General features: G+C 61.1%; 176 protein-coding genes and 3 riboswitches (1 of these 179 cut by a window edge). Of the genes, 119 read left to right on the top strand and 57 right to left on the bottom strand.

All coding sequences use genetic code 11. The features are described 5' to 3' along the window. A protein-coding gene (locus E6C55_RS02535; RefSeq protein ID WP_136368194.1) for a glycosyltransferase family 4 protein crosses the window boundary here: on the bottom strand, positions 1-774 show its 5' portion. It extends 408 nt beyond the left edge of the window; only the first 774 of its 1,182 coding nucleotides appear in the window; the start codon lies at positions 772-774; its stop codon lies beyond the left edge, outside the window. A 151-nt stretch (positions 775-925) separates the two neighbouring features. After that, positions 926-1,477: a C40 family peptidase gene (locus E6C55_RS02530; protein ID WP_136368193.1), complete on the bottom strand. Its 552-nt coding sequence runs from the start codon at positions 1,475-1,477 to the stop codon at positions 926-928. A gap of 408 nt (positions 1,478-1,885) precedes the next feature. Here E6C55_RS02530 and E6C55_RS02525 point away from each other — a divergent pair, with 408 nt between their 5' ends. The 17 genes from E6C55_RS02525 (at position 1,886) to E6C55_RS02445 (ending at position 20,876) form a co-directional block, all read left to right on the top strand. Next, positions 1,886-2,884, top strand: coding sequence for a phosphate/phosphite/phosphonate ABC transporter substrate-binding protein (locus E6C55_RS02525; RefSeq protein WP_230986490.1), 999 nt, complete (start codon positions 1,886-1,888; stop codon positions 2,882-2,884). A gap of 119 nt (positions 2,885-3,003) precedes the next feature. Then, positions 3,004-3,777 carry a phosphonate ABC transporter ATP-binding protein gene (gene phnC, locus E6C55_RS02520; RefSeq protein WP_136368192.1) on the top strand — a complete coding sequence of 258 codons (774 nt, stop codon included), beginning with the start codon at positions 3,004-3,006 and terminating at the stop codon, positions 3,775-3,777. Then, positions 3,774-4,574, top strand: a complete 801-nt coding sequence (gene phnE, locus E6C55_RS02515; RefSeq protein WP_136368191.1) for a phosphonate ABC transporter, permease protein PhnE — start codon at positions 3,774-3,776, stop codon at positions 4,572-4,574. Before phnC ends, phnE (E6C55_RS02515) begins: the two co-directional genes overlap by 4 nt. Next, positions 4,571-5,344, top strand: a complete 774-nt coding sequence (phnE, locus tag E6C55_RS02510) for a phosphonate ABC transporter, permease protein PhnE (protein ID WP_136368190.1) — start codon at positions 4,571-4,573, stop codon at positions 5,342-5,344. Before phnE (E6C55_RS02515) ends, phnE (E6C55_RS02510) begins: the two co-directional genes overlap by 4 nt. A 423-nt stretch (positions 5,345-5,767) precedes the next feature. Then, complete coding sequence (locus tag E6C55_RS02505; RefSeq protein ID WP_136368189.1) at positions 5,768-6,187, top strand: DUF1641 domain-containing protein; 420 nt, start codon at positions 5,768-5,770, stop codon at positions 6,185-6,187. A gap of 27 nt (positions 6,188-6,214) precedes the next feature. Further along, entirely contained in the window at positions 6,215-7,396 is a 1,182-nt protein-coding gene (locus E6C55_RS02500; RefSeq protein ID WP_136368188.1) for an NAD(P)/FAD-dependent oxidoreductase, read from the top strand. A 425-nt stretch (positions 7,397-7,821) separates the two neighbouring features. After that, a complete protein-coding gene (locus tag E6C55_RS02495) occupies positions 7,822-8,655 on the top strand; it encodes an alpha/beta hydrolase (RefSeq protein ID WP_136368187.1) in 834 nt (277 codons plus the stop codon). 67 nt (positions 8,656-8,722) lie between these two features. Then, on the top strand, positions 8,723-10,204 hold the full coding sequence (locus tag E6C55_RS02490; protein WP_136368186.1) for an alpha/beta hydrolase family esterase: 1,482 nt from the start codon (positions 8,723-8,725) through the stop codon (positions 10,202-10,204). A gap of 24 nt (positions 10,205-10,228) precedes the next feature. Next, complete coding sequence (locus tag E6C55_RS02485; protein WP_136368185.1) at positions 10,229-11,086, top strand: alpha/beta hydrolase; 858 nt, start codon at positions 10,229-10,231, stop codon at positions 11,084-11,086. Continuing rightward, on the top strand, positions 11,083-12,171 hold the full coding sequence (locus tag E6C55_RS02480) for a LacI family DNA-binding transcriptional regulator (protein WP_168735414.1): 1,089 nt from the start codon (positions 11,083-11,085) through the stop codon (positions 12,169-12,171). The genes E6C55_RS02485 and E6C55_RS02480 overlap by 4 nt, the downstream gene beginning before the upstream one ends. Next, entirely contained in the window at positions 12,168-13,628 is a 1,461-nt protein-coding gene (gtfA, locus tag E6C55_RS02475; RefSeq protein WP_136368183.1) for a sucrose phosphorylase, read from the top strand. Before E6C55_RS02480 ends, gtfA begins: the two co-directional genes overlap by 4 nt. 39 nt (positions 13,629-13,667) lie before the next feature. Further along, a complete protein-coding gene (locus E6C55_RS02470; RefSeq protein WP_136368182.1) occupies positions 13,668-14,612 on the top strand; it encodes an alpha/beta hydrolase in 945 nt (314 codons plus the stop codon). 92 nt (positions 14,613-14,704) lie between these two features. After that, a complete protein-coding gene (locus E6C55_RS02465) occupies positions 14,705-16,219 on the top strand; it encodes an ABC transporter substrate-binding protein (protein WP_168735413.1) in 1,515 nt (504 codons plus the stop codon). 75 nt (positions 16,220-16,294) lie between these two features. Continuing rightward, positions 16,295-17,191 (top strand): ABC transporter permease, encoded by an 897-nt coding sequence (locus tag E6C55_RS02460; protein WP_168735412.1) that lies wholly within the window; start codon positions 16,295-16,297, stop codon positions 17,189-17,191. Positions 17,192-17,217: 26 nt separating this feature from the next. Beyond that, positions 17,218-18,093, top strand: coding sequence for a carbohydrate ABC transporter permease (locus tag E6C55_RS02455; RefSeq protein WP_136368180.1), 876 nt, complete (start codon positions 17,218-17,220; stop codon positions 18,091-18,093). Between the two features lie 38 nt (positions 18,094-18,131). After that, positions 18,132-19,655: a stalk domain-containing protein gene (locus E6C55_RS02450; protein WP_136368179.1), complete on the top strand. Its 1,524-nt coding sequence runs from the start codon at positions 18,132-18,134 to the stop codon at positions 19,653-19,655. A 9-nt stretch (positions 19,656-19,664) separates the two neighbouring features. Beyond that, the gene (locus E6C55_RS02445; protein ID WP_136368178.1) at positions 19,665-20,876 is read left to right on the top strand and encodes an MFS transporter; all 1,212 of its coding nucleotides are present in this window, start codon (positions 19,665-19,667) and stop codon (positions 20,874-20,876) included. Positions 20,877-21,044: 168 nt separating this feature from the next. On the opposite strand, the gene E6C55_RS02440 is transcribed toward E6C55_RS02445, so the two are convergent. Both E6C55_RS02440 and E6C55_RS02435 read right to left on the bottom strand, forming a co-directional pair. Continuing rightward, the gene (locus tag E6C55_RS02440; protein WP_230986489.1) at positions 21,045-21,815 is read right to left on the bottom strand and encodes a TIM barrel protein; all 771 of its coding nucleotides are present in this window, start codon (positions 21,813-21,815) and stop codon (positions 21,045-21,047) included. Between the two features lie 92 nt (positions 21,816-21,907). Beyond that, entirely contained in the window at positions 21,908-22,882 is a 975-nt protein-coding gene (locus E6C55_RS02435; RefSeq protein WP_136368177.1) for a Gfo/Idh/MocA family protein, read from the bottom strand. Positions 22,883-23,013: 131 nt separating this feature from the next. Here E6C55_RS02435 and E6C55_RS02430 point away from each other — a divergent pair, with 131 nt between their 5' ends. Continuing rightward, on the top strand, positions 23,014-23,877 hold the full coding sequence (locus E6C55_RS02430; RefSeq protein ID WP_136368176.1) for an AraC family transcriptional regulator: 864 nt from the start codon (positions 23,014-23,016) through the stop codon (positions 23,875-23,877). Positions 23,878-23,912: 35 nt separating this feature from the next. On the opposite strand, the gene E6C55_RS02425 is transcribed toward E6C55_RS02430, so the two are convergent. Next, entirely contained in the window at positions 23,913-24,755 is an 843-nt protein-coding gene (locus E6C55_RS02425) for a lipoate--protein ligase family protein (protein ID WP_230986488.1), read from the bottom strand. A 185-nt stretch (positions 24,756-24,940) separates the two neighbouring features. Between E6C55_RS02425 and E6C55_RS02420 the strand changes: the two genes are divergently transcribed. Next, complete coding sequence (locus tag E6C55_RS02420; protein ID WP_168735411.1) at positions 24,941-27,628, top strand: SLC13 family permease; 2,688 nt, start codon at positions 24,941-24,943, stop codon at positions 27,626-27,628. Between the two features lie 112 nt (positions 27,629-27,740). Next, positions 27,741-29,222 carry an S-layer homology domain-containing protein gene (locus tag E6C55_RS02415; RefSeq protein WP_136368174.1) on the top strand — a complete coding sequence of 494 codons (1,482 nt, stop codon included), beginning with the start codon at positions 27,741-27,743 and terminating at the stop codon, positions 29,220-29,222. A gap of 63 nt (positions 29,223-29,285) precedes the next feature. Here the strand turns inward: E6C55_RS02415 and E6C55_RS02410 are convergent, their stop codons facing one another. Then, positions 29,286-30,071: a DUF6492 family protein gene (locus tag E6C55_RS02410; RefSeq protein WP_136368280.1), complete on the bottom strand. Its 786-nt coding sequence runs from the start codon at positions 30,069-30,071 to the stop codon at positions 29,286-29,288. A 283-nt stretch (positions 30,072-30,354) separates the two neighbouring features. On the opposite strand from E6C55_RS02410, the gene E6C55_RS02405 reads away from it, so the two are divergent. After that, the gene (locus E6C55_RS02405; RefSeq protein ID WP_136368173.1) at positions 30,355-31,275 is read left to right on the top strand and encodes a nucleoside hydrolase; all 921 of its coding nucleotides are present in this window, start codon (positions 30,355-30,357) and stop codon (positions 31,273-31,275) included. Between the two features lie 736 nt (positions 31,276-32,011). On the opposite strand, the gene E6C55_RS02400 is transcribed toward E6C55_RS02405, so the two are convergent. Beyond that, complete coding sequence (locus E6C55_RS02400) at positions 32,012-32,896, bottom strand: AraC family transcriptional regulator (RefSeq protein ID WP_168735410.1); 885 nt, start codon at positions 32,894-32,896, stop codon at positions 32,012-32,014. Positions 32,897-33,026: 130 nt separating this feature from the next. On the opposite strand from E6C55_RS02400, the gene E6C55_RS02395 reads away from it, so the two are divergent. Beyond that, the gene (locus E6C55_RS02395; protein WP_168735409.1) at positions 33,027-34,895 is read left to right on the top strand and encodes an ADP-ribosylglycohydrolase family protein; all 1,869 of its coding nucleotides are present in this window, start codon (positions 33,027-33,029) and stop codon (positions 34,893-34,895) included. An 87-nt stretch (positions 34,896-34,982) separates the two neighbouring features. Here the strand turns inward: E6C55_RS02395 and E6C55_RS02390 are convergent, their stop codons facing one another. From E6C55_RS02390 to E6C55_RS02355, 8 genes are all read right to left on the bottom strand, one after another. Then, positions 34,983-35,978, bottom strand: a complete 996-nt coding sequence (locus E6C55_RS02390; protein ID WP_136368170.1) for a glycoside hydrolase family 130 protein — start codon at positions 35,976-35,978, stop codon at positions 34,983-34,985. A gap of 80 nt (positions 35,979-36,058) precedes the next feature. Further along, positions 36,059-38,395, bottom strand: coding sequence for a helix-turn-helix domain-containing protein (locus E6C55_RS02385; protein ID WP_136368169.1), 2,337 nt, complete (start codon positions 38,393-38,395; stop codon positions 36,059-36,061). A 65-nt stretch (positions 38,396-38,460) separates the two neighbouring features. Beyond that, the gene (locus E6C55_RS02380; protein ID WP_136368168.1) at positions 38,461-40,014 is read right to left on the bottom strand and encodes an ABC transporter substrate-binding protein; all 1,554 of its coding nucleotides are present in this window, start codon (positions 40,012-40,014) and stop codon (positions 38,461-38,463) included. A 22-nt stretch (positions 40,015-40,036) separates the two neighbouring features. After that, a complete protein-coding gene (locus E6C55_RS02375; protein WP_230986487.1) occupies positions 40,037-41,047 on the bottom strand; it encodes a carbohydrate ABC transporter permease in 1,011 nt (336 codons plus the stop codon). Between the two features lie 9 nt (positions 41,048-41,056). Beyond that, entirely contained in the window at positions 41,057-41,968 is a 912-nt protein-coding gene (locus tag E6C55_RS02370) for an ABC transporter permease (RefSeq protein ID WP_136368167.1), read from the bottom strand. 617 nt (positions 41,969-42,585) lie between these two features. Further along, positions 42,586-43,422, bottom strand: a complete 837-nt coding sequence (locus E6C55_RS02365) for a carbohydrate-binding protein (RefSeq protein WP_230986501.1) — start codon at positions 43,420-43,422, stop codon at positions 42,586-42,588. Between the two features lie 44 nt (positions 43,423-43,466). After that, on the bottom strand, positions 43,467-47,522 hold the full coding sequence (locus E6C55_RS02360) for a right-handed parallel beta-helix repeat-containing protein (RefSeq protein ID WP_136368165.1): 4,056 nt from the start codon (positions 47,520-47,522) through the stop codon (positions 43,467-43,469). A 140-nt stretch (positions 47,523-47,662) separates the two neighbouring features. Further along, positions 47,663-48,523, bottom strand: coding sequence for an AraC family transcriptional regulator (locus E6C55_RS02355; protein ID WP_136368164.1), 861 nt, complete (start codon positions 48,521-48,523; stop codon positions 47,663-47,665). Between the two features lie 154 nt (positions 48,524-48,677). Between E6C55_RS02355 and E6C55_RS02350 the strand changes: the two genes are divergently transcribed. Next, positions 48,678-49,670 (top strand): DUF1861 family protein, encoded by a 993-nt coding sequence (locus tag E6C55_RS02350; protein WP_136368163.1) that lies wholly within the window; start codon positions 48,678-48,680, stop codon positions 49,668-49,670. 139 nt (positions 49,671-49,809) lie between these two features. Here the strand turns inward: E6C55_RS02350 and E6C55_RS02345 are convergent, their stop codons facing one another. Beyond that, entirely contained in the window at positions 49,810-52,125 is a 2,316-nt protein-coding gene (locus tag E6C55_RS02345) for an ATP-binding protein (protein WP_230986486.1), read from the bottom strand. Positions 52,126-52,313: 188 nt separating this feature from the next. Between E6C55_RS02345 and E6C55_RS33565 the strand changes: the two genes are divergently transcribed. The 6 genes from E6C55_RS33565 (at position 52,314) to E6C55_RS02320 (ending at position 57,700) form a co-directional block, all read left to right on the top strand. Then, positions 52,314-52,487 (top strand): hypothetical protein, encoded by a 174-nt coding sequence (locus tag E6C55_RS33565; protein ID WP_168735408.1) that lies wholly within the window; start codon positions 52,314-52,316, stop codon positions 52,485-52,487. Between the two features lie 147 nt (positions 52,488-52,634). After that, positions 52,635-53,267: an NAD(P)-dependent oxidoreductase gene (locus E6C55_RS02340; RefSeq protein WP_136368162.1), complete on the top strand. Its 633-nt coding sequence runs from the start codon at positions 52,635-52,637 to the stop codon at positions 53,265-53,267. Between the two features lie 209 nt (positions 53,268-53,476). Then, a complete protein-coding gene (locus E6C55_RS02335; protein ID WP_136368161.1) occupies positions 53,477-54,520 on the top strand; it encodes an HD domain-containing phosphohydrolase in 1,044 nt (347 codons plus the stop codon). 38 nt (positions 54,521-54,558) lie between these two features. Beyond that, positions 54,559-56,274 (top strand): hybrid sensor histidine kinase/response regulator, encoded by a 1,716-nt coding sequence (locus E6C55_RS02330; RefSeq protein WP_136368160.1) that lies wholly within the window; start codon positions 54,559-54,561, stop codon positions 56,272-56,274. Between the two features lie 94 nt (positions 56,275-56,368). Then, entirely contained in the window at positions 56,369-56,755 is a 387-nt protein-coding gene (locus E6C55_RS02325) for a response regulator (RefSeq protein ID WP_136368159.1), read from the top strand. Between the two features lie 645 nt (positions 56,756-57,400). Continuing rightward, positions 57,401-57,700: a hypothetical protein gene (locus tag E6C55_RS02320; protein ID WP_136368158.1), complete on the top strand. Its 300-nt coding sequence runs from the start codon at positions 57,401-57,403 to the stop codon at positions 57,698-57,700. Here E6C55_RS02320 and E6C55_RS02315 read toward each other — a convergent pair. Next, complete coding sequence (locus tag E6C55_RS02315; RefSeq protein ID WP_136368157.1) at positions 57,684-58,568, bottom strand: transposase; 885 nt, start codon at positions 58,566-58,568, stop codon at positions 57,684-57,686. The genes E6C55_RS02320 and E6C55_RS02315 overlap by 17 nt on opposite strands. A gap of 350 nt (positions 58,569-58,918) precedes the next feature. Here E6C55_RS02315 and E6C55_RS02310 point away from each other — a divergent pair, with 350 nt between their 5' ends. From E6C55_RS02310 to E6C55_RS02245, 14 genes are all read left to right on the top strand, one after another. Further along, the gene (locus E6C55_RS02310) at positions 58,919-59,209 is read left to right on the top strand and encodes an alpha/beta-type small acid-soluble spore protein (RefSeq protein WP_136368278.1); all 291 of its coding nucleotides are present in this window, start codon (positions 58,919-58,921) and stop codon (positions 59,207-59,209) included. Between the two features lie 215 nt (positions 59,210-59,424). Further along, positions 59,425-60,696 carry a DUF3900 domain-containing protein gene (locus E6C55_RS02305; RefSeq protein WP_136368156.1) on the top strand — a complete coding sequence of 424 codons (1,272 nt, stop codon included), beginning with the start codon at positions 59,425-59,427 and terminating at the stop codon, positions 60,694-60,696. Between the two features lie 112 nt (positions 60,697-60,808). Continuing rightward, complete coding sequence (locus E6C55_RS02300; RefSeq protein WP_136368155.1) at positions 60,809-63,103, top strand: alpha/beta hydrolase; 2,295 nt, start codon at positions 60,809-60,811, stop codon at positions 63,101-63,103. A gap of 170 nt (positions 63,104-63,273) precedes the next feature. Continuing rightward, positions 63,274-63,930 (top strand): nitroreductase family protein, encoded by a 657-nt coding sequence (locus tag E6C55_RS02295; RefSeq protein WP_136368154.1) that lies wholly within the window; start codon positions 63,274-63,276, stop codon positions 63,928-63,930. Positions 63,931-64,100: 170 nt separating this feature from the next. Beyond that, entirely contained in the window at positions 64,101-67,196 is a 3,096-nt protein-coding gene (locus tag E6C55_RS02290; RefSeq protein WP_136368153.1) for a hybrid sensor histidine kinase/response regulator, read from the top strand. Then, positions 67,193-68,365: a response regulator gene (locus tag E6C55_RS35175; protein ID WP_136368152.1), complete on the top strand. Its 1,173-nt coding sequence runs from the start codon at positions 67,193-67,195 to the stop codon at positions 68,363-68,365. Before E6C55_RS02290 ends, E6C55_RS35175 begins: the two co-directional genes overlap by 4 nt. Before the next feature lie 562 nt (positions 68,366-68,927). Continuing rightward, entirely contained in the window at positions 68,928-70,094 is a 1,167-nt protein-coding gene (locus tag E6C55_RS02280; protein ID WP_230986485.1) for an acyl-CoA dehydrogenase family protein, read from the top strand. A gap of 66 nt (positions 70,095-70,160) precedes the next feature. Continuing rightward, positions 70,161-72,191 carry an elongation factor G gene (locus E6C55_RS02275; protein ID WP_136368151.1) on the top strand — a complete coding sequence of 677 codons (2,031 nt, stop codon included), beginning with the start codon at positions 70,161-70,163 and terminating at the stop codon, positions 72,189-72,191. A gap of 74 nt (positions 72,192-72,265) precedes the next feature. Further along, the gene (locus tag E6C55_RS02270; protein WP_136368150.1) at positions 72,266-73,219 is read left to right on the top strand and encodes an alpha/beta hydrolase; all 954 of its coding nucleotides are present in this window, start codon (positions 72,266-72,268) and stop codon (positions 73,217-73,219) included. Between the two features lie 293 nt (positions 73,220-73,512). Beyond that, complete coding sequence (locus E6C55_RS02265) at positions 73,513-74,958, top strand: polysaccharide deacetylase family protein (RefSeq protein WP_136368149.1); 1,446 nt, start codon at positions 73,513-73,515, stop codon at positions 74,956-74,958. A 24-nt stretch (positions 74,959-74,982) separates the two neighbouring features. Continuing rightward, positions 74,983-76,296, top strand: a complete 1,314-nt coding sequence (locus E6C55_RS02260) for a nucleotide sugar dehydrogenase (RefSeq protein ID WP_136368148.1) — start codon at positions 74,983-74,985, stop codon at positions 76,294-76,296. Between the two features lie 77 nt (positions 76,297-76,373). After that, entirely contained in the window at positions 76,374-78,293 is a 1,920-nt protein-coding gene (locus E6C55_RS02255; protein WP_230986499.1) for a glycosyltransferase family 2 protein, read from the top strand. A 14-nt stretch (positions 78,294-78,307) separates the two neighbouring features. Continuing rightward, on the top strand, positions 78,308-80,074 hold the full coding sequence (locus E6C55_RS02250; protein WP_136368146.1) for a polysaccharide deacetylase family protein: 1,767 nt from the start codon (positions 78,308-78,310) through the stop codon (positions 80,072-80,074). A 21-nt stretch (positions 80,075-80,095) separates the two neighbouring features. Then, complete coding sequence (locus tag E6C55_RS02245) at positions 80,096-81,259, top strand: glycosyl hydrolase family 18 protein (protein ID WP_136368145.1); 1,164 nt, start codon at positions 80,096-80,098, stop codon at positions 81,257-81,259. Between the two features lie 279 nt (positions 81,260-81,538). Here the strand turns inward: E6C55_RS02245 and E6C55_RS33560 are convergent, their stop codons facing one another. From E6C55_RS33560 to E6C55_RS02225, 5 genes are all read right to left on the bottom strand, one after another. After that, positions 81,539-81,688, bottom strand: coding sequence for a hypothetical protein (locus E6C55_RS33560; protein WP_168735407.1), 150 nt, complete (start codon positions 81,686-81,688; stop codon positions 81,539-81,541). Between the two features lie 108 nt (positions 81,689-81,796). Beyond that, positions 81,797-83,182, bottom strand: coding sequence for a class II fumarate hydratase (gene fumC / locus E6C55_RS02240; protein WP_136368144.1), 1,386 nt, complete (start codon positions 83,180-83,182; stop codon positions 81,797-81,799). Positions 83,183-83,282: 100 nt separating this feature from the next. Beyond that, entirely contained in the window at positions 83,283-85,184 is a 1,902-nt protein-coding gene (locus E6C55_RS02235) for an ABC transporter ATP-binding protein (protein WP_136368143.1), read from the bottom strand. Beyond that, positions 85,177-86,916: an ABC transporter ATP-binding protein gene (locus E6C55_RS02230; protein ID WP_230986483.1), complete on the bottom strand. Its 1,740-nt coding sequence runs from the start codon at positions 86,914-86,916 to the stop codon at positions 85,177-85,179. Before E6C55_RS02230 ends, E6C55_RS02235 begins: the two co-directional genes overlap by 8 nt. A 48-nt stretch (positions 86,917-86,964) precedes the next feature. After that, entirely contained in the window at positions 86,965-87,375 is a 411-nt protein-coding gene (locus E6C55_RS02225; RefSeq protein WP_136368275.1) for a MarR family winged helix-turn-helix transcriptional regulator, read from the bottom strand. Positions 87,376-87,612: 237 nt separating this feature from the next. Between E6C55_RS02225 and E6C55_RS02220 the strand changes: the two genes are divergently transcribed. Together E6C55_RS02220 and E6C55_RS02210 are read left to right on the top strand one after the other, a co-directional pair. Then, positions 87,613-88,623: an aldose 1-epimerase gene (locus E6C55_RS02220; protein ID WP_136368142.1), complete on the top strand. Its 1,011-nt coding sequence runs from the start codon at positions 87,613-87,615 to the stop codon at positions 88,621-88,623. A gap of 1,633 nt (positions 88,624-90,256) precedes the next feature. Further along, positions 90,257-92,266: a Na+/H+ antiporter gene (locus E6C55_RS02210; protein ID WP_136368141.1), complete on the top strand. Its 2,010-nt coding sequence runs from the start codon at positions 90,257-90,259 to the stop codon at positions 92,264-92,266. Positions 92,267-92,364: 98 nt separating this feature from the next. On the opposite strand, the gene E6C55_RS02205 is transcribed toward E6C55_RS02210, so the two are convergent. The 3 genes from E6C55_RS02205 to E6C55_RS02195 form a co-directional block, all read right to left on the bottom strand. Next, positions 92,365-93,051 carry a type 1 glutamine amidotransferase gene (locus tag E6C55_RS02205; protein WP_136368140.1) on the bottom strand — a complete coding sequence of 229 codons (687 nt, stop codon included), beginning with the start codon at positions 93,049-93,051 and terminating at the stop codon, positions 92,365-92,367. 138 nt (positions 93,052-93,189) lie between these two features. Continuing rightward, positions 93,190-94,518, bottom strand: a complete 1,329-nt coding sequence (locus E6C55_RS02200) for an ArsR family transcriptional regulator (protein WP_136368139.1) — start codon at positions 94,516-94,518, stop codon at positions 93,190-93,192. 324 nt (positions 94,519-94,842) lie between these two features. Further along, on the bottom strand, positions 94,843-94,998 hold the full coding sequence (locus tag E6C55_RS02195) for a DUF1540 domain-containing protein (protein WP_136368138.1): 156 nt from the start codon (positions 94,996-94,998) through the stop codon (positions 94,843-94,845). A gap of 231 nt (positions 94,999-95,229) precedes the next feature. Between E6C55_RS02195 and purT the strand changes: the two genes are divergently transcribed. Together purT and E6C55_RS02185 are read left to right on the top strand one after the other, a co-directional pair. Next, positions 95,230-96,390 (top strand): formate-dependent phosphoribosylglycinamide formyltransferase, encoded by a 1,161-nt coding sequence (gene purT, locus E6C55_RS02190; RefSeq protein ID WP_136368137.1) that lies wholly within the window; start codon positions 95,230-95,232, stop codon positions 96,388-96,390. 97 nt (positions 96,391-96,487) lie between these two features. Beyond that, complete coding sequence (locus tag E6C55_RS02185) at positions 96,488-96,910, top strand: Rrf2 family transcriptional regulator (RefSeq protein WP_136368136.1); 423 nt, start codon at positions 96,488-96,490, stop codon at positions 96,908-96,910. 314 nt (positions 96,911-97,224) lie between these two features. Here the strand turns inward: E6C55_RS02185 and E6C55_RS02180 are convergent, their stop codons facing one another. Continuing rightward, positions 97,225-97,572, bottom strand: coding sequence for a hypothetical protein (locus tag E6C55_RS02180; protein WP_136368135.1), 348 nt, complete (start codon positions 97,570-97,572; stop codon positions 97,225-97,227). Between the two features lie 88 nt (positions 97,573-97,660). Here E6C55_RS02180 and E6C55_RS02175 point away from each other — a divergent pair, with 88 nt between their 5' ends. From E6C55_RS02175 to E6C55_RS02130, 10 genes are all read left to right on the top strand, one after another. Continuing rightward, entirely contained in the window at positions 97,661-99,052 is a 1,392-nt protein-coding gene (locus E6C55_RS02175; RefSeq protein ID WP_230986481.1) for an extracellular solute-binding protein, read from the top strand. A 91-nt stretch (positions 99,053-99,143) separates the two neighbouring features. Then, complete coding sequence (locus tag E6C55_RS02170; RefSeq protein ID WP_136368134.1) at positions 99,144-100,556, top strand: sugar ABC transporter permease; 1,413 nt, start codon at positions 99,144-99,146, stop codon at positions 100,554-100,556. Between the two features lies 1 nt (position 100,557). After that, positions 100,558-101,412, top strand: coding sequence for a sugar ABC transporter permease (locus E6C55_RS02165; protein WP_136368133.1), 855 nt, complete (start codon positions 100,558-100,560; stop codon positions 101,410-101,412). Positions 101,413-101,441: 29 nt separating this feature from the next. Further along, complete coding sequence (locus E6C55_RS02160; protein ID WP_230986480.1) at positions 101,442-103,796, top strand: glycoside hydrolase family 31 protein; 2,355 nt, start codon at positions 101,442-101,444, stop codon at positions 103,794-103,796. Between the two features lie 29 nt (positions 103,797-103,825). Beyond that, positions 103,826-110,284, top strand: coding sequence for an RICIN domain-containing protein (locus tag E6C55_RS02155; protein WP_136368132.1), 6,459 nt, complete (start codon positions 103,826-103,828; stop codon positions 110,282-110,284). Between the two features lie 652 nt (positions 110,285-110,936). Beyond that, the gene (locus E6C55_RS02150; RefSeq protein WP_136368131.1) at positions 110,937-111,335 is read left to right on the top strand and encodes a hypothetical protein; all 399 of its coding nucleotides are present in this window, start codon (positions 110,937-110,939) and stop codon (positions 111,333-111,335) included. 145 nt (positions 111,336-111,480) lie between these two features. Beyond that, positions 111,481-113,118 (top strand): ABC transporter substrate-binding protein, encoded by a 1,638-nt coding sequence (locus E6C55_RS02145; RefSeq protein ID WP_136368130.1) that lies wholly within the window; start codon positions 111,481-111,483, stop codon positions 113,116-113,118. Next, positions 113,115-114,932: a sensor histidine kinase gene (locus E6C55_RS02140; protein WP_136368129.1), complete on the top strand. Its 1,818-nt coding sequence runs from the start codon at positions 113,115-113,117 to the stop codon at positions 114,930-114,932. Before E6C55_RS02145 ends, E6C55_RS02140 begins: the two co-directional genes overlap by 4 nt. Beyond that, the gene (locus E6C55_RS02135; protein ID WP_136368128.1) at positions 114,929-116,533 is read left to right on the top strand and encodes a helix-turn-helix domain-containing protein; all 1,605 of its coding nucleotides are present in this window, start codon (positions 114,929-114,931) and stop codon (positions 116,531-116,533) included. The genes E6C55_RS02140 and E6C55_RS02135 overlap by 4 nt, the downstream gene beginning before the upstream one ends. A 476-nt stretch (positions 116,534-117,009) precedes the next feature. Beyond that, positions 117,010-117,348: a winged helix-turn-helix transcriptional regulator gene (locus E6C55_RS02130; RefSeq protein ID WP_330999586.1), complete on the top strand. Its 339-nt coding sequence runs from the start codon at positions 117,010-117,012 to the stop codon at positions 117,346-117,348. Positions 117,349-117,379: 31 nt separating this feature from the next. Here the strand turns inward: E6C55_RS02130 and E6C55_RS02125 are convergent, their stop codons facing one another. The 4 genes from E6C55_RS02125 to E6C55_RS02110 form a co-directional block, all read right to left on the bottom strand. Further along, positions 117,380-118,498: a response regulator gene (locus E6C55_RS02125; protein WP_136368127.1), complete on the bottom strand. Its 1,119-nt coding sequence runs from the start codon at positions 118,496-118,498 to the stop codon at positions 117,380-117,382. 159 nt (positions 118,499-118,657) lie between these two features. Further along, positions 118,658-119,083 carry a MarR family winged helix-turn-helix transcriptional regulator gene (locus E6C55_RS02120; protein WP_136368126.1) on the bottom strand — a complete coding sequence of 142 codons (426 nt, stop codon included), beginning with the start codon at positions 119,081-119,083 and terminating at the stop codon, positions 118,658-118,660. 137 nt (positions 119,084-119,220) lie between these two features. After that, the gene (locus E6C55_RS02115) at positions 119,221-120,093 is read right to left on the bottom strand and encodes a DUF4097 family beta strand repeat-containing protein (protein WP_230986479.1); all 873 of its coding nucleotides are present in this window, start codon (positions 120,091-120,093) and stop codon (positions 119,221-119,223) included. 3 nt (positions 120,094-120,096) lie between these two features. Then, a complete protein-coding gene (locus E6C55_RS02110; RefSeq protein ID WP_168735406.1) occupies positions 120,097-120,663 on the bottom strand; it encodes a DUF1700 domain-containing protein in 567 nt (188 codons plus the stop codon). A gap of 216 nt (positions 120,664-120,879) precedes the next feature. Here E6C55_RS02110 and E6C55_RS02105 point away from each other — a divergent pair, with 216 nt between their 5' ends. The 5 genes from E6C55_RS02105 to cyoD all read left to right on the top strand — a co-directional run bounded on the left by E6C55_RS02105 (position 120,880) and on the right by cyoD (position 125,492). Then, complete coding sequence (locus E6C55_RS02105; protein WP_211093505.1) at positions 120,880-121,128, top strand: hypothetical protein; 249 nt, start codon at positions 120,880-120,882, stop codon at positions 121,126-121,128. Positions 121,129-121,579: 451 nt separating this feature from the next. Further along, the gene (gene cyoA / locus E6C55_RS02100; RefSeq protein WP_136368124.1) at positions 121,580-122,521 is read left to right on the top strand and encodes a ubiquinol oxidase subunit II; all 942 of its coding nucleotides are present in this window, start codon (positions 121,580-121,582) and stop codon (positions 122,519-122,521) included. A gap of 28 nt (positions 122,522-122,549) precedes the next feature. Next, positions 122,550-124,520, top strand: a complete 1,971-nt coding sequence (locus E6C55_RS02095) for a cbb3-type cytochrome c oxidase subunit I (RefSeq protein ID WP_136368123.1) — start codon at positions 122,550-122,552, stop codon at positions 124,518-124,520. Then, entirely contained in the window at positions 124,520-125,152 is a 633-nt protein-coding gene (cyoC, locus tag E6C55_RS02090; RefSeq protein WP_136368122.1) for a cytochrome o ubiquinol oxidase subunit III, read from the top strand. Before E6C55_RS02095 ends, cyoC begins: the two co-directional genes overlap by 1 nt. Before the next feature lies 1 nt (position 125,153). After that, positions 125,154-125,492 (top strand): cytochrome o ubiquinol oxidase subunit IV, encoded by a 339-nt coding sequence (cyoD, locus tag E6C55_RS02085; protein ID WP_136368121.1) that lies wholly within the window; start codon positions 125,154-125,156, stop codon positions 125,490-125,492. A gap of 342 nt (positions 125,493-125,834) precedes the next feature. Here the strand turns inward: cyoD and E6C55_RS02080 are convergent, their stop codons facing one another. Beyond that, complete coding sequence (locus tag E6C55_RS02080) at positions 125,835-126,740, bottom strand: cation diffusion facilitator family transporter (protein WP_136368120.1); 906 nt, start codon at positions 126,738-126,740, stop codon at positions 125,835-125,837. 293 nt (positions 126,741-127,033) lie between these two features. Between E6C55_RS02080 and E6C55_RS02075 the strand changes: the two genes are divergently transcribed. The 4 genes from E6C55_RS02075 (at position 127,034) to E6C55_RS02060 (ending at position 131,140) form a co-directional block, all read left to right on the top strand. After that, positions 127,034-127,549 carry a CcdC family protein gene (locus E6C55_RS02075; RefSeq protein ID WP_136368119.1) on the top strand — a complete coding sequence of 172 codons (516 nt, stop codon included), beginning with the start codon at positions 127,034-127,036 and terminating at the stop codon, positions 127,547-127,549. 306 nt (positions 127,550-127,855) lie between these two features. Further along, the gene (locus E6C55_RS02070) at positions 127,856-129,313 is read left to right on the top strand and encodes a circularly permuted type 2 ATP-grasp protein (RefSeq protein WP_136368118.1); all 1,458 of its coding nucleotides are present in this window, start codon (positions 127,856-127,858) and stop codon (positions 129,311-129,313) included. A gap of 13 nt (positions 129,314-129,326) precedes the next feature. Then, positions 129,327-130,280: an alpha-E domain-containing protein gene (locus E6C55_RS02065; RefSeq protein ID WP_136368117.1), complete on the top strand. Its 954-nt coding sequence runs from the start codon at positions 129,327-129,329 to the stop codon at positions 130,278-130,280. Then, positions 130,277-131,140, top strand: coding sequence for a transglutaminase family protein (locus tag E6C55_RS02060; protein ID WP_136368116.1), 864 nt, complete (start codon positions 130,277-130,279; stop codon positions 131,138-131,140). The genes E6C55_RS02065 and E6C55_RS02060 overlap by 4 nt, the downstream gene beginning before the upstream one ends. A 505-nt stretch (positions 131,141-131,645) precedes the next feature. Here the strand turns inward: E6C55_RS02060 and E6C55_RS02055 are convergent. Beyond that, entirely contained in the window at positions 131,646-132,641 is a 996-nt protein-coding gene (locus tag E6C55_RS02055) for an aromatic ring-hydroxylating dioxygenase subunit alpha (RefSeq protein WP_230986478.1), read from the bottom strand. A gap of 177 nt (positions 132,642-132,818) precedes the next feature. Here E6C55_RS02055 and E6C55_RS02050 point away from each other — a divergent pair, with 177 nt between their 5' ends. From E6C55_RS02050 to E6C55_RS02020, 7 genes are all read left to right on the top strand, one after another. Continuing rightward, positions 132,819-134,153, top strand: a complete 1,335-nt coding sequence (locus E6C55_RS02050) for a uracil-xanthine permease family protein (RefSeq protein WP_136368115.1) — start codon at positions 132,819-132,821, stop codon at positions 134,151-134,153. A gap of 178 nt (positions 134,154-134,331) precedes the next feature. Further along, a riboswitch (purine riboswitch) is annotated at positions 134,332-134,431 on the top strand. Positions 134,432-134,529: 98 nt separating this feature from the next. Continuing rightward, the gene (locus tag E6C55_RS02045) at positions 134,530-135,963 is read left to right on the top strand and encodes an NAD(P)/FAD-dependent oxidoreductase (protein WP_136368114.1); all 1,434 of its coding nucleotides are present in this window, start codon (positions 134,530-134,532) and stop codon (positions 135,961-135,963) included. Positions 135,964-136,357: 394 nt separating this feature from the next. Next, positions 136,358-137,734, top strand: a complete 1,377-nt coding sequence (locus E6C55_RS02040) for an extracellular solute-binding protein (RefSeq protein ID WP_230986477.1) — start codon at positions 136,358-136,360, stop codon at positions 137,732-137,734. An 80-nt stretch (positions 137,735-137,814) separates the two neighbouring features. Further along, positions 137,815-138,717: a carbohydrate ABC transporter permease gene (locus E6C55_RS02035; RefSeq protein WP_136368112.1), complete on the top strand. Its 903-nt coding sequence runs from the start codon at positions 137,815-137,817 to the stop codon at positions 138,715-138,717. A gap of 21 nt (positions 138,718-138,738) precedes the next feature. Next, positions 138,739-139,620, top strand: a complete 882-nt coding sequence (locus E6C55_RS02030; RefSeq protein ID WP_136368111.1) for a carbohydrate ABC transporter permease — start codon at positions 138,739-138,741, stop codon at positions 139,618-139,620. 10 nt (positions 139,621-139,630) lie between these two features. Further along, positions 139,631-141,421 (top strand): cache domain-containing sensor histidine kinase, encoded by a 1,791-nt coding sequence (locus E6C55_RS02025; RefSeq protein WP_136368110.1) that lies wholly within the window; start codon positions 139,631-139,633, stop codon positions 141,419-141,421. After that, on the top strand, positions 141,418-142,599 hold the full coding sequence (locus tag E6C55_RS02020; protein WP_136368109.1) for a response regulator: 1,182 nt from the start codon (positions 141,418-141,420) through the stop codon (positions 142,597-142,599). The genes E6C55_RS02025 and E6C55_RS02020 overlap by 4 nt, the downstream gene beginning before the upstream one ends. Positions 142,600-142,614: 15 nt before the next feature. Here the strand turns inward: E6C55_RS02020 and E6C55_RS02015 are convergent, their stop codons facing one another. Further along, entirely contained in the window at positions 142,615-143,703 is a 1,089-nt protein-coding gene (locus E6C55_RS02015; protein ID WP_136368269.1) for a YeiH family protein, read from the bottom strand. A gap of 111 nt (positions 143,704-143,814) precedes the next feature. Between E6C55_RS02015 and E6C55_RS02010 the strand changes: the two genes are divergently transcribed. After that, the gene (locus E6C55_RS02010; protein ID WP_136368108.1) at positions 143,815-144,744 is read left to right on the top strand and encodes a LysR family transcriptional regulator; all 930 of its coding nucleotides are present in this window, start codon (positions 143,815-143,817) and stop codon (positions 144,742-144,744) included. A gap of 178 nt (positions 144,745-144,922) precedes the next feature. Here the strand turns inward: E6C55_RS02010 and E6C55_RS02005 are convergent, their stop codons facing one another. After that, complete coding sequence (locus E6C55_RS02005; RefSeq protein WP_168735405.1) at positions 144,923-145,837, bottom strand: AraC family transcriptional regulator; 915 nt, start codon at positions 145,835-145,837, stop codon at positions 144,923-144,925. A 165-nt stretch (positions 145,838-146,002) separates the two neighbouring features. Here E6C55_RS02005 and E6C55_RS02000 point away from each other — a divergent pair, with 165 nt between their 5' ends. The 11 genes from E6C55_RS02000 (at position 146,003) to srtB (ending at position 160,522) form a co-directional block, all read left to right on the top strand. Continuing rightward, the gene (locus E6C55_RS02000) at positions 146,003-148,492 is read left to right on the top strand and encodes a glycoside hydrolase family 38 N-terminal domain-containing protein (protein WP_136368106.1); all 2,490 of its coding nucleotides are present in this window, start codon (positions 146,003-146,005) and stop codon (positions 148,490-148,492) included. Positions 148,493-148,935: 443 nt separating this feature from the next. Next, positions 148,936-150,021, top strand: a complete 1,086-nt coding sequence (locus tag E6C55_RS01995) for a hypothetical protein (protein ID WP_136368105.1) — start codon at positions 148,936-148,938, stop codon at positions 150,019-150,021. Further along, entirely contained in the window at positions 150,008-150,991 is a 984-nt protein-coding gene (locus E6C55_RS01990; protein ID WP_168735404.1) for an AraC family transcriptional regulator, read from the top strand. Before E6C55_RS01995 ends, E6C55_RS01990 begins: the two co-directional genes overlap by 14 nt. Positions 150,992-151,134: 143 nt before the next feature. Continuing rightward, positions 151,135-152,748 (top strand): ABC transporter substrate-binding protein, encoded by a 1,614-nt coding sequence (locus E6C55_RS01985; protein ID WP_136368103.1) that lies wholly within the window; start codon positions 151,135-151,137, stop codon positions 152,746-152,748. 21 nt (positions 152,749-152,769) lie between these two features. After that, a complete protein-coding gene (locus E6C55_RS01980; protein WP_136368102.1) occupies positions 152,770-153,234 on the top strand; it encodes a hypothetical protein in 465 nt (154 codons plus the stop codon). Positions 153,235-153,239: 5 nt separating this feature from the next. After that, a complete protein-coding gene (locus tag E6C55_RS01975; protein ID WP_168735403.1) occupies positions 153,240-154,148 on the top strand; it encodes a carbohydrate ABC transporter permease in 909 nt (302 codons plus the stop codon). An 11-nt stretch (positions 154,149-154,159) separates the two neighbouring features. Then, a complete protein-coding gene (locus tag E6C55_RS01970; RefSeq protein WP_136368100.1) occupies positions 154,160-154,993 on the top strand; it encodes a carbohydrate ABC transporter permease in 834 nt (277 codons plus the stop codon). 123 nt (positions 154,994-155,116) lie between these two features. Then, positions 155,117-157,540, top strand: coding sequence for an alpha-L-rhamnosidase-related protein (locus E6C55_RS01965; RefSeq protein ID WP_136368099.1), 2,424 nt, complete (start codon positions 155,117-155,119; stop codon positions 157,538-157,540). A gap of 280 nt (positions 157,541-157,820) precedes the next feature. Then, positions 157,821-158,660 carry a hypothetical protein gene (locus tag E6C55_RS01960; protein WP_136368098.1) on the top strand — a complete coding sequence of 280 codons (840 nt, stop codon included), beginning with the start codon at positions 157,821-157,823 and terminating at the stop codon, positions 158,658-158,660. 36 nt (positions 158,661-158,696) lie between these two features. Then, on the top strand, positions 158,697-159,677 hold the full coding sequence (locus E6C55_RS01955; RefSeq protein WP_136368097.1) for a hypothetical protein: 981 nt from the start codon (positions 158,697-158,699) through the stop codon (positions 159,675-159,677). Then, the gene (gene srtB / locus E6C55_RS01950; protein WP_136368096.1) at positions 159,674-160,522 is read left to right on the top strand and encodes a class B sortase; all 849 of its coding nucleotides are present in this window, start codon (positions 159,674-159,676) and stop codon (positions 160,520-160,522) included. Before E6C55_RS01955 ends, srtB begins: the two co-directional genes overlap by 4 nt. Before the next feature lie 14 nt (positions 160,523-160,536). Here srtB and E6C55_RS01945 read toward each other — a convergent pair whose 3' ends face one another. Continuing rightward, positions 160,537-161,169 (bottom strand): DsbA family oxidoreductase, encoded by a 633-nt coding sequence (locus tag E6C55_RS01945; RefSeq protein ID WP_136368095.1) that lies wholly within the window; start codon positions 161,167-161,169, stop codon positions 160,537-160,539. Positions 161,170-161,346: 177 nt separating this feature from the next. Between E6C55_RS01945 and E6C55_RS01940 the strand changes: the two genes are divergently transcribed. Continuing rightward, on the top strand, positions 161,347-161,805 hold the full coding sequence (locus E6C55_RS01940) for an RrF2 family transcriptional regulator (RefSeq protein ID WP_136368094.1): 459 nt from the start codon (positions 161,347-161,349) through the stop codon (positions 161,803-161,805). A 45-nt stretch (positions 161,806-161,850) separates the two neighbouring features. Then, positions 161,851-162,162: a thioredoxin gene (gene trxA, locus E6C55_RS01935; protein WP_136368093.1), complete on the top strand. Its 312-nt coding sequence runs from the start codon at positions 161,851-161,853 to the stop codon at positions 162,160-162,162. Positions 162,163-162,247: 85 nt separating this feature from the next. Here the strand turns inward: trxA and E6C55_RS01930 are convergent, their stop codons facing one another. Then, a complete protein-coding gene (locus E6C55_RS01930; protein WP_136368092.1) occupies positions 162,248-162,955 on the bottom strand; it encodes a hypothetical protein in 708 nt (235 codons plus the stop codon). A 241-nt stretch (positions 162,956-163,196) separates the two neighbouring features. Between E6C55_RS01930 and E6C55_RS01925 the strand changes: the two genes are divergently transcribed. Continuing rightward, complete coding sequence (locus tag E6C55_RS01925; protein ID WP_136368091.1) at positions 163,197-164,567, top strand: molybdopterin-dependent oxidoreductase; 1,371 nt, start codon at positions 163,197-163,199, stop codon at positions 164,565-164,567. 183 nt (positions 164,568-164,750) lie between these two features. Here E6C55_RS01925 and E6C55_RS01920 read toward each other — a convergent pair whose 3' ends face one another. From E6C55_RS01920 to E6C55_RS33555, 4 genes are all read right to left on the bottom strand, one after another. Beyond that, complete coding sequence (locus tag E6C55_RS01920) at positions 164,751-166,139, bottom strand: ABC transporter substrate-binding protein (protein WP_136368090.1); 1,389 nt, start codon at positions 166,137-166,139, stop codon at positions 164,751-164,753. Continuing rightward, positions 166,136-167,686 (bottom strand): ABC transporter substrate-binding protein, encoded by a 1,551-nt coding sequence (locus E6C55_RS01915; protein WP_136368089.1) that lies wholly within the window; start codon positions 167,684-167,686, stop codon positions 166,136-166,138. Before E6C55_RS01915 ends, E6C55_RS01920 begins: the two co-directional genes overlap by 4 nt. Next, positions 167,683-168,243 carry a sigma-70 family RNA polymerase sigma factor gene (locus tag E6C55_RS01910; RefSeq protein WP_136368088.1) on the bottom strand — a complete coding sequence of 187 codons (561 nt, stop codon included), beginning with the start codon at positions 168,241-168,243 and terminating at the stop codon, positions 167,683-167,685. The genes E6C55_RS01915 and E6C55_RS01910 overlap by 4 nt, the downstream gene beginning before the upstream one ends. Positions 168,244-169,076: 833 nt before the next feature. Then, complete coding sequence (locus E6C55_RS33555; protein WP_168735402.1) at positions 169,077-169,220, bottom strand: hypothetical protein; 144 nt, start codon at positions 169,218-169,220, stop codon at positions 169,077-169,079. Between the two features lie 205 nt (positions 169,221-169,425). Here E6C55_RS33555 and ychF point away from each other — a divergent pair, with 205 nt between their 5' ends. From ychF to E6C55_RS01880, 6 genes are all read left to right on the top strand, one after another. Further along, a complete protein-coding gene (gene ychF / locus E6C55_RS01905) occupies positions 169,426-170,526 on the top strand; it encodes a redox-regulated ATPase YchF (protein WP_136368087.1) in 1,101 nt (366 codons plus the stop codon). A 397-nt stretch (positions 170,527-170,923) separates the two neighbouring features. After that, on the top strand, positions 170,924-175,075 hold the full coding sequence (locus E6C55_RS35170) for a carbohydrate binding domain-containing protein (RefSeq protein ID WP_136368086.1): 4,152 nt from the start codon (positions 170,924-170,926) through the stop codon (positions 175,073-175,075). Between the two features lie 79 nt (positions 175,076-175,154). Then, positions 175,155-176,381: a hypothetical protein gene (locus E6C55_RS01895; RefSeq protein ID WP_136368085.1), complete on the top strand. Its 1,227-nt coding sequence runs from the start codon at positions 175,155-175,157 to the stop codon at positions 176,379-176,381. A 250-nt stretch (positions 176,382-176,631) separates the two neighbouring features. Next, entirely contained in the window at positions 176,632-177,705 is a 1,074-nt protein-coding gene (prfA, locus tag E6C55_RS01890) for a peptide chain release factor 1 (protein ID WP_136368084.1), read from the top strand. A 182-nt stretch (positions 177,706-177,887) separates the two neighbouring features. Next, positions 177,888-178,847, top strand: coding sequence for a peptide chain release factor N(5)-glutamine methyltransferase (gene prmC, locus E6C55_RS01885; protein WP_136368083.1), 960 nt, complete (start codon positions 177,888-177,890; stop codon positions 178,845-178,847). 138 nt (positions 178,848-178,985) lie between these two features. Beyond that, positions 178,986-179,783 carry a TetR/AcrR family transcriptional regulator gene (locus tag E6C55_RS01880; RefSeq protein WP_136368082.1) on the top strand — a complete coding sequence of 266 codons (798 nt, stop codon included), beginning with the start codon at positions 178,986-178,988 and terminating at the stop codon, positions 179,781-179,783. 360 nt (positions 179,784-180,143) lie between these two features. Here E6C55_RS01880 and E6C55_RS33550 read toward each other — a convergent pair whose 3' ends face one another. Further along, a complete protein-coding gene (locus tag E6C55_RS33550) occupies positions 180,144-181,727 on the bottom strand; it encodes an MFS transporter (RefSeq protein WP_168735401.1) in 1,584 nt (527 codons plus the stop codon). Between the two features lie 242 nt (positions 181,728-181,969). Here E6C55_RS33550 and E6C55_RS01870 point away from each other — a divergent pair, with 242 nt between their 5' ends. The 9 genes from E6C55_RS01870 to E6C55_RS01830 all read left to right on the top strand — a co-directional run bounded on the left by E6C55_RS01870 (position 181,970) and on the right by E6C55_RS01830 (position 190,558). Further along, positions 181,970-182,746 carry a stage II sporulation protein R gene (locus E6C55_RS01870; RefSeq protein ID WP_136368081.1) on the top strand — a complete coding sequence of 259 codons (777 nt, stop codon included), beginning with the start codon at positions 181,970-181,972 and terminating at the stop codon, positions 182,744-182,746. A 95-nt stretch (positions 182,747-182,841) separates the two neighbouring features. Further along, positions 182,842-183,930 (top strand): L-threonylcarbamoyladenylate synthase, encoded by a 1,089-nt coding sequence (locus E6C55_RS01865; RefSeq protein ID WP_136368080.1) that lies wholly within the window; start codon positions 182,842-182,844, stop codon positions 183,928-183,930. 119 nt (positions 183,931-184,049) lie between these two features. Then, the gene (locus E6C55_RS01860; protein WP_136368079.1) at positions 184,050-184,610 is read left to right on the top strand and encodes a manganese efflux pump MntP; all 561 of its coding nucleotides are present in this window, start codon (positions 184,050-184,052) and stop codon (positions 184,608-184,610) included. A 49-nt stretch (positions 184,611-184,659) separates the two neighbouring features. After that, complete coding sequence (locus tag E6C55_RS01855; protein ID WP_136368078.1) at positions 184,660-185,241, top strand: low molecular weight protein arginine phosphatase; 582 nt, start codon at positions 184,660-184,662, stop codon at positions 185,239-185,241. Positions 185,242-185,300: 59 nt separating this feature from the next. Then, positions 185,301-185,382: riboswitch (ZMP/ZTP riboswitch) on the top strand. A 113-nt stretch (positions 185,383-185,495) separates the two neighbouring features. Continuing rightward, a complete protein-coding gene (gene rpiB / locus E6C55_RS01850; RefSeq protein WP_136368077.1) occupies positions 185,496-185,954 on the top strand; it encodes a ribose 5-phosphate isomerase B in 459 nt (152 codons plus the stop codon). Between the two features lie 2 nt (positions 185,955-185,956). Next, on the top strand, positions 185,957-186,550 hold the full coding sequence (locus E6C55_RS01845; protein ID WP_136368076.1) for a TIGR01440 family protein: 594 nt from the start codon (positions 185,957-185,959) through the stop codon (positions 186,548-186,550). A 76-nt stretch (positions 186,551-186,626) separates the two neighbouring features. Further along, positions 186,627-187,874, top strand: a complete 1,248-nt coding sequence (locus tag E6C55_RS01840) for a serine hydroxymethyltransferase (protein WP_136368075.1) — start codon at positions 186,627-186,629, stop codon at positions 187,872-187,874. 499 nt (positions 187,875-188,373) lie between these two features. Next, positions 188,374-188,521: riboswitch (cyclic di-AMP (ydaO/yuaA leader) on the top strand. A gap of 167 nt (positions 188,522-188,688) precedes the next feature. Continuing rightward, the gene (locus tag E6C55_RS01835; RefSeq protein ID WP_136368074.1) at positions 188,689-189,735 is read left to right on the top strand and encodes a hypothetical protein; all 1,047 of its coding nucleotides are present in this window, start codon (positions 188,689-188,691) and stop codon (positions 189,733-189,735) included. Positions 189,736-189,889: 154 nt separating this feature from the next. Beyond that, a complete protein-coding gene (locus tag E6C55_RS01830; RefSeq protein WP_136368073.1) occupies positions 189,890-190,558 on the top strand; it encodes a PspA/IM30 family protein in 669 nt (222 codons plus the stop codon). A 561-nt stretch (positions 190,559-191,119) separates the two neighbouring features. Here E6C55_RS01830 and E6C55_RS01825 read toward each other — a convergent pair. The 16 genes from E6C55_RS01825 to E6C55_RS01750 form a co-directional block, all read right to left on the bottom strand. Further along, positions 191,120-191,437: an LSm family protein gene (locus E6C55_RS01825; protein WP_136368072.1), complete on the bottom strand. Its 318-nt coding sequence runs from the start codon at positions 191,435-191,437 to the stop codon at positions 191,120-191,122. Positions 191,438-191,527: 90 nt separating this feature from the next. Beyond that, on the bottom strand, positions 191,528-192,559 hold the full coding sequence (locus E6C55_RS01820) for a LacI family DNA-binding transcriptional regulator (RefSeq protein ID WP_136368071.1): 1,032 nt from the start codon (positions 192,557-192,559) through the stop codon (positions 191,528-191,530). An 83-nt stretch (positions 192,560-192,642) separates the two neighbouring features. After that, positions 192,643-193,488 carry a 5-deoxy-glucuronate isomerase gene (gene iolB, locus E6C55_RS01815; RefSeq protein ID WP_136368070.1) on the bottom strand — a complete coding sequence of 282 codons (846 nt, stop codon included), beginning with the start codon at positions 193,486-193,488 and terminating at the stop codon, positions 192,643-192,645. Positions 193,489-193,533: 45 nt separating this feature from the next. Continuing rightward, positions 193,534-194,547 (bottom strand): inositol 2-dehydrogenase, encoded by a 1,014-nt coding sequence (gene iolG / locus E6C55_RS01810; RefSeq protein ID WP_136368069.1) that lies wholly within the window; start codon positions 194,545-194,547, stop codon positions 193,534-193,536. Positions 194,548-194,585: 38 nt separating this feature from the next. Continuing rightward, on the bottom strand, positions 194,586-196,037 hold the full coding sequence (locus tag E6C55_RS01805; RefSeq protein ID WP_136368068.1) for a CoA-acylating methylmalonate-semialdehyde dehydrogenase: 1,452 nt from the start codon (positions 196,035-196,037) through the stop codon (positions 194,586-194,588). Between the two features lie 19 nt (positions 196,038-196,056). Beyond that, complete coding sequence (gene iolC, locus E6C55_RS01800) at positions 196,057-197,067, bottom strand: 5-dehydro-2-deoxygluconokinase (RefSeq protein WP_136368067.1); 1,011 nt, start codon at positions 197,065-197,067, stop codon at positions 196,057-196,059. 28 nt (positions 197,068-197,095) lie between these two features. Next, on the bottom strand, positions 197,096-197,992 hold the full coding sequence (gene iolE, locus E6C55_RS01795) for a myo-inosose-2 dehydratase (protein ID WP_136368066.1): 897 nt from the start codon (positions 197,990-197,992) through the stop codon (positions 197,096-197,098). Positions 197,993-198,061: 69 nt separating this feature from the next. Next, on the bottom strand, positions 198,062-199,936 hold the full coding sequence (gene iolD / locus E6C55_RS01790) for a 3D-(3,5/4)-trihydroxycyclohexane-1,2-dione acylhydrolase (decyclizing) (RefSeq protein ID WP_136368065.1): 1,875 nt from the start codon (positions 199,934-199,936) through the stop codon (positions 198,062-198,064). 713 nt (positions 199,937-200,649) lie between these two features. Then, positions 200,650-203,046, bottom strand: a complete 2,397-nt coding sequence (locus tag E6C55_RS34465) for a glycoside hydrolase family 88/105 protein (RefSeq protein ID WP_230986476.1) — start codon at positions 203,044-203,046, stop codon at positions 200,650-200,652. Beyond that, complete coding sequence (locus E6C55_RS01780; RefSeq protein ID WP_136368064.1) at positions 203,043-204,857, bottom strand: prenyltransferase/squalene oxidase repeat-containing protein; 1,815 nt, start codon at positions 204,855-204,857, stop codon at positions 203,043-203,045. The genes E6C55_RS34465 and E6C55_RS01780 overlap by 4 nt, the downstream gene beginning before the upstream one ends. A gap of 41 nt (positions 204,858-204,898) precedes the next feature. Further along, positions 204,899-205,735, bottom strand: a complete 837-nt coding sequence (locus tag E6C55_RS01775) for a hypothetical protein (RefSeq protein ID WP_230986475.1) — start codon at positions 205,733-205,735, stop codon at positions 204,899-204,901. Between the two features lie 3 nt (positions 205,736-205,738). Beyond that, positions 205,739-206,689 carry a sugar phosphate isomerase/epimerase family protein gene (locus E6C55_RS01770; RefSeq protein WP_136368063.1) on the bottom strand — a complete coding sequence of 317 codons (951 nt, stop codon included), beginning with the start codon at positions 206,687-206,689 and terminating at the stop codon, positions 205,739-205,741. 590 nt (positions 206,690-207,279) lie between these two features. Beyond that, a complete protein-coding gene (locus E6C55_RS01765) occupies positions 207,280-208,155 on the bottom strand; it encodes a carbohydrate ABC transporter permease (protein WP_136368062.1) in 876 nt (291 codons plus the stop codon). A gap of 50 nt (positions 208,156-208,205) precedes the next feature. Beyond that, positions 208,206-209,108, bottom strand: a complete 903-nt coding sequence (locus tag E6C55_RS01760; protein WP_136368061.1) for an ABC transporter permease — start codon at positions 209,106-209,108, stop codon at positions 208,206-208,208. An 86-nt stretch (positions 209,109-209,194) separates the two neighbouring features. Continuing rightward, entirely contained in the window at positions 209,195-210,823 is a 1,629-nt protein-coding gene (locus E6C55_RS01755) for an extracellular solute-binding protein (RefSeq protein WP_230986474.1), read from the bottom strand. A gap of 948 nt (positions 210,824-211,771) precedes the next feature. Further along, on the bottom strand, positions 211,772-213,997 hold the full coding sequence (locus E6C55_RS01750; RefSeq protein WP_168735400.1) for a helix-turn-helix domain-containing protein: 2,226 nt from the start codon (positions 213,995-213,997) through the stop codon (positions 211,772-211,774). Between the two features lie 262 nt (positions 213,998-214,259). Between E6C55_RS01750 and upp the strand changes: the two genes are divergently transcribed. The 16 genes from upp to E6C55_RS01665 all read left to right on the top strand — a co-directional run. Continuing rightward, entirely contained in the window at positions 214,260-214,889 is a 630-nt protein-coding gene (gene upp, locus E6C55_RS01745; protein ID WP_136368059.1) for a uracil phosphoribosyltransferase, read from the top strand. A 34-nt stretch (positions 214,890-214,923) separates the two neighbouring features. Beyond that, positions 214,924-216,066, top strand: coding sequence for a non-hydrolyzing UDP-N-acetylglucosamine 2-epimerase (gene wecB / locus E6C55_RS01740; RefSeq protein ID WP_136368265.1), 1,143 nt, complete (start codon positions 214,924-214,926; stop codon positions 216,064-216,066). Between the two features lie 420 nt (positions 216,067-216,486). After that, positions 216,487-216,735 carry an AtpZ/AtpI family protein gene (locus tag E6C55_RS01735; RefSeq protein ID WP_136368058.1) on the top strand — a complete coding sequence of 83 codons (249 nt, stop codon included), beginning with the start codon at positions 216,487-216,489 and terminating at the stop codon, positions 216,733-216,735. Further along, positions 216,732-217,145: an ATP synthase subunit I gene (locus E6C55_RS01730; RefSeq protein WP_136368057.1), complete on the top strand. Its 414-nt coding sequence runs from the start codon at positions 216,732-216,734 to the stop codon at positions 217,143-217,145. Before E6C55_RS01735 ends, E6C55_RS01730 begins: the two co-directional genes overlap by 4 nt. Before the next feature lies 1 nt (position 217,146). Next, positions 217,147-217,905, top strand: coding sequence for a F0F1 ATP synthase subunit A (gene atpB, locus E6C55_RS01725; protein WP_136368056.1), 759 nt, complete (start codon positions 217,147-217,149; stop codon positions 217,903-217,905). A gap of 44 nt (positions 217,906-217,949) precedes the next feature. Continuing rightward, a complete protein-coding gene (gene atpE, locus E6C55_RS01720) occupies positions 217,950-218,171 on the top strand; it encodes a F0F1 ATP synthase subunit C (RefSeq protein ID WP_136368055.1) in 222 nt (73 codons plus the stop codon). A 119-nt stretch (positions 218,172-218,290) separates the two neighbouring features. Continuing rightward, positions 218,291-218,776 (top strand): F0F1 ATP synthase subunit B, encoded by a 486-nt coding sequence (gene atpF / locus E6C55_RS01715; RefSeq protein ID WP_136368054.1) that lies wholly within the window; start codon positions 218,291-218,293, stop codon positions 218,774-218,776. Then, entirely contained in the window at positions 218,773-219,318 is a 546-nt protein-coding gene (locus E6C55_RS01710) for a F0F1 ATP synthase subunit delta (protein WP_136368053.1), read from the top strand. The genes atpF and E6C55_RS01710 overlap by 4 nt, the downstream gene beginning before the upstream one ends. Positions 219,319-219,333: 15 nt before the next feature. Next, entirely contained in the window at positions 219,334-220,848 is a 1,515-nt protein-coding gene (gene atpA / locus E6C55_RS01705; protein ID WP_136368052.1) for a F0F1 ATP synthase subunit alpha, read from the top strand. 83 nt (positions 220,849-220,931) lie between these two features. Continuing rightward, entirely contained in the window at positions 220,932-221,804 is an 873-nt protein-coding gene (gene atpG / locus E6C55_RS01700) for an ATP synthase F1 subunit gamma (RefSeq protein WP_136368051.1), read from the top strand. Between the two features lie 82 nt (positions 221,805-221,886). Further along, positions 221,887-223,296, top strand: a complete 1,410-nt coding sequence (gene atpD / locus E6C55_RS01695) for a F0F1 ATP synthase subunit beta (protein ID WP_136368050.1) — start codon at positions 221,887-221,889, stop codon at positions 223,294-223,296. A 23-nt stretch (positions 223,297-223,319) separates the two neighbouring features. Further along, a complete protein-coding gene (locus E6C55_RS01690) occupies positions 223,320-223,718 on the top strand; it encodes a F0F1 ATP synthase subunit epsilon (RefSeq protein ID WP_136368049.1) in 399 nt (132 codons plus the stop codon). Positions 223,719-223,822: 104 nt separating this feature from the next. After that, the gene (locus E6C55_RS34460; protein ID WP_230986472.1) at positions 223,823-224,989 is read left to right on the top strand and encodes an NAD(P)-binding domain-containing protein; all 1,167 of its coding nucleotides are present in this window, start codon (positions 223,823-223,825) and stop codon (positions 224,987-224,989) included. Between the two features lie 194 nt (positions 224,990-225,183). Then, positions 225,184-225,636 carry a Dps family protein gene (locus E6C55_RS01675; RefSeq protein WP_136368048.1) on the top strand — a complete coding sequence of 151 codons (453 nt, stop codon included), beginning with the start codon at positions 225,184-225,186 and terminating at the stop codon, positions 225,634-225,636. Between the two features lie 755 nt (positions 225,637-226,391). Beyond that, positions 226,392-227,969 carry a stalk domain-containing protein gene (locus E6C55_RS01670; RefSeq protein WP_136368047.1) on the top strand — a complete coding sequence of 526 codons (1,578 nt, stop codon included), beginning with the start codon at positions 226,392-226,394 and terminating at the stop codon, positions 227,967-227,969. 18 nt (positions 227,970-227,987) lie between these two features. Continuing rightward, positions 227,988-230,686: Ig-like domain-containing protein (locus tag E6C55_RS01665; protein ID WP_136368046.1), on the top strand; the 2,699-nt coding region annotated here is incomplete at its 3' end.

The raw sequence follows: 230,686 nt of genomic DNA, 5'->3' as shown, positions 1-230,686 counted from the left end.
CAGAGCTTCCATGAACGGCAAGCCGACTCCTTCTCCCCGGGTCGGCAGGACGAAGACATTCCCCAATGTATACAAGCCTCGCAATTTTTTGTCGCTTAAATAATCGGTGAGAAGCACAAAGGGCGCGGTCCGCTTGCGGATGCCCAATTCTTGCTTGTAACGCTCAATTCGCTTGCGAATCCAATGCCCGTTCTCGTGAGGAGCATAGCCATTCGTCTTGATAACCAGAAGCACGTTGTCCCTGTCCGAGAATTGCTCCCAATAGGCCCGCAACAGCAACTCGGGGTTCTTGCGGTGCTGGAAGCCGAACACCGAGACGAAGACAAACCGATTCTTCGACAAGGGCAGCGGATACTTCTCGTGGTCGGGATGGCAGGATCGCAGGTCAACCCCATGCGGCACAAGATGAATAGGAATCTTCACGCCACTCTTCCGGAACGCCTTCCGGTTCTGCTCGGAGGGCACGAAGAGGGCGTCGAATCGGTTGATGCGGGGAACCCAGGAGGCGGGAATCCGGGTTGTCTCCCAGACAGTATTGAGAAGCAGTCGGTCGTACAACTGACGCTCCTTATCGAGATTTGACGCGGAGGAGAGCTGATGGCAGATCAGTACGGACGGAGAATGGCCCTTACCAATCGCGCCAAGAGACGAATCGCTGCCTGTAAGGACACGAATGCCTTGCCTTCTTAAGGCGGCGACATAAGCGCGACTGGCGATCCCGAGGCCGGAAGACAGTGTGAGCGGGCCTTTCCAGACAACGCGGACAGAGGGCATCTCATTCACTCGCAATCAAGTTGGATTACGAGTAACCTATTCGACGGCGAGAGAGGAGGAATGGGCCGGAGCGTAGGATGAGGGAAATTAAATACGCAGGGGCTTGTCCGTTGTGCAAGAGCGAACAAGCCCGGTTGGCCGCTTGCGACATCTACAGCACTCGGCGTGCCGTGATATAGCGCTTGGAATACGTAGAAGAATTGATATCGCTGATCAAGAGACCGTTCCAGTTCGAACCGATGGTGTTATGGATGAACTTGCCGTCGCCGATGTAGATGCCGACGTGGTTGATGCCGCTCTTGCCGCTAACCGACAGGAAGATGAGGTCTCCCTTCTTCAGATTGCTCTTCGACACATAGGTGCCTTCCAGAGCCTGCTTCTTGGAGCTCCACGGGAGGCTGACTCCGTACTTGCCGAACACATACTTCGTGAACGAGGAGCAATCGAAGATCAGCTTGCTGGAATTGTTGACGTTGAATTTATAGGTTACTTTGCCCTTTAAGGACTTCGCCAGCGCGATGATCTTGTCCGCCTTCTGGCTCGCCGTCAAGGCCGAAGCGGATACTGCGCTCGCGGATACCGTCTGTGTCGTCGCTGCGGAGGCCGCCTTCGCGCCTCCGAATCCGGCAAGCCCGGAGCCCGCGAATACCGTCAGGCAAGCGACGGCCACGACAGTCTTCTTCCATCCGTTTGGGTTGTTCATGTCATCCTCCTATTGGGTAAGATTACGTTTACCTAGAGGAGTATAACATGGGGGTTGTCCGGACTTTGCGACTATGAGCCTATCTTAATTTTGCTAAAATTAGGTCTTCGGACCTCGCAACCAAGAGCATTCTTCCGCGAATCTCGCTTTGCCCCTCTGCCGCTTCCTTCCTCTTGTCCGTTGCTGCCAGCCTTCGGCATATTACCTCTTTAGCTGCCTATGTCCAGTTTACTTCCATCGAACAAATGCCCTATTGTGGATATTAATGGAACATAATATATTAAAATTGTTAATTAGGAATAAAAATGATTAAATCCGGGGACAGTTTTCAAGACGTGTGTTATATTCATTTACGCAAAATTCATTTACACAAAATCTCAAAAAAGTAGAAAAGGTGGAGGGGTAACTATGTTGAACAAGCTTACGAAATGGGCAGTACCGGCCGTCGCGTTGCTGATGCTCGCGACCGCATGCGGCAACAACAATAACAATGCGTCGGGCGGGTCGTCGGCTCCGGCAAGCAGCCCGGCTTCGACCGAGTCGGCAACGCCGAGCGAGAGCGCAAGTCCGGAAGCGACCGGTTACGTTCCGAAGAAGCTGACGGTGCAGTTCGTTCCTTCCCAGAATGCGGACACGCTCGAAGCGAAGGCCAAGCCGCTCGAGAAGCTTCTCAGCGATCGCATCGGCATCCCCGTCGAAGTCAGCGTCTCCACCGACTATAACACGATTATTGAAGCGATGGCGTCGAAGAAGGTCGACGTCGGCTTCCTGCCTCCGACCGCCTACGTTCTCGCCAAGGAGAAGGGCGCGGCAGAGGTTATCCTTCAGGCGCAGCGGTTCGGCGTCGACGATGCGACCGGCCAACCGACGACGGAGCTGGTTGACGGCTACAAGTCGATGATCATCGTCAAGAAGGATTCCCCGATTCAATCGGTTGCCGATCTGAAGGGCAAGAAGATCGCTTACCAGAACGTAACGTCCTCCGCCGGATTCGTCTGGCCCGCCGCATTGCTGATGGACAACGGCCTTGATCCGTTGAAGGACGTTCAGCCGATCACTGTCAAGGGCCACGACCAAGGCGTTCTGGCCGTTCTGAACGGCGACGTGGACGCGGCTGCGATCTTCCAGGACGCGCGCACCACGGTCGCGAAGGATTACCCGACGGTGTTCGAAGACACCCGCGCGCTCGCGTTCACGGACTTCATTCCGAACGACACGATCTCCGTTCGTTCCGATATGAATGCCGAGTGGGTGAAGAAGCTGCAGGATGCGTTTATCGACATCGGCAAGAGCGAAGACGGCCATGCGATCATCAAGGACATCTACACGCATGAAGGCTACGTCGTCTCCGACGACAGCAAGTTCGATATCGTTCGCGATTACGGCGAGCGCGTCAAGACGGAGTAAGCGAGACCGGGACAGGCGCGACTGAGGGCATCAACGCACCCCGAATAGAACAGCCAGCCGGATAATCCGTTATTCGCTGGCTGTGCTTTTTATTCCAATCGCCAAAGGACGGATGGACCGTGATCGAACTTCGCAACGTATCCAAATCTTATCCGAACGGGACCAAAGGTCTGAACCGGATCAACCTGACGATCGGCAAGGGCGAGTTCGTCGTTATCGTCGGTCTGTCCGGCGCGGGCAAGTCCACCATGCTGCGCTCCATCAACCGCCTTCACGAGATTACCGAAGGGGAGATTCTGATCGAAGGCAAGTCGATCACCAAGGCCAAGGGGGCCGGGCTTCGCCGCATTCGCCGGGATATCGGCATGGTGTTCCAGAGCTTCAATCTCGTTAAGCGATCTTCGGTCATTCGCAACGTTCTCGCCGGACGCGTCGGGTATCACTCGACTCTGAGAACGGTGCTCGGCTTGTTCCCGAAGGAGGACATCAACCTGGCTCTGAACGCGCTGGAGCGGGTTAACATATTGGAGAAGGCGTACATCAGGGCGGATCAGCTCTCCGGCGGGCAGCAGCAGCGGGTGGCGATCGCCCGGGTGCTGGCCCAGCAGGCGAAGATTATTCTCGCGGACGAGCCGGTCGCTTCGCTCGACCCTCTCACGACGAAGCAGGTCATGGACGATCTGCGGAAAATCAACCAGGAGCTCGGCATCACAACGATCGTGAACCTCCATTATATCGATCTGGCGAGAGAATATGCGACGCGCATCATCGGCCTGCGGGCCGGGGAAGTCGTCTTCGACGGTCCGGTCGCGGAGGCGACCGACGAGGTGTTCGCCGCCATCTACGGCCGTCCGATCCACAAGGACGAGCTGCTCGGAGAGGCGGCGCTATGAACGGACCGGGGACAAGCCCAGCAAGCCGACTGCCGAAGAAGCCGAGCCGGATCAAGCACTATTTGACCTTTATCCTTATCGTATGGATGGTCTGGGGGAGCGCCGTCGCGACCGACTCCACGTTCAGGGAGCTGTTCACCGGCCTTCCCGAGATGTGGAAGCTGATCGACGAGATGTTCCCGCCGAATTGGAGGTACTTCGACAACGTCGTTCCGGCCATGCTCGATACGATCCGGATGGCCATCGCGGGAACGACGTTCGGCGCCATTATCGCGATTCCGTTCGCGGTGATCTCCGCGAGCAACATCGTGAAGTCGCCGTGGATTCTCTATCCGGCGAGATTCGTTCTGAACCTGATCCGGACGATTCCGGATCTCCTTCTGGCGGCGCTCTTCGTCGCCATCTTCGGCCTGGGCCTCATGCCGGGCGTGCTTGCCCTCGCGGTGTTCTCCATCGGCCTGATCGCCAAGCTGACGTACGAGGCGACGGAGACGATCGACCCGGGGCCGCTTGAGGCGATGACATCGGTCGGCGCGAACCGGATTCAGCGAATCGTGTTCGGGGTCGTTCCGCAGGTGGCCGCTCACTACGTCTCATACGTGCTCTACACCTTCGAGATCAACGTGCGGGCAGCCGCGGTGCTCGGCTTGGTCGGCGCGGGCGGCATCGGCTTGTATTACGAGAAGACGCTCGGCTTCCTCGAATACGACAAGACGAACAGCATCATTCTGTTTACGCTCGCGGTTGTGCTGCTCATCGACTTTATCAGCACCAAGCTAAGGGAGAAGCTGCTATGAAGAGGCGCATCTGGCTTAGGTGGACGATCGTCGCCGCCCTTATTCTGATCTATGTATGGACATTCGCGGGAATCCGCTTCGACGGCATCAAGCCGACCGCGGGGAAGATTACGCACTCGATCTTTAAAGGGATTTTCTCCCCGGATTGGAATTACGTCTATCTGCCGGAGGGGGAGGACCTGCTGCGCGGCTTGCTCGAGACGCTGGAGATCTCGATTCTCGGTTCGGTCATCTCCGCGATTGTGTGCGTGCCGTTCGCCTTCTGGTCGGCCTCCCGCCGAGGCAAGAACAGGGCCGTCTCGGGCTCCGGCAAGTTCGTTCTGAGCTTCATCCGCACCTTCCCGGAGCTCGTCATGGCGATTCTGTTCACGAAGGCCGTCGGTCCCGGCTCCTTCGCCGGAGCGCTTGCGCTCGGTCTGCATTCCATCGGCATGCTCGGCAAGCTGTTCGCGGAGGAGGTCGAGAACATGGACGCCGGCCCGACCGAGGCGCTTATCGCCACCGGAGCGAATCGCTTCCAGGTGCTCTGGTTCGCGGTGATCCCGCAGGTGCTGCCCGGCTTCCTGTCCTATTCGCTCTACCGGTTCGAGATCAATGTGCGTTCGGCGACGATTCTCGGCTTCGTCGGCGCGGGGGGCATCGGCACGCCGCTCATCTTCGCGCTCAGCAGCCGCAACTGGGAGCGCGTCGGCATCATTCTGCTCGGCATCATCGTCATGGTTACGCTGATTGACCTGATCTCGGGTTATCTTCGGCGGAAGCTGGCCTGATCGGAGCTTGTCCGGAGGGGGCGTTGTCGGCTGCGCGAGAGCGCCCGCGGCGGCCCCTTGGCCGGCTGCGGCGGGATAATGGAAAATAATTTTTTCCAATAATGAACAATCTCTGTATGTCATGTGCAATAAATCACAAAATTAAGCGGCGAACACCGCATTTTACAAAGAAATGCCCTTCATGTTTGGCGGAATTGGGTGTAGAATAGACAAGAAAGGTTCAGTTTCGACCTGCTTATGTCGACGAGCTGGAACGATATCGGGCAAGATGCTAACGTCTTTACGCAAGGGGACCGTCCAACGATCTTCTATGTGAAAAATGTTACAATGTATCCTAGCGCGTTGTCGTCGACGAATCGTTGCCTTCGCGGGCCGAACGGCGCAACCGATTAGGATACTCATTGCAAAGGAGGATGCAACTGCATGTCACAAGTGTCGCAAGAGGCAATCGCAGCAGAGAAGCCATCGATCGACGTGCTCGATCAATTGATGAAGCCTGAGGTTCAGGAATCCCTTACCGTTCTGGTGGAGAACCTGCCCAAGCTGGCAGAGATGGTTACGTTCTTGACGAAGGCATACGATTTCGCTCAGAGCGTTGCTACCGACAAGGTGCTGATCAACGACTTCGCGCACGGAATCGGAGAAGTCGTGAAGCCTGTCGTGGATAAGACGAAGAATATCGCGGCAGCGGCTATCGAAGCCGGAGACCGCGCGGAAGCCGATACGGCGACGGTCGGCCTGTTCGGCCTGCTCAAGCTGCTCAAGGACCCTCAGCTTCAGAAGACGCTGCGCTTCACGCAAGCGTTCCTGACGGTGCTCGGCGAGAAACAGCAAGCTAAATAACGATTCGCGAAGAACGGAGGATAAAGAATGTCTAAGAAGATTCTAATTCTGGGCGGCGGATACGGCGGCTTGCTGACGGCTCTGACGGCTCGCAAGCACCTGAGCGTCAGCGAAGCTCAGATTACATTGATTAACCGTTATTCGACCCACCAAATCATTACCGAGCTTCATCGCCTCGCGGGCGGTACGATCGGCGAAGACGCAGTCGCTCTTCCGCTGACCAAGCTGCTGAAGGGCAAGGGCGTCAATGTGGTTGTCGACACGGTATCGGAGATCAAGCCGGACGACAAGAAGGTATTGACGGCGAGCGGCACCGCTTATACGTACGATGCGCTTGTTGTTGCGCTCGGCAGCGAGACGGCGTTCTTCGGCATCCCCGGCCTGCAGGAGAACAGCTTCACGCTGAAGTCGGCCGAAGAAGCGAACCGCATCCGCACGCACGTGCTTGCCCGCCTGGACGCTTACAAGCAATCCGGCGACAAGAAGGACGCGACGATCGTCGTTGGCGGCGGCGGCCTGACCGGCATCGAGCTCGTTGGCGAATTCGTCGACAAGCTTCCGGAGATCTGCAAGGCGAAGGGAATCGACTTCGACGACATCAAGCTATACGTTGTGGAAGCGGGCCCGAACATTCTGCCGATCTTCCCGCAAGAGCTGATCGACCGCGCGGTTGTCTCCCTCGAGAAGCGCGGCGTAGAAGTCATCACCGGCGTCGCGATCACGGAAGCGACCAAGGATACGGTTGCGCTGAAGGACGGCCGCGTGCTCGAGTCGAACACGATCATCTGGACCGGCGGCGTTCAAGGCCATCCGGTCGTCGCGAACAGCGGCATCGAAGTTAACCGCGGCCGCGCTTCGGTCACGGACGTCCTGCAATCGACTTCGCATCCGGAAGTGTTCCTCGCAGGCGACTGCGCGGTCGTTATCCCGAGCGAAGGAGCCCGTCCTTACCCGCCAACCGCTCAATTGGCTTGGCAGATGGGCGAGACGGTCGGCGCCAACCTCGCCGTCTTCTTCAAGGGCGGCAAGATGGAGAAGTTCGAGCCGGTCTTCTCCGGCACGCTCGGAAGCCTCGGCCGCAAGGATGCGGTCGGCACGGTCGGCGGCAACAACATCCGCCTGAAGGGCACGCCGGCTTCGCTGATGAAGGAAGCGAGCAACATCCGTTACCTGTCGCACATCCACGGCCTGTTCGCGCTGGCGCACTGATAACGGAACCATAACGGTACCATAATAGCCGCGATCGGCTTCTTCCTCGATGAGCAATCGAGCGAAGGAGCCGATTTTTTTGTCTTGGCGAGCGGAGGTGCTGAAAAACAAATAAACCCATTGCTAAATTTAGCGAAAATAGTATGCGGATTGAAGTCGAATTGTGTTTACGAAGCAAGATTGATGCTATAAACTAAACTCACAGCTAAAGTTGTTAGGTTATTCGTTGCTAAATTTAGCAAGGATTGCTTGATCGATTTGCTCAGGCTCCTCGTCTGCAAGGCCTGCTTGCGAGCGAGGCGGAGACGCGAAGCGGAACGGGAGATCGGGAAGCTTGTATGCGGAGAAGTTTGGTAAGCGCTTGCATGTCGCTTGGAGCTGTTATATCCTTATGAGCCCAATAAAAGTGGAGAGGAGAGTTGCGGATGTCGATTGTAACGATGAACTTCGAGAGTCAATACCTGCATTCCAGTCATGAGGTCAGCATCATTCTTCCGAATCGCCCCCGCGATGTGGATGCCCGGAAGTATTACGCCGGCGGAGCAAGGTACAAGGTGCTCTGGCTGCTTCACGGAACCTTCGGCGATCATACCGATTGGCTGCGGCGGACGAACATCGAGCTGTACGCCGGAGAGAAGGATTTGATTGTCGTCATGCCGAGCGCGTTGAACAGCAATTATTCCAATTGGGATCGCGCCATGTTGGGCTACGGAATGTACGATTACTTGACGGAAGAGCTGATGCCGCTCATCTACAACTGGTTCCCCGCCTCCGGCAAGCGAGAGGACAACTTTATCGCCGGCCTGTCGATGGGGGGCAGAGGGGCGATCAAATACGCGGTGAATCATCCGGACAAGTTCGCGGCTGCGGCCATTCTCTCGGCGGCTCCGGTCGACTTCTCGGCCTTGACGGAAGAGGATCTGACGAAGGACGATCCGTTCTCGCAACGGATGAAGGGGATGGTGGACAATGCGGGAGGGCTCGACGCGTTCGTCAATTCGAACGAGAACGTATGGGCCATCATGAATGCGCTTGCGGGAACAGGGACTTTGCCTAAGCTCCTTTTTGCTTGCGGAACCGCGGACAAGCCGATTTACGACAATTTGCTGCTTTTCCAAGAACACGCCGGGCGGATCGGACTGGAAGCCGAGTTCTGGACGTTGGAGGGCTTCCGGCATGAATGGAGGTTCTGGGATCTGGCTATCCAGCAGGCGCTTGAATTCTTCGGACTGGAGGATAGCGGCGCTAGTCCGTTCTGATTGATCCGATTGGCAAGGAATGCGGTACGGAGCAACACAAGCAGGATGAAGAGGAGGAAGGAATGGAATGAAGGGACAAATCGTTATTCTGCCGGGAATGCCGAACGATGAGAACAGGGATTACTTGCCGGAGGCGATTCGGGGCTCTGATATGATCGTGAATGAGAATGGCAACAACTCTCAGGTATATCCGTCGGGATTGAAGGAGCATCGGGGGCAACTGGCGGACGGGGTGGAGGATGTCTGGTACGAATATGTGCCCAAGAGCTATGACGGGAGCCGTCCGGTGCCGCTTGTGCTGTCGATGCATGGAGGGCTCATGACCGGATGGGGACAGGCCGTGTATACGTCATGGACGCTCGTGGCGGACAGGGAAGGGTTTATTGTCGTATTCCCGAGCGCGGGGAAGCGCCGCTTCTGGACGATTGAATGCGAGAAGGAGAAGCTGGCGGAGGCTACGGCTCCGCGCGACGACGATATCTATATCAATGTGCCTCCAGAGCGTCCAGAGGACAACCATGACATGAACTTTGTTCTCGCCCTTATGGATCGAATGAAGCAGCAGTACGCCATCGACGAGGGAAGGGTCTACATCCAGGGGATGTCGATGGGTAATCTGATGACCAGTCAGATGGTTCGTTACTATGGACATCTGTTCGCCGGCAAGGCCGGTTCCGGAGGTCCTTCAAGCCCCGGACTGCTGTTCGATGAATCCGACGAATTGATCAACCGCGGCGGCCCGGTTGCTGTCTGGCAATCCCGGCTCGAGCACGACGTTGTGCCTCCGCACTTCAAGGGAGACACGGATACGGTCGTCAGGCGCAACCGGGAGTATTGGAGCCGGATCAACGGATGCCTTCCGATTCCCGAGATCAAGATCGAGGGAGAGGACAACCTCGCCTTCTACAAGGGCGAACGGGGAGACATGGTGTTCCGCGACGTCAAGAACAGGGACCACGGACAGACCTTCGACGACGCCGAGCTTGTGTGGGACTACTTGTTCTCGGGAACGAGGAGGGATGCGGACGGTCGAATCGTTCATGAGGAATCGCTCCTTCCGCGTCGGGGAGACGAGTTCAATATCGCAGTTGCCGCCGGCTCCGACAAGGCGTTCGTGCGCAATAGTGTTGTTCCCATGGGCAAGCCGGCGTTCGTACACCGCAAGCTCAAGTACCACGGACTGAACGGGGATACCATCGTCAGGGGTGAGTATGTGCTTGTGCCGGTCTCGTTCGCGGCATCCGTGTTCGGGGCGGAATGCCGGTCTTCGGCGGACGGATGGACTGCAGAACTGTCGTTCCCGGACGGAAGGGCGGTCCAGTTCGCTCGAGGCAGCATCGGCTGCGTAGTTGACAATCGCGTCCGAGCGATGCTGTGTGAGGCCGTTCTGGCGGATGGAGAGCTTCATGTCTCCATCGAGTGGCTGTGCCGGAGCTTGTTCAACCATCATGCCACTTCCTGCGAGGGTGTTCTCTATATGACGGATCATCCTGCGGAGCTGTCGAAGAATATGGCCCATCTGATTCGCGACGAGATTTTGTTCGCATAACGGAAGAGGAGGAGGGGGATAACGGTGGCGGTCATTCGAATGAACCTGCTGTCGGAAGCGTTAAGGATGCAGACGAATATCACGGTGTGCCTGCCTACCTACAGCTTCGCGGACAGCATGCAGGGAATTGGGGCGACGTATGTTCCCGGAACGAAGTTCCAGGCGCTGTATCTGCTGCACGGCGGGAGCGGAGATGACAGCGATTATCTCCACTACACCAACATCGTTCGATATGCGGATAAGCATAAGCTCGCGGTTATCATGCCGAGCGGCTACAATTCCTGCTATACGGACGAGGAGGACGGGGAGAAGTACTACACCTATATCGCGGAAGAGCTGCCGAAGGTGTGCGAGGCGTTGTTGCCGATCTCGACCGCAAGGGAGGACCGATTCGTCGGAGGCTTGTCGATGGGGTCGCACGGGGCGATGAAGCTGGCGATGAACCATCCGGAGAGATTCGCCGCTGCGTTGCTGCTGTCAGGGGCCTCCTACCGGCCCGGCGTGCCGGGAGCCGTCAAGACCCTGAACGGGGAATTCGACTTCAAGGATGGAATGAAGATTCCCTTCAGCGGCATACAGCGCAAGCTGGACGATCCGGATTATATTCGCGGGACGGTCAACGATGTGTATGCCGTCGCCCAACGCAACGCGGAAGAAGGGCCGAAGCTGCCGAAGCTCTTCTTCCGGGTGGGAGACAGCGATCACGCGCTGTATCGGACGCTTGCCGCCGAGAAGGACCTGCGCGAGTGGGGATACGAGACCAGGCTCGAGGTTGTGGCCGGAATGGGGCACGAATGGGACCTGTGGGACGAGTCGCTTCGGCTCGCCATCGAGACCTGGCTGCCGCTCCGCCGCGAGGCCGTTGCAGGAGGCTGCCCATGAAGACCAATTCCGGCATTCAAGTGAAGCAGATTGCCGAAGCGGCAGGGGTGTCGTCGAGCACGGTCTCGATGGTTCTGAACAACAGGGCCGGTGAATTCCGGATTGCGGAGAGCACGATTGAACGGATTCTTCAAGCCGCCGATGAGCTTGGGTATCGGCATGCGCCGAGGAACAAGTCGAAGAAGCGCAACCATCATAAGTCTCTCCTGTGCGCTTTCTGCCCGACGAACTTCGAGAAGGGGCCAATCGCGCAATATTACGCCGGCATTCAGAGATATTGGAGCGAGCAGGACGTCACATACGAGACCGTGCTGTTCCCCTTCGAGCTGGGGCGACTGAAGGATAAGGCTTCGTGGCTGTCGAGCGAGTTTATCGCCGGGGCGCTCCTGATGGCGCTCACCGAGGAGGATATCGGTTTTATCGAGAATCATAAATTCGATATTCCGATTATTCTGATCAATCGGACGGCCAAGGGCTACTGCTCGGTGCTGACGGACGATTATGCAGTCGGCGACAGCGCGATGGCGCACTTCATCAAGAGGGGCCATCGAAGCTTCGGAATCGTCTCCCCCAATTACTCCAGTCGGGCTCTGAGCCTGCGTTCGACCGGCTACCGGGATCGGTTCAACGTCTTCCGATCGGAGAATGGGGATGTGTTCTTCGCTCCGGTCACGTATGGCGACGACAGCGACGAAGGGGGGTATATCGCCATGAATGCCTTGTTGGATTCCGGGAGTATTCCGACATCGGTATTCATTCCAAGCGACAATATGATCAGCGGGGCGATGCGAAGCATCCACGAGCATCGGCTTGACTGTCCGGAGGAGATCGAGGTCATCTCGTACGGCAACAAGGCGGTTAATTCCATCGTTCAACCAGGCGTAACCAGCTTCGCTCCCCCTTCCGCGGAGATGAGCTACCGCTCCGCCGAGCTCCTTCATCGCTTCATGAAGGAAGGACGGTGGGTGGACAACGTCAAGCTCAGCTTCGAGGCGCAATGCGTCTATCGCGACAGCAGCCCGGAGCGGGGAACGATACGAAGAGAGAACGGTTCGGGCCAAGGGAGCAGAGAGGAGACATCATGAGGAAAATAACGAATCAAGTCATGCTGATCACCTATGCGGACAGCATGGGCGGCAACCTGAAGGAGCTCAAAAGGAATTTGGACAAGCACTTCAAGGGAGTCGTCGAAGGAGTTCACATTCTGCCTTTCTATCCTTCCTCGGGAGATCGGGGCTTCGCCGTCATCAACTATGACGAGGTCGACCCTGCCTTCGGAACATGGGAGGACATCCGCGACTTCTCGGAGGAGCACTATCTGATGGCGGACTTCATGATCAATCATGTCTCGATCCGCAGCGAGGAGTTCCGGGATTATATGGAGCGGGGGGAGGCTTCGCCCTATCGCGAGATGTTTATCCATTGGAACGAGTTCTGGCCGAGCGGGGAGCCGACTGAACGGGAGCTGGAGACGCTCTATCGCAGAAAGCTGCAGGGTCCTTACAAGGAGTTCACTCGCAAGGACGGCAAGACGGTGAAGATCTGGAACACCTTCTTCGAGGAGCAGGTGGATATTGATCCGTGGGCGCCGGCCACGCAGAGCTATTACGAACGGAATCTGGAGCGGCTGGCGCAATATGTTCCGTTAATCCGCTTCGACGCGTTCGCCTATGCTTCCAAGAAGCCGGGGACAAGCTGCTTCTTCGTCGAGCCGGAGGTGTGGGATGTGCTTGAGATCGGCATGAGGCCGCTTAACAAGTACGGCACCGAGATGCTTCCGGAGATCCACGAGAACTATCAAATCCAGCTCAAGATGGCGGAGCGGGGACATTGGGTATACGACTTCGCGCTGCCGCTGCTAATGCTTCACGGCCTGATGAGCGGAAGGACGGATCGGCTGCTGCATTGGTTGAAGATATGTCCGCGCAAGCAATTTACGACGTTGGATACTCATGACGGCATCGGGGTAGTCGACGTAGCCGGCCTGCTGACCGACGAGGAGATCGACCTGGTGCGAGAGCGCGTGAATCGGAAGATCGAGCCGGTGCAGAAGTATATCAAGCTGCCGGGCGGCTTCATCAAGACATCCGGAGCCCAAGCCAGGCAATATCAGTTGATGTGCTCGTATTATTCCGCTCTTGACGAGAACGACGCCGCCTATCTGCTCGCTCGAGTCGTGCAATTGTATGTGCCGGGAATTCCGCAGGTGCACTACGTCGGTCTGCTGGCCGGAGAGAATGACGTGGAGTCGGTGGTCCGCCTCGGCGAAGCCCGAAGCATCAACCGGCACGATTATACGTCCGAGGAGATCGATCGGCGCGTGACGTATCCGATGCTTCAGCGCTTGTACGGGATAATGCGCTTCCGCAACAGCCATCCGGCATTCGGAGGGGAGCTCGAACTCGGCGAACAGGCGGAGGATGGCCGGCTGACCATCGGTTGGCGTCTCGGGAAGGATTGGACAACGCTTCGGGCGAACTTCCGCACCATGGAATTCGAGATCGCTTACACGAATGAGTCCGGAGGAGTCGAGATTCTGTGAGTCTGTGCGGGCGGATGACCGCCGAAGGAGGAATTGGGTATGGAATTCAGAGGAAGAGTGAATCCCGAGCTGTTGGAAGGGCTGTCGCTTCTTCCCGCGCTGCGCTTGCCCGATGATCTGGCCAAGGTGCGCAGCTTCGAGCCATTGCCCCGAGAGAGGTCGCCGCTCGTTCGCCAGAGCCGCGTGCGGATGACGGGAGCGGGCGGTCAGGAGATGCTGCTCAAGATTTACGAGCCGGAACAGAGACCGGAAGCCGAGCTTCCAGCGCTGCTGTGGATTCATGGGGGAGGATATATTCTCGGGCATCCCGATATGGAGGATGCGATCTGCGAGCAGTTCGTGCTCGAGGCAGGCTGCGCAGTGTTCTCGCCGGACTACCGGCTCGCTCCCGATTCGCCTTATCCCGCAGCGATTGAGGACTGTTATGCCGCGCTGCTGTGGCTGGAGAGCGCAGCGGCGGAACGGCGCATCGACCGCAGTCGCATAGCGATCGGAGGAGCGAGCGCGGGAGGCGGATTGACGGCTGCGCTGGCGCTTCTCGCCCGGGATCGGGGAGCCCCGCCGATTATGTTCCAGATGCCGCTGTATCCGATGCTCGACAAGCGCAATGTGACGCCTTCGAGCCATGAGATTGTCGATCCTTCGGTATGGAACCGGGAGAACAATCAGGCGGCCTGGCGGATGTATCTGGGTACGGAGGACAGCGACAGCCCTTATGCGTCGCCGAGTCTCGCCTCTTCGCTGGAGGGGCTTCCGCCCGCCTACCTGTGCGTCGGACAGCTTGATGCATTCCGCGATGAGACGATCGACTACGCGGCAAGGCTAGCCCAGGCGGGGGTGGATGTGGAGTTTCATTTGTATCCGGGCGGCTATCATGCGTTCGAGAATTTTATTCGCGAAGCCGAGATCAGCAAGCGGGCGCGCGGGGATTACGTGAGGGCGCTTGCGGAGGCGTTCGCCCGCTCGCGTCGCAAGCAAGAATAGAATGAATGTCGCCGCCGGGCGCATTCGTGGGAACGGATTCGTCAGGAACGCCTGACAAGGACAGAACAATTGAAAACGGGAGGTTTTATTCGATGTCAAAGAAAGCGCTAACATTAATGGCGACAGGCATACTTGCGGCGGGAACGATTCTAGCGGGCTGCTCGAAGGACGGCAACAATTCAGCGTCGGAGTCCGGCGCTGCCGCATCCTCGTCCTCCGAAGCCGAGATGTATACGGTGAACTTCGCCTACCACGCGCCCAAGGAGGGCAATCAGGCCGCGGTCAACGAGAAGATCAACGAGCTGACGATGAAAGAATTGAACATGAAGGTGAACCTGATTCCGATCACCTGGGATACGTACAACTCGAAGATGTCCCTGATGCTGACCGCAGGGGAGCCGATCGATATTGCCTTCGCGTTCGCCTTCAGCTTGCCAAGCTTTATGGATCAGGGCTTCATCGTCGATGCATCTGACTACACGGAATACACGAAGGGAATTTACGAGGTGCTGGGCGACGATGTGAACGCCGGGTATATCGGCGACACCCTTGCCGGCTTCCCGATGATGAACGTGCGCGCGACGCCGTCGGGCCTCTTCGTCCGCAAGGACCTGTTCGAGCAGCTTGGCTATAAGGAATCGGACTTCAGCGTGACCACGGACGACATGTCCAGCTTCAACCAAATTACCGAGATGTTCGCCAAGGCCAAGGAGGCGTTCCCGGATATTACTCCGTTCGACGGCTACCGGACTTTCGCACTGAACACGATCACTTACGTCGACGGGGTAGGCGACAACTTCGGCGTTCTGGAGAACTACGGGCAGTCGGACCAGATTGCGAACTGGTACGAATCGGAGCAGTTTAAGCAATTCGCTCTGCTGAACCGCGAATGGTACACGAAGGGCTACTCGTCGAAGGACATCGCGGTAAGCACCGAGCTCGGTCAAGCGAAGATGAAGGCGGGCAAGACATTCTCGTTCTTCGCCTCGTACGGAGCGAATGCATTGACCGATGTGAAGTCCCAGACCGGCTATGACACCGTGCTGATTCCCGTATCGAGCAAGATGAAGTCGACAACCTCGGTGAACGGCGCTCTGAACGTTGTGTTGAATACGTCCAAGAACAAGGAGAAGGCGTTCGAGTTCCTGAATTGGGCTTATCAGAGCAAGGAATTCAACGATCTGCTGAATTGGGGGGTGCCGGGCGTGGATTGGGTCGTCGACGAGAACGGGCAGGCCGCTTATCCCGAAGGCGTTACCGCCGCGACGGTCAACTATCATTCCGACTACGGCTTTATTTACCCGAACCAATATTTGATGACGCCGTGGGCGGGCAGCCCGGACAACATCTGGGAACGTTACAAGACGTTCGGCGACGATGCGCTTGTCTCCAAGGCGTACGGGTTCACGTTCGATTCTTCGTCGGTGGCGATGGAGGAGTCGCAGCTGGCGGCGGTGCTCGCCAAGTACGAGAATGCCATCAGCTTCGGTACGGTTGAGCCGGAGAGCTTTATCAAGAAGTTGAACGACGAGCTCTATGACGCCGGTCTCCAGAAGGTCATGGATGAGAAGCAGCGCCAACTGGACGAGTGGCAGGCCGCTCAATAGCATGGTTCGCCGGAGGACCGCTGCCGCAGAAGCGGCACGGTCTTCCGGTCGACGGTTCGAAGGGGATGAACGGATATGAGCAAGCTTAGGTCCTTTATGCCGCTGTATCTGATGATGCTTCCGTGCGCGGCTTATCTGATTCTCAACAACTATGTGCCGATGGCCGGCATCGTGGCGGCCTTCAAGTCTTACAAGGCGACCGAGGGGATATTCGGAAGTCCGTGGGTGGGATTCGATAACTTTAACTATCTGTTCAAGTCCAACGATATCAACATTATCATCCGCAACACGCTTCTGTACAACGTCGCCTTTATTGTCATCAACAATGTTGTCGGCATTGCGCTGGCTATCATGATTACCGAGATCAAGCACAAGGCGTTGAGGAAGTGGTACCAGAGCTCGGTGCTGCTGCCGTTCACCATGTCGATGGTCGTCATCAGCTATGTCGTGTTCGCCTTCCTCAGTCAGCAGAACGGCATGCTGAACAACGGCATTCTGAAGAGCCATCCGGTGGCTTGGTACAGCGATCCAACCTGGTGGCCGCTCATTCTGATTATCGTCAACTGTTGGAAATATGTCGGCTACGGCACGCTTATCTATATTGCGGGGTTGTCGGTGATCGATCGCTCCTTGTATGAGGCGGGAGCAATCGACGGCGCCGGCAAGTGGAAGCAGATTGTACACATTACGCTCCCTTCCCTGGTTCCGTCGATGATTACGCTGTTCCTGCTAAGCATCGGGCGCATCTGTTATTCGGACTTCGGCTTATTCTACCTCGTACCGCAGAACTCGGGCACTCTGTTCAATGTGACGGCGACGATCGATACGTACGTGTACGGAGCGCTGATGTCTGCCGGCGGAATCGGCCGTTCGGCGGCGACGGGCTTGCTGCAGGCGGTTGTCGGCTTCGTGCTGGTGCTGGTGGCGAACGCGCTGGTTCGCCGACTCAGCTCGAAGGATGCCATGTTCTAATTCGGACAGAGGGAAGGTAAGCAACGATGATTGAAAACAGAGCTCAGCAGTGGACGTTCCACCTTATACTGGCACTCGTCTCCCTGGCGATGGTGCTTCCCTTGGCGCTGCTGCTTATCTCGTCGATAACGGATGAGAATACGCTTGTCTCCGACGGCTATTCCTACTTCCCGGCCAAGCTCAGTCTGGGGGCTTATGAATATATTACGAGCAATTCCTCGACGATCTTCAAAGCGTACGGCATTACCGTTGTTGCGACGCTGATCGGCACGTTCCTGGGCCTGCTTGTTACGGCTCTGATCAGCTACCCGCTGTCGGTCAAGGGTTTGCCCGGCAAGGGCCCGATTACGTTCTTCATCTTCTTCACGATGCTCTTCAACGGCGGGCTGGTGCCTTCCTATATGATGTGGACGGGGCTGGGAGTCGTCAACACGATCTGGGCTTATATCTTCCCGTTCCTGTTGACCAATGCGTTCAATATTATTCTTATTCGCTCCTACTTCGCCTCCAATATCCCCGAGGAGCTTTACGAGTCGGCGAAGATCGACGGGGCGGGCTACTTCCGGATCTTCTTCAGCTTGGCGCTTCCCCTCGGCAAGCCGATCCTGGTGACGATAGGGTTGTTCTCTTGTCTGAATTATTGGAACGACTGGCAGAACGGACTGTACTTCATTACCGATCCTTCGATGCTCAGCATCCAGGCGGTGCTCAACAAGATGAACCAGAATATTCAGGCGGTCCTGTCCTACACGAGCATGAGCTCAAGCGCGACCGCGCAGATCCCGCAAGTATCCATCCGCATGGCGATTGCATTCGTCGCCATACTGCCGATCCTGATCCTGTACCCGTTCCTGCAGAAGTACTTCGCGGACGGAATCATGCAGGGGGCAGTCAAGGGCTGAATGGCATGAGCTTGCGCAGCGGAGAGGAGGAACTAACGATGAGGGCAAGCATTGCGATTCCGCCGGGAACGCCGGACGACGACAACCGGGACTACTTGCCTGAAGCGATCCGCGGATCGGATATCGTTGTCAACGAGAATGGCAATAACTCCCGGACATATCCCGAGGGGCTTGCGGAATTCCGCGAGAAGGGGGAGGACGGCCTGGAGCGCGTCTGGTACGAGTATGTGCCGTCCTCGTATGACGGCACGCAAGAGGTGCCGCTTGTCGTCTCGTTCCACGGAGGCTTGATGACCGGATGGGGGCAGGCCGTCTATTCATCGTGGACGCTCATTGCCGAACGGGAAGGATTCATTGTGTTGTTCCCGAACGCGACGGAACGGCGAATCTGGATGGTGGAATGCGAGCGGAAGACGCTCGACATCATCGGCAAGCCGAATCCGAGTGGCTTCTATATGCATACGCCTCCCGACAACCCCGACGACAACCGGGACATGAGCTTTGTCCTGTCTCTGATCGCTCGACTCGGGAGCCGATACAGGATCGATCGCGAACGGATATATGCGCACGGGATGTCGATGGGCGACATTATGGCAAGCCAGATGGCGCGGTATCATGGGGGAGTCTTCGCCGGCCAGGCGGGGGCGGCCGGGCTGACCTGGCCGGAGGTTCTCTTCGACGAACGTGGGGAACCGAATAACCGGACGGGGCCGTTGCCGGTATGGCAGTCTCGGATGGAGCATGACAGCGTTCCCCTGAACGAGGAGCACACGGCGTGGTTCGTGCGCCGCAACCGGGATTATTGGAAGCGGCTGAACGGCTGCGAGAGCTTGCCGGCGATCCGGATCGAGGGCGAGAACAACTTCGCCTTCTATTCCGGGGAGCGGGCCGACTATGTATTCCATGAAGCAAAGAACCGGGACCATGGCCAGACGTTCGACGACGCCGAGTTGGTCTGGAGCCGCTTCTTCTCGGGATGGAGAAGAGAGGAGGCCGGTCGGCTTGCGAGGTCGGCTTCGGACATCTCCCGCCAAGGGGACGAATTCGCAATCGCCGTCGCTTGCGGTTGCGACAAGGCTTATGTCATTAATGGTTTGATCGGCTTGTCAGGCTCTGTGATTAAGCGGCAGAAGAGGAAGTATCACGGACTGAACGGAGAGATTGTCGTTCGCGGAGAGTATCTGCTGACGCCGGCAACGTTCGTCTCGGAGCTGTTCGCCGCGAGCTTCGACTCGGCGTTCGACGGACGCAGCGTAAGGATGACGCTGAAGGACGGACGCACGCTTCAATTCGCCGAGGGCAGCATTGGCTGTGTGGTGGACGGGCGAGTGATGTCCATGCACGGCGAGGCCGTCTTCACCCAAGGGCAGCTCTATGTCCCCTTGCGTTGGATCGGCGAACGGCTGTACTCCCTGCATGTCTCCTTCTGCGATGACGTGCTGTACCTGACCGATCATGACGCTCAATTATCCCTTCATATGGCCAAACTGATTCGCGACGAGATTCTGTGCGATCCTCATCTGGCTTCACCGACTAACGCTGCAGCGGAAATTATGGAATGAGTGATAGACATGACAAGCAACAAAGCCGCGGGCAAATCCTCGACGATATGGAACCGGGCATTTATCGCGATTTTTATTATTAATGTGATCTTGAATCTGGGGCAATTCATGATGAATACGCTTGTGCCCAACTTCGCCGAGCACCTCGGGGCGACGGCTGTGCTTGTCGGTATGGTGTCCAGCATGTTCGCCGTTACTGCGCTTGGGGTTCGGCCGATCGTCGGACCGGCGACGGGATACTTCAGGAACAATCGCTTGCTGGCGGCGGCGGTCGGCGTTATTGTGCTGGCCTTCATCTGCTATGGTCTCTCGGACAGCATTGCGATGGTAGTGGCGGGGCGGCTGTTCCATGGCATGGGAATGGGGTTCCTGGCTCCGCTCTGTCTCTCGCTGGCCAGCGAAGCTCTTCCCGGCGACAAGATCGCCTCGGGAATCGGCGTCTTCTCTCTCGGGCAGGCGCTTGCGACTGCTGTAGGGCCGACACTGGGGCTGGAATTGGTCGATACGGTCGGCTATCACGCGACCTTCTTCGTCGGAGCAGCCCTGATGGCGATAGTGCTCGTTCTCGCCTGGCGACTGAAGGCGACGACGCCCTCCCGCGAAGGCGGCTTCCGCATCTCCTGGGACAAGATTGTGGCGCCGGAGGTCGTGCTTCCTTCCGTCATTATGTTCTTCTTGGCGAGCGCGTACTCCTGCATCAATTCCTTCGTCCTTATCTATGGGAAGGAGAGCGGCGTCGAAGAGATTGGCCTGTTCTTCACGGCATATGCGGTCTGCGTGCTGTTCACCCGCCCGTTCAGCGGCAAGCTGGCGGACAAATACGGGCTTGGGCGAATTCTGGTCCCGGCCATCCTCATCTTCGCTCTGTCATTCATTCTGATCAGCTTCGCTCGCTCCCTGCCCATGTTCCTGTTGTCCGGAGCGGTGTCCGCATTCGGCTACGGCATCTGCCAGCCAATTGTCCAGACCCTCTGCATGAAGCTGGTGCCGCAGGAACGAAGGGGGGTCGCTGGCAATACGAACTATATCGGAGTCGATATCGGGTACTTGATCGCGCCATCCGTCGCAGGGGCGATTGTGACGGCCGTCCAAGGCAAGGGGGGGAGCGCTCTGGCGGGCTATTCGCTTATGTTCCAGATCATGACAATTCCGATCTTCATTGCGCTGCTTCTGTTCCTCTGGAGGAGGAACAGGCTCCCCTTGTCTGCGACAGAGGAGTGATCTCGAAGGGAGCGACAGCGCAGCGTACAGGGAGGAACAGTCCGACCCGAGCCTAATATGTGTTCGGATATGCTGGAATGTTCGAGGGATGCCCGTCCGCGGCAGCCTGCCGGAATACGGTCGGCCGCCGCGGGCGGGTCCGATATGCGGGGAATCCGTTTATCGTTCCTACAGCTTCGCCAGAATGTCGTTCTTGTACTGTTCGACCGCCAGATCGGTGTCGATCGTGTAGCCGCATTCGAGGCCGATGAAGCCGGAGAAGCCGGTGTCCTTGATTGCGCGCAGAATGTTGACGTAGTTCAGCTCGCCGGTGCCAGGCTGCTTGCGGCCCGGATTGTCGGCGATATGGTAGTGATTGATCCGGTCGAGGTAGCCGACCGCGTTGCGGGTGACGTTGCCCTCCGTGATCTGCTGGTGATAGACGTCGAACACCAGCTTCACGTTCGGGCTGCCGACCTGGTCGATGACGTCGACCGATTCGTCCGAACGCTGGAGGAAGTGGCCCATGTGGTCGACCAGGCCGTTCAGCGGTTCGACCTCGAGCACGATGCCGGCTTCCTCGAACAGCGGGGCGCACCGCTTCAGCGTCTCGACCATGTTCGCCCGCTGCGTGTCGCGCGGGACGCCGTCCAGGACGTTGCCCGTCTGCGAGATAACCGACTTCACGCCGAGGATGCGCGCCGCTTCAATCGTCTGCCGCGCTCCCTCCAGATAGTCGTCGCGCTGCGACTCGTCGACCAGGCTGATGAAGCGGGTGCACGTCGCGCTGATGCCGACGCCGATCCGTTCCTGCTCCTTCGCAAGCTGCTTCAGATCGCCGAGATTCCACCAAGCGTAATACTCCAGTCCGTCGAAGCCGTGCTCCTTGACCTTCTCCAGATGATACACCGCGTCCTTGCCCGGGTACGCGCCGATGCAGAGCGAATGCTTCAGTCCCATTCCGAATCTCCTCCGTATCCATGATTCTGTTCCTCGTCCATCATACCATCAACAATACCGCATCAGCGATTCCCGATGCCTGCCCGCGCGCTCTAGCCCTTGAGGATAACCGGCTTGCCGGAGACGGCCGACTCGTTGGCGGCGACCGTCACTTCATGCGTGCGCAACGCGTCCGCGTAATCGGACAGGATGCGCGACCTGTCGCCGGTCCGCACGGCGTGAATAAACGCCTCGTCCTCGACGAAGTACGGATTGGCGACTTCCTGGTGGGTATTCTTGCCTCCCGCCGTGATCTCGAGCAGCGTGTCGCCCCGCAGCTCCAGCACGCCTTGATCGGTGTAGATGTCGAGGCCGACATGGTGGCCGACCGGCAGCAGGCACGTGTTGGAGATGGTCGCGACCATGCCGCCGGCCAGCTTCATCGTTACCGTGCCGACGTCCGGCGCGGTGGTGCCTTCGACCTTCTTGTCCATCACCTGCAGCCCGTAGGCCGCGTACACTTCCGTAACTTCCCCGCACAGGTAACGCAGCAGGTCGACGATGTGTGTCGTCTGCTCGACGAACTGGCCGCCCGAGCCGTTCATCACCCGCCACCACGGCACCATCGGCATGCCGCCCATCCAGTAGCCGAGCGCCATTCCCGGCCGACTGTCCGCCAGCAGCTTCTTCGCGATTGCCGCGGATTCCTTGTATCTCCAATGATAGCCGACGGCCGTGAGCAGCCCGGAGTCCTTGACGGCTTGTCCGAGCGCGGCCGGGAGGTCGCGGTCCAACCCGAGCGGCTTCTCGACGAGGAACGGAATGCTTCTCGCGATGAGCGCGCGTTCGGCGTCCCCGTGCGCCATCGGCGGCACGCAGACGTATACGGCATCCAGCTTGGAGCCGTCCAGCATGTCGTCCAGGTTCGAATACGCTTTCGCCGAGGCGTGCTCCGACGCCGCCTTCTCCGCGCGGGCGAGGTCCACGTCATAGAACGCCGACAGCTCGACCCCTTCCATCTGCACAAGATTGTTTACGTGGTTTGCGGCGATGCCGCCCGTTCCGATAAACCCGAGTTTAACTGTCATTCCCTGTTCACTCTCCAGCTCGGAATATAATAATCTTCAACTTCACCCCTATTCTAGTTCAACGCCAAATCGTTTAATATATAAAATAACACCGATCCCATATAAGAAAATGAAACTAAGGAGGGGCTGCGATGACTCGTTCGGACGTTGAAGCCCAGCCGGAGGGATACGGTCGCCACTTCGTAACGTCCGAGGGCGACCGGCGGCTGCCGCTGCACCTGTCGACCGTAGGGTTCAGCCGAAGTCAAGGCGACGTGTACCGCGAGCACGGCTTCCCTCTGTTCCACTGGCTGCATACGGTGACCGGAATCGGCGAGTTTACGATCGGAGAGCGGAGAATGAGGCTGGGGCCGAACCAGGGCATCCTGATGAAGCCGAACACGCCGCATCAATATCGTGCGGAGACGGACGGCTGGGCGACCTGGTTCCTTACGTTCGACGGGGCGCTGGCGGGCCCGATCGCGACGGCGCTCGACATTCCCTTGATGGAGCCGATCGGTTGGGACGAGCTAAGCCCGCTGGCGTCGGTGCACGAGCTGTATGCCGACAAGTGCCGGCGCAGCTTCGACTTCGCCGGCACGAGCGGGTCGCTGGAGGTGTATTCTTTTCTGACGCAGGTTAAGCAGTACGGCAAGTCGAGCGGGCAGCCGTCGCTGTCGCAGGGCCACGAGCGGCTGACCCCGCTCTACCTGCTGATCGAGGAGCGCTACGGCGATCCCGGGCTCGGCCTGGCCGCGATGGCGGAGACGATCTCCGTCAGCCCGCAATACTTGAACACGCTGTTCCGCCAGAGCTGGGGAATGGGGCCGTACCAATATCTGCTGCAATTCCGCATTCAGAAGGCGAAGGATCTGCTGCTCGCCGGCCGCGTCGGGACCGTCAAGGAGACCGCCGCCCGGGTCGGCTTCCTGGACGACAGCCACTTCGTGCAGACGTTCCGCCGGCTGACGGGGCTGACTCCGGCGGAATTCCGCGCGAGATACAGCGGCTTGTAGCGAGCCGGCCGCTTCCTTCGTTGCCGCACGCGGGATCAGCGCTTGATCCCGTATCGGCTGCGCAGCATGGCGACCGTCTCCGCCAGCTCCGCTTCGCTCGGCATCCGCAGCGTGGAAGCGGCGGCCGCCATGCCGGCGTCCGTCTGCCGCTCGCGGACGACCGCCTTGACCTCCTCCGCGAAGGCGGCGGCCGCTCCCGCCCCGAGGTCGATAATCTCGGCGAGGCTGGCGGTGCTGTCGTCGGTCACGAGCGGGTAGTTCGCCGGGTCGGCGCCGCTCGCCGCGCGGTCGTAGAACTGCCGCACCAGACGGGTGCGGGCTTGCCCGGAGCCTTCGACGATGACGAAGGCCTGGATGACGAACGCCCGCGTCTGCCTCCGCTGCGCAATTCCGCAGAACTTCAGACCGTTGATGCTCAGGTCGAAGTCCCCCGGACAGTACGCCCCCGCGATCTCCCCCTTGTCGACCGCCCACCCCGTGCTTGCGACGGCTGTCGCGATGAGCGCGTACATTTTCTCAAAATCGCCGTGGAACTGGAAAGAATCGACCGCCGGCTTAGGGAGGATCAGCGAGATGTTGACGACGCCCGGGTCGAGCGGAACCGCCGCCCCCCCGGAATTGCGCACGGCTACCCGATAGCCTTGCGATTCGAGCCACCGGGCCGCTTCCGGCGTCCCCGGCAGCCGGCTGTCCCGAAGCCCCATGACGAACGATTGCGGCTGTCTCCACAGATGGCAGATCGCGGGTCCGCCTTCCCCCGTCCGCGCGCACAGCCACTCGTCGAGGGCGAACGGCAGCAGCGGATCTTCCTTGTCCAGCTTGTTCATCCGGTCCAGAATGACCATATTCTCGAGCCCGGCAAGCGTATCTATATTCACGACGGCATGTCTCCTTCCGGCTATAGAATCATCATACCTTAGCGGCGGGCCGGAGGGGAAGGGCGCGGGCGAAGAGGGATCGCGGCCTACCTATTTCGCAGTATTTAAGGTTGCGTTAATATCATCGCGGCCTCCGCTCTTATATAATGGGTGAATATTGCACAGAGTGGATGAGGTTGCGGAGCATGGATCTGAGTCGGATTGAGATGTTTAAAGGATTGTCGAAGGTGGAGCTGGCCCGGATTCTCGGTCTGATGGACCGACAGGCGGAGGCGCCGGGCAAGCGGCTGTTCCGCCAAGGGGAACGGGGAGACAGCATGTTCCTGATCGAGCAGGGGCAGGTGCAGCTCTATTCGGAGACGCCGGAAGGAGAGTCGCGGCCGCTCGTTCTGCTCGGAGAAGGGGCGACGCTCGGAGAGATGGCGCTGCTGACGGGGGAGCCGCGTTCGGCGACGGCGGTTGCGGCCTCGGATGTTGTTCTCTATCGGATTGATTCGGATATTTTCGAGAAGCTCATTGGGGAAAATACCGCGTTGTCCGCCTACTTCATCCGGCTGCTCTCGCAGCGGCTCGTCCAGACGAACGATCGGCTGCAAGCGTCGAAGGAGGCGAAGGCCCGGCTTGTCCGGGAGGCGGCCGACCGCCTGCCGCAGCCGCTCTCCGAAGCGCTCGCGGCGGGCGCATTGCTGCCGTTCCTGGATATGAATCTGCTGGAGGCGCTTCTCGGGCTCGACTGGAGCGAGCTGCGGGAGACGTACCGGGAGCCGCTCGCAGAGTTCGTCCGGCCGATCGCCGGGCCGGAAGGGGAGCGGGGCGTCGAGCTCCACCCAACGGTGAAGCCGCTGCTCGCCGAACGCTACCTGGAGCGCCATTCGGAGCGGGAACGCGCCCACTGGCTCCGGCAGGCCGTCGAATACTGGATGGGACGGGGCCGCTGGGAGGCGGCGGCGGCTGTCTATATGGAGCAGGAGGACTGGGAGTCCGCGCTGAACGTCGCGGAATGGCGGTTCGCGGCGGCGGAGCGGGAGGCGGCAGCGGAGGCAGCAGAGGCAGCGGAATCGGCGGAGTCGGCGATTGGCGAGAGAGACGCCGCGGGGCTTGAGCTGTTCGACCGCTGCCCGACCGAGCTGCTCGCCTCGAGGTTCCCGGTGCTCGCGGCGTACTTGTCCCATTGCGCGGCCTCGCGGCGGGAGATCGGGCTTGCCAAGCTGGAGGCGCTGCTGGAGGGCGGCGCGGTATCCTTCTCCGCGGAGGAGACGATCGCGCTGTGCGAGCTGGGCGCGGAGCTGAGCCGCGGCCTCGGGCACAAGCAGAAGGCGCTCGACTTCCTGCAGCGCGCGGAGCGAACGGCGACCCATGCCGCCGGCCCGGCGGGAGCCGAAGGCGGGCTCTCCGAGCGGAGCTACCAACTCGCCGAGCAGAAGCTGCGGCAGGAGAAGTCGAAGGAGCTCGCCGCGAAGGCGGGAAGCCTCTGGAAGAGGAAGGGCTGGAGCGCGGCGGCGGCCTCCGCGGCCGCACTAGGAAGCATGGCCCTCTTCCACTTCATGGACCCGCTGGCGGGCCTGTCCCGGGGCGGGATGGACTTCATCGGCATCGGCCTTGCCGCCGTCATCTTCTGGATGGTGAACATCGTCGCGGATTATCTCGTCGCTCTGGTCATGGCCATGCTGTGGGTGCTGGACGGCCTGATGACGCCGGAGACGGCGCTGTCCGGCTTCGCCTCGACGACATGGCTCTACATGCTGTTCATTCTGGCGATCGGAGCGGCCATCACGAAGTCGGGCATTCTGTATCGCTTGTCGCTGCACGCGCTGCGGCGGTTCCCGGCGAATTACCGCGGGCAGCTCTGGGGGCTGATCGCGGGAGGCATCGCGCTTAACCCGCTGATCCCGTCCTCGTCGGCCAAGGTCACGCTCGGCGTGCCGATCGCGAGGACGCTGTCGGAGTCGATGGGCTTCCGCGACCGCAGCGCGGGAGCGGCGGGACTGAGCCTGGCGGCGATGGTGTTCTACGGGTTCACCGCGCCTTTTATTCTGACCGGGTCGTATACGAACGCGATGGCGTTCGGCCTCGTGCCGGGGGCGCAGTTGCCGAGCTGGTTCCAGTGGTTCCTGTACGCGCTGCCCGCCTTCCTCATCTTCTCGGTTCTGATGCTGCTCTTGCTGAAGCGGCTGTTCCGCAATCCGGCGGCGGCGCGGCCGATCGCAAGGGAGACGGTGGACGAGCAGCTGAACCTTCTGGGAAGCTGGACAAGGGAGGAGCGCTGGACGGTAGGGACGGTGCTCGGAAGCATGGCGCTGCTGATCCTGCAGCCTCTGCACGGGCTCGATAATGCCTGGATCATGCTCCTCGGCTTCGGCGTTCTGCTTGTGACGGGAGCGCTCGATACGCAGACGCTGAAGACCAGCGTGGATTGGCCGTTCCTGCTCTTCATCGGCATCGCCTTCAGCTTCGCCCAGGGAGCGGAGCAGCTCGGCATCGTCGAAGCGATGTCCGCCGAGCTGAGCGAGCGGATGGACGCGTTCCTGTCGTCGCCGACCTTGTTCCTGGCGGCGGTCATGGCGCTCTCGTTCCTCGTGACGCTCGTCGTTCGGGACGACCCGGCCGTCATTCTGCTCGTGATCGCGCTGCTTCCGCTGGCGGACCAGGCGGGAATCCACCCTTGGGTGCTCATCTTCGCCATCTTGCTTGCGACCGACCCGTTCTTCTTCACCTTCCAATCTCCGACGTACTTGCTCGCCTACTACAGCGCGGAAGGCAAGTCGTTCACCCACCGCCAGGGGCAGAAGGTGGCGATCGGCTACGCGGTGGCCGTCATCGCGGCGGTGCTGCTGAGCGTCCCTTATTGGAAGTGGATCGGGCTGATCCGCTAGATTAAAAGATTCTAAGGATCTCGTCCGTTCATCGGCCATTCATGGTCCATTCATACAGCCGTCGTAAGGTTATGGAGGAAACGATACCCAATGCGATGAAAGGTGGAGTACCATGAAGAACCGTACCCGTATATCGAAGCGATTGATTGCAAGCACCGCTGCAGCCGCTCTCTTGTTCGGAGGAGCGGCCGCAACGGGCCTCCCTTCCGCCGACGCGGCAAGCGCGTCTTCCGCGTCCGCCCCGGCCCGGGTGCCGACCGGAGCGAACCAGGGAGGCTTCCAGTCCCAGGGAGGCCAAGGCTTGCAGGGCTTGCAAGGCGTCGCGGGCATCGACTTGCTGGGCAGCCTCGCCGAGATCCTCGGCGTTGAGCAGAGCGAGCTTCTGGCGGCTGTAGAGGGCGGCACGACTCTCGCCGAATATGCCGTCAGCCTCGGCGTGACGGAGGCTTCGCTGCTGGCGCAATGGGAGAGCGCCATCGAAGCGGCTGTTGCGGAAGCCGTCGCGAGCGGGAAGCTGACCGAGGAGCAGGCGGAGAAGGCGCTGGACGGACTGGCGGACAGGCTGAAGGAGCTGGCCGAGAGCGAGTCCCTCTCCTTCGGCGGCGGGCCGGGCATGGGGATGGGCCAAGGCGGCGGACAAGCCTACTCGGTGCTGGAGCTGGCGGCGGGAATTCTCGGCGTCGAGGCGTCCGAGCTGCAGGAAGCGCTGGGCGAGGAGCAGACGCTGCTCGAGTACGCCGTCAGCCAGGGCTGGACGGAGGAGGAGCTGCTCGCGCAATTGACCGAAGCGGCGGAAGCGGCCATCGCGGTGAAGGTGACCGCGGGAACCTTGACGCAGGAGCAAGCGGACAAGGAGCTTGAAGGGCTCGCGGAGATGCTGAAGCGGCAGATCGCGTCGACCCTTCAGGTGATGGGCGGCCAGCCCGGCAGGGGCCAGGGGCAGGGCCAGGGCCAGCAGGGCTCCGGCAACAATGGCGGCTCCTCTTCCGGCACCGGTACCGGTTCGGGCTCCGGCTCAAGCGTCGAGCTGACCGACATTGGCAACCACTGGGCCGCGCAGGCGATCAAGGGATTGGTCGCGAAGGGAATCGTGCAGGGCGACCAGAACAAGAAGTTCAACCCGGGCGGCACGGTCACGCGCGAGACGCTGGCGACGATGCTGGCCAAGGCGTTTGACCTGACCGCCTCCGCCTCGTCGGCGAGCGGCTCGGCAACCTTCTCCGACGTGCCGAGCGGCCGCTGGTCGTACAGCTCCGTCGAAGCGGCGAAGAGCTTGTTCTCGACGAGCGGCGGGAAGTTCAGCCCGTCGACGAATTCCACGCGTGCGGAAGTTGTCGTTGCGCTCGTCAAGGCGATTGTGGAGGCGAACGATGCGGTCGAGCTGCTGGATTCGAGCTCGGCGGAGGCGCTGCTGCAGCAGAAGTTCACGGACGCCGCAAGCATTCCGTCGGCCTCGCGCGTGTACGTCGCCACGGCGGCGCAGCTCGGCATCGTGAACGGCAACACCGAAGGCCAGTTCGCGGCCGACAAAACAGTCACCCGAGCCGAGCTTGCCGTCATGCTGACCGCCGCCTTGGCTGCGCTGGAGAGCTGATCGCGGAGCTTCCCGAGCCGAACCTTCTTCCGCATGTCGGGAGCGGGGTTCGGCTCTCTGCGTTTATCCCCGCTTCGAATACTCCCGGCGCTGGTGGAAGGACAGCGAGCGGTACTTCCTCGAATATGTTCGCAGCTCGGCGCCGGTCAGCGTCCCGAAGGCGCGATGGACGTGCTTGTTCTTGGCGCTCCGAAGCAGGCAGCTCCCCGGGGCGACCGAGTATACGTAGTTCCCGTACGTCTCGAATTCGGAGAACGCGAACGGCTGCTTCCGATCCATGCACTTCAGAATCGCCTCGTACCACTTTGTTCCGTGCTTTTTCTCGATCGCTTTTTTTAACCCGGCCAATGTCCTCTTGTGGAAAAGCATATAGTGAGTCACGAACGAAACGGGGGAGGTCGGCTCACGACCGAGCAGCTTCCGATAGGTCCGGTAATACTCGGGCTGACTCCACGTGCGCGTATAGAAAATGGGACGGCGCCCCTTCAGGAACCGATGCGGACGAATCAGCACTGTATCGGCGTCGGCGACGAGCACGTAAGCTTCCTTGCCGACCGTGTCTCCGCTCAGCTTCAGCAACTGTTGGTACAGCCAGCCGGAGCGCTCCCACTGCTTCGTGCCGTAGCGGATATCGCTCTTCTTGAGGCTTACCAGCGAGCGCTCGTCGACGAAGGCGCAGCCCTTGGCCTTGGCCAAGCTCTTGAGAGGGCGGCTGTCGGGGGAGACGAGATGAATGCGGCCGATCGGGTGGCGAACGTGCTTGCGGATGCTGTCGATGACGTGGGGCAGGGTCGCAAGGTCTTTCTCGATGGCGGGAATCAGTACGTCGATCGCTTTGCCTGACGGGATGCTTGAGGGAGCCGAGCCGTTCTCCCAGCGGAAGGGGTTGACACTATACACGTAGGTTCACTCTCTCCATGTGGCGAATCGCTGGCGTATCCTATGCGCAATCGGAGAGGAAAGTGAGCGTTCGTGCGCCGATTCTCGAATTATTGCGTCCGCCTCCCCTCGCGGCCTCCTAGTCCTCGCGTCTGCTGTCCGCTGTCGTTCCTTGGCGGAAGCTGCTCGGAAGTGGTATGGTGGAAGAAAAGCTCAAGTTCAAGGCTTGCTCGCCACCGAGGAGGAACCATACATGACTGTCAAACCGATTATTCTGGACGTGGATACGGGAGTGGACGACGCGCTGGCCATCGCCTATGCGGTTCGTTCCCCCGAGATCGAGCTGCTGGGGCTGACGACGACGTTCGGCAACATCACGGTGGAGGAAGCGACGCGCAATTCGCTTGTCGTGCTGGAGAAGCTGGGGCGCTCCGACGTTCCGGTCCACGAAGGCTCGACGCGGCCGCTGGTGCGGACGAAGGAAGCGTACCCGCGCCATATTCACGGGGAGCACGGACTCGGCTCGGCGACGTTCTCCGCTCCGGCGAAGAGCAAGAGCCCGCTTGGCGCCGTCGACTTCATCATCGAGACGGTGCACAGCCGCAAGAACGAGGTGACGCTCGTGTGCGTCGGGCCGCTTACGAATCTGGCGCATGTCGTGCGCAGGGACCCGGAGATCGCCCGGCTGGTGGGGCGGGTCGTGATCATGGGCGGTGCAGCGAGGCGGCCGGGCAACGTAAGCGAATATGCGGAGGCGAACATCTTCAGCGATCCGGAGGCGGCGGACATCGTGTTCCGCTCCGGCTTGCCGATTACGCTCGTCGGGCTCGACGTCACGATGCAGACGCTGCTGCCGATGTCCAGCCTGCCCGCTTGGCGGGAGAAGGACGCCGAATTGGGCGGCTTCTTCGCGGATATGACGGAATTCTACATCCGGTTCTACGAAGACGCGTATCCGGGCATCGGCGGCTGCGGCCTGCACGACCCGCTCGCCATCGGCGTCGTCGTGAAGCCGGAGCTGGTCGAGACCGAGCCGATGCATCTGGCCGTGGAGCTTGCCGGCGAGCAACTGGCGCGAACGCGCGAAGTGCCGGGCGAGCGGCCGAACGTCGACGTCTGCGTGAAGGTGGACGCGTCGGGGTTCCTGGCGCATTTTCTCGGGCGGGTGATTTGAGCGAAGAGGCTCTTGAGCAATCGCCCAGCCCCTCACGTTTTATGCGAAAAACCGCATATAATCGCTGCCGAACCGCCTCAAATGGCCATTTTATGTGAAAAACCACATAAAAAGTGCCATGGACGGCCTCGGACCGGGCAATGAATGCGAAAAACCACATAAAAAGTGCCGCGAGCGGCCTCGGACCGGGTAACGAATGTGAAAAACCACATAAAAAGTGCCGCGGGCGGCCCCGGACCGGGCAACGAATGTGAAAAATCGCATAAAAAGTGCCGCGGGCGGCCCCGGACCGGGCAATGAAGTGCAAACTTCGAGGTCACCGGGGAGCGTTGTCCCCCTACAATGAAAATTTTCTGTCATGGGCCATCCATAGTGATGAAAAACCTGTTGTGGAGAAGCTGGTGGGCGGAGTTGGTGGAGGAAGTCCAATCGTTCGAGCGCGGAGAGGCTACGTGGGAGGAGTTAGTGGAGGAGTCCGTACAACGACGCTCCGAAGAGGCGGTTGGCGGGGGAAATGTACGGGAAATCCGTACAACGACAGCTTGTTCCGCTGCCTCCGCATTTGTTGCCCTCGCCCCCTCCGAGCTGTTCGCCCCTCGCCTCCTCGCTCCCAGCAACATGCCCTCGCCTCCCACGCAACGCTCCTCGCTCCCAACAACACGCCCCTCGCCTCTCGCGCCCCCTCACTCCCCGCGCAACACGCCACGCCACTCCTCGCCGCCCGATTGCCCGCCCCTCACAACCGGCGGCGGAAGTCCGTCGGCGTCACGCCGGTCGTTCTCTTGAACAGTCTTGCGAAGTAGTACGCATCCTCGTACCCGACCTCGCCCGCGATGTCCTGCACCGGCTTGTCCGTTCTTCTCAGCAGGTCCTGAGCCTGCTGCAGGCGGAGCAACTGGACGTAGGTCGTGATGGTGATGCCCGCATACTTCTTGAAAACCTGGCAGATATACTCGTAGGTCAGCCGGAGCTCATGCCCGTACTCTTCCGTGGAGATGGGGCGCCGGTACGACTCCTCGATGAAGTTGACAATCCTCCGATAGGTCAGGAAGGAGGCGGGAAGCGACGTGTCGGCGTTGCGCTGCCGAAGCGTCTCGTCGGCCAGCCGTTCGAGCATCGTCCAGAGCAGCGAGGCCGCGCGGAAGCGGTAGTAGCCGCGGGGGCGATCCATCTCGTCGATCAGCTTCTCGAAGAGAACCAGAATCTCGAAGCGGCTCTGCGCTCGCATTCGCTGCGGCAACAGCAGGGGCGGAGGGGCGCCGGGCGACGTCCGCAGGTCGTTGGCGGCCGGCTGCAGCAGAGGAATCTCGTCCTCCGGCTCCGCATTGTCGCGGATGACGCCCAGGCCGGGCTCGGCGGCGAATTGGGCCCAGAAGAAGCCCGAGTGCGGCTCCGAGCTTCGCCAGCCCTGGTGCTCCTGCCATGGAGTCAGCAGCAGCACCTCTCCGGCTTGAAGGGTCAGCTTCTCCCCGGCCGCCTCCAGGTAGACAGGCCCGTCGATGACCATGATCAGGTTGTAATGAGGATTGCTGTGCGGGGTTCGGTAGAAGCGCTCGTCCCCCCGATGGACGTTCGCCCACTTGACTTCCAGGCAAGTGCGGTTGCTTATCGAGAACAGCATCAGACCACCACCTCTAAGATTGGCACCCGCCACGATCTCAACGCCGTCCATTCCATCGGGACCGAGCGTGCGATAGGGTAAGGATGAATTCGCATATTCGATACCGATACCGAGGGCGAGGCGACGAGACGTGAACGAGATTATTCTGAACGAACAAGACTATTATGACAAGGTGTACGGAGGCTGGCTCGGCAAAAACATCGGGGGAACGCTGGGTGTGCCCGTCGAAGGAGTCAAGGAGCTGCTGGATCTGAGCTTCTACCCCGTGCTTCCCGACGAGCCGTTGGAGAACGATGACCTGGATCTCCAATTGGTATGGCTGCACGCGCTGGAACAGTACGGGGCCCGGCTGACGGCCAGGGAGCTCGGGCAGGAGTGGGTGGAGCATATCTTTTTCCCATTCGATGAATACGGCTATGCGCTGGCGAACCTGCGTCGCGGCCTGACGGCGCCCATCTCGGGCTGGTTCAATAATCCGTTCAAGGACTGCATGGGGTCGCCCATCCGCTCCGAGATCTGGGCGATGGTCGCTCCGGGGGCCCCGGAACGGGCCGCAGCCTATGCTTACGAGGACGCGATCGTCGATCACGCCGGCGGAGAAGGCGTATACGGAGAGATGTTCTTCGCAGCGATCGAGAGCGCGGCGTTCGTCGAATCGGACCGGGATGCGCTGATTCGCATCGGGCTGTCGTACATCCCCGAGGACTGCCGGACGGCGCGGGCGGTCAAGGATCTGCTGGCCTGGCACGCCGAAGGGATCGAGTGGAAGGAAGCCCGCCGGCTTATTCTTGAGCATCACGGCGACGACAACTTCACGGACGCTCCCCAGAACATCGCGTTCACAATATTGGGCTGGCTGTACGGCGAAGACTTCGGCGACGCGCTCCTCAAGGCGACCAACTGCGGCTACGATACGGACTGCACCGCCGCTACGCTCGGAGCGATTCTCGGCATTATCGGGGGCAGGGACAGCCTGCCCGAGCGGTGGGTCGCTCCCGTGGGCGATCGGGTGGTCGTCAGTCCTCCGATCAAAGGGTTCCCCGCGCCGGCCGATCTGAACGAGCTGACGGAACGGACGATGCACGTCGGACGCGAGGTTATCGCCGCTTGGCAACTGCCCGTGAGCCTGTCCGCCGCGGAGCCGACTTCCGGAGGCATCGCGCCCCGCGGTCCCGGCGGGAGCACGCCGCTGCCGTCGCCGCGGCAGAACCGCTATCTGCTGCCGAGAGGCGCGGCGACGCCCGGTCTCGGGCTGGAGCTGACCGTCGATTACGGCGCGGAAGGTCCGGTCATCGAGCGGGGCGGCAGCCGCAGAGTGGCGTTCGCCCTCGAGAATCGCTCCCGAACCGCATGGCAAGGAGAGGCGGAGCTGATCTTGCCCTCCGGCTGGAAGGGGGCGGCGCAATCCTTCGTGAAGCTGGAGCTGGAGCCGGGCGGCACCCGCCGCTGGGAAGTCGAGGTGGCTCATGTCGGGATTCCGCACCCCCGGTACGAGCTCACCTTGCTGCTTCGCAGACGGCACGACGGCACGGTGTGGAGCACCGAAGCGCTCCCCTTGACGCTTGTGCCGGCCATGCAATGGACGGTCGCGGCTCCGGACGGGACAACGGCAGAAGCCGCATTCCCGGGCAATCTGCTCGACTTCGAAGCCGAGCTTGGAACTGCGGTGCCCGGCGTCTACAAGGCGGCTGCGACCGTCGTCGTTCCGACCGGCAGGAAGGTCCGCTGGATCGCGGCGACCGAGGGGCCGACAAGCCTGCGGATCGACGGCCGCGAACACATTCGTTCGGATGCGAAGGACGAATTCATGCCCGCATTCCACCGGTCGCCGCCCGGCAAGTTCTGCGAGCTTGAGATGGAAGCCGGGACGTATCGGCTGGAGCTCGAGGTGACGAAGGGAGCCGGCCCGCTGAAGGCGGCGGTTGCGGCGGTCGGAACGGCGGCGACCGATTCTCCCGGCCCGCACTACGCGATGACGGACATCCTGTTCCTTCCGTGAAGAGCAATGCTGTCATTCCTTCCTCCTGAACTGCAATCCGCAATGAACAAGTCTCCTTCCGGCGATTCGCCGGAAGGAGACTTGTTTTTATTCCAGGCAAGCTTTGATCAGATCGTCGACATGAGCGGTGGCCAGGCATTCGACCGTGTCGGCCGCTCCGTAGTAGATCTTGACCTCGCCGTCCGGCTCAAGCACCATGCCGCCGGGGAAGACGACGTCATTGCGGAAGCCGCCTTCCGTCTCGTAAGGAGCTTCCGGGGCAATCAGCGGGTGCTTGCACAGACCGACGATTCGCGAAGGATCGTCCAGATCGAGCAGCATGATTCCCGCGGTATATCTTTTTCTCCAGTAAGGTTCCCAGCCGTTCTTGCCTCGGGAGGGATCGACGTCGACTGCGTGGAACGTCGTCAACCACCCCTTCTCCGTGCGTATCGGAGGGGCGCCGGGGCCGATCTTGTCATTAGCGAAGGGGACATCCTCGACGGCCAGCAGCAGTCGGGAATCGCCCCAGTGCACGAGATCGGGCGAAGCCGAGATCCAGGTGTCGAACCGGTCGCGCCCGCGGCTATACACCGTGAAGGGACGCTCCAGCCGCACGTACCGACCGCCGATCCGTTCCGGGAACAACACCATATTGCGCAAGTCCGGCGTGGACAGCGACAGCACCTCGAAGGACTCGAAGTCGTCCGTCACCGCGATTCCGCCGCGGATTCCGTGATGGGTGTCCACGGCGAAGCACATATAGCAGCGTCCGTCCATGACGGTAAGGCGCGGATCGTAAGCCCTTACGATCTCCCCGTCGTTCATTCGGAAGCAGGGGGCGGGGCGGACGCTCCAGCTTACCCCGTCGTCGCTGAAGGCAATGCCCAGGTCCGTCCTGTCGGGCGGAAGCAGCGTCTGTTCGGCAAGCGAGCCGTAATCGTTGCGGAATATCATCACGTACTTCCCGTGATACTTGGTTACCCCTCCATTAAACACCAATGCCGTCGGATACGGCACATCGGCGGCGCTTAAGACGGGATTGGCGGGGTGACGCGCGATGGACTTATGGGATCGAACGAGGCCGATCCGTTGTTCCGACATGGGCAAGCCCCTCCTTGAGTGCTCGATAAGTCTGCTTGGATGTCCAGGTATTCTTAAGATCGGATGCTCGGAGCGGGTAATCAGCTTCTGGGCAGAACCGCGGATGTCAAGCGAAGCTCCTTCGGGGTTGTCCCGAATCTCCGCTTGAACTGGCGGAAGAAGTTGCTCTGGTTGCTGAAGCCGCATCGCTCCATGATTTTGTTGACGCTGTCGTCCGTCTCTTCGAGCATTCGCTTCGCGTGGTCCAGCCGGACCTCGTTCAGATAATCGGCGGCCGACATGCCCTCGGCGTCCCGGAACAGCTTGCCGGCGTATGTCTCGGACATGCGGACCATAGCGGCGATGCCGGACAGATTCAGCGTGGGGTCCAAGTAGCTCTCCCGGATAATCTCCTTCATGGCTTCCACGATCAGCTCGCGGCGCTCGCCGGTTCGGGGCGCCTGCGCTCCGGCGGTCTCGGTCAGCGCTGCGAGTAAGGCGGCCTTGGCCTCCGCGAGCGTCTCCGCGGACAGGACCGCTTTGAACAACGAGCCGTAGTGGAGCAACAGGGCTTGAATCCGGTGCTGGTCCATTCGCCGGACCGTCAAGCGGACGGTCGTCAGGAGTTGCATGAGATGCTGAATAACTCCGTCGTAATCGTATCGGGCCAACTCGTCGAACAGGGCGTTCAGCGCCTGCTCCACCGCGTCCGGCCTGCCTTCGATCATGGCGATGGACAGCTTGCCGTGCAGTTCATCGATCCATGCGGCATCGTAATCGCTCGACAGAGCGAGGACCTTATCCGGCGTGATGACGGTCCCGTATTCGAACATGAGACGTCCGTCCAGTTGCGTCGACAGGGTCCGATATCGTTCCGGCAGTGAACCGCCGGGGACAACGGGATCGCCGACGGCTCCGGTGAACGTAATGTGATAATAACGATGCACCGTGTCGCAGGTGGCTCGCAGCAAGTCCGCCAGCTCCGGCAGGGCCTCCTCCCCGTTGCCGGACGGCTGGATCAGAAGGGCCGACTGATCCTCCCGAAGCTTGATGGGAACGCACACATACCGGCTGGACAACATCTCCGAGGCGATATTGCCGACGGCGAACGGGTACACCTGAAGCTCGGACGGGCTCTTGGACCGAAGCAGCATCGGATACCGATCGATACGCAGCAGCGCCAGCAGGATCGGCCGCTTCGGATCGATCGGTATCCGGTGGTCCGCGAGCAGCTTGGCCCACTCGTCTTCCGTCAACGGGAGATTCTCGGTCAGCCACTTGGTCAGATAGAACGTTCGCAGAATGTCTCTTCTCTCTTGCTTAACCCGATTCATCTCCTGGATGGCCCCACGGTATCGGTCGCGGATGAAGCTCCATTCATCCGGATGGGTCTGTCCGTCGTCCGCCGAGCCGAGCTTCCGGATGTCCGAGAGCACGGTCTCGACGGGCCGATACAGTCGGCGCGAGACGAGCGGAGAGAGGAGGACGGCGGTCAGCAGGAACAGCAGGGCGATTCCGATCGAGGTTCTTCTCAGCATGGTGACCTGCTTCATCATGTCCGCGTAGTTGTCCAAGGTTACGAGTCTCCAACGGTTGTCCGCGAGGTCCATGACGGTGGCCAGGTATCGCTTGTCGTCCACCCGAAGGACGGAGGAGGCGAACACTCCTTGCCCGTAAGGGATTCGCCGGAGGAGCTGGTCGAGCTCGGCATTCTCCGGCTTGACGTCCCGTGAAGAAGACGCGATGATCGAGCGATTGTCCGCATCCATCAGGAAGAAGGAGGAGGACCCCTTCAACCGGTTGACCGCTTGTATATTGCTGACGATCCACTCCGGTTTGATGTTTAGAACAAGCATGCTTTCCCCTTGATAAGGATCGAGAGAATCGTACATGAACAGGGAGAAAAATCCGACTTTCCCGTTCGTGTCCGCATCGCCCGGCTTCAGCTCGGCATACATGGGAACCAGCTTCATGTGGGCGATCTTGCCGGGGCTGATCTGGGCGGTCTGCCGGACCGCCTCGATTACCGGGTCCCGATCCGACAGGAAGCTGACGTCTCCGCCGCCGTAATAGGCATCCATCGCCTGATTGTAGATGACGATGGAATGAAGGAAGGAGCTGGAGGCGACAAGCTTGTCCAGCTTGCCCGACCGCATCAGCACCTGTGCGATATCGATGCGGTCGAAGAAGAGGGAGCGCAGCTCGTTATCGAAGTAGACGGACATCGCCAGCGTCTTCACGATCTCGTTCATCGAGCCGATATTGAGGCTTGCCTGGGCCAGCACCTTGTGGTTCGCTTCTTCTCTTGTGTGGCGGACGATCGAATCGGAATAGTAGAACACCGTTCCGGAGATCGCGACCAGGAAGGCTGCCACGAAGCTCATGATAGTCAGCACCATTTTGTGCAGATATTTGCGGGTTCGGATGCTGGATAACATGACGGCCTACCTTCCTTCTATGGCTAAGCTGTTGTCGGGATGAGCGATTCGCTAGAGCTCCGCTATCACTTCTTGCTCGTCTTCAGCCATTCATCGAGCTGCTTCTGCTCTTCGGCGAGAATCTTGTCGCTTCCCGCTTTCTTCAGCTTGGAGATGAACTCCGGCAGCACCTTATCCGGGGCGACGACGCCGACGGCGAGCATCCGGATATATTGCTCCTCGACCGCCTTGACACCGGCAACCTCGGTCTTCACGTCGTCGAGTAGAGGATTGAAGCCGAAGGTCGCTCTTACTTTGGCGCTCTCGTTCAGCGCCTTGGTCTGTTCGAACGTATCGGCCGGCCGGCCTTCGAGCAGGAAGCCGTTCATGATGTTGCCGAACACCCAGTTGGTGAGCGGGGAATAGCCGCTGCCTTCGATCAGGCGAATCGTATTGTCACCGATCTTGGTATAGTGCTTGCCTTCGATGCCGAAGCTGATCAGGTTGTACAGCTCGCTGTCCGTATTGATCAGATTCAGCAGCATCATCGCCCGATCCGGGTTGGCGGAGGTGCGGCTGACGGCGTTCATGGTCGGCTGGACACCGGTAAATTCCGCTTCCGTTAGAGGGACGAAGATGACATCGTTGCCGCCGAATTGCTTCTTCGCTTCGGCTTCGCCGCCAGGCTTCATCGTAACGTCGATCGAGGCTGCCGCATTGCCGGTGCCGATCAGCGTCGCGCGGTCCTTGATCGTCGCCGCATCCTTGTTCAGGTAACCCTTCTCGTACCAGCGGCGGTCCAGCTCGATGTGGTCCTTGTATTCCGGGCTCTCATAGATGGTGAACAGCTTTAAGGAAGGATCGTCCTTATAATAGGCATAGGAGCCGCTCTGAACGATGCCGTACAGCTCCGAAATCATAAAGTTATTGTTGATGGCGAACGGAACAATATCGGGTTCGTTCTTCTTCAGCTCCTCGAAGAAGGGCTCGAAGTCGGCGAGCTTCTTGATGGAAGAGACGTCGAGGTTGTACTTGTCGGCGAATCGCTTCTGCACGACGAGACCGGCCCGCTTGGCCGCGACCTGGTAGCTCGGAACGGCGTAGATGTTGCCGTCGAGCGTAACATCGGTCCAGACGAAGTCCGGCATGCTCGCCTTGATGTCCTTGCCGTATTGATCAAGCAGGCCGCCCAGCGACAGGAACGCGCCCTTCTCCGCGTTCTTGCTGTACACGAAGCTCCAGTTGGACGTCCAGACGAGGTCCACGTCGCTGGCTCCTGCGGCGAAGATGGTGTTCATCTTCTGCTCGTAGTCGCCGAAGTCGATCGGATGCAGGTTGACCTTGGCATTCAACTTCTCCAGCGTAATCTTGTTGAAGGCTTCCTCGATGGCCGCCTGATCCGCCTGCGCGGACGGCTGCGGGTAATACCAGTTGAGCGTCACTTCTTCAAGCGCGGGGCTTGCGGATGGAGACGAAGAGCTTGTCGCCGCTGCCGCCGATGGCGATGCGGAGTCGGACGGCTGGGATGCTGAGGGCGCATTGCTCGCGCCGTTCGAATTGTTCGAGCCGCAAGCGCTTACTGCCATTGTCGCGCATAGGGCGACCGCGGCGGCGATTCGTGTCCGTTGTGTTCTGTTCATGAACTGTACCCCTCCAGATCAACTATATAATATTTAAAGTCCGGTCGGGCGAAGGAATTTGCCCGGCCTGGGCGAAGCCCCTTAGCCTTTGATGGCTCCTACCGTCAATCCCTTGACGAAGAACCGTTGGAACAGAGGGAAGATGAACATGATCGGCCCCGTGACGACGATGGCCATCGCCATGCGTATCGATTGCGAAGGGAATCGCTGAACGTCGATGCCCAGCGCTCCGACGAATTGCTGGTTCTGGGCCAGGAAGTCGATCGTGTTGAGAATTCGGACCAGCAGCAGTTGCAGCGGAATCAGCTTGTCGTTGTCGATGAACAGCAGCCCGTTGAACCAGTCGTTCCAATATGAAGGAGACGAACAAGCCGATCGTCGCCAGCGCCGGAGCGGACAGCGGCAGGATGATTCGGGAGTAGATCGTCCACTCGCCCGCCCCGTCGATCTTGGCCGACTCGGCCATCTCCGGGGGGATCTTGTCCAGGAAGCCCTTCATGATCATGACGTAGAAGGGACTGAGCAAGCCCGGCAGAATAAGCGCCAGCAGCGTGTCTTGGACATGCAGATATTGCGTCATCAGAATATAGAAGGGAACGAGGCCGCCGCTGAACAGCATCGTGAAGAACACGTAGAACGTCGTGATTCGCGAATATCGGTAATCTCGTCGTGAGATGGCATAGCCGATCGTGGAGATGAACAGCAGCCCAAGCAGCGTGCCGGCAATCGTGACGCCGGTAGTGACGCCATAGGCCCGAAGGACGATCGCCGGCGCTTCGAAGATATACCGGTAAGCGTCCAGGCTGAAGCTCTCGGGCCAGAACCGATAGCCGTTCCGGGCCAGCAGCTTCTCTTCCGTCAGCGAGACGGCCGCGATAAGCAGCATAGGAAGCACGATGAACAGCGTCAGCAGAAGGAAGAAGAGATGGATAACAATATTCGCGGCGCGATGGGACGTGCGATTGCGAACCGGATTGTGAGTCGGAATGCGAACCGAATCGAGAATCGAATTGCGAACCGAGTTGTGAGCCATAGCCATCACCTACCAGAGCGAGTTGTCCGGATTCAGCTTGCGAACCGTATAATTGGCGGCCAGAACGAGGCCAAGCCCAACGATGGATTGATAGAGCCCGACTGCGGAGGACATGCCGAAATCGCCGATGACCCTAAGCGCCCTGTACACGTAGGTGTCGATGACATCGGTCGCGCCGTACAGCAGGCCGGAGTTGTTCGGGATGAAGTAGTGCAGGCCGAAGTCGCCGCGGAACATGTGCCCCGTCGAGACGATGAGCAGAATGCTCACGAGCGGAAGCAGCATTGGCAGCGTAATTCTGAGCGCCATCTGCAGACGGTTCGCTCCGTCGATTCGAGCCGCTTCGTAGTAGTCCGGGTCGATGCCCAGGATGCCTGCGTAATAGACGAGGGCGGAGAAGCCGATGGACTTCCAGAGATGGACCGGGTTCAGAATGTACGGCCAGTAACGGGAATCGAAGTACCAGTCGACGGGAGGGAGGCCGAGAGCCTGGAGCGCCTGATTGGCGAAGCCGCTTTGGGCGTCCAGGAATGCATAGGCGATGTAACCGACGACAACCCACGACAGAAAGTGCGGCAGGAACATCACGGTCTGATAGAAGCGCGACAGCCTTCCCGCAATCTCGTTCAGCAGGAGGGCGACCGCCAGCGATGCCGCAGTGCCGATCAGCATGTAGCCCAGATTATAGAGCACGGTATTGCGGGTGATGACGAAGGCGGACTCCGAGACGAACAGGAATTCGAAGTTCTTGAAGCCGATCCATCGACTGCCGAAGATGCCCAGATCGTACCGGTAATCCTTGAAGGCCACGATAATTCCGGCCATCGGCAGATAAGCGATCACGAACAGGTACAAGATGCCTGGCAACGACAGGGTGAACAAAGCTCCGTTCTTCCGGAACAGCTTCCATTCTTGCTTCATGATGCGGCGACTCTCCCTTCCGTTGTTCTTCCGCCGCCGGCCGGCTGTGGCGGGAACGAGCCTATTGTGGCACGGGGGCTTCCTTCGGATAAACTGTAAGAATCGATGATTGCTGTATATTCGGATCAAAAGCCCGAAGTCCGCGTCGGGCTGAGGGCGCTATCCCTCTTCTAAACCCTTATGCCTCTTCTCCCCTTGGATCAGGAACCACCGCCACCGCCTCCGCTTGCCGCTCCTGCCCTGTGGTCTTCGGTCAGCCTGTTCACCTTGCACATCCTTATCCTGAACGGAAGGGAGAAGAGACATAATGCCGCCAGAGGGGATAGAACACAGGGGAAGAGGAGAGCAATGCCGGACGGAACGGCAAGCGGAATGAACGGTCGATAGGCGGAGTTCGCGCTCATCGGCCCCTCCAACCGGCTCCACCAAACCGCTCATTATCGCGCCTCGCTAATGTCGGTTGCCGCATCCAACCTAGGCCGTCGGCAGCCTCTCCGCGGTTCGATCATACAGCAGCACAAGCCACCCGGCGATCCGCCGGGTGGCTTGGTTGGCATTGGCAGGCATCGCAGGATTGCAGAATCGCAGAATCCCCGGCGATGCCCGCCGCCGTGCGATCAGGACGGCTTGTCGAAGCGGAACCAGTCGATATTGGCGGTTCCGCCGTTCGCGAACGTCAAATAAACATCGTGTATGCCGGTCACTGACGGTACGTTCGTGAGCGACACGTTCTGCACGGCCATCGAGTCCCATCCTCCGGTGTCTTGTACCTGGAGGCTGCCGATCAGAGCGCCCGTCGGACTATCCAGGCGAACCTCGATCGTCTTGCCGGCGTAGGCCGCAGGCACGGCCAGCCTCGCCTCGAACAGATTCGGAACGTCGGGATCGAAGAGGATGTTATCGTACCGGGCCCAGCTCTGAGGCGTCGTATTGCCGATGATCGTCGTGTACTTCGACAGGCCGCTGACCTGATCGGCCGATTCCGCCTGGATCGTCGCGTACGCGTCGCGCGGCGAGACGACCTGAACCGTGAGCTGCCCCGCATAGGTCTGGCCGTCGATGACGGCGGACGCCTGGATGACGGTCGTGCCGTAACCGACGGCGGTAACGACGCCGCTCGAGTCAACGGTGGCCGCTGCCGTATTGCTGCTGCTGAACGTGAAGCCGACGCCGGATAATTCGACGTAAGCGCCTGTTCTGTAAGCGCCCTTAACGTCGAGCTGCGCCGTTTGGCCAATCAGCCACAGCTTCGGCAAGGTCGAGGTGACGGACAAGCCGTTCAGAAGCAGTTGGGCGTTCTGGAACGCGGTTATCGCCGCCTGCAGCCCGGAGACGGCTTCGTCGATCATGGCCGGGGTTGCTGTCGTGTCTCCCAACGTATCGTTGGCGTCGCCAATGGCTTCTTCCAGCGCATCGGCAGCCGATTGCGGATATTCGCCCGGCTGGTTGCCGATCGAAGCGCCGTCCAGCAGCTCCTGCGCTTCTTCGATGGCTTCCGTTAATTCGGTCCGATCGGCGGCTTCATAGAATCGGAAGCGGTCGAGATTGCCGGCTCCTCCTTCCGGACCTGAACGGTCTTGCCCGCAAATTGCGCAGGAACGGCTATCTTCGCTTCGAACAGCGAAGGGGCGATCCCGCCGAAGTCGACATCGTTGTACCGCGCCCAGCTCTGCGGCGTGGTGCCTCCGATAATCGTCGTGTACTTGACGAGTCCCTTGACCTCGTCCGCCGATTCCGCCTGAATCTCGTCATAGCCGTCTCGTGGCTGCGTCACCGTGATAACCGTCTCGCCCGCAATCGTCTGCCCGCCGATCTCGGTCGACACGGACACCGTGGCCGAGCCGTAGCCGGTTGCCGTCGCTTCGCCCGTCGAGCTTACCGCCAACACGCCGGCATTGCTGCTGGCATACGCATAAGCCGCTCCGGGCAGAGGGATACGCGTCTCTGAAGCCGTTATTCCCTGAACGGAGATCTGCGTCGTCTGGCCGACTTGCCATAGTCGATTGGCCGAAGCCTTGACATCGAGGCCGGACCAGACCAGGTCCTCTTGTGCGTAAGCGATGCTTCCGAAGCTGGCTTCGGCCGGCAGGGCGGTTCTGGAGAACAAGGTCAGCCCGGCGGCAGGCGTATTCGTCATGGCGACGGAGACGCGGCCGAATTCCTTCCAGTTGCCGTCCTTCTTGTAAGACCCGATGAAGGTATCGCCTTCACGGACCAGTCGGAGCTCCGCCGGGAAGCTGACAGTCGGCCCCATGATATAGTCCGATTGCGGCTTCTTGGCGCTGCGGTAGGTCATACGCAGCCCGCCGTTCGGAATGATGCGCACGTTGACGTTATCGGCGTCCGCATCCGTACCGTCGCGGAACATGAGGCCGGCTGCCGCGTCCGGATCGGTCGGCGTCAGCGAATGGACGACGGCGGAGATCGTCGTCCTCTTCATCTCGTCGTTGCCGCTTGCGGCTCTATACAGGTAGGAGAAGGAGTCGGACGCGCCCCAGATGTTGTCGCCGTTGCTGACGAGTCTCACGGGAACGTTCGGGTCCCATTCCGCATATCCTTGAACTTGCGGGTAATTCAGCAGCGCCCACGGAGAGGGCAGCAGTTCCGTCTGCGCGGGGAATACGACGATATCCGCGAAGCCGTTCACAGATACGCCATCCAAGGTGACCTTCAACGTCACCCGCGTTCTGCCTTCGGCCAGAGCGGTTACGCTTGAAGCGGTTGTCTGAACGGAGACGACGCCGGACGGAACGGATTGGCTCTCGATCGACGCCCCTGTCAGATCGGCGGTCGTACCGTCGCTCATCTGTCCAGTCAGCGTAAAGGCTGCCGTCTCGCCTTCGGTCATGATGGTCGGAGCGGTCAGCGAGATCCGGGCGAGCTTGCTGGGCAGCACGGTGACCAGGGCGGTGGCGGTATAGGTCAAGCCTCCGCTTGCATAGACGGCGGTTACGACGGACTGGCCTTCTCCGACCGCGGTCAGGATGCCTGCAGACGTTGCGGTGAGTACGCTCGGTTGCTGGCTCGAGTATGCGATCTGGCTATTCGGAAGCGCGCCGCGGTAGCCCAGAACGCTGTCCGCAACCGTCTGAATCGCCAGCGATTCGCCGATCTCGAGCACATTCCTCGGCGAACGAATATGGATTCCCGTGAGGGAATCGCCGACCACAGCTTGCAGAGTTGCTGTATGCGTCTGCTCGCCCCGTGTCACGGCCGCCGTGATAAGGGCGATGCCCTCGCTCTCGCCGGTCACGATGCCGGACGAGTCGACCGAGGCGATCTCCGGATGGTCACTCGAGTAGATGACGGTGTCTCCAGAGAGGTCGGCCGCATAACCGGTGGCGGTGCGAGCGAAGAGAGCGAGCCCCGAGGAGTCGTTCACGGCAATCTCGACATACCCCCGTCCGTCGTTCGGGGAGGGGCGGAGATACAGGCGGTCAAGGGATTCTCCGGGATCGCCGAGTACGAAGGCGTCGCTCAGGCCGATGACGGACGTATCGATGCCCGAGATGCCGATCGCATAGGCGGGGGATTCGACCTTCAGCCGATAATCCGCCTGAGCGGCATCAAGGAACAACGGATCGGCCGCTTCGGAATGGTTGTCATAACGGCCGTTGTCATAAGCCTGCCACTGACTGAAGTCCGTCGTGCCCGAGATGCCTCCGATCCCATAGCTGCCGGAACCGTTGTAGACGAGGTTGTAGTCCGCCTCGGCCACGAGGCTGCTCGACCAATCGCTAAAGGTGTACAGCGTGCTGCCGTTGTTGGACAGGATATTGCGGGCGATGCCGGCCTGACCGCTCGGCTGGGAAGAAGCGCTGCCAAGATTGTCGGATAGTCCGATCGCACCTCGTTGAGCTGCCGGGTTATCGGCGATGACGTTGTCGTAGATGCGGTTATTGTAGCCTTTGGCCCGAATCGGGTTATAGAGCGAGCCGTCTCCGGATTGCTGCAGGTGATCGATCACGTTGTGGTCGATCGTGACGTCGTCGGTCGAGTCGTCGAGGTAGATGCCGAATCCGAAGGAGAAGTGAATGCCGCTGTCGTGAAGGCGGTTATAGCGAATGATGTTGCCAAGGCCCGCTCCCCACGCTTCGATCATGCCGGTGTCCATCGAGTCCTGATTGGCTTCGGAGATATCATTGTAGGCGATAAGATTATTGCGCGAATGGTTGAAGTCCTTGACGTTGGCGGCGGTTACCGTCTTGCCCTCGATCGTTCCCCGTTCGAGCGTCTGCTTGGGGGGAAGCCCCTTCATGCTGATGGCGTAACGCGGCGTATCGTGAATCCGGTTATGGGTGATCTCGTTGTCCCCGCTGCCGATCAACTGGATGCCGGAGCCATGTCCTACCAACTGCCCAACGCGGAAAATATGGTTATCGGAGATGATATTGGACTTGTTGATGTAGTAGCGCGAGGCCCAGGCCGAGGAGGCTTGCGCCTGGATGCCCGAGTATCCGATATCGTGAATGCTGTTGCCCGTCAACGTATGATTCTGGTTCCAGCCGAACAGGTAGACAGCATGACTGCCGCTGTTCCGAATCTCGTTGTCTGCCAGTTCGATCGATTCCGCGTTCTCCAGGTAGACAAGACCGCTCGGCGAGTCCGCATGGAAGTCGCTGTCGGCGAGCGTGAGACCCTGCAAGCGGATGTTGGCGACCGGCGTCGTCTGGCTGCTGCCCTTGAACTGGATCAGCCGGTCGGTGGTGGGCGCTACGATGCTCTGATTCCCGATCGGCAGCGATCGCGGACGGTAGTAGAGCTGATCGGCGGTGCTGTCCAGGTAGAATTCGCCCGGCTCGTCGAGCAGCTCCAGCGCTCCCTGGACGTAATAGCGGGCTCCCTGGCCCAGCTCATACTTCGCCGAGCTCTCGAGCGTGACGAGCCTGGACGAATAATCGACGGACTGGACGCCCAATGTGTCCGAGTCCCAGCTAATGCCGGTGCCGGACCAGACGTATACCTCCAGGTCGGTCAGATTGGCGATGGAAGGAATGTCGCCGCTTCCGAACCGGAACCGATTCTTGTCCCCGGCTGCCGCAGCTTCGGCAATCTGCAGATATCCTTCACGTACGGCTCCCTTGTTCGGGTAACGGGCCTTGATGCTGCGTTCGCCGTTCTCATAGAGAGTATTGAAGCGAAGCTGCTGCGCATCGACCCGGTAGAGGCCGTCTCCGACGCTCTGCCAGCCCGTAAGCAGTTGTCCTCCATGGAGGACGGGACTCTCGCCGGGATAGTTGCGGTAGGTGATCGTATGGCCGTCCTTGCCGGAATCCTGCTCCGAGAAGGCAAGCGTCTCCGGCAAGTAGTAGTCGCCGCCGCGCACATACACGACGATATCCTCGGTCATGCCGCTTGCCGTAGCCGCTCGCACGGCGTTCCGTGCCGCGGTCAGCGAAGGGAACGGCGAACCGATCGAGCCGTCGCCCGATTCGTCTCCCTGAAGAGATACATAATACGCCGGAACCGACTCTTCGGCACGAACCTGCGGCTGCAGCGAAGCATTGCCTGCGAGAAGCGTTAGTGCCAAGCCGATCATGAATCCTTTTCTCATCAATTACAGATCCTCCCTCATTCGCGATTCGGGACGTCCGCCGAGTGGTCCCGCGAAGCCGCTGAACGCCGCTCCCCCCTCTCTCATTCAAGATAGTAAGGGGGGCTGGCAGGTGAGGAAACTGTATATTCGGGTGAAAACTATAGGCTCCGACGATGCAAACCATAAGCGCGGGGGGTCAGCCGGAACTTGCGTTTGAACAGGCGTCCGAAGTGGCTGATATGATCGAAGCCGGCCTCCAGGCACACGTCCGTCACGCTCCAATCGGTGGTCGCGAGCAGCTCGGCGGCGTAGGACAGCCGCAGGTCGTTGATATATTCGACGGGCGAACAGCGCAGATGCTTCTTGAATGCCCGGCATAAGTAAGCGTGGGACTTGCCGGACATCTGCAGCAAGGCGGGGACGCCTTCCAGGAACAAGCGCTCATGGCGGACCGCGGCGCATAAGGAAGCGAGCCAGACGGGAGGGACGGAATCGGGGTGCTCGTGCGTCGTCTGCAAGGCAGGGGCGACATAACGGACTATCAACTCGGCCAGAAGCGCCCGCACCTGTATTCTCGTTCTCCCCTTGTCCGCGGCCGCCGTCAGATCCAAGCCTTCCAGGCTCCTCTGGACGCAGGCTCCCTCCTGCTCGGCCAGATGGATTGTCGGCGGCATCGGGGCTGCGAGAAGTTCCCTTCGGAGCTGCTCTTCGCCAAGATAATCGAGCAGGTCGCCGAGCGTCTTCTTATAGAAGGAGAAGTTGAGGAATTGGCCTTCTCCTTCCGCTGAGCACTCGTAGCCATGCACGTCCGTATCGCGCACGAAGACAAGCGTGTTCGCTTCGAGCGTCTGGCGAGCGCCGTTGACGCAATGAACGACGCTGCCTTCGACGACAAGGAAGATCTCGCAGAAGTCGTGCGTATGCATGGGGGTCGCTTGCCGGGCCGATTCGATCAGACGGTAATGGGCCTGGACATCGCGGTCGATGCTCCTCTCGGCCCGAAGGCACGGAATCGTCATAAGGCAGTGCTCCTCTCTGGCATCGGCAATCCGGCGGGTCAAAATAACGCGAATTCAGGCAACGAAGAGCAAGACGAATCAAGTCCGTCTGTCCTATACTGGGTTCGGCGAGGGGGGCTTCGCCGCTCGATTCCTTCCATGGGAGATGACTGTCATGCAGGTGAACGACACAATGGAGCGCCGCCGGCGCTTCGAGGCAACCAAACAAGTCTACGAGAGCGAGAAGCTCCGATTTATCGGCGTGGACGGGTACGATGTCTACAATGTATCCATACCGTTCGAATCCGATGGCCGCCGGTGCCTGTTCGGACGGGTGGAACGCCGCGAAGAATGGGCGCGTTCCTGGGTCCGGCTGTTCGAGAATACGGGGAAGGACGAATGGACACTGGCCCCGAATTCCATGATCTATCCGCTCGAAGACCCTTGCGTGTCGGTCTTGGGCGGCGAACTGCTGCTCGGCGGAACGCACGTGCGTTACCGGCAAGGAGCGGTCGACACCCTGTACGCCTACTTCTATCGCGGGACGGACCCGAAAGACCTGGTCTACTTCGCAACCGGGCCCGACGGAATGAAGGACATCCGGCTCGTCGAGCTGGCGGACGGGCGAATCGGCGTCTTCACCCGTCCCAAAGGATTGGAGATCGCCCGCCGTTACGGATCGCTTGCAATGATAGGCTTCACGGTTTTCGGAAGCCTGGACGAGCTGACGCCGGAGACGATCGAGCAAGCCCCTTACCTGACGGGGCTATACGATAAGGACGAGTGGGGCGGCTGCAATCAGGCCTATCTGCTCGATGACGGGCGGATCGGTGTCATCGGCCACCACGGCTACAAGAATGTATCGGAGGACGGCGAGCCGATTCTCTCGTACATGGCCGTCTCCTTCGTGCTTGATCCCGACTCGAGGGAGTGGACAGATTACCGCATCATCGCCACGCGCTCCTGCTATCCTGCAGGCCCGGCGAAGCGGCCGCGCCTGATTGATTGCGTGTTCGCGGCGGGCATCGAGCTGCGGGCGGACGGCAAGACGATCTTGTATGGCGGGATAGGCGATACCGAAGCCGGCCGAATCGTCATCGACAATCCGTTCGAGCCTCACGGGCGAATCGTCAGCCGCACGACCGACAAGGGACCACCTTCACGATAGGGGAAGAGCTTCGGCGAAGGAATGGAAGCCATTGCGATTGCGGTCCAATAAATCCTAATAGAATCCATTCTTCGCAGCCCAAAGAGCGTCATCGGGGAGAGTTGTCCCTGTGCCGCTCTTTGTCTCGCGCTTATATTTTTCAAGCAATGGCCGTCTCCCCGTCCCCCGGCTCCAGCAGGAGCGAGCCGCCGGACAACGGAAGCGTAACCTCGACGATTGTGCCTTGGCCGAGCTTGCTGCGGAACGTCATCTTGCCCTTGTGGGAGGCGATGATCTGCTGGCTGACCATGAGGCCGAGGCCGTTGCCGGACGGCTTGGTCGAATAGAACGGCTCGCCCAGACGCTTCAGGGCATCCTCCGGAATGCCTTCTCCCTGGTCGAGAACCCGCACGGCGACGCCGCGCTCGCCCGGGAGCGCTTCTCCTTCGACGGAGATCCGCCCTCCGCGCGGCATCGCCTCCATCGCGTTCTTGAACAGGTTGAGGAACACCTGCTTCAATTGGTTCGGCTCGCCGCGAATGATCGGCAGCTCGGTCTTGAAGTCGACCGAGAACTGAATGTCCGCCAGCTTCGCTTGGGGCTCAAGCAGCATGACGACGTCCTGGACGATCTCGGCCACGGCGGCATCCTGGAACCGGACCGCCTGCGGCTTGGCGAAGATCAACAGCTCGCTCACGATATGATTGATGCGATCGAGCTCGGACATCATGAGCTGCAGATAAACCGCCTGCAGCTCGCCCTGCTTCTGGTAGAGCTGAACGAACCCCCTCAGCGTCGTCAGAGGATTGCGGATCTCGTGCGCGAAGCCCGCAGCCAGTTGGCCGACGACGGCCAGCTTCTCGGATTGCCGCAGCAGCGCCTCCGTCTTCTTCCGCTCCGTAATGTTCCGCGAGATCGTCGCGATGGCAATGATCCGGTCTTCCTCGTCCCGGATGGAAGAGACGGTCAGGCTCACGTCGAGCAGCGTTCCGTCCTTGGCGTAGCGTTCCGTCTCGTAGTCCGCGACCGCTCCGCCTTGAAGGACAACCTCGCGGATGCGCTCGAACTCCCCGCTCTGCTCGGCCGGAACGTTATCGAGCGAGCGGTGCGCCACCTCCGATTCGCTCCAGCCGTAGATTGCCTCGAACGCCTTGTTCACCTGCATCACGTTGCCGTCGAGATCGGAGACATGGATCGCATCGGACGTCTGGTTCACGAACGATTCCAGGTATTGCTTCATGCTGCGCAGCTCTTCGGCGGATTCCTTGAGCCTGGAGGTCTGCTGCTCCAGGCTGTCGCCCATCGCGTTGATTCGCGTCGACAGCTTGCCGAGCTCATCCATCTTGCGAACCTCCAGCCGACTGTTCAGGCGGCCCTTGGCCATCTCATTGACCGTCTCCAGAATCCGGTTGATCGGAAGCAGCAGGAAGCCGGCAAGGAAGTAGCTGGCGAAGAGAGCGGCGGCGGCAAGGGCGACGGAGATGAGGATCTGCATCATGAGCTGGTGGTTCAAGGCTTGCCGGATCGCTTCCCCGTCGGACACGATCCCGACGACCAGATTGCCTGACGCATCGATCGGAATGAAGGTCTTGACGATTCTCTCGCCCTCGAACGAATCGCGGACGGTGACGATCTGCTTGGAGGAGGAAGCGTCCATGATATGGCTGGCATCTTCCTCGTCCTGGTAGTCATAGCTTCCGAACACGACATCCCTCACGTCGAGGTTGTAGACGGGCTTGCCCTTCTTGTACTTGATGATCTTCTCCTTCCCGAAGAACTGCGGATCGAAGCCGGTGATGGCCAGCACTTCCGGATTGTCGTCGAGAATCTTGAGGATGACCGCCTCCGTTCCCGTGGAACGCTCGAAGTCGAGGAACTGCGTGGCGTTGATAAAAGGATTGATCAGATAGTCGGTCGAGCCGTCGTAGTAGTAGCCCCACTTATCCACTTGGTCGGGACTGGACGTCGAGAAGTTGATCGGTCCCGTCCAGTAATTCAGCAGCTTCTCGCCCTGTTCGATCGTGACCTCCCGATTGTCGAACAATTGATTGAAGGCGGTGAACCAGTAATCCCATGTTCGGGAGCTCTGGCCGAGCTCGTTCGGATCGGACGAGCGGGCGATGACGATGTCGCCGTCGTCCTTGCGAATCCAGAGGGATAGGTGGTCGACGCCAAGATCGGCGCTGAGCCGGACGAGCTCCTCGTTGGTGATGTTGGCGATGTTCGGGTCCAGCCGCTCCTTCGCGGCCAGAGCCGCGTTCCGCAGCATGACGCCGGCGGAGTCCTCCATATACTTCCGCGACACCTGCGTCGCCTCGACCGTGGAACCGATCTGCTTGGCGATGATGTCCATCTGGTTCTCGGTGCGGCGCTCCAGGTCGTTCTTGGACGAATAATAATAGATGGATATATTCAAGAATAAAATGATAGCGACCAAAGTAGTGATGAAGGCGGCTATCTTGGCTTTGATGGTCACTGGTGGGCCTCCGGTTCTGCGGCGTCTCTCCTAATTAGACAACGCCGCCGATAGGCTGTCAATTGGAAGAGTCCCGGGTTGTCCCGGGTTATATCTCTTTCGGGGTATGGACGGGCGGCGAATGCCGAAGCTATTCTGACTGCAGGCGCTTCAGTTCAAGCCGGCGCCGGAGGCGGTGAGCAGGAAGCGTGGTTGGCGAGTTGGTCGCATGTGTTGTTATTTTCGCCGCATTGAACGGCATTGTAGGTTATCAGCTCTTAACGGACACCGAGAAGTGGAGCCGCAAGGTGACGAAGTGGTTCTTTATCGTGGCGAATGCAGTTGCACTGGTCGCATCGGCGGCGTTGCTTATTTGGCTCTAACGGCGGCACTCCCCGTCCATTCCTCTGGGAATCGGATGGGGAGTTTTTTATTTCCGGGGGCAATCTAACGGAGCCGTTTGACAATAGTTCATAATGTAACTATTATAGTTACAGGTAGTGACAATCGATATACAGGAGGAACGATACATGGCGAAAATCGGAGTTATCGGAGCGAACGGCAAAGCGGGCAGCAACATTGTGAAGGAGGCGGCGAGCCGCGGGCATGAGGTGACGGCAATCGTCCGCGAGGCGTCGAAGGCTCCTGCGGAAGCGTCCGGCGTTCTCGCCAAGGAGCTGTTCGAGCTCACTTCGGCCGATCTGGCGGCCTTCGATGTCGTCGTCAACGCGGCCGGCTTCTTCCACAATCCGGAGCTGAACGTGACGGGAGGCAAGCATCTGATCGACATCCTGAAGGGCAGCGATACGCGGCTTATTGTCGTTGGCGGAGCCGGCAGCCTGTATGTCGATCCGGAGGAGACGGTGAAGCTGTTCACGACACCGGAGTTCCCGGAGATGTTCCGCCCCTTGGCGCAGACCCAAGGTCAGACGCTGGACGACCTGCAAGCGACGGGCGGCGTGAAGTGGACGTTCGTCAGCCCATCCGCTGAGTTCGCGTTGGGACGGAGAACCGGCTCATACCGGAAAGGCAAGAACCGGCTTCTGGTGAATTCGCAGGGCGACAGCTACGTCAGCTATGAGGACTATGCGATTGCCATCGTCGACGAGATCGAGAAGCCGGAGCACGCGAACGAACGCTTTACGGTCGTCTCCGAGCGATAATCGCGCGGTCGCATAGGAACAAACTTGGAAGGAGCAGTCCCGCGGTCGCTGTGCGATCGCCCGACTGCTCCTTCTTGTGCGCGATTTCTCCATTTTTCGCTATAAGTTGAGTGTCCCGCCCATTTTTCAACAGAATGTGCATTCATTAACCAATCCGAATCGCTTATAATCATTCCTATAAAGGATGATTATGGAATGGAGCTTCGGAGATGGATCGAGTATGGAGAACTAGCGCCAAGTTCCTGATCGTGGACGATCAGGAGTATAACATCAGTCTGCTCAATCGAATTCTGCGTCGCACCGGCTTCGAGAACCTGCGCAGCACGACCGATCCCGGAGAGCTGATGAATCTGTTCGAGCAAGAGCGGCCGGACATGATCCTGCTGGATCTGCACATGCCGGGAATCGACGGGTTTACTCTGCTCAAGCAGCTTGGCACGAGGATCGTCAGAGGAGAATTCCTGCCGATCGTCGTGCTGACGGCCGACGTCACCGCCGAGGCGAAGGCGGAAGCCCTGCATCTGGGGGCCCACGACTTCGTAACGAAGCCGCTGGACAAGCTCGAGGTTGTGCTCCGGATCGATAATCTGCTGAAGACCCGGTATTATCATCTGCAATTGCAGGAGCAGAACCATCTTCTGGAGGAGAGGATCGGCGAGCGAACGGCCGAGCTGGAGCACGCGAAGCATGAGATTCTGGAGCTGCTCGGCCGAACGTCCGAGTACCGCGACGACGAGACCGGCCAGCACACGCAGCGCGTCGGGCGAATGGCGTATGAGCTGGCGAAGGAATTGGGGCTTCCCGAGGAGGAATCCCGCCTTATCCGGCAGGCGACGCCGCTGCACGATATCGGCAAGATCGGCATTCCGGACAGCATTCTGCTGAAGCCGGGACGATTCACGCCGGAAGAGATGGAGCAGATGAAGAAGCACACGGTGATCGGAGCGAGCATTCTCGAAGGGAGCGTATTCGCGGTGCTTCAGCTCGCCGGCACGATTGCGGAGACGCATCACGAGAAGTGGAACGGGATGGGTTACCCGAAGGGACTGCAGCGGGAGGAGATTCCGCTCGCCGGGAGAATCGTTGCGCTTGCAGACTTCTACGACGCCTTGACGAACGAACGGCCGTACAAGCGGGCTTGGACTCGCGAGGAAGCTCTCGCCGAGATCGAGGTTCAGAGAGGGCAGCACTTCGATCCCGACGTGGTCGATGCGTTCATGCGGATCATGGGACGGGAAGAGGAAGCCGGATAACCGGGAGCCTCCTAGGGAATCAAGAAGGGGTGAAGCGGATGGGGAGCGAACGGGCGGAGCTCGAGGCGCTGCGGTTGGAGCTGGAGCGGGAGAAGCAGGCCCGGCTCGAGGCCGAGCGGCTGGCGGAGCGGAAGACGGAGGAGAACGGGCGGCTTGTCCGGGATCTGGGGCGCCTGAACGAACGGCTGGACGAGATCGTGAGCGAGCGGACGTCGGATCTCGCCAAGGCGCGGGACGAGGCGGTCGAAGCGAATCGGGCCAAGAGCCAGTTCCTGGCGAACATGAGCCATGAGCTTCGCACTCCGTTGAACGCCATTATCGGATACAGCGAGATGTTGAAGGAAGAGGCCGAGGAAGCCGACGTTCTCGGCATCGCGGACGATCTGGGCAAGATCCATCAGGCGGGCAAGCATCTGCTGACGCTCATCAACGACATTCTGGACCTGTCCAAGATCGAGGCCGGCAAGATGGACCTCTATCTGGAGACCAGCGATCTGTCTCTTCTGGTGCAGGACGTCGTCACGACGATCACGCCGCTGTTCGAGCAGCGGGGCAACCGTCTGAAGGTAGAGGTGCAAGCCGGAGAGTTGCGGACGGACGTGACCAAGCTGAGACAGGTTTTGTTTAACCTGCTCAGCAATGCGAGCAAGTTCACGGACACAGGCGAGGTCGAGTTCACTGCCGCATTCGCAGAAGAGCTCGGGCAGCCGATCGTGCAGTTCCGCGTGAAGGATTCGGGAATCGGCATGACGGAGGAGCAGGTGGGAAGCCTGTTCCAAGCGTTCAGGCAGGCCGACTCTTCTACGACGAAGAAGTACGGAGGCACGGGACTGGGGCTTGCGATCAGCCAGAAGCTGTGCCACATGCTGGGCGGGCGAATCGAAGCGGACAGCATCTACGGGGAAGGCAGCACGTTCACGGCAACGCTGCCGCTGTTGCCGCCGGAGGATGCGGGCTTGAGCGCGGATAACGCTGCCTTGCCGATCGGGCGGATGCCCGACAAGTCTTCGGTCGATACGGTGCTCGTGATCGACGACGATCCGACGATGCTGCAGCTCATGTCGCGTCTGCTCAGCAAGGAGGGCTGCTCGGTTGCGCTCGCCCGCAACGGCCAGGAAGGCATTCGTCTGGCGCGCGAGCTGCGGCCGAGACTGATCTCGCTCGATGTGCTGATGCCGGGAATGGACGGCTGGAGCGTGCTTGCCGAGCTGAAGAACGACCCGCTGACCGCTTCGATTCCGGTTATCATGATCTCGATGACGGATGAGAAGGGCCTGGGTTACGCTCTTGGCGCTGCGGATTTTGTGACGAAGCCGGTGTACAAGGAGCGGATGATTCAGATTCTGGACAAGCATGTGCCCCAGCGGCATGTCGACCCGATCCTCGTCATCGAGGACGACACGCCGACCGGCCAGATGATGACGTACATGCTGGAGCGGGAAGGCTATCGGGCCTATCGGGCGGAAGACGGCCGGAAGGCGCTCGATCTGCTGGAGACGCTGGACCCGAAGCTGATCCTGCTGGACCTGATGATGCCGAACATGGACGGCTTCGAATTCGCGAAGGAGCTCCGCGAGCGCAAGGAGCGCGGCTGCGGAGAGCTGCCGATCATCGTTCTGACGGCCAAGGATATTACGGAGGAAGACCGCCAGCGGCTGAACGGGCTTGTGGAGCAGATTCTTCAGAAGGGTAGCTTCCGCCGGGAACTGCTGCTGGAGGAGATTCGCTGCTTGATGAGCCGGACCGGGCAGTAGAGCCAGGAGCGTGGCGGCAGGCTGAGCTGGACGTGCGAATCGGTTAGACCATAACGTAGCTAACGTAGCACAGAAGAGCGGAGGAACGGACAGAATGGCAAAGATTCTGCTGGTGGAAGATAACGAATTGAATCGCGACATGCTGTCGCGCCGGCTGCAAAGGAAAGGCTTCGAGGTGATCATGGCTGTTGACGGGGAGCAGGGCGTGTCGGCCGCGAGGTCGGAGGCTCCGGACCTCATTCTGATGGACATGAGCCTCCCGATTCTCGACGGCTGGGCCGCGACCCGTACATTGAAGGCGGACGAGGCGACGAAGGCGATCCCGGTCATCGCGCTGACCGCCCACGCCATGACGAGCGATCGCGAGAAGGCGCTGGAGGCCGGCTGCGACGACTTCGATACGAAGCCGGTAGAGTGGCTGCGCCTGCTAGGGAAGATCGAGCAGCACTTGGGATTTGGCGGCGGGGAAGCGCAGGCGTAGGCCGCCTGGCGTACCGGCGCGCCGGTATGTTCGCGTGTTCATCGCGTCGGCTTGGCGTCGGAGCGGGCGGCGGAGTGAGCGTACCGTACAACGTGCCGGGTTCGGCGCTGCGCACACGAAGAAGGCTGCCGTCTCCGCCCGCGCGCCCCGATCCACACCAAACCGCCCCGCCGATCCGCGTCACGCTATAAAGCCTACAACGTAACGCTTCCACGCAAAACCAACCAATATTCTGAAGTTCTGCGCTTTCACCACACTCCCCCAACAAACCCAACAAAGTCGTCTCACCTCCCAGCACCCTATCCCCTCTGCCGACATTATTCCTCTTCTCCCATTCGATCAGGAAGGGGATGAGCCGAAGCGAGGGGCGTACTGAACCGAAGAGGAGAACAGAGGACAGAGAACAGCTTGATATCCCCTCTGTCGATACTATGTCTCTTCTCCCATTCGATCAGGATAGGGAAGGCTGAATCGGGGACTGGACGTACTAAGCCTGAGAGGAGTACTGAGAACAGAAACGGAGAACAGAAACAGAGACAGCTTAACCTCAATGGCAGAGCTGGACGCGGAGAGGTCACGGCGACGAACAGTTCGATCTCGAAGGCGGAAATCCGATCAGGCAAGCGGGAGAATGACGGGCATAGATTGTATCCAATTGATATGAAAATCACGCCGCGGACGGCCATCTGGATTGCTGCCAGAAAGAGCGCCTGCATCGTGCGCTGCAAGAAGGGGCATCTGCGTCGTGCGCTGCGCGAAGACGGGGCTTCCTGCGCGGTGTACAGGGTGAGCAACGAGGGGCAGGGGACATCGGCGGCGACACCGGCGGCGGTCAGGCGGTGGCGATGGTCGGGCACGGAAGGGTCGAGGCACGGCGATGGTCGAGGCATGTGGCGGTCGGGCGGCGGCTTCTGCACTGCGAGCAGGGTTAACAGGCCGACCTGAGACCGGCTGGGGAGCGCTGCACGTGTCGGAAAGCCTGGCAGGCCTGCACCATCAACCGAACGCAGTCGCCGCCATTCTGCCAAGCGTTCCACCGGAAGGAAGCCTCGGCCAGGTACTTGGGTAGCGAGCTGGCTCCGATGCCGCGATAGGTTGTGCGAATTCGCTTGAACTCCGTGCGAAGGATTGGGACCATCGTCCGGCAATGGCGAACGGTCAGCAGCCAGGAGCGATGCACGTCGTTCGCCTGGCTGACGGGATCGGAAGCGAAGCGTTCGCGCTTGACGAGCTGGCGAGCCTCCTTCGTGAGAGAACCGCCGTGCATCTGTTCGCGTTCAAGCACCATCCAACTCCATCGCACAGGTTGACCGGCTTCATCGATCTCCATCGCGGCGGCAACCGGCTGCTCCTGCTCGTTCAGCTCGAAGAGGGACGGCAGGGAAGGGCCGTAGATCGATAAGCCGGCTTCCACGCGCCCGCTCAGCCGCTCCGCTCCGTCATGCTCAAGCAGAAGACTCGCGCGAATCTTATTCATCATGGCATGAGCCGTTTTGTAGGTGACGCCGATCTGCTTCGCAAGCTGCGCGGCGTTGATGCCGGAGGACGGATCGCTCATGCGTTCTATAGTAAACAGCCACTTCGACAGCGAGGTCCGCGTGCCTTCCATGCAAGTGCCGGAAGTAACGGAAGCCTGGTAGCGGCAGCGCGCGCATTCATATAGAGGCCGACGGCGAGTGGCGATCGTATACGCCTCCCGATGGCCGCAGAGCGGGCAACGATACCCGTCAGGCCACCGGCAGTGGTAGAAATACGCCACGCAAGCGTCTTCGCCGCCTTGCTTCGCCAGAAACTCCGCATAGCTCTCGAGCATGGTCGCACCTCCACATAACAGAACGAATGTTCTCTTTTATTGTAGCATTTTCTGGAATAAATGCAAGAGGATTTGTCAAAAAATGTTGACGCGCGGAGGCTGCGATCCGGGGATAAAGAGGTTCCTGATCCAAGGGGAGAAGAGGCATAATGCGCAGAAGGGGGATAGCGTCCATGGTGAATGTAATAATATGGAATTAATTTTGCGAGGGGTAGGAGAGATAACGTTCGGCGAGAGGGAGGATGCCCGCACTCGCATATTCGCCGCAGGTAGGGGCACAATCAATGGAAGCGGGCGGCGGGTCCGTCGTCGATACCATCATCCATTCCGAAGGAGCTGAACGGGAAGAGATGTCTAGAAGAGGCAACAGGCGTCCTGTCGTGGACGGGGCGGAGCAGGCGCTGCGAACGTTGAAGGCGGATGTGATGCGCAGAGAGGGCTTCGCCGTCGACCCGTCGCGGCCGGACGATGTGAAGTACGAGGTTGCGGAGTCGCTTGGCGTCCCCCTGACGCAAGGGGATAACGGCAAGCTGACGACCGAAGCGGTCGGTCATGTCGGCGGACGGATTGGCGGCAGCATGGTCCGGGAGATGATCCGGATGGCGCAGGAGAAGCTGTCGCGCGAGCAGGGGGAGAGCTAGCAGCTTCCGAACAAGCGCCGACTCCGATCCCGCAAGTTCTCTATCCTGGCGTTCATCTGCGCAAGTCCAAGTCCCGTCAGGAAGCGTCGAGCGGCAAGGCTGCCGCGGGTGCTTCTTGACGGGATTTTTTTTACGGAGTCGCAAATCGCCCCTTGGATGGTAAAATGAATGCTAGACCAAGCAATCCGCGAACAGAGAAGGAGTCGCCCAAGCAGATGAGATTCTCCATTCAATATTTGTCATTCTTCGTCATCCAGGCCGACAGCACCGAGCAGGACCCGACCAAGAGGTACAAGCATTACCAGACGCTCGACCACTTCGCTTACGAAGACAGCGAGATCAGCGAGTTCCTCGACAGCGAGTTCACCCGAATCGGCAAGCGCAAGGCCGAGGTGAACGCGAACACGGAGAACGCCCCGACGAAGATCGGCCGCTTCCTTGTCGAGCCGGGCTATGAGTTGGATACGAATCCGAATTACAACCTGTTCCAGAAGCTTCGTACCGCGAAGGACAAGAGCCAATTCCATTATGCGTGCGACGATGTTCTGCGGACGTATATGGACACCAGCTCCGTGCGCGGAGGGGCGTTCATCGTGGCACTCGCCAAGCTGAACGAGCTGTTCGACGATCCGTTCGTGTTCCTGCTCAAGTGCGACTTCGAATCGAAGATCGCCCGCATCGCGGACGAGAAGAGCCTGATCTCCCGGGTCGAGATGGCGATCAGCGCGCGGAACATCAAGTCGATCCAGTATCCGCACATGCCGGAGGAAGGAATGCTCGAACCCTGCGAGTTGAAAATCCACCAAGCCTCCCACGCCCGCTACTTCGAGGATTTCCTGAAGTACGTGTCGTATGAGAAGTCGAAGCCGGAGATCGTGACCGATCAGGTGCTGGGACTTGTTCAACAATACATGGAAACGAAGTGGCAGGGCGGCGACGCTTACGGGCAGGCCTCGGTCGCCGTCTCTGCGGCGGCGGAAGAGCAGGCGGCAAGGGAGCAGGCGGCGAACGCGCTGGCCGAGCTGCTGGACGATCCGCTGACGGCGGAGCAGCCGATTCCGGCGGAGGAGTGGACGCCGGTCAATCGCCACAACGAGGCGACGCCGGGCTGGCAGATGAACCGGCAACGCGAGGAATCGCAGCTCGAGGTATGGGCGGCGGCAGACAAGCGCCAGCTTCAGGAGAAGTGGACGCACGACGACGTTGTGCAGGCGACGACTCATCTTCTGGAGCACCAGCCGGAGCTGGATCTGAAGTTCAAGCTGGACGACGTGACGATCAAAGCGAAGATGGCTGAGTACGGCGAGAACATCCACATCGCGCGAATGAACGGCCGCTACATTGTCCTGATCGAAGGGGACTCGTTCCAGTTCGACAAGGGCATCTCTCCGATCGAGCTGCTGCATCCCGACGAGATCGAGAGTGTGCTCGAGCGGATGCATTATAAACACACCGCCGGCCGGATGCAGAAGGAGCGGTATGAGTAGACGGGAGAGAGGCGGCAAGCGAGCCAGCATTTAGGGGTGGGAGCGACGCGGCGGAAGGGGTATAATTTGAGTCGCGTCATTATTCACGTCATATGAACGAGGCGAATGCTGCATGAATATAGAGATGAACCGCGAGACGGTTGTCGTCCGGCCGCAGATGCGGGTGCGCCGCCGATTGCTTCCCGGACTTCGGTTCGAAGAAGGACTATGGAGAGTGGCGGCCGGAGGCATCTGGATCGTCAGCACGGCGATGGCCGCGTTGAGCGCGCCCGGCGCGCCGACGGGCTTCGGCACAGCCTTCGACGTCTCGGCGGCGATCCTGCTCAATGTGGCGGCGTTGCTGCTGTCGACTCTCTTCGTCGCGTGGCTGCTGAGCTGGATTCGCCGCGCGGTTCCGTCGCTCTTTGTCGGGGCGTCCATATACACAATAGCGGCGCTGTCCATCCTCTTCGCCTTCGGGGAGATCTCCGTCCCCTTCGCGATAGGGCTGGCTTGCCTGCTCACCGGAATCGGAGCGGGCGGAGGGTGGCTGACCGGCGTGCTGGCGAGCCGCCGGTTCGTCTGGCGAACGAAGCTGGCAGCCGTTATCGCCGTGCTGTTCTCCGCCGGCGTCATCGCTCTGCTTACCGTCGATTCCCGCCTGTTCGAAGCGAACGGCGAGGCATCGCTCCCGCCGGCGGAGCTCGGAGAAGCGATCCTGCCCTTGACCGCGGCCGATCCTTCGTTGCCGGGGTCTTATGTTTATCGCTCCTTCACCTACGGGAGCGGAGTGGACAAGCATCGCGCGGAATTCGGCGCGGCTGCCGAGCTCGTCTCGGAGTCCGCCGACGCGTCCGCCTATACGAGCGATTGGTCCTGGCTGCGCCAGCGGTTCTGGGGCTTCGACGAGAGCGCGCTGCCGCTGAACGGCCGGGTGTGGATGCCGGAAGGGGAAGGGCCCTGGCCGCTTGTGCTGATCGTTCACGGGAATCACCTGATGGAGGATTACTCCGACGAGGGCTACGCGTACCTGGGAGAGCTGCTGGCAAGCCGCGGCTTCCTCGCCGTCTCCGTCGACGAGAACTTCCTGAATTATTCGGTATGGAGGGGCATCCCGGACGAGGACATGAAGCTTCGGGCCTGGCTGCTGCTGCAGCACATCGGCCAGTTGGAGCGGTTCGCCGCGGATTCTTCCAGCGCCTTCTACGGCGCGATCGACTTCGACCGCATTGCGCTGATCGGGCATTCCCGCGGCGGGCAAGCCGTCGCGATGGCGGCGGACCCGGACGTCTGGTTCTCCGAGGATAAGTCGCTGCCGGACCGCGAATCCTACCGGATAGGGGCGGTTGTCGCGATCGCTCCGACGGATACGGCCGTGGACGGGCAGAACGCACGGCTTACGGACGTTGCCTATATGACCCTTCAAGGGGCCGAGGACGGCGACGTGAGCAACTTCTACGGCGAGAGGCAGTACGAGCGATCCTCCTTCACGTCCGGATCGGAAGCCTTCAAGACCTCGCTCTATATCGGAGGAGCGAACCACGGCCAATTCAACACGACGTGGGGGGCGAGGGACGAAGTCAATCCGGTCGGCCTGTTCCTCAAGAAGCCGGAGCTGAGCGGAGAAGAGCAACGGCGGATGGCCAAGCTGTACGTGTCCGCATTCCTCGAGACCGTCTTCCACGGAGAGGATTACAAGCCGCTGTTCGCGGACTATCGTTCGGGCGCGGACATCCTGCCGGAGACGTCGTATTGGAATCGCTACGAGGACGCGAGCTTCGTGCCGATTGCCCGCTATGAGAATGCGGAGGCATCCGACAGCCGCTTGGATGGGGGAGCGACGGCGGAAGCGGAAGGGATGGAGAGCTGGCGCCGGGAGGAAGCGGTCGACCGCCGCGGAGGCGGCAAGGGCAACAGCGGCGTTCTTCTCGATTGGGAGGAACCGAACGCTTCCTACAGCATCGAGGCGGACGGCGTCTTCCGAATGCCGGGGATGACCGGCGCGGCGGACAGTTCCTCCGCCTCCCCGGCGCTGGTCTTCTCTCTGGCGGATCTCAGCTGGCAACTGGACGATGCGGCCGAGGAAGAGGACAGCGACAGCGGGAACGGCAAATCGCTTGCAGGAGTCACCGTCGAGATTGAAGACACGGAAGGCCGATCGGCGAGCGTGCTCTTGGACGAGATCTATGCGATTCAAGAGCCGTACCGGACGTCCTTCACTTGGCTGGGGTGGCCGGAGCAATCCATCGGAGACGGCGAGTACTCTTCGGAGGTGGAATCCGCGTTCCAGACGTATCTTCTTCCTCTTGACCTCTTCGAGTCGGACGATGCCGAAGTCAATGAAGACGAGCTTGTCCGAATCGCCTTCCAATTCGAAGGACAATCGGGGCGGGTGCTGCTCGACGATATCGGCTTCATGGCGGAATAAGCAAGGGCCGCGGGGAAAGCGGGGACGCGCTTCGCGGCTCGCTTCTCCTCCGTGCGGCCCGCTCGTTGACAAAACGAAATCGTCTGGCGTATACTGTGCGTAAATAAACACAGTATATTGTTTGCTATACTGTGCTAATTATTATCACAGATAAAAGGAGAGTGCCGTACATGAGTACCGTTCAAGAGCAAGATGTCGCCGAAAGTTATTCTTCCGTTGTCAGAGCCAGACGTTCCGTGCGCAATTACGATCCATCGGTTAAGATTCCGGACCGCGAGCTGCTTGAGATTCTCGAGGAAGCGTCGCTGGCTCCGTCGAGCAGCAACACGCAGACGTGGAGGTTCCTGGTCATCAGCGACGAGAAGGCGAAGGAGCGGCTTCATCCGATCGCGAACAACCAGAAGCAAGTGCTGGCCGCTTCCGCGACGATTGTCGTCCTTGGCGACCTGGAGGGCTATAAGGAGATCGGACGCATCAACGAAGAGTCCGTCCGGAAGGGATATATGCCCGCCGACTTCGCCAAGTCGTTCACGGAGAACAGCCTGCGGCTCTACTCCGGCCTGCCGGCGGAGAAGATGAAGAGCATCGTGCAGATCGACGGGGCGCTGGTCAGCATGCAGATCATGCTGTCGGCCAAGGCCAGAGGCTACGACACGGTGCCGATGGGAGGCTACGACCAGCAGAAGCTGATCGAAGAGTTCCGCATTCCGGCGAACCTCGTTCCCGTCATGCTGATCTCCGTCGGCCAGGCGGCTGCGGACGCGCCGGGACGCCTCACCGCCAGGTTGCCGATCGAAGATATCGTCTCGTGGAACGAACTGAAGTAACGCCACCCCCGAACCCCGCAACGGCCGAGCTGATCGGCCGTTTTTGTTTTCCCCCTGTTAAGAGGTTGTTCAGTTCTTCCTGCTAGGATAAGAGTAAACGCAGACAGCATCCTTCCGTTGCGTATACAATGGAGTCAGGATGACAAGGAATAACCCGGATCAGAGGCGCGGTGAGGAACCTGTTACATAACCGGAGGACAATCGATCGATATCAATGGATACTTGCAGCAGCGGTGGCGGCGTTCCTCGTCATCATGGCTCTGACGATGCTGCCTCGCTCCAACGCCCCGCAGGCGGTGAACGGAGTGTTGGACCTGCAGGGCTGGAACTTCAGCCAACAGGGCAATCTGCCGCTGGACGGCGAATGGGAGTTCTATCCGAATCGGCTGCTTGAGCCGGCGGACTTCGCGTCGGCGAAGACGGAGCCGGAGGGGCGTCTGCAGCACGTTCCCGGCGTATGGAACGCATCGGACATGGAGGCTATCGGCGTCGGCACCTATCGGCTCACCGTCCTGCTCCGGCCGGACTTGAACGAGGAGCTTGCGATTCAGAAGCAGGTCATTCGATTCTCGGATCGTTTCTATGTGAACGGCCGGCTCCTGGGGCAATCCGGCATTCCCGCCGAGAGCCGGAAGGATTACAAGCCCGGCAACTCTCCTTACACGATATACTTCGAGGCCCCGGCTGACGGCAAGCTCGAGATCGTCATCCAGGCGGCCAACTTCGAGTATCACCAGGGGGGCGGCATGTACACGTCGCTGACCTTCGGGAAGATCGGCGACATCGTGAGGGACCGGCAGGCGCAGATCTCCTTGGAATGGGCAGGCGTGATTGTGCTGTTCATCTTCGGCATCTTCTTCATCGTGCTGTTCGGCTTCTTCAACCGCAATAAGGGCTTCTTGTTCTTCGGCATCTTCTTCGCGATCTTCGGCACCATGATCTTCCTTAACGGACAGCGGGCGTTCCTGGAGATGGTTCCCAATGCTCCCTTCCAGCTTCTATGGAAGCTGAAGGACGTGTCTCTGATGATCACGTTCCCGATCACAATTCTGTACACGAACAGCTTGCTGAAGATGGGCCGCTGGAAGCTGCCGTTCTACTCGATCTCGATACTGTACATGATCTATACGATCGCGATTGTCCTGTTGCCCTATTCGGTCTACTCGCAGCTATTCGAGGTATTCGTCTCCTTGCTTCCGATATGCTTTATCCTGCTGTTTGTCATGTTGCTTAGGAGATATCGTCAGCAGGACTACGGGCACTTCGACGTAAGAGAGATGCAACTGTTCATTACCGCGATTCTGTGCATCGTGCTGTTCCCGATCAACACTCTGGCGAGCGTGTCGGATACCAGCAATATTCTCTCGAAGGCGCTTACCGACGGAATTGTGCTGCTGTTTATCGTGCTGGCTCTGATGATCGTCGCCAGAAGGTACCTTAAACTCTACTCTTCCATGGAGAGTCTGACCAGTCAGTTGAAGCGCTCGGACGAGCTGAAGGACGAATTCCTGCTGCAGACGTCCCACGAGCTCAATACGCCGCTCAACGGCATCATTAATCTGTCGCAGTCCGTCCTCGACGACCCGGCCCGCACCCCGAATGCGAAGAGGACCCGGGAGAAGCTTCTTCTTATTCGCAATATGGCTTTTCGCATGTCCAACATGGTCCATGATATCATCGACCTGGCTCAACTGAAGGACGAGCGCTTGGTCATCTCGAAGGAGCGCGTCGATCTCCAAGCGTGTCTGAGCAATCTGTTCAGCGTGTACGGCTTCCTCGCGAGCGAGAAGGGAGTTCGGCTGGAAGCCGATCTTGCGCCGGATGCGACGATGGCGTGGGCGGATGAACGGCGGCTGCTCCAGGTGTTGTCCAATGTTCTGGAGCTGAGCCTTCGGCACACGGAGCATTCCTGCCTGCTTGCAAGGGCTCGCAGGAACGGAGAGCACGAGATTGTGCTGACGGTGGAATCCGCTTCGGGCCGCAGGCCGTCCGAGCAGCCGCTGGAGCTCGAGGGGATCGGGATCGGCCTGTCGATCGCCAGCGAGCTCGTCCGGCTCATGGGAGGGCGGCTCGAATGGAAGGAAGATCCGATCGGGGAAGGGAGCTTCTTCGAGATTGCCTTGCCTGCGCACAAGACGGCCAACGAGCCGACCTATGCGGAAGAACTGCTGAGCGTCGAGGCTCTGATCGCCTCTTCTTCGGATGAAGGAGTGCGGGGAGATCAAGGGAGGCGCGGAGAGGATCAGAAAATCCTCATCATGGCGGCGCCGGCGAACCTGGAGCTTCTCGTGAATCTGCTTGCGATCGAAGGCTACCGGGTGGAGACCGCTCACAGCGCGTCCGAGGCGCTCGCCGCCATCCGGGAGTCGAGCCCGCCTCCGGATCTGCTGCTGCTGGACGTCATGATGCGCGATGGCGAGAGCTACGAGCTCAGCCGCTCGATTCGCCGGACGCATTCGCCGATCGATCTGCCGATTCTGTCGCTGATTGCGAGGAATACGCCGGCCGATATCGAAGCGGTTCTGTCCGCCGGCGGCAACGACTACATCGTCAAGCCGCTCGACGCGGGAGAGATTCGTGTGCGCATCCGTACGCTGCTTGCCATGAAGAGGCTGGCGAAGGAGGCGGCGGAGAGCGAGATGGCGTTCCTGCAGTCGCAGATCAAGCCGCACTTCCTGTACAATGCGCTCGGCACCATTATGTCGCTCTGTTACACGGACGGCCCGAGGGCGGGCGAACTGCTTGCGGTGCTCAGCCGTTATCTGCGGATTATTTTCCACCAGGACCAGCGGCGGGGAGAGCGGGTATCGCTGTCTCAGGAGATCGAGCTTGTGAAGGCCTACGCGGACATCGAGAAGGCTCGCTTCGGGAGCCGGCTTGAGCTGGAGATCCGGATCGACGAGACGCTGCTCTCGGTTCGGGTTATGCCGCTTACGATCCAGCCGTTGGTCGAGAACGCGATCCGCCATGGCGTGGCGAAGAAGGTTGACGGGGGCACCGTGAAGCTGACGATCGAGCGCTCGGGGGACCGGGTGCGGATCGAGGTCGAGGACAACGGCATCGGCATGACGGCCGATGAGGTCGAGAAGCTGCTGAATGGCGAAGAGCCGGACGACGGGGTCGGCTTCCGCAACATCAAGAGACGCGTTCTTCACTTGTCAGGCCAACCGCCGGAGGTCAAGAGCGCTCCTAATGTCGGCACGAAGGTCACGCTATGGCTTCCAGCTTCCGCGACGATTGACCAGCATGGGAGGGGAACAGGATGATTCGGGCGCTATTGGTCGATGATGAAGAGCATGCGCTTAACATATTAAGAATTCTGCTGGAGAGAACCGGCGACGTGGAGATCGTCGGCGAAGCGACCAACGGCTTCGACGCGTTGGAGAAGCTGAAGCGGCTGCGGCCGGACGTCGTGTTCTCCGACATCGAGATGCCGGGCATGAACGGGGTCGAGCTCGCCGAGAGAATCGGCGCCGGGAACATCGACGTTCAGGTCGTCTTCGTGACCGCATACGATCGCTATGCGATCTCCGCGTTCGAGAAGGATGCCGTCGACTACTTGCTGAAGCCGCTGGAGATGGACCGGCTGGTGAAGACGGTGCAGCGGGTGAAGAAGGAAGTTCAGAAGAGCGCCGGTCGGGACGAGATCGCCGCCTCTGCGGAAGAGCTCGAAGTTCGGTCGTCCGTTGAGCGCCCGCCGCAACTGAACGTCTGCTTCCTCGGAGGCGTGTCCGTCCACAACTCCCGCAAGATGAGGATGAAGTGGCGCACGGGCAAGGAGCGCGAGCTGTTCTCCTTCCTGGCCTTCCGGAAGGGAGAGCGGGTTCATCGGGACGTCATCGTCGAGGCGCTGTGGCCGGAGGAGCACTACCAGAAGTCCAAAGTGTACCTGCACACCTGCGTGAGCTTCCTGCGGAAGGACCTCCGGCAGCTTGGCTTCGACGGCGCGCTGCTCTACGAGAGCGAGAAGTACCACTTGAAGGACGATCTGTTCGAGACGGACTACGAGGTGTTCAAGAGGCGGGCGCAGAAGCTCAAGGCCGTCTCCTTCGGCCGCTCGGTGGAAGCGCTGGAGAGCGCCCTGGATTTGTATCAAGGGACGCTGTTCAAGGATGAGGACTACTCCTGGGCCGAGGAGGACGCGCTGAAGCTCGAGCAGGTCGCCGGCGAGCTGCGGATGGAGCTGGCTGCGCAGTACGAGGAGCGCAGGGATTATCTGAAGATGACGGACGTGATCTTCAAGCATCTTGCCGTGTCTCCGTACGACGAGGAAGCCTACCGGCTGTTGATGAGGGCGCAGTTCGCATCGGGCAGGCACGAGGAAGTGTTCCGAATCTATCACGTCCTGCTGGAGCGGTTCGGAGAGCTGGGCATCGAGCCATCCGAGATGACGGTGGAGCTGTACAACGAGATCCGGCGGAAGGAACGGCCTTGAGGTCTGAAGGTTGAAGTTTGGACCGCACTCTCGACAAAAACCATATCAACGACAAGACCGTCCGGGGTGTCCTCCCGTGACGGTTTTTTTGGCAGTGTGTCGATTGTATACGTCGAACGCGGTGTGCGGGAGGCTGGAGAAGGTAACTAGACGGCTTACATGGGTGGGGAAGCGTCGAGGTAGGCCGGAGAAGGTAACTAGACTGCGAAGCGCCCCGAGCGAGATGAATGTGAAAAATCACATAAAATCGGCGACGGAGGGGGGGAGCTCGGTGCGGATGGAGAGGGTTCGGGGCGAGATGAGGGATGGAAGAGGGGCGGCGCGGCACTCCGTTCCTGAATGAAGGGGAGAGGAGGCATAAGCAAAATCAACGCCTAATGCATGTCCCTGACTGCATCGAGGCCCCCGCCTAACGCCGCATATCTCGGAGCAACTCCTCCTCTGATCGCCTCCGCAGTCAAGTGTCGCCCCCTTCGACAAAAGCTCCTTTTTTTCATCGAAGGAAACGGGAGCCTCTTCAAGGAATTAAAAGCGGTTGGACAAGAAAGGGAGTCCTTCAGGCATGATGACTTGGGAGGATCAGGTGAATGCGAGCATGAACGAAGCGTTGTACCGCAAGCTGCAGGAGGACGTTGTCGCTTACGTGAACGGCCCGGCGCGCGGCTTGTCCGAGAGGATTGAGGAGTCGGGGGAGTGCGGGGACGAGGTGCGGGAGGAGCTGAGGGAGCGGGGATATCTGAAGCTGGCCGCTCCGGAGGAATATGGCGGGATGGGGCTTACCTTCCTTCAATACTTGGAGCTGCTGGAGCTGTTCTCGCAGCTTCACGGCTCGATCCGAACGATCGTGCATGTCCACAACGGCATCTGGAGGCCGATTCATTACGCGGCTTCCCAGGAGCAGAGGCGAGCGCTCATGAAGCCTCTCGTTAAGGGGGAGATGACCGCCGCGTTCGCGATGGCGGAGCCGACGGCGGGCACGGGAACGGATATCCGGACGTCGGCCAGGAGGGAGAACGGGCACTTTATCCTGAACGGAGCGAAGTGGATGGTGACCTTCGGGGATACGGCGGACTATGTGCTGCTCATCGCCCGAATGGAGAATGCGCCCGGCTCGGACGGAACGATTGCCCTTATGGTGAAGAGCGATGCGCCGGGTCTCGCTATCAAGAAGATGCCCCCGACGCAAGGGTTGACCGGAACGGGTCATGCGCATCTGTACTTCAAGGATTGCCGGGTGCCCGAGAACTGCCTGCTCGGAGAGGTCGGGCAGGGGTTGTCCATTGCGCTCGGAGGGTTCCTCAACCCGAGTCGGATCAGCGTCGGCATGACGTGTGTCGGGCTGGCGCAGCGGACCCTTGATCTGTCGGTCGAGCGCAGCCGCAAGAGGGTCACCTACGGGAAGCCGCTCAGCCAGAGGCAGATCGTGCAGACGTGGCTGGCGGAGATGGCGACCGACATTGAAGCGGCCCGGCAGTTGTGCCTCCATTCCGGACGGGCGCAGTGCGAAGGGACGCTGACGCCTGCGCAGGCGTCGATGGCGAAGCTGTTCGCTCTGGAGATGCTGCAGAGGGTGACGGATAAGGCGCAGCAGATCTATGGAGGGATCAGCTACTTCAAGGGAATGGAGATTGAGAGGATTTACCGCGACGCGAGAGCGCAGAAGTTCGAGGAGGGATCGTCCGAGATTCAGAAGGCGGTTATCGCTCGGCAGTTATTATCGAAGGATTGAGCCGAATTGACAGTTGCGGAAGGCCATCGGTTACAATGGGGTCATGACGACGATAGACCTCAGGGGATGATCAGTGTGCAGGGAGAGACAAGGCGACTAAGGAATATCGGAATCTTCGCTCATGTCGATGCGGGCAAAACCACAACGACGGAGCGGATTCTCTATATAACCGGCAAGATCCGGGCGCCCGGCAGCGTGGATGACGGGACGGCCCAGACGGATTATCTGGATGTGGAGCAGGAGCGCGGAATCTCGGTTCGGGCGGCGGTGACGAGAGTCGAATGGAAGGGGACGGCGATCAATCTGGTCGATTCCCCCGGGCACGTCGACTTCCTGTCGGAGGTCGAGCGGTCGCTGCGGGTGATGGACGGGGCGGTGCTCATCGTCTCTGCGGCGGAGGGCGTGCAGGCGCAGACCGAAGTCGTCTGGCATGCGCTTCGGGAGCAAGGGATTCCAACCCTGATCTACGTGAACAAAATGGATCGAACAGGAGCGGACCCCGCCGAGACGCTGAACCAGATACGGAGGCTGCTGTCGCGTTCGGCGGTGCCGATCCAGGCGCCTGTCGGGATAGAGGCGGCGTTCGCGGGAGCCGAGAGCCTCTTGCCCGATACGCTGGGCGACGGCGGCGTCTCCGTCTCAGAGCCTCGCTCCGAATGGAGAGCGCCGTTCCGCACCGTGCTTCAGGAGACGGTTGCAGAGAGCGACGAGCAGCTGCTGGCGGCGTACTTCGACAGGGGCGAGCTGACGGAGGCGGAGCTGGCGGCTGCGCTGCGCTCCGCTTCCCGACGGGGCGAGCTATTCCCCGTCCTCTTCGGCGCGTCCGCCAAGGGGCTCGGCATCGAGAGCCTGCTTGACGCGATGCTGGAGCTGCTTCCTCCTCCAGAGGGAGAAGCGACCTCTCCCGTGTCGGGTGTCGTTTTCAAGCTGGAGCGGGACCCTTCCATGGGCAGGATCGCATACGTTCGCCTGTATCGCGGCACGATTCGCAACCGGGACAGCCTCTATAACGACACGAGGGATACAACCGAGAAAATCACGCAAATACGCCGCGTCGACGGACGGAGGTCGGAGGATCTCGGCGTTCTGAGTGCAGGGGATATCGCGGCGGTATACGGGCTTGCGCAGGCGCGAATCGGCGACATTCTCGGCGACCCGGAGGGGGTTCCCGGCGAGCGGCGGCTTGCGGTGCCTCTGCTGTCCGTCCAGGCGAAGTGGAAGACGGAAGCGGATTATCCGGCCGTCGTCGCCGCCTTCCAGGAGCTGGCGGACGAGGACCCGCTGCTCGATCTGCAGTGGATGCCGGACGAGCGGGAGCTTCATCTGAAGGTCATGGGACCGATTCAGATGGAGGTGCTTGTGCACGTCATGAGAAGCCGCTTCGGCCTCGACGTGGAGCTGGCGGCTCCGTCCGTCATCTACAAGGAGACGCTTGCCGGAGCGGGCGAAGGCTTCGTCGCTTATACGATGCCCAAGCCGTGCTGGGCCATTCTCCGCTTCCGGATGGAGCCGGGCCCCCGCGGCAGCGGCCTGCAATACCGTTCTCTCGCGCGGCCGGAGAACCTGCTGGAGAGCTACCAGAACGAGGTTGCGCGAAGGGTGCCGGAGGCGCTTCAGCAAGGCATGAAGGGCTGGGAGGTGACCGACCTCAACGTAACGCTGTTGGAAGGCGAGCACCACGTCTGGCATACGCATCCGCTCGACTTCGTCGTCGCCACGCCGATGGGCATTATGGACGGCCTCGCCCGGATCGGCACGAAGCTGCTGGAGCCGATGCTGCGCTTCCGTCTCTCCGTGCCCGAGGAATTCGGCGGGAAGGTGATGAACGAGCTGATGATTATGCGCGGGACGTTCGCCTCTCCGGTGCTGCACGACGGAAGGATGGAGCTGGAGGGCACGATTCCCGTCGCGACGACGCTCGATTGGCCGGCGCGTCTCGGCTCGATGACGAAGGGGAGGGGTATTCTGTCGACCTTCTTCGCCGGCTACGAGGAATGCCCTCAAGGCGTGCAGGCCGAGCGGAAGCGAAGGGGGATCAACCCGCTCGACCAGTCGAAGTTTATTCTGGCCACCCGCAATGCGTTGACCTCATCTTAAGGAAGGCACGCATGATCCGCCCGAGACGAGTCAAACTAAGGGGCACGGAGATGACGTTCGGAGGGGGAGAGCAGATGTCTAAAGGGTGGACGATCCTGCTCGTCGGCTTCATGGCCATGGCCGCGCTGCTCGTTCTGTTCTGCTGGAGCCTGTACCGGCTGGCCATCCATCGCAACCGCAAGGCGTTCCTCTCCACCGACCGGAACATGCCTCAAGTGGACGATTCGACGCTTCGGGACGTCAAGGAATGGTTCCGGTCGCAGTCGTTCGAGGAAGCGGACATCGTCTCGGATGACGGCTTGCCGTTGAAGGCTCATTATTTGAGCCCGGAGCGGGAGAGCCGCGACGCCGTCATTCTTGCGCACGGGTACTCCGGCAAGGGGGAGGACATGGCGGTGTTCGCCCGGTATTATCGGGAGCACGGCTTCCACGTGCTGATGCCGGACAACCGCGGACACGGCCGCAGCGGAGGGCACTACATCGGCTTCGGCTGGCATGACCGGAAGGATTACGTCCGCTGGGCCGAATATCTGGTAAGGCGGCTCGGCGACGAGGTGCGGATCGTTCTGCACGGGGTATCCATGGGAGGAGGCACCGTGCTCATGACGAGCGGCGAAGCTCTTCCGCCGCAGGTCAAATGCCTGATCTCGGACTGCGCGTACACGTCGGTAAGCGGCATTCTCGCGTATCAGTTGAAGATGATGTTCAAGCTGCCCGCGTTCCCCTTGCTGCCGATCACGAGCCTCATCTGCAAGCTACGGGCCGGGTACTTCTTCGGGGAAGCCTCGGCGCTTCGCCAACTGCGGAACTGCTGCAAGCCGATTCTGCTTATTCACGGAGGCAAGGACACGTTCGTCCCGACCTGGATGGCGGATGAACTGTTCGCAGCGATCCGGGGCGAGAAGGAGAAGCTTATCGTGCCCGAAGCGCGCCACGGCACCTCGATTCTGGTCGATCCGGCAGGGTATCTCGCTTCCGTGAACCGTTTCGTGCAGGCTGCCTTCGGCGGGCAAGCTCGGAGGGCTTAAACGAGCGGTTCGGCCAAATTCCGTTACTGTGCAAGGAAGTGTGCAATGAAGTGTGCAAGAGAGCCCTGGGGGAATCGTTCCTCTCCAGGGCTGTTGGCGCGTCTTGGGGCGGCGATTTTCAGTTTATGTTCAGGAAGGCCCCGTATAATGATCATGTGAAAAAATCCAACATGTACCGCTTGCATCCTTTTGGCAGGAAGAGTAGTGTTCAGAGTATTCCTAATTCTGTCGAAATCAAGCGGAATTTGACTTATAAATCTGTTAAAAATTATGCATTTATCGAGGTAGGAACGATGAAGACACGATGGAGACGGCTCTTGCTGCCGATCGCTCTCCTGCTGCTTGCGGCTTCGGCAGGGTGCGGTCCGTTCGGGGGCGGAGATTCCGGGAACGAGGATTTGCCAACGGCCGGGGCAAGCGCGGAGATCGTTAAGTACGAAGGCGAGCCGAGTAGGGCGATTCCATTCGTCTACACGACGGCAGAGGAGGTCGCTTTGACCTTCAACGGCCTGAGCGACGCGGACACGATGAGGGAGCTGCTCGACGAGCTCGATCGGTATAAGATCCAAGCGACCTTCTTTATTCCGGGCATGAGGGCGGCGGAGGAGCCGGACCTCGTGAACGAGATTGCCAGCCGCGGGCACGAGATCGAGAACAACACGCTCAGCCGTTCGGACATGACGAGGCTCAGCTACGAGCAGACGTACAAGGAGATTCATCTCGCCAATCGGGTAATCGAAGAGCAGACCGGCATCGCTCCGAAGTATCTTCGCACGAAGTCGGGCGACTACACCGACGACGTGCGGCTGGCGGCCGCTCAGGAAGGGATGGAGGCGGTCGTCGTCTACAGCCTCTTCCTGCACAATTGGCAGGAGGAGAGCGAGCAGGAGAAGTATTTGTATCTTCGCAAATACATGACCCGCGGAGGGGTCGTCGCGATCGACACGGAGGAATTCAAGGCCGTCGTCGACGTGATTCCGCTGATCGCCAAGGCAGCGGAGGACGTAGGCTATCGGCTGGTCCGGCTGGACGAGCTTGTCGGTCAAGGAGGAGAGCGCAAGCCGCTCGAGCAGATCCCCGGGTATGACGCGGTGCAGATGAACGAGAATTACAAGGATGCCCGGTATCGGATGATCGACAAGGCGGATACGGGAGGCAAGAAGGTCGTTGCGCTGACGTTCGATGACTGGGGAACGGATTATACGATCAACCGGATTCTGCGGATCTTGGATCAATACCGCGTTAAGGCGACGTTCTTCGTCCGGGCCAAGGGCGTCGAGGGGAATCCCAACCTGGCGAGGGCGATTCTCGAGAAGGGGCACGATGTGGCCAATCATTCGTACTCTCACCCGGTTGTCACCTCCCTGACGGCGGAAGAGCTGCAGCAAGATCTCGTCAAGGCTCACCAAGTGATTACGGAGGCCATTCAGGAGCAACCGACGATGCTGTTCCGGCCGCCGACCGGAGAAGTCGACGATTATACGGCGAAGGTCATCGCGGCGGTCGGCTTGCCCGATATCGCGCTGTACGACGTCACCGCGCTCGACTGGGATTCCTCCAACAGCGCCGAAGACATCGTGAACTCCGTCATGAAGCAGACCGGCCCGGGCAGTGTCATCCTGCTTCACATGCTGGACGACATTCATACCTTGGAGGCTCTCCCGGTCATCCTGGAACGATTGCAGGAGCAAGGCTACACCTTCGATACTATGTCGCATATGATCGGACTCGAGCCATAAAGGCTCGCGAAGGGAAGAACGAACATGAACTTGTACGAACGCATCGCCGGGCGCGCCGAGCCCCTTGCCGTATTGGGGCTCGGCTATGTCGGGCTGCCGCTGGCTCTCGCCTTCGGGAAGAGAGCCGACGTGATCGGGTACGATGTCAGCGAGCGGAGAATCGCGAGCTGCAGGGAAGGCGTTGATGTGACGGGGGATGTCGGGAACGAGGCGGTCCGCGCGAGCAAGGTGCGCTTCACGGCGGACGAGGCCGAGCTGGACCGCTCGCGGCTCTTCATCGTCGCTGTGCCGACGCCGATTCAGAGCGGCAACGTTCCCGACTTGAAGTACGTGGAGAGCGCGAGCCGGACCATCGGCCGCCATCTGCGCGAAGGGGCGGTCGTCGTCTTCGAGTCGACCGTCTATCCGGGCGTGACCGAAGAGGTGTGCGTTCCGATTCTGGAAGCGGAATCCGGGCTGCGATGCGGCCGCGACTTCAAGGTCGGCTATTCGCCGGAGCGCATCAATCCGGGGGACAAGCAGCACCGGCTCGAGAATACGATGAAGATCGTCTCCGGCATGGACGCGGAGACGCTGGAGCTGGTCGCCCGGATATACGAGCTGATTATCGAAGCAGGCGTCTACCGGGCAGAGAGCATTCGCGTGGCCGAAGCGGCGAAGGTGATCGAGAACGCCCAGAGGGACGTTAATATCGCGTTCATGAACGAGCTGTCGATGCTGTTCCACCAGATGGGCATCGAGACGAAGGCGGTGCTCGAGGCTGCCGCCACCAAGTGGAACTTCCTTCCGTTCACGCCGGGGCTTGTCGGCGGACATTGCATTGGCATCGACCCTTATTATTTGACCTACAAGGCCGAGGATACCGGTTATCGCTCCCGGCTGATTCTGACGGGGCGTCACATCAACGACGGCATGGGGCGCTTCGTCGCCCAGAGCGTCATCAAGCTGCTTGTGCGCCAGCGAAGCCGGAGCCGGCAGGGCAGAATCGGCGTGCTCGGACTGACATACAAGGAGGACTGTCCGGATATCCGCAACACGAAGGTGCTCGACATCGTTCGCGAGCTGGAGGAGTACGGCGTAACGCCGCTCGTGGCGGACCCGGCGGCGGACCCCCGCGAGGCTCGCGAGGAATACGGCATCGAGCTGCTGCCGCTTGACGAGCTGAGGGAGCTGGATGCGGTCGTTCTCGCCGTGCCCCATGAAGCCTATCGCCGGATGAGCGCGGCCGACCTGGACGCCCTGTTCGCCCAGGACGGACCCAAGGTGTTGGCGGATGTCAAGGGAGTGCTCGCCCGCGCCGATTGCGAGGCTGCGGGGTATCACTACTGGAGCTTATGACGGCTTCGGAGGGAGACAGCAAGGTGCTTAAGAGAATCAGGCGCAAGACAACCGATAAGCAGCCCATTGTCGAGAAGATGACCGTCCTCAAGGGGGACCGGCGAACGCTGTCCAACGTCCCCGACCCGGAGAATCTTCGCACGAACGTCGATCGCAGAGGAAGGCGCATCGGCGAAGAGGCCGGGAACGGGGGAGTGTCCGCACCGAAGGTGTCCGGGTGGGCGACAGTCAGCTCCCTTGGCGGATCAAGTGCGGATGCCAGGGATGCCGAAGCGGAGGCACAGGATCGGCTCCGAATGCTCAGCCTGCGCTATGCCGCGAACTTCGATGTGTTCGTATCCAAGGGAACCAGGAGGACGAGGGCTCCCCTCAAGGGCACGGCCGTCGATATCTCCGCAACCGGGCTGCTGATCGAAGTTGCTGCCCCCGTCGGCTCCTACCGTGTCGGCACGAAGGTGACGATTCGCTGCCGAATCCCGCCGGGAACGATGCCCGAAGGCTACGAGTCGTCCGTCAAGCTGCCGGCGACCGTCGTGCGGATGTTCACCCGCGCGAGCGAGGAGGGCGAAGGCGGCGAGGAGAGGCAGATGCTCGCGTTCGAATTCGAGAAGCCGCTTACCGAATACTTGCAGCGCAAGCGGTGGGGATATTCGATCTACCTGGCCAGCACGATGCTGCTGTTCGCATCTGTCTTCATCCTTCTGATGCGCATAGAGAGCATTATCTACTTCAAGTACAATTCGCTTCTATACCTGTACAGTCTGATTGCCGCCGCGTTCCTGCTCACCCGTTATCTGTTCGGAGCGTTGTACCGCGACGTGCCGATCAACCCGTACTATACCCCCGGCGTCTCGATCATCATTCCCTGCTTCAACGAGGAAGAGTGGATTCACCGGACGATTCTCAGTTGCGTCAACCAGGATTACCCGGTCAACAAGCTGGAGGTGATCGTCGTTGACGACCGCTCGACGGACCGTTCCGCAGAGAGGATCGAGGAGGTGCTGGAGCGGGTGCACCGCGAAGCCGAGCGCTTCGCGACGAAGGAGCGCGTCCGGATGCACGTGCTGCCGGTCAACGGCGGCAAGCGCGAGGCGCTTGTGCAAGGGGTCAAGATGGCGAAGCACAATCTGGTCGTCTTCGTCGATTCCGACAGCTTCCTCGAGCCGAACGCGATCCGTCATCTCGTCCAGCCGTTCCAGGACCCGAAGATGGGCGGGGTCGCCGGCCGGACGGACGTGGAGAACAAGTATACGAACTCGATCACGAAGCTGCAGACGGTTCGCTATTATATCGCTTTCCGCATCATGAAGGCGGCCGAGGCCTGGTTCGACAGCGTGACCTGCCTGTCCGGCCCGCTGTCCTGCTACCGCAAGGAGCTGATCCTGAAGCACGCCGACGCCTGGCTGAGCCAGAAGTTCCTCGGGCAGCCGGCGACGTTCGGGGACGACCGAAGCATGACCAATTACATCCTGAAGACGCACCGGACAAGCTACCAGGATTCGGCCATCTGTTCGACCATCGTGCCGTCGCGGATGGACGTCTTCCTGAAGCAGCAGATGAGGTGGAAGCGTTCGTGGCTGCGCGAGTCGCTGCGGGCCTGCACGTTTATCTGGAAGAAGGAGCCGTTCATGGCGCTGTTCTTCCTCGTCGGCCTCATCGTCCCGATCGCTGCGCCCGTCGTTGTCGTCTACAACCTCGTTTACGTTCCTTTTGCTTATGGGATTTTCCCAGGGACGTTCTTGATGGGACTGCTGCTGATGGCGATGCTGATGAGTCTGGCCCACCTGTTCTTCCGCAAGAGCAGGCTGTGGTACTTCGGAATCGTGTTCTGCGTCTTCTACGAGTTCGTGCTGCTGTGGCAGATGCCGGTGGCCTGGTTCACGTTCTGGAAGTCGACATGGGGAACGCGCGAGACGCCGCAGGACGTGGAGGCGAGAGAGAAGAGAGAGGCGCGCAAGAAGAGGAAGCAGGATAAATCCGGCTTGCCGTCCAAGTAAGGAGGAGCGCGGAGATGGGACTCGGCAAGCGAGATCCGATGCTCGATACCAAGAAGAAGAATCGGCGCAAAACCGTTCGGGCGGCGCTGCAGGCCGCCATCCTGCTCGGAGCCGCCTGGCTGGTGTACGAAGCGGTGGCGGATACGGACCATTACAAGGAGCCGGATCGGACGGCCTGGACCAGCGACAACGGCTTCATCGCGGTGTCCTACTTCGGGGTCAGCCGTTCGGGAACGCCGAAGCTGATCGCGAAGGGCGAGCTTGAGAAGCAGTTGAAGGCGCTGCATAATCAAGGTTATGTGACGATCTCCCAGCAAGACGTGGTAGACTATTATAAGAACGGGAAGAAGCTGCCGGAGAAGGCGCTGTTCCTGTCGTTCGAAGACGGGCGCAACGATTCGGCGCTGTTCGCGCAGCCTTATCTCGAGCGCTTCGATTATAAGGCGACGTTCCTGTCCTACGCGGACAAGATGGGCAACGGAGAGCGGAAGTTCCTTCAGCCGAAGGATATGCTCAAGATGATGAAGACCGGCTATTGGGAGCTCGGGACGAACGGCTATCGCCTCGCTTATATCAACGTCGTTGACAGCGAGGGGAATTTTATCGGCAATAAGGCCGAGAACGAGCTTCGCAACAAGATGAAGATCGATTATTACAATCACTATCTGATGGACTTCATCCGCGACGCCGACATGATTCCGGCCGAGAACCGGCAGGAGATGGAGGCCCGTATCGATTACGATTACGAGCAGATGAAGGAGATTTACACGAAGGAGCTCGGCTTCGTTCCGGGAGTCTACATGATCATGCACGCCAACGCCCTCGGGTCGAGCATGAACCGATTGGTGACGGAGGCCAACGAGCAGAACATCGAGAAGCTGTTCCTGATGCACTACAATCGGGAGGGCCATGCGCTTAACACGGCGGAGGACAGCCTCTACGATCTGACCCGGGTGCAGCCGCAGGCGTACTGGGCGACGAACCACCTGCTTATGCGAATCCAGAGCGACACGGGGGAAAAGACGGCGTTCGTGCAAGGAGAGAAGGAGCGTGCGGACGACTGGACGCTGGAGCGAGGCGCGGCCGAATTCCGGGGCAGCCGCATCTCCTTGACCTCGGAGGCCGGCGAAGCGGGACGGCTTGCGCTGAAGGGCAGCGAGAGCTACGGCGACATCGAGCTGTCCGCGACGCTGGCGGGGAACGTGGTCGGCAAGCAATCTCTCTATGTTCGCTATGATGCGAAGAGAGGATCGTTCCTTCGCGTGATGCTGGAGAACAACCGGCTGATCGTCGAGCAGAAGGCTCCGGGCGGCGCGGCGACGGCGATCTACGACGAGGAGCTGGACCCGGTCGATTGGAAGGCCGAGGAGTTGGCGCTCAGCAAGGCGACCACCTACACGCTGGAGGAGATCTCCAATGTGGACCTGACCGAAGAAACCCAGTATCCTGTCAATGTGGACGATACCCGCAAGCTGTCCGTCGCCGTATCGGGAGATCGGCTGTCCGTGACGGTGGACGGCAAGGAGCTTGTGGCGGATGCGGCCGTGAACGGCTTGATCAAGAGCGGCTCCATCGCGCTCGAATCCGAATATCATCCCCAAGGGGACAACGACGATATCTACGACGGGATCTTCGACGACGTTCAAGTCGTCTCGCTCGGAGCGGACGGGGAGAAGGAAGCCGATCTGTACAGCAACCGCTTGACGGGCGTGGAGAAGCTTGTATCGGAAGCGGTGCGAGGCTGGAACGCGACGGTAGACTGGTTTATGGAGACGTTCTGACGGAAGGGGGAGCGCAGAAGGATGCGGAGAGCAGGCGGAGGAAGCAGGAGCGGGAGAAGGAATGCTTATGGACTCGTCGCGCTCGCGGCAGCCGTCCTGGTCGGCGCGGGAGTGGCGGCGTGGCTGCTGCTGCGAGGCGAAGAAGACGAAGCGCGGCGAAGCGACTCCAGAGCGGCGGCGAAGACGGAGCTGTCCGCTTGGCTGGCGGATTGGCAATGGGAGGCCGGGCTCAGCGATCTGGACCGGTCGGTTGCCGGGCTGGACAGCCTTCAGGCGTTCGCGGCGTACTTCGACGAATCGGACCGCCTGCTGTTCACGGACGACTTCGAGGCCGGCTTCCCTGCCATTCGGGAGCGGCTGGAGCAGGAGGATAGGGACAACGGCGGAGAGTACGGAGAAGGGGGCGGCGGTGCGCCTCGCCTGGATCTCACGCTGGTGAACGACATCGTCAGAGCGGACGGCTCCGAGAGCCAGAAGGACCCCGAGCTGGTGACGAGGCTGCTGGCGGACGACGCGAGCCGGAGCGCTCACATCGGGGAGATCATGGCCGCTGTCGAGCGTTACGGCGTCGGGGGAGTGGAGCTCGACTACGAGCGGGTCGACGACGGCGATTGGGAGCGCATGCTGCTGCTGATCGACGAACTGTATGCGAAGCTCGTCGAGCGAGGCAAGTCGCTTCGGATCGTGCTGGAGCCGAGAGCCCCGATCGAGAAGCTGAGCTGGCCGGAGGGGCCGGAATACGTGCTGATGGCGTACAATCTCTACGGGAGCCACAGCGAGCCGGGCCCGAAGGCCGACCTCGCCTTTATCCGCGAGCAGGCGAAGCGCATGGCCAAGCTTCCCGGCGCCCGCCATCTCGCGCTGGCGTCCGGCGGCTTCGATTGGCTGCTGTCCGGCCCCGATGCCGGCAAGGCGACGGGAATTACCGAGGCGGAAGCCGCCGAGCTGGCGGAGCGAAGCCTGGACCAGCCGACGAGGGACGAGGCGAGCGGCAGCCTGCGCTTCGAGTATACGGGCGAGGACGGGGCGAAGCACGAGGTCTGGTACGCCGACGGAGAGACGCTGGCCGGCTGGGCCGCGGCTGCGAGAAGCTCCGGGGCGAACCTCGCGGGCATCGCGCTCTGGCGGCTCGGCGGGCTCGGGGACGCTTCCCTGGAGGGCATCGCCTCCGGGCTGGGCGAATAAGAGCGGGGCGGCCGGGATTCTATGTGATCATTCACATTCGAGCTGCCCGGCAACGGGCGCTTTGCCCGATTCTATGTGGAAATTCACATTCGTGGAGACAATTTCGGCCCCAAATCTCGTATATATGCCAAAAATCGCATAAAACGCCGCAATTGCCGCCTATTCGGGCCGACGAATGTGAAAATCCGTATAAATCGCAGAAAGTCGCCGGGCCGAGGGCAGCGGCATAAAAAGAACCGTCAGGAGAGAGTCTCTCTGACGGTTCTTCTTATGTGGCGGTCAGCCCTCATTCGCGGACGGCCGGGGCGATTCGAAGGCAATCAGCGTGATCGGATGGCCGGTGGACTCGGCCAGGCTCTCTTCGAGCTGCCGAATTCGCACGATGTCCTCTTGACGCAGCTCCGCGAACGGGTACGTGTCCTTGTTCATATCGCTCTCCTCCTTTTGCCCAAAGGGATCGTTCGTTCCCTAGTATTGGGAGAAATCGGAGGATTCATAAGCGGCGACCGGCTGCGGGCTGTGGGTGACGAACAGCGGTCAGACTTGGCCGATCATATCCTCGGGCCGAACGTACGCGTCGAACTGCTCGCTGGTGAGCAGACCGGTGCGGAGCGCCGCTTCCTTCAAGGAGAGCCCTTCCTTGTGGGCCAGCTTGGCGATCTTGGCCGCGTTCTCGTAGCCGATGTGCGGGTTCAGCGCGGTGACGAGCATAAGCGATTGCTCGAGGTTGCGCTTCAGCACCTGCTCGTTCGGCTCGATGCCGACGGCGCAGTGCTCGTTGAACGAGCGGATCGCATCGGCCAGCAGGCGGACCGACTGCAGGAAGTTGTGCAGGATGACCGGCTTGAACACGTTCAGCTCGAAGTTGCCCTGGCTGGCGGCGAAGCCGATGACGGCGTCGTTGCCCATGACCTGGCAGGCGACCATCGTGAGCGCCTCGCATTGGGTCGGGTTCACCTTGCCGGGCATGATCGAGCTGCCCGGTTCGTTCTCGGGGATCGTAATCTCCCCGATGCCGGAGCGCGGTCCGCTCGCGAGCCAGCGGACGTCGTTCGCGATCTTCATCAGATCGGCCGCGAGCGCCTTCAGCGCGCCGTGGGCGTACACCATCTGGTCGTGGCTCGTCAGCGCGTGGAACTTGTTCGACGAGGAGACGAAGGCATGGCCCGTGTAGGCGCTCAACTCCGCAGCGACCTTGTCGCCGAAGGCGGCGGGGGCATTGATGCCGGTGCCGACCGCGGTGCCGCCGATCGCCAGCTCCGCAAGCGACTTCACGCTCTCGAAGATCATGAGGCTCGATCGGTCGAGCATCGCCCACCAGCCGCTGATCTCCTGGCCGAGGGAGAGCGGCGTCGCATCCTGAAGGTGGGTGCGCCCGATCTTGACAATGTCCCGGAACGCCTCCATCTTCTGCCGCAAGGTTGTCTTCAACTCGTCGACAGCCGGCAGCAGCAGCTCCTTCACGGCGACAGTTCCCGCGATGTGCATGGCCGTCGGGAACGTGTCGTTCGAGCTCTGGGAACGGTTCACGTCATCGTTCGGGTGGATCTTCAGCTCGCTGTCGGTCGCCTGCAGCCATTGGGTCGCGCGCCGGGCCAGCACTTCGTTGACGTTCATATTCGACTGGGTGCCGCTGCCGGTCTGCCAGACGACAAGCGGGAAGTGCTCGTCCCAGCGCCCTTCGTATACTTCCTCCGCGGCGGCGATGATCGCTTCCGCCTTCAGCGGAGCGAGCGTGCCCAGCTCGCGGTTCGCGCTCGCAGCCGCCTTCTTCAGCAGCGCGAACGCCCGGATCAGCTCCAGCGGCATGCGCTCCGTGCCGATGCGGAAGTGCTGGCGGCTTCGCTCCGTCTGCGCTCCCCACATCGCCTCCGCCGGGACTTGTATTTCTCCCATCGTATCGTGCTCTGTCCGAAATTCCATAACCGCGTTCCGCCTTCCTTCCGGGAATAAGTGATTCCGCCGAGATTGCATCGGCTGTTCCAAAACTTATTCTAGTCCTCTTCGCCCGCCCAAGACAAGTTCAGATCGCTTCGCCCGCGAATTGTGTCCGATAGAGCCGCTCGTAGAAGCCGCGAGCCGCAAGCAGTTCCTCGTGCGTGCCGCGCTCGACGATGCGGCCGCCGTCGACGACGAGAATCTGGTCGGCATGGCGGATCGTGTTCAGACGGTGGGCGATGACGAAGCTCGTGCGGCCGCGCATGAGCGTCTCCATCGCTTGCTGGATATGGATCTCCGTCCGGGTGTCGACGCTGCTTGTCGCTTCGTCGAGGATCAGGATGGCGGGGTCCGCGAGGATCGCCCTTGCGATCGTGAGCAACTGGCGCTGCCCTTGGCTCAGGTTGCCGCCGTCCGCCGTCAGCATCGTGTCGTAGCCGTGCGGCAGCTTGCGCACGAACGAATGGACGTTGGCAAGCTTCGCGGCGGCGACGACCTCCTCGTCCGTGGCGTCGAGGCGCCCGTAACGGATGTTCTCGCGAATCGTATCGGAGAACGTGTACGCGTCCTGAAGGACGATGCCGAGCCGGCTGCGCAGGCTGTCTTTGTCCAGCGAGCGGATCTCCTCGCCGTCGAGGGAGATGCGTCCTTGCTCCGGCTCGATGTCGTAGAAGCGCGTGAGCAGGTTGATGACCGTTGTTTTGCCGGCTCCGGTCGGGCCGACGAGGGCGACGACGTCGCCGGGGTTCGCCCGGAAGCTGACGCCCTGCAGCACGGGCTTGTCGGGCCGGTACGAGAACGAGACGTTGTCGAAGACGACGTCCCCCGACAGGGCATGGACCGTCTTGCCGGATTGTTGCGACGATGGCGACGGATGCGGATGCGAAGGATGCGAAGGGTATTCGCTCTCCGCGTCCATCAGCTCGAACACGCGCTCCGCCCCGGCGATGCCGGCCTGGATCAGGTTGTATTGGTTGGCGAGGTCGTTGATCGGCGCGCTGAACAGCTTCGAGTAGTTGAGGAAGCTGACGATGACGCCGACCGTCGTCCACTGCTCGAACGCCATCCAGCCGCCGACCGCCGCGATCAGAATAAAGGTGAGATGGCCCATGGCGTTCATCACGGGACCCATGTAGCCGGACAGCGTCTGCGCTCTGACGGAAGCGGACTTCAAGGCGTCGTTCATCTCCGAGAATTGCGAGACGGCGATTCGCTCTCGCCGCAGCGTTTTGACGGCCTTCTGGCCGGACAGCGTCTCCTCAATGAAGCCGTTCAGCTTGCCAAGGCTCGATTGCTGCTCCGAGAAGTGCTTCCGGGTACGGGAAGCGATCTGCTTGGATGCCCAGGACACGAGCGGGATGGTGATGAGGCAGACGAGGGTGAGCCAGATGTCGAGCGCGAACATGAGCGTCAGCGAGCCGATCAGCGTGATCGCGCTCGCGACGATCTGCACGAAGCTCTGGTTCAGCGTTGTCGAGACGTTCTCGATGTCGTTGGTGGCGCGGCTCATCAGGTCCCCCTTCGCCGTGCGGTCGAAGAACGGCACCGGGAGGTCCTGAAGGTGGCCGAAAAGATCCCTGCGCATGTCGCGAACGGTTCGTTGGGAGACGCCGGCCATCAGGTGAGCCTGAAGCCAGGAGGCGAGTCCGCTGACGAGGTAGGCGGAGCCGAGCAGGAGGCAGAGGCGAAGCAAGCCGCTCTTGTCGTGCTCGAGAATGTAATGGTCGATCGCCCGTCCGAGCAGGTACGGGGCGAGCAGCCCCAGTCCGGTTCCGACGACGGCGAACAGCAGTGTGAAGGCAAGGCCGACTCTCTGGCGGCTCAGGTAGCGCCAGATTCGGACGAGGGTTGCCTTCGTGTCGCGGGCGCGCTGCTTCGGGACGGGCATTCCGCGGCCGGGGCCGCCGCCGGGCCCCGCTCCGGGCGCTGCGCCCGGTCCCGCGCCTGGTCCCGCCCCCGGGCCGGCTGCCGGTCTGACGTTAAACATGGGAAGCTTCCTCCAATCCGAGCTGGGATTCGCAGATGTCGCGATAGATGTCGCTGGAAGCCATCAGCTCTTCATGGCTGCCGGAGGCGACGATGCGGCCGTCCTCGAGCACGAGAATCCGGTCGGCTTCGGCGACGGAAGAGATTCGCTGGGCGATGATGAAGCAGGTGCAGCCGGCCATTCGCGCCTTCAGCGCGGAGCGAATCCGGGCCTCGGTGCGCAGATCGACCGCGCTTGTGCTGTCGTCGAGGATGAGGACTGCCGGATCGGTCAGCAGGGCGCGCGCGATCGAGATGCGCTGCTTCTGGCCGCCGGACAGCGTCACGCCGCGCTGGCCGATCACGGTATCGTAGCCCTCGGGGAATGCGGCGATGAAGTCGTGCGCCTCCGCCGCGCGGGCTGCGGCTTCGACTTCTTCCTGCGACGCGTCCGGCTTGCCGTACCGAATGTTGTCGCGGATCGTGCCGCTGAACAGGATCGCCTGCTGCAGGACGATGCCGACCTGGCCCCTCAGCTCTTCGAGCGGAATGTCTCTGACGTCGACGCCGTTCACGAGAACGGCTCCTTCGGTCGGATCGTAGAGCCGCGGGATCAGGTTGACAAGGGTGCTCTTCCCCGCGCCGGTCGAGCCGAGAATGCCGACGGTCTGTCCGGGCTCGATCGCGAAGCCGATGTCCTTCAACACCGGCTCCTCGCCGCCTTCCTCATAGCCGAAGCTGACGTTCCGGAACTCGACTCGGCCTGGGGCCGGCGTCGTATGATGATTTTCAACCGGGGACTCTTCCATCGATACAGGAGCTTCGAGCAGCTCGTTGACCCGGTCGGAGGACGCCTTGGCCCGCGAGATGTTGACGAGGGTGTTGCCGAGCGATACCATCGCGTTCATGGTCTGGATGACATAGGTGATGAAGGCGGCCAGGCTCCCGATCTCGAGGGCACCCTCCCAGCTCTGGGCGCCTCCGATCCAGAGGATGCAGACGACGCTGGCGTTCAGCAGCAAGGTCATCGCCGGATTGTTCACGGCCAGCAGGCGGGCGGCCTTCAGCCCCAGCTCGTAATTGTCCTCGTTCGCCTTCTTGAAGCGGGAACGCTCGAACGTCGCGCGGACGAACGCCTTCACGACACGGATGCCCGTCAGGTTCTCCTGCAGAACGGAATTGACCCGGTCAAGCTTCCCTTGAAGGTTCCGATACATCGGAATGGAGCGGCTGAGCAGCAGGTAGAGAAGGAGGAACATGAGCGGCAGCGTGACGGCGAACACGATCGACAGCTTCGGGCTGATGAGCAGCGCCATCACGATGCTTCCGAAGAACAGGAAGCTGCTGCGGATGAGCATTCGCAGGAAGATCTGGATGAGCATCTGGACCTGCATGACGTCGTTCGTCAGCCGAGTGACCAGAGTACCGCCGGGAAAACGATCCAGCTCGCGGAACGAGAATGTCTGAACTTGGCGGAACAGCGCGTTGCGGAGATCGGTGCCGAACCCGACGGATGCGCGGATGGCGTAATAGGTGCACCCCATCCCGCCGACGGTGCCGAGGATGGCGGCGACAAGCATCCAGATGCTTGTCATGCCGATGTGGCCGAGGTTGCCGCGCATGACCCCGTCGTTCACGATGCTGGCCATCAGGTGCGGCTGCATCAGGTCCATGACGACTTCGAGCACCATCAGCAGCGGCGCGGCCAGAGCGGCAGCGCGGTAGGGCTTCAAGTAACGGAGCAGTTTGATCAAGCGTACCTTCTCCTTAGTAATGGTTAGTAAGCTAACTTGTTTTGCCGATCAGGATTCGTCGGGCGACCAGCTCGCCAGGTTGTCTTGCATGTGAAGCAGGAATCGCCGCAGCAGCAGCTTCTCCTCCGGGAGGAAGCCTTCGAAGCAGCGGGTCTCCACTTCGTCCATCGCCTGCCGAACCGCTTCCGCGGCCCGCCTCCCCTTGTCGGTGAGGTGCACCCGCGACACGCGCTGGTCCTTCTCGTCGGCGGAGCGGCGAAGCAGGCCGGTCTTCTCCATTCGCTGCAGCATGACGGTCAGGGTGGCGGGCTTCACGCCCTTGCTGTCCGCGAGCTCGCGCTGGCTGAGGCCGTCGTTGTCGGAGAGCCGCAGAAGCAGAGGAGGCTGCCCGGGGAAAACATCATAATCCCGAATAAGGCGATCCACGTGGAAACGGTGGTTCTTGAGCACATGGCGCATGAGGTGAGTGAGGTTCGGTTCCGGTCTCAATCGAGGGACGCCTCCTGTCCGAAATAAAATAGTTAGTCGGCTAACTATAATATACGAGGAGGCGACAGAGCTGTCAAACCTAAATATCGCGCTTAAGCTTGCGCGGCGGGCGCTGCGCGGTGCGCGAATCGGCCCGAATATGGTATGCTAGTGAATAGTTGCACGAATTGAATTTGTTAACTTGTTCACCTAATCGAGGGGGATATTATGTCGAACGCTATTCGCGCTTATGAAGGCACTTATCATGATGAACAAGCCATCTGGCTGCAAGCCGGCCCGTACGAAGCGGCCGTTCTTCCGCGAATCGGGGCGAACCTGATCGCGTTCCGCGATACGGACCGCGGCTATTCGTTCCTGCGGGAACCGGGAGAGGCGGAGATGGATGCGTTCCGCGGGAACCCGGGCGTGCACGGCATTCCGGTGCTGTTCCCGCCGAACCGCTACGATGCGGGCAAGTTCCCGTGGGAGGGCACGACGTACCAACTGCCGGTGAACGAGACCGCCCGCGGCAACCATCTGCACGGCTTCGCGCATACGACTCCGTGGAAGGTGGAGCGGTTCGGAGCGGACGAGGCGGCGAGCCGGGTCGCGCTGACGCTGTCCGTGTCGGAGGGGCATGAGGTTTATGCTCATTATCCGTTTGATTTTACGCTGACGTTGGAGTACACGCTGAGCGAAGAGGGGCTGCTTCAGCGCGTGAGCGTCCGCAACGACGGGCCGAAGCGGCTGCCGTGCCTGCTCGCGTTCCATACGGCGATCAACGCGCCGTTCGCGCGGGGCAGCGAGACTGCGGACGTCGCGTTTAAGCTGACGATCGGCGACCGCTGGGAGATGGGGCCGGACGATCGCATGCTGCCGACCGGCCGCTTCCAGCCGCTGTCGGACGGGGAAGTGAAGATGCGCGAGGGCGGCCAGTCCCCGTTCTTCGAGTCGATGGACAACCACTACACCGCCAAGACGCAGAACGGCCGCAACTACATGGAGCTGACGGACTCGCGCGCAGGGGCGAAGCTCGTCTACGACGTGGGCACCGCGTACCGAATGTGGATGATCTGGAACAACGGGGCGCGCGGAGGCTTCTTCTGCCCCGAGCCGCAGATCAACCTGGTCAACGCGCCGAACGTCGATCTCCCGGCCGAGGACATCGGCCTGATCGGGCTCGAGCAGGGCGAGCTCTGGGAAGAGACGAGCCGCTTGTACGTCATTCGCCAGGCGTAGGTCGAGCCCGCCGCCAAGCGCAGGCCGACGGGCTCGGCGGGACCAGCGGGTTCCGCCGGTGCGGCGAGTTCGACGCGCTCTGCCGACGCGGCGAATGGATACGCACGAGGATGGGCGGATAAGCGGGTATGGGCGGAATCTTGGGTGCCGGCGTCGTTCGGACGCCTAAGGTTCCGTTTCTTCGTTGCCGGGACGCGCCGCAGAAGGCATTGCACCTAACACCATGAGGCCGCCGAATGTGATGCCGATAACCAACTACACTCGCTGTCCCGATTAGACTCCCATAGTCCGCGGCCAGCACGATGCAGGTAACCAGTCACACTCGCTGTCTCGATCTGGCTCCAATAGTTTGCGATCAGCACGCTGCAGGTAACTAGTCACGTTCGCTGTCCCGATCAGACTCCGATAGTCCGCGGTCAGCATGATGCCGGTAACCAATCACGCTCGTTATTCCGATCAGACTCCGATAGTTCGCGATCAGCATGATGCAGGTAACCAATCACGCTCGTTGTCCGAACAGACTCCGATAGTTCGCGATCAGCACGCTGCCGGTAACCAATCACGCTCGCTTTCCCGATCAGACTCCGATAGTTCGCGGTCAGCACGATGCAGGTAACCAATCAGACTCGCTGTCCCGATCAGACTCCAGTAGTTTGCGGTCAGCACGCTGCAGGTAACCAATCAGACTCGCTGTCTCGATCAAACTCCGATAGTCCGCGGTCAGCATGATGCAGGTAACCAATCAGACTCGCTGTCCCGATCAGACTCCGATAGTTCGCGGTCAGCACGCTGAATGTGAAAAATCACATTCGTGAGGCCCGAACAGGCGCAAATAACGCGATATATGTGAAAAATCGCATATATGGGGCGTAACCGGCCGGGAACGACGTGATATATGTGAAAAATCACATTCATCGGCCAAAACGGCCCGTCAACGGCAAAATGAATGTGAAAAATCACATTCGTGGGGCTCGAGGGGGCGCAAATAACGTGGTGTATGTGAAAAATCACATTCGCGGGGGCTTGGAGAGGGGCGGGGTGGTGAGATGCGGTGGTTGTGCCAGAGGAGAAAGCCAGCAATCAGACTCGCTGTCCCGATCAGACTCCAATAGTCCGCAGCGGCCAGCCCGATGAATGTGAAAAATCACATTCGTGAGGCCCGAATGGGCGCAAATAACGCGATATATGTGAAAAATCGCATACATGGGGCGTAAACGGCGGCGAACGACGTGATATATGTGAAAAATCACATACATCGGCCAAAGCAGCCCGCCAACGGCAAAATGAATGTGAAAAATCACATTCGTGGGGCTCGAGGGGGCGCAAATAACGTGGTGTATGTGAGAAATCGCATTCGTAGGGGCTTGGAGAGGGGCGGCGGTGCTTGGATCGGAGGCTCGATGCATAGAAAACCCCGCGAATTGTATATAATGACCAACGTTCCGCCATCTTCGGTATGATGCCCTTGCGCCCGACTGACGCACCGACTACATAACGATTCGCCAACCGCCCGCCAGACAGCCAGACAGCCAGACAGCCAGGCAGACAGGCAGACAGGCAGACAGGCGGACAGGCAGACAGACAGTCCGCTGTACATTCAGGCAGTCAGACAGAAAGAAGGTCAGATCTCTTCATGGAACTTTTTCTTATCATTCTTGGGCTGTTGGCCCTGATCGCGGTGTCGAACGTGCTGAACCGGATCGTTCCGGCGGTGCCGGTGCCGCTGTTCCAGATTGCGCTCGGCGCGCTGCTTGTTCTGCTGCCGACCGGGATCGAGCTGGAGCTGGAGCCGGAGCTGTTCTTCATTCTGTTCATCGCACCGCTGCTATACAATGATGGCAGGCGAACGCCGCGGGACGAGCTGTGGAAGCTGCGGGGCTGGATTCTGCTGCTGGCGGTCGGCCTGGTCTTCGTGACGGTTGTCGTCGGCGGCTACGGCATCCACTGGATGATTCCGTCCATTCCGCTGTCCGCGGCGTTCGCGCTTGCGGCGATCCTGTCGCCGACGGATGCGGTGGCGGTCGGGGCGCTCTCCGGGCGGATCAATCTGCCGAAGGGAATTCTCCGCCTGCTCGAGGGCGAGGCGCTCATGAACGACGCATCCGGCCTCGTCGCCTTCAAGTTCGCGGTCGCCGCGACGGTGACCGGGGCGTTCTCTCTGGCGAATGCGAGCTGGAGCTTCATTGTCATCGCGCTTGGCGGCGTGCTGGTCGGAATTGTGCTGTCGCTTCTCTTCATCTCCGTCAAGTCGTTCCTGCGCCGGCTTGGCATCGAGGATGCGACGATGCACATGCTCATTCAAATTCTGACTCCGTTCGTGATCTACCTGATCGCGGAAGAGCTTGGGGTATCGGGCATTCTCGGCGTCGTGGCCGGAGGCATCTTCCACACGATGGCCAAGGACCGTCTCGAGCCGTACGCCACGAAGCTGCAGGTGGTCTCGTCGAGCACGTGGTCGGTCATTATTTTTATCCTGAACGGCCTTGTCTTTATCCTTCTAGGTTTGCAGATCCCGCACGTAACGGAAGTGATCTGGGAGGACCCGAAGTTCAACAATGCGCGGGCGATCGGCTACGTGCTGGTCATTACGCTGGCGCTCTACGCGCTGCGCTTCATCTGGGTGTACATCTTCTCTTCGCTGGAGAGGATCGGCGACTCGAGGAAGGTCCGGCTGAAGTCGACGCTGCTGACGACGCTCTCCGGCGTTCGCGGGGCGGTGACGCTGGCGGGCGCATTCTCGATTCCGCTTGTTCTGGACGACGGATCGGCATTCCCCGAACGGAATCTGATCCTCTTCCTCTCGGCGGGGGTTATTCTCGTTACGCTGCTCGTCGCCAGCATCGTCCTGCCGCTGCTCTCCCGGAGGCAGGAAGGGGATGAGGCCGAGAACAAGCATCTGGGCGAACAGGAGGCGCAGGTGCGAATTCTGGAGCTGGCCGTTCAATCGCTGAAGGAGGAGATCACGAGCGAGAATCGGGACGTCATTCTGACCGTGCTTAGCGATTATGGGCAGAAGCTGCGGCAGATCCGCGCCAATCCCGGCTTCAAGGGACAGCGTGCCTGGCGGTCCGCGGTTCAGGCGAAGTGGCTGCTGGCCATCCGTGCGGAGCGGGAGGAGGCGAAGCGGCTGCTGGAGCGGGGGGAGGTCGCGGAGGAGACGGCGAAGCGCTTCGACATGATTCTGGATCGAACGGAATCTCTGATGGCCAACCGGACGCAGGCGGTTGCGCATTCGCTTCGCTTCGGGATCAAGCGCCTGCTGAGGAGCGCAACGCGAGGCAAGAAGGACCGCTGGAGCCGCACAGATATCGAAGCGTTCCGGGAGCTCCGGCTGCGCACCTCGAAGGCGGCGATCGCGAAGCTTCAGGAATCGGCGGGCCAGGAGGACCAGCTTGCGGTATCGGCGGTGCTTCAACACTACCAGGACTCGCTGCGGCGCGCTTCCGAGAGCCTTCAGGCGACAGCCAAGAGCGAGGAATTCCAGCGGGAGAAGATCGAGTGGGAGCGAAGGGCGATTCAGATGGAGAGGGACGCCCTGCAGACAATGTACGCGAACGGCGAGGTCACTTTGGCCATGGTGAACAATCTGCGCTTCTTCATCAATACGATGGAGGCCGGCCTGTCGGAGGAAGAGATGGAATAACAGCCGCTTGGAAAAGAACGCCCTGCCGTCCGGCAGGGCGTTGTTCGTGGTGGGATGCTGCAATCGTGCGGGTGCGGTACGGCTCCTCGAGTCTCGTTCTAGGCCTGCTCGAATCGGTCGAGAATGTCCCGAAGGTAGCCGTGGGAGTCTTCGACGCGGCTCCATTGGCCGCGAATGGCCTCGGCCGATTGGATGTATGGGGCGTCGACGAGCTCGTCCCGCCATCGGTCGAGCATCGTCTCGGCGCACACCCGCGTCGTCTCAAGGTGGAATTGCAGCCCGAGAATTCGCGGGCCGTACGCGAAGGCCTGATTCCGGCAAGCCTCGGAGGAGGCGAGAAGCAGCGCTTCGGCGGGAAGCTCGAAGGCATCCCCGTGCCACTGGTACGAATGGAAGCCGTCCGGCATTCCGGCGAACAGAGGATGCTCGTTGCCGCTAAGCCTCAGCGGGTGGAAGCCAAGCTCCTTGTGCTCGCTTCGGAACACCTGGCCGCCGAGCACCTCTGCGAGAAGCTGGCCCCCGAGGCAGATGCCGAGAAGCTTCTTGTCCGCGTCGATCGCCTTGCGAATGAACGACTTCTCCTCCGCGAGCCACGGGTAAGCCTCCTCTTCGTAGACGCTCATCGGTCCGCCAAGGATGATAAGCAGCTCGAAGGCGCTTGTGTCAGGCAAGCTTCCCTCCCCGGACGGATCAACGACCGTAAAGGAATGCCCCCTGGACGCAGCCCATTCGGTAATCGCACTCTCGTCGTCGAAGTCGAAGTGCTTAACAATAACAATATCCATCCCCGCTGCCGCCTCCTTCCGCTGCCGTGCCTCAATCAATCGCTCGAATTAAGGACTATATAGGGATTATGTCCGTAATTCTAACGGCGGATGTGTCTCGTGTCAATATATCTAACGCAAACGCAAAAAAGCAGGGACTTAACGTCCCTGTTTCAGTGAGATGCGATAGTTCCGAATGGGGCGCCCTCGGGCGGTTGGCGATTCCTCCCCGGCCGCTTCCGCATAGCCGCTGTTCTCCAACTGAATGAGGATACGTCTCGCGCTTCGCGGAACGATCTTCAGATGCCGGGCGAGCAGGTTCGCATTAATCGTGTCGGTGCCGAGCAGGCGCAGAACGGCTTCGATCTTCCCGAGTGTGGCCGGGCTGAGGGACGATCGGCTGGCGGCTTCGGCGAAGCGCTGCGTGTCGTAGCCGAATTCGAGCGGCACGGGGTCCCCGAGCGGTCCCTTCGCGGTTTTGTCGTCGAAGACGACCATCCAGCTTCCTTGGCCATGAGCGCGACTCTGCGCCAGGGCCATCCCGCCGAGCCGCTCCGCCTCGTCCATCGTGCGGCCGATTCCGATGCCGCAGGTCAGGGAAGCTCGCAGCTCGGCCAGCTCCGGGAGGTCCGGTATCCGCACGAAGTTGCCCGTCGCCTCCCGCAGCGCGCCTCTGGTCGTGAATAGGATGTAGCGCCCTGGACTGATGATTTTCAACGAGCCGTGGACATGGTTGGAGTAATGAAGCAGCTTGTCGGTCAACTGCCATTCCAGCCGATTCAGATCGTCTGACGTCTGGAGCCGGTCGGTCCGCCTGTCGTACGGATCGGTCTCGATCCATTGCACCGCCGCCTGGGCGTCCTTGTAACGCTCCGTCTCAAGCGCCAGCACAATCGAGGCGAGCGTGGACTCGATGGCGGCTTCGGTGGGCGCGACCCGGTAGGCGGGCACCCCGAGCCTGCGAAGCTCGTGATAGACGTACCAGACGCAGGTCACCGCCGCCTTGGTCCGGCCATCGCTCCAGAGCGAGCGATGGAACTCGATCAGGCTCCGGTAGGAGCCGTCATAGTCGGCGCGGTGCAGCGCCGCGGCGTCAAGCCCGACCTCCCGGAACAGCTCGATCAGCTCGTTCTCGGAGACGATGTCGAAGCTGAGCTCGTTCGCCTCGCAAGGGTGCTGCAGGAACACCTGGCACATCGTCCGGTAAAGCGAAGCTCCCGAATAGGGAAGCGCGTGCACGGGAACACCCGGGTCCCCGTGCTGCATAACGACGTCGTAGACAAGCGGGCCGGACGTGAGCCACAGGTCGACGCGTTCCGTATTCTCGTCTACGATCGCGGGAATATCCTCGAACCGGTCATGGCGGAACGGGACGGCTTCCAGCTCGGGGAACTTGCGGATGACGGCCAGCACCCGGTCCATCGTATCTTCGACGCCTATGTAACCCAATCGAATCCGAATGGCGATAACCTCCTCTTCCTTCCGCAACCGTGCCCTCGCGGCAGACCCGGAAATACGGACATAGCAGTTCCATTATAACCGGATCTCGCGGGGCTGGCATGTGGGGGGCGTGAGGCCGGGAAGGAGCGAAGTGAGAAGGCGGGAAGCGGAGAAAGAAGAGAAAGGGGACGCCGAAAAGCGGAAGCTGGGAAGTTTTTTTGAGTGGGGATGATAATAGTTCTCATCAACGGGCATACTGCTTGATGGAGACGGTCAATACGCTTGTTGGAGCAACAAAGGGAGAGAGCGGCCTCCTCTGTTGGATGCCGCTCTCCGCGCTTGATTGCCGAAGTCCGTGATTCCGTGGTGCGGTTACAGCTTCGGTTCGAATGTCTTGCAGTCCGTTTCTTCGGAATTGCGCGCTTGATCGCCTCGATTGTTGACCACATAGATCGAGCTTGCCATGCAGTGATTGCCTGCGGCCCAATGCTTGCAGGAATTCACTTCGCAGAGTACATCCTTGGCCATCGTGATTCACCTCCTCTCTTGTTTAGGATGGGTGAATCTTGGTTGGTTCATACCTTAAAGCCGCGACGAAGAAGCCATGTCGACAGAGACATGGCTTCTTCGGCATGGCAACACGGCAAGGATGCCGGGGACGAACCGAGGACGGATGGACCGGGATATCGCGCGACGGGATAATGTGTATAATGGAGGTATTCGAATTCATGGATTCCATGCGGGAGGTTCCAGGCTACCATGTTCCATACGACCAGATTGATGCTGCTCGGCTCCGGGGAGCTCGGCAAGGAAGTCATTATTGAAGCGCAGCGGCTCGGCGTCGAGACGATTGCGGTTGATCGATACGAAGGGGCGCCGGCGATGCACGTTGCGGACCGGAGCTATGTGATCGACATGCTGGACAGGCAGGCGCTGCGGAAGCTTGTCGAGAAGGAGAGGCCGGATCTGATCGTTCCGGAGATCGAAGCGATCGCGACGGCGGAGCTGATCGAGCTTGAGGAGGAAGGCTTCCGCGTTATTCCTACCGCGCGAGCGGCTCGCCTCACGATGGACCGCGAAGGCATTCGCCGCTTGGCTGCGGAGACGCTCGGCCTGCCGACCGCACAGTATCGGTTCGCCGATACGTATGAGCAGTTCGCGGAGGCGACGCGGGAGATGGGCTTCCCGTGTGTGGTGAAGCCGCTGATGAGCTCCTCCGGCAAAGGCCAGAGCGTCTGCCGCTCCGAGGAGGAGATCGGCCGCAGTTGGCAGATCGCGATGGAAGGCGGACGCGTGCAGCAGGGCCGGGTCATCGTCGAGGAGTTCATCAAGTTCGACTCGGAGATCACGCTGCTGACGGTTCGCGGCGCGGAAGGAACGCAGTTCTGCGAGCCGATCGGCCACATCCAGAAGGACGGCGATTACATCGAGTCGTGGCAGCCGCATCCGATGACGGAGGCGCAGCTTGCCGAGTCGAAGCGGATTGCGAAGGCGATCACGGACGAGCTGGGAGGCGCGGGCATCTTCGGCGTGGAGCTGTTCCTCTCGGGCGACAAGGTTTACTTCAGCGAGGTGTCGCCTCGTCCGCACGACACGGGCTTGGTGACGTTGGTGAGCCAGAACCTGTCGGAATTCGCCCTGCACGCCAGGGCCATTCTCGGCTTGCCGATTCCGCAGATCAAGCTGGCGGCGCCGGGCGCAAGCCGCCCGCTGAAGGCGGATGCGGAATATTCGTCGTATCGGCTGCTCGGAACCGAGGAAGCGCTGGCGCTGCCGGACACGCAGCTTCGCGTCTTCGGCAAGCCGGTGACGAAGACGGGACGCCGGATGGCCGTCGCCCTCGCGACGGCGGAGACGGTCGACGCGGCCCGGGAGAAGGCGACGGAGGCGCTGGGCAAGCTGAGGGTCGAGGGAGAGTAAGCGAACGTTGCTGCCGGGCGGCAGCCCCCGTTCCGGTTGACAGTTCGCCGAGGCTGTAACTATACTAAGTACACCTAAGTGCGAAGGAGGGTCCCCCATGGCAATCAGCAGCCGATTCTCGGTCGCGGCGCATATCCTGACATTGATTCATCAGAAGGAAGGCGATCGCTTGACGTCGGAATTCATCGCTTCGAGCGTCAATACGAACCCGGTCGTCATCCGCCGCATTCTCGGCATGCTGAGCAAAGCGGGACTCGTCCGGACGAGCGCCGGCGTCGCCGGGGCGAGGCTTGCGCGCCCGCTCGGAGAGATCACGATGCTCGACGTCTATCGCGCCGTCCAGTCCGAACAGGAGGAGCTGTTCGCGATGCACGAGCACCCGAACCCGGCATGCCCGGTCGGCCGCAACATCCAGGCTTCGCTGGATCATGTCTTCCTGGACGCGCAGCGTGCGATGGAAGCGCAGCTTGCGAGCGTGACGATGGAGCAGCTCAGCCTGGACGTGGCGAGCAGGGCGTAACGAGCGGAATAGGGCGGAATAGGGCGGTTCTCCGCGGCCGTATTACACAATAGAGTGACATCAAGCCCGCCCGACAGCCGTCGGAGCGGGCTTGGCGTTCGGTGCGATGCAGTTCGAAGTCCGGCCCGCCTACCGTCAACGCGCCAACGAATACGAAAAACCGCATTCATTCGGAACAATCGAAGCCATTTGGCCGAATGTATGCTAAATTTCACATAAATGAGGGCTCTCCCGTGCCGCCACCCGCCTATGAATGTGAAAAACCGCATAAAAACGTCATTTTCGACGATAAACGTGACTGCGAATGTGAAAATTCACATAAAACGGGTGATCGAACTGCCCGTCACCGTCCATTGGCCCATCTTTATAATGAAGATGTACCGGATCGAATTGGAGGATGGTGTCCCAATCTCCCCCGTCCTTGTATTGTGCGATGCGATTCTAAGGAAGAGATCCTCCGGCTCTGCCAATTCTTCTCCTCGGGCCAGGCGCATTCCCTCCTCGAATTCATCGGCCGCCTCCTGGATCGTAACTATCTTGCCATTCGGATAAGTAAATTCCGTATCTCCGGGCAGCTCGACGTGTTTACCGGGAATGCGCTCAATATCCTTGAATCGCCCCATGCCGATCCCCCATGTCACAATCGTGTCCTTACCGGTCATCAGAGTGGTAGTGGCTCCCGCCCCGGATTTCTTATGATGAGATCAAGAAGTTCACCATCCGATCCATCACTAGAGAGGGGTATTCCTAATGTCTATCGAGATCAAGTCCATGAGCAAGACGAGCACGATGAGCAAAATGAGCAAGAAAATCGCGCTCCCGCTCGGAGTCGTGCTCGCCGGTTCGCTGGTGCTGACGGCTTGCGGAAGCAGCGACAACGGCAACAACGGGGCGGCCGCTCCGTCCTCCAGCTCGCCGGCCAGCGAGTCTCCGGCGGCAAGCCCGAGCGCGAGCGAATCCGCTGCGGCAAGCCCGTCCGCCGAGGCCAACATGCCGGAGAAGCCGGCCGAGCTGACGATCTGGCCGGACGACAACGCGGATAAGCTCGACGTCATCAAGGGCTTCGCCGACAAGTACACCGAGAAGACGGGCATCAAGATCAACATCCGCCCGGTGCCGATGAACGATCAGCCGGACACGCTGTCGCTCGACGGCCCGGCGGGCAAGGGGCCGGACCTGTTCTACCAGCCGGGCATCGGCGCTCTCGTCGTGAAGGGGCTCGTCCAGCCGCTGAACGCGACTGAGGACGTGCTCTCGTCCTACACGCCGGAAGCGCTGGCCGCATTGAGCCAGGACGGCACGCTGTACGGCCTCCCGGCCGTCACGGAGACGTACGCGCTCTTCTATAACAAGAAGCTCGTTCCGCAAGCGCCCGCCACCATCGCCGATCTGGAGAAGATCATGCAAGAGCAAACGGACGCGAAGAAGCAGAAGTACGGCTTCCTGTTCGAAGCGACGAACTTCTACTACGCCTGGTCGCTGATGGGCGGCAACGGCGGCTACATCTTCAAGGACAACGACGGCAAGTTCGACGTGAACGACATCGGCCTGAACAAGGAAGGCGCGGTCGCCGGCGGCAAGCTGATCCAGAGCTGGGTCGAGAAGGGCTACATTCCGAAGGACGTGAACGGCGATATCGTCGGCGGATTGTTCACCGCAGGACAGGTTGGCGCGGTCATTAACGGACCGTGGGCGGTGCAGGACTATATGAACCAGCTTGGCGACGACCTCGCGGTCGCTCCGCTGCCGACGCTCGATAACGGCAACCACCCGACCTCGTTCATCGGCGTCAAGGGCTGGATGCTCTCCAAGTTCTCGAAGAGCCCCGAATGGGCGGCCGACTTCGCGGCGTTCCTCACGAACGAAGAGAACTCGCTCGAATACTTCAAGCAGACGGGCGAGACGCCTCCGGTCAAGAACGTGCTCAACAACCCGGTTCTGACGGACGATCCGATCGTCGCCGGCTTCTCGCAGCAGATCCAATACGGCATTCCGTTCCCGACCGTGCCGGAGCTCGATCATGTGTGGGACCCGATGGCGAACGCGCTCAAGTTCATCGTCGACAAGCAGGACGTTCAGGCGTCGCTCGACGACGCGGTCAAGCAAGTGCAGGACAAGATGAAGATGGCGGGCGCGAACTGAACAGCAAGAAGCTAATCGGCAAGAAGAAGGAGAAGGGGCTGATCGCCGATCGCCGTCCCTTCTCCTTCTGCCTAAGGAAGGTGGAACACGCATGACAACCGAACATCCCTCGGCCCGGGCGGCCGATCACGAAGCCAGCGCCAACCCAGGCATCGCTCCTGGTATCCACGCCAGCCTCGACACCAGCGCCCGCCCTGGCACCAGCGCCAGCCCGGGCATCGTCCCCGGCACCAACACCGCTGCCGCCGCGAACCCGCGAGCCGCCGCCTGGCTGTCCGTCGTCCCCGGTCTCGGCCAGTTTTACAACCATAGATGGATCAAGGGGAGCATCCTCCTCCTTCTCGCGCTCCTCTTCGCCATAGCGATGACGGCGCCTCTGATCAACGGCATCTGGGGCCTCATTACGCTGGGGGACAACCCGGAGACCGACGACTCCCGCACGCTGCTCGTTCAGGGCATCCTGTCCGCCATCGTGATCGTCATTCTGGCGATCGCCTACGGGCTCAACATCAAGGATGCCCACCGGGACGCGGTCCGGCGCCGGGAAGGCTTCGCCATCCCGTCCGTCCGCAAGGCGTTCCACGACAGCTGGGAGCACGGCTTCCCGTATTTCATCGTCGTTCCGACGTTCCTCCTGCTGACGATGATCGTGATTTTCCCGCTGCTGTTCATGGTGCTCCTCGCGTTCACGAACTACAACCTGTACAACTCGCCGCCCGCGCACCTGCTCGATTGGGTCGGCTTCGACAACTTCATCGCGCTGTTCACCGAATCGATCTGGTCGCGCAGCCTGCTCGCCGTCATGGCCTGGACCGTCGTCTGGACGCTTGTCGCCACGTCGCTGCAGATCGCGCTCGCGTTCTTCCTCGCGATGATCGTGAACGACTCCCGCGTCCGCTTCAAGCGGTTCATCCGAACCGTCTTCATCCTGCCGTGGGCCGTGCCCTCGTTCATGACGGTGCTCGTCTTCGCGGCCATGTTCAACGACACGTTCGGCACGATCAACCGCGACATCCTGTCCGTCTTCAACGTCTCGGTGCCGTGGCTGACCGACCCGACGTGGGCGCGCATCGCGATTATTCTGGTGCAGGTGTGGCTGGGCTTCCCTTACGTGTTCACGCTCGTGACCGGCGTCCTGCAGAGCATCTCCAAGGACTGGTACGAGGCGGCGGACGTCGACGGCGGCACCCGCCTCGCGAAGTTCCGCTACATCACGATGCCGCACGTCCTGTTCGCCACCGCACCGCTGCTCATCATGCAATATGCGTACAACTTCAACAACTTCAACATCATCTATCTTTTCAACAAGGGCGGACCTCCCGTTCCGGGACAGAGCTCGGGCGCGACCGACATTATGATCTCCTGGGTGTACGGCCTGACCTTCGACCAGAACAATTACAAGATGGCCGCCGCGATCTCTATCATCATGGGGCTCGTCGTCGCGTTCTTCGCGTTCTACCAGTTCCGCAGATCCCGTTCGTTCCGAGAGGAGGGCATGTACTAGCATGAAGCGCTCCCTAAAGTCTAATCGGAAGTCCAACCTCGAAGTGGCCGGCATCTACCTGATCGTCCTGGTCATGTTCGTCGTCATCCTGTACCCGCTGCTGTGGGCGGTCGGCATCTCGCTTAATCCGGGGACGAGCATGTTCAGCGCCAAGCTGATTCCGGACAATTGGTCGACGGACAACTACAATTGGCTGTTCAACGACCCGCGAAGCGATTACAAGCTCTGGTACAAGAACACGCTGATCGTCGCCTCGTTCAACGCGCTGGCGTCGGTATTCATGGTCGGGCTGACCGCGTTCGTCTTCTCCCGCTACCACTTCGTCGGCCGCAAGAACACGATTTATGCGACTCTTCTTATGCAGGTTTTTCCCGTGCTGATGGGGATGGTCGCGATCTATCTGCTTCTTAATCTCGTCGGGCTGCTCGACACGTTCACCGGGCTTGTCATCTTCTACACCGTGGGCGGCCTGCCGATGAACATCTTCCTGGTCAAGGGGTACATGGACACGATTCCGCGCGACCTCGACGAATCCGCGAAGATGGACGGGGCCGGGCACCTGCGCATTCTGACCCGCATTCTGCTGCCGCTGATCGCGCCGATTCTGGCGGTTGTGGCGCTGTTCACCTTCATGGCGCCGTTCATGGACTTCCTGACCCCGCGCATCATTCTTCGGTCTCCGGAGAAGTACACGGTGGCGCTCGGCTTGTTCAGCTTCATCAACGATAAGATGGGCAACAACTTCACGAGATTCGCGGCGGGCACCATTCTGATCGCTCTCCCGATCTCGACCGTATTCCTGTTCCTGCAGCGCTACCTGATCTCCGGATTGGCGGAAGGCGGCACCAAGGGATAATCGGACATCAGGCAGGAGGTTATTTAACGGTGGAAAATAGTTCTGCAATTCACCCGGATCAATACGTCGGCGGAGGAACGGGAGGCGGGAGTTGGCGCGATATTGGCGGGTTGAAGCGATTCTTCGAGGAGTCCTCGGTCTATCGGCTGGAATGCGAGGGCGGCACGGTGCTGATCTCGTTCCGTACGGATCGCATCGTGCGCGTCGTCTGGAACCCGTCCGGCGAACCGGACCTTGGGCTTAACGCGAGCCTGCTGGAGCCGGCGCAGGAGGGTCCGGGCCGCATTCTCGCGGAGGTGAAGGAGCGGGAGATCTGGCTCAGCTCCTCGCAGCTCAAGGTCGTGATCCGCAAGGCGCCGCTGCGGCTCATCTTCTTCGACGCTTCCGGTAGGGAGCTCGTCTCCGAAGGGGAACGCGGGATGATGGCCAGCGGGAAGGGCGAGGTGCTCTGCGTCAAGAAGACCGGGGAGGCGGACCGCTTCTACGGCTTCGGCGAGAAGTCGGGCTTCCTGGACAAGCGAGGCGAGCGATTCGGCATGTGGAACACGGACGTCTACGCTCCCCACAACCCGGATACAGACGAGCTGTACGTGTCCATCCCGTTCTATCTGACGCTGCGGGAGGGGACGGCCCACGGGCTGTTCTTCTTCAACACGTTCCGCTCCGCGTTCGACCTTCGGGGAGAGGAAGAGCATTCGTTCCGGGCGGCGGGCGGCCAGCTCGATTACTTCGTGATGGCGGGACCGACGGCGAAGGACGTGCTTGCCCAGTATACGTCGCTCACGGGACGCGCTCCGATTCCTCCGCGCTGGGCGCTCGGCTACCATCAGTCCCGGTACTCGTACGAGACGGAGGCGGAGGTTCGCGAGCTGGCCGCGACCTTCAAGGAGAAGGGCATTCCGCTCGACGTCGTTCACCTGGATATCCATTACATGTACGGGTATCGGGTGTTTACGTTCGACCAGGGCCGCTTCCCGGACCCGCGGGGCTTGATCGAAGAGCTGAGAGAGCAGGGGATTCGCGTCGTGCCGATCGTCGATCCGGGCGTCAAGGCGGACCCCGAATACCAAGTGTTCCGCGAGGGCGTGAGGGAGGGCATGTTCTGCGGCTACCTGGACGGGCAGTTGTTCTACGGGCAGGTGTGGCCGGAGCGAAGCGCCTTCCCGGACTTCACGGACGGCAAGGTGCGCGAATGGTGGGGAGACCTGCACTCGTTCTATACGGAGCTCGGCATCGAGGGCATCTGGAACGACATGAACGAGCCTTCCGTGTTCAACGAGTCGAAGACGATGGACCTGGACGTCGTGCACGCGAACGACGGGCGTCCGGCAACGCATCGCGAGCTGCACAATGTGTACGGCTATCACATGTCGGCGGCGACGTACTCGGGGATGAAGCGGGGGCTGGAGGGACGCCGCCCGTTCGTGCTCACGCGGGCGGGCTATGCGGGCATTCAGAAGCACGCGGCCGTCTGGACGGGCGACAACCGCAGCTTCTGGGAGCACCTCGAGATGAGCGTGCCGATGTGCCTCAACCTGGGGCTGTCGGGCGTGCCGCTGTGCGGCGCAGATGTCGGCGGCTTCTCGAACGACTCGAATCCGGAGCTGCTCGCAAGGTGGACGCAGCTCGGCGCGTTCCTGCCGTTCTTCCGCAACCATAGCGAGATGAAGGCGATCCGGCAGGAGCCGTGGGTTTTCGGGGAGGGGACGGAGGAAGTCGCTCGCAAGTACATCCGGCTGCGCTACCGGTGGCTTCCTTACCTGTACTCGTTATTTAAGGAGGCTAACGATAGCGGAGTGCCGGTCGTGCGGCCGCTGTTCCTCGAGTTCCCGAAGGACGCCGAGACGTACGCGATCTCCGACCAGTTCCTGCTCGGACCGTCGGTGCTGGTCGCTCCGGTGGCAAGGCCGCATGCGCGGCGGAGGATGGTTTACCTGCCCGCGGGCGGCTGGGTGAACTATTGGACGGAGGAGCGAGTCGAGGGCGGGAGGCATGTCGTAGTCGACGCTCCGCTGGATACGATTCCGCTGTTCGTTCGGGAAGGAGCCGTGCTGCCGCTGGCAGCTGCGGATCGGCTGTCCGCCTCGGAGCGGGTGGAGGAGCTGGAGCTGCACGTGTACCCGCCCGCCATCGGCGAGAGCTCGGAGTTTACGCTGTATGAGGATGACGGCACGACGTTCGGATATGAGGCCGGAGCCTGCTATTCGGAGCGCGTAAGCGTCAGGAGATCGGCTCCGGGACAACTGGAGATCGCGAGCCGGGTCGAACGGGACGGGTATTCTCCGGATTGGGGAGGTCGGAAGCTGGTCGTTCACGGGGAAGCGGCCGAGAGGCTGGACGTGATTTTTAACGGCAAGAAGGTCGCTAATTGTTATTCCTATTAATAATTAACCATAGGAAGGGAAGAAGACGAATGGCTCTGATTCGCAAGCTTATCGCAAGCGTATTGGCACTCGTCCTGCTGTCTCCGCTGGGGACGTTCGCGTCTGTCTCGGCGGCGGGAGATTCAACCGACGAAGGCGTCTCGTCCGGGGGATCGACCGGAGGATCGGCAGCGGCTTACGTCCGGATCAAGAATCAATGGCAAGGCGTTTATCTGTACGAGGACGCTTCCGGCAAGGTCGCGTACGGCTACATGGCCGTCGAGGACCCGGCGGCGCAATGGCTGTTCGAGGAGGCGGGCAGCGGCCTGCAGACGATTCGTAACCGGGCGTCGGGCCATTACCTCAACATGGCCAGCGTTGTGCCGAGCGACAAGATTACGTCTCCGCTTGAGAGCACGACGATTACGCCCGGGCTGTCGACGGCGCTCTGGAAGGTGCAGGAGGCGGAGCCCGGCTATGTGAACGTGATCAGCTCGGATTATGCGAACCGCGTGCTGAATATTCAGACGCTGGACGGGTACGGGCATGTCAATGACTGGGCGCAGGCGGCATGGGGCAGCGCCCAGTGGCAGCTTGAGCCGGCGAGCGAGCTGGCTCCGGTGCGGATCACGGATCAGTGGCACGGCGACTATCTGTACGAAGAGGACGGCATCGTGAAGGTCGGGCAACCGGCCATGACCGACTTGTCGTCCCAGTGGTTCGCCGTTGATGCCGGGGACGGGAAGAAGCGGCTTCAGAACCGGGCGACGGGGCACTTCATTAATGTCGCTAATATAATCGCTTCCGATGACAAAACGATTCCGATCCCGGCGACGGAGCTGGACGAGGAGGCCGTAACCGAGTGGACGCTGACGGCAGCGGGGGAGGACCCTAACGTTGTCGTGCTGACCGCCCAGGCCGACCCGGCCTTCGTGCTGAATGTGCAAGTCCAGGACGGTCTTGCGCATTGGAACAACTGGGCGCAGCCGGGCTGGGGAAGCGCGCAGTGGAGGCTTGAACCGGCGTCCGACACGATGCCGATCCGGCTGAAGGACCAATGGCAGGGCAACTACCTGTATGAGCAGGGAGGGGTCGTTGCTTACGGGACGCCGGCGGCGACGGAGCGGAGCTCGCAATGGCTCGTGGAGAACGGCGCGTCGGGCACGACGATCCGCAATCTGAACTCCGGCGGCTACATCCGGGCGGTGCCGGGAGACGCGGCGGTCAGCGTCGGCGGCGCGGCGTACGGCGATGCGGCTTGGACGATGGCGGCCGCGTTGAACGACGCGGGCGGCTCGGTGAGCGGCTATTATACGTTCGCCGTTCCGGGAGCCGAAGGCGCTCTGCTCAACGTGCAGGCTCAGGACGGCTTCGGTCATGCGAACAACTGGGCGCAGCCCACCTGGGGCAGCGCGCAGTGGAAGCTGGAGGACCCGAACGCGGAGCCGGAGTCCGAGAACCCGGAGCCGTCCTACATCCGGATTCGCAACTCCTGGCTGCAACTCTATCTGTATGAACAGGACGGCATCGTGAAGTACGGCAACGCGTCTTCGGGGGATCAGGCCGCTCAGTGGCAGCTTGTCGACGCGGGCGAGGGCAAGACGCGCATCCAGAATCGGGCGACCGGGCATTATGTGACGCTCGAAGGCGTGGAAGGCTCGCGCGCGGCCGTCCGGGCGGATGAGCTGGACGAAGGCTCGACTTCGGGCAATTGGGTGGTCGTCGACTATCAGGGTCTCAAGCTGATTCGTTCGGCCGGGGATCGCGCTGCGGAAGAGAGCGCGCAATCGTACTTGAACGTGGAGAACAAGCTGAAGTCGCTTCAATACGGAATCGTGCCGAGAGACTGGGGAAGTCCGAAGTGGGAGTTCCTTGACGTCACGGCGGATACGGGCAGTTACGTTCGGCTGAAGAACAGCTATCGCGGTTCGTACCTGTACGAAGAGAACGGCATCGTCAAGGACGGTCAGCCGGACGAACTGGACGCCGCTTCCCATTGGCTGCTGACTCCAGGCGAGCAGGGGACGGTCATCGTCAACCGGGCGACCGGCCACTTCGTCACGGTCGAGAACGTGGAGAGCTACGAGGATGCGCTGGAGAGCCTGGACATCGACCCGACATGGGGCAGCGTTCAATGGACGGTGGAGGACGTGGACGGCTCGGCGGCCAAGGTGCTGCGCAACGTCTGGAAGACCGATGTCCTGATCCATGACGAGGACAACAAGGGCTTCGCGCAGGCGAGCGATATTCCGGCGAACTGGGGCAGTGCGCAATGGCTGCTCGAACAGGCGCCGGAGCTGCCGGTCGAATTGCCGGAGGGGTACGTTCGGCTTCAGAATCGGCAGACCGGCCAATACCTGTACGAGAACGGTCGCCAGGTCGTGCTGTACGGGACGCCGGACGAGACGAACTCGGCCTCGCATTGGAGCTTCGAGAGCAAGGAGGACGGGACGACTCTCATTGTGAATCGGGCGACCGGGCACTACTTCTCGGTGGAGACCGGCCGAGCTTATGCGGAGACGAGCGTGTCGGAGGATGAAGCGACAGCCGCATGGAAGCTCGAACCGTCTGCCGTCTCCGGCTATTACCTGCTTCGCAATGCGTCGGAGGGGCATAGCGATGAATACGTCCATCTGATCGACGGCCTCGGCTTCGCGCAGGTGGAGCTGAGATCCGTCGAGAACGAAGCGGCACAATGGAAGCTGGAGGCCGCTCCGGAGGAAGCTGTTCCGCCGACCGGCGAGACGGACGACACGAACGGCGCGACTGCGGCTCTGCAAGAGCCGAACGCTATCCGTATCGCGAACGAACAGACCGGCGAGCTGCTCGTCATGACGGGAACGGCCGTGACGGATGGATCTCCGTTGTCGCCGGATGCCTCCTCGATATGGACGGTCGAGAGCTACAACGGCCATAAGAGGTTCAAGAACAAGCTGACGGGGCTCTATCTCTCGCTTGATGAAGGAAGCGGCGTCCTGTTCGGCTCCGCAGCGGCGGGAGAGCTGGCCGCCCAGTGGGACACGGCGGACGTTCTCGGCTGCAAGACGATCCGCAGCGCGGCCGACGAAGCGTTCGCGATTGTTGGCGGCGAGGGCGGCTCGGATCGCTGGACGTTCGTGCCGGTGACGGGAACGGCGAACTATTCGGCCGCCATCGCCTTCGGAACCGGCGGCGTGGAGGTGCCGGCCGAATCCGGCGGCTACGCGACCGGCTTTGCGGCGGAAGGAGCGAGCCTGCTCTGGTCGGTGCACGCCGAGGAGGCTCGTGCTTACGAGGCGTCGCTCGTGTATCGCAATGATGCGGTGTCGACAGGCCGCTTGGGCCTCTACGTGAACGGCGTGAAGGCGCGGGTCGTTCCGCTCGCCTCCACGGGAGAAGCGGGCGGAGCCGTCCGGTTTAAGCTGACGCTCCGTGCAGGCTTCAACACCGTCTCTCTGCGCTACGAGGATGAGAGCGGGACCGAGCTTGGCATCGGCGCGCTGAAGCTCGCGAACGCGACCAAGGCGGACGCCCGCGGAGCGACCGTCCCCTACGTCGCTTACGAGTTGGAGGATGCGGCTGCGAATGGCAGCCTGATCGGTCCGGGGCGCGACTATGGCACGATCGCGGCGGAGTCGTCCGGCCGCAAGGCGGTGCGGCTCGACGAGGAAGGCCAGTACGTCGAGTTCAAGGCCGCGGAAGCGGCGAACGCCTTGACGCTGCGCTATGTCCTTCCGGACAGCGCGGACGGCGCCGGGCTGACGGAGACGCTGAGCCTGTACGTGAATGGCGTGAAGAAGCAGTCGCTGGAGCTAAGCTCCGAGCACAGTTGGGTATACGGCAAGTATCCGTATACGAACAACCCGGCCGACGGCGACGCTCATCGCTTCTACGATGAGTCCCACTTCATGGTCGGCGCGATCCCGGCCGGCGCGACGGTTCGCCTGCAGCGCGATGCGGGAGACGATGCCGCGTATTACGTGCTGGACCTGGCCGAGCTTGAGCAGGCTCCAGGCGCATATGCGATGCCGGCCGGCTATCGGTCCGTCGTCTCGTATGGGGCCGTGCCGAACGACGGCAAGGACGACAGCGCGGCGTTCCGTGCCGCGATCGCGGCGGCAAGCGCGGGCGGCTTCGGCCTCTGGGTGCCGCAGGGCAGCTTCGATCTGAGTGGAGGCCCGCTCGAAGTGGCCGACGTGACGATCCGCGGCGCGGGCATGTGGCATACCGAGCTGCGAGGAGCAGGCTTCATGGGCGTCGGCTCGAACGTTCAGGTGTATGACTTGCTCGTTGATGTCGGCGCAACCGGCCGTCACGATGCCGAGAAGGAAGCCGGCTTCGACGGCGCCTTCGGCACCGGCTCGACGATCCAGAACGTCTGGATCGAGCATGCCAAGGCCGGCATCTGGATGACGCTGAGCGACGATCTGACCTTGAACACGGACGGCCTCTACATCGGAGGAGTTCGCGTGCGCAACACGTACGCCGACGGCATTCACTTATCCACGGGAACCCGCAATACCGTCGTCGAGCAATCCGTCCTCCGCAACACGGGAGACGATGCGATTGCGCTCTGGTCCGACTTGCGCGACGGGGCGACGGCGGAGCAATCGCAGACGCGGAACAACCGAATTCGCTTCAATACCGTCCAGCTTCCGTACTTGGCCGATAATGTCGCTGTTTTCGGAGGGGCGGATAATCAAGTAACGGACAACATCCTGGTCGACACAGTAGGCTTCGGAGCGGGAATCGCTGTATCGACCCGATTCGATCCGGTGCCGTTCGGCGGCACGACCCGCGTCGAGCGCAACACGCTGCTGCGCACGGGCGGGCACGAAGCAAGCTGGAACCAGGACTTCGGCGCCGTCTGGCTGTTCGTCGAGAACGTTCCGATGGATGCCGACATCGTAATCCAGAACAACGAAGCGATCGACAGCACGTTCCAGGGGCTGTACATCAGCGGTCCGAACACAATAAGCAACACCGGGGAGCACCACGTTCTTATTCGCAACTATGTGATCGACGGAACCGGCACGTGGGGCATCAACGTCGCGGCGGGCGTGAGCGGCGGTGTCCAACTGGAGAACGTCCTCATCCGTGACGCGAAGGTCGGACGCTTGTTCAGCACGGTGGGCGATTCCTTCGAGCTTGCCCTGGCCGAGCCGCAGCCGGTGGAGGGCGAAGGCGCCGTCGACGCGGTGGATACGGACAATGGAGCGCTCGAAGGCGTCGAGCTCCCCGAGGAGAGCGTTAGCCCGCCCGTCTACACCGGCGGAGATTCCTCTTCCGGCGACGGAGCGGACGACTCTTCGGACGATTCCTCCCTCGAGAAGCAAGCCGCCGAAGGCGACAAGAAGCTGGCCGATGCGCTGGCTTCGGGAGCGGCTGCGATCGAGCTGTCCGGCGCCGAAGGCTCCGGCGAAGCGGCGGCCGTCTTCAGCGCCGAAGCGCTGCGGGAAGCGGCGAAGCGGCAGCCGAACGTCAGGCTTGTCGTGCGGCTGGACAGCGCAAGCTACGGGCTGACGCTCGGCCAGGCGGCCGCCTTGCTGGGAGAGCGCGGCGACGGCGCCTACCTGGAGCTGGCGATCCGCGCCGTGGACCAAGCGACGGCGACGAAGCTGAGCGAGGACGCGGGCCGAAGCGGTGTATCCCTGATCGAAGGCGGAACATTCCGGTTCGACGCCGCCATCCGCACGGCCGACACCTCCGAATCGCTCTCCGGCTTCGGCCGGACGTTCGTCGACCGGCAGATCACGCTCGAGCGGTCGGTCGATGCCGCCTCGACGACGGTCCTTCTGTATGACCCGGCGACCGGGCAGCTCCGCTACGTCCCGGCGCTCTTCGAGCGTACGGACGACGGCCGGACGATCGTGACGATTCGCAGCATGGAGACGGGCATCTTCGTCCTGGCGTCGTCGAGTCGAACGCTGTCCGATCTGCAGGGGCATTGGGCGGAGAAGGATCTCCGGCAGCTCGCGAACAAGCGGATCGCGAACGGCGACGGAGACGGCCGCTTCTCGCCGAACCGGCCGATGACCCGCGCCGAATTCACGGCGCTGCTCGTCCGCTCGCTCGGCCTGAACGGCGGCTCGGGCGAGTCCGGTTCTTCCTCCGGCTTTAACGACGTGGCGCCGGGAGCCTGGTACGCAAGAGAAGCGAACCTCGCCGCGGAGTTCGGCCTCGTCCAAGGCGACGCGGATGGCGGCTTCCGTCCGGGAGACGAGATCACCCGCGAGCAGATGGCGGTTCTGCTGGCCCGCGCGATGGAGCTGGTACGGCAATCGCTGCCGGCCGCAGGCTCCGCTGGCAGCGGTGCGACATCCGCCGGCACCGCAGCCGCAGGCGACCTGTCCGCCTTCGCCGACGCCGGCGAGACCAGCCCATGGGCGGCGGACGCGCTCAACCGGCTCCTGGCCGAAGGCATCCTGAGCGGCACCTCGGCCGACGCGCTCTCGCCGCAGGGCATCGCGACCCGCGCCGAAGGAGCGGTCCTGCTGGCCCGAATGCTGCAAGCGTTGAAGCTGCTCTAACCTGACTTAATCTCATCTTACCGCGAACGGCGGCGCCGGAGAGGTTTTCTCTGGCGCCGCCGTTCGGCATGTCCAATGACTTTGGTGGTTTTATATGAAATTTCACATTCGTCGGCCTGATTTGGCGGGAATCGGAGCGTTTTATACGGTTTTTAGCATATATCCGGCACCTTGGGGGCGGCAATGGCTCCACGAATGTGATTTTTCGCATATAATCAGGCAAAGTGCCCGTTGTCGACCCGTGCCAATGTGAATTTTCGCATAAAATTCGATACATCTCGCAGAACCCTTCCCTGAATAAACGTTTCTCCTCCTCCTCTGCTTCGAGTTGTACTTCCAGCGGTAGGAGATGGGGCGGCTTGGGTGCTTGGCCGGTACCGTTTCGATTCGTCAACGGACAGGGGAGAGGGGGCGTGCCATCCGCTGTTCCGGAAAGGGTGTCTTATCCCTCCTGTTCAGGCCGGGAAATCCCAGTAATTAGGAGACTGATAAGAAGGGATAAGGCACCCTTTTGCCAGCAGGATAGAGACCCTAGCGCCGTGGTTGACAGAGGAATCCGGCCCGGGGGCAACGAATCATGTGTAGAACGGTATCCGGGCCTTGTGCAACGGAATCATCCATAGAACGGTCAGCGAGGAAGGAGGCGGCACGGATGATCATGAGGCTGAGGCTATTGGCATCAGCAATGCTGGCGATCCTGCTGGTTGCGCCGCTGGCAGGGTGCGGCTCGAATGCCGCGCCGACCGCTGCGTCGGAAGCGTCCCAGGCGACAGCGAATGCTGGATCGACGGAGTCCGCTCCGCCGACTCAACCCGCCCCGTCCCCCGATTCCGCCCCGCCATCCGCCTCGGTCTCCCCGTCCGAGCCGATTCGCAGAACGGTCGTCGAGAAGTACGAGCAGGACGGGAGGCTATATCTATCCGTCACCGGCCCGGCCAATTCCCTTGTGCAGGTCGCGATCCCAGACCGCGAGGTGTGGGAAGCGATCGAGACGGGCGGCATCGTTGCATTCGATAAGGATTGGAATGTGGTAGCGAGGTCGACGCGCTGATCAGCGAGCGCGACCGTCTGGCCGAGACTGACGCTTCTGTCACAATCGTGGCCTTCCGAGTCACAATCGTAGTAGCCGAGGTGCGGGAACCGGGGTAAGATGGAGGAATCGATACATCGAACGGGGAAAAAGGAGAACGGGCACCATGGACGACATGTCGAGGAAAAAGAAAGCGATTGCAGTATGGCTGTCGGTCGGAATCGCGGTTCTCGCGGCTATCTGGGTCGCGACTGCGATGTGGAAGGAGGGCGGCAGGGGGGCGTCCGCTCCCGGAACGCCGTCATCGGACCCATCCGCGTCTTCCGCATCGTCCGTGCCGCTCAGTTCCTCCGCGACCTCCGCGGCCTCCGCGTCCGATCCGTCCGGCAAGACGGCAACGGTCGATCCTGCCCTCGATCATCTTGTCATGGTGTTCCCTGCGGGCAATGTGCCGAAGGATCTGGGGCTGGTCAAGGACGAGATCAATCGCTACCTGAAGGATAAGATCCAGGCCACGCTGGACATCATTCCGATCAATCTGGGCGGCTGGTGGGACAAGACGGGGCTGATGTTCGCTTCGAACGAGCAGATCGACCTGATGTTCACCGCCGGCTGGATGAGGTACGGAGACGAGGTGGCGAAGGGGCGTTTCCTGCCGCTTGAGGACTTGCTGGACGAGTACGGGCAGGGGATCAAGAGCATTCTGAACCCGTCGATTCTCGAAGCGGGCAAGATCGATAACCACATCTACGGAATCGTGACCAACAAGGAGTTCGCTTCGAGCAAGGGGCTCGTGCTGCGCAAGGATCTTCTCGACAAGTACAACATCGACCTCGGCGGAATTCGGAAGCTGTCCGATCTGACCGAGGTGTTCGCCGTCATCAAGGCGAATGAGCCGGACGTTGCGCCGCTGCAGGCGAAGTCGGACCGCAGCCCGTTCATCTTCATGATGCAGAACGGCTTCTTCGACATGCTGGGGGAAGGGCCGGGGGCGCTGGAGCGCGAGGGGGATTCGACGACGGTCGTGAACATGATCGGCACGCCGGTCTACCGGGAATACGCCGAGCTGATGTACGAGTGGAACCGGGCGGGGTACTTCAATGCGGACGCGACGACGAGCCGGGACAGCGAATACGAGGCGGTGAAGGCGGGAGAGGCGTTCTCATACGCGGAATCGCTGAAGCCGGGCTTCGATCTGCAGGCGTCGCGCGACACGGGGGTCCGGATGGAGATGGTCGAGCTCACGAAGCCGTACACGACGACGGCCGATACGACAAGCGCGATGTTCGGCATCACGGAGAATTCGAAGCACCCGGAGAAGGCGATGATGCTGCTCAATCTGCTCTACACCGATCCGTACCTGCTCAATCTGCTGAACTGGGGCATCGAAGGCAAGCATTACGTGAAGGTCGCGGACGGCATCATCGCCTATCCGGACGGCGTGGACGCGAAGACGGTCGGCTACAACATCAACGAGCCGTGGATGTTCGGCAACCAGCTCAATTCCTACCTGTGGAGCAACGAGGACCCGCAACTGTGGGAGAAGTACCGCGAGTTCAACGAGCAAGCCGATAAATCGAAGGCTCTCGGATTTGTTTTCAACCCGGAGCGGGTGAAGAAGGAGATCGCGGCGTGCACCGCCGTCGACGACAAGTACGGGGCTGCGATCAACACCGGCGCGCTCGATCCGGACGTCGTCATTCCTCTGTACCTGAGCGAGCTGAAGGCGGCCGGGGCGGACCGCGTCATCGCGGAGAAGCAGCGGCAGCTTGACGAGTGGCTCGCGGAGAGGAGCGGTCCATGATGCGCATTCCGTTCGCGGCCGGAAGGGCCGAGAGGAAGCAACGGACGCCGCGGACGCTTCGGTCCCGGCTTATTCTCGGGTTCTGCCTCGTGACGATTCCGCTGCTCGTCGTAGTCCTGTCGAACAATCTGTACGCAACCCGCGTCGTGCACTCCCAGGTGGCGGAGTCCAACCAGAACCTGCTGACCGTGTACATGAACGACATGGACAAGGCGCTCGAGGAGATCGAGAACTATCTGTACAAGACGGCGGAGCAGGACCAGAACGTCAGCTCGCTCAGCCAATATCCGAAGGACGGCCTCGAATATTACCTCGCCGCGAACGAGACGGTGAACGACCTGTTCCTGAATCGGAACTATTATGGGGCGGCCGACGTGCTGTTCGCCTACAGCGCCGAGCATGGAGAGCTGTTCGTGGCGCCGCAGCAGGAGGTGGCGTACGAGCGCAAGCGCGCCATCCAGGAGAAGCTGAACGCCCTCATGATGGAGAAGCGGGACGACTCGCTGTTCTTCACCGGGTGGAACGTCGCGGAGATGGCGGACGGCGATTACGGGCTTGTGCGCGCGGTCGACACGGGAGCCAGGTCCATGGTCGGCGCCTGGGTCGATCTGAGCCGCTTGATGCAGCCGCTTAAGCTGCTCACCGACAACGGCGGCGGGGCGGCGCTGCTGGCGACCGACGAAGGGGCGACGCTCTCTCCCGTGGACGAGGGGCTGAAGGAGGATCTGGAGCGGCTTGCGCTGCGAAGCGCGGCGGAGCAAGGGGGAGCCGGCGCGGCGTACAACATCGTCAGGCTGGACCAGCGCTACCTTCTCGTCTCGAAGCATTCCGCTTCCGTGGGCCTCAATCTCATTCTCCTCCTCCCGGAGAAAAAAGTGCTCGAGGGTCTCCCCTACTTCCGGCTGTTGACATACTGGGTTCCGGCTCTGGCGGCGATCATGCTTGTTCTTTACCTGATTTTCCTGCAGCGGTGGATCGCCTCCCCGATCTCGCGGCTGATCCGGGGCATGCGGAGAATCCGCTCCGGCGATCTGACCGCCCGGCTCGAGGACAACAAGCTGGTCGAATTTATCGCGATCAACGAGACGTTCAACGGCATGGCGCAGCAGATCGAGCACTTGAAAATCGACATCTACGAGGAGCAGATCCGCACGCAGAAGGCGGAGCTGAAGCATCTGCAGGCGCAGATTCATCCGCACTTCTTCATGAATTCGCTCAACATCGTGTACCATCTGGCGCAGATTCGCAGCTTCGACATCATCCAGAGTCTGGCGATGCATCTGGTGCGCTACTTCCGCTACGCGACGAGAACGCAGGTGTCCTCGCTGACGATGAAGGAAGAGATGGATCACATTCAGGACTATCTGTCGATCCAGAAGTATCGCTTCCCGGAAGCGCTCGATTACGACATCCGCGTCGATCCCGGACTGGAGACGGTTGTCCTGCCTCCGCTGACGGTTCAGCCGCTCGTCGAGAACGCGATGGTGCACGGCTTCGCCTATCTCAGCGGAACGCCGTACCGGATCTCCATCCGGGTGTACGCGCCGCCCGGAGAGCCGAACGCGCCGATCCGCATCGAGGTGTCGGACAACGGCAAGGGCTTCGCCGCAGGCAAGGCGGAGGAGCTCGCCGAGATGGTGCACCGGATCGAACCGGGGGATCGCCACGTGGGCTTGTGGAACGTTGTTCGTCGCTGCCGGCTTTTCTACAAGGATAATGTCCGGATGCTCTTCGAGAACGGGGAGCCGAGGGGAGCCAAGGTAACGTTGATTGTGCCGGTCGCCGCGGCCGGGAAGGGGGAAGAGTCCGCATGATTCGAGTGCTCATCGTCGACGACGAGATTTATGCCGTGAAGGGGCTGGTGTCCGGCGTACGCTGGGAGGAAGCCGGGGTCGGGGCCGTGTTCGAGGCGTACCACGCGGCCATGGCGAAGGAGATTCTCCTTCGGGAAGAGATTGACGTGATGATCTGCGACATCGAGATGCCGGAGGCGAGCGGGCTCGAGCTGATGGAGTGGGCCGCGGAGCAATGCCTGCCGGTCGAGACGATCGTGCTGACGTGCCATTCCGAGTTCTCCTACGCGCAGAAGGCGCTGCAGCTCGGCGGGACCGACTACCTGCTCAAGCCGGTCGTCTACGCGGACCTGGAGCAGGTGCTGGCGAAGACGGTCCGGAAGGCGCAGGAGAAGCGCAAGGTGTCCGAGCTCGGCGATCTCTACCAGAAGTACGCGGAGCTGTGGAACAGCCGGAAGCCGCTCTTGATCGAGCGGTTCTGGGAGGACCTGCTCGAGCGCCGCATTCGGCCGGATCGGGAGGCGATTGCAGCGGCGCTGGCCGGCTGCGACATCGACGTCCGGGACATCGAGCGCGTCCGGCTTGTGCTCATCAGCCTGGAGCAGTGGGAGAAGCCGCTGAGCGAGCGCGAGGAAGAGATTATGGAATACGCCGTCCGCAAGGCGGCGGAGGAGATTCTGCTGGCGTCGCAGACCGGGCACGTCATTCGCGACCGCCGCGGGCATACGATTGCGATCGTTCCCGTGCCGGAGGGCGGCGCGGACGGAAGCGAGGAGGACCTCGCCCGGCTGTGCCGGACGTATCTTGACGCTTGCCGTCAATATTTCTATTGTCGGCTGTCCTGCTATGTCGGCGAGCCGACCGCGATCGAGGAAGCGATCGGCTCGTATCTCGCGCTGCAGAACGCGGAGTATCGGAACGTCAGCCGGATGAACGCGATTATCGAGCTGAAGGAAGAGCCGCTCGACGTCTCGTTCCCGTCCGCCGCCCAGCCGTCGATGCTGGAGCTGGCCGACCTGCTCGAGCAGGGGAAGCGGGAGGAGGCGCTGCGCGCGCTCGGAGAGAAGCTGCGCCAGGAGGAGCTGACGGTCGAGACGCTGACGGGAATGTACCATTCGCTGCTTCAGGTCGTATACTACGTGCTGCATCGCCGGGGCTTCTCCGCCGCGCTGCTGTACGGGGGCGAGGGATGGCCGGATGCGAGGCAGGCGGCGAAGTCGGTCGAGCGGTTCGAGAGCTGGGCGGAGCGGGTGCTGGAGACGGCGGACCGCTTGCTGGAATCCCACTCGTCGGCAAGCCCCGTCGTGCAGAAGGTGAAGGCGATCGTGACGGAGAGGCTGAGCGAGGAGCTGACCCGCGAGGATCTCGCGGCTGCCGTCTTCCTGAACCCGGCCTACCTGTCCCGCTTGTTCCGGAAGGAGACGGGGATGGTGCTGACCGAGTACATCCTGCAGGAGAAGATGCGCCGGGCGTCGGAGCTGCTCGCGACGACGGAGAGCAGCATCAGCGAGATTGCGGGCGGACTCGGCTACGGCAACTTCTCGTACTTCGCCCGGCAGTTCCGCAAGGTGTACGGCGAGACGCCCCACGATTACCGCAAGCTGCTGAAGCGGGCGAAGTAGGCTTGCAGGCACCTCCTCTCGCGGCGACAGTCCAGGCCGGACCCGGACCGTCGCCCGCACCGCCGCGCCATCGCGCCTCTCCCTGCACCTCTATCCTCCCTCCGAACCCTCCCGCCGAACGCCAGCGCTCTTCTTCTCTTCCCGGAAGCTTAGGCCTCTTCTCCCCTTGCCTCAGGAACCCTCCTCCTTCTCCTTCTTCTTCCTCCTCCTTCCTCCTCCCGGATCACGGCCTTATCCTGATCGAATGGGAGAAGAGACATAATGCCCGGAGAGGGGGATCGTGCCGGGAGAGAATTGGCGCCGGGAGAGGAAGGAGGCTGCAATTTATACGCGGAATAACCCCGGAGCAGCCCCGGAATAACTCCAATGACCACCTTTGCCGGAGGGTGGCCTTCATTGTTTTCAGAATTTGTTCAGCCCAAAATGGTACAACAATAGTAACGAACACCACTCCACTACCGTTGAAGGAGATAGAGATGGCTAAACTTATGGACAAGCTTTCCGGCAACGTCGGCGCTGGAGCCGAAGTCGAGATTACGATGAATGTTATCGGCGGCAAGTGGAAGGGAATCATTCTGTTCCACCTGGCGAAGGAAGAGACGAGGTTTAATCAATTGCGGCGCTTGATTCCGGGGATTACGCAGCGGATGCTGACGCTCCAGCTTCGCGAGCTGGAGAAGGACGGAATTGTCGAGAGGATCGTCTATCAAGAGGTTCCTCCTCGGGTGGGCTATAAGCTCAGCGAGCTGGGCTATTCGCTCATGCCCCTAATCCAGATGATGAGACAGTGGGGAGAGCTGTACAGCCGACGTTAAGAGAGGCGCCCGAGGCGCGCCTCTTCCGTCTTCAATCTCTCCGCCAATTGCGATACCATGCCTGTATCTCCGCGGACGGCTCGGTGCCGAATTCGCTGTCGGTCGCGGCGCACAGGCTCTTGTAATGCTGTTCGACCAAGCTTCTCTCTCCCAAGCGGGCATAGAGCTCCATGAGGGCGAGGTAAGCCTCCTCCGAATAAGGGAATCTCTGCAGGATGCGATTGTACCAGGCGGCCGCCATGATCGTGTCGCCTTTCTCCTCGTGCTTGGCCGCCAGCCGCTTGGCGTGATGGAACCACAGGCTGCTCAGCCGCTCGCGCTCCTGCTCCGCCCAGAGATACCCGCTGTCCTCCAGCAATTCTCCGCGATTGATGTTCATGATCTCTTCGTATTCTTCGACGGCGAGGGAGGCGATGTCGGTCTCGGTGCCGAGTCGTCGTTCCCACTCTTCGGCATCGGTCTCCAGCCCGCCTCTTGCGAGGGAGTAGCTGTTGCCCGAATTGACGATGCGCAGCGGGAGATTCGCAGCCTCCAGCGTTCTTCGCAATTGATAGATCGACGTGTACAACTGCGTATAGGCTTTCTTAGGGTCGGATTCCGGCCACAGAATATCGACAAGAACATCCTTGCGGGCCGGCTGGCCTTGGCGCAGCAGCAGGTAGGAGAACAGCTCCTGCGACTTGGCCGTTCTCCAGGACAGGGATTCGTCCGGTCCTGTCTCGACCTGAAGCCTGCCCAGGCAGCGGACCGTGCCTTTGCTCGGCGCTTCGGGCGGGCTCGCGGGGGCGCTCTGGATTCGCTCGGCCACTCTCTGCAGCGTAAGGGCGAGTCGCTCGGTCCGGCAAGGCTTCAGCACGTAGTCGAGCGCTTCCAGCTCGAACGCCTTGACGGCATATTCCTCGTAAGCGGTAACGAAGACGATCTGCGGGGACGGAGAGAGGTTCTGGAACCCAAGCGCCGCTTCGATGCCTCCGATCTCGGGCATCTCGATGTCCAGGAAGACGACGTCCGGCTTCGACAGGGCGGCCGCTTCCAACGCCTCCAGCGGGTTCTGGTAAGTCCCGACGATGTCGGTTCCTCCGATCTTGCGAAGTTGGTTCTCCAATCCTCTCAGCGCAAGGGATTCGTCATCGACCAAGATGGCGCGCACGTGTGTGTCCTCCTAACCGTTCTAGCATTCTGACGTTCTGTAAGAATTGCCTAACTTATCTATCGTATGGAAGGGCCGCCGATTATAGTCCTTTAAAGCCATTTGCGAAAAAAAACTCCATTCCGCCTCGGGAGGAATGGAGCCGATTCGTTCGTCGTCTTATTCGCGGGTGGGCAGCAGCTTGCGGTAGATGTTCAGCATTCGGTGAATATCGTCTTCGCTTAGCGAGCTGAACATCTTCTCCATCAGGGCGACCCTCTTGTCTTGGATGGAGGCGAGCGTGTGCTTGCCCAGGTCCGTAATCTCGAGCTTGACAACCCTGCGGTCGTTCGGGTCGTTGACGCGTTCGACGAGCTGCTGCTTGACGAGCTTGTCGGAGATGACGGTCATGCCGCCGGAAGTGACGCCCAGGATGTTCGAGAGATAAGAGCTCGGCCGAGCCCCTTCCGCCTGAAGGATGTCGAGCGCCTGAACCTGGCTGATGGACAGATCGCTCTCGATGTCCTTCGCCCATTCGTTGCGCCATGTTCGGTTGTGCTGCCGGATCAATCCGAACAGCTCCACGATATTGTCGTGTAAATTCACTGGACGTGCCTCCGCAGATCGTTAAGGTACCTCGATTGTAAGGTACCTTTAATTTTCCCACAATTCGCTCTGGAAGGCTAGTCTCTTGGGGCTGTGCGCGCGAACTTTCCTTGCGAAGACGGCCGCGCGCCGTCCGATCAAGGGGCGGTGACGCGAATGCTGCCGCTGTCGGTGCGCACCTTGATGACATCGCGGGTCCGATTCTGCGAGTCGGGCGAATGGATGGAGCCGGAATCGGAGCGAAGATCGTAGCTGCCGCCGAATTCGCTCGGCACCTCGACGCGCACGCTTCCGGAGTCGCTCTTGATGTCGGCGCTCGCGGTGTCGTCCTTGGTCAGCTTGATGCTGCCGGAGTCGCTCTTCAGCGTGGACGTTCCGTTCAGATGCTCCACTTTAATGCTGCCGGAATCGGAGGAGACGGAGAGGGTTGCCGCGACGTTCTCCGCATAGATGCTGCCGGAGTCGGACTCGAGCTTCAGCGTCTCGCCTTGGAAGCCGTACAGCTTGATGCTGCCGGAATCGGATTCGATATCTCCTTGCGCGGCCTGAGCGACCTGGGAGGACTCCGCAGCGCCTATCCGGATGGAGCCCGAGTCGGTGTCGACCTTGAATACCTGAAGCGCCTTGGCTGCTTCCGGAGACAGGGAGACGGTCACTTGCTGGGAGGAGCCGAAGTCGAAGTCGAAGGCGCCGAAGCTCCATCCTTCCTTCATGCTGATCTTCAGCGCCCCGTTCGACAACTGCGCTTGCTTGATCTGGTCGATGACCTTGCCCGGCGCCTTGCCGCTGATCCGGATGGCATTGGAGCCGTCTCCGCTCGGCTCGAAGGCGATGTTCAGGCTCTGGGAATCGGCGAGAATGCTGAGCTGCTTCAGTTCGTCCGCATCGAACGTCCAGGCGTGCTCGTACGTTTGTTTATCTTCCCCGAATTGGAAGTTGTAGAAGGCGGCTCCGCCCAGTCCGATCAGGATCAGCCCGAGGGCGATCGACAACCAGCGTTTCGTATTCATTGGTTATTCCCTTCCTCTCAACATGCGTAGATTCCACCTGCCGTAAGCGACGATGCATCTGAAGCCGAGCTTGGCGAGGGGGAGGAACAGCAGGAGCAGCAGAATGCCGACGCCGGCCACGGCGATGTGTGCGAACAGGCTGGCCGGATAGAAGGAGGAATCCCAGAACCATCCGAGCAGGCTGAGCGCCGGCGAGAGGACGGCCGCCGCCGCCGAGGCGCCCAACGACAGCAAGGCGGCGCCGAGAGAGGCGATGACCGGCAGCGCGATCATGTTCAGGAAGAGCAGCAGAATGCCGACGCCTGCCATCCGCACGTAATCCGGCCGGGAGCCGAAGGAAGGGCCCGTGCGGCCGAGCTCGCGCTGCAAGCGGGTGTGGCGCTCCTCCAGAATCCGATGTGCCTGGGAGCCCGGGTCGCCCAGCTCATGCAGGATATCGTCCTCGCTTCTTCCCTTCTGTAATTGATAAGCGATTCGGGAATCAAGCTCGCGCAGAAGAGCGTAACGTTCCGGTTCCGGAATGGAGCCCAGAAGATCGTTCAGCGAGTCGAGATAATCGTTCTTCTTCATGACTTCTCTCCGTTCGATTAGTAATGGGATCATAAGGTTAGTCTATAGGAAGAGGCGGCAAGCTCCAACCAACCGGGGAACGGTTTCGTACCCGACCTGAGTCGGGGAGGGGATTTTAAGAGCAGACACCCAATTTTTACAAAGTACATGATTTCGTCACAACTATGTGATACAATAGACACAAATAACGCTTACATGATAAGGAGTGTGGCGAACATGAGAACGTTTGACATGTTCAAGGCTACTAAATGGATAGCGGCAGTCATTATTGCGATCGGAGTCGTCTTGAGCGGTTGGCATATACGGGAATTCAGCGACGATAATCTTGGCCTGATGATCGGGATCGGATTCCTGATCGGCGGAATCGAAGTTCTGATGCTCGGGGCGTTCGCGTCCTTGATGCAGCGCAATACCGAGAAGAAGGCGCCGATCGTGGAACCGACGGCGGAGGAACCGGTTGTCTGAGAAGCGGAATGTCGGAAGGAAGGGCTGCTCCCATGCTCGCCGTTGAGGCTGGGGGGCGGCCCTTCTTGCGTGAGAACGGCATCCGCCGCGGCCGGACGGACAAGCCCTGCGGAAGGATTCGGGAACGGCGGCAACGGGGATGGATGCCGGGGGTTCTTTGGCCTGCGCAGGCGGACATGGACGGATACAGAGGCGGCCGAATCGATAGGACAGCGGCTGCGGAATCGATAGAATAGGGGGGCCGAAGCGGGCAAATGACGCTTTGCGACCAAGTTAAGTCGAATCCGTGAACAAATTATTGCGAAAAAAAGAACGTAATATGTCTCCTTTGTTAACAGTGCAGAAGATCACAGGTCTTTCTGGTATCTTAGAGTCGTCAAGCGCGATTGGGTTCGGAACGGCTCGCGCGATTCTGCTTCAACATAGCATCGCTGAGGAGATGAGTTACATTATGAAATCAAGGGGTTGGCGGCGGTTCGTTGCGGCGCTTCCGCTGCTTGCGATCGCGCTTCTGATGTCGGGCTGCAGCACGGATATGGGGGTTCTGGAACCTAAGGGCATCGTTGCCAAGGAACAGTTCGATCTTATCATGATTACGATCGTGCTGAGCATTATCATCACCGTGCCGGTCTTGAGCATGGCGTTCTACTTCGCCTGGAAGTACCGCGCATCGAATAAAGACAATGTGGAATACAAGCCGAATTGGTCGCACAGCACCAAGATCGAGAGCTGGATGTGGGGCGTTCCGATCCTCATCATCGTCGTTCTGGGCGTGATCACGGTTATTTATTCCTTCAAGCTGGAGCCTTCCAAGGCGCTGGCGGCGGAAGCGAAGGACGGAGTCAAGCCGGTTACGATCGAAGTTACGTCGCTGGACTGGAAGTGGCTCTTCACGTATCCGGAGGAGGGCATCGCTACGGTTAACTACGTTCGATTCCCGGAAGACGTTCCGGTCGAATTCAAGCTGACGTCCGACGCGCCGATGAATTCGTTCTGGATTCCGCAGCTCGGCGGCCAGATCTATACGATGTCCGGCATGGCGATGGAACTGAATCTCATGGCCAGCGAGGTCGGTCAGTACCAGGGCCGCGGAGCGAACTTCAGCGGAGAGCACTTCGGCAAGATGGAGTTCACGGCGGAAGCGACCTCCCAAGCGGACTTCGATAGCTGGGTGGCCGACATCAAGCAATCTTCGCCTGCGCTCACCGAACAGGGTTATGACGAGCTGGCTGAGCCAGGGGTTGTCGAGACGAACGACACATACTCCTCCTTCCCGGATGGCTTGTTCGATCGAATCGTGAGCAAGTACGGCTCCTCTCACAATCATAGCGCGGCTGCGGAAGGGGAATCCTCCTCAGAGGAGACTTCTTCCGAGGGCGGAACGAACAAGTAAACGAGGAATAGGATAAGGAGGATGTCTCGTGTGGGAAGATATTAAAGACTGGGCTTCCGATTTCTTTGTAACGGGCGACCCGCTTATTTACGGAGCGGACGTGGGGATCGTGCTCGCGTCTCTCTCCGTCCTGTTCGTGCTGACCTACTTCAAGAAGTGGGGCTGGTTCTGGCGCGAGTGGGTCACGACCGTTGACCACAAGAAGATCGGCATTATGTACATTATCGCGTCCTTGCTCATGCTGTTCCGCGGCGGGGTCGACGCCCTGCTGATGCGGACGCAGCTTGTGATGCCGGAGATGGAATTCCTGAAGCCGGAGCACTATAACGAGATCTTCACGACTCACGGGGTCATCATGATTCTGTTCATGGCGATGCCGCTGATGTTCGGCTTGTTCAATATCTCCGTGCCGTTGCAGATCGGTGCGCGCGACGTCGCGTTCCCTGTGCTTAACTCGCTCAGCTTCTGGCTGTTCTTCATGGGCGCGATGCTGTTCAATCTGTCGTTCGTTATCGGCGGCTCGCCGAACTCCGGCTGGCTCGCTTATCCTCCGCTGTCGGAGAAGATGTTTAACCCCGGCGTGGGGCAGGACTTCTATATCTGGGGCATCCAGATCTCCGGTATCGGCAGCTTGATGACGGGGATCAACTTCATCGTCACGATTCTCAAGATGCGCGCTCCGGGCATGAAGCTGATGAAGATGCCGATGTTCACCTGGTCGGTTCTGGGGAGTTGTTTGACAATTATCCTCGCGTTCCCGGTTCTGACCGTGACGCTGGCGCTGCTGTTCATCGACCGGTTCCTCGGGGCGCACTTCTTCACCCTGGACGGCGGCGGCAATCCGATGATGTACATCAACCTCATCTGGATGTGGGGCCACCCCGAAGTATATATCGTTGTTCTTCCGGCGTTTGGAATATTCTCCGATGTCGTCTCAACCTTCGCGAAGAAGAAGCTGTTCGGCTACAGTTCGATGGTGATCGCCATTATGAGCATAAGCGTGGTCTCTTTCTTAACCTGGGCTCACCACTTCTTCACGATGGGCTCCGGGGCCAGCGTCAACGCGTTCTTCGCGATATCGACGATGGTCATCGCGATTCCGACGGGGGTCAAGGTGTTTAACTGGCTCTTCACGATGTATAAGGGACGAATCTCGTTCCAAGCGCCGATGCTATGGACGATGGGCTTCATTCCTTGCTTCGTCGTCGGCGGCTTGACGGGCGTTATGCTGTCGGTCGCTCCGGCAGACTTCCAGTTCCATAACAGCTACTTCCTGATCGCGCACTTCCACCAGGTGCTGATCGGCGGCGTCGTGTTCGGTTACTTCGCGGGCTTCTACTATTGGTGGCCGAAGATGTTCGGCTTCAAGCTGGACGAGAAGCTCGGCAGGTGGGCGTTCTGGCTCTGGAATATCGGCTTCTACGTGTGCTTCATGCCGCAATACGTCGTCGGCCTCATGGGCATGACCCGTCGTTACAGCACGTACAGTTGGGACACCGGCTGGTTCGGCCTGAACCTCGTCTCGACGATCGGCGGCTTCATCATGGGCATCGGCTTCCTTGTCCAAGTGTGGCAGATTCTGTACAGCATCAAGAAGATGGACAAGGACACGACGGGCGACCCATGGGACGGCCGTACGCTCGAATGGTCGATCCAATCGCCGGCTCCGCTCTACAACTTCGCGACCGATCCGGTTGTGAAGGACGTCGACGACTGGTGGGAAGAGAAGCAGCGCATCAAGGCGGGCGGCAAGCCGACTCCGAAGCCGGCGCTGCAGCCGATTCACATGCCGAAGAACTCGGCGATGCCGATCATCAAGTCGACCTTCTGGTTCCTTGCCGGCTTCGGCTTCGTGTTCGACTGGATGTGGCTCGCGCTTCCGGCTATGGCTGGCGTCGCTATTACGATGCTGTTCTACTCCTTCCGTTACGATACGGATTATTATATCCCGGTCGATGAGATTAGGAAGACCGAGGCTGCTGCGGGGAGGGCTGTCTAATGGCTCATAATGCGAATCATGCAGTATCGCAAGGGCACGGCCATGATCACGATCACGGTCATGACGGGCATCATGACATGGAAGCTCTCCGGCAGATGGGCTTCTGGCTGTTCCTGATCACGGACTGTATCTTGTTCGGAACGTTGTTCGCAACGTATCTCGTGCTTCACAACAATACGGCGGGAGGCCCGACGGCCTCCGAGCTGTTCGAGATGCCGGGGGTTATCGCCGAGACGTTCATCCTGCTTACCTCTAGCTTCACGAGCGGTCTGGCCGTGCTCTGCATGCACAAAGGCAACAGAAAAGGCCTTATCGGATGGCTGATCGTGACGATTATTCTCGGCGCTTCGTTCGTAACGCTTGAAGTGACGGAGTTCCTGAAGATGATCGACGAAGGGGCGAAGATCTCGACCAGCGCCTTCCTCTCCAGCTTCTACACGCTGGTCGGAACGCACGGACTTCACGTCTCGGTCGGTCTGGTGTGGATGATTGCGCTGATTATCCAGTTGACTCGTCACGGCATCACGCCGGTAACCACCCGCAAGATCAACATCATCAGCTTGTACTGGCACTTCCTGGACGTCGTCTGGATCTTCGTGTTCACTATCGTTTACATGATGGGGGTGATGTAAGATGGCGCAACATCAAACTCATTCCCACGATTCGCACGGCGAACACGAGTCCCACGGCTCGCTGAAGTCCTATGTTCTCGGGTTTGTTCTGTCGCTTATTCTTACGGCCATTCCGCTGATCTTCGTTCTGAACGATATCGTGGAAGGAACGGCGGCCAATGTGATCCTGCTGGCAACGGCAGTGCTCCAATTCGTTGTCCAGTTGTTCTTCTTCATGCACTTGAGGGAAGAGAAGAAGCCTCGCTGGAACCTGATGGCTCTGATTCTCGGCTTGGTAATCGTGCTCGTTATCGTCCTAGGGTCCATCTGGATCATGGGCAACAACGAAGTATATCAATAGTTAAGTCTGCAACCGGGCCCGTCATCGGCTCGGCAGCACGAACAGGCGCCTTTCCGTCGCAAGCGGAAGGCGCCTGATCTGTTGTTTGGCCCCGGCGTCTCGCCCTCCTCCCGCCTGCACTCTATTCCCTCTGGGGGCATTAGGTCTCTTCTCCCTTTCGTTCAGGATAAGGGCATGATCGGCAAGCGGAGGTTCCTGATTCAAGGGGAGAAGAGGCATAAGGGATCAGAAGGGGGTTAGCGCCTTCTCTATAACCATAATATAGGAATCGACTTGCCGGCCCACTGACTCGCCAACATGTCGACCGCGCCGGCTGGTGCTAGGCCATTCGGCCTCCTGGCTCTACTCCCCTTCGTTCCACGGATTCAGGTGAACCATCACCTCGACGACGTCTTCGTCGCTCTCGATGACGCAGCGTTTGATCTCGCGGCTGATGTCGTGGCCTTGCTGAATCGTGTAATGGCTCGGGATGCCGACCCGGACGTCGACGATGATGTAGTGGCCGTGCTCGCGGGCGCGTACCCGGTCGATGCGCTTGATCGGCTCCAGCGCGAAGATGGCTTCCTCGTAGCGGGCGAGGCGTTCGGGAGGAATCGTCCGTTCCATCAGGATGTCGACCGCTTCCTTGCCCATCTCGATCGCCAGCTTCAGCACGAGAAGAGAGACGATGATCCCGGCGATCGGGTCGCCGTACGCGGACCAAGCCCAGTTCAGGTGCTCGCCGACAAGGGACAGGCCGATCCCGAGCACGGCGGCGAGCGAGGCGTAGACGTCCGCGAGGTGGTCGTAGGCGGTGGCGAGCACGCTCTTGCTCTTCTCCCTGCGGCCGATGCGAATCGTATAGACGTACAGGAGGAGCTTCCAGACGAGAGAGACGATCGCTGCGACCAAGGGGAGGGCGCTCTCGCTGACCGCAGGCTCCGTCAAGCTGAGGATGGAGTGATAGCCGATCCACAGCGCCGCTAGCGCCAGGACGACGGCGACGAACGCCGAGGCGACGACTTCGGCCTTGCCGTGGCCGTAGGGATGGTCGTCGTCCGCAGGCTTCTTGGACACCATGGAGGAGGTCAGCGCGGCCACGGTGGCGATGATGTCTCCGGCATTGTGAATGCCGTCCGCGATCAACACGGAGCTGCCGAAGGCGAGGCCGACTCCGATCTTGAGCAGGGTGAGGGCGATGTTGCTGATCAGGCTGATCCAGATGGCGGCGAGGCTTCTGGAAGGTTGGACTGGTTGGGCTGTGCTCAAGATGATGGCTCCTTCTAATAAAGTTTACCCGGTGCAAAAATAAATCAGGTCCTCAGCCGGCGGCTGAAGACCTGATCAAGGCAAAGATATTCCGCATGTCTCATCATGGGTGTTCGCCACCCTCCTTCGTCAAACGCGACTGTCGCTTTATTTTCGCACATGCTGTTGCAGTCCCTTCATTCTATCATAGATAAACGGGTGCGGCTACCGGGGCCTCGGGGGTTTGCTCCGATCTGCCCGGAAGAGTAAAATAGGGGAGTAAAGCAGGTTATTATCCGACGGTTGGAGGATTGATGGGTGTGACGCTTCCGCAGCTTCTCTCGCTGCTAGGCTCTCTTCTGGCAGGGTTGGCGGTTATTATAGTAAGGCTTAAGGCGGCCAATCGGCCGACATCGCTTCGCAAGATCATCGCCCCGCCTCTCGGGATGGCTACGGGCTTCCTCATGTTCGTCGTTCCGGATACGCGGATTCCGTGGCTCTGGGGGCTCGCCGCCTTCGTCGTCGGAGCGATCTTCTTCGCTTATCCGCTGATCGCGACGTCGAAGTTCGAGGTGAAGGACGGGCAGATCTTCCTGAAGAGGTCCAAAATCTTTATTGTGATCATCGTCGCGCTCTTGGCGGTAAGGGTCATTCTTCATGATGTGGTGGACGACTATGTGACGATCCCGCAGTCGGCGGGTGTGTTCTTCCTGCTGGCCTTCGGAATGCTGCTTCCATGGCGGCTTGCGATGTGGAAGGGGTATGCGGAGGTAGAACGGCGAATGGCGATGCCGGAGTTGGAGTCGGATCGGAGCGCCAGACAAGCATAAAAGGACTCCTGCGAGCGTAAACTTAATAAAAACCGAACGTTCGGAAGCAGATGCGGCAAGAGGTCGGATTTGCTTCTTTTTTTGTCGAAATATGACCCAAAACTAACGCGATAGGGAACATTAACGTAATAAATAACCGTAAAATTGTTAATTATACGTAATAAATATTGACATAAAAGAAAGGCGGGCATATGATATCTACTAATACCAATCCTCACCGTGCGCACGGATCGGGGTATCGGAAACCCGCGTGAAAGGAGGAAAGGCTTCTCTCCTCCCTATCCGAGCAAAGAGGAGCCGCTCCGAATGGAATTATGGAACGCCATTACGTCCAAATCTCCTTCGCCATCCCATTTCTACGACGAGATGTTCGATGGCAACTCCGTACGCCCTCACTACGCGAAGGTCCAATCCATCCTGTCGCGGTTAAGCTTCGAGGAGCGTGCGGCCCGGCAGAGTACGATGAATCGCCGATTGCTCGAAGAAGGCATTACGTTCACCCTTGCCCAATCCGAGCAGCCGGACGCGCTTGAGCGCACGATCCCGTTCGATTTTGTCCCCCGGATCATCCCGAGCGAGGAATGGGACACGATCGAGCAGGGGGTGAGCCAACGCGTACGAGCTTTGAATCTCTTCCTTCAAGACGTTTATCATGAGCAGAACATCTTCAAGGACGGCCTTATTCCCCGGCGGATGATCATGGGCAACCGTTACTTCCGGACCGAGATGATGAGATTGTCCGTGCCCGGGGGCGTCTACGTGAACGCTTCGGGAATCGATCTGATTCGCGACGATCATGGCAAATACTTCGTTCTCGAAGACAATCTGCGTTCTCCGTCGGGCTTCTCTTACATCTATAAGAGCCGTTCGATCATGACCCACGACTTCCCCGAGCTGTACTTCTCGCATTCAGTGCGTGGAATCGATCATTCGCTCAGCGCTTTCCGGGCTGCCCTGCGCAACCTGGCTCCCGGAGACAAGGCCGATCCCGTGATCGCCTTGCTGACGCCGGGCAGCTTCAATTCCGCCTACTTCGAGCATACCTTCCTCGCCCAGCAGATGGGTCTCGAGCTCGTCGAAGGACGGGACCTCGTCTGCCGGGACAACAAGATCTACATTCGCGGCTTAAGCGGACTGAAGAAGGTCGATGTCATCTACCGCAGGATCGACGACGACTATCTGGACCCGTTGGCGTTCCGCCCCGACTCGATGCTTGGGGTCGCGGGACTGATGAACGCGTACCGGTTCGGCAACGTCGCGATTGCGAATGCTCCGGGAACGGGAGTGGCCGACGACAAGGCGATCTATTCGTTCGTGCCGGATATGATCCGCTACTACCTGAACGAGTCGCCGATTCTCTCGAACGTGCCTACTTATCTGATGAGCCGTCCGGAAGAGCGCGAATACGTGCTGGAGAGACTCGATCAGATGGTGGTGAAGGAGACGTCTCTGTCCGGCGGCTACGGGATGCTGATCGGGCCTTCGTCGACCGAGCAGGAGAGAATGCGGTTCGCCGAGAAGATCCGGGAGAACCCGGACAACTATATCGCGCAGCCGACCATTCAGTTGTCGACGGCGCCGATCTGCCTGGACGGCCGAATGAGCTCAAGGCATATCGATCTTCGCGTGTTCGCGCTGATGAACGGGCGCAACGTGCACGTCCTTCCGGGCGGCCTGACGCGGGTCGCGATGAAGGAAGGCTCGCTTGTCGTCAACTCGTCGCAGGGCGGCGGCTGCAAGGACACGTGGGTATTGACGAGATAAAGGAGGGAGAGCCATGCTGGATCGGGCTGCGGAGTCCCTGTTCTGGATTGGCCGATATACGGAGCGGGCGGAGAATCATGCAAGATTGATCGACGTGTATTATCATATTCGCGAGGATTCGATCGGACCCGACGAAGGGGTATGGCGCAGAATCTCGGGAGCGATCGGCGATAGCTCCGCATACCTTGAGCGCTACGGCGAATTCAACGAACGCAGCGCGCTGCAATTCCTCCTCTTGGACACCGAGCAGACGAACTCCCTGCTCACCTGCGTCATCCAGGCGCGGGATAATCTGAAGAAGATTCGCGAGCAGCTTCCCTCGGAGCTGTGGAATCTGTTCAACAGCTTCTACCTGTGGCTGCGCCAGATGACGATCGGGGAAGTTCTCGCCGAGCCCCATCGGTTCTTCGAGAGGGTCAAGGAAGGGCTTGCCGCCTTCCAGGGCACGCTCGTCTCCATCGCCATGAGGGACGAATCGTGGTGCATGCTGGAGAGCGGACGTTATCTGGAACGCTCCGAGAATATTGTGCGCCTGCTCGATTCCGTCTGCCAGACCGTGGAGGAGAAGGGACAATCCTCGTACTCTTACCTGCTGGCGGTGCTGAAGTCGGTCGGCGGCTACGAGGCGTACCGGCGCCTTGGCATCGACGAGCTGAGCATGGAAGAGGTGGCGTCGTTCCTGCTGCTGCAGGAGACGTTCCCGCGCTCCGCCCACTTCGCGCTCGCTTCCTTCGAATCGAACATGAAGGCGATGCGCTCGAAGTCCGATCGTTCGGGGAGCTCGCTCGAGAAGATCATTCGCCAGGCGAGCAAGGCCCGCTCGGAGCTGAGCTGGCTGGAGCGCCAGGACATTACGTTCAGCTCGCTGGGAAGCGTGCTTCAGCAACTGCTGGCGACGAACAACCTGCTGGGCGAATCGATGGCGAAGACCTTTTTCTTTCCCCACGGGAGGGAGGTCATCGCGTGAGATTGGAGATCAGCCACGTTACGAGATACTATTACGCGGACCCGGTGACGGACAGTGTCAATGAGCTCCGGCTCGCCCCGAGGACCGACGAACGCCAAGCCTGCTACCAGCACCAGCTTACAATCGAGCCGAACGTCTCGCTTATGTCCTACGAGGACTACTTCGGCAACCGCGTCTATTCGTTCACGGCGAACGACCCGCACCGCGAGCTCGTGATCACGTCGCGCTCGACGGTCGTCACTCGGGACTCGGAGATGAAGAAGGGGCTCGAGGGAGACCCTGTCGCTTCGTGGAACAAGGTGAAGAGCGAGGAATTCATCAATGCGAACGCGGAGTACTTGCTCCCGACCGTATACGCGTCCTTCCACCCGAGCGTGGTCAACTTCGCGCTGAGCATCGAAGGGGAAGAAGGCGGGGTGTTCGCGTTCGTGAAGAGCGCCTGCGAACGGATCTTCAACGACTTCGAGTACAAGCCGCTCTCGACCGGAGTGCATACGACTTCGGACGAGCTTATCGGCCTCGGCGCGGGCGTGTGCCAGGACTTCGCGCACCTGCTGCTGTCCGTCTGCCGGATCAAGGGGGTGGCGGCGCGCTACGTCAGCGGCTACCACTTCGTCGGCGACCTGCAGGGCCGGGATGCCGACTTCGAGCAGGCATCGCACGCGTGGGTGGAGGTGTACGTCCCCGGCATGGGCTGGCAGGGCTTCGATCCGACGAACAACGGGCTCGTCGATTGGCGCTACGTTAAGCTCGCCCACGGGCGAGACTATCTGGACATCGTCCCGGTGAAGGGCGTCTATCGCGGCACCGGCGTGCAGACGCTGAGCGTCCATGTGGACGTCCAGCGGGTGACGGGGTAGGCAGGGCAGGCTCGGCCGGTGAGGCGCATGGAGCCGATGAGGCCGATGGAACGGCTGAAGCTGCTGGAGCCGATCAAGCCGTCGATGCCGCAGAATGCCGGGATATATGTGAAAAATCACATTGGCGCGGCCCCATAACGGGCAGTTTGAACGATTCTATGCGAAAAACCACATTCATGAGGGCTGTTCCACGCGGAACGGCCCTTATTTATGCGAAAAACCGCATAAAATGCCTCGATTCATTGGGAATCGAGGCTGCTGAATGTGAAAAACCACATAAAATCGCGCAGGTCGCCGGGCTCGCGGGGGGGAGAACGACTCGGCAGGGGATCGAACGACCCGCAGGGGCGCAGGCTGGACTCGACTGGCCCCGCACGGGGCTCGCCGGGCTCGAGCAGCCGGAGGAACCGACGGTGCCGACGCCACCCGAGCAGCCCGAGCAACCAGCGCCGCCGGAGAAGCCAGTGCCGCCGGAGAAGCCAGTGCCGCCCGAGCAGCCCGACAGTTAAGCCGTGCCCAGGGCGACGCCCAGCTTCTTCAGGTATTGGCGATAGGCGATGCTGACGCGGTCGCAGCGGAGCGACAGCTCGGCCTGCAGGTCGAGCGGCAGGTTCTCCGGCTTCTGGTTCTCGACGATCGGCTTGTCCTGCGCGAAGATCATGTCCTGGAACTCGACGATCTCCTCGTCGGTTGTGCCCGTGTCGTAGTTGAAGGAGAGGATGCCGTAGGCAACCGACTTGCCTTCGTCGACGGGACGGACGGTCAGCAGGATCGTCATCAGGTTGCCGAGCTCGCGGTCGCGCTTCGTGAAGCGGACGGTGAGCGGCCTGAGAATCTTGTACGTGTAGTAGACGTTCTTCGCTTGCCCGGAGCCGTCGGGATCGGGCTGGAACACCGCGATCTCCTCGGAGCGGATGCCGTCTTCTTCTTCAACCATGCGGTAATCCCCGATCTCCGCGTGATCGGGCATGCCGAGATAGCCTTGGTGGATGAAGGCGAGGTGGCCGACGTCGAGGAAGTTCTCGACGATGCGCGGCGGATTGGCGTTCACCTCTTGCGGCCCCCAGATGACGTTGCGGAAAGTAGAATCGTCGTCTTCGGGGTAGGTTACGAGAGGAGGCTCATTCCCCGCGAGGTTCACCCAGACGAGCCCGTAGCGTTCGACGCAGGCGAATGTCCTGGCGCGGGCTTTGAGCGGGATCGCCTGGCTGGCCGGAAGCTGGGGAATCTTGGCGCAGGCGCCGTCCGTGCTGTATTCCCATTCGTGATAAGGGCATACGAGTCGGCCTTCCCGGACGCAGCCGAGCGACAGAGCGGCTCCGCGGTGGACGCACAGGTCGGAGAAGGCATGAACGCCTTCCTCCGTCCGGAACAGAACGAGTCTCTCGCGCAGGATGACGATCGGAATCGGTCGGTCCCGCAGATCGGACGAGCGGCAGGCGACGATCCAGTCATTCGCGAGTACCGGATCGAGGGAGGCAGCGGTCATAGTTGTCGTCATCGAATATCCTCTTTTCCATGTTGTCGTCACATGTTGTTTGAACGTTAAATGCGAACATTTAGTTACAGTTTACAATCAAACGTCCGTAAAAATCTATACTTTTCACCAAAAGTACACTATAATCAAACGGTCGCTACTCGAATCACCCCCAACATGAGGAGGCCTCCAACGAGCATCATGCAGCAGCAACAGACAACAGCGCAAAGCAACGGATTATTGGTCGGAGTCGACGACAAGATCGGCACAGGCAAAGCTTTCTTGCTCGGACTCCAGCACGTGCTGGCCATGGACCTGTACATCGCCCCCATCATCATCGCCGGTCTGCTCGGCTTAAGCGGCGGCGACACCTCGTTCTTCATCCAGATGTGCTTCCTGGCCACGGGGATCGGAACGCTGATCCAGACAGGCATCTTCCTGCGTCTTCCGGTTGTCCAGGGCCCTTCTTATATTCCGATCGGAGCGATGGCCGCCATCGGCAACAAGCTCGGCCTGGCCGCGATGACGGGCAGCCTGCTGCCGGGCGCTCTGCTGATCGCGATTCTCGGCTTGCCGCTGAAGTGGTTCGCCAAAGCCGTTCGCAAGGTCATTCCTCCGGTCGTCGGCGGCACCGTTATTATGGTTGTCGGCGTCACGCTCATTCCGTCGGCAATGAACAGCATCTTCACGTCTCCCGGCAATCTCGGGCATAACGTGACGGTTGCGGGCGTCTCCGCCGCCGTGCTCGTCGTCTGCATGCTGCTGGGCAACAAGCTGAAGCGCGGAGGAACGCTGTTCCGCCTCCTCTCCGTCATCTTCGCGATTGTGATCGGCACGCTCGTAGCTTCCTTCTACGGGACGGTCGACTTCTCGCCGGTCAAGGATGCGAGCTGGGTGAAGCTGCCCAAGCTGTTCCCGTTCGGAACGCCGACCTTCGACCTGAGCGCCGTGCTGACGATGGCCGTCGTTTACCTGATCGTCCTGATCGAGACAACCGGCACCTGGTTCGTCGTCTCCTCCGTAACCGGCAGCGAGCTGACCGAGAAGCGGCTGAATCGCGGCGCATTCGGCGAAGGCATCGGCTGCTTCGCCGGCTCGATCTTCGGCGGCTCGCCGATGACGGGCTACTCCTCGAACGCGGGCCTCATTGCCGTGACGGGCGTCGCCAGCCGCATGGCGATTATGGCCGGGGGGGTCATTCTGCTCGCCCTGGGTCTTCTGCCGAAGCTGTCCGTGCTCATCACCTGTATCCCGGAACCGGTCATCAACGGTATTTTCGCCATTGTCTGTGTCGCTATTCTAATGAACGGCATGAAGGTCATCCAGCCGCTCAAGATCGACGACCGCAACATGATGATTGTGGGCATTCCGATCGCGCTGACGCTCGGCCTGACGGTATTCCCGTCGGATGTGCTGTACACCCTTCCGGATATCGTGAACTACATTCTGTCCTCGGGCACGGCCGTCGGGGCAATCGCCGCGCTTGTTCTCAACCTGGTCATTCCGAAGGGCAAGGAACGGAATTCCGAAGGATAACCGCGGTGCTCCCGATCTAATGTTCGGATTTGCCCGTTTTTCTGCATGGTGCCAACGGATTGATAAGGATTATCATTGTAAAAATCGAATGTTTAGGCGAATGCCCGCTTGACGCGTACGGATTTATGCAGTAGCATGTGAAGTGCGCCAGGCGGAACCGGCACGTTGCCGCGCTCCAAGGCGAACATTCACATTCATTCGTATATCCTCGGCGATACGGGCTGAGAGTTTCTACCGGGAACCGCAAATTCCCGACTACGACGAATGTGGGATTCCGACTCCCACACTCGCTCGCGGTCGGGGATTTTTTTGTTTATCCTGCGGCCGGCGGCGGCACTCGGGCACAGATGCCCTTATCACAGGAGGCTGACCACTCATGAATCGTTATGACGTCATCGTTGTCGGTGCCGGCCCGGCCGGGATTTTCACCTGTTACGAGCTTACCCGCAAGGCCCCCGGACTCAAGGTGCTGCTCGTGGACAAGGGGCATGACATTCGCCGCCGCAGTTGCCCCATTCTGGAGGAGAAGATCAAGCTGTGTCCTCCTGCGGCAGGCAAGAAGGAGTTCGCCGGCTGTCTGCCCGCGTGCTCGATCACGGCCGGCTTCGGCGGCGCCGGAGCGTACAGCGACGGCAAGTTCAACATCACGACCGAGTTCGGAGGCTGGCTGACCGATTATCTGCCTCCTTCGCAGGTGCTCTCGCTGATCAAGTACGTGGACGAGGTCAATCTGGAGCACGGAGCGACCCCGAGCATCACCGATCCGACGACGGACACGGTGCGCGGCATCGAGCGGAAGGCGTACGCGGCGGGGCTGAAGCTGCTGCGGGCGCAGGTTCGCCACCTCGGTACCGAGCAGAACCTGGAGATCATGAAGTCCATCTCGGACTATCTGGGCACCCGGGTCGAGATGCGGTTCAAGACGGAGGTCGACGATCTGCTCACGGTGAGAATAGACGGGAAACACAAGACGACCGGCATTCGGCTGAAGAACGGGGAAGAGCTCGAGGCGGACACCGTGGTGATCGCTCCCGGACGGGACGGCTCGGCCTGGCTGACGGAGGTGCTGAAGAGGCGCCGCCTGAAGATGTACAACAACCAGGTGGACGTCGGCGTCCGCGTCGAGACGTCCGATGTCGTCATGCGGGAGATCAACGAGCACCTCTACGAGGGCAAGTTCATCTTCAACACGTCGGTCGGCACGCGGGTGCGAACGTTCTGCAGCAACCCGTCGGGCCACGTCGTCGTCGAGAACCACAGCGGCGTCATGGCGGCGAACGGGCACGCATTCAAGGACCCGGCGCTCGGCTCAAGCAACACGAACTTCGCGCTGCTCGTCTCGCACAAGTTCACGGAGCCGTTCGACAAGCCGAACGAGTACGCCCGCGAGATCTGCAAGCGCGCGAACGATCTGTCGAGCGGGGGCGTCATCGTTCAGAAGTACGGGGACATTCTTCGCGGCCGCCGCTCCACCGAGGCGCGGATCAAGGAAGGCTTCCTCGAGCCGACGCTGAAGGAGGCGGTGCCGGGCGACCTCGGGCTCGTGCTGCCGTACGTCACGATGAAGAGCCTGATCGAGATGGTCGAGGCGCTCGAGAAGGTGACGCCGGGCATCGCCTCCGAGCACACGCTGTTCTATGGCGTCGAAGCGAAGTTCTACTCGGCCCGCCCGCAGCTGACGGAGAAGCTCGAGACCGAGATCGCCGGCCTCTACTGCGGCGGCGACGGAGCGGGCGTCACCCGCGGCCTCGCGCAGGCGGGCGCAGCCGGCGTCTGGATCGCCAGGGCCATTGCGGAGAAGATAAGCTAGTCGGAATGCGGCTCTGCGGCTTGCCCGCAGGGCTGTTTTTGTGCGTGAACCCGCCGCCGCCGCCGCTCGTTGCCGGGATTTTATGCGAAAATTCACATTGGCGCAGCCCGATAATGGCCCGATTGGGCGATTATATGCGAAAAATAGCATACATAGAGAAAATTCCGGCTCGACCTGCCGCATAAATGCTAAAAACCGCATAAAACATCCCGATTGTCTCCCGATCCAAGCCGACGAATGCGAAAAATCGCATAAAACTTCGCAACCCTCCGCTTTTTCCGCTCAGCCCCCGCACCTTAAAAAAACAAACATCGCCCCCTAATTAACTGAATTGTTCGGAGCTGCCAAAGAGAGCATAATGAAGCCCGTAGACAACCTGAAGGGGGTAAACGAATTGACAAACGGGAAAAAAGTGCTTGGCGTCGTAACGGCAGCGGGCTTGCTCGCAGCGAGCCTGTCGGCTTGCGGGTCCTCCGACAATAATAACAACAAGAACGCTTCGGGCTCCGAACCGGCTTCCTCCGCACCTGCCTCTTCGGCAGCGGCGTCCCAGAGCTCCGGCGAGAAGGTCACGATTACGTTCCAGAATATTTACCCGGACTCTTCCGATCCGAAGTACCAGATGCTCCATAAGATCGTAAGCGATTACGAGACGGCTCATCCGAACGTCCACATCGAGCTCGACTCCTTGAACACCGACCAACAGAAGCTGAAGCTGAAGACGCAGGCGGCGTCCAAGGAAGTTCCGGACATCACGATCGTCAACCCGAAGGCGCAGATGCAGCCGTTCGTCGATGCCGACCTGTTCGCTCCGCTGAACGACATGGTGCAGCAGAATGGCCTCGCCGACACGTTCCAGACCGGCATCCTCGATCCGTATACGTTCAACGGCAATCTGTACGCGCTTCCGGACGGCAACAACATCGCCATCCTGTACTACAACAAGGAGCTGTTCCAGCAAGCCGGCATCGCGAACCCGCCGTCGACGTTCGAGGAGCTCATCGCCGACGTCAAGACGCTTAAGGCCAAGGGCATCACCCCGCTCGCAATCGGCGAGAAGGATTCCTGGACCGGCTCCTTCCTGTTCATGAACATCCTGCTCCGCACGTACGGGCCGGGCTTCCTGCAGGACGTGACGGACGGCAAGACGACGTTCGAAGATCCGGCCTTCCTCGAGGCGGTTCAAGCGTTCGAAGACCTCGTCAAGGCAGGCGCGTTCCAGGACGGCGCGACGTCCTTCGACTACAACGCGGGCGAGAACCTGTTCAAGACGGGCAAGTCGGCCATGTACTTCATGGGCTCCTGGGCAACCGGCGGCATCGAGACGTCCGATGTCAGCAAGGACGCCAATGTCGGCGTCTTCAAGTTCCCGACCGTTAACGGCAAGGGCGACCCGAACCAATACATGCTCGCTCCGGGCTCGGCGTTCGCGGTGTCCAAGAACAGCAAGCATCTGACCGAGACGCTCGACTTCCTGAACTACTTCATGCTGAACTATCCGAAGGAGTTGTTCGGCCTGAAGGGCGCGGTCGGTCTGGCGCAGAAGGTGGAAGGCGACTTCAAGGCTGCCGGCTACTCCGACATGTCGATCACGGTCATGGACCTGTTCACGAGCGTCAACGGCGGCGATCTGAGCTTTGACAACACGATGAATCCGGCCACGTCGCAAGTCCACCTGTCCAGCATTCAGAACCTGTTCGTGAAGCCGGACACCGATCCTTCCGCGGTAGCGAAGGAACACCAGCAGGCTTACGAGGACAACAAACAATAATTCCCGCCAGCTTGACGGAAGGGGGCGCGCCGCGCTCCTCTTTCGTCATCCTCGGGAAGAAGCAGAAGGAGGCGTAAGCCTTGAAAGTGTTGAAGGTATCCAACTGGACGATTGCGGCGTTCGTGCTCCCGTGTCTCATTATCTACATCGGCCTGGTGTTCGTGCCGATCGGCGTGTCCGCCTATACGTCCCTGTTCCAATGGAACGGGATCGTTCCGCTCGGCATGGCCAAGTACATCGGCTTCGACAACTACCATCGCATGTTCACGGGCGATTCCGTGTTCTGGCCGGCCGTGCGCCGCACGTTCCTGCTGGCGGGCTTCTCCATGCTGATCCAGTTGCCGCTCGCGCTGCTGGTGGCGATTCTGATCGGCCGCTATACCCGCAAGGCGAACTTCCTCGTATCGAGCTACTTCCTGCCCGTCATTCTGTCCGTCGTCGTCATCGGGCAGCTCTGGAAGACGATCTACAACCCGGCCTCCCAAGGAGGCATGATCAATCAGATTCTCGACAAGGTCGGGCTTCATTCGTGGACGCATAACTGGCTGACCGATCCGAAGGTCGCGATCTACGCCGTTATCGTCGTCGGCCTGTGGCAATACCTCGGCTATCACCTGCTTATCCAGTTCACCGGAATTCAGAACATCCCGGCCGACATCTACGAAGCCGCCAAGATCGACGGCGCCGATGGCTTCAAGGCCGATCGATATATTACGCTGCCCATGATCGTACCGATCTTCAAAATCTCGTTTGTCCTGTCGTTCATCGGCTCGCTCCAGTCGTTCGACCTGATTATGGTCATGACGGGCGGAGGCCCTGCCCACGCGACGGACGTCGTGGCCATGCACATGTACAACATGAGCTTCCTGTCCCAGAAGTACGGGTACGGAAGCGCGGTGGGAACGTTCCTCGTCGCTATGTGCTTGATCGTTACCGTGCTCATCAACTTTATTTTCAACCGGTTAGAGAAACGATACTCATAGAGAGAAGGAGGCGCTCCGCCGATGAACCGATCCGTCAGCCTGCCCAGCGCGAAGCCCGCCGCCCAAGCCGCCAAGCGGCCGCTGCCCATCGTCAAGACGCTTGTCTTCACCCTCTTCGGCATTCTGCTCGTCACGCAGCTGTACCCGCTGCTCTGGCTGCTCATCTATTCCTTGAAGACGAACGAAGAGATTCTGTCCGGAAGCTTCTTCGCTCTGCCGAAGGCCGTTCAATGGGTCAATTACAAGAGCGCCTTCGGCGGCGGGAAGTATTGGGATTACTTGACGAACAGCCTGCTCGTGACGACGATCACGATGGTGTGCGTCATCGTTCTGGCGTCGCTCGCCGCGTTCGCCATCACGCGATTCCGCTGGAAGTACAGCCAATACGTCATGCTGCTGTTCCTGCTCGGGATGATGATTCCGCTGCAAGCGACGCTGCTGCCGATCATGGTCATGTTCAGCCATCTGGACATCCTGAATACGAGACTCAGCCTGATTCTTCCGTATATCGCCTTCCAGACGCCGATCGCGGTGTTTATCATGAGCGGCTTCATGAAGACGATTCCGACGGAGATCGAGGAATCTGCTATTATTGACGGAGCGGGAGTGCTCCGAATCTTCCGCAGCATCGTGCTGCCGGTCTCGGTGCCGCCGATCATGACGGTGTGCATCCTGACCTTCATCAACATCTGGAACGAATACGTGCTGGCCGCGACCTTCATCTCCAAGGAGAGCCTCAAGACGCTCCCGTTCGGGGTCAACAGCTTCGTCAGCCAGTTCTCCGTCAACTATGGGGCAATCGGCGCGTTCCTGGTGCTCGGAGCTCTTCCGGTTATTCTTATCTACTTCCTGCTCGCCGAGAAAATAACCAAAGGCATGGTGGCCGGAGCCGTCAAAGGGTGATCGTACGCTAATGAAGAGATTCCAGTCCATCCACGGACGCTTGTTCCTGATCTTCCTGTTCAGCTTGCTCGGCTTGCTTCTTATCGTCAGCTTCGTGTATTACCAGAGGGCAACCGAGCAGGTCAGGGACAAGGTCGGAGTCGTCGCGGAGAAAAACATCTCGCAAACCGTCGGCTTGTTCGACTTGATGCTGAAGGGGTACGACAGCGTCACCAAGTCGCTCAACAGCAACAACGAGCTGATGAAGCTGCTTCAGACGGAAGCGGCCGGCGGCGTCGAGGCGGTCAATCTGGAGCGCCGCATTACCGATATTCTCGGGGCGATCTTCTATTCCCGCAACGACATTATCGGGATTCACGTCGTGACGAACTCCGGCAAGGTGTTCAGCTTCGACCTGTCGATCGGGGCGGCGGCGCACGACTATTCGGGCCAGACCTGGTTCGAGGAGCTTATGCAATCGACGGGCGAGATGAAGTGGTTGGGCGTATACCCGAAGTCTCTGATGAGCGCGGGAATCGACCGGCCTGTTTTTGCTTTTGGCCGCCAGGTGTTCGAGCTGAGCACGCTGAAGCCGGTCGGCGTCGTTCTGATCGAGACGGACGCCGGGGCGATCGTCTCCGCGCTTCGCAACGCCAGCCTGGCGCCGGGAAGCAACGTCATCATCCGCGACTCGGCCGGCCAGGAGATTATCCGCACGCAGCAGGACGAGAACGCGGCGAGCCTGCCGGACGATTGGCCGGGCCCGCTCAAGATCGGCGAGGTGCTTGTGCGCGAGCATGAGGGCGCCATGGTGACCGCCGCCCGGATCAGCACGGCCGACTGGACGGTCATCGGCGTGACGCCGAACCGGGAGCTGAATCTGGAGCTCAAGCAGACGCAGCAGTTCCTGCTCACCGTCATTCTGGTCCTGGTCATTGCGGCGACCGTGCTGGCGACGCTTGTCTCCCGTTCGTTCTCCTCGCCGTTCAAGCGGTTGATTCAGCAGATGAAGCAGGTGGAGCTGGGCAACTTCAAGGGGCGGGTTCACGTTCATTCCTACCACGAATTGAACGTTCTTGTCAGCTCGTTCAACCGGATGGTGGAGCAGATGGACGACTTGATCGAGCGCATCAAGCTGGCATCGATCAGCGAGAAGAACGCGCAGCTTCAGGCGCTGCAGTCGCAGGTCAACCCGCACTTCCTGTTCAACACGCTGGACATGATCTATTGGATGCTGGACGAGCGCGAGAACGACCGGCTCGGCAAGGTCATTCTGTCGTTGTCGCGAATTCTCCGCTTCAGCAGCGATTGGGAGGAAGCGTCCCGCACGACGCTGCGGACCGAGCTGGAGCAGCTCGGCCATTACCTGACGATTATCGAGACGAGGCTGAAGGGGCGCGTTCGCACAAGCATCGAGGTGGAGGAGCAATGGCTGGACACGAAGGTTCCGAAAATGATTCTGCAGCCGATCATCGAGAATGCGGTGAAGTACGGACTGGAGCCGTTGAATCGCGAAGGGCTGCTGCGCGTCTATTCCCGGGAGACCGACGGCAGACTTGAGATCGTGGTGCAGGACGACGGGGTCGGGATGGATGCGGAGACGCTGGCGAAGCTGCGGAACTCGCTTGGGAAGGATATGTCGTCCCGGGATCGCGGCATGGATAACGAAGAGCGGCTTGGCATCGGCCTTCAGAACGTGCACCGCCGGATTCGCCTCCTGTTCGGGGAAGCGTACGGATTGAGTATCGATAGCGAGCCGGGACGGGGGACGACGGTCATCGCCTCGTTCCCGATCGAGAGCAGAGGAGGGAACGCCTCATGAACATCCTCGTGGTTGACGACGAGAGCATCATTCGCGACGGAATCGAACGGACGATCCGCAAGGCCTATCCGCAGCATCGCGTCTATCTGGCCTCCAGTCCGGAGGAGGCGGTCGACCTGCTGAAGGCGCAGCGGATCGACCTCGTTCTGACCGACGTGCTCATGCCCGGAATGACCGGGCTCGAGCTGATGGAGATGTCGCGCGCAAGGCATGCGCACGTAAGATGGGTCGTCATCTCGGCGTACTCCGAGTTCGCCTACGCCAAGGAGGCGGTGCGGCTGGGGGCGAAGGATTACCTGCTCAAGCCGATCGGCAAGGAGATTCTGATCGAGAAGCTTCGCGAGCTGGGCGAGGAGCTCGAGCGGGAGAACGAGCGGACGAACGAGGCGCAGCTTCTGAAGACGAACCTGAAGTATCTGCGCGAGGCGGTGTTCGCGCGCTGGGCGTCCGGGCTCGATCTGGGCAACCTCGACCTGACGGCGTTCACCGGCAGCCACCCGCACTTCCACCTGATTCTGGTCAAGCTGGAGAGCGACGCGGATCTGCGGCTGGAGCACTTCATCGTGGAGAACGTGCTATCGGAGCTGATCGATTCGGCGGGCCGGGGATTCGTGGCGAACGCCGACGCGCGAAGCCTGCTCGGGCTTGTGACGCTGAGCGAGGAAGGGCGGCTTGCGAAGCTGATCGAGCAGCTTCGGACGCATCTGAAGCGGTATCTGAAGGTTCCGTTCCAGGTGCTGCACAGCGAGCGGCTCACCGACATGGCGACCGTGCCGGGCGAGGTGCAGGCGATGCGGCGCACAAGCGAGTCGCAGTTGTACGACCACTACGCGAGCGGCGGGGAGAAGGCGGTCGAAGTCGCGCTGCAGTACATCCATGCGCACCTTGCGTCGGAGCTGTCGCTGGAGAAGGTCGCGTCGATCGTCTTCCTGAACTCGGTGTACTTCAGCCAGTTGTTCAAGCAGAAGACGGGCCACGGCTTCAAGGAATACGTCACGCAGCTTCGACTCGAACGCGCGATGGAGCTGCTGCGCGAATCCGAGCTGAAGGTGGGCGACATCAGCGAACGGGTCGGTTATCCGGACGTCAGGCACTTCTCGCAGATTTTCCGCAAGAAGACCGGCTTCACCCCTTCGGAGTACCGGCAGCACGAGGTGGAGGCGGCGGGCCGGGGATGAGCGGCGGGGCGGCTGTCAGAGCGCGATCGCGAGGCAGGCGAGGACGGACAGCAGCAGCGAGACGAGCAGCAAGACGGCGAGCGGACGCAGCGCGCCGCGAAGCTCGCGCGCGTCGACGTTCAGGCCGAGCGCCGCCATGGCGACGGAGAGCAGCAGCGTCGTCAGCCGCGAAGCCTCGGCTTCCCATCCGGCGGGAAGCGGCAGCCATTCGCCCGGGCCGGTCGAGGCGAGCAGGCTCATCGCGAGGAAGCCGAGCAAGTACCAGGGAAGGCTTCGCCATGCGCTTGCCGCCGGAAGCTCCCGGCGAGCGCGACGGGCCCGCAGCGCTTGCAGCGCGAAGACGGTCGGCACGAGCAGCAGCACGCGGCTGAGCTTGGCGAGCATGCCGGTCTCGAGCGCATCAGGACCGCCCGCCGCGGACGCCATGGCGACATGTGCGATCTCGTGCAGCGTCAGGCCGGTCCAGACGCCGTATTCGGCGCCGGACAGCGGCAGGAGCGGCTGCAGCAGCGCGTCGCCGAGCGCGAAGACGGTGCCGACGGCGGCGATCAGCCCGATGCCGACGGCCGTCTTCTGCTCCTTCGCGCCGAGCAGGGGGGCGGCTGCGGCGATGGCCGCTGCACCGCAGATGCCGGTGCCGATCGCGAGCAGCATCGTCAGCTCGGCGTCGGCCCGCAGCCAGCGCCGCAGCAGCGCGCTTGCCGCGAGTGCGAAGGCGAGCGTCGCGACGGCTCCTGCGAGCAAGGGGAGCCCTTGCCGCAGGACGGTCTCGACCGGAAGCTTCAGGCCGAGCAGGACAATCGCGGCTCGCAGCAGCTTCGTTCCGGCGAACGAGATGCCCGGACGCAGCGCTTCCGGGCAGCCGAGAAGCTGGCGGTACAGGATGGCGACGAGCAGCGTGCACGCCATCGGGCCCGCGAGCGAGAGGCCCGGCAGGCGCGCGAGCTGCCAGCCGGCGAGGCACAGAATCGCGGCCAAGGCGAGGCCCGGGAACAGTCCGGGGCGAACGTTCAGCCTGGGGAATGGCGGAAGCCGCAGTCTGCGGAAGCGCGGCGCATGTCGGAGACGGGCTTGGAACAAGAACAGGAGCAGGAACAGGAACATTCGAATCACCTCTTGCCTTCAGCATACTCGGCCGTTTACCATAAGGAAAATCGATATTTATTATAAAGTTCATAATGATTGAGTTATGTATGGTGAGGGGATGGATGCCCGATGGATGCCCAGCTTGAGGTGTTCGAAGCGGTGGCCCGGCTGCGGAGCTTCTCCAAGGCGGCCGAGCGCCTGCATATTACGCAGCCTGCAGTGAGCCAGCAGATTCGCGCGCTCGAGGATTCGCTCGGGGTGCGGCTGCTCGAGAGAACGAACAAGGCGGTGTCGCTGACGAATGCGGGGGAGATCGCCCTGCGCCACGCGAAGGAGATCAACGGATTGTACCGCGCGATGAGCGAGCGGATCGGGGAGCTGATGAATTGTGTCGGCGGCCCGATTGCGATCGGCGCCAGCTATACGTTCGGGGAATATGCGCTGCCTCCGGCGCTGGCGCGGCTCCATCGCGACTACCCGGACATCCGGCCGACGATCGCAATCGGCAATACGGCGGAGATCGCCGATCGGCTGCGGGCGCGGGAGCTCGATATCGGCATCGTCGAGGGGGAAGATGTCGGCACCGGCCTCCGGTCGGAGAAGCTGGCGGACGACGAGATGGTGCTCGCGGCGGCGCCGGAGCATCCGATCGCCGGGGTGCGGCATCCCTCCCCGGCCCGGCTCGCCGAGGAGACGTGGCTTGTCCGCGAGGAAGGCTCCGGCACGCGCGCGGCAACCGACCGGCTGCTCGCCGCCATGGGCGTTCGGCCCGTCCGTTTGATGGAGCTTGGCAGCACCCAACTGATCAAGGAGATGGCGGAGGCCGGCCTCGGGATCACGCTGCAGTCGCGGCTGGCGCTGCGCAAGGAATTGAAGTTGGGAACGCTCCGGGTGCTGGGCGGGGTGTCCGGAACTCCCTTCCGCCGGGAATTCCGGCTGCTGCTCCGCAACGGGGAGCCGATGACCCGCTCGCTCGACGCATTCCTGGGAACGCTCCGGCTGGCGGCAACGGAGCTGCTGGGCGAACAAAGGGAGCCGGGACGGAGCGACAAGGAGTGAATCAGGCTCGTCGGAGCTCACTCGGCCGGCGTCCTCTCCCCTCTGGCGGCATTATGTCTCTTCTCCCCTTCGTTCAGGATGGCACAGCACAGGGCCGTGATCCGCAAGGGGAGGTTCCTGAGCCGACGGGAGGAGAGGCATAAGCGTCCGGAAGGAGGATGGCGCCCGTTCCTCGGAGCTACTCCCCCGCCGCCCCGTGACGACCGCTGTGCGCGTTGCGGTATTCGCGCGGGCTGCAGCCGTACTTCTTCTTGAAGACGCGGCTGAAGTAGTAGACTGTGCCGAAGCCGGCGACCTCGGCGATCGACGAGATCGAGCCGCTTGTTCCGAGCAGAAGTTCGGCCGCGCGCGCCAGCCGGATCTCGGTCAGGCGGCCGACGATCGTCTTGCCGGTCAGCCGCTTGTACTTGCGGGCCAGATGATGATAGCTCATATGCAGAGAAGAGGCGAGGCGACGGACGTCCATTCTCTCATCGCCGGAATCGTTCAGATGAATCTCGACTTTCCGCAGCAGGGCGGCATCGGTAAGCGAAGCCGGGCGGGCGCTGCGGCCCTCCGGCTCGCGAATGGCCGCTATTCGCAGCAGGAACTGGACAACGGAGAGCCGCACGACGAGCGGCAACGAATCCGCCTCCGCGAAGATGGCCTCCAGCCGTTCCTTGAGACCGTAGCGATCGGGATAGCAGCCGGGCGGCCAGCGGCGCAGCTCGCTTAGCAATCGGTACACGCTCCCGTCTCCCGCCGCCTCGTCCTCCGTCCCCTCGTCCTCCTCCCTTGCCGTCGCCGCCGCACGCTCGACCGACCAGCGCAGGCAGAGACCCCGGTGGGGCGCGTCCGGCACGTACTCATGGGAATGCTCCACGCCCGGCGGGATGAGGAAGAATTCCCCGGCCTTCACCTCCAGCATGTCGCCCCCGAAGCCCGTCTTCATCGTCCCTTCATAGACATAATTCAATTCGTACCAAGCGTGCACGTGAGGCGGGCACCGCTTGGCTCCCCAAGGATGCTCGGCGATGACCTCGATGATCTCGATATCCGCATCGCCGACGACAACATGACCGTATACGTCCTCCTCCAGCGCCTGAATTCGCACGTGGTCTCCTCCTTCTCCCGAATGCTGTCTCCATCGTAGCATAATGCAGCAGATCATTTTAGTGCAAAAAGAGGTCGATTCGATGAATTTACTTCTGCCCGCGGACGCCCGACAATGAGAGGGGATAGAGGTACTCGAGGATGATGAAGGAGAGGCGAACTTCTTGTGAGAAAATTGCATCTGATCAGCAACGCCCATCTCGACCCGGTGTGGCAGTGGGAGTGGGAGGAAGGCGCGGCGGCGGCGGTATCGACGTTCCGGGCGGCCGCGGAGTTCTGCAGGGAGTACGACGGCTACGTGTTCAACCACAACGAGGCGCTGCTGTATCGCTGGATCGAGGAGTACGAGCCGGGTTTGTTCGCGGAGATTCAGGAGCTTGTCCGCTTGGGCAAGTGGCATATTATGGGCGGCTGGTACTTGCAGCCGGATTGCAATATGCCCTCGGGCGAGTCGATCGTGCGGCAGATTGTGCTCGGGCGCAGCTACTTCCGCGAGAAGTTCGGGGCGCGGCCGACGACGGCGATCAACTTCGATTCCTTCGGCCACTCGCGGGGACTTGTGCAGATCATGAAGCAGGCGGGCTACGACTCTTACCTGTTCATGCGGCCGGAGGGGAAGCTGGCTGCCGCGGCGGAAGACTTCGTGTGGGTCGGCTTCGACGGCTCGGAGGTGCTGGCGCATCAGATTAGCGAGGGCTACAACACGCTGCTCGGCGAGGCGCATAAGAAGATCGGACGCTGGTTGGAGAAGTATGCGGACGAGGAAGACGAGCGGCCGCGGCTGCTGCTGTGGGGAGTGGGCAATCACGGCGGAGGTCCGTCGCGGCTCGATCTCGACCGGATCGGCGCCATGATGGCGGAAGAGGGCCCGGCGGAGCTCGCGCATTCCACGCCGGAGGCATACTTCGCGGAGCTGAAAAACGTGCCGGGTCTGCCGCGCCACGACAACGACCTCAACCCGCGGTTCGTCGGCTGCTACACCTCGATGATTCGCATCAAGCAGAAGCACCGCAAGCTGGAGAACGAGCTGTATGCGACCGAGAAGATGCTGGCGTCGGCCGCTGTGCAAGGGCTGCTTCGTTACCCGGCAGGCGAGCTGAAGGAAGCGTTCCATGACCTGATGGTCGCCCAGTTCCACGACATTCTTCCGGGCAGCTCGATCCAGCCCGCCGAGGAGGCGTCGATCCGGCTGCTCGATCACGGCCTCGAGATCGCATCGCGGCTGCGGGCGCGCGCCTTCTTCGCACTCGCGTCGGGCCAGCCGAAGGCGAACCTGGGCGAATATCCGATTCTTGTGTACAATCCGCATCCGTATCCCGTGCGGGGAACGTTCGCTTGCGAATTCATGCTGGAGGACCAGAACTGGACGGAGGAATTCTCGATGCCGGTCGTCTACCGGGACGGGGAGAAGATCGCCGGCCAGCCGGAGAAGGAGCACAGCAACCTGAATCTCGACTGGCGCAAGCGGGTTGTCTTCGAGGCGGAGTTGGCCCCGTCCTCCATGAACCGGTTCGATTGCCGGATGGTCAAGCTTCCGTCTAAGCCGAAGCCGGTGTTGGCGGAGACGGACGGCTATCTCCGGTTCCGCTCGGACGAACTGGAGGTCGCGATCAACACGAGAACGGGCCTGATCGACGATTATATCGCGGGCGGCGTATCCCGCCTGAAGCCGGAAGCGTTCCTGCCGCTTGTCCTCGCGGACAACGAGGACCCGTGGCGGATGGACACCGACCGCTTCGGCCCGGAGCTCGGCCGCTTCCGCCTGATGAGCCCCGGCCGGAGCACGGCGTTCTCCGGCGTGAAGGAAGGGGCGCTGCCGGCGGTTCGGGTGATCGAGGACGGCGAGGTGCGAACCGTCGTCGAGGCGCTGCTGGAATACGGCGATTCGGCTCTCGTGCTGACGTACCGGCTGCCGAAGCGGGGAACGGAGCTCGAAGTCGAGGCTCGCGTCTACTGGAACGAGAAGGACAAGCTGCTGAAGCTGGCGATTCCGACGCAGCTCGGCCCGGAGGCCGATTATTCGGGGCAGACGGTATACGGCGTGCAGAGGCTGCCCGCGGACGGCACCGAGGCCGTCGCCCAGAAGTGGACGGCTCTGGCCTCCCATGAGCCGGACGGAGGTGCCGTTACGCTGATCAACGACGGAATCTACGGCTCGGACAGCCGGGACGGCGCGATCCGGCCGACGCTGATCCGCGGCGCGGCGTACTGCGCGCATCCGATCGAGAGCCGTCCGATTCTGCCGCAGGATCGGTTCCTGCCGCGCATCGACCAAGGGGAACGGCTATTTACGTTCTGGCTGAACGCCGGCGCAACCGTCGAGCGGCTGGCCGCCGTCGATCGCGAGGCGCTGGTCCATAACGAGCAGCCGTATGCGCTCTCGTTCTTCCCTCACGGCGGCGGCAAGAAGCCGGCCGCGGGAATCGTGCTCGAGCGCGGGCGGCTGCTGCTGACGGCGTTCAAGGAAGCCGAAGCGGGCGGAAGCTATGTCGTGCGCCTCTTCGAGCCGACGGGAGAGCAGGGAGAGGACACGGTGCGCCTTCCCGCGCTGGGCATCGAACGGAAGGTGGAGCTGGGCGGCTTCGAGATCAAGACGTTCCGTCTCGATCCCGCGAACGCCGAATGGACGGAATGGACGCTGACGGAAGACATGTGAAGCAAGCAGGCGGCAAGCCCCCGGGTACCTGGACGACCAGGAGACCCGGGGGCTTTCTCCTTCTAGCGAGGCGACGAGGCCGCGGGAGGCCGGGTTTTATGTGAAAATTCGCATTGGCGCAGCTCGATAACGGACAGTTTGGGCGATTTTATGTGAAAAATGACATAAATAGAAGAAAATCGGGATTTATTCTCCGCATATATGCTAAAAATCGCATAAAAATCCCCGATCCCCCCGGAATCCAAGCCGACGAATGTGAAAAATCATATAAATTCGCCAAAGTCATCGGCCGGAGGGCGAATCCATGGCGATGGTCAAGGTCATGTCCGTATAAGCTTGCCGGATGTCCGGATCGATCAAGGCAGGAAGGCCGTTATCGCCTATAATGAAGTCGTTATCATCAATTCCGGGAGATAAGCTTCGCCGGATGGAGGGAACGCGGAATGTTCGCCGCCAGAAGAATCGCGACAAGAGGCTGGATCGCTCCGCTGCTCGGGCTCGCCCTGTTGGCGGGCTGCAGCGAGGGAGATCGGCCGGAGGCAAAGGAGAGTCAGCAGATGAACAACACAGAACAAGGGGCTTCCCCGGCAGCAACGGCATCCGGGCAGACGAACGGGACGGCAGAACTCGAGCGCGCGCCCACGGACATCGACGTGATCATGGACGACCATTACAAGAACGGCTTCGACCTGCTTGGAATCCGATCGATCGAGACCGGCGATCAGGTCATGGACGTTCTTAACTACGGCCAGCCGTACGGGACATATCCCTTCTGGCGCCTGGCGCAGTGGGGAACGAAGCATTCGCTCGAAGGAGCGGAGCTGCAAACCTTGGCCGAAGGCGTCTACGAATATTCGAACGAAGCGAAGGCGGTCACGGCAGACACGAATACGGGCACGATCACATTGAAGGCGCTCGCGTCGAAGGAGTACGGCCGTCCCCGCCGGGAGGGCGAGGATTGGCCTCATCTTCTGATCGAACAGTATTTTCTGAAGACGCCGTTCCTGAACGATCTGTCCGAATTAAGGGTGAAGGGCTCGCTGCGAATCTCGAAGTTCGAGCCGATGATGGACGAGTCGGCCTACAACCCGTCGCTGCATGCCGCCCAGGTGTCGTGGTACTTGACGATGCAGAACCAGAACACGTCGAGTCCCGGCTACGGGGATTACTTCTGGTTCGGTCTGCCGCTGTTCGACAACCGGGAGCCGCTGCCGGGGGAGAGCTACTTCCAGGACGGGGGCAAGGAGGATACGACGCACAAGTTCATCTATAACATGGATGCGAGTCTTTACCTGTCCAAGAGCCTGCAGGACGGCGAGTGGGCGAGCATCGATCTCGACATTCTTCCTTATGTGCTCAAGGCCAGAGACCTGGCCTACGAAGGCGGGTTCCTGAAGGACACGAAGCCGAGCGATCTGGCCGTCGCCAACATGAATATCGGCTGGGAGCTGCCGGGCACCTTCGATGTGGAATTGCAGGCGCAGGGGCTCTCGATTGCAGCGGCGGAGAACGGCAATGAACAGGAATAAGGCGGCGGACGAACGGTCGAACGAAGGGCTGAAGTACGTTCACAAGTTCTCCGGCAAGGAGTATTTCGCCGACAAGAGCTTCCCGTTCTTCGTCCAGCGTTACCTTCACAACTGGGAGTCGGTTCCGATTCTGCCGATGCACAGCCATGAATTCATCGAGATCGCGTTCGTCGTTCAAGGCTGCGTCACCCACTGCTTCCACTCGGAACAGCTCGGCGAGCTGAAGTACAAAATTTATCCGGGGGATCTGTTCATCATCAACCCCGGAGAGCTCCACACGTACGAGATCGGCAGGGAGGAGCAGGTCGAGCTGGTCAACCTTCTTTTCTACCCGCAATTGATCAATTGGGGCGTTCTGGGGGCTCACGATCACGCGGACTTGTTGAACTTGTTCTACGTGCCGCCGTTCTCGGGCGAGGACGTGCGCTTCCACTCGCTCGTTAAGCTGGACGAGAGCTCGCGCGAGGAAGTGTACTCCTTGATCAAGCGGATGGAAGCGGAGTTCGAGCGGAAGCTGCCCGGCTACCAATCCCTGATTATTGTGAAGCTGCTGGAGATGATTATCTGCCTGAGCCGGCAGCACGCGGTGTATGCTCCCAAGCCGCTTCCCGACAGGCAGGGGAGCGAGGGGCAGCCGGTGGCCGACGTCAACCTGAAGAAGGTCGTCGCATACATCGAACGGAACTATACCCGGGAGCTGTCCGTGCAGGAGCTGACCGAGATCGCGAGATGCAGCCCGCGTCACCTGTCCCGATTGTTCAAGAAGGAGACGGGCATGAGCGTCATTCACTTCCTGCATTACATTCGGATCGAGCAATCCAAGAAGTACTTGTCCTCGACCTGCGAGAAGATCGTGACGATCGGCCAGGAGGTCGGCTTCCCCGACGCGACCTTCTTCAACAAGGTGTTCAAGAAGTTCGAGAACTGCACCCCCTCGGAATACAGGCAGCGGCATCGAGCCGAAGCGTGAGGTCGAACGAATTCCGAAGTCCGAATCGACGGTGCAGCGGTCCGGATTGACAAAGACATGTCCGGATAACACCCCTATACTGAACCTGTCGACGATTAAGCGCTTACAATCAACAATGGGAAAAGAACCGAGGGGGAAGAAACATGAAGACAGCGAAACGAGGATTGACGGGGATCATAGCCGCTTCTCTGCTCCTGGCAGCGGCCTGCAGCAATGAGAGCGGTTCGCCGCAGGAGTCCGGAGCGGGCACGGGAGGGGACACCGCTGGCACCGCTTCGGCCGCGGCGAGCACAGCGGCGGCATCCGCGGACGGGGAAGGGATTCAGCCGATCAACGACGGCAAGCCGGTGAAGCTGGTCGTCAATCTGGGAGAGTATAACCCGTCGTTGAATGAAGAGGCGACGGCCGAGCAGCCCGTCGTCTTCCGGTCCACGCAATTGCTGGCCGACAAGTTCATGGAATTGCACCCGAACGTCACCATCGAATGGGACCGCTCCAGCCCGGCGTCCGGAAGCGACTACATCGAAGGGATCAATCAGTGGATGACGCCGCGGCTGGCCGCGGGCACGGCGATGGATGTCGCATCGAATCTCGCGGGAGCGGCGGTCTTCGGCAACAACGGCTGGTTCCTGGATCTCGAATCTTATCTGGATCAGCCGAACCCGTACGCGGAAGGCAACGGGAAGTGGAGCGAGCTGTGGCCGGATTATCAATGGTCGGCTTCGGGGGTCAAGAACATCAAGGGAGAGACGCTCGGACTGCCGTTCATGGTGTCGGCGGGTCCTCCGACGGCTTACTACTACAATAAAGAGATTTTCGCCGAGCTGAACCTGGAGACGCCCAAGACGTGGGAAGAGTTCATCAACGTCTCGAAGACAATCAACGACGCCGGCTATATCGCCGTCGCTCCGTTCCCGGGCAACAAGAGCATGGACCTGCAGGTGTGGGATACGCAGTTCAGCCTTGGACCGGCCTTCGGCCTGGCGATCATGGACGAGATCGATACGAACAAGGATGGCGCGCTCGATTCGCTGGAGCGGCTGCAGGCGGTCAAGGAAGGCTATTACGATCCGTCCAAGCACGACAATGCGATGGAGATCTGGAGGCAGGTCAAGCGGAAGTACACCGAGGTGCTGCAGAAGGGCTATGAATCGACCGATTACGAGCCGCTGTGGCAGGAGGGCAAGGTGGCGATGCTGGAGGATGGGCTGTGGAGGCTTCCGAACGAGCTCGCCAACACGAAGCGGACGTTCGACTTCGGCATGATCCCGCCGCCGGTCATTACGAAGGAGACGACACCGCTTGTCGGCGACATCTCGTTCACGGAGAAGGGGCCGTACCAGCCGGCGCCGGCCAATTACTTCTCGGTGCTCTCTTCCTCGGTCGAAGCGCACGGACCGGGCACGAAGGAAGCGGCCATTGCCTTCATCCAGTTCCTGTCGGTTCCGGAGAACATGTCGCTTATCGTTCTCGAGAAGAAAGGGGCCGTTCTCGGTTCCGTCCGCGGCGTCGCCGTGCCGCCGGAGCTGGACGATTGGCTGAACAATTCCTTCCCGATTCTTCCGAACATAAGCTGGCTCCCCGCTTCCGAGCCGGAAGGGCGCAAGAACGCCAACAAGACGTTCGAGCAATGGATGAAGAACATGATCTCGGACGACGAGTTCGCCGAACAGCTCAACAAGTATTCCCAGCAGGATGCGGATCAGGTCATCAAGAGCCAGAACATCGACACATCCGGGTGGAACCTCTCAAACTAGCCCCAGAAGGAGTCGCGCACGTTGAACAAAAAGGTGATAATCGGGCTGCTCGTCTTTGTATGCGCACTCGGAGCCGCGACGCTGTTCGACTACGTCCGGTCGCTCGGCATCGACATCGAGCTGTCCGCGCAAGAGCCGGCGGTCGTCCATGCCGATCCGAACGTCCCGGTGCGATTGACGCTGCGCGTGACGAAGGACGGCCGCCCAGTCTCCGGCCATGACATTACCGGTCTGGTCGTCGGAGCCGGCAATCTGAGGGCGGACAAGGCAACGACGGATGCGGACGGCCAAGTCTCGTTCGAGTATTTTCCCTATTCGTATCTGAAGGGGATTCAGGAGGAGGGGCGGGTACGAATCCGGTTCAAGGACGTATCCGATTCGATCTTCGTCGCAATTCAGCAGCCGAAGGACGTCGAGCTGAACGTGCTTAAGCCCGAACAGGCGACGGAGAGCAAACACAATATGAACGACATATTCGGGGAATGAGTGCCATGGAACGAACGCTGCTTCGACGAGTGTGGGACGCCAGATTGGCGTATCTGCTGCTGTCCCCTTTATTTATCGGATTGATCGTCTTCGCCTACTACCCGCCGATCAGCGGGATGTACCACGCCTTCTTCGACTGGAACGCGCTCGGCAAGAAGACTTACATCGGATTGGACAACTTCCGCGAGCTGTTCGCCGATCCCGTCTTCTTGCACTCCATTCCGACGATGTTCCTGATTGTCCTGCCCAAGCTGCTGATCGGCACATTCGTGCCGCTTCTGGTCGCCGAGTTGATCTTCTCCTTCAAGAGCGCGAAGTGGAAGTTCCGCTACCGGATGCTGCTGCTTCTGCCGATGGTTGCCCCAGGCATGGTGTTCATGATGATCTGGGCACGCATCTACGACCCCATCAACGGGCTGGTCACGCTGGCGGGCAAGAGCCTGGGGCTTATCGGGCAGGATCAGATTATCAATTGGCTCGGCGATTCCTCCACCGTCATTCCGAGTCTGATCTTCATGGGATTCCCGTGGATCGGAGGGACGGCCGTCCTGATCTACATGGCCGGCATCATGAATATTCCGAGCGAGGTCATCGAATCGTCCGTTCTGGACGGGGCGAGCGTGTGGAGGCGGATCGCCTCGATCGACCTGCCGCTGCTGATGGGCCAGATTCGTTACTTCTTCGTCTTCGGCCTCATCGCGGGCATCCAGGATTACAACCTGCAGGTTGTCCTGACGGGCGGCGGTCCGGGCTACGACACTTACGTTCCGGGCTACTACATGTACCTGAAGGCGTTCGGCGCCAGCCGGATGGGATACGCAAGCGCCGTCGGCCTGGTCATGTTCGTCGCCATCTTCGGCCTGACGCTGCTGACGCTCAAATACATGAAGTCGAACGACGACTCCCGCGATTGAGGTGATCTTCTATGAATACGGCTAGGCGGATCGTCGTTCGGCAATCGCTTATGCATCTGCTGATGATCGTTCTCGTTATTCTTCTGCTGTACCCGCTGTTTATCGCCCTCTGGATCTCGGTCAAGGACGTGACGGCGTTCAAGCAGCAGCCGTGGCTGCCGACGCTGCCGATGTGGCTTGGCAACTATTCGTATGCCTGGAAGGCCGTCGACCGCTATATGTTCAATACCGTGTTCGTCGGAGCGGTGTCCACCGCCGGGCTGCTCTTCCTGTCTTCCTTGTCCGCTTACGTGTTCGCACGCATGAGGTTCCCCGGAAGAGAGGGCTTGTACATGGCCGTCATCGCGCTGATGATGGTGCCCGGCGTGCTGACCTTCGTGCCGACGTACATGGTCTACAACTCGCTCGGCATGCTGGACACCTACCTGGTGCTCATCATCCCGACAATTATCGGAGGCTCGGTAGGGGGGATCTTCCTGCTTCGCGCCTTCTTCAACGGGCTGCCGGAGGCGATCTTCGAAGCGGCCCGGCTCGACGGCTGCAGCGAGTTCAACGCCTATTGGCGGGTGTGCATGCCGCTGTCGCTGCCGATTCTCGGAACGCTCGCGGTGATGACGATCATCGGCATCTGGAACGACGTCATCTGGCCGATGACGACGATCTCGGACGAACGGCTGTTCACGATCTCCGCGGGGCTGTTCATGAAGTTCAATAACGATTATTCGACGAACGTGCCCGTGCTGTTCGCGGGCTATACGGTAGCCTCACTGCCCCTGATCTTCCTGTTCCTGTTCGCCAATCGCTTCTACATCGAGGGCTTGACCTCGGCGGGATTGAAGCTGTAGCGGCGGAAGGAGGAAGCAGTCGCAGACAACGACAGACACGACAGACAACGACAGACACAACAAGCACGACAGACACAACGGGCGCGACAGGCACAACCGACAAAGACAAGCATTGGAGAATCTATGGAGACTAATCGACACTGGAGCGCCAAGTGGATATGGACGGGGGAGCTTCCCGTCGATCCCGCTGCGGCGCGAACCGAGATCGCCTACTTCCGCCGCACCTTCGACTTCGTGCCGACCGGCGGGCGGCTTGTCCTGCGCGTCTCCGCGGACAGCCGCTACCGGTTGTACCTGAACGGAGCCTCCGTTCTCTTCGGCCCCTGCAAGGGGGACGGGCACGTTCATTACTACGAGACGGCGGACGTGACTGCTCTGCTCAAGGCTGGAAGGAATACATTGGCCGCCAAGGTCGTGCATTACGCCGCTCACGAGCCGCACCGGATGGGAGCGGCCGGCCCCGTCTCCGTCTTCCGCTCCGCGCAGGGCGCCTTCCTGCTGGAAGGGGCGCTGCGCGGGGAGGACGGCCGGGAGACGCCGTTCGTTGCGACGGACGGCTCCTGGCGCGGCCGCCGGGACACTGCCATCCGGTATGAGGAAGGCGAGATGGGCAAGCACTATATGGGCTACCCGGAGAGGGTTGACGGGGGACAACTGCCTCGCGGCTGGACGGCTGTCGACTATGACGATTCCGGCTGGAGCGCTGCCGTCCCGGTCAGCTCCGCCGCGCTGCCGACGACGGGAGAGCTGACGCCGTGGTACTTGACGGAGAGGCCGATTCCGCTGCTGTACGAGGAGCCGCGAAGCTTCGTCGGCGTCATGCGGACGGAAGGGACGGACATCGCGGCGGCGCGCGGATGGTGCGGCGGCGAGCCTCTGCTCGTGCCTCCGGGAAGCCGAATCGCCATCGACTTGGCCGCCGAACGGCTCGTCACCGGATTCCTTCAGCTTGAGCTGGAGGACGGAGCGGGCTCGAAGGTGAGGCTGCTGTGCTCGGAATGCTATGAAGCCCCGCCGGGGCCGAACGGGGAGAGGAACAAAGGGATTCGCGACGATGCTTCGCCGGGACGCATCCTCTTGGGCGATTCGGACAGTTATCGCGTCGCAGGAGTGCCCGAGGCGGAGGGGAGCGGGCGAGGAGCGACGGAGATTTATGAGCCGTTCTGGTTCCGAACGTTCCGCTATGTCCGGCTGACGGTCGAGACGGCGGAGCGCCCGCTTCTTCTGAAGGGGCTGAACTACCGGGAGACCGGCTATCCGCTTGAGGCGGTCGGCGAATTCGAGTGCTCGGAGCCCGAGTTCGGACCTCTCTGGACCATCAGCCTGAACACCTTGCGCAATTGCATGCACGAGACCTACGAGGACTGCCCCTTCTACGAGCAATTGCAGTACACGATGGACACGATGATGCAGGCCGTGTTCACGTACCAGGTCAGCGGCGACGATCGGCTGGCCCGTCGCGCCATTCACGACTTCCACAGCTCCATGCTGCCGAACGGGATGCTGCAATGCCGTTATCCGTCCATGTTCCGGCAGGTCATTCCCGGCTTCTCCCTGTACTGGATCTTCATGCTGCACGATCACTATCGGCACTTCGGCGATGCCGAGCTGATCGTCCGTTACCGTCCGTCGATGGAGCAGGTGCTGGACTGGTTCGAGCGGCAGAAGAACGGGCAAGGCCTCGTCGGCTCCTCTCCGGAAGGGTATTGGTCGTTCGTCGACTGGGTGGCGGAATGGATGGAGCAGTGGGGCGTTCCGACGGCGAGCCGCCACGGCCCTATTACGGTGTACAGCCTGATGTACGCCGCGGCGCTCGACAGGGCGGCCGAGCTCAACGAGCACACGGGTCGGAGCGAGGCGGCGCGAGACTTCGCGGGCAGGGCGGAGCGGGTGAGGGAAGCCGTGCGGGCAACCTGCTTCGCGGAGGAGCGCGGGCTGTTCCGCGACGGGCCGTCCGTCGCGGAATACAGCCAGCATACGCAGATCTGGGCGGTGCTGTCCGGCACGGCGACAGGGACGCTGGCGCAATCCCTTATGCGGAGCGTGCTTGCCGACGGTTCGCTTGCCCAAGTGTCCTTCTCCATGTCCTACTTCCTGTTCCGGGCGCTGGCCAAGTCGGGCATGTACGAGGCTTCGTTCCCGCTGTGGAAGAAGTGGACCGACCAGGTCGCGCTTAGCTTGACGACGTGGATGGAGGACCTGGTCACGCAGCGCAGCGATTGCCACGGATGGGGAGCCGTTCCGCTATACGAGTTCCCGGCGGAGATTCTGGGCGTGAAGCCCGCATTGCCCGGATTTGACGCGATAATCGTCGCGCCGTCCGTAGGTCCGCTGCAGTGGGCCCGCGGCAAGGTGGCCACCCGGCACGGTCTCGTAAGCGTTGACTGGCGGATCGCGGATGACGGGGAGTTCCGACTGACGGTAGAAGCGCCGCAGGGCATTCCCGTCGAGTTGCTGCTGCCGGACGGGAGCAGGCAGCAATACGCCGATGCGTCATTGCCGGTGCAGGCGTCATGCCGGGCGGCGGCCGTCGCTGCGAGGCAATAAGGCCGGAAGCGGGAGCGGGTTGTTGACGAAGCGTCGGGCGGGATACGCGAATTTGGCGCGTTCCTGTCCGGCTCCGGTCGCTCTGCCGATCGTAGACGAAGGCGAGGAGGGATGAGTATTCGACGGGGCCTAATATGAAAGCGTTACCAATTCGGAAAATGGGGTGTTTGCCGGCAATCGATGAAGGGTGAATGGTGGATGTGGATGGGTGCGTCGCTGAAGTATTTTCGAAACTCCGGACCAGGATGGCATGATTCTCGATAATGGAGGCAAGGGACAAATGATGAAAAAAATTTATGTCGGTATCGCGGCACTTATACTGTTGTTCGCTTCTTCAGCTTCGGCCGCTTCTTCGGATTGGTCGCTGCTGGGGGGCGGCAAGGTCAATGGCGAATGGGGCGCGATGAATGTTCAGGATGTCGCAGCGGGTATTCAACTTCAAGGCAACGGTGCCTATGACTCTGCGGAAGGAAGCGCCGTCGGTCTCGTGCTGAACGCGGCCGTCGATGCCGATTCCTTCGAGGCGGAGCTGCAGGTCGACAAAATCGCCGGATTGGGCAGCGAAGGCGCCGACCATTGGTTTAACGTCAACTTGCTCGACAAGCCGTCGTTCTTCTCCCTCGACCATCCGGACAAGGCGCAAGGGGTCGTCGTTCTCATGCGGCCGTACGACGCCAAGCAGATCGACGTGGAGACGTACCTGCTCTCGCCGGGCAGCGGGTTCATGGGACTGGGAGCGACCCGGGTCGATTGGGACGGGAAGCTGCGGATCTCCTTCAGCGCTTCGGGCGAACAACTGACGGTCAACGGCACGGCCATCGAAGCGGACCTGTCGAAGCTTCCGGACGGCCTGTTCGCGGACGGCAAGGCCTACTTCTCCACAGGCGCCTCCTCGCAAGGCGATGCCGAATACGGCTATACCTTGTTGTCGGTCAACGGGGCCCAAGCATCGCTGGAGGCGGGACTGTCGAGCGCAACGAGAGCAACAGGAGCCCCCGCTTCCAACCCGAAGACGGGAGACGCCGGGCTGGGCATCTACGCGGCGATTGCCGCCGCTTCGTTGCTTGCGCTTGTTCTCGCTTCGCGCCGAGCTGTCGGCAAGGCGGGGCAGAAGGCTTAAACGGCGGCAACTACACGCAACAGGAGGGGAAGAAGGATGACGAAGCGAACGTTGAACTTGCGCAAGGCGGCTGCCGTTCTTGCGATTGTGCTGGCCGCCGCATGGACGGCGCCCTTGCCGTCCGCATCGGCGACCACGTTGGACTTCCATTATCAGAGTCCCGCTCTGACGGGAATTGCGGGGCACACGGCGACGGATAGCACCGGCATTCCGGCCAATCAGACGGTATGTTATGCATACGGACTGGGGAGCGGTGCGCTGTCTTCTGCGATTGCCTGGTCGGTCGAGGACTTCACGGGTCTGGTCGTGCCGAGCCCGGCCGGCGATTGGCAGCGGGGCATCGACAACTCCTGGTACGGCTCGAACGCCTGCCAGGCGACGGGAACGAGCATGGGGTTCCAGGTGCATAAGGATTCGAGCACGGACACAAGCCCGCCGGGAGATATTTACGGAATGCAGTTGGCTTACCGGTGGGACTCGTTGAACGTTCGGCCGTGGTCCTCCTCGCTCTACGGAGCGGATGCGATGCTGCGCTTGCAGACCCATTACAAGCTCGGGGCCAGCGACCGTCTGGGCAGCGGAATCGTGCAGTACGGCCAGCTCTTCGTCTCCCTGGCCGATACATCGACCAACAAGTCGATCTGGTACGTCGTCTCGCTCTGGGACAGCCGCGGCCTGCAGGCCGAGACGTTCCTGCAGGACACGGGAGGCACGACGAATTATAATATCGTGACTCACCTGACGGACAATGCAAGGTACGCGACGAAGCATCCAAGCTCGCAATACTCGAACGGGACGGGAACGAACGACTGGTATGGAGCCTACATCACGAAGGAAAATCTATTGAATGCGATCGCCGACCTGAATGCCGCTTATCCGTCCGCCGGGTTCTCGACGGACCCGGACGATTATGCGCTCAACTTCATCGGCTGCGGCACGGAGATGTACTCCCCGTCGGGCACGACGGGCTGGATCGGCTCGTCCATCTCCGATGTGATTGCGTTGACGGAATATTGAGCCGAACGGCGGGGAGCGCTGCTCCTGCGGCAAGGCTGGTCTTCGGAGGAGCGGCCCTGGCGGCCGCTCTCGCGCTGGGCTGGTCGCTGTATATGCTGATTGCCGGCGGCTTGGACCGAAGGGAGAGCCGGCTCGTCTACGCGGAGATTCGGGAGCGATACCGGGAGGCGGAACGGGAGGAAGCCTCGCTGGCGGGCGGAGAGGCGCAGACGGCGGCGGGTCGAGCGGCGGATGAGGCTCGGCCGCTCGCCGGCCCCCCTCCGGCTTCGCGCGTGCAGGCGGCGCTGCCTGAAGCCTTCCGCGAGTTGCTGGCGCAGAATGAAGATGCGGTCGGCTGGATTCGGATCGACGATACGCCGATCGATTATCCCGTGGTGCAAGGGGAAGACAACGAGTTCTACCTGAAGCACGGCTTCGATCGGCAGCAGCGGGCGTCCGGGGCCGTCTTCATGGATTATCGCAACGACCCGGACGAAGCTGCCGGGAGACGGAATCTGGTTCTCTACGGCCACCGAATGAAGAACGGAACGATGTTCAAGGGATTGACCCGGTTTATGGATCGCGGCTTCCGCGACCGGCATCGCGTCATTCGCTTCGATATGTACGGCGAGGAGATCGAATGGGAGGTCTTCTCCGTCTATACGACGGACACCGCCTTCGATTACATTCGGACCTCCTTCGATGACGATCGGGGCTTTCTTGAATTTGCGGCGGCGATCTCGGAGAAAAGCGTCTATCGGACGGATGCGGCAATCGGTCCGCAGGACGAGCTGCTGACGCTGTCCACCTGCGATTATTCGAATCCGAACGGCCGGCTTGTCGTTCATGCGGTCAGGCGGCGATAAGCCGGATTCGCGAGCTACGCCCCGTTCGAAGAGATCTTCTCGAACGCCTTCACGAATTCCGCTGCCGGATACGCGCCGGACAGGCCGAACTTGCCGTCGACGACGAAGAAGGGCACGCCGGAGATGCCCATCGCACGGGCCTTCTCAAGGTCGCGTTCGACCGCCGCGAGGCCGTCGCCATCCTTCAACTGGGTCGCCAGTTGATGGGCGTTCAGCCCGGTATCGGTCGCGACCTCCATCAGCACCTCTTGCTTCGCGATGTCCCGACCGAATTCGAAGTAGGCGGTCATGATCGCCTCGACCCACTTCGGCCGCTGCTCCTCCGGGAGCAGCGCGGTCACGCTGTGGGCGAGCACCGTGTTCGGCATCCGCGTCACGCGGTCGAACCGGAACGTCAGGCCGACGCCGGCTCCCGCCTCCGCCACCCTCCGCAGCATCTCCTCCAGGTTCGCCCCGATTTTCCGCTGCATGGACGATTTGAACGGAAGTCCCTCCGGGGGCAAGGAAGGGTCCAGGAGGAAGGGATGATGGCTGACCGTGATCTCTTCCGCCGTGCGGTCCGCCCACAGCTCGATCGCATCCGCCAGGTTCTTCATGCCGATTCGGCACCACGGGCACACCATGTCGGAGTAAACTTGAATATGCAATGCACTCACCTCGCTGGCGGTTGGGGCAGGACAGCTTCGCCTGGATTCGCCTTCAGTATGACAGACGGAAGCCGAGGATACAATGAGGGAACGGGCTGGTGTGCGGAAGCGGACTTGGGTTGACAATTCCAACTGTAATTGATATTATTACAGTATGAACCGGAGGTGGCGCGGGAGATGAACAGCGAATTCATTATTGCGGTCCACAGCCTCGTGCTTCTGGCGCATCGGGAGGACGGGATGGCGTCCAGCGAGGAGATCGCGGCGAACGTCTGCACACACCCTGCGCGTGTCCGCAAGGTTCTCGGCTGTCTTCGCAAGCTCGGCTACGTTTCGACGAGAGAGGGCTCCGGCGGCGGCTACCGCTTGACGTGCAACCCGACGGAAGTGACGCTTGCGGATGTGTACCGCGCCATGTCGGCAGGTTCGCTGATGCCGAATTGGTGCTCGGGAGATCCGGAGATGGACTGCATGGTCGGCTCGAGCATGCAGGACGTGATGAACTCGGTATTCTGCGGCGCGGAGAAGCAGCTCGAAGCGTACTTCTCCAACATCACGATCGGCGGCATGCTGTCGAACATCGAGCAAGGGCAACTGGATGCAGCGGGAGGAAGAGCGGGCCCGATCATCATATAGAGCTGGCATTAACGAATTTTATTTTCCTAGAAGGAGTGGAGTAACATGGCAGTAGTCGTTACCAAGGACAACTTCAATTCTACCGTGTCCGAAGGCGTATCCCTTCTGGACTTCTGGGCTCCGTGGTGCGGGCCTTGCAAGATGCAGCTTCCGATCGTCGAGGAGCTGTCCAACGAGCTGAAGGGATCGGCAACGATCGGCAAGATCAACGTCGACGAAGAGCCGGAGCTGGCTTCGCAATTCGGCGTCATGAGCATCCCGACGCTGATCCTGTTCAAGAACGGCCAACCGGTCGACAAGCTGGTCGGCCTGCAGAGCAAGGATTCCCTGAAGACGAAGATCCAGAACCAACTGTAAGCGAGCAGTTGCAGGAACGCCCTCCATTCGGCTTGATCGCCGTGCGGAGGGCGTTTCCTTGTGTTCGGCCGTCGCTTGCGTTAACTCAGATCGTCCATTGGCCGTGGGTCACGGCGACGAGCCGCCAATCCGTCCCGTTCGGAACGAACGTCAGGATCAGGCTCTCCCAATCGTGCCCCTCCAGCTTCTTGTCAAACCCCGGAAAATAATACTCCACAAAAGAAGACCCCGGATAAAGCTCCTCTCCGTTGTACGTCATGTTGCCGGAGCTGGCGAGCTTGGCGATCGATACGGCGGTCGCATCGGCGAAGTCCTCGTCGTAGACGAACTTCTCGAAGTAATCGCGGAAGCTTAGCTTAATCGGCTCGCCGGAGCCGTCGTAAGAGCCCCATTCCAGAGCGCCGTCGTCCTTGAAGGACGGGAACCGATCGGCCTGGAACACGCGGTCCGTGTCGTTCATGTGCGGGTAAGGGGAGAAGCGCAGCCCGTGGGCGGAATCGGTCCAGGACGCCAGGCGAGCGAGATCGCGGTCCCGGAGCGCGCCGATCACCTCGTCCGCCGCGGCGGCGAGCGATTGTTCTTCCGCAGACAGCGCGGGGGCGGATGCGGAAGCGGAAGCCGAAGGGGAGCCGGAGCCGCCGGAGTCGGCAGGAGACGATGACTGTGTTGCTTCTGTATTGGCGGACGGGGCGCTGACCGTTCCGGAATTGCCGTCCGACCGATCGGCTGCTCCGCATCCTGCCAATAGAAGCGCAAGAAGACCCGCCGTGAAGAGCGATAGCGTTCTGCGCATCTTGATACATTCCTCCTTCTGAAGCGTTTCGCGATTCTTGCTTTCCGTTTTTCTTTTTTAGACGCAGGTTTGCCCGAGATGTTCCGGTGGATTCCGTCTGGAAAAAAATTTTTGGCGGCGAATCGGAGGAAAAACGCAGGAATCGGGGCTGGTGTTCATGGAAAGTACATAGAGGTGTGGTACAATCCGGGCGCATAGGTATGTCCTGGATTCGTCTTGAAGAGCGGAGGAGGGGATTCGGATGGGGGATCGCAAGAAGCCCGGCTTCGGCAAGCAACTGGCGGAGCTTCATCGTTGGAACGCTTGGCTGGTCGTTGTCCTTGCCGCGAGCGGTCTGCTGCTCTCCTGGGGGGCGGCGCGCGGCTGGCTCGGAGAAGGTCGGGTATGGCTTAAGCAGCTTCATATTTATATCGGCCTGATCACGGCAATTGTACTGGCGCTGTACGGGCCGATGATGAAGCGCCACTTGAAGCAACTGCGCACTCGCCCGCGGCAGCGCGGCAACCTCGTCTTCGTGCTGGCGCTGCTCGTCGGCTGGCTGCTGTCGGGCATCGTGCTCTGGCAGTTCCGCCATCTTCCGCCCCGCTGGGCCAACATCGCCTTGGTTGTTCACGATCTGCTGACGTGGATCGGCCTGCCTTATATCGCCTACCATTCGGCGACGAGATTGCGCTGGATGAGGAAGCCGGAGAAGCGCGCGGTGAGAACGGGCGGAGAGGCCGGAGCGGTTGGCGCGGCTGCGCCCGCCGCGCTGCCGCGTGCGGGAGTCGCCGTCGGGGCGGCGCAAGCGGAAGAAGGGAGCGGCCTTCGCTGGCGCGAGGCGGACGAAGGGACGCCGCGGGGTTCCGCTGCCGGTCGCGCCGCGCCTCGGCCCGTTCCGGCAGAGCCGCAGGCGTGGATGAGCCGCCGCCAGTTCATCCGCTGGTCGGTCGGCATCGCAATCGCGGCCTCCGTCGCGCCGCCCTTCCTGCGGTGGATGGGCGGCACGCTGCGCGATCTCGGGCCGTCCGCCTCGGGAGGCATGTCGGCGGACACCGACCCGAACCGGATGCTGCCCGCCCCCGAGCCGCTGCCGGATTCGGCGAGCGTCGTCGGCGGGGGAGCGCAGGGGCGCTTCCGCGTGTACACGGTGACTCCCTTGCCGAAGTTCGATTCCGCGAGCTGGGCGTTTACGATAGACGGGCTGGTCGAGCAGCCCGGCAAGTGGAATTGGGAGGACTTCCTGCAGCTTAAGCGGACCGTCCAGGTCAGCGACTTCCATTGCGTGACCGGCTGGTCGGTGTACAACAATACGTGGGAGGGCATCCCTCTCGCACAGTTGCTTGCAGCGGCAGGAGTGAAGTCGAAGGCGAAGTACGTGAAGTTCTACTCCGGAGACGGCGAGTATACGGACGCGCTCTCGCTGGAGCAGGCCATGATGGAGGGCGTGCTTGTCGCTCTGCTGCACGACGGCAAGCCGATCCACCGCGATTACGGCGGCCCGGTCCGGCTCATCGTGCCGAAGATGTACGCCTACAAGTCGGTCAAGTGGCTGGAGCGAATCGAGCTGATCGAGGAGCCGCACTTCGGCTACTGGGAAGTCCGCGGCTACGATAACGATGCCTGGGTGTGAACGGGAGAAGGGGCAGATGAGTCGTGGCGACTCATCTGCCCCCATCATGCCTGCTCGGACGCCTGGAGTTGAGTAATGGTGACTCATCTTGGTGCCTCCACGCGCCTGTCGCCGCTTCAGTTGGGTCGTGGTGACTCATCTGCCCCGTGCGAGCGCCGCGCGGTGCCCGCGCAGGCAGCTTGCCTACTGCGCTCCCTGGTGCGTTGCGCCTCCGGAATCGCTCGCTTCCAGCCGGGCCTTCCGCATCAGCCCTTCGCCCTCGCGCTGGAGGCCGGCGAGCATCGCCTCCACCGTCGCTTCGCCGCGCAGCACCTTCCGGACGCCGCGATCGACGAGCTCGTCGAACGGCTCGTAGAAGCTGGTCGGCACGTCCGCCTCGACTTCGCTCGGCAGCGAGTTGGCCGGCAGCTTCCGATAGAAAACACGATAATCCTCGTCCCCGCGCCATACAGGGTCGTCCGTCAGCGAGAGCAGCTCCCCGTTGATGACGACCGACGCCTTGCCCATGCGCTCGGAATGGAGATAGTCGATCGCTTCCCAGGCCTCGCCCGGATGCGAGGAGGCGGAGGGGATGGCGAAGACCAGCCCGGTGCCGAACCATCCCGCCCGCGTCGCATCGCCTGCGCGAACCGGTCCCGCGACGACTCCCCAGCGGAAGCCGGGATCGCTTGTCTTGAGCTTCCGCATCAGATCGTCTCCGTCTACGGTCATCGCCGCCATTCCCTTCGCGAACAGCTCCGTCTGAGCCACAGCCTCCGGTCCGTAGTAGACGGTTCCGTCAATCGTCTCGCCTTCGACGTTCTGGGGGCGGAACGTCCCTTCCGCGTAGGCGTCAACGACCATCCGGAACACCCCTCTCCAGCCTTCCGTATCGATCGTCAGCTCGCCGCTGCGCGAATTCACGTATTCCAGCCCTTCGGTATACGAGATTTCCTTCATCAGGTCGAACGGCGTGCCGATCCACTTGACGTGCAGGCCGAATTCGTCCTGTTCGAGCCGATTGTCGCGCATGAATCGCCCGGCCAGTTCGAGCGTATCCTTCCATGTCATGTCGTCCGTCGGATAAGGGATGTCCAGCCGGTCGAACAGGTCTTGGTTGTAATATAAGGCGGTTGTGCTGAAGGTGGGAGAGAGCGCGAACAGCTTGCCCTGCGCGTTGCCCCTCAGGTACTCCAGAACGGCCGGATTGAACCTCCCGAGCTCCATGCCGTTCTGTCCGGCATACGTCTCCAGGTCGCGAAGCCGGCCCGCGTCGGCCAGCTTGCGGTACTCGAAGACGCTCATCAGCATCAAGTCGGGCTTCTGCGTCTCCAGCCATTGCGCCCATTCGGCGTCCGAATAGCTTCCCGAGTCGTCGGGATACTCAAGCAGTTCCAGCGTCCACCCGGGAAAAGCCGCATCGAAGTAATCGCGATAGCCGTATTCGAATGTGAAAAGGTTGGGCGTTCCGATGCGCAGGGTGACGGGTTCGTTGCTCTCCGCGGCCTTCTGGCAGCCGTTCAACGCTGCTGACGCAAGGAGAAGGGCTGCCAATAGAAGGAGAAGGGGAGCGATTCGTCGCGTCGGCTTCATGGGCTTGTCTCCTCCTTGGCGGCGTCTAGCTGCCGCAGCGTCTCCTCGGCTTGTTTATCCAGTTCTTGCAGGAACCGCTCGACGGTCAGCGAGCCGTCCAGCAATTCATGCTTCCGCCGTTCTCCGTCCTGATAAGCCAGATTGAGCAAAGCCTGATAATCGGGCAAGGAGGCGCGCTCCAGACTGGCCAGCGTCAAGTCCGCGTCGTAGCGCGCCTCGTAGAAGCCGGTCTGCACGTCGGAGCCGGCAAGAACGCTTGCCTCCGGACGGACGGTAGGGAGCGCATAAGGCGAGGTGCGGGCATTCCGCTCCGACTGCTCCGGGCTGAGGATGTACTTGAGCAGCTCCCAGGCGGCGTCCGGCTTGGAGGAGCGAGACGGGATGGCCAGGACGTACGGAATCTCAAGCAACTGGCCGCCGGAGCGGGTCAAGTCGTCCAGCGCCGGGGCCGGCGCGATCCCCCACTCGTCGTCGAAGCCGAGCTGCTCGCGCGCACCGGCGAGACTGCTCCCGTAATCGCTCGATTGGAACGTCATCGCGGCCCGGCCGTTCAGGAACGGGTCCAGCTTGTAGAGCTCCTTCATCGCGTAGCTTTGGCCGTTCTCCAGCGTGCCCCCTTCCGCGATCCAGCCGTCGCGATAGGCCTGAAGGAACGACGTCCACAAGCCGGTCCACGCCTCGGAGCCGAGCAAGGATCGGGGAGCGTCCGGCGCATTCGTTCCCAGCCCAAGGCTCCGCCCGACCATTGTCACGTTCCGGGCCAGCCCGGAACGGTAGCCGAAGCCGAGGCCGTAGACCGGCTCCCCGTTCTTCTCCATGCCGACGAACTTGGCGGCAAGAGCCGTCGTCTCGGCCCAGGTGAGCGTTCCTTCCGGCACGGGAATTCCCCGCTCGGCGAACAGCTCGCGGTTGTAATACAGCCCATACGTCGAGAACGTGTCGGTCAGCCCGTACAGCTTCCCGGCACCCGCCTCGCGAATCGTCTCCCGAACGGGGGCGAAGAGGCTCGTCTCCAGCGCGCCGTCACGCAGAAGCAACGTATCCAGATCCGCCAGCAGCCCCTCCGAAGCCAGCTCGCCGACGTAGCCGAGCGGGATCTGGATGAGGTCGACGTTGTTTTCCGCCAACCAGGTCTTGTAGTCCGTCAAGCTTCCCGCCTGCGGAATGTCTTCCGCATACTGGAACCGCACCATAGGGTGCCGGATCGTGAAGGGAGCGCCGTACTTCTGCATGAAGGCGTCGCCTCCGGACGGGTACCCGATGCGAAGCGCCGTCGTCTCCGTCTCGCTGATAACGGGCTTGTTCTCCTTCTCGTCCTTCCTTAGCGAAGCGGACAGGCGATCTCCCAGCTCCGTCCGCAGCAGAACGGTTGCCAGCGCAACGGCGATCAGCGCCGCGGCCGCCAGCGGAATCCATCTCTTGCCTTGCCTTCTCTCCTCCACCGCGATTCTCTCCTTCACTCGCTGTATCGTTCCCATCGAGAAGCCCCCCGTGCCAAGCGGAAGCTCGTCCAGGCGGCTCTCCCAATCGTGCTCCCGACGCTTCATGACAGCTCGCTCCTCTCTTGGCCTGACGACCGCAGGGTCCGGTTCACGGACTCCCGCGCCCGGAACAGCCGCGACTTCACGGTTCCCTCGGACACCTCGAGCAGCGCCGAGATCTCCCGAATGGACAACTGGTGATGGGCGAACAGCAACAGCGCCTCGCGGAGCTTGCGCGGAAGCCCCAGGACAACGTCCCAGATCGCGCGGTGCTCCTCCCGGCGGAGCCATTCGTTCTCGGCGGAAGGGTGGTGCGAAGTCCGGCGGACTTCGTGGGCGAGGAAGCGAACCTTGCGCACCCAGGAAGAGCGCAGGTAGTCGAGTGCGGCGTTCCTCGTGATGGAGAGCAGCCACGGCTTGATCGGGGCTTCCCCGCGATACGTATGCAGGCTCTGATAAGCCTTGACGAACACATCCTGGGCGATATCCTCGGCCGCTTCGCGCCGGCAGGTCAGGAAGAAGGCGTAGTTCCATACGTCCTTCCCGTAGGCGAGCATGAGCTCGTCCAGCGCTGCGTTGCGGTCAAGCCCATCGGTCATATGCTTCAGATAGTCGAACTCCAACTCTGTTCACCTCGATAATGGGACGAATAAAAGTGGGAAAGGTTCCCTATTGGCGAAAAAATCATTGGCGAAAAAAATCGCGGAAAAGAAGCGAGAAGGGAGGAGTAGAAGGAGGGGAAGGAGGAGAAGGAGGAGGAGGAGTCGGCACTGCGGCGGTCGGAGGGGAGCGCACCGCTTGCTATCCAGCAAGACATCCCGTCCTCCAACGTCGCATCCTCTCCTCCAGAGACATATCTCGTCCTCCTGCGCCATATCCCCTCCTCTAGCGCCACATCTCGTCCACCAGCGTCATATTCTCTCCTCTAGCGTCGCATCTCCTCTTCCAGCGCTCTAGCGCACATCCCCTCTTCCAACGCCGCATCCCTCTCTGCGGGCATTATGCCTCTTCTCCCACTCGTTCAGGATGGGAATGCACCGGGAACACCCGGCGGCGGTCGGGGCACGGCGTTGGTCGATGATCGATGGTCGATGATCGGTGGTCGGTGATCGGTTGGCGATAGGTCGGTGGTCGGCGGTAGGTTGGTGCACGAAGGTCGTGAGCCGTAAAGGGAGGTTCCTGAGCGGGCGGGAGAAGAGGCATAAGCGGCCAGAAGGGGGATACGTTCACGACTTTGGCGCGCGGTATCCCAAGGGCAAATACAAAAAAACGCCCCTTGTTGCCCTTGCGCTATCGCCGCGCGAAGACAAAGGGGGGCGGGGAGTCGGAACGATGCTCGGACGGTTAGAGGAAAAAAGTACCCCGGACGGTTAGCCGAAAGTTCTTGAATGGTAAGTCGGAGCGTTTGGTCAGAGCATTCAGTCGGAGCGTTCAGTCCTAGCGCTTAGCCAGGCGCTTAGTCGGAGCGCTTGCCCGGGCGATTAAGCGGGGTGGCGGACTTGGCGCGGTCGATCGTGTCGTTCACGAAGGCCATGTCCTGGTTCTTCGCCTTCATGTTGGCGGTGCCTTTGTAGTTGCCGGCGTGCTTCTGATTCTCCATAGGGGATCGCGCTCCTTCTTGGGCCGAATGGCGGGATAGTGTGTCGTTATCATTGTTCGCTGCGGGAGCTTGAGTTATCCGAAACAGGCGAAGTAGACGAGGGAGCGCCGATTCCGGTATAATGACCTGAGAATTGAAGAGGCGAACGATCGCGGGCGTTCCTCACGCCCAGGCAGCGGTCGCGCTTAAGTCAGGAGTGTACCCAATGCCACTGTCCTGTGGAATCGTCGGATTGCCCAACGTCGGCAAGTCGACTTTATTTAACGCCATCACGCAAGCCGGAGCGGAATCGGCCAACTATCCGTTCTGCACGATCGACCCGAACGTCGGCGTCGTCGAGGTGCCGGACGAGCGCCTCAAGAAGCTCGCCGACATCGTCACGCCGAACCGGATCGTGCCGACCGCGTTCGAGTTCGTCGACATCGCCGGCCTCGTGAAGGGAGCCAGCCGGGGCGAAGGTCTCGGCAACAAGTTCCTCGCCAACATCCGCGAGGTGGATGCGATCGTTCACGTCGTCCGCTGCTTCGTCGACGAGAACATCACGCACGTCTCCGGCAAGATCGACCCGATCAACGACATCGAGGTCATCAACCTGGAGCTTATTCTTGCCGACATCGATTCGGTCGAGAAGCGGATGGACCGCTCGCGCAAGAATATGAAGGGCGGCGACAAGAAGTATGCGGCGGAAGTCGAAGTTCTGGAGCGCATCCACAAGGCGCTGCACGACGAGAAGCCCGCCCGCAGCGTCGAGCTGTCCGACGAGGAGAAGCTGATCGTGCGCGATCTTCACCTGCTGACGATCAAGCCGGTTCTGTACGCGGCCAACGTTCACGAGAGCGAGGCGGCGAACTCCGACTCGAACGAGTACGTCGAGCGCGTGCGCAAGTTCGCGGCGGCGGAGGGCTCCGAAGTCGTGCCGATCAGCGCGAAGGTGGAGTCCGAGATCGCCGAGCTGGAGGGCGAAGACCGGGAGATGTTCCTGGAGGAGCTCGGCCTCAGCGAGTCCGGCCTGGACCGTCTGATCCGCGCGGCATACAAGCTGCTCGGTCTGTACACGTACTTCACCGCCGGCGTGCAGGAAGTCCGCGCCTGGACGATCCGCAAGGGCATGAAGGCGCCGCAGGCGGCCGGCGTGATTCACACCGACTTCGAGCGGGGCTTCATCCGCGCGGAAGTCGTGTCCTACGACGACCTGGTGAACGCCGGTTCGATGAATGCGGCCAAGGAGAAGGGGCAGCTTCGTCTCGAAGGCAAGGAATATGTTGTGAACGACGGCGATGTGATGCACTTCCGGTTTAACGTATAAGAAGCCAAGAAGCGAACAGGGCGCTCCGGATTCCGGCCAGGGATTCGGGGCGCTTCGCATGTCCGCAGAAGCGGGACGAAAAAGATAGGAATACCGCCCCAATCCTATGTACAAATTCATAATTTTGACATAAAGTTAAAGGGTCGAGGGGAGGAATCGGCGAGCTCCAAGACGGCAATCGCAAGACCTGTATTGTTCAATTGGCGGCGCGGTTTTTTTGTCACATTTGCGCAAACGTTTGCACAATCGTTTGCACACATCGCCCGCTAGCCGGAACAAGCGATTCGCTCGAGCGAGCGGATGTCGGGTACACCACTTTTGCTGTTGGAGGAGGTTGGTTTATTTTCCGAGAGGTTGCAGTGTCCCACTACACAGACGAAGGGAGTTCGAATGATTAATGTTGAGAAACTGGAAGACGAGGGCCTTGGCCCTGCTCGCATCCGTCGCGGTCTTCGCGTCCGGAGCGCTCGCGTCCGGCGTCGGCACGGCGCAGGCCGAGATCTCGGCGACTCACGTGTACCACAACCACATGCCGAATTTCTGGCCTTATTACGATACGTCCACATACGCCTCGTCGGCTGTCGGCTCGCAGATTCGCTATATGTACGACGGCCAGGTGATCGATCTGAAGAACAACCCGCCCGCGGGCTACACGTACTTCAACCCGTCGAACGGCAGCGCGCTTCCTCATGACGATCTGGTGTCCTACTACACGCATCACGCCAAGACCGGCGCCTATCTGTACTGGCCGTGGCAGGTGGCCGAGACGCTGAACCAGAACTACCCGAGCGCGCAGATGCAGGTGACGATGTCCGGCGCTGTCATCAATAACGTGAACAGCTTTATGACGACGAACAACGTAAGCGGTTACAGCGATGTCAACTGGTGGCAGCCTTGGCGCAACGCCTACAACACCCTCAAGACCCCGAACGGCAACCGGACGCTCGACTTGATCCACTTCTCCGGCCACCACTCGATGGGACCGCTGACGGGCAACGATTATTTGCTCAAGGATCTGATCTATCAGAATGCGACGCTGGCGCAATCTTACTTCCTGGGCGACTCGTTCACATCCTCCGAGGGCTACTTCCCGACGGAGCTCGGCTTCTCGGAGCGGATCATTCCGGTGCTCGACAAGCTGGGCATCGAGTGGTCCGTCATCGGCAACAACCACTTCTCCCGGACGCTGACGGACTATCCGCTGCTGAACGATCCGGGCAAGGACACGATGGTCTCGCCGCCGAACCGCGCCGATCTGCAGAATGCGAGCACGGCCGGCAGTTGGGTGTCGCAGCAGATGTTCAACGAGCAGCAGGTCGTGTACAACAAGTATCCGTTCGCTTCGACGCCGCACTGGGTCCGTTACGTTGACCCGGCCTCCGGCGAGGAGAGCCGCGTCGTCGGCATTCCGGTTGCGCAAGCGGAATCGTGGGAGGAGGGCTATCAGGGCTCGACGACGGCAACCGCGCTGAAGCCGTTCGAAGGGCTCGTCTCGCAGAAGCAGTTCTTCGTCGTTGCGCACGACGGGGATAATTCCTCCGGGCGCGCGGGCTCCGAGGAGACCTGGCGCAACGCGGGGAACGTCACGTATGCCGACTCCGGGGTGAAGGGCGAGGGCATCAGCGAGTATCTGCTGCAGAACACGCCGGCGGCGAGCGATGTCGTTCACGTTCAGGACGGCTCCTGGATCGACACGCGCGACTCCTCCTCCGACCCGACCTGGTATCACTGGCACTTGCCGTTCGGCATCTGGAAGGGGCAATTCTCCGACTTCAACAATGCGACAGGGCTGAACCTCTCCCCTAAGCAGAACCTCAGCGGAGCCGAAGAAGGAATGACGGTCTCCTTCGAATACGGCTATCACTACCTGGAGCGGAATTTCGCACTGCTGCAGGCGGCCGAGAACTACGCGAAGACGGCGGAGCAGATCTGGCTCGACGATCATCCGAACTACTGGCAGCCGACGACCGCGCTCGACAACCAGGTGACGTACGCGGGCAACCAGTTGAACCCGTGGATGATCTCTTACCCGGTCAAGGGCGACGCGGCCAACGACTATCAAGGCGGCGCGAACCCGGCCGAGCTTGGCTGGTACTTCCTGCTGCCGGCGATGGATTCGGGCTTCGGCTACTACGACGAGAATGTGGACGACAGCGTGAAGCCGACGTTGTCCTTCAATAATTCGCTGTTCTTCACGAAGCCGTACGTTGCTCAGAACATCAGCAAGGACGAGACGGGCCCTTCGGTGTGGTGGCCGCAGCGCTATCCGTACAATCCGGGCAGCGCCAACGTCAGCAAGGCGGAGGGCTGGACGCTCCAGCACTATGACAACACGTTCGGCATCTATACGTACGCCTACGACGTCAGCGGCTTGACCGACATCAAGGTCAAGGTCAGAACACATGCCGCCAAGACGCTGGATGCGAACGACAATACGTTCCGCGTCTACGAGCCGGCCGTGCTCCAGACGCAGGGGGTATCGGGCATCGATCCGGCCAAGGTGAGCGAATGGACGGCTTACCCGATGAACAAGCGGGACCTGCAGCAGGACATCAACGGCGTCGACTGGCAGGCTTCCAGCAAGGCGATGCTCGAAGTGGTGCCCGCGCAGGAGATCGGCGACCTGTACTACACGTACTTGAACCAATACCGCGACCAATTGGTCGACTATTACATCGAAGCGGTCGATGCGGCCGGCAACGTGACGAAGTCCGACATCCAGACCGTGTACGTGGGCGCGGGGACGTATTCCCAGGATGCCGCCGGCAAAATCGTCGAGGACGTCAACGGGACGATCCAGGGGACGCATCCGTTCCTCGTTATCGACGAAGAAGCTCCGACCGTTCCCGCGAACCTCTCGGCTGCGAACGTCACGGACCGCTCGGTCGCGCTGACCTGGTCCGTTTCGTCCGACAATGTGGGGGTGGCCTCGTACGACGTTTATCGCGACGGGGCGCCAGTGGGCTTCTCGACGACGACCTCGTTCGTCGACACCGGGCTTCAGGCTTCGACCGCGTATACGTATTCGGTTAAGGCGAAGGACAGCGCAGGCAACGCATCGGCGGCCAGTACGGCGCTGAGCGTCACGACCCAAGCTCCGGATACGATCGCTCCGTCGGCGCCGACGAACCTGAGGGCGGAGGCGAAGACGGCGTCGAGCATCACGCTGGCCTGGGATGCGGCGACCGACAATTACGGAGTGGAGCAATACGAGATTTACCGCAACGGCGTGCAGGTCGGCACCAGCGCTTCGACGTCGTTCGCGGACGGGAACCTGCTGCCGAGCACAACGTACGTCTACACCGTCAAAGCGGCGGATGCCGCGGGCAACGTGTCCGCCCTCAGCGAAGAGGCGTCGATTGCGACGGAGGCCGGCAACGTCGTTACGGTTTACTACAAGCGTGGCTATGCGACGCCGTACATTCATTACCGGCCGGCCGGAGGAACGTGGACGACCGTTCCGGGAGTCGCCATGCCGCAATCGGAAGTGACCGGCTATAACGTCATGACGATCAACATCGGGACGGCGACCGCGCTGGAAGCCGTATTCAACAACGGAAGCGGCACCTGGGACAACAACGGAGGCCAGAACTACATGTTCCAGCAGGGCGTGTGGACGTACGATGCGGGCACGATCACGGCGGGAGCGCCGACGGGAACGCCGGTCGATACGACGCCGCCGAGCGCGCCGACCTATGTCGCGGCGGCATCGACAGCCTCGACGACGGCGACGGTGTCCTGGCTGGCTTCGACGGACAACGTCGGAGTGACGGGCTATAAGGTGTACCGCGACGGAACGCAGATCGGCACGACGACGGCGACGAGCTACACGGACAGCGGGCTTGCGGCGAACACGACATACAGCTATACGGTGCGGGCGACGGATGCGGCGGGCAACCTGTCCGATGCGAGCGCGGCCGCGACGGTGACGACACCGGCAGCCGTAACCTACAGCGCGACAATCTACTACAAGCGAGGGTACGCGACGCCATACATCCATTACGCGCCAACGGGCGGCACCTGGACGACGGCGCCGGGCATCGCGATGACGGCTTCGACGGATTACCCGGGCTACAGCGTCTACACGGCCGACCTGGGCACGGCGACGAGCATGCAGGCCGTCTTCAATAATGGCAGCGGGACATGGGACAACAACGGAGGGCAGAATTACACGTTCCAGCAAGGCACGTGGACGTACGACAACGGCACGATCACGGCGGGAGCGCCGGTCGTGCAGCCGCAGAGCCTGACGCTTCAAGTGTCGGTGCCGTCGACGACGACAACGAGCGACACGCTGTACGTGTCGGGAACGTTCAATTCCTGGAATCCGGCCGACCCGGCTTACCAGTTGACCCGCAACAGCGACGGCACGTATTCGATTGCGTTCGCCCCCGACGCCGGAACGACCATTCAGTTCAAGATCACCAGAGGCTCGTGGGCAACGGTAGAGGCCGCCGCGTCCGGCGCGGATATCGCGAACCGCTCGTACACGGTGCAGTCGGGTTCCCAGTCGCTCAGCATAACCGTTGCCAAGTGGAAGGATAAGTAGACAGGGGGAATCGCCACAATGTGCAACTTATCCCTCGTTCTGGCGTCCATTAAGCTAGACGATGGAGGAGGACGAGGGCATGGGGAGACAGATGGGAAAATCGCGGAATCGGCTGCTGCGGTCGGGAGCGGGAGTCGTGCTGGCGGCGAGTTTGGCGTTCGGGGGGCTGGCCGGAGGAGCGTCGGGCGCCGCCGCGGAGGGCTGGCAGCTCATCGACTACAGGGAGCTGTGGCAGAGTCCGGCCACCGGCAACTCGTTCTACGAGGCGCGCATCGAGAGTGCGAGCGGGATGGAGCGGGAGTACGTCTATCGGGACTCCGCGGGAGGCTGGCATCGGCTGGACGACCATGTGATCGGCATGGGGATGTCGTCCGGCAACGAGTACCCGTCGGTCAGCTATGACTGGGCCACTGTCGAGGAGAGGCTGGAAGCGTTCTGGCGGTATTCGACGTACCTGGACGACGCGAAGTGGCGCGTTGTCGTCGGCCACAATTACGCCCTCTCGCCGGACGGCAAGTGGGGGCTGCTGGACGGCGGCTACAACCTGGAGAAGTCGGGCCGGCCAACCTACAGCTACTTCCTCAAGAACATCCGGACCGGACAAGTAACGGAGTGGCAGCGAAGCGACCGGCGGCTCAGTTGGGCTTGGCTCCCGGACGGAAGGCTGCTCGTTCAGCGGTTTAATTCGGAAGAGCAGCAGAACGAGATCGCGGTCTACCTTCCGGCGGAAGACCGCTGGCAGCGGCTCGTGCTCGGCTCCATCTACGGGTATAAGGCGGAGAAGGGCCTGCTTGTGTTCGCAAGGAACGAGCCGACCCGCAAGCAATGGGTGTACGATCTGCGGACGGGAGCGATTCGGGCGTACGACAGCGCCAAGGACGACGCGTGGCTGATGACGGGCGGCGCAAGCGCGGAGGAGCCGGATCGGGAAGGGTTCCCGGAGGACCCGGATTCGCTGCCGGTCACGGCGCTGACGGTGGCTCGCTTGAACGAGCATGTTGTGGCGACAAGCGAAGGAACGGTGTCGGTGCCGTTCGCGTTCGCCGGCGCAGGGAAGACGTATATTCCGCTGCGGCCGCTGCTTGGCAAGTTCGGCCTCGACTGGGCTTTCCGTTCGGAGAAGGATGCGGCGGCCGATCCGCAGGCGGCGAATTTCCCTTATTCGCTCAGCAGGAACGGAACCAGCGTCGGGTTGGACGAGGGCAACAGCCGGGTTCTCCAAGATCGCCTGTATGTCACGCCGGAAGCGCTGAAGAGCCTGGGGCTGACCGTCCTCTCGGTGACGGCGGCGGAGACGTACGAGTAACGGCGCGCGGCAATATGCGGGAAGCGGCAGGAACAAGCAGGAACAAGCAGGAAAAAGCGAGAAGAAGCGGGAAGAGGCAGGAATATGCGGGAGGTTCGCCAAGCGGCGGCCTCCCGTTCGTCGTCCGGGGTATCGGCAGGATATCGAGGTGTCCCCGCCACAAGTGCGGCGAATATGCTATACTAGGAGAACCAAGGATCAAGATCCGCAAGCCGGAGCTTGCGCGAACCGAATTAGGAGGTTGAAGGAAGTGCTGGACCGTCTTCAAGCGCTGGCGGACCGCTATGAGAAGCTGAGCGAGCTTCTGTGCGACCCGGACGTCGTGAACGATTCGTCGCGGTTGCGCTCATACGCGAAGGAGCAATCGGACCTGGAGGAAGCGTACCAGGCCTATCTGGAATATAAATCGGTGTTGGAGCAGCTCGCCGACGCCCGCGCCTTGCTCGAGGATAAGCTCGACGACGAGATGCACGAGATGGTGAAGCTGGAGATCGAAGAGCTCGCGCCAAGGCAGGCGGAGCTGGAGGAACGCATCCGGATTCTGATGCTGCCGAAGGACCCGAACGACGGCAAGAACGTAATCGTCGAGATCCGCGGAGCGGCCGGCGGCGAGGAAGCGAACCTGTTCGCGGCCGAGCTGTACCGGATGTATGCGAAGTATGCGGACAGCCAAGGCTGGCGAACGGAGATGCTCGAGTCGAGCGTGAGCGACCTGGGCGGGTTTAAAGAAGTGATTTTCACCATTAGCGGTTCCGGGGCCTACAGCAAGATGAAGTTCGAGAGCGGAGCCCACCGCGTGCAACGAGTGCCGGAGACGGAGTCGGGCGGACGCATTCATACCTCGACCTCGACCGTTGTCGTCATGCCGGAAGCCGAGGAGCTCGACATCGAGATTCTCGACAAGGACATCCGCGTGGACACGTTCTGCTCCAGCGGCGCGGGCGGCCAGTCCGTCAACACGACGAAGTCGGCCGTGCGCGTCATGCACATTCCGACCGGGATCATCGCGACGTGCCAGGACGGCAAGTCCCAGAACGACAACAAGGCGAAGGCGCTGCAGGTTCTCCGCACGCGGATCATGGACATCAAGATCCAGGAGGAGGAAGCGAAGTACGCCGGCGAGCGCCGCGAGAAGATCGGGACGGGCGACCGTTCCGAGCGCATCCGGACGTACAACTTCCCGCAGAGCCGGGTGACGGACCACCGCATCGGCCTGACGCTGCACAAGCTGGACTCGGTTCTGAACGGCGACATGAACGACATCGTCAACGCGCTGACGCTCGCGGAGCAGACCGACCTGCTGGCTCGGGAGAATATGGCGTAATTACGGGGAAGCGGCACGGCCTTCGGCAGCGGAGGCGGGCCGCTTCTTGTCTCGTCGGGGCGGCTGAAGGATGGAGCGAGGAGAAGACGGGCGCGGCGGAATAGCGGGCGGCAGGACGAGGCCGGATGGACGCGCGGACGCAGAATGAAGCCGGATGGCGAGGGGGCGGAGAACAAAGCCGTATGGAAAAGAAAACCGGACCGAAAATAGCGGAAGTGTGGCGGACGGGAACGGAGCGGCTGCGGACGGCGGGGGTCGGGGAGGCGGAGGCCAACTCCGAGCTCCTGCTTCTGCATGTGTTGGGAATGGGCAAGGCGGAGCTGCTGCGCGATCTGCGCGAGCCGTTCCCGGCGGACAAGCGGGACGCCTGGGAGCGCGCGCTGACGCGGAAGGCGGCGGGCGAGCCGGCTCAGTATATTATCGGCGAGCAGGCGTTCTACGGGCGTCCGTTCCGGGTGACGCCGGACGTGCTCATTCCGCGCCCCGAGACGGAGCTGCTCGCGGAGGCGGTGCTGGAGGCGGCCGCGGGCTGGCGCCCGGCCGAGGACGGCGCGCCGCTCGCGCTGCTCGACGTCGGCACGGGCAGCGGCGCGCTCGCGGTCACCTTCGCGGCGGAGCGGGCGGACTGGCGCGTGCTCGCGAGCGACCTGTCGCCGGCGGCGCTGGCGGTTGCTCGCGGCAACGCCGGGGAGAACGGCGCGGCGGATCGCATCGAGTTCGTGCTCGGCGACCTGCTGGAGCCGTTCCTGCGTTCGGGAGCGGGGGAGGAGAGGCGGCTTGATGGCGAGAAGGGGCAGGGGCGTGACGTGGAGGAGCGTCGCCGAGGCGTCGCTATCGACATTCTCGTCTCCAACCCGCCGTACATCCGCTCCGCGGACATGGCGGGGCTGCAACGCGAGGTGCGGGACTTCGAGCCGCATCTTGCGCTTGACGGCGGCGCGGACGGGCTCGCCCCATACCGCCGGATGGCGGCCCAGCTTGCCCGGCTCCCGCGCTTGCCGAGGCTGGTCGCCTGGGAGATGGGCGCCGGCCAGGCGGACGACGCGGCGGACCTGCTCCGCGCCGTCGCCGATTGGCGCGAGATTCGCTATGTGAAGGACTACGCCGGCATCGACCGGCATGTGCTTGCGATAAGGGAGTAGGAGGATCGGGAACCGTCCTCTCTGAACAGGAACCCGGCTGCCGTTGCTCATTCCGTTTCCGAAGTTGCGCTAATGTGGTATACTGTTTATGTTGTATACACTTTGTGCGAGCAGCTTCGGAATGAAGAGGGGGAGCGGATGAGCAGCCAAGAGATGACGCCCGAGGAAGTGGGCAAGATGCTTCCCGCCGGAGCCGCGCTGAGCTGGGGACTGGTTAAGCCGCCGCAGCGCGGGCCCAAGCGGGAGATGAGCATCGATCAGATCGTGCAGAAGGCAATTGAGATCGCAGACAAGGACGGCCTTGCTGCCGTCTCGATGAACCGGATTGCCACGGAGCTGGGCTTCACGGCGATGTCGCTGTATCGTTATATACCAAGCAAAGACGACTTGCTGCTCCTTATGCAAGATGCGGCATGCGACTTCCCGTTGCCTCCGGAGAGACCTCCCGAGGAATGGCGGGAGAGCATGCGGGAGTATGTGGCAGGGACGATCGACTTGTTCCGCGTTCATCCCTGGTACCCGGATATTCCGATCTTCGGCATTCCGATCGCGCCTCACAATCTGCGCATGGTGGATTGGGCGCTGCGGTCGATGCGGGACATGCCTCTGAACGATTACGAGAAGATGTCCTTCGTCCTGCTGCTCAGCGGCTATGCCCGCAATTGCGGGGTTATTCGGAGAGACATGGATCGCGCGGTGCAAGCCGGCTCCAGCGAGGAAGAGTTCGGCGGGCTGAATTACACGACGGCTCTTCGGGTGCTGATCAAGCCGGAGCAATACCCGGATCTGCATCCGATCGTCATATCCGGCGCCTACACCGAAGAGAACAGAGACGAGAACCCGATCGGCGACGATATGGACTTCGGGCTGGAGCGGATTCTGGACAGCATCGAGCTGTATTTGGATCGGAGAAGTAGCGGCGGAACGAAGAAGTGAAGCTGCCGTATAGTTGAGCAAAAGGCTGCGCCCAAGGATGAATCCCTGGGCGCAGCCTTTTTGGTTTAAGCCGCGAGGGTAACGCGGCTTTTATGTGAAATTTCACATTCGAGCGTCGCGATAACGGGCAGGTTGGACGATTCTATGTGAAAAATAGCATACATAGAGAAAATTCCGGCTTCCGTTGCCGCGTGTATGCTAAAAATCACATAAAACGCCGAGATAGCGGCTCATTCAAACCGATGAATGTGAAAAACCGCATAAAATCGCAAAAGCCGGCGGATCAGAGGGCAAGAGCCGGGGCGGATCAGAGGGCAAAAGCCGGCGGATCGGAGGTGCGAACAGTGTTGGGTGGAACGGTCAGGGCGCGATGTCTCGACTGTCATCCTTATGCGTAAAACCGCTATGACAACCCGAACGTTTGTCCTCGCGAAGGAGCACGACGGTGGTCGCCGTGGCGAGCAGCAGAATGATGCCGGAGACGAGACAGGTGACGTGCATGGCGGTCATAAAAGCTTCGCGCGAGGCATCGATCACTTGCGCTCGGGCAGCCGCAGGCAATTGCTGCGCGACAACCGCTGCTCCGGCGATGGTCTGCCCGGCCGCATGGGCGGCATCCGGCGCCAGTTCGGCGGGCAAGCGGGGGATCGCCGCATGGCGATAGGCAGCCGCGAGGACGCAGCCGAGAAGCGCGATGCCGAAGGCGCCTCCGAGCTCGCTTGACGTCTCAAGCAGGCCGCCGACGGCGCCGGCGCGGTCGGCCGGCGCGACGCCAACGACGTAATCGGTGACAAGCGTAATGACGGAGACGATACCGGCCGCGACGAGCCCGGCGCCGACGAGAACGACGGTGAGCGGCGAGAAGCCGTCTAAGCGGACTTGGGTGAGGATGCCGAAGCCGATCGCAGACAGGATGAAGCCTCCGGCCATGACGCGCGGTCTTCCCAGCGTTAGCGACAGCTTGGCGGCGACCGGCGCCGCGGCCCCGACGGCTGCCGAAGGCAGTACGCTCCAGAGCGACGCGACTAGCGGGGAATACCCAAGAACGGATTGGAGGAATTGGGTATTGATCAAGGCGCTTGCCATAAGCGCGAACATGGCGATCAGGTTAACGAGAATCGAACCGCCCGTTCTTCGATCCTTCAAAGCGCGAATATCGATCAGCGGGTTGGAGATGCCCAATTGGCGTCTGACGAAGAAGACTCCGACGAGCAAGCCGGCGGCGAGCAGCACGGCGGGAACGATCGCCCAGCCGTCCTCCGCGAGGGTCTTGATTCCATAAGTGACAGGAAGGATAGCTGCGAGAGCAAGCAGAGAGCTTAGAATATCGATCCGGCTGCGAACGGAGCTTCGGGACTCCGGCAGCAGGAACGGTGCGATGATCAGCAGCAGCGCCATCGCCGGGATATTGATGAGGAATACGGAGCCCCAGGAGAAGGAATTCAGCAGAAGGCCGCCGATAATCGGTCCGACGCTGACGCCGCTTGCCATGACGGCGCTCCAGACCGACATTGCTTTGGTCCGCTGCGCCTGATCCTGGAACATGGTGCGAACGAGAGCCAGCGTCGATGGCATGAGGGTCGAGCCTGCGATCCCGAGAATGCCGCGAGCCAGAATCAAGGTTGCGGCAGTGTGAGCGTACGCTGCCAGCAACGAACTGAGAGCGAAGCCGATCGAGCCGATTATGAGCAGCCGCCTGCGTCCGATCCGATCGCCGATGGCACCCATCGTCAGCAGCAGACCCGCGAGGATAAAGCCGTAAATGTCGAAGATCCATAGCTGTTCGTTGGCCGTCGGCTGCAAGTCCGCGGCAATGGAAGGTGCTGCGAAGAACAGGACGGAGACGTCCATCGAGACGACCATTAACGGGAGACACAGGATGCACAGCGCGATCCATTCTTTGCGGCCGGCCTTCTTGACCGCTTCCGGAATTGCATTGATCATTTCATATCGCTCCTTATTGTTTATGGTATAAACTGTAACCAATGAACACAGTATATTATATAAACAGTATATGGTCAACACAAATTGATTGATGTTTTGTCATCGGGCCACGGCTGTGGGCCTGGGGAGCAAAAAACGCTAGATTAGCAGGTTTAGAGTTTGGAAGAGGGGACCATACTAGGGCTAAGACGTTCCGGAACGCATCGAGCGGCGCCGACGGGCGCTCCAAGGAGCGAGTAACGATGCGTGGTCTCAGCCATTATTCCCATTCTTTCTATTCTTCCGTTGCTAGAGTTGTTCTGTTCGCGATGGTTCTGCTGCTTGTCGGCGGCACGGTTTATATGACGCACGCTCTGGGGAGCGCCGATGCGTCCGCGTCCGGGGAGGATGCGGTCCTCATTCCGCAGGATTCGATTCGTATTCGAATTATCGCCCAGTCGGACAGCGACGAAGATCAGGCGATCAAACGCGCCGTGAAGGACCGCGTCTCCGATCTGATCGTCTCGTGGGGCGAGCTGCCCGCCACGCTGCCCGAAGCCAGGGCTTATATAGAAGCCCGTCTGCCCGATATCCGCGCCGTGACGGAGCGTGCGCTGGAGGAGGAGAACGCCTCGTACGGAGCTTCCGTGGAGCTGGGCGAAGTGCCCTTCCCGGAGAAAACCTTCGATGGAACAACGTATCCGGCCGACGACTACGAGGCGCTCCGGATTACGCTGGGCGACGGAGCAGGCGCCAATTGGTGGTGCGTGCTGTTCCCTCCGCTGTGCTTGACGGCCGCTGTCGCGAAGGATGACGCCGCCGAGGCGGGCGCGGCTGCGGATCGCAAGACGGCCTCGCAGGCGGAGAAGGCACAGACGGCGGAGAAGGCGCAGAAGATCGAGAAGACGAGCGCCAGCGTTGCGAAGGGCGGGCAACTGTCGGCGCCGGAAGCGGACGGAGGGTCCGGGAAGCCTAAGGCGGAGTTCTTCCTCGTTGTTCTTCTCAAGAAGCTGTTCGCGTTCCTGGCGTCCCTGTTCTGAGCGAATCTGAGCGAAGCTGAGCATATCTGGGCGTCGCCATTGCGACGGTGGTATAATAGAGGCATCAATGTGCTAGCAGGAAGGTTCGAACGTACATGAATAAGCAGACGATCTATTGGCCGCCGGGCGAGGCCGAAGCCGGCGCGAAGGAAGCCGCCTCCGTTCTCGCGAACGGGGGCCTTGTCGCGTTCCCGACGGAGACGGTGTACGGGCTGGGGGCGGATGCCAGAAGCGATGCCGCCGTGGAGGCGATCTTCGCGGCCAAGGGGCGCCCGTCCGACAACCCGCTTATCGTGCATCTGGCCGATGCGGAAGCGGCTATAAAATTGGCGGACAGGGTAAGTAAGCTTGAGCGGATGCTGATGGACGCGTTCTGGCCGGGGCCGCTGACGCTGGTGGTGCCGGTTCGCGAAGGCGTTCTGTCGCCGCGGGTGACGGCGGGGCTCGATACGGTGGGCGTGCGGGTGCCGGATCACGAGCTGGCGAGGCGGCTGATCGCCGCCTCCGGCTGCCCGATCGCGGCGCCGAGCGCGAACCGCTCGGGGAGGCCGAGTCCGACGGCGGCGCGGCACGTGCTGGAGGATCTGGACGGCCGCATCGACGGCGTGCTGGACGGAGGAGCGACCGGCGTCGGCCTCGAGTCGACGGTCGTGCGCGTCCTCGGCGGCAAGGTGCACATTCTGCGGCCGGGCGGCATTACCGCCGAGCAACTGCAAGCAGCCGTCGGCGGCGGAGCGGCGGTGCGGGCAGAAGCCGAGGGCGAGCCCAAGCCCGGGGAATTCAAGCCCGGCGAATCCAAGCCCGCCGCGGAAGCGCCCCGGTCGCCCGGGGTCAAGTACGCCCATTACGCCCCGCGGGGCGCAATGACGCTTGTCCTGGGCGACCAGGCCCGGCTGCCCGCCGCCGTCCAGGCGGCGGCGGACGAAGCCCGCGCGCGCGGGGAGCGCGTCGCCGTTCTCGCCTCGAGCGAGAACGCCGGCGCGTACCGCGCGGATGCCGTGCTCCCGCTCGGGCCGCGCGGCGAGCCCGAGCAGGCGGCGCACGCGCTGTACGCCGCGCTGCGCGAATGCGACGACCGCGACATCGCCTGCATCGTCGCGGAGTCGTTCCCGGAGGCGGGCATCGGCGCCGCTCTCCGGAACCGTATGCTCAAGGCGGCGGGAGGCCGCATCCTTCACGTCTAGGTACCCAATATATTCCATCTGACAGGACATGTTCGTTTGCTCGTCCGCATATGCTGTTCTATCGGCGTCAGGAGCTTGGCGCCCGCAGGACCGCTTGAAGCGGACAGGGAGGGTAAACGATGGAGAGCGTGTCCTCATCGCTCGGACAACTACTCGCAATTGCGGTCATGGCGCTGGCGCTCGGGATGGACGCCTTCTCGCTCGGAGTCGGCATCGGGCTCAAGGGCGTGCGGAAGCTGGACGTGCTTCAGCTCAGCTCGGTGATCGCGCTGTTCCATGTGCTGATGCCGCTCGCGGGAATGGCAATGGGCTACTATGTCAGCGGCTTGCTCGGCGGAGTGGCGACTTCGGCGGCGGGGGCGCTGCTGCTTCTGCTCGGAGGGCATATGGTGTACAGCTCGCTGCGGGGGGAAGAGGTCCGATCGATCAACCACCGCACGTTCTGGGGGATGCTGTTCTTCGCGCTGAGCGTCAGCGTCGATTCGTTCTCGGTCGGGGTATCGCTCGGGATGTTCGCGTCGCATATTCTTGTCACGGTGCTTATGTTCGGGGCGGTCGGCGGGCTCATGAGCGTGTTGGGACTGCTTCTCGGGCGCAAGATCAGCCATCAGCTCGGAGGCTACGGAGAGGCGCTGGGCGGCGCAATTTTGTTTGCATTCGGAATCCTTTTTCTGATATAAATAGGGTCACAATGAATCGTTCGCGAGTCGCGGGAAGGAGGGGAAGCGGATGAGGAAAATTCTACTCGTCTGCACAGGCAACACCTGCCGGAGCCCGATGGCCGAGGCGATGCTGAGAAGCTTGGCGGAAGAGAGCGGATTGGACGTGGAGGTTCGTTCCGCCGGGGTGTCCACGGTGAACGGGCTGCCGGTGTCCCCGAACGCGGCCGAAGCGCTGCGCAGGCGGGGAGTGGAGAAGCCGGCGGGCTCCGCTTCGCTCACCGGCGAGGAGACGGACTGGGCCGACCTGATTCTGACGATGACGGGGAGCCACAAGCGGGCGGTGCTGGAGAGATACCCGGAGGCGGAGATCAAGACGTATACGCTGAAGGAGTTCGCGCTGCAGGACGACCCGGTGATGGACGACCTGCTCGAAGCGGAGCGGCTGTTCGCGGATTGGCAGTTGAAGCGGGCGCTCGGGGAGGAACTGCCGGCGAAGGATCGGGCCCGGCTGGCGGAGCTGCAGCGGAGGCTGCCGAGCTTCGACATCGCCGATCCGTACGGCGGGCCTCTCGAGGTGTACGAACGCTGCGCGGACGAGATCATGGACGCGCTGAAGCGGACGGTGGGCAAGCTGCGGGAAGCGGAGTGAATCCGAACATTGCAGATTGATTTTTCACGGAACCTTCGGTATGATGGGAATAATCGTTGCAGTTCCGATGTAACTGGCGACACGGGTGGGCTTAACCACGGTGGAGCATCGGAATGTCGGCCGGTCGCCTGGGCAGAGAGCAACGCGCGTCTTGACGTGCGTTCGCTCTCTTTTTTCGTCTTTTTTCGCGCTTTTAGGTATAATACTCTTAGCTGTCCGCCTGTCGGCGGATCGATACCGAGGAGGCTTATCCAATGAAGATTGCAATTGGCGCGGATCATGCGGGGTACAGATTGAAGGACGTCATCGTCCCCTTCCTGGAGAAGGAAGGACATGAAGTCGTCGACATGGGCTGCCATTGCGCGGATTCCGTCGATTATCCGGATTATTCGGTTCCCGTCTGCGATGCGGTCGTCCGCGGCGAGGCGGAGCGGGGCATCCTGATCTGCGGCACCGGCATCGGCATGTCGATCGCGGCGAACAAGACGGCGGGCATCCGCTGCGCGCTCGTGCACGACTTGTTCTCGGCGAAGGCGACTCGCGAGCACAACGACACGAACGTGCTGGCGATGGGCGAACGCGTCATCGGACCGGGCGTCGCGGAGGAGATCGTCAAGATCTGGCTGGACACTCCGTTCTCGGGCGGGGAGCGCCATATCGGCCGCATCAACAAGGTGAAGGCGATCGAAGCCCAGGCTGCCGAGGCGCGCTGAGCATGGGCGCTGCGAGCAAGGGAGCGGATCGTCCGCTTGCGGATCAGGTTGAGTCGGCTCTGACGGAGCTGGTGGAGGCGGGCGGGATCAAGGCCGGTTGGAAAATCGTATTCGGAGTCAGCACGAGCGAGGTAAGAGGACGCCGCATCGGGACGTCGGGGGCGGAGGACGTGGCCGCCGACATCTATGAGGGGGTCCGGCGCGTGCAGGCAAGGGTCGAGTTCCGCGCGTTATGGCAATGCTGCGAGCACCTGAACCGCGCGCTTGTTGCGGAGCGGGAGCTGGCCGAGCGGATGGGCTGGACGATCGTCTCGGCGGTGCCGGTCCGCAAGGCGGGCGGTTCGATGGCGGCATACGCGTACCGGCAGTCGGCCGATCCTTGCCTCGTCGAGGCGGTGCAGGCGGATGCGGGCTTCGACATCGGCGAGACGCTGATCGGCATGCACCTGCGGCCGGTGGCAGTGCCGGTGCGGCCAAGCGTGCCGTGGATCGGCGAAGCGAGGCTGACGATGGCGTTCTCCCGGCCGAAGCTGATCGGCGGCGAGCGGGCGGTGTACCGCCTGGACGAGGCGCCGGGCGTCGGCTCCTGCGAGTAAGGCGCACACTGGCGGTTTGATGCACGGACGAAATTTTATTTTCCACTATAACATGATTATTTAGGAGGACTTCCCCATGGAACAATTGCGCAAGCAGGACCCCGAGATCGTCAAGGCTCTTAACCTGGAGTTGGGCCGTCAACGCAACAACCTCGAGCTGATCGCTTCCGAGAACATCGTCAGCGAGGCCGTTATGCAAGCGATGGGAACGGTTCTGACGAACAAGTATGCGGAAGGCTACCCGGGCAAGCGCTACTACGGCGGCTGCGAGTACGTCGACATTCCGGAGGAGATCGCGCGCAGCCGTGCGAAGGAGCTGTTCGGCGCGGAGCATGCGAACGTTCAGCCGCACTCCGGCGCGCAAGCGAACCTGGCCGTCTACCTGGCGGTGCTGAAGCCGGGCGACACGGTGCTCGGCATGAACCTCGCGCACGGCGGTCACCTGACGCACGGCAGCCCGGTCAACGCGTCCGGCCTGCTCTATAACTTCGTCGCTTACGGCGTGAACGAGCAGACGTTCCGCATCGACTACGACGAGGTTCGCAAGCTGGCCTTCAAGCATCGCCCTCGCTTGATCGTTGCCGGCGCCAGCGCCTATCCGCGCACGATCGACTTCGAAGCGCTTGGCCGGATTGCTCAAGACGTCGGCGCTCTCTTCATGGTGGACATGGCCCACATCGCGGGCCTCGTCGCCGGCGGCCAGCACCCGAGCCCGGTGCCGCATGCGCACTTCGTCACGACGACGACGCACAAGACGCTGCGCGGACCGCGCGGCGGCCTCATCCTGTGCCGTCAGCCTTGGGCGGCTGCGATCGACAAGGCTGTGTTCCCGGGGACGCAGGGCGGCCCGCTGATGCACGTGATCGCCTCGAAGGCGGTCGCTCTCGGCGAAGCGCTGCAGCCTTCGTTCAAGGACTACGCGGCTAACGTCGTGAACAACGCGAAGGTGCTGGCCGATACGCTGCTGGCGGAAGGCTTGAACCTCGTCTCCGGCGGCACGGACAACCACCTGATGCTGATCGACACGCGCAACCTGGGCATTACCGGCAAGGAAGCCGAGCACGTGCTCGACTCCGTCGGCATCACGGTCAACAAGAACGCGATCCCTTACGACCCGACGAGCCCGTTCGTGACGAGCGGCGTCCGGATCGGCACGCCGGCCGTTACTTCCCGCGGCATGGATGCGGAAGCGATGAAGACGATCGGCAAGGTGATCGCCCTTACGCTGAAGAACTCCAAGGACGAAGCGGTGCTGGCGCAAGCCCGCGGCATGGTCAGCGCGCTCAGCGACCAATTCCCGCTGTACCCGGGCCTGTCCTACTAAGCACGGAGGCTCCGGCTTCCGCGCTGCCCGGTGCAAGTCGCAAGCCCTCTCGTCCGCCTTCGAGGCGCGCCGGAGGGCTTGTTTATTTGCTTGTGCCTGCTTGTGCCGTGGACGGGAGTCGTCGATGCCGGGAGGGGCCGAGAGATTTATGTGAAATTTCACATTCGCACCGCTCGACAACGGGCAGTTTGGACGATTTTATGCGAAAAATCACATTCATGAAGGGAATTCCGGCCCGAATTCCCGCATGTATGCGAAAAACCACATAAAACACCGAGATTCCCGCCAATCCAAGCAGATGAATGTGAAAATTCATATAAAAATGCAAAACCGACGGATCAGGTACCGCGAATAGGGAAGCGGGGCGAATAAAGGAGCGAAAAGAGGGTAATTAGAGTTGGGGAGGAGCGGCGGAGCAAGTCACAGAATGGGGCTGGAAAGAATATGCTGGCTAAGCGAGGCGAATTTGGAATTGACGCTGACGTTTAGCTAAAGGTATACTAAGATTACGCTTAATTCCGGACACTCTTGTCCGGAAGCGGGGGAACCAATCTTAGGGGCGAATTGCAGCTTGCTTCGGCAAGCGCATAGGGGACCATCTGACCCGAGCCCGTCAGCTAACCTCGTAGGCAGTAGATGGGTCAATAATCTCATTTAATCAACTTCATTGACCCTGTTAACGGGTCTTTTCTGTTTTCTTAGGACCCTATGCCGGCTAAGCGCACGAATGCCCTGCCGTACGGGGTCTTTTTTAACCCCTTTGGCGTAGATGCGGGGCGAACGACATTCCATTGGACAAGGAGGAGGATGCAGGATGACATGTCCACACGATTTTGTCCAGAACGAGCTTGGGGAGAGCGTAGGCGAGTTCGAGCCCGGCATGATCGATTCGCGGGGAGTCGAGGCGCCTGAACGGTGGTTGGGGGCGGTTCGATCCGGGGACCTGCCGGTGCCGGACAGGGAGCCCGTTCCTTATCTCCATGTCAATCGGTCCACGGTGCTCCTGCGGAACCTGGCGAGGGCGGACCTGACCGACGCATTGTCCTACATTCGCGACAGCGACTTGATCAACCACGTGCATCTGGCGACCGCAGACTGCTTCAAGCTCCCGGCAGGGAGGCTGGAGGAGATCGTGACCTCGCTGAGGCGCATCGATCATGTCCAGATGATCCGGCTGCACTCCCGCGCCCCGATCGACGACCCGGCGCTCATTGTCGGCAACAGGAAGCTGCTCGAGTTGATCGGACGTTATTCGTACCCCGGCAAGAGCATCTATCTGATGCTGAAGATCAGGCATCCGCAGGAGATCTCGCAGGCTGTGACGGAAGCGTTCCGCGCCCTTCACGAAGCGGGAGCCAACCTGATCGCGGAGATCCCGATGGAGCCGGGGGAGAACGACAGCACCGAAGTGTTGACCGAGCTGACGCAACTGCTTGCCGCGGCCGGCGTCATTCCCTATCAGTTTATTCTGGAGAAGCCGGCTCCCGGCCAAGAGAAGCAGGCGATCGGGCTCGAGCAGGCTTATCGCTTGACGGAAGCGGTGAAGACGGGAGCGACAGGCCTCGGAAGAAGAATTCGACTGTCGCTTGTTCGCCCGGACGGGCTGATGGAGATTCTCGCCGTCGAGAACGGCAAGGCATACGTCAAGTGGCATTCTTCCCCGGACGAGGTCAGCGGCCGCTTCCTTATCGCGGATATGCGGAGGACCTCGCTCTGGGCGGAGGAATGGGAGCTCGAAGCGGAGAGCGGGGACGAATCGACTTCTCCGCCGCGGAAGCTGGTGGCTGACATCAGCATCGGTTCGGGATACATGCCCAGCAACAAGTCTTACCTGAAGAAGCCGCATGAAATTCCCGATTGAGGCGGATGCTAGTCAGCGGAGCCTTGATTCGGCAACGAGCAGAACTCCCTCGGCCTCCATGGCGGGGGAGTTCATTTGATTGAAACCCTGGCGGCTTCTGCAGCGTATTAAGTGTATAAGAACGGGGAACAACCCCACAGGGAGGAATTTAACGATGTCTATCTTCAAGAGGCTTCGCGACCTGACCATGTCCAATGTGAACGCGTTAATCGATAAAGCGGAAGATCCGATCAAGATGACGGATCAATATCTGCGGGATATGCAGGAGGATCTGGAGGAAGCGGAGAAGGCGGTCGCCGCGCAGATCGCGCTCGAGAAGAGGTTCAAGCAACTGTACGAGGAGCAAGCGGCTCTCGTCCAGAAGCGCGACGAGCAGGCGAATCTCGCCGCCCAGAACAAGAACATCGACTTGGCGCGGCGCGCGCTGGAAGAGAAGAAGGGCGCCGAGCAGAAAGCTGCCGAATACAAGGCGAGCTGGGATCAGAACAAGGCGGCTGCGGATCGGCTGCGCGAGAAGCTCGACGAGATGCGCAGGCAGTTCACCGAGCTGAAGAACAAGCGGGAGACGCTTGTGGCGCGCGCGAACGCCGCGAAGGCGCAATCCGAGATCAACAAGGCGATGTCGGGCTTCGGTTCCGATTCCGCGATGTCGGGCCTGAAGCGGATGGAAGAGAAGGTGCTTCAGATGGAAGCCCACGCGGAAGCGACCGATGAATTGAACGGCGCGAAGGGCAAGTCGCTCGACCAAGAGTTCGAGGCGCTGGGCAAGGACAAGGCGGTCGAGGACGAACTGGCCGCGCTGATGAAGAAGTACGAATCGTAAGCGGAATTGCGAATCGGAAGGCAATGCAATCAATTAAGGCACAATAAACTCAAGGCCAAGAAGAAGGATCATCCTCTCGGGGATGATCCTCTCTTGCCTTATGGCCGCTGACGAATGGTGACGGATGGCGCCGAGGCCGCTGCGCCGGGAGTCCGGATCAAGAGGTGGATGGCTGAGTCCGCGCAAGTCCGGCTCGCCGAAGACGAAGTTCGGCGGCTCGGGCCGAATCGCGAGACGGCGGTGAGCGAGAAGGGGGCGTGTCCAAACTTGGTGCGACCTGGATACCCCCCCTCGCATCCGCTAACGGTTGTCGCGCTGACCGCTAGTGCCCTGTCTCGCTTCGCCAAAGGGTGCCTTATCCCCTTGAATCAGTATCCTAATTAATGGAAATTCGTGGCCTGAACAGCAGGGATAAGGCACCCTTCTGGGAATACGGACAAGTGCCCGTGCCAGCTCATCTTGCCTCACCAGAACAATGAATCGGATTGCACCTGCAGATGGCAAAGGGATCGCCCTCTCCGAAGACGGAGAAGGCGATCCCTTTGCGGTTGCGGACAACCGTCAGATCAGCAGTGTGATGACGAGCAGCTCGTAGAGGACAAGCGTCGTGATGGCAGCGGCGGAATACGGGTTGAAGAAGCGCTGCCCGTATGGCGTCTGGGCTTGCTGAACCGCCAACTGCAGATGACAGCCGTCCGTGCCGAGCAGGATGCCGTCATAGATGTGGCCGTCGATCGTCTGGATGCGGACCGGTCGGTTGAGATGCTTGCCGCACAGCTCGGCAAGCTTGCGGCGGGTGCTCTTCACCTGATCGGTCCAGGGGCTTGCGGCTTGATAGAGAACCGTCTGGCCGGGGGTTCCGCTCGGACTGGCTTGCATGGGCATTCCTCCACATTCCTTCATGGGTTATTGCCCTTAGGATATGCGTTGGCCCGGCGAAACGTGAGCGCCTGCCAGCTCTCGGCTCGGCTATTCTCCTTCGGCCAGGCCGGGAAGGCGGGAGGCGAGAGGCGCCGTGGAGGCGCGCACGGTCAGCGACGGCGACAGCACGAGCCGCTCGCGTTCGGCCCCGCGGCCCTCCGCCGCCTGAACGAGCAGCCTGACGACGGATTGGCCCATCCGTTCGATCGGCTGGGCGACCGTCGTCAGCGGCGGATCGGTGACGGAGGCGAGAATCGTGTCGTCGAAGCCGACGACCGAGCAATCGGCCGGGACGCGCAGGCCGAGCTCCTTGGCGGCCTGAATGAAGCCGATGGCGATCAGGTCGTTGCAGCAGAAGACGGCGGTCGGCCGGTCCGGCTCCTGCAGCAGCCGCAGCCCTTGAAGCCGGCCTTCGCGGATGCCGCCGGCGCGAACAAGCTTGCCGAACGAAGGCAAGCCGGCCGCAAGCGCCGCGTCCCGGAAGCCGCGCACCCGCTCGCGGCTGCTGCTGACGGCTTCGCTCTCGGCGATGACGGCGAGGCGGCGATGGCCAAGAGCGAGCAGATGGCGAGCCGCGGAGACGCCGCCGGCATAGTCGTCGGAGACGACGGACGGGATGCCGGGGGCTTCCGGATACTCGCGCGAGACGAAGACGACGGGGATGGTGCGGTCGAGCAGCGGGCGAAGCGCGGACAGGTCGCCGACGCCGGTGCCGACGATGACGCCGTCGACGCCCTTCTGCCGCAGCAGCGCCGCGTAGCTCTCGACCTTGCGGTCCTGGTTGTCGGTGCTGCAGATGAACAGGCTGTAGCCGAGCAACTGGCCCTCGTCCTCCACCGCCCGCGCCAACTCGGCGAAGAACGGGTTGGAGATGTCGGGCACGAGCAGGCCGAGCGTAAACGTCTTCTTGCTCGTAAGCGCGGATGCGATGGCGCTCGGCTGATAGTTCATTCTCTCGATGATGCGGAGGATCTCTTCGCGCCGCTCCCGGCTGATCTTGCCCTTGCCGTTCAGTACGTGCGAGACGGTGGCGATCGACACTCCGGCTTCCTTGGCTACATCGTATATAGTCGCGCTCATATGCTCCGTGCCCCATTCCTAAACAACGAATTACCTTCATTATGCATGACTGTCAAAATCCGAAGCAACCCTTTATTTACGCTTTATTGACGCGAACTGGAAGGCGGATTCATCAGCCAGTCGTGATCCGGGTCGTTGCGGAACTTCCAGACGCGCTTCGGGCCGGCCATGACGTTCAGGTAGTACACGTCGTAGCCGGGAGGCGCGGAGACGGGGTGATAGCCCTTCGGCACGAGCACCGCTTCGCGGTCGCGCACGACCAGCGTCTCGTCGAGCGTGCGATCGTCGGTGTAGACGCGTTGGACCGCGAAGCCCTGCTCCGGATCGACGCGGAAGTAGTACGTCTCTTCCAGCAGCGATTCGTCCGGCAGCGCGTCTTGGTCGTGCTTGTGCGGCGGGTAGCTCGACCAGTGGCCGCCCGGCGTGAATACCTCCACGACGAGCAGGCTGTCGGCCGGCTCGCTCTCGGGCAGGATGTTGTGGACGAGCCGCGCCATGCTGCCGCTGCCGCGGTGCTCGACGCCGACGCTGTCCGGCCCGATCAGCCGGGCGGGACGACGCCCTTGCCTGTCTTCCGCCGCCTCCGCGCCGGGAGCCAGGCAGACGGCCAGCTCCAGCTCGGTCGCGGCGGTCACCTCATAACGATCCCCGGCGGGAACGTACACCGAATACGGCGGCGTCTTCTCGAATACGTTCATCCGCCCGCCGACGTGCGTCCAGCGCTCCTCTTTCGTTGCGATGTCCGCGCGGCCGGACAACAGCACGAGGCAGGCTTCCTGCCCGAGCGTCTCGCGCTCGAACGACTCTCCCGCCTTCAACCGGTACACCTCGAAGCCGACATACGTCCAGCCCGCCGATTCCGGCGTGATGGACAGCAAGCGGCCGTTCTCGTCCGGTGCCGGGTTCGGCGTCACAATCAGATTCGTCATGGCACAGCCCTCCAATTCAATTCGATTCGGTCATGCTCTTGTTCCCTAGTCGATCTCGCTCAAGCGGACCGGCCGGTTCAGCTCGACGGACCGCTTCGCGGCGTGCGCGATCCGCTCCGCCTGCAGGCCGTCGTTGCCATCGACCGGCAGCGGCAGGCCGCGCACGACGCTGTCCACGAACTGGCGCGTCTCCAGGGCGTACGCTTCGTTGTAGCGCTCGAGGAAGAAGTGCAGCGGCTTGTCGCGCACGATGCCGTTCGCATCGCTGACGACCGTCGTGTTCGGATAGTCGTTGTCCGCGGCGACGCTGCCCGCCGAGCCGAACGCCTCGACGCGCTGGTCGTAGCCGTAGACGGCGCGGCGGCTGTTGTCGATAACCGCGAGCGCGCCGCTCTCGAAGCGCAGCGTCGTGATCGCCGTGTCAATGTCCCCGTGCTCCGCGAACACCGGATCGACGAGCACGGCTCCATGCGCCGACACCTCCGTCACCTCGCTTCCGGACAGGAAGCGAGCCATGTCGAAGTCGTGGATCGCCATGTCCATGAACAGGCCGCCCGACACCTTGATGTAGTCCGGATGCGGAGGATTCGGGTCTCGGGACGTGATTTTCAGCAGATGGGGGTTGCCGATCCGTCCCTCCTGAATCAGCTCGCGCACACGTCGGAAGTTGTGGTCGAAGCGGCGGTTGAACCCGATCTGCAGCTTGACGTTCGCCTTCCGCACGGCTTCGAGCGCCTCCTGGGTGCGGCGATAGTCCATGCTGACCGGCTTCTCGCAGAAAATATGTTTGCCCGCCCCCGCAGCCTGAACGATCAGAGGAACGTGCGTGTCGGTGGAGGAGCAGATGAAGACGGCGTCGATGGCCGGGTCGTTCAGAATGTCGTCGCTATCGGTCGTGACGCGGGCGATGCCGCGCGCCGCCGCCCACTCCCGCAGCTCGTCTGCGGCGAACAGGTCGCTGATCGCGGCCAGCTTGACGTCCGGCAGGCGCAGCAGGTTGTCGGCGTGAATGCGGCCGATCCGCCCGGCGCCGATAATGCCGATTGTTAATTTGCTCATGATGTCGTTCCTCCTGCAATCTGTAGTGGGTTGGCCGCTTACCAGCGTGTCGTGACCATCTTCTTGCGCGTATAGAACTCGACGCCGTCCGTTCCGTTGGCATGCAGATCGCCGTAGAACGACTTCTTCCACCCCGAGAACGGGAAGAATGCCATCGGCGCCGGGACACCGAGGTTGATGCCGAGCATGCCGGCGTCGATCGTCTCGCGGAACTGGCGGACGCTGCCGCCGTCCTTCGTGAACAGGCAGGCGCCGTTGGCGAATTCGGACTCGTTGGCGATGGCAATCGCCTCGTCCAGCGAATTCGCCCGCATGACCGACAGCACCGGCGCGAAAATCTCGTCCTGCCAGATCTTCATCTCGCAGCTTACTTCATCGAACAGCGTCGGGCCGACGAAGTAGCCGCCGCCGCTTGCCGCCGCATCGAGACGGCCGTCCCGCACCAGCTTCGCGCCTTCCCGCTCGCCGGCTTCGATGTAGCCGACCGTGCGCTCCTTTTGCGGCTGGCGAATAACCGGCCCGAGGAAAACATCCTTCTCCATCCCGTTGCCGATCGTGATCGCATCCGCCGCCTGCTTCAGCTTCTCGACGAGCGCGTCGCCGATGTCGCCGACGGCAACGACGACGGAGCACGCCATGCAGCGTTCCCCGGCGGAGCCGAAGGCGGCGCTGACGATCTGGGTGACAGCGGCGTCGAGGTCGGCGTCCGGAAGGACGATCGAGTGGTTCTTCGCGCCGGCGAGCGCCTGCACGCGCTTGCCGTGGGCGGACGCGGTCTTGTACACGTACTCGGCGACCGGCTGCGAGCCGACGAACGAGACGGCGGCGATTCCCGGATGCTCGAGAATGCCGTTCACGACGTCATGCGCGCCGTGCACGATGCTGAGCACGCCTGCCGGCAGCCCGGCTTCGAGGAACAGTTGGGCTAGTCGTTCGGCGAGCAGCGGCGTGCGCTCCGACGGCTTGAGCACGAAGGCGTTGCCGCAGGCGATGGCCAGCGGGAACATCCAGCACGGCACCATCATCGGGAAGTTGAACGGCGTGATGCCCGAGGCGACGCCGATCGGGTAGCGGTACATGCCGGACTCCAGATTCGTGGCGATGTCCGGCAGCTGCTTGCCCATCATGAGCGAAGGCGCGCCCGCCGCGAATTCGACGCACTCGATGCCCCGCAGAACCTCTCCGTGCGCCTCCGTGTAGCTCTTGCCATTTTCCAGGGTGATGAGGGTTGCCAGTTCGTCCCAATGCTCCACCAGAAGCTGCTGATAACGGAAAAGAATCCGGGCGCGGCGGGGAACCGGCGTGCGGCTCCAGGAGGCGAACGCTTCGCGGGCGGCGGCGACGGCCTGGTCGACCTCCTCCTTCGAGGACATCGGGACGTAAGCGAGCACTTCCTCCGTTGCGGGATTGTAGACCGGCTCCGCACGGCCGGAAGCGGAAGGCACCCACTGGCCCCCGATCAGGTTGTTCAGCGTTCTTGGGTTCGTCATAGTTGTAATCTCCTCTCGGTTAGTTGGCGACAATCTCGCCGCGGTTGCAGCGTTCGATGTACTCGCGGACCTGGTCCGCCGTCGGCATGGCGTCGGAGCAGCTATGGCTGGAGATGACGATGCAGGCGGCCGCGCTGCCGAATTCCATGCTCGTCTCGATGGTCCAGCCCTGCGTCAGACCGTACAGGAAGCCCGCCGCGTACGAGTCCCCGGCGCCGAACGTCTTGACGACCTTCGCGGGGAAGCTGCGGGCGCGGTGCGAGGAGCCGATCTTCGTGTAAGCGATGGAGCCCTCCTTGCCGTGCTTGATGATGACAATCTGCGCGGAATGGTCGAACCACTTCGCCGCCGTGATGCGGTCGTCGCGCTCCGGATTCGCCTCGAACCGCTCCATCATGTCGAATTCCTCGCGCGTGCCCAGGATAATGTCGCACTTCTCCGCCGCCAGGTTGTAGTACGCCGCCGTCTCCTCGTCGGAAGCCCATGTGTACGGCCGGTAGTCGAGGTCGAAGGCGATGACGGCCCCGTGCCGCTTCGCGTAGTCGAGCGCCTGGAAGACGGCTTCGCGCGACGGGCTCTTGGCCAGCGCGGTTCCGGAGATGAGCAGCATGGACGCCCCGGCGATGAGCGCCTCCGGCACCTCGCTTGGCGCGAGCAGCAGGTCGGCGACGTTGTCCCGGTACATGAGGATGCTGCAGTCCGACGGGCTTCTGATCTCGGTGAACGCCAGCCCCGTGACCGCCCCGGTCGTGTCGACACCGACGGCCGAAGAGTCGATGCCCTCCTTGTCGAGGTACCGCGCGATGAAGCGGCCCATCTGATCGTTCGCCACCTTGCCGATGAAGCCGGTGCGCAGGCCGAGGCGGGACAGGCCGATGCAGATGTTGGCGGGCGAGCCGCCGACGTACTTCGTGAACGTCATCGTGTCCTCCATGGGACGGTTGATCTCGTTCGCGTTCAGGTCGATGCACAGCCGCCCGATCGCAACGAAGTCCAGAGCCTTGCCGGTTGGGAAAATAATCGGATTCATGAGAGCCGATGCTCCTTTCTCCGCCTGTTCAGGCGTGTTGACGAATGAACTGCAGCGAGCGGAGGGCGTAGTCGTACGGCGGATGTTCGGCGGGGTCCTGCTCGCCCTCGAGCATCGCCCAACCGGCATAGCCGCGGGCGGTCAGTTCGGCGAGAATCGGCGGGAAGTCGATATTCCCGTCGCCCGGCACGGTGAACACGCCCTTGCGGATGCAGGTGACGAAGTCGGCCTGCTCGGCCCGCGCTTCGGCCAGGACAGGCAGGCGAACGTCCTTCAGGTGGACGTAGCCGATCCGGCCGTAATGCTTGCGCAGCAGGGCGAGCGGGTCGGCGCCGCCGTACAGCGCGTGCCCGGTGTCGTACAGCAGCCAGACAAGCGACGGATCGGTCAGCTCCAGCAGCCGATCGATCTCCTCCGGCGATTCGACGACGGTGCCGCCGTGGTGGTGGTACGTCAGCTTCAGGCCGTACTCCTGCGCGATCCGGCCGGCCGCGTTCAGCCCTGCGGCAAGCGACTGCCAGCCGGTCTCGTCCAGCCGGAGGACGACCTTCTCGTGGGGCGTGCGGCGCGGGTCGAAGTGGAGGGAGCCGCCGACCTCCGCCGTGCTGACGACCTCCGCGCCCAGCTCGCTCAGGAAGGCGCAGTGCTCGCGGTAGGCGGCGAGCTCGCGTTCGCGGTATTCCGGCGCGGAGAACAGCACGGACTTCCACTGCGAGACGAGCCGGATGTCGCGGGAGTTCAGCTCCTCGCGGAGCAGCGCGCGGTCCTGCGGGTACTTGCGGCCCATCTCGGTGCCGGTCAGCCCGAGACGGCGGATGTCGTCGAGAATGGTCTGGTACGTCGTATCGGCGCCGTGCTCGCGGACGTCCTCGCCGACCCAGTTGATCGGGTGGATGCCGAGCTTGAAGGTTAAGTTGTCGGACATGGGAATCCCTCCTGTAGGAGTTGCTGTTGTGTGTGATGCCGGGTAATGTCGGCTTGCGAGCGCAGGCGGCTACCGAATGGTCAGCTTGGAGGCGGCTTCGGTCATCGCTTCCTCCCGCTTGCGCGCTTCGTTCACCTTCGGGCTGACGGACACCTCGGGCACGTCGACGCGCCACCACGATTCGTAGTCGCCCGTGTTCGTTCCCGCGAGCACCTTGACCTCGATCAGCGTCGACTTCGTTCCTTCGCGCGCCTTAAGCAGCGCCTCGCGGAGCTCCTCTGCCGTGCGGGCGGTGTACGCGTCGGCGCCAAGGCTGCGCGCATGGGCGGCGAAGTCGATCGGCAGGCTGTCGCCGTCGAGGCGGCCGCTTGCCGGGCTGCGGTAGCGGAACTCGTTGCCGAAGCCGTCGCTGCCGCGGCTGCGCTGCAGGTTGTGGATGCATTGGAAGCCGCTGTTGTCGAGGAGCACGACGGTTATTTTCACCCCTTCCTGCAGGCTGGTGACAAGCTCGGAATGAAGCATCAGGTAGCTGCCGTCGCCGACGAGCGCGTAGACGTTCCGGTCCGGCTCGGCCAGCGCCGCGCCGAAGGCGCCGCTCACCTCGTAGCCCATGCAGGAGAAGCCGTACTCCATGTGGTACGTTCCCGGCTCGGCCGGTCGCCATACGCGGTGCAGGTCGCCCGGCAGGCTGCCGGCAGCGCAGACGATGACGTCCGAAGGGAGCAGCGTCTCGTTCAGCACGCCGAGCGCCCTCGTCTGCGTCAGGCCCGCTGCCGATTCGAGCGCGTAGAGCCGGTCGACCTCGCGGTTCCATTCGTCCTTGAGCGCGGCGATCTCGCCGTCCGCGTAGCCGCTCCAATAGTTTGCTTCGGCAAGGGAGGCGGAGAGGGCGTGAAGCGCTTCGAGCGCATCGCCGACAACGGCTGTGCCTGCCAGCTTGGCCGCGTCCGCCGCGTTCGCGTTCAGGTTGACGAACCGGACGCCGGCGTTGGCGAATGCGGACTTCGAAGCCGTCGTGAAGTCGGAGTAACGGGTGCCGATGCCGATGATGACGTCGGCTTCCCGAGCCGCGCGGTTGGCGGCAAGCGTGCCGGTCGTGCCGACTCCTCCGAGGTTCAGCGGGTGGTTCCAGGGCAGGACGCTTTTGCCGGCTTGGGTCTCCGCGACCGGAATGCCGAAGGCGGAGGCGAACGAAGCCAGCGCTTCCGTCGCGCCGCTATAATGCACGCCGCCCCCGGCGACGATCAGCGGCTTCCGGCCGGACGCGATGGCCTCTGCGGCGCGGCGGACGGCGCCTTCGGCCGGGGGACGCCGGTCGACGATGTGCACCCGCTTGCGGAAGAACGCCTCCGGGTAGTCGAACGCTTCGGTCTGCGTGTCCTGCGGCAGCGCCAGCGTGACCGCTCCGGTGTCGGCCGGATCGGTCAGCACCCGCATCGCTTGCAGCGCCGCGGTCATCAACTGCTCGGGACGGACGATCCGGTCCCAGTAGCGGCTGACCGGGCGGAACGCGTCCGTCGCGGCGACGGTGTAGTCGCCGGGCACCTCGAGCTGCTGCAGCACCGGGTCCGGCTGGCGGCTGGCGAAGTTGTCGCCGGGCAGCAGCAGCAGCGGGATGCGGTTGACGGTCGCGGTCGCGGCGGCCGTCACCATGTTGAGCGCGCCCGGCCCGATGGACGACGTGCAGGCCCAGATCTGGCGGCGGCGCTTCTGCTTCGCGTAGGCGGTGGCGGCGTGGGCCATCCCTTGCTCGTTCTTGCCTTGGACGAAGGCAAGCTCGCCGGGGCTGCGCTCCAGCGCCTCGCCGATGCCGGCGACGTTGCCATGGCCGAAGATGCCCATGACGCCCTTCACGAATTTGGTCTCCTCGCCGTCGATGGAGATGTACTGGTTATCCAGGAACTTCAGCAGCGCTTGCGCCATGGTCAATCGAATCGTGGTCATCGTTCCGTTCCTCTCCTTTGTGGAATCTTCTGCGAAATCCAGTATTCCGGAACCCGGCAAATGAATTAAGCGCTTAACTGCGCGCGGGGGTCCCTGGGGGTGCTATCGTCGTGCAATCTCGTGCTATCGTGATGCTGTCGTCGTGTCAACGTCATGCTATCTTGATGCGGGATGGCAGGCTGCAGCCGTGCCATTGGCATGTGTCTGGCATGCTGTCGTCGTGTCATCATCATGCGGATGACATGGCTTGCAAGAGTATGCGTGTGCCCAGTGCGATTGCGTGCGAGCCCGAGTCCGAATGCTGCGACATAATGTGCGAGTGGTGCGAGACTATCTGCGTTTGCGGCACAATCGTATGTTTTTAGTGTGAGAGCGGCGATCGACGGGAGCGAGACGGCGTGCGGGCGGCGTTCAAGCGAGGTTGAAGCCCTTCTCACGGCCCCTTGGCAGATACAATCGTCGCTCGCCCGCTTCCGCGGCCCGCGCATGGTCGCTTTTATGCGAAAAACCACATTCATTCCGCCCAAAACGGCTCCCGGCAGCAAATGAATGTGAAAAACCGCATATAATCGCCCTCCGGCGCCCGCACATGACCGCTTTTATGCGAAAAACCACATTCATTCCGCCAAAAGCGGCTCCCGGCAGCAAATGAACGTGAAAAACCGCATATAATCACCCTCCGGCGCCCGCGCCCGCCCGTTTTTATGCGACCATCATCGGCTCCGTACGCCTGCCAAGGAATTCTTCAGCAGATGGACCTCGACGCCGGCGAGAATGACGATGCCGATGCCGTGGTTGTCGTTGACGACCGTGCGAAGCTCATGCATGTAGTAGTCCGGAGAGAAGGAGTAGCGCGATCCGCTGCAGACGCCGTGAACGTTGCCTTGGCGATCGATTGCGTTGGAGGCGAGTCCTCGCCAGGCGCGGATTGCCGCGTCCGCGAACGTTCTCTCCTCGGCGTTCCACTCTCCGCCGCCCGGGGCGCCGCCGGAGCGGAACCAGCCGAACCGGACGCCGCGCGCGAAGGAGTAGGCGAACATCGCGGTGCAGGAAGCTTCCTCGTAGGCTTCCGGCTCGTTCAGCACCTGCCGCCACAGGCCGGACTCTCCTTGCAGGGCGAGCACGCCTTCGGCCATCGTGCGGAAGAAGTCGAGCAGCGCTTCGCGGTCGGGATGCTCCTCCGGCAGCTTCTCAAGCAGCTCCGTCAGCGAGAACAGCACCCAGCCGTTGCCGCGGCCCCAAGGAACGCGGGTCGCTCTGCCGTACTTGAAGTCGAAGACGTGGGACATGATGCGCCAGTCTTCCATGAACAAGCAGCGGCGATAGTGCAGGAACTGCCGGGCCGATTCGTCGATCGCTTCCGGCGAGCCGGTGAGCCGCGAGTAACGGGCCAGGAACGGTCCGCTCATGTACAGGTCGTCGGCCCACATCGTATCGTCGAAGTATTCGCCGGGGCTGCGGCGGTAGAAGGCTCCGTCCTCGCGGCGCTCCAGCTTGCGCAGCATGAATTCGGCGATGACGTCGGCGATGCGCCGCGCGGCCCGGTCCGCGGATACGGCATAAGCGTCAAGTCCGAACTCCGCGGCATTGCCCGCCCCTGCGTTCGATCCGCCGTTCGCCGCACCCGTCTCCGACAATCCCGCCTCCGCATTCCCGCCGCTGCCTGCCGCCGAATCGGAGCCGCCGGAGGAGCCGGACAAGGCTTCCAGCATGGCCGAGCCGAACGAGCCGCAGTTGTCGAGCATCCGCATCAGCACGAGCTGCTGGTTGACGGAAGGGAAGCCGTAGGCGTCGCGATCCCACAGGGAATAGTCGTACATTCCCGTGCAACTGCGGATGTGGCTGCGCGCGTATTCGGCCCACTCGGGGCGGTTCAGCGCGCCGGCCGCGCGGAGCAGGCCGTACATCGTGACGCCGAGCGGATAGTCCCAGCGGCCGTAGTTGGTGGCGGCGCCGGTCGTCCACTTGTTGCTTAGCATCGCATTCTCGTAGGTAGGGCGAACCCGGCCGCCGGGGGCGTCCGTTCTCCACGAGGTGCCGCCCCCTTGGAGAAACATCCCCGAAGAGCAGACGGAGGAGGGCTCGAGAGAGACGTCAGGTTCGATCGGTCCGGCGTACAGCCAGGTGCCGTCATAGCCGTGCACCGCCAGCGGGCAGCGGAAGCGAAGCGGTCCGTCCGCCGCGATCGCTTCCAGCTCGAAGCCCCAGCCGTCCGCGCCGGCAGAGGCACGAACGAGGAGGGAGCCGGACGCGCCGACGGCCAGCGGTTCCGTCCGGAAGTTGCCGGCTCCGTCCAGGCGGGCGACGGGCTTGCCGTCCAGCCAGACCGTCGCCGCGCCGCGCGAGCTGCCTTGCAGAACGACGCTTGCCGCCCCAAGCGGCTCGAGCGCCGTCCAGCCGAAGGCGTCCGCCGGCCGGGAAGCCGGGGCGCCGAAGACGCGCTCCAGGTTCGGAAGCGTCGCTTCCCGCTCCGTCCACCGGGTCCTCGGCAGCCAGTCGAGGCCGCTGGCCGCCTCCGGCAGCGAGCTGTCGGGGAAGCGGCCGTTCGCTCCGAAGCGACTCTTCGGAACCGGAGCCGAGACGACCCAGCCCGCGCTTCCGGTCCGGTCTGCGAACGGAGCGAGCACGTTCAGGATGCGAACCTTCGCCTCGTCGGCGCCGAAGCGGCAGCCGAAGCCGGCCGGCGTCCGCCTGACCTCGAGCAGCAGCTCGTTCCAGCCTTGGCGGAACAGCAGCGGCACGACGACGCGGGCATCGGGCTTCATCTCGTCCACGACGCCGGAGCGGTAGAGGAGCTCGCCGTTCAAGTACAGGACGGTCGGGCCGAGCGGCTCGAGCAGGCTGTCGATCGACCGTTCGCCATCGCTCCAGACAAGGGAGAACGCGTAAGCGTAGTGGCCCATCTCCGCCTGCGGCAGACGAGAGCTTAGATCAAGGTCGTACAGCCCTTCGCCGTTCTGCAGGATGCCGTCCGCGCAGAAGCTGCGGGCGGCGAACGGAAGCGGCGGGTTGGCGCCGATGTACCGGTTCGCCAGCAGCTCCAGAATGCGCCGCTCATCCTCGCCGAACGCGGCGCGGGCGCTCTCGCGGGGATCGAAGGATGCGGTCATCGGTCAGCGCCTCCTTGCGTGCCCTCGGGGGACATCCGGATTCGGAACGTGCGATCGAACGGAGTGAGCAGATTAACGACAAGAGCCTGGCAGCCGGAAGGGAGCTCGGCGTTCCGCAGCGACCGGGCCCGATGCTCGAAGGCGGCGCCCGTCAGCTCGAACCCGTCGTCGCCGGAAGAGAAGCGGACGGTGCCGTCCTTCCAGAACTGAGTTCCTTTTACAGCGTTGTCTCTCGTTTCGTTGTTGGCGGTGTTTTCCTCTCCGATGGTCTTAATGGGCTCCAGAACGCCGCCGGAGAACGAGCCGTCCTGGCCGAACAGGAACGACACCTGCGTCACGACCGGCTCGGGAGTCGGGCAATGCAGCCGCAGGGTCCAGCCGTCTTGCTCGCGGATCAGTTCGGCGTCCACGCGATGCTCCTGAAGGTGGGTCGTCTCCCGAAGCTGGTGCGGAAGCAGGTACCACGGACTGACCTCGCCCGAAGCGGAGGCGGGAAGGCTGGCGGTCGGGACCGGGCCGTAGTAGCCCTTCGTCTCCGTTCCGGTCAGCCGATACCCTTCGTCGCCCGCCTCCAAGCGGTTCATCCGCACGAAGCCCGGCTCGAAGTTCGAGCCAATCAGAATGCCGAGCAGATGCGCCGAGCCGCGGCGGAGCGCGAAGAAGGAATTCGTCTCGGCCATGACGGTCAGGCTTGTGCTGCCGCTTCGCTCGCGGGCGACCGGCGCTCCGAATTCGGGATGCAGGCGGCTGTGGTAGATACGGCCTCCGTGCCCGGCGTTCGCCATCTCGGCCAGATACGCCTCGCGAGGGAAGTCGCGGTTGAGCACGACCCGGTACTCCGTCGGCAGAGAGCCGGGCTCGACGGCCTGCTCCCGCCACTCCGGATGGAGCAGGAAGCCGAGCAGGGCGTTGTTGTTGGCCGATCCCGGGTTGTCGAGCGCTTCCCCGGCCAGCTCGGCGAGCGCGGCGAAGAACGGATCGCGGTCGCGGTGCGCAAGCGCTGCGGCGGCGGGCAGATAGCCTTGCAGATCGTGGCGATGGCCGAAGTCCTGCCGCCCGGAGTAGTCGGTGACGACTTCCCCGTCGGGGTGGACGAGGTAAGCCATCATCCGCAGGTTGCGGCGGACCGGTTCGAGCAGCTCCGGCTTGCCGAGCAGGTCGGCGGCATGCAGCAGCATGATGTCGCTGACGCCGTTGTAGATGCCGTTGCTGCGCTCGGTCCACTCGCCGTCCGGCGTAAGGTCCATTCCTTCCGCCAGCCATTGCTCGGCGCGGGCGAGGAAGCCGGGCCGTCCGGTCAGCCGGTACAGGAAGCCGAGGGCGGCCGACAGCACCCAGCGGTGGTTCGGCGTATGGCAGCCTCCGGTCAGCAGCGCCGGAGCGGTCCGCTCCAGGAAGAGGCGGATGCTCGCGATCGCATCCGCGAGCGGCGGCCACGGTTGGCGCTCGAGCAGTTCGAGCGTCTGGGCCAGCCCGACGACGACGAACGCCGTGTCGGGGGGCGAGTGGAGGTTCGTCCAGCCGGGGGAGATCGTCCCGTCGGCGTGCTGCATTCGCAGCATGAACGAGGCGGCCAACTCCAGGCGGCCGAGCAGTTCGTCATCGCGGTAATGCTTCGATTCCGGAGCGGAGAGGGCGCATGCCCAGACCGTCATGATCATCGCGGTTCCCGTGTGGGTCGGCCACGCAATGCCGTTGTCCGGATCGCAGACGCCGCCGCAGAAGCGGCTGCTGTCGTCCGTGTCTTGCCAAGCGATGCCGGCGTCCGTCCAATGGTCGTTGACGGAGATCAGCTTATCGTACAGGTACATGTCCAGTCATCCTCTCTGACTTGCTGACTTGCCAGTGCTGCTTATTCCTCTGCGGAGCGGCGGATGGAAGCGATCTCCCGCTGGATGCGGGCCGGAATCTCTTCCAGCAGCGCGGACCAGGGCACGAACAGCTCCTTCCGCTCGCCGAGCTCATAGGGGAGGAACGAATAAGCGGGCGAGAAGCGGAATCGGGAGCGGATATGCTCCCTGACAAGCCGCTGCGCGTCTTCGTCCGCCATGAGGCGGCGCACCGGGTCGCTGCCGAGCCAGTCGGGGGCGGTCAATCCGTCCCGCCCCGCTTCCGCATCCGTGCACTCGTCCGCGTCCGGCAGCAGCCGGAACAGCAGGGGCAGCGGAGCGAAGGCGTGCTTGCCGGGCTGGGAGTAGATCGTGAGCCGGTCGCCTTCCAGATTGGAGCGGTCCGGCAGCAGCGCCTTCAGGTAACGGCCGTGGAAGCTGGCCTCCGCGTCCGCTACGGTGCCGTCCTTGCGCAGCATCACCCAGACGTGCTCCAGCTCATAGAGATGCTGGATGTCATAGTCCCAATAGATCGCGTATTCCAGCACGCGTTCGATCTCGCGGCCGGAGAGTCGCATCGTCCGCCGGAACGAGGGCGACGCCTCGCCGTCGCGCAGCTCGGAGACGCCGATGCGAACCGGGAAGAACGGCTCGCGCTCGTCGAACATCAGCCGGGGGGCGTAGCGCAGCCAGTCGTCCACCCGAGCCTCTATCCGACCGTCCGCCCGACCCTCGGTCCGGTCGCCTGTTCGAGCATCCTGCCCGACCTCCGCGCCCGTCCGCTCGCTCATCCGCTCATCCTTCCGTTCTCGTGTCCCCGCTTTATTTTCCGCCCATTCGTTCGTGTGTGCGTCCTTCATCGGCTACGCTCCCAGACCGGCCAGCTTCTGCAGCAGCAGGTCATGGCTCGCCTCGATCTCCTCCGGCTTGCAGGCGGCCTTCAGCTCGTACACCTTGACCGGGGCGGCGGCGATGATCGGAAGGAAGCGGTCGAAGTACGCCATGTCGCCGCTGTGCACATACGGGCAATAGTGGTCCGACAGGCCGACCGTCTCGTGAATGTGAATGCCGACGACGCGATCCTTGATGAGCTCGATGTCGGCGGCGTTGTCGTACAGGCCCATCCGCTCCATCATCATGCCGTGCCCGAAGTCGTACCAGAGGCCGACGGGCGCGTCCGGCAGCCGGTCGAAAACCTTGCGAGCCTCGCGCAGAGTCGGCATCTGATAGCAGCGGGAACGGGTCTCGATACCGAGCGAGACGTCCCAGCCCTTGGCGGCGATGCGGTCGCACGCTTCCTCGAGACTGTCGCCGATCCGGCGCAGGTACGTGCCGCTCAGCGCTTCGCGCCGCTCCAGCATCTCTTGCCATCGGCTCCGATAGGCCGGGGAGTCGACGCCGTGCTCGTGATAGATTCCCTTCAGCTCGTGATCGATGTTGTGCTCGAACGGAACCTCACCCGGGTGAACGACGACGGCTTTGGCGCCGTAGCGATGAGCATATTCGGCCGAGCGCACGAGCAGGTCGATGGCCTTGTTGCGGCGCTCCGCATCCTCGAAGCCGAGCAGAACCGAGTCGGTGCCGTAATCGGGATCGGGAACGTGCGGGAACGTGTTGTGAACGCTCGAGACGCCGATCTTCCCGTGTTCGATCATCGGCTCTATCGTCTCCAGCAGCTGTTCGGTCACATTATAGTTAAGCTCGACGTAGCGGAAGCCAAGCTCGCGAATCTCGTCGATCATGCCGCTTCCGATCGGGTGGCGCTTAATGTTCCAGCAGGTCGAGAACGAATACTCTCCTTTGTCCTTGCCCATGACGGTTCTCCTTTGATGGGGATAGATTGTTATTAAGATGAACTAGGGATTTCAGCGAACGCGCCCGTTTCGATGTCCATGCAATGAACGAGAACTGGTGCGACGAGAGCGGACGGCTTGGCGCCCGGGCTTGAATTGTAGTCGGAATTTCGTGCTTATTTGTTTGCTTTAGGCGTGGGTGGCGAGATATAGTCGAAAATTCATGCTTATTTGTTTGTTGCGGAGGCGGGGCGCGAATTGTGATCGAAATTTCGTGTTTATTCGTTTATTTGGGGCGTGGGGCGCGAAATATAGTCGAAATCTCGTGCTTATTCGCTCGATCCGGCCGACGGACCGGCAGGTCCGCCCGAACGAGCCCGGCCCAACAGCCGCAGCCTGACCAGCCATAGCCAACCAGCCGCAGCCAACCAACTTCAACCAGTTTTCAACCAAACCAGCCGCTGCCCAACAAGCCTCCAGCCAACCAACCTCAGCCAACCAACCTCAGCCAACCAACCTCAGCCAACCAGCCGCAGCCAACCAACCTCAGCCAACCAACCTCAGCCAACCCGGACGGACGAAGCCGAGAGGAAGCGGGCGGCTTCCTCTCGTTATCCCTTCACCGCGCCGAGCATGACGCCGTTGACGAAGTACCGCTGCAGCCACGGGTATACGAGCAGGATCGGCACCGTAGCGAAGATGACGCTGGCGGCCTTCAAGCTCTCCGGCTGGAGCAGTTGCGTCCCGTTGGCTCCTTCGAGCTGCATCAGGTCGCTGACCATGTTGTTCTGCACGAGCTGGTACAGCTTGAGCTGGAGCGGGTACAGCTCCGGGCTGGTGATGTACATGAGCGTATCCTGGAAGCCGTTCCACCGTCCAACCGCGTAGAAAAGACTGAGGGTCGCGATAACCGGCATGGACAGAGGAATGATCAGGCTGAACAGCGAGCGGAAGTACGAGCTTCCGTCGATCTCCGCCGATTCCTCCAGGCTGTCCGGGATGTTCTGGATAAACGTGATCAGGATGATCAGATAGAACGGGCTGATCAGGCCGGGCAGCACAAGCGCCCAGATGCTGTCGAGAATGTGCAGATTGCGAACAAGAATGTATTCCGGAATGATGCCGCCGCTGAAGAACATCGTGATGATGATGAAGAACATGACGAACTTGCGGCCCTTCAGCTTCATCTTCGACAGCGGGTAGGCCGCGGCGAGCGACATCGTCATGCAGAACACCGTGAACAGGACGGTGAGCAGAACGGTGAAGCCGAGCGACTTGATCATCGACATATCGGTGATGACCTGCTTGTAGGAGTTCCAGTTAAGCCCGATCGGCAGCAGGCTCACTTCGCCGGAGTTGATGGCGCGGGTCGAGCTGAGCGAGATCGCGATGATGTGCACGAACGGAGCCAGGCACAGCAGGACTAGCAGGAACAGGATGATCATATTGACCGTATCGAACAGACGGCCTCCTTGACGAGCGTTCATGGCTTATGCTCCTTTCCGTAATTCGATAGCTTCCCGGATGCCGCATTCCTCTACAGAATGCTCTGATCCGCCAGCTTCTTGGAGACGTAATTGGACCCGAGGACGAACACGAGGCCGACAACGGCCTGGAACAAGCCGACGACGGTTGCCAATGTATATTGGCCGGACTCCAAGCCGACCCGGTAAACGAACGTACTGAGGACGTCGGAATATTCGCGTACGGTGGTGTTGCCGATAATATACGGACGGTCGAAGCCGATCGAGATCATGTGCCCGATGTTGATGATCAGCAGGGTCACGATGGTCGGCTTAAGGCTTGGAAGCGTGATGCTCCAGATGCGCCGCATGCGGCCGGCTCCGTCCACCTCGGCGGCTTCGAACAGCTCGCGGTTGAGACCGGTCAGCGCAGCCAGGTAGATGATCGTGCCCCAGCCTGCGCTCTGCCATACGCCGATGGCCAGATACGTAATGAGCCAGTAGCTCTTGTTGGTAAGGAACGGAACGGCGTCGAAGCCGAACGAGGTAATGATGTTGTTCAGCATGCCGGATTGCGTGCCGAATACCTGGTAAGCGATACCGCCAATGATGATCCAGGAGATGAAGTGCGGGATGTACAGAATCGTCTGCGACAGCTTGCGGAACCAAGCGGTTCTCAGCTCATAGAGCATAATGGCGATAAAAAGCGGCGCCGGGAACGAGACGATAAGGTCCAGAAGGTTGAGCATCAGCGTATTGCGAAGCGTCTTGTAGAAGTCGCGCATCGCGAACACTTCGCGGAAGGCATCGAAGCCGATCCACTTGCTTCCGTTGATGCCCTGGAAAAAGTTGAAGTCCTTGAACGCGATAATGACGCCGTACATCGGACCGTATTTGAAGATGGCGAAGTAGAGCACGGGCAGGACAAGAAGAGCGTACAACTGCCAATATCTGCGGATATATCGGGTCGCATTCAAAGCGGGGATGCCTCCTTCGGCTAGGGAGTGCGTCTAAGGAGGAACCCGCAAGGGGCTCCTCCCGGACGCGCGGCCCTCGGGCCGGATTATTTTGTCATAGCGGCATAGGCCTGTTGACGCTCTTCAAGAACCGCTTGACCGCCGCTTGCCATGTAATCCTTCAGCATCGCCTCGTAGGTGCTGTCGAACTGATCCGGCTTCGCCATTGTCGTCTTGACAAGCATCTCTTCGAACTTGTCTTGCAGAGTAGTTCCGTACTTCGCTTGGGATTCGATCGGCCGGTCGAAGCGAATCGGCTTGATCGTATCGGAGCGGGAGATCGTCATCGCCTTGCGAGTCTCGTCCTGGTTCGCTTCCGGCATGCCCTTCACGTAAGCTTCGACGTTCAGGTCGGCGCTGCCGAGCGACTTGCCGTTGGAGATGATCGCCATATCGCCTTGATTGTAGAGGCGGTTGCGGAACTCGTCGGACTGATCGGCGATCGTGACCGGAACGCCGTCCTCCAGGGTGTAGTTCTCGCCTTCGACGCCGTTCTGCATCTGGAACAGGTTGTCTCCGGACGCCATCCAGTCGAGGTACTTAATGGCCGCTTCGGCGTTCTTGCTCGCCTTCGGAATCATGAGGTACATGCCGATCGGCGTGTACTCCGGCTTCGCATGCTTGCCTTCCGAGTTCGTGTAGACGTCGACGGCGGAGAGCACGGCAGTCGGATTGTTCGCCCGCAGCGTATCGACGGAGCCGTCCTTATAGAACGGGTTCATGTCGTCTTCGCTGTAGAAGCCGACGAGACCGTTCGCGACGTCTTGGCCGAGCTTCGTTTTGTCCTTGTCGAGGCCGAAGTCAAGGCTCATAAGCCCTTCGTTGTACGCCTTGTTCATGAATTGCAGCGCATCCTTGAAGCCCGGCAGCAGAATCGGGAGATCGCGGGTGCCGCTGGTCAGCGTGTAAAGCTCCTCTTCCGTCGCCGGTTGGATAAACGACCAGATCAGCGGCTCGTATTGGGCCGGAGCGATCGTCATGCCAAGCGGGATGACCTTGCCGCCCGTGTTGCCGGGGTCCTTCTCCTTGAAAGCCTTGAGGACGTTGTACAGCTCGTCGGTCGTCGTCGGAGATCCGAGTCCGAGCTTGTCGAGCCAGTCCGTGCGAATGAAGGAGGAATACTTGCCCAGGTGGGTCCGTCTGGCCGGTACGCCGTATTGCGTGCCTTCGACGACGCCATAGGCCAGAGTGTCTTCCCCAATGAATTCCTTCAGGTTCGGCCCGTATTGATCGAGCAGTTCGCTCAGGTCGGTCAAGCCGCCTTGCTGCGCGTAACGGAAGAAGGTGCTGGAATCATAGGTGAAAACAATATCGGGAACGTCGCTTCCGCTCGCCATCAGAACGTTCAGCTTGTTGACTTCCTCGGAGCGCGGAACCGGCACGAATTCGACCTTGATGTTGTTCGGCGTGCCGAAGTTGTCTTGCACGAACTTCGTCAGATAGTTGTTCGTAATGGACATGCCGTCCGGCGCATTGCCGCGGTCGAACACTTCGACCTTTAACGTGATCGCCTTGCCGGATGGAGCGGCGGAAGCGCTCGACGTGGCGCTTGCGGTGTCGCCGCCGTTGTTATTATTGTTGCCGCAGGCGGACAGCAGTGCCGTGCCGGCGAGCGTAAGCGCCAGCAGCCCGGCTGTCTTCTTGTGCATGCTGTGTTTGTTCAACTTCTTAACCATGCGTTCATCCCCTTTTTCAATTGTGAAAGTGTGAATGCATCCGAACAATCGCCGATTATCCAACATGTTGCCTCGTTCTCTGAATGCGTTTCCAATCAGGCTTGATTCGGAATGTCCCCAGTATGTCACCGTCCCGCCGGAGCGGCAATAAACCAGTTTCGGGAGAGCAAACCGGAGCGGATAAAGCGCGTGGTTAAGCGGTTTTCCTTGTGTGGACAGCACTGTTTTCCCGCAGTAAACCGGATTCCGGATGGGCAGATTCAACGCTGGATTTCCCCGGCATCCTCTTCATGACGGACGTAAGCCTCCGATGCAGGGCGGAGTTGTGCGAAAATCCGCATCGGCGCGCCGGACGGCAACGGGCAGCTTGGGCGACGATATGCGGTGAACGGACCTCTGTCTTATTCACGGTACCCTCGTGCATAAAATAAATGCGGATTTTCATATACAATCGGCGTCGGAGGAGGCTTCTCGGGAAATGAATGCGATTTATAGCATAAAAATAGCTGTCGGAGGCGTCCGAGCGGCAAATATAAGCGGTTTTTAGCATTAAATCGGCCAACGGGGGCTTCTGGGCGGCAATTGTATGCGGTTTTTAACATAAAATTGGCTGTTTAGGGCCCCTGGCGGTAGGTTTCTAGCATACAATCCAGCATCGGGTCCGGTGCGGTCGGCATGTCGGTGAGACGCGAGGCAGAGAGGGCGCGTTAGGGAACGCGACGACGGCGGCGGTGACGAGAGCGACAATGCGGAAGCAGCGGCCGCGGAACTGGCTGTCGTTGTGCGGATTTGCCGCATATCTTTAGCATGCAAATGGTGGTCGGCGGAGGCGAGTTGGGCTTGGCCTATCGGATCGGCCAACTTTGATCGCCCCGCGCTGGCCAGCCTTGCTCTAATCGCCCGGCTCCGATCGCCCCGCGCTGATCGCGCAGAGGCTTAAAGGTTGAATCAGATGAAGCTGGAGGGGGTCATCCTCAGCTTCCGGTAGTCGCCCGGGGTGACGCCGGCCGTGCGCTTGAATACCCGTCCGAACGTGATGGAGTTGGCGTAGCCCACCTGCATGGCAATCGATTGGATTGTGTCGTCAGTCTCCGCCAGCAGATGCTCGGCATGCTGCATGCGCAGCTTGACGAGGAAGTCGACGAACTTCATGTCGTACTCCTGCTTGAACAAGTAGCTGGCGTATTTGCCCGTGATCTGGAACCGATCGCTGAGGTGCTTCAGGGACAGATCGGGATCGGCGAAGTTCTCTTGAATGTAGCTGCGAATCTCCGCGATCATGGCGCGGTAGCTCTTCGTCTCGCTGACGCTGACATAGGTTCTGTAAATCTCGTTCATATATTCAAGCGACAGGGTTCTCATCTGTGCCAGCGACGTGCCCGAAGCGAGCTTGTCCGCCCAGTCGGAGGCCTGCGCTCCCTCGAAGCAGTCGCGCAGGCTGCCGGACAGGTCCTTCAGCTCGCGGCCGAGCATCTGCAGCAGCAGCCGCATCAGCGAGTGGACGTCCTCGTCCTTCGGGGCGTCAGCTTCCATCTGGCGGAAGATCTGGTCGAGGCATTCGCGCCAGCGCTCGTTCGTCAAGCGGAACTCTTGGACGCATTCGGCGCATAGCTGCATGTACTGGAACATCTCGGGCTTCTGCTCGCTCGGGACGTCGTCGATGTCCGTGACGGGGCCGTGTCCGATCGAGATGGTCCGGTTCAGCGCGGCAAGCGCGTCCCGGTAGGAGGCGGGCAGCTCGGCCCAGCGTGCGGCGACGCTGCCGACGGCGAAGGACAGGGAGAGCCGCAGATGGGTCTCGATCCAGTCGCCCGCCATGGCGGCGCTCTCTCTGATGCGCGGCTTCAAGTCCGAACGGCTCGGCGGCGAGGACAGGATGTAGACCATCCGGTCCGGAGCGAGCCATTCGCCCCAGCCGTCCAGCTCCCTGCCGCGCAGCACCTCCTGCATGACGTTGCCGAGCGCGAACTTCAGCATGTTCTGCTCGCCGGGCGTGTTGACCGCGCAGAATTCCTCGTAGCGGTTCAGCCGCATGGCGACGACGGCGAATTCGCCTCCCTCGGGCAGAAGCCGCAGCTTCCGGATGCGCTCGTTCTCCTGCGCGGACAAGCCGCCGTTCACGAGGTCGAACAGCAATTGGCGGCGCTCGATGATGAGGTTCTCCCGCTGCTGCTGCTCGTAATCGACCGATTGATGGATGAGGTCCTCCAGGGCACGGTCGATGCGCGAGAGGTCGTCCAGCTTGACGGGCGAGCGGTCGCTCTGGAACTGCAGCGTCTGAATCCGGTTCATCATCAATTGAATCGGCTTGTAGTTGCGCTTGGAGATCCAGACGACGTAGAGCAGGGCGGCAACAAGAGTCAGCAGAGCGACGCCTACCCAGACATAGGAGACGACCGATACCCAGCCGAACAGTTGCGAATGCTGCAGGCCGCTCGTGAACGTCCAGTCGAGCAATTCCGAGCGGGCCGTCGTGAGCACCTTGCCCGTGTCGACCGCGTCCACGCCGTTGTCGCGCGGGTAGACGACCTGGCCGGCGGAATCGGCAATGTGCAGGAACGACAGGCTGTGATTCGTCATGCTGCCGATCATCGTCTCCAGCCCGTACATGCTGACGTTGACGACGAGCAGCCCTTCGCTGCCGAAGGGAAGCGGGGCGCTCTTGTACAAGGTGATGACCCGGGCCGCTTGGTCGGTAGCGGATTCCTGGTAGGTGCGAAGCGGGGACCAGCCCCGGTACGTCCGGTTGTCCCATGCCTGCTCGAGGAAGGCGCGGTCGGCGAACAGCTCGAGGTCGATCTGGCCGTTCTCGGTCAGAACGGCGCCGTCCGAAGCGCGGTAGAGATACGCCGACTCGACCAGCTCGTTGTTCTTGACGAACGCGGCGATGCTGCGAACGATGCTGTACTTGACTTCGCGGTTGTCCGACTGGTTCAGGTAGGCGTAGTAGTCCGGATTCTTGACCGCCTCGTTCGAGAGCGCCAGCTCGATGTCGTGCGCGGCCCGCTCCAGGTTGTCGATCGTATACTCCGTCGTGGCGGCGTCCGCCTTCTTCGTCTCCTCCCGGGAGATCTCGTTCACGATGAGGTAGGAGGAGGAGACGAGGATGAAGAAGGTGAGCAGGACGATGGGGAAATACGAGATCATTAATCGGAAGTACCAACTGCGAAGCATACCATTCCTCCTGGATTCGACGTTGCCGATTGCGCCTTCGAGGGCGGGTGGCGGGCGATGCCGGACAATCATTATCTGGAAGCGTTGTCATTCGGAAGATTAAGCGGTTTACTTCACGATTGTATCACAGATATGGAACGGGAAGCGACCGCTTAAGCGCCTTCGTTCGAGGGAATTCGCGACTTCGCAGGATGGAGTGCGCACTACGGGAGACAATGATATAATGGACACGCAAGACGAACGGAGGAAGGGGAGGAATCTTTTGGGTCGTTTCACCGTCTGCGATCATCCGCTGATCCAGCATAAAGTGACTTTTCTGCGCGACAAACATACGGACACCAAACAATTCCGCGAACTGGTGGACGAATTGTCGACATTAATGGCTTACGAGGTAACCCGCGATATTCCGCTTGAGACGGTGACGGTCGAGACTCCGGTCGCCAAGGCGGAAGGGAAGGTTGTCGCCGGGAGGATGCTCGGGCTGATCCCGATTCTGCGCGCGGGGCTCGGCATGGTGGAGGGAATGCTGAAGCTGCTTCCTTCCGCTAAGGTGGGGCATATCGGCCTCTACCGCGATCCGGAGACGCTTAAGCCGGTCGAATACTACTTCAGCGTGCCGTCGGACGTGACGGAGCGGGAGCTGATCGTTCTCGATCCGATGCTCGCGACGGGCGGGTCCGCGAATGCGGCCATCGCCGCGCTGAAGAAGAGAGGCTGTCGGCCGACGAAGCTCGTCTGCCTGATCGCGGCTCCGGAAGGAGTCAAGGCGGTGCAGGAGGCGCATCCGGACATCGACATCTACGTGGCGGCTCTCGATCAGTATCTGAACGATCACGGGTATATCGTTCCGGGGCTGGGCGACGCGGGCGACCGCTTGTATGGAACGAAATAACCGGGAATCCGGACAGCTTGGGGAGGCGGCCGACGTGAGCGCGCTTAAAGTCATGACCATATTCGGGGTAAGGCCGGAAGCCATCAAGATGGCTCCGCTTATTCTGGAGCTGCAGAAGTATCCGGGACAGATCGAGCCGATCGTCTGCGTGACGGCGCAGCACCGCCAGATGCTGGACCAGGTGCTGGACGTCTTCCGGATCAAGCCGGACTACGACCTGGATATCATGCAGGCCCAGCAGACCTTGAACGAGATCACCGTTCGGGTCCTCCAGGGGCTTGAGCCCGTCTTGAAGGAAGCGAAGCCCGATCTCGTGCTCGTGCACGGCGATACGCTGACGACCTTCCTGGCAAGCTATGCCTCGTTCCTGCAGCAGATCAAGGTCGGCCACGTGGAAGCGGGACTGAGGACGTGGAATAAGCTGGACCCTTATCCGGAGGAGATGAATCGGCAGTTGACCGGCGTTCTGGCCGATCTGCACTTCGCTCCGACCGATTGGTCGGCGGGCAATCTGCGGAAGGAGAACAAGCCGGAGGAGAACATCTACATCACGGGCAACACCGTGACGGATGTCTTCCAATATACGGTGACGGAACACTTCTCGCATCCGATGCTCGACTGGGCGCAGGGCAAGCGGCTGATTCTGATGACGGCGCACCGCCGCGAATCGCAAGGCGAGCCTCATCGCCGCATCTTCCAGGCGGTGAAGAGAATCGCCGACGAGTTCGACGACATCGCGATCGTCTACCCGGTTCATCCGAATCCGGCGGTGAAGGAGCCGGCGCAGCGAATTCTCGGCGACCATCCGCGCATCAAGCTGATCGACCCGCTCGACGTGGTCGAGCTGCACAACTTCTATCCGCACGCTCACCTGATTCTGACGGATTCGGGCGGCCTGCAGGAGGAAGCGCCGACCTACGGCGTACCGGTGCTTGTGCTCCGGGAGACGACGGAGCGGCCGGAAGGGGTCAAGGCGGGCACGCTCGAACTGGTCGGGACGGAGGAAGAGGCCGTATATGCCCGGACGAAGGCGCTGCTGACAGATTCGGAGCTGTACGCGCGGATGAGCCGGGCGGCCAATCCGTACGGGGACGGCGGGGCGTCGCGCCGCATCGCCCAGGCGATTCTGCACCACTTCGGCCGAGGCGAACGGCCGGACAGCTTCGGCGCAAGATAGTTTCATAGGAGGAGGCTGCGCAGACGCGGCGGGAGAGCGCGGAATGCGGACGGAGCTGCCCCGATCGAGCGGATGCCGGCCTCCTCTTCGGCGCTTCTCCCAGGATTCCGATGGAGATTGGCCAGCCGGGATCGGGGAGCGGGAAGGAATCGAGAATGAATCGGGGACAAATATACATACAGTGTACAGTTGAACTGTATGCTTGCGAAGCCGGGAAAAACGCGCCGTTATGCGGTTTCTGCCGAGCTCGTTCACATAATCTTAATATTTAGGCGAATTGACAAGGTACTCGCCCGACGATACAATATAACGGGAACGTTCGGGGAGAAAGGGCTTACTTTGGCTCTTTTTCTAATGATGCAATCAGATGCGTATCCCCTTGCTCGCTATACCGAATGACGTCGAAGGGAGCGGTCTATGATGTCGGATTCCCAACGTCAGCCGCCTGTGCCACCGGATGAGAATCCTTGGCGGGCTGCCGGACTTGTCACCGCACTCGGCGCGGAATTGGCCGTATGCGTGGGGCTGGGATGGTGGATCGGCGCGGCGATCGATCGCGATAACGGAACGGATTACGCTTACCTGGTCGGCCTTGGGGTCGGGCTGGTCGCCGGAATCGGCTCTGCGGTCGCCTTGATTCGGAAGTACGCAGGAGAAAGGCGAAAGTGATGGACGATTTACCCGCTCTGCTCAAGCGCGTTTCCAGAATTGCGTTCTTTTTTTTGTCCATGGGTTGCCTGGGTTGGGCTGTATGGCCTGAACTCCGGAATGTGTTCGGAGGGTTCATGATCGGCGTTGTTGGCGGTCTCGCCATCTCCTGGCATCTTGCCTGGAAGCTGGTGCAGCTCGGCAATGCGGCCATCTCGGGACGCAAGCCCCGTTCCGGCCTCGGATTCCTGTCTCGGGCTTGTCTCGGTCTCTTGGCCGGGGTGATCTCCGTGCGGGTGCTGGACTTTAATCTTGCCGCGACGGCGACGGGATTAATTGTGTCTCCGATGGCAACACTCCTATTGGGTTTAGTCGCCAGAAGTCGTCGTTCGGACGACCATCCCACTGATGAAAGGGGTGAGAAACACTAACATGGAACACTTAGCGCCCATTGTTCTTATCGGCGGTGAGAAGCTCGATCTCGCAGCTCTCTTTATGATCGTATTGACCAGCATTGTCGCTTTTGTCCTGGCGCGTCTCGCGATTCGCAATCTCTCGGTTGAGAATCCGGGCAAGCTGCAGAATTTCATGGAGTGGGTCGTCGAGTTCGTTAGCAACATCATTGGCATGGCAACGGACTTCAAGAGAGGCAAAGTCTATCTGAGTCTGGGCCTGACGCTGATTATGTATATCTTTATCGGCAACATGCTGGGCCTTCCCTTCAATATTATCACCGAAGCCCATCATGGTCACGCGACCTTCCTGGGCATGGAGTTGTTCATGGACGGGGAAGAGGAAGCGCACTTCGCTTGGTGGAAGTCGCCTACCGCAGACGCGGCCGTAACAATGGCTCTGGCATTAACGGTTATCGTCATCTCCCACATCCAAGGCTTCCGTCATAACCGCAAACACTACCTGAAGCACTACTTCCAGCCGTGGCCGTTCTTCTTCCCGATCAACCTGATCGAGACGATTGCGAAGCCGCTGACGCTGGGATTGCGGCTCTTCGGCAACATCTATGCGGGCGAAGTCATGATCGGGGTCATCATGGGGATGGGGTTCGTCGGCATTCCGGCGCTCCTGATCTGGCAAGGCTTCAGTATCTTCGTCGGCGCCATCCAGGCCTTCGTCTTCACGATGTTGACGATGGTGTACATCGGACAAGCAAGTATTCACGAAGAAGACCATTGATTCAACCTACTATCTCAACCCAATTTTGAGGAGGATTTTCACACATGGAAATTTATGGACTGTTGGCAGCGGCAATCGTATTCGGTCTCGGCGCACTCGGCGCAGGTATTGGCAACGGCTTGATCTTCAGCAAGACGGTCGAAGGCATCTCCCGTCAACCGGAACTTCGCGGCGCTCTGCAAACGACGGCGTTCATCGGCGTCGGTCTGGTAGAAGCACTGCCGATCATCTCCCTCGTTCTTGCCTTCATCTTCATGGCCAGCTAAGCAACTTCATTACGCACGTCGGGCGCGGAGCGCGGTCTGCCTCCACGCCTTCCTTATGAATTCAAGAATTCGGGAATCCGGATCTATTAATGCAGCACGTTGAAAGGAGTGGACGATCGGTGAGCTTTAACTGGATCAGTTTTGTCATCCAGGTCGTGGCATTCGGCATACTGTATCTGCTGCTGTCTAAGTTTGCCTTCGGACCGTTGTTCGGCATCATGGAGAAACGCCGCCAACTGGTCAAGGATCAAATCGACGGCGCCGAGAAGAGTCGCACGGATGCGGAACGTTACCTGGAAGAACAGAAGCAAGCACTGCAGCAAGCGCGCAAGGAAGCTTACGATATTATCGAGCTCGCGAAGTCTACCGGCTCCAAGCAAGCCGACGACATCGTCGAAGCGGCCCGTTCCGAGGCGAATCGCCTGAAGGACGAAGCCGTTCGCGAGATCGAGAGCGAGAAGAACAAGGCGATCGCTTCCGTCAAGGCTCAAGTCAGCGGCCTGTCCGTCCTGATCGCTTCGAAGATTATCGAGAAGCAAGTCGACGAGAAGGCGCAGAGCGAGCTGGTTGACAAGTACCTGCAAGAAGTAGGGACGAAGTCATGAGCAGCAGCGTAATCGCCAAGCGTTACGCCAAGGCGATCTTCGACATCGCCAGGAGCCAGAACCTGGTCTCCGAAGCGGAGACGCAACTGAAGCTGATCGTCGATGCGATCGAGAAGAACGCCGACTTCAAGACGTTCCTCGCATCGCCCAGCATTCTGCCCGGGAACAAGATTCAGGCTCTCGGGAACTCGTTCGGAGGCACGCTGTACCCGTTCGTCCTGAACTCGGTGCGGGTCCTGATCGAACGGGGACGCCAGAACGAATTGCCCGCGGTCGTGGAGGCGTATCTCGAAGTGGCCGGTGCCGCTATCGGACGCGCCGACGCTTACGTGACGTCCGCACAGCCGCTTACGCTTAATGAGAAAGACCAATTGGCCAAGAAATTCGGCGCTCTGCTCGGCAAGACGATCCGCGTTCACGATGCGGTCGACTCGTCCTTGCTCGGCGGTCTGACGGTGCGCATCGGGGACACGCTGTACGACGGCAGTCTTCGCAACAAGCTCGATCGTCTGGACAAAGCGCTGCAATCGTCGGCTAAATAGACAGGGGTGAACGAATTGAGTATCCGTCCTGAGGAAATCAGCACGCTGATCAAACAACAGATTGAACAGTATCAATCCGATATTCAAGTCGTGGACGTCGGTACGGTCATCCAAGTTAGTGACGGTATTGCGCGCGTACACGGTCTGGAGAACGCCATGGCGGGCGAACTGCTCGAGTTCGCCGACGGCACGGTGGGCATGGCCCTCAACCTGGAAGAGAGCAACGTCGGTGTCGTTATCATGGGTCCGTTCACGGGCATCCGCGAAGGCGACCAAGTGAAGCGCACCGGCCGCGTCATGGAAGTTCCGGTCGGCGAAGAGCTGCTCGGACGCGTCGTGAACGCGCTCGGACAACCGGTTGACGGCGAAGGCCCGATCAACACGAAGAAGACCCGTCCGGTCGAAGCGCAAGCTCCGGGCGTTATGGCCCGTAAGTCCGTTCACGAGCCGATGCAGACCGGCATCAAGGCGATCGACGCGATGATCCCGATCGGCCGCGGCCAACGGGAGCTTATCATCGGCGACCGCCAAACGGGCAAGACGGCAATCGCGATCGACACGATCGTCAACCAGAAGGGCAACGGCGTTATCTGTATCTACGTCGCGATCGGCCAGAAGCAATCGACCGTTCGTAACGTCGTCGAATCGCTGCGCCGCTCCGGCGCTCTGGATTACACGATCGTCGTAACGGCGAGCGCATCCGAGCCGTCCCCGCTGCTCTACGTCGCTCCGTACACCGGCTGCGCGATGGGCGAAGAATTCATGTACAACGGCAAGCACGTTCTGATCGTCTATGACGACCTGTCCAAGCAAGCCGCCGCATACCGCGAGATGTCCCTCTTGCTCCGCCGTCCTCCGGGCCGCGAAGCGTTCCCGGGCGATGTCTTCTATCTGCACTCCCGTCTGCTCGAGCGCGCGGCCAAGCTGAACGACGAGCTCGGCGGCGGTTCGATGACCGCTCTGCCGTTCATCGAGACGCAAGCCGGCGACGTATCGGCTTACATCCCGACGAACGTTATCTCCATCACTGACGGTCAGATCTTCCTCGAAGCCGACCTGTTCTACTCCGGCCAACGTCCGGCCGTTAACGTCGGTATCTCCGTATCCCGTGTAGGCGGATCGGCTCAGACGAAGGCGATGAAGAAGGTTGCCGGCACGCTGAAGACCGACCTTGCCCAATACCGCGAGCTGGCTGCGTTCGCCGCGTTCGGCTCCGACCTCGACAAGGTGACGCAATCCCGTCTCGACCGCGGCGTGCGCACGCTCGAGATCCTGAAGCAAGGCGTCAACCAACCGTTGCCGCTCGAGCGGCAAGTCGTCTCTCTGTACGTGGTTACGAGAGGCCATCTCGACAGCATTCCGGTTCAGGACGTTCTTCGCTTCGAGAAGGAATTCCTCGCCTACCTGGATGCGAACAAGGCTGCAATCCTGGCTTCCATCCGCGACACGAAGGACCTGAACGCCGACAACGAGAAGGCTCTCGTCGAAGCGATCGGCACCTTCAAGAACAGCTTCGCCACGACGGCTTAAGCCTCCATATACCGAACGACCGAATAAGCTTGCGCAGGCTTCCTTCCCGTCGAAGGGAGCCTGGCAATAAGGTGGTGACATGAATGGCTAAAGGAATGCGCGAGATCAAGCGCAAGATCAAGAGCACGCAGAATACGAAGCAGATCACCAAGGCGATGGAGATGGTCGCGGCATCCAAGCTGAGACGCGCGCAGAACGCCGCGCTCGCCAGCCGTCCCTATTCCGACAAGCTGAAGGAAGTCGTCTCCAGCATCGCAACCAGCGGATCGAGCGTTCGTCATCCGATGCTCGAGACCCGTCCGGTGAAGCGCAGCGCTTATCTGGTCATCACTTCCGACCGCGGCCAAGCGGGCGGTTTGAACTCGAACCTGCTGAAGAAGCTCGTGGAGACGCTGAAGTCCAAGCACAAGTCCGCGGACGAATACACCCTGTTCGTCATCGGACGCAAGGGCAACGACTACCTCGTTCGCCGGAAGTATGCGATTCAGGAAGTGGCGATCGGCCTGCCGGATTCCCCGACGTTCGCCGATATCAAGAATATCGCTGCGGCGGCCGTTGGCGGCTTCGAGAGCGGCTCGTACGACGAGCTCTTCGTCGTCTACAACCGCTTCGTCAATGCGGTCACGCAGATCCCGACGCTGAAGCAGATGCTTCCGCTCGACGCGTCCCAGTTCGGCAAGAAGGAAGCCGGCGCAACCGCGCAGTACGAGTATGAGCCGGAACCGGAAGCGATTCTGGATACGCTCCTGCCGAAGTACGCGGAGACGCTTGTGTTCAGCTCGCTGCTGGAGAACAAGGCGAGCGAATTCGGCGCGCGTATGACCGCGATGAGCAGCGCGACGAAGAACGCGACGAAGATGATAGGCGAGCTTACGCTGCACTATAACCGCGCTCGCCAAGCGGCGATCACCCAGGAGATCACGGAGATCGTCGGCGGAGCTAACGCGATCAGCTAACGGCGATCCGTTACTGCGAACAGGTAACTGCGATCGGCTAGCGCAGATAGAGGTTCATAATGAAGTTACAGGAGGGACACGAATGAGCAAGGGACGTATCGTTCAGGTCTTGGGCCCTGTCGTCGACATCGAGTTCGACCACGGACACCTGCCCGACATTCTGAACGCAATCCAAATCCATCAAACCGGCAGCGCCAAAGAGGTCAAGCTGACGGTTGAAGTCGCTCAGCACCTGGGCGACAACCTTGTCCGCGCCATCGCGATGTCGTCCACGGACGGCCTTGTCAGAGGCACGGAAGCGGTCGACACGGGCAAGCCGATCTCCGTACCGGTCGGTCCGGCTACGCTCGGACGCGTCTTCAACGTCCTCGGCGACCCGATCGACAACAATGGCGAAGTAGACCGCGCTCTGACGAGCCCGATCCACCGCAAGGCGCCTACGTTCGAAGAGCTGTCGACGCAGCAAGAGATGCTGGAGACCGGCATCAAGGTCATCGACTTGATCGCTCCTTACGCCAAGGGCGGCAAGGTCGGCCTGTTCGGCGGCGCCGGTGTCGGCAAGACGGTAACGCTGCAAGAGCTGATCCACAACATCGCTTCCGAGCACGGCGGTATCTCCGTATTCGCCGGCGTAGGGGAACGTACCCGCGAAGGTAATGACCTCTATCACGAGATGTCGGATTCCGGCGTTATCGACAAGACGGCGATGGTGTTCGGCCAGATGAACGAGCCTCCGGGCGCTCGTCTGCGCGTTGCTCTGTCCGGTCTGACGATGGCCGAGTACTTCCGCGACCAAGAAGGCCGCGACGTGCTTCTGCTGATCGATAACATCTTCCGCTTCACCCAAGCGGGCTCCGAAGTATCCGCCCTTCTGGGCCGTATGCCTTCCGCGGTTGGTTACCAGCCGACGCTGGCGACGGAGATGGGCCAATTGCAAGAACGGATCACTTCCACGAAGAAGGGTTCCGTTACCTCGATCCAGGCGATCTACGTACCGGCCGACGATTACACCGACCCGGCTCCGGCTACCGCATTCGCCCACTTGGACTCGACGACGAACCTGGAGCGCAATATCGCGGCAATGGGGATTTTCCCAGCGGTTGACCCGCTCGCATCGTCTTCCCGGATTCTGACTCCGGAAGTTGTCGGCGAAGAGCACTACCAAGTCGCTCAAGCGGTCAAGAGACTGCTGCAGCGTTACAAGGAACTTCAAGATATCATCGCGATCCTCGGTATGGACGAACTGTCCGAGGACGACAAGCTTGTCGTTCTGCGCGCTCGCCGCGTTCAATTGTTCCTGTCCCAACCGCTGCACGTCGCCGCTCCGTTCAACGGCATCCCGGGACTGGCCGTGCCGGTTAAGGACACCGTACGCAGCTTCAAAGAAATTCTTGAAGGCAAGCACGACGATCTTCCGGAACCGGCATTCCACAATGTCGGTACGATCGAAGATGCCGTCGAGAAGGCGAAAAAGCTCGCAGCAGGGCTCTAATCCGCCGCTAAGGAGGAATACCAATGAGCACCTTACGGCTCGAGATTGTGACGCCGGAGCGTATTGTATACGAAGAAGACGTCAACATGGTCGTTGCGCACGGCGTGGCCGGCCAGTTGGGTATTCTGCCGCATCACGTTCCGCTCATCACCCCCTTGAAGATTGCGGCTCTTAAAGTGAAGAAGGGCAACTCGGAAGAGTTGATTGCCGTTCACGGCGGCTTCATGGAAGTGCGCAAGGACAAGGTGGTCGTTCTGGCGGAAGCGGCGGAGCAAGTGTCCGACATCGACGTCTCCCGCGCCAACCTGGCGAAGGAACGCGCCGAGCAGCGTCTCGCCGGCAAAGACGATCATTACGATCACAAGCGTGCCGAGATGGCTCTGCAACGCGCGGTTACGCGCATTCAGACCCACGGCAAATAATCGGCTTCATCCGAATCGCCGGGAAAAGTTATCCAACGAGGAGAAATCTTCGCGGATCGCTTTTTCCGGCGATTTTGCCATCATTATGTGCAGGAGGCGGTCCCATGGAACTCAAGGAACAAGTCATCGTCGTCGGAGGGGGGCCATGCGGCTTGTCGGCGGCGGCGGAGCTGCAGGATCGGGGCTTCGATCCGCTCATCATCGAGAAAGAGAACATCGTCCACTCCATTACCTGTTACCCGACGAACATGCAGTTTTTCAGCACATCGGTATTGCTCGAGATCGCGGGGCTCCCCTTCACGACGGTTGCGGAGAAGCCATCGAGGCTTGAGGCGCTGCATTATTACCGAATGGTGTCGGAGCGGCGGGCGATGAGAATCCGAAGATACGAGAAGGTAACGGGAGTGGAGCGGTCGGGGGACGGCTTCGTTGTCACCTCGGTCGGACGTTCGGGAGAGACGCTTCGGACGGAGGCGAAGGCGGTCGTTATCGCGACGGGATACTTCGATCATCCGAACCGGATCGGCATTCCGGGCGAGGAGCTGCCGCATGTGACCCACTTCTTCCGCGAAGCCCACCCGTACGCCGGGACCCGGGTCATCGTCATCGGAGGCAGCAATTCGGCGGTCGACGCCGCGCTTGAGCTGGAGAGAGTGGGCGCGAAGGTTACGGTTGTCTACCGGGGCGAGTCGGTATCGGCGAACATCAAGCCGTGGGTGAGGCCGGTGTTCGAGGGCAAGGTCGCCAAGGGGCAGATCGAGCTGAAGCTGGCGAGCCGGGTCGTCGAGATCGGAAGCGATTGGGCGAAAATAGAACGGGCGGCAAAGGGAGGAACGGCAGCGGCGAGAGTTGCGGGGGATGGAGCCGCCGGAGTGGAGAGACTTGCGGGCGAACCGGAAGTGGCGAGACGCGTGGGAGAACCGGAAGTGACGAGCGTTGCGGATGATGCGGGAGCGGCGAGAGTGGAGAGCACTGTGGGAGCAGAGGAAGAAGCCGGAGTGGAGGTCGAGGTCGTTGCGGCGGACTTCGTCTTGGCGATGACCGGCTTCCGACCCGACCGCGGCTTCCTGCGGAAGATGGGCATTGAAGCGCCGGACGGCATCATCCCGCCGACGCACGATCCGGACACGATGGAGACGAATGTGCCGGGGCTGTACTTGGCCGGCGTCGTCTCGACGGGCCGGGACGCCAACGAGATCTTTATCGAGAGCGGGCGGTTCCACGGTCGGAAGATCGCGGCTCATCTGGCGGCGAGCGGTCGGCTTGGGTGATACGGCGCGGAGGGCAGTTGCTGCAAGGGGAAGGACAGGTGCGATCGGCAGGCACGGCTTGTCCGAGATGGGGAGGAAGGCTTGCCGAAGCCGGCAGAACGGCTCGACGCGGCTGAGGGTCGGAGGAGCTTGTTTGATTCGGGCCCGGATGGGGTAAGTTAATCGGGAACGAAGCAATAAGGAGGGACTCCATCATGGCCAAAGTGACCGATCGACTGAACATTCATCTGGCGGACTGGAATCTTCTGTACACGAAGCTGCATCATTATCATTGGTACGTGACCGGACCGAACTTCCTCGCGCTTCATGCGAAGTTCGAGGAGCTGTACGACTACGCGGGAACGTCGCTCGACGAGGTGGCGGAGCGGATTCTCGCGATCGGGGGCAAGCCGATCTCGACGATGAAGCAATACCTCGACCAGACGATGCTGACCGAGGGCGGCAAGGAGAAGTCGCCCGAGGAGATGCTGGAGCAGACGATCAAGGACTTCCAGACGGTCGTCGGCAGCATGAGGGAGACGGCGAAGCTGGCCGACGAAGCCGGCGACGGCGTCACGACCGATATGCTTAACGGGCATATGGCCGAGCTGCAGAAGCAGGTCTGGATGCTGACCGCGATCGCCAAGGGGCTTCCGGTCAAGGCATAACCGAATAGAAGCGAGCGATACGGCGGCGCCGGGGAGACGATTCCCCGGCGCCGCTGTGCATGGAGTGTTGCTACGCGAAGATGAAGCAGGCGAATCCGATGAAGCCGCCCATTCTGAGCCGAAGCGCCGAGGCCCCCGTTAGCTTGAATGCCGAAAAAACCAGCATTCAGAGCTGAAGCGCCGCCATCCGCGAGCTGAATGCTGAAAAAACCAGCATTCAGAGCTGAAGCAGCGTCCCCCGCTCGCCTGAATGCTGAAAAAACCAGCATTCAGAGCTGAAGCGCCGTCGTCGGCTAGCTTGAATGCCGAAAAAACCAGCATTCAGAGCTGAAGCGCCGTCGTCCGCTAGCTTGAATGCCGAAAAAACCAGCATTCAGAGCTGAAGCGCCGCCATCCGCGAGCTGAATGCTGAAAAAACCAGCATTCACAGCCTACGAATTAAGTAATAAATCGCAAGCGGCACCTGACCGGAGGTACGAATAGTTTTCATTTAAACCGCCAGAGCGAAGCTGCTTTGGCGGTTTTTGCATTCAATCTTGGAGCGAATGACGGCCGCCAAGCCGGAGCTCTCCGTTTGTTCTACTACTTCAGACATATTTTTTGCTTTTTAACGATAGTTAATAGACAAAATCACCAAAAACAATCCAAAATTAGGTATACTAAAGGTTGGTATGATCCAATGTGGCAGAGGCTGAAGTACTAATCGTTGCGAGACTTCAAGTTTAAGATAAAGCAAAGGCGAGAGGGTGGCATGGATGAAGGCAAGAAGAGGATTGGCGGTCTTCCTGGGAGCGACGCTGTTGTTCGCTTCGGCGGCCGAGACGGCTGCGGCAGCCGATGAGGGCTGGCTTGCATCGACAAGTTTGTATGAAGTGAACACATGGACCGGGCAAGCGAGTTGGGGGAGCGACGATGGATCGGTTAGCGAAGCCACGCTGTTCGGACCGAGGTCGATCGTCGCTCTCGCAGACGGGAAGCTGCTTGTCGCAGATACTCTCAATCATCTGCTGCGGACGCTGAGTGCCGGTTCCGTCTCGACCTTCGCGGGCATTACGGTCGGCTACGACGAGGCCGGGCTGCCGATCGGCGCATATGCCGACGGGTCCAAGGATGAAGCGGCCTTCAACGAGCCGTCCGGACTCGCCGTCGACGCTTCCGGCAATGTCTACATCGCCGATGCGGTCAACCATGCGATCCGCAAGCTGTCGAAGAGCGGTCAAGTGACAACGCTGGCCGGGGACGGACTGATCGGGAACGAGGACGGACAGGGAACATCCGCCCGCTTCTATTCTCCCTCCGACGTGGCGGTCGACGCTTCGGGTGTCGTCTATGTCGCGGATACGTTAAATCACGTCATTCGCAAAATCGCTGTTGACGGAACGGTGACGACGCTGACGGCGCCGTCCGAGCGGGTTCTCGAGTACTTGCCCGGCGCGGCGGAGGACTCCGGCGATTACGCGGACGGCCCGATCGCCGAGGCGAAGTTCAACGAGCCGAGCGGACTCGTGCTGGATAAGCAAGGCAATCTGTACGTCAGCGACCGAGGCAACAACGTGATCCGCTACATCGACTTCAAAGCGGGAACCGTCACGACGGTCGCCGGAGCGACGCCTGCGTATGCCAGCGACAGCTTGTACGCGGACGGAGGTTATGCCGACGGGACGGCGCGCACGGCACGGTTCGACGCGCCGGAGGGGCTGGCTCTGACCGACGACGGGGTCCTCGTCATCGCGGACAGCCTTAACCACGCGATCCGGCTGCTGAAGGACGGCAAGGTGACGACGCTGGCGGGAGAAGCGACGGAGTTCGGCTCGAACGACGGCGTAACGTATGCCGCCCGCTTCGACCATCCGACGGACGTGGCGGTGCTCTCCGATGGAAGACTGGCCATAGCGGACGAGGGCGGCAACAAGATTCGGGTGCTCGAGAGGTATCGCACGCCGGCCGGCTTCGCCAAGAAGGATACGATTCAGATTCTGTTGAACGGCGAGCTCGTGATCTCCGATGTGCCGGCGTACGCGGCGAACGGATCGACGCTGCTTCCGCTGCGGAGCGTCGGCGAGGCGCTGGGCTATGATGTCAGCTACGACACGAAGACGCAGACGGCCAAGCTGGTCAAGGACGGCAGCGTCTACGAGCTCAAGAGCGGCGAGAAGAGCGTGACGCGTACGGTGAACGGAACGAAGACGGAGCTTGCGCTGGCAAGCCCTGCCGCGATTAAGCAAGGCCGATTGTTCGTGCCGGTGAGGTTCTTCGCCGAGCAGGCGGAACTGGACACCCAATGGGACTCGTCTGTATACACCGTCGTTCTTCGCAGCGTTGTTTTCCAATAAGAGGGGGGTTGCACTAAGATGCTAAGGAAGTTATCCATCCAGGCGCTCGCCTTCCTGTTGATCGCGCTGCCGCTGCTTGGCGTGTTCGGGAAGGAATCGCAGGCGGCTTCGTCGTCGCGGATCGCGATCATCAGCGAGTTGTCCGGCGATGTTCAGGTTCAGAAGTCGGGCGGCAGCAAGAAGATCAAAGCCTTCAAGAAGCTGAACCTGAACCAAGGGGACCAGTTGATTACGGGAGATAACGGTTCCGCCACGCTCCAATTCTCGAACGGAACGTCCGAGGACGATACGATGACGGTGTCGAAGAACACGACGCTCAAGTTCTCGAAGCTGAAGAGCGGGAGCAGCACGGTCACCAAGGTGAGCATGCTGAAGGGCTCGGCGTGGTCGGACGTCAAGTCGATCAAGAACAAGGACGACGAGTTCCAGGTCGAGACGCCGACGGCGATCATGGGCGTGCGCGGCACGAACTTCTTCGCGATAGTCAATCCGATAACGGGATCGACGAATGTAACGGTATTCGCTGGGGTCGTTCAGGGCACTCCGACGGTCCCCAATGGCGGAAGTGCGAACGGAACGGAGGGCGGTTCGGACAACGACAGCGTGCTGATCTACCCGACGCAGCAATTGACACTCTCTGTCGGGATCGATCCGTCTTCCCTGGAAGATCAGCTCTCGATTGTGGACATCCAGCAGCTTGTCGAGAAGATGTCGCAGGAGATATACCTTGCGATTCTGCGAAGCTACGAGAAGATCCAGGAAGAGAATCAGAGTTTGATTGACGAATTGCAGGACGGGGAGAGGGAGCTTCCCGCTACTGTCGATTCGGATCTCGACGCTTATATGTCCAATGTCCAGAATTTAATCGGGGCGCTTATCCAGCAAGCGCTCGATTCGTCACAGATTGCCACGGCGACAATGGAAGCCCTGCTGCAGCAGGTCAAGCAAGAAGGCAAGCAGGTGCCGTCTCTGGACGATAACGCGAAGCTGATTCTCTCCGATGCGGAGAAGGAGAAGCAGAAGAAGCTGGAAGAGCAGCAGAAGAAGGCAGAGGAAGCGGCAACTCAGAAGCAGAAGGACAAGCAGAAGGAAGCAGCGGAGAAGCTGAAGAAGCTGCAGGAGGAAGCGGCCAAGAAGGCTGCGGACAATGCGGAGAAGGCGAAGCAGGCGAAGGAAGCCGCGGAGAAAAAGCTTCTTGAGTCGCTTACACAGCAGCAACAGCAGCAATATCAGGAGAACAAGAAGCAGTTGGAGGGGACGACTTCGACGACCCCGACAACTTCGACGACTCCGTCCACCTCGACGCCGAAGTCGAGCGATGCGAAGCTGAGTGCGCTCGCCCTGTCGTCCGGTACGCTGAGCCCGGCGTTCAGCAGTACGACATACTCGTATACGGCTAATGTGAGCAGCGATACGAGCGAGACCGGCATCCAACCGACCGCTTCCACCGCTTCTTCGATCAAGGTGAACGGCACGGCCGTGTCCAGCGGAACGAACGCGTCGGTACAGCTTAGCCCGGGCAGCAATTCGGTCGCAATCGAAGTAACGGCCGAAGACGGAGTGACGAAGCAAACGTACACGTTGACGATCAATCGCGCACTTCTCTCGGAGATCGGCTTCAGCTTCGGAGACGGGGGCTTGACGATCGATCCCGATGTTACCGAGTACAATCTGGGGAACTTCGAGCCGGAAGACAGCAGCTTCTATCTGACGCTGCCTTATGATGGAACGACAACGTATGATGTAACTTTAAACGGCGAAACAGTGCCGTGGATTCCTATGCAGCTAGTGTCGTTGGACATTCCGGCAGGCACGACGGGGCTGATGTACTTCATCGAATTGGCTCCTGGAAATAATGAGCTGCAACTGACCACTACACAGGGCGACTTCTCCACAACTTATACGTTTACGGCTTATGTTGGGGGAGGAGAGGGGCCAGCCAACAACGCACCGGTAGCGATTGGGGCTGAAGTGAACGTGGTGGCCGGACAAGGCCAAACGATCAATCTGACGGCGACCGATGAGGACGAGGACGAATTGACGTACCAGATCGTCACGGGACCGGCGCACGGAACGCTGGAGCACGTGGAAGGCGGCTCTTACTATTACTATCCGACGCAAGGGTACACGGGAACGGATAGCTTCACGTTCACGGCGTTCGATGGAACGGACTATTCGAACGAGGCGACGGTGAGCATTCAGATTGCGCCACCGGCCAACAACGCACCGGTAGCGGTTGGGGCTGAAGTGAATGCGGTGGCCGGAACGGGCCAAACGATCAACCTGACGGCGACCGACGAAGACGAGGACGAACTGACGTACCAGATCGTCACGGGACCGGCGCACGGAACGCTGGAGCACGTGGAAGGCGGCTCTTACTATTACTATCCGACGCAAGGGTACACGGGAACGGATAGCTTCACGTTCACGGCGTTCGATGGAACGGACTATTCGAACGAGGCGACGGTGAGCATTCAGATTGCGCCGCCGGCCAACAACGCACCGGTAGCGGTTGGGGCTGAAGTGAACGTGATGGCCGGAACGGGCCAAACGATCAATCTGACGGCGACCGACGAAGACGAGGACGAATTGACGTACCAGATCGTCACGGGACCGGCGCACGGAACGCTGGAGCACGTGGAAGGCGGCTCTTACTATTACTATCCGACGCAAGGGTACACGGGAACGGATAGCTTCACGTTCACGGCGTTCGATGG

The organism is Cohnella fermenti (assembly GCF_004801405.1).
GTDB classification, from domain to species: Bacteria; Bacillota; Bacilli; order Paenibacillales; family Paenibacillaceae; genus Cohnella; species Cohnella fermenti.
This window is presented reverse-complemented; position numbering and strand designations above follow the sequence as displayed.

Excerpts from the sequence above, each read along its gene's own strand:
- E6C55_RS02070 (WP_136368118.1), top strand. The coding sequence starts at position 127,856 with ATGGAATTATGGAACGCCATTACGTCCAAATCTCCTTCGCCATCCCAT.
- E6C55_RS01770 (WP_136368063.1), bottom strand. The coding sequence starts at position 206,689 with ATGGGCAAGGACAAAGGAGAGTATTCGTTCTCGACCTGCTGGAACATT.
- E6C55_RS02270 (WP_136368150.1), top strand. The coding sequence starts at position 72,266 with ATGTCTAAAGGGTGGACGATCCTGCTCGTCGGCTTCATGGCCATGGCC.
- E6C55_RS02480 (WP_168735414.1), top strand. The coding sequence starts at position 11,083 with ATGAAGACCAATTCCGGCATTCAAGTGAAGCAGATTGCCGAAGCGGCA.
- E6C55_RS02530 (WP_136368193.1), bottom strand. The coding sequence starts at position 1,477 with ATGAACAACCCAAACGGATGGAAGAAGACTGTCGTGGCCGTCGCTTGC.
- E6C55_RS01995 (WP_136368105.1), top strand. The coding sequence starts at position 148,936 with ATGTTCGCCGCCAGAAGAATCGCGACAAGAGGCTGGATCGCTCCGCTG.
- E6C55_RS01880 (WP_136368082.1), top strand. The coding sequence starts at position 178,986 with ATGAGCAGCCAAGAGATGACGCCCGAGGAAGTGGGCAAGATGCTTCCC.
- E6C55_RS02185 (WP_136368136.1), top strand. The coding sequence starts at position 96,488 with ATGGCAATCAGCAGCCGATTCTCGGTCGCGGCGCATATCCTGACATTG.
- E6C55_RS02390 (WP_136368170.1), bottom strand. The coding sequence starts at position 35,978 with ATGTCGGAACAACGGATCGGCCTCGTTCGATCCCATAAGTCCATCGCG.
- E6C55_RS02055 (WP_230986478.1), bottom strand. The coding sequence starts at position 132,641 with ATGACGACAACTATGACCGCTGCCTCCCTCGATCCGGTACTCGCGAAT.
- cyoA (WP_136368124.1), top strand. The coding sequence starts at position 121,580 with ATGAAATCAAGGGGTTGGCGGCGGTTCGTTGCGGCGCTTCCGCTGCTT.
- E6C55_RS34460 (WP_230986472.1), top strand. The coding sequence starts at position 223,823 with ATGGAACTCAAGGAACAAGTCATCGTCGTCGGAGGGGGGCCATGCGGC.
- E6C55_RS02380 (WP_136368168.1), bottom strand. The coding sequence starts at position 40,014 with ATGAACAGAACACAACGGACACGAATCGCCGCCGCGGTCGCCCTATGC.
- E6C55_RS02340 (WP_136368162.1), top strand. The coding sequence starts at position 52,635 with ATGGCGAAAATCGGAGTTATCGGAGCGAACGGCAAAGCGGGCAGCAAC.
- E6C55_RS34465 (WP_230986476.1), bottom strand. The coding sequence starts at position 203,046 with ATGACCGCATCCTTCGATCCCCGCGAGAGCGCCCGCGCCGCGTTCGGC.
- atpD (WP_136368050.1), top strand. The coding sequence starts at position 221,887 with ATGAGCAAGGGACGTATCGTTCAGGTCTTGGGCCCTGTCGTCGACATC.
- E6C55_RS01985 (WP_136368103.1), top strand. The coding sequence starts at position 151,135 with ATGAAGACAGCGAAACGAGGATTGACGGGGATCATAGCCGCTTCTCTG.
- E6C55_RS02135 (WP_136368128.1), top strand. The coding sequence starts at position 114,929 with ATGATTCGAGTGCTCATCGTCGACGACGAGATTTATGCCGTGAAGGGG.
- iolD (WP_136368065.1), bottom strand. The coding sequence starts at position 199,936 with ATGACCACGATTCGATTGACCATGGCGCAAGCGCTGCTGAAGTTCCTG.
- E6C55_RS02225 (WP_136368275.1), bottom strand. The coding sequence starts at position 87,375 with ATGCGCCATGTGCTCAAGAACCACCGTTTCCACGTGGATCGCCTTATT.
- E6C55_RS02460 (WP_168735412.1), top strand. The coding sequence starts at position 16,295 with ATGAGCAAGCTTAGGTCCTTTATGCCGCTGTATCTGATGATGCTTCCG.
- E6C55_RS01820 (WP_136368071.1), bottom strand. The coding sequence starts at position 192,559 with ATGAGCGCGACTATATACGATGTAGCCAAGGAAGCCGGAGTGTCGATC.
- E6C55_RS01975 (WP_168735403.1), top strand. The coding sequence starts at position 153,240 with ATGGAACGAACGCTGCTTCGACGAGTGTGGGACGCCAGATTGGCGTAT.
- E6C55_RS02295 (WP_136368154.1), top strand. The coding sequence starts at position 63,274 with ATGAGTACCGTTCAAGAGCAAGATGTCGCCGAAAGTTATTCTTCCGTT.
- E6C55_RS02440 (WP_230986489.1), bottom strand. The coding sequence starts at position 21,815 with ATGGGACTGAAGCATTCGCTCTGCATCGGCGCGTACCCGGGCAAGGAC.
- E6C55_RS02195 (WP_136368138.1), bottom strand. The coding sequence starts at position 94,998 with ATGGCCAAGGATGTACTCTGCGAAGTGAATTCCTGCAAGCATTGGGCC.
- E6C55_RS02305 (WP_136368156.1), top strand. The coding sequence starts at position 59,425 with ATGAGATTCTCCATTCAATATTTGTCATTCTTCGTCATCCAGGCCGAC.
- E6C55_RS01840 (WP_136368075.1), top strand. The coding sequence starts at position 186,627 with ATGGAACAATTGCGCAAGCAGGACCCCGAGATCGTCAAGGCTCTTAAC.
- E6C55_RS02250 (WP_136368146.1), top strand. The coding sequence starts at position 78,308 with ATGGGACTCGGCAAGCGAGATCCGATGCTCGATACCAAGAAGAAGAAT.
- trxA (WP_136368093.1), top strand. The coding sequence starts at position 161,851 with ATGGCAGTAGTCGTTACCAAGGACAACTTCAATTCTACCGTGTCCGAA.
- E6C55_RS02335 (WP_136368161.1), top strand. The coding sequence starts at position 53,477 with ATGGATCGAGTATGGAGAACTAGCGCCAAGTTCCTGATCGTGGACGAT.
- E6C55_RS02030 (WP_136368111.1), top strand. The coding sequence starts at position 138,739 with ATGAACCGATCCGTCAGCCTGCCCAGCGCGAAGCCCGCCGCCCAAGCC.
- E6C55_RS35175 (WP_136368152.1), top strand. The coding sequence starts at position 67,193 with ATGATTCGGGCGCTATTGGTCGATGATGAAGAGCATGCGCTTAACATA.
- iolG (WP_136368069.1), bottom strand. The coding sequence starts at position 194,547 with ATGAGCAAATTAACAATCGGCATTATCGGCGCCGGGCGGATCGGCCGC.
- E6C55_RS02150 (WP_136368131.1), top strand. The coding sequence starts at position 110,937 with ATGATCATGAGGCTGAGGCTATTGGCATCAGCAATGCTGGCGATCCTG.
- atpB (WP_136368056.1), top strand. The coding sequence starts at position 217,147 with ATGGAACACTTAGCGCCCATTGTTCTTATCGGCGGTGAGAAGCTCGAT.
- iolC (WP_136368067.1), bottom strand. The coding sequence starts at position 197,067 with ATGAATCCGATTATTTTCCCAACCGGCAAGGCTCTGGACTTCGTTGCG.
- E6C55_RS01805 (WP_136368068.1), bottom strand. The coding sequence starts at position 196,037 with ATGACGAACCCAAGAACGCTGAACAACCTGATCGGGGGCCAGTGGGTG.
- E6C55_RS02330 (WP_136368160.1), top strand. The coding sequence starts at position 54,559 with ATGGGGAGCGAACGGGCGGAGCTCGAGGCGCTGCGGTTGGAGCTGGAG.
- E6C55_RS01940 (WP_136368094.1), top strand. The coding sequence starts at position 161,347 with ATGAACAGCGAATTCATTATTGCGGTCCACAGCCTCGTGCTTCTGGCG.
- fumC (WP_136368144.1), bottom strand. The coding sequence starts at position 83,182 with ATGGAATTTCGGACAGAGCACGATACGATGGGAGAAATACAAGTCCCG.
- E6C55_RS01830 (WP_136368073.1), top strand. The coding sequence starts at position 189,890 with ATGTCTATCTTCAAGAGGCTTCGCGACCTGACCATGTCCAATGTGAAC.
- rpiB (WP_136368077.1), top strand. The coding sequence starts at position 185,496 with ATGAAGATTGCAATTGGCGCGGATCATGCGGGGTACAGATTGAAGGAC.
- E6C55_RS02495 (WP_136368187.1), top strand. The coding sequence starts at position 7,822 with ATGTCGATTGTAACGATGAACTTCGAGAGTCAATACCTGCATTCCAGT.
- E6C55_RS33550 (WP_168735401.1), bottom strand. The coding sequence starts at position 181,727 with ATGATCAATGCAATTCCGGAAGCGGTCAAGAAGGCCGGCCGCAAAGAA.
- E6C55_RS01870 (WP_136368081.1), top strand. The coding sequence starts at position 181,970 with ATGCGTGGTCTCAGCCATTATTCCCATTCTTTCTATTCTTCCGTTGCT.
- E6C55_RS02165 (WP_136368133.1), top strand. The coding sequence starts at position 100,558 with ATGAAGCGCTCCCTAAAGTCTAATCGGAAGTCCAACCTCGAAGTGGCC.
- E6C55_RS02355 (WP_136368164.1), bottom strand. The coding sequence starts at position 48,523 with ATGACGATTCCGTGCCTTCGGGCCGAGAGGAGCATCGACCGCGATGTC.
- E6C55_RS02105 (WP_211093505.1), top strand. The coding sequence starts at position 120,880 with ATGAGAACGTTTGACATGTTCAAGGCTACTAAATGGATAGCGGCAGTC.
- atpE (WP_136368055.1), top strand. The coding sequence starts at position 217,950 with ATGGAAATTTATGGACTGTTGGCAGCGGCAATCGTATTCGGTCTCGGC.
- E6C55_RS02375 (WP_230986487.1), bottom strand. The coding sequence starts at position 41,047 with ATGGCTCACAACTCGGTTCGCAATTCGATTCTCGATTCGGTTCGCATT.
- E6C55_RS02360 (WP_136368165.1), bottom strand. The coding sequence starts at position 47,522 with ATGAGAAAAGGATTCATGATCGGCTTGGCACTAACGCTTCTCGCAGGC.
- prmC (WP_136368083.1), top strand. The coding sequence starts at position 177,888 with ATGGAAAAGAAAACCGGACCGAAAATAGCGGAAGTGTGGCGGACGGGA.
- E6C55_RS01710 (WP_136368053.1), top strand. The coding sequence starts at position 218,773 with ATGAGCAGCAGCGTAATCGCCAAGCGTTACGCCAAGGCGATCTTCGAC.
- E6C55_RS01855 (WP_136368078.1), top strand. The coding sequence starts at position 184,660 with ATGAGGAAAATTCTACTCGTCTGCACAGGCAACACCTGCCGGAGCCCG.
- E6C55_RS01675 (WP_136368048.1), top strand. The coding sequence starts at position 225,184 with ATGGCCAAAGTGACCGATCGACTGAACATTCATCTGGCGGACTGGAAT.
- E6C55_RS02465 (WP_168735413.1), top strand. The coding sequence starts at position 14,705 with ATGTCAAAGAAAGCGCTAACATTAATGGCGACAGGCATACTTGCGGCG.
- E6C55_RS02275 (WP_136368151.1), top strand. The coding sequence starts at position 70,161 with ATGATCAGTGTGCAGGGAGAGACAAGGCGACTAAGGAATATCGGAATC.
- E6C55_RS02220 (WP_136368142.1), top strand. The coding sequence starts at position 87,613 with ATGTCGAACGCTATTCGCGCTTATGAAGGCACTTATCATGATGAACAA.
- E6C55_RS02505 (WP_136368189.1), top strand. The coding sequence starts at position 5,768 with ATGTCACAAGTGTCGCAAGAGGCAATCGCAGCAGAGAAGCCATCGATC.
- E6C55_RS33555 (WP_168735402.1), bottom strand. The coding sequence starts at position 169,220 with ATGGAGAATCAGAAGCACGCCGGCAACTACAAAGGCACCGCCAACATG.
- E6C55_RS02235 (WP_136368143.1), bottom strand. The coding sequence starts at position 85,184 with ATGTTTAACGTCAGACCGGCAGCCGGCCCGGGGGCGGGACCAGGCGCG.
- E6C55_RS02015 (WP_136368269.1), bottom strand. The coding sequence starts at position 143,703 with ATGTTCCTGTTCCTGCTCCTGTTCTTGTTCCAAGCCCGTCTCCGACAT.
- atpG (WP_136368051.1), top strand. The coding sequence starts at position 220,932 with ATGGCTAAAGGAATGCGCGAGATCAAGCGCAAGATCAAGAGCACGCAG.
- E6C55_RS01765 (WP_136368062.1), bottom strand. The coding sequence starts at position 208,155 with ATGAACGCTCGTCAAGGAGGCCGTCTGTTCGATACGGTCAATATGATC.
- E6C55_RS02315 (WP_136368157.1), bottom strand. The coding sequence starts at position 58,568 with ATGCTCGAGAGCTATGCGGAGTTTCTGGCGAAGCAAGGCGGCGAAGAC.
- E6C55_RS02370 (WP_136368167.1), bottom strand. The coding sequence starts at position 41,968 with ATGAAGCAAGAATGGAAGCTGTTCCGGAAGAACGGAGCTTTGTTCACC.
- E6C55_RS02470 (WP_136368182.1), top strand. The coding sequence starts at position 13,668 with ATGGAATTCAGAGGAAGAGTGAATCCCGAGCTGTTGGAAGGGCTGTCG.
- E6C55_RS02020 (WP_136368109.1), top strand. The coding sequence starts at position 141,418 with ATGAACATCCTCGTGGTTGACGACGAGAGCATCATTCGCGACGGAATC.
- ychF (WP_136368087.1), top strand. The coding sequence starts at position 169,426 with ATGCCACTGTCCTGTGGAATCGTCGGATTGCCCAACGTCGGCAAGTCG.
- E6C55_RS02025 (WP_136368110.1), top strand. The coding sequence starts at position 139,631 with ATGAAGAGATTCCAGTCCATCCACGGACGCTTGTTCCTGATCTTCCTG.
- E6C55_RS02350 (WP_136368163.1), top strand. The coding sequence starts at position 48,678 with ATGCAGGTGAACGACACAATGGAGCGCCGCCGGCGCTTCGAGGCAACC.
- E6C55_RS01860 (WP_136368079.1), top strand. The coding sequence starts at position 184,050 with ATGGAGAGCGTGTCCTCATCGCTCGGACAACTACTCGCAATTGCGGTC.
- E6C55_RS01865 (WP_136368080.1), top strand. The coding sequence starts at position 182,842 with ATGAATAAGCAGACGATCTATTGGCCGCCGGGCGAGGCCGAAGCCGGC.
- E6C55_RS02180 (WP_136368135.1), bottom strand. The coding sequence starts at position 97,572 with ATGACCGGTAAGGACACGATTGTGACATGGGGGATCGGCATGGGGCGA.
- E6C55_RS01990 (WP_168735404.1), top strand. The coding sequence starts at position 150,008 with ATGAACAGGAATAAGGCGGCGGACGAACGGTCGAACGAAGGGCTGAAG.
- E6C55_RS01960 (WP_136368098.1), top strand. The coding sequence starts at position 157,821 with ATGATGAAAAAAATTTATGTCGGTATCGCGGCACTTATACTGTTGTTC.
- E6C55_RS02175 (WP_230986481.1), top strand. The coding sequence starts at position 97,661 with ATGTCTATCGAGATCAAGTCCATGAGCAAGACGAGCACGATGAGCAAA.
- E6C55_RS01925 (WP_136368091.1), top strand. The coding sequence starts at position 163,197 with ATGGGGGATCGCAAGAAGCCCGGCTTCGGCAAGCAACTGGCGGAGCTT.
- E6C55_RS02065 (WP_136368117.1), top strand. The coding sequence starts at position 129,327 with ATGCTGGATCGGGCTGCGGAGTCCCTGTTCTGGATTGGCCGATATACG.
- cyoD (WP_136368121.1), top strand. The coding sequence starts at position 125,154 with ATGGCGCAACATCAAACTCATTCCCACGATTCGCACGGCGAACACGAG.
- iolE (WP_136368066.1), bottom strand. The coding sequence starts at position 197,992 with ATGTCCGACAACTTAACCTTCAAGCTCGGCATCCACCCGATCAACTGG.
- E6C55_RS01750 (WP_168735400.1), bottom strand. The coding sequence starts at position 213,997 with ATGCTTCGCAGTTGGTACTTCCGATTAATGATCTCGTATTTCCCCATC.
- E6C55_RS01780 (WP_136368064.1), bottom strand. The coding sequence starts at position 204,857 with ATGTACCTGTACGATAAGCTGATCTCCGTCAACGACCATTGGACGGAC.
- phnE (WP_136368191.1), top strand. The coding sequence starts at position 3,774 with ATGAACGGACCGGGGACAAGCCCAGCAAGCCGACTGCCGAAGAAGCCG.
- E6C55_RS02455 (WP_136368180.1), top strand. The coding sequence starts at position 17,218 with ATGATTGAAAACAGAGCTCAGCAGTGGACGTTCCACCTTATACTGGCA.
- E6C55_RS02310 (WP_136368278.1), top strand. The coding sequence starts at position 58,919 with ATGTCTAGAAGAGGCAACAGGCGTCCTGTCGTGGACGGGGCGGAGCAG.
- E6C55_RS33560 (WP_168735407.1), bottom strand. The coding sequence starts at position 81,688 with ATGAACAAGGACACGTACCCGTTCGCGGAGCTGCGTCAAGAGGACATC.
- cyoC (WP_136368122.1), top strand. The coding sequence starts at position 124,520 with ATGGCTCATAATGCGAATCATGCAGTATCGCAAGGGCACGGCCATGAT.
- E6C55_RS02115 (WP_230986479.1), bottom strand. The coding sequence starts at position 120,093 with ATGAATACGAAACGCTGGTTGTCGATCGCCCTCGGGCTGATCCTGATC.
- E6C55_RS01825 (WP_136368072.1), bottom strand. The coding sequence starts at position 191,437 with ATGCAAGCCAGTCCGAGCGGAACCCCCGGCCAGACGGTTCTCTATCAA.
- E6C55_RS02400 (WP_168735410.1), bottom strand. The coding sequence starts at position 32,896 with ATGCTGTTCTCGATAAGCAACCGCACTTGCCTGGAAGTCAAGTGGGCG.
- E6C55_RS02500 (WP_136368188.1), top strand. The coding sequence starts at position 6,215 with ATGTCTAAGAAGATTCTAATTCTGGGCGGCGGATACGGCGGCTTGCTG.
- E6C55_RS02260 (WP_136368148.1), top strand. The coding sequence starts at position 74,983 with ATGAACTTGTACGAACGCATCGCCGGGCGCGCCGAGCCCCTTGCCGTA.
- E6C55_RS02300 (WP_136368155.1), top strand. The coding sequence starts at position 60,809 with ATGAATATAGAGATGAACCGCGAGACGGTTGTCGTCCGGCCGCAGATG.
- E6C55_RS01670 (WP_136368047.1), top strand. The coding sequence starts at position 226,392 with ATGAAGGCAAGAAGAGGATTGGCGGTCTTCCTGGGAGCGACGCTGTTG.
- E6C55_RS35170 (WP_136368086.1), top strand. The coding sequence starts at position 170,924 with ATGTTGAGAAACTGGAAGACGAGGGCCTTGGCCCTGCTCGCATCCGTC.
- E6C55_RS02110 (WP_168735406.1), bottom strand. The coding sequence starts at position 120,663 with ATGAAGAAGAACGATTATCTCGACTCGCTGAACGATCTTCTGGGCTCC.
- E6C55_RS01845 (WP_136368076.1), top strand. The coding sequence starts at position 185,957 with ATGGGCGCTGCGAGCAAGGGAGCGGATCGTCCGCTTGCGGATCAGGTT.
- E6C55_RS01775 (WP_230986475.1), bottom strand. The coding sequence starts at position 205,735 with ATGAAGGACGCACACACGAACGAATGGGCGGAAAATAAAGCGGGGACA.
- E6C55_RS02385 (WP_136368169.1), bottom strand. The coding sequence starts at position 38,395 with ATGTTATCCAGCATCCGAACCCGCAAATATCTGCACAAAATGGTGCTG.
- phnE (WP_136368190.1), top strand. The coding sequence starts at position 4,571 with ATGAAGAGGCGCATCTGGCTTAGGTGGACGATCGTCGCCGCCCTTATT.
- E6C55_RS02445 (WP_136368178.1), top strand. The coding sequence starts at position 19,665 with ATGACAAGCAACAAAGCCGCGGGCAAATCCTCGACGATATGGAACCGG.
- E6C55_RS01955 (WP_136368097.1), top strand. The coding sequence starts at position 158,697 with ATGACGAAGCGAACGTTGAACTTGCGCAAGGCGGCTGCCGTTCTTGCG.
- E6C55_RS01735 (WP_136368058.1), top strand. The coding sequence starts at position 216,487 with ATGTCGGATTCCCAACGTCAGCCGCCTGTGCCACCGGATGAGAATCCT.
- E6C55_RS02045 (WP_136368114.1), top strand. The coding sequence starts at position 134,530 with ATGAATCGTTATGACGTCATCGTTGTCGGTGCCGGCCCGGCCGGGATT.
- E6C55_RS02170 (WP_136368134.1), top strand. The coding sequence starts at position 99,144 with ATGACAACCGAACATCCCTCGGCCCGGGCGGCCGATCACGAAGCCAGC.
- E6C55_RS02140 (WP_136368129.1), top strand. The coding sequence starts at position 113,115 with ATGATGCGCATTCCGTTCGCGGCCGGAAGGGCCGAGAGGAAGCAACGG.
- E6C55_RS01895 (WP_136368085.1), top strand. The coding sequence starts at position 175,155 with ATGGGGAGACAGATGGGAAAATCGCGGAATCGGCTGCTGCGGTCGGGA.
- E6C55_RS01835 (WP_136368074.1), top strand. The coding sequence starts at position 188,689 with ATGACATGTCCACACGATTTTGTCCAGAACGAGCTTGGGGAGAGCGTA.
- E6C55_RS02450 (WP_136368179.1), top strand. The coding sequence starts at position 18,132 with ATGAGGGCAAGCATTGCGATTCCGCCGGGAACGCCGGACGACGACAAC.
- E6C55_RS02145 (WP_136368130.1), top strand. The coding sequence starts at position 111,481 with ATGGACGACATGTCGAGGAAAAAGAAAGCGATTGCAGTATGGCTGTCG.
- E6C55_RS02490 (WP_136368186.1), top strand. The coding sequence starts at position 8,723 with ATGAAGGGACAAATCGTTATTCTGCCGGGAATGCCGAACGATGAGAAC.
- E6C55_RS02255 (WP_230986499.1), top strand. The coding sequence starts at position 76,374 with ATGACCGTCCTCAAGGGGGACCGGCGAACGCTGTCCAACGTCCCCGAC.
- E6C55_RS02210 (WP_136368141.1), top strand. The coding sequence starts at position 90,257 with ATGGAACTTTTTCTTATCATTCTTGGGCTGTTGGCCCTGATCGCGGTG.
- E6C55_RS02325 (WP_136368159.1), top strand. The coding sequence starts at position 56,369 with ATGGCAAAGATTCTGCTGGTGGAAGATAACGAATTGAATCGCGACATG.
- E6C55_RS01930 (WP_136368092.1), bottom strand. The coding sequence starts at position 162,955 with ATGCGCAGAACGCTATCGCTCTTCACGGCGGGTCTTCTTGCGCTTCTA.
- E6C55_RS01915 (WP_136368089.1), bottom strand. The coding sequence starts at position 167,686 with ATGAAGCGTCGGGAGCACGATTGGGAGAGCCGCCTGGACGAGCTTCCG.
- E6C55_RS01965 (WP_136368099.1), top strand. The coding sequence starts at position 155,117 with ATGGAGACTAATCGACACTGGAGCGCCAAGTGGATATGGACGGGGGAG.
- E6C55_RS02280 (WP_230986485.1), top strand. The coding sequence starts at position 68,928 with ATGATGACTTGGGAGGATCAGGTGAATGCGAGCATGAACGAAGCGTTG.
- E6C55_RS01690 (WP_136368049.1), top strand. The coding sequence starts at position 223,320 with ATGAGCACCTTACGGCTCGAGATTGTGACGCCGGAGCGTATTGTATAC.
- E6C55_RS02435 (WP_136368177.1), bottom strand. The coding sequence starts at position 22,882 with ATGACAGTTAAACTCGGGTTTATCGGAACGGGCGGCATCGCCGCAAAC.
- E6C55_RS02075 (WP_136368119.1), top strand. The coding sequence starts at position 127,034 with ATGGGTGTGACGCTTCCGCAGCTTCTCTCGCTGCTAGGCTCTCTTCTG.
- E6C55_RS01970 (WP_136368100.1), top strand. The coding sequence starts at position 154,160 with ATGAATACGGCTAGGCGGATCGTCGTTCGGCAATCGCTTATGCATCTG.
- E6C55_RS01755 (WP_230986474.1), bottom strand. The coding sequence starts at position 210,823 with ATGGTTAAGAAGTTGAACAAACACAGCATGCACAAGAAGACAGCCGGG.
- E6C55_RS02430 (WP_136368176.1), top strand. The coding sequence starts at position 23,014 with ATGACTCGTTCGGACGTTGAAGCCCAGCCGGAGGGATACGGTCGCCAC.
- E6C55_RS02415 (WP_136368174.1), top strand. The coding sequence starts at position 27,741 with ATGAAGAACCGTACCCGTATATCGAAGCGATTGATTGCAAGCACCGCT.
- E6C55_RS02050 (WP_136368115.1), top strand. The coding sequence starts at position 132,819 with ATGCAGCAGCAACAGACAACAGCGCAAAGCAACGGATTATTGGTCGGA.
- E6C55_RS01920 (WP_136368090.1), bottom strand. The coding sequence starts at position 166,139 with ATGAAGCCGACGCGACGAATCGCTCCCCTTCTCCTTCTATTGGCAGCC.
- E6C55_RS02525 (WP_230986490.1), top strand. The coding sequence starts at position 1,886 with ATGTTGAACAAGCTTACGAAATGGGCAGTACCGGCCGTCGCGTTGCTG.
- E6C55_RS02420 (WP_168735411.1), top strand. The coding sequence starts at position 24,941 with ATGGATCTGAGTCGGATTGAGATGTTTAAAGGATTGTCGAAGGTGGAG.
- E6C55_RS02405 (WP_136368173.1), top strand. The coding sequence starts at position 30,355 with ATGACTGTCAAACCGATTATTCTGGACGTGGATACGGGAGTGGACGAC.
- E6C55_RS02155 (WP_136368132.1), top strand. The coding sequence starts at position 103,826 with ATGGCTCTGATTCGCAAGCTTATCGCAAGCGTATTGGCACTCGTCCTG.
- E6C55_RS02245 (WP_136368145.1), top strand. The coding sequence starts at position 80,096 with ATGCGGAGAGCAGGCGGAGGAAGCAGGAGCGGGAGAAGGAATGCTTAT.
- purT (WP_136368137.1), top strand. The coding sequence starts at position 95,230 with ATGTTCCATACGACCAGATTGATGCTGCTCGGCTCCGGGGAGCTCGGC.
- E6C55_RS02010 (WP_136368108.1), top strand. The coding sequence starts at position 143,815 with ATGGATGCCCAGCTTGAGGTGTTCGAAGCGGTGGCCCGGCTGCGGAGC.
- gtfA (WP_136368183.1), top strand. The coding sequence starts at position 12,168 with ATGAGGAAAATAACGAATCAAGTCATGCTGATCACCTATGCGGACAGC.
- E6C55_RS02130 (WP_330999586.1), top strand. The coding sequence starts at position 117,010 with ATGGCTAAACTTATGGACAAGCTTTCCGGCAACGTCGGCGCTGGAGCC.
- E6C55_RS02265 (WP_136368149.1), top strand. The coding sequence starts at position 73,513 with ATGAAGACACGATGGAGACGGCTCTTGCTGCCGATCGCTCTCCTGCTG.
- iolB (WP_136368070.1), bottom strand. The coding sequence starts at position 193,488 with ATGACGAATCTGATTGTGACGCCGAACCCGGCACCGGACGAGAACGGC.
- E6C55_RS02205 (WP_136368140.1), bottom strand. The coding sequence starts at position 93,051 with ATGGATATTGTTATTGTTAAGCACTTCGACTTCGACGACGAGAGTGCG.